The sequence below is a fragment of the Shewanella sp. HL-SH5 genome, assembly GCF_051163755.1.
In the GTDB taxonomy this organism is placed as follows: Bacteria; Pseudomonadota; Gammaproteobacteria; order Enterobacterales; family Shewanellaceae; genus Shewanella; species Shewanella glacialimarina.
In genome coordinates this window covers 107,501-338,186 of sequence record NZ_CP195038.1, presented here as the reverse complement: position 1 = coordinate 338,186, position 230,686 = coordinate 107,501, and the positions used below count along the sequence as shown (strand labels likewise).

Below are 230,686 nucleotides of genomic sequence, written 5' to 3'. Positions count from 1 at the left end.
GACGCTTCCATAATTTAGAAAGCATATTCCGTCATCACAATTCTTTTATTGTTTTAAAATATAGTAGCACAAAATCATCTCGTTACACTTATTTGTACAAAATGTTTCTATATTGTACAAACACTATTTTTTTGTTTATACGTTTTTACTTCACCAAAATGGTTGCGGCTTATATACTATCGCCCTATTTAAGTTTTTTTGGAATACATGCGTGAAGTGGTTTAAACGATTAATAATTGCTTTTTTTAGTCTTTCTTTACTTGGTGTAGGTGCTATTGCTGCAGCATATTTTTATGTTTTACCTGACTTACCTGATGTTAACTCACTAAAAACAGTTCAATTACAAACACCACTGCGTATATATAGTAGTGACGGCAAACTCATTTCTCAATTTGGTGAGAAACGTCGAGTGCCTGTTGAGTTTGAAGACGTGCCACAACAGCTTATCAATGCTGTACTTGATACCGAAGATGCGAGATTTTTTGAACATAAAGGTATTGATCCAATCGGTATTATTCGTGCTGCAACAATTTTAATTACTACAGGCAAAAAAAGCCAAGGTGCGAGTACTATAACCCAGCAAGTTGCTCGAGGCTTTTTCTTATCAAACGAAAAAACATATATTCGTAAAGTAAAAGAAATTTTTCTCGCGTTAAAAATTGAAAAAGCCCTCACTAAACATGAAATTTTAACCTTATATTTAAATCGCTCATTTTTAGGAAACCGCGCATACGGTGTTGGGGCAGCGGCGCAAGTTTATTATGGTAAGAACTTAAATGAGTTGTCATTACCAGAAATGGCAATGATTGCGGGCTTGCCTCAAGCACCATCAGCGGCCAACCCAATACGTAACCCCGCTAGAGCTCAAGCACGTCGTAACTGGGTATTAAGCAGAATGTTAGAGAAAAACAACATTACTGAGGCAGAATATCAAGAAGCGATTGACGCCCCGCTTACGGCACGATATCACGGTTCAGAAATTGACTTATATGCCCCATATATTTCTGAAATGGCCCGCGATTACATGATCCAGAAATACGGTGAAGAAGCGGCTTATACCAATGGCTATAATGTTTACACCACTATTTCATCTGATTTACAGTTAATGGCTCAGGATGCATTACGAGATAACGTATTCGCATACGATCAACGTCATGGGTATCGCGGTCCAATTTCGCAACTCTGGACAGGAACGCCACTTGGTCGTACTGAGATTATTGAACAGTTAGCCCAAACGCCACCAATGCAAGGTATTTTACCTGCAGCAGTAATGTCTGTTACAGATCAACAAGCAAAAATGATGCTTGCTGATGGTTCTGAAATAACCATTGAATGGTCAGGATTAAAATGGGCACGTAAATTTATCACTGATAAACGTCAAGGTTTACCGCCTAAGCTTGCTACTGATGTTTTATCGCGGGGACAGCAAGTCTATGTGCGTAATAACGGCAGCTTTTGGCAATTATCGCAAATTCCTGAGGTTGCCAGTGCCACGGTAAGTTTAGACCCATTTGATGGGGCTATTCGCACACTGGTTGGTGGATTTAGTTTTAGCAAAAGCCAGTTTAACCGAGTGACCCAAGCTAAGCGTCAACTCGGCTCAAATATTAAACCATTTATTTATGCTTCGGCCCTTGAGAAAGACTGGACTCTTGCGACCTTAATTAATAATGCGCCTATTAATAAGCCTGATACTCGCCAAGGCACTGCATGGCGTCCTAAAAATTCGCCAGATATCTATGGCGGGCCAACTCGACTAAGAGTAGGTTTAGCTCAATCGATTAACGTTATGGCGGTACGCGCGCTTCGTCATGTAGGTTTACAAAATGCCACTGATGAACTGGTAAAATTTGGCTTTGATGCTAAAGATTTACCCCGTAATGAATCTTTGGCTTTAGGCTCACCTTCGGTGACACCTTTACAGGTAGCCACTGCGTTTAACGTGTTCGCCAATGGCGGTTATTTAGTTGAACCTTACTTTATCGACCACGTAACAGATTCATACGATAATGTCATTGAGCAAGCATCTCCTACTCTGGCTTGTTCATCCGGTTTAAATGAGCAAACGATTAGCGAGCCATCTGACGATGAGGCTAGCAGCGATTTTTTTGCTGCAATGAATCAAGATTTATCAGCCGCTAATTCAGATACTGAATTAGTCTGTAATCGTCAAAATGGCCGCTATGCTAAGCAAGTTATTTCAGAGCAAACTGCCTTTTTGATCACCGAATCGCTTAAAAGTGTTATATGGGGTGGCGGAGATTGGAGTAAAGGTACTGGTTGGAATGGTACTGCGTGGCGTGCATCTAAGTTACTTAAACGCCATGACATTGCAGGTAAAACAGGAACAACCAACGAATCTCGTGACACTTGGTTTAGTGGATTTAACCCTACGTTAACTTCGACATTTTGGGTAGGATTTGATGACCACGGCCGTCAACTAGGGCGTGCCAGTTGGATGGCTAGCGGTGCTCCTGATCAAATATCAGGCGGAGAAGCCGGCGCAAAAACCGCTGGCCCTGGCTGGAATGACTTTATGAATAAAGCATTAAAAGGCACAACCGAAGTATCGGCTGAACCACCAAAAGGCATTATCTCTGTTCGTATTGATTTAGAAACAGGTAAGCTCACAAGAAAGACTGATCACACAACCGCATTTGAATATTTTGTTGCTGGCACTGAGCCCAAAGAATATGCGATAGAAACTCAAAGCTCTGGTGAGACATTTATTGATAGCGTTGCGGAAGATTTATTCCAATAGCTAATGATGAAAATGATAAAGCCGTATTCAGTTAAAACTTAATACGGCTTTTTTATGTTCGTTTGAATATGAGAATCGATTAATTATGGCAATAGTCGTTGATGTAATTCGGTTAATGAGCCAACTTGGTAGTGAGGTGTAATATTACTATCAGCCATTACACCCGCAGAGTTTAACCAGCAAGTGTCAATTCCGGCATTAATACCGCCCAGAATATCTGACTGTAATGTGTCCCCAACCATTAACACTTGATGCTTTTCAGGATGGCCCATTCGTTCAAAAGCATGATCAAATATCGCTTTATCGGGTTTCGCTTTTCCCACTTGCTCAGAAATAATCACTTGAGAAAATGCCGTCTCCATACCGGTTTTTTGCAGGCGTATTTGTTGAAGCTGAGTAAAGCCATTGGTAATAATACCTAAATTAACTTTACCCACTAAAGCATCAATAAGCGTCCTAGCACCAGGTAAAGGTTCGCAAATGTCGGCCATTGCCGCCAAAAAACCATGATTTAACTGCTCAGGCTGAACGGTTAGCTTTATTCCCCACTCAACAAATCGCTGCGTCTGTAACGTTTTGGCGTCAATAACGCCATTTTGGTATTCAACCCAAAGAGGTTTATTTACCTTTTGATAATGGTCAAAATCTGCATGACTAAATTCAACATCATATTTTGAAAATAATAACTTCAGTCCAGCAAAAGCATCAAAATGAAACAAGGTTTCATCGGCATCAAATAAAATCCACTGATATTTTGAAATATGCATTAATTACATTCACCCATTAATTGATATGTTGAGTTAACTGATAATTACTCGAAAAGTGGTTTTAATTTGGCTTCTTGCCCCAGCAAACTTTTAAAAATCGTTAACTGGTTAGCTGCACGATCTAAATTATGATTAGGTCTGTGAATACTAAAATAAGCATCGCCATTGATATGATCGGCTAAAAAACGACTGCCCAACATCAATGCCATAACTTTTATACCTAGCCATAAACTCCGTTTTTCTATTGGAGTAATGATCCCTTCTAATGCTTTGATGTAGCTTTCACTGGCCGCAGCAATAATCTCTGGCCGTGCAATTACCTTATCTAATGCAGTGGAATCTTCTTCCTCTGGCGAACAAAAAGCACGCACCATGTCACCAAAGTCATACATCAAATACCCTTTCATGCAGGTATCCAAATCAATAATGGCCATACTTGACATATCACGCTCATCAAACAACATGTTGTTGATTTTGGTATCATTATGACAAACACGCAAAGGTAATAGCGATTCAACCTGCTCAAGCTCATCAAATAACGCATGTTGACTAAAAACCAAATCAACCCAATATTGGCATTCTGACAAACGTTGGCATTTATCATCACCTACCGCTTGCTGTAGCTGTTGTAGTCTAAAAGGAAAATTCAAAAAATCTTTAATAACATCATTAATGCAATCTGGGTTGAGTGAACTCAATGCCGCGACAAAATGACCAAAGGCTCCGGCAGCCATTTTTGCTTGTTCGGTGTTAGTAACCACTTCAATAGTATGGCTATTTGGCAAGTAAGTTATCGCCCGCCAATAGCCGTCATCGCCAAGATTAATAGCATATTGTTTATCTTGCGCGCTAACAGGCTTAACAACTTGTAATTGATAATGGCCTTGTTCAACTTGCTGTTGAAGATGTTCACTGACATGTAATGCATTTTCAATCAGTAAATTTGGCTGGGTAAATACATCAGTATTTATTCTTTGTAAAACAAATTCGCCCTTGGGCCAACGTACTAAATATGTCTGATTAATGTGTCCATTTCCAAGCGTTGAGATGGTGACTTTATCTAAACCAATACCAAAATGAGGCAGCACTTGCTGCCTAATAAAATCACTCACTCATACGCTCCATATTCTTTTTAAGTTATATCGTATTAATTATATTCAGTTAATCTGTCGGTAGATAATCAGCAAACTCTTGATGCTGCATTAACGTAGCTTGACTGCCCTTTAAGCTAAAGTCATAGCCACAAAGCTTAAAACTACCACGCATTGCAATATGATTAATAATAGATTTGTTATCTAAAGGTGAAAAACGCGCTTCAGTGGCCTCATCGCTCATTAAATCAACACTAATAGGCCTATATTCACTGCCATCGTTAAAAACGAGCTCACTACAGGTTTTATCGCCTTGGGCGGTATCGAGTCGCCAGAGGTTTTTTGCCGTATCTGTATCACCGAGCCAGCGCACAATAAATATGCTGTCTTGCATGACTATCCAGAAACCATCAGGCAGCTTAGCGCTGACTCTGTCGATTTTTTCTGATTGGGTAACGTTAACCTTGGCAATATCTTTTTCATTACTGTCACCGCTATTAGTAAGACTGACTAGCAACCATACGATTAAGCCCGATACCAGTAATACACCTAACACCTTAGCGCCCAGAATCACTGGAATATGATGCTCCTTTAAGCGATTTAACCAAGATTTGATTAACTCAGTCACCGAGCCGGTATCAAGCGCATCACGATCAACATCAAAACGATGAGATGCCTGCCAAGATTGCTTAAAAGCTGACATTGACTCGGGTGCTTGATCAATTGCAGAAAAACGCATTGATGCGACTAAAGGTTCGTCGGTAGTATCAATGTCGATATGTTTGCTGTTTGTATGTTCGGTTTCATTAACCTCAACTTCTGCATGATCAAATGAGGCATGATGCGCACCTATATCTGAGACTTCATTTTGCCCCCGCTCATCATCAGCAACATGATGCACTTCAGCAGCCATCGGTTTAACATCCGCACGAGCAGCCTGGCCAAAAACCTGTGGTTCACGGCGTTTTCTCACGCCACCTAATTCCGACTTAACCTGTGCTTTAGGGCCATAATAACCTTCAACATAAGGCACTTTTTGACTAATGGCGGGAAAGAAGCTAATAAAAACACTACAAGCAATACCTAATAAACCTACTCCTGCAATAGCAGCAAAAGGCCAAAACAAATAACAACTCAATACAAATAATAAGTGTGGCAAGACAGCAAGTAACACCCAAAAAATGGGTCTACCTGCATCATGTAAACGTCTGAGCGCAGACAAGCTAATCACTGTCGTTGTTAGCAGTGCTGCAAATAAAATAATCATGCTTTGCGGGAAAACTATCCCGACTAAAAACAAAAAACTAAAACTGGCTAAAATGATGGCCAAAAAGCGGAAGGCATTGTCGCGGCCTTGATAACACCAAAGCGTGTTTAACTGCATGAAAAATCCTTGAATCGTAAGCAAGGCAACCCGTTTGGGTCGCGGGGGTATTTTAGTATGAATCTGTATAAAAAGAGAGTACTGAATTTCAATCTCAATCGGCAGAGATTTTATGGCTATGTAGGCAGTTTTTGTTGAGTTATAATATTAAACTTTCTTAACCGTATTGTGAGAACAGCAAAACTATGAGTACTCTTGGAAATCTTTTTATTGTGTCAGCCCCTAGCGGTGCAGGAAAATCGTCTCTTATCTCCGCACTTTTAAAAGATAATCCCAGTGATATGCAAGTATCTGTATCTCATACCACTCGCCAACCACGACCAGGTGAAGTTAACGGTCAACACTATCATTTTGTTACAGTTGAACAATTTAAAGCGTTAATCGCTGAAAATGCCTTTTTTGAATGGGCTGAAGTATTTGGTAATTACTACGGTACGTCACGCACTGTTATCGAACAAACCTTAGCCAAAGGTGTAGATGTTTTTTTAGATATAGACTGGCAAGGTGGCGAGCAAGTTAAAAAGCTCATGCCTGAAGCCGTTGGGGTATTTATTTTACCGCCATCAAAAACCGAACTTGCACGCCGTTTAACCGGTCGTGGCCAGGATAGTCAAGAGGTTATTGATAGTCGTATGGCTCAAGCTGTCTCAGAAATGTCACACTATACTCAATATGATTTTGTGATCATTAATGATAATTTCGACACTGCATTGGACAATTTAAAAGCCATCATTAGTAGTCAAAGATTAACCTGTGCTAGTCAGAGACACACTCACAATGATATGCTTGTCGATCTATTGGCAAACTAATTGTCTTAGTGTACAATTTTGCGTCATTTTTTCCCCATAGATAACACTGGAGTTTCCACACATGGCTCGCGTAACTGTAGAAGACGCTGTAAATAAAATCGGCAACCGTTTTGATATGATCCTGGTTGCAGCGCGTCGTGCACGCCAAATCGCTGTGCAAGGTAAAGATCCAATGGTTGAAGAGATGAATGATAAGCCAACGGTTATCGCTTTACGCGAAATCGAATTAGGTTTAGTCACCTCTAATACTTTAGATGCTGATGAGCGTCAAACTGTCCGTGAACGCGAAGCTGCTGAAATAGCTGCGGTTGCCGCCATTGCGGAAGGTCGTGTAATTTAAGGAGTAGCGCCACTTGTATCTGTTTGAAGGTCTCAAAGAATCAGCTTCCGCTTATTTAGAGCCGGAGCAAGTAGAATTACTCAAGCAGGCCTATTTGGTCGCGCGCGATGCCCATGAAGGGCAAATGCGCACAAGTGGCGAACCTTACATTACCCATCCGGTTGCGGTTGCTCGCATCCTTGCAGACATGCGTCTTGATTATGAGACGTTAATGGCTGCCCTACTTCATGACACCATCGAAGACACCCCTGTCACCAAAGAAGAGCTTGCTGAGTTATTTGGTGTTGATGTGGCGGAATTAGTCGAAGGTGTATCAAAGCTAGATAAGATCAAATTTCGCGATAAGAAAGAAGCGCAGGCGGAAAACTTTCGTAAAATGATGATGGCCATGACCCAAGATATTCGGGTTATTCTTATCAAACTGGCTGACCGAACCCATAACATGCGCACCTTAGGCGCGCTGCGTCCTGATAAACGTCGTCGCATTGCCCGCGAAACCCTTGAAATATACGCACCTATCGCCAACCGTCTTGGTATTCATAATATCAAAATAGAGTTAGAGGATTTAGGCTTTCAAGCCTATTACCCAATGCGATATCGAGTGATCAAAGAAGTGGTTAAATCTGCACGAGGAAATCGTAAGGAATTAATCATTGGTATCGAAGGTGCCATTGAAACGCGATTAGAAGATGCTGGTATAGCAGGCAAGGTCAAAGGCCGAGAAAAAAATCTTTACTCCATTTACCGTAAAATGTGCAACAAAGAGCTGCAATTTGAAGAAGTAATGGACATTTATGCCTTCAGAGTCATCGTTGACAGCATTGACACCTGTTATAGAGTTCTCGGCGCCATGCATGGATTATACAAACCCCATCCAGGCCGCTTTAAAGATTATATCGCCATACCTAAAGCCAATGGTTATCAATCATTGCACACCTCGTTATTTGGACCCCATGCAGTGCCAGTTGAAGTGCAAATACGCACCGAAGAAATGGACCAAATGGCTGATAAAGGGGTTGCCGCTCATTGGATGTATAAAAACAAAACCGATGCTAGCCAGCAAAATACCACCCAGGTCAGAGCCCGAAAATGGATGCAAAGCTTGCTTGAATTACAGCAAAGTGCGTCTAGCTCATTCGAATTTGTTGAAAACGTTAAAACCGAACTCTTCCCTGACGAAATTTATGTATTCACTCCTGAAGGCCGTATTTTAGAGTTGCCGGTTAATTCCACCGCTGTCGACTTCGCCTATGAAGTGCATACCGATGTGGGGAATACTTGCGTTGGCGCAAAAGTGAATCGCCAAGCTTACCCACTAAGCCAACCGCTAATTTCAGGCCAAACGGTTGAAATTATTACTGCAAAAGGTGCACGCCCTAATGCTGCATGGCTTAACTTTGTGGTAACCGGTAAAGCTCGCGGTAAAATTCGTCAAGTATTGAAAAGTTTAAAGGGTGACAATGCCATCACACTTGGACGCCGCTTATTGAATCATGCATTGGGCGAAACTAAGTTTGACAGTATTCCTGCAGATTTGATCGAAAAAGTTATCAAAGAAACCAAACATACTAACTTAGATTCATTGTTAGCCGATATTGGTTTGGGCAATGCGATGAGCATAGTGATAGCACAGCGCTTACTCGGCCAAAAGCTAGAATCACACAACAATAAAGATGGTCATGCCATGCCAATACGTGGTGCTGAGGGCATGTTAGTTACCTATGCAAATTGTTGTCGTCCAATACCTGGTGATGCGGTTATTGCCCATGTCAGTCCGGGTAAAGGGTTGGTTGTGCACATGGAAAGCTGCGCTAATATCCGTGGTTATCAAGGCGAACCAGACAAGTATATCTCTGTCCATTGGGATAATACTGAAGGGGTTGAATATCATGCTAACTTGCGCGTTGAAATTGTCAATCATCAAGGTGCATTGGCAAAAATCACCTCGATTATTGCTTCAGCAGGGTCAAATATTCATAACTTGAGTACCGAAGAGCGCGATGGCCGAGTGTACTTAATTAATTTGCGTATTTCGGTCAATGATCGGGTACATTTAGCCAATGTGATGCGCCGTATCAGAGTACTTCCAGAAGTACTACGTACCTCACGCAACAGATAACCCTTATATAAATTATTATAATAAACAACAAGAGAGCACAAGATGGCTGAAAAAATTATCATTGCTACTGACAAAGCACCGCAGGCGATTGGCACTTATTCTCAGGCTGTAAAGGTCGGCACTACTGTTTATCTATCTGGTCAAATTCCGTTAGACCCTAAAACCATGACCATGGTAAGCGATGAGTTTTCTGCACAGGTTGTGCAAGTATTTGAAAACTTAACCGCGGTGTGTGACGCTGCTGGCGGAAAAATGTCAGACATAGTGAAGTTAAATATCTTCTTAACCGACTTGTCACACTTTACCACAGTGAATGACATTATGAGTCGCTACTTCCAACAGCCTTACCCAGCGCGTGCTGCTATTGGGGTAAAAGAGCTACCAAAAGGCTCATTGGTTGAAATGGACGGCATTATGGAGCTATAAGCTCCGTCATTAACGTCCAATATTACTCAGTATAAAGGGCGCTTATGCGCCCTTTTGTTTACTTGTTGTTAGCTAAAATTTTACCGAATATTTATTATGAGCCCTGAACGTTTCGCCCGTATTAATCAAATGCTAGACAACCGCCAGGTTGATCTCACTTTATGTTTAGATACCGTCCATAAAACCCAAAACATTGCTGCGGTTATTCGCACCGCAGATGCCGTGGGTATACATAAAGTTCATGCGGTATGGCCTGATGTTCAAATGCGAGTATCAGGCAATACAGCCTCTGGGAGTCAGCAATGGGTAAAAACCATAGTGCATGACAACATGAGCCAAGCGGCTTCTCAGTTTACTGCTCAGGGCATGCAAGTGCTGGCAACCAACTTCTCTGACACTGCCGTCGACTTTCGCGACATAGACTACACCAAACCAACGGTGATCATCATGGGCAACGAGCGTGACGGTGTCAGTGATGAAGGGCTAGCGATTGCTGACCAACATATTATTATCCCTATGCTTGGTATGGTGCAATCGCTGAATGTATCGGTCGCTTCTGCATTGATCATGTATGAAGCACAACGCCAGCGTGAACAGGCAGGCATGTATGGCACTCGTCATTTAGATGAAACTTATTGCCAGAAAATGTTGTTCGAGCAAGGCCATCCAGTTTATGCAAAAGCCTGTCGACGTAAAAATATCCCTTATCCGAAAATTGATCAGCAAGGACAAATAGAAGCTAATGCTACCTGGTGGCAAAGAATGCGAGAACCTGATCCGAATGCTGATTTAGTTATTTGATCGTTAAATTTATAAAGTACCATTGCTGCTATCAATTGCCTGCCACAGGCTTTGGCGCAAGCACTTCTGTGTCACGCTGCACTCTTTATATAGAATAAGTCCCTGTAAGCTCGACGATTTTAAACAACATCCTTGTTTAACTGCCAGTTCGGCATCCATGACTCTCGCCCATAGCGTTTCATACCATGAAAATTCGCCCTGCCATCGACGGCCACAGCCGCGCTTGCACCCGATATTCTATCTCTTCGATTTAGCCTCATTTGTGATAAAGCGCTAAGTGTTTGATGAATGCCTAGATGATTATAATCACTCCGTCATCCCCGAGATCTTTTGTCGGGGATCTAGCTTTTGCTTTTGCTTTTGCTTTTGCTTTTGCTTTTGCTTTTGCTTTTGCTTTTGCTTTTGCTTTTGCTTTTGCTTTTGCTTTTAAGTGTAGCCACCAACAATGCCAAATCGAAGAAACAAAAATTTCAGGTGAAGATGAGCCAGCGAGTATCCAAAACAGGGATGTTTTGGTTAAGCCCACATGGAAGTGCTTGCGGCGTCTCGCTGGATTATCTGCACATAAGCCTGCGGCAGGCAATTGATTAAATTTAAGTATTGGAATTAGATAACCAAATAAATATCACTGATGTTTAGCTGGTGATATTTGATGTATAACAAAGTCCCTCGCAAAACGTCCTCCTAACCTACTGATTTTTTAGACCGTGGCCGTTTGATTATTTGATCGTTAAATTTATATAGTACCATTACTGTAATCAATTGCCTGCCGCAGGCTTTAGCGCAAGCACTTCTGTGACACGCAGCAAGTACGTCCCTGTAAGCTCAACGATGGCATCCCTGCCATCGACGGTCACAGCCGCGTTTGCACCCGGTATTCTATCTCTTCGATTTAACCTCACTTGAAGTAATGTTCAAACCGTCATCCCCGAGATCTTTTATCGGGGATCCAGCCTTTTGCTTTTAAATGTAGCAACCAACAAAGCTAAATCGAAGAAACAAAGCTAAATCGAAGAAACAAAAATTTCAGGTGTTGATGAGCCAGCGAGTATCCAAAACAAGGCGAAGTTTCACTGCGTGAAACGTTTTGAGCGAGGGGCATGGATGCCGAACTGGCAGTTTAACAAGGATGTTATTGGTTTTGGTTAAGCCCACATGGAAGCTGATTTATAAATCAAGAGCCGGCGTCTCGCTGGATAATCTGCACTTAAGGTCACTCTTTCACATCAATATGATCGTGGCATTCAGTTCATCCTGAACATCCCTGCGGCAGGCAATTGGTTAATTTTAAAACTAATAATATAAAGAGCTACCACTTCTAAAACTGGTATTAATTAACAATGAATGGCAAAGTAATTAATAATAATGACCTCAGGAAACACTCATGAAATACTTAGCTTTTTTAACCATTTTCATTTCTATTTCCATCCAGGCAAATGTAGATCGATGTCCGATTGCAACGGCTTCTAATATAACTGGTTTATGGCAAGCTTTTGATATGGATAAAAATGCCCTTTATATTCTCAAGTTTAACAAAGATGGGACTTCCAGCTTATCTGCGTCGACATTATATGGAAAAGTATGGTTCGGTGAGTCAACAAAATTATCCACGAATAACTCAGGGATCAGTTTGAGCTTTTATAATAGAACTAATATAAAGGAAAGTGTGGTCGTTAATGGTTTCGGGGTCAGCGGTGAAGAAAGTGGCATACTTAGTTTAGTGCTTGATGGACAACAAACTGGGCATATTTTTAGGTATCAAAATCTTAACTTCCACAAAGGAAGCCTAGTCGAGAATATCACTAAAATTCAAAATAAAATTGATGCTGTTGATATTTATACTTTTCCGAATCTCAACTATGAAAAATAGAACCAAACAAAAATGCCAGCATTTCTGCTGGCATTTTTAGTTCAACGATTAACTAGTTCAAGCTTAAACCGCTGATTGGATAATCACGCTGCCGGCTTTCTTAGTATAAGAGTCGATTTGATCGAAGTTCAAATAACGGTAAGTATCAGCTGCTGTTGCATCTAATTCTTTAGCGTAAGTTTGATACTCTTCAACTGAAGGTAGGCGACCCAATAACGCGGCTACTGCTGCTAACTCAGCTGATGCTAAGTATACGTTTGCGCCAGTACCTAAACGGTTAGGGAAATTACGCGTAGAAGTTGATACTACTGTAGCACCTTCAGCAACACGTGCTTGGTTACCCATACATAGAGAACAACCAGGGATCTCGATGCGAGCACCAACACGACCAAAGATTGAGTAATAACCTTCTTCGGTTAATTGATCGCGGTCCATCTTAGTTGGTGGTGCAATCCATAAACGTGTTGGCAGTGTTTTAGCAAACTTGTCTAACATCTTACCGGTAGCACGGAAGTGACCGATGTTAGTCATACAAGAACCCACAAACACTTCGTCAATCTTAGTTTGTGCCACGCTTGATAATAATACTGCATCATCAGGATCGTTTGGTGCACAAAGGATTGGCTCTTTGATGTCGTTTAAGTCAATTTCGATAATTTCAGCATATTCTGCGTCTTTATCAGCTTCCATTAACTCTGGGTTAGCAACCCACTCTTGCATAGCAGTAATACGGCGTTCAATAGTACGACGATCGCCATAACCTTCGCTGATCATCCACTTTAACATGATGATGTTAGAGTTAAGATACTCAATGATTGGCTCTTTACCTAGCTTGATAGTACAACCAGCAGCACTTCGCTCAGCTGATGCATCAGATAGTTCAAATGCTTGCTCAACTTTTAAGTGCTCAAGACCTTCGATTTCTAATACACGACCAGAGAAAGCATTAATTTTGCCTTTTTTCTCTACGGTCAATAAGCCAAGTTCAATCGCTTTAAGCGGAATGGCATGTACAAGATCACGTAATGTGATGCCTGGTTGCATTTCACCTTTAAAGCGGACCAAAATTGACTCTGGCATATCAAGAGGCATAACACCCGTTGCTGCAGCAAATGCTACTAGACCAGAACCTGCTGGGAATGAAATACCAATTGGGAAACGTGTATGTGAATCACCACCAGTACCTACGGTATCTGGAAGTAACATACGGTTTAACCACGAGTGAATAACCCCGTCACCTGGACGTAAAGCTACGCCGCCACGGTTCATGATGAAATCAGGTAACGTGTGGTGAGTATCAACGTCAACAGGCTTTGGATAAGCCGCTGTATGACAGAATGACTGCATGGTTAAATCAGCACTGAAACCTAAACAAGCTAAATCTTTTAGTTCATCACGGGTCATTGGGCCTGTAGTGTCTTGCGACCCTACTGAAGTCATTTTAGGTTCACAGTATTGGCCTGGGCGAATACCTTTAACACCACATGCTTTACCGACCATTTTTTGTGCAAGGGTAAAGCCCTTGTTAGTCACAACAACATCTTGCGGACGCACGAATACGTCTGACGCTGGTAACCCTAAGGTTTCACGAGCACGGTCTGTTAAGCCACGACCAATAATTAATGGAATACGGCCACCAGCACGAACTTCGTCTAACAATACGTCTGTTTTTAGTTCGAACGTAGAGATAACTTCGTCAGTACCACCACGCTTAACTTCGCCAGTGTATGGATAAATGTCGATAACATCGCCCATTTCCATTTTATCAACGTTTAGTTCAATCGGTAACGCGCCTGCATCTTCCATAGTGTTGAAGAAAATTGGTGCGATTTTGTTACCTAAACAGAAACCACCAGCACGCTTGTTTGGTACATAAGGGATATCATCGCCCATGAACCATAACACTGAGTTAGTTGCTGATTTACGCGAAGAGCCGGTACCAACAACGTCGCCCACATAAACAAGTGGATGACCTTTGGTTTTAAGCGCTTCGATTTCTTTAATTGGACCCACTTCGCCAGACACATCAGGTACGATACCGTCACGGGCGTTTTTCAACATGGCTAATGCATGTAATGGGATGTCAGGACGTGACCATGCATCGGGTGCTGGTGACAAGTCATCAGTGTTGGTTTCACCCGCCACTTTAAATACTGTCAAGGTCACTTTGTCAGCAAGTTTAGGACGGTTCAAGAACCAATCGGCATTTGCCCAAGCTTCTACAACTTGTTTAGCTGATGCATTACCTGCTTGCATTTTTTCTACCACGTCGTGGTAAGAATCAAACATCAATAAGGTGTTTGATAATGCTTTAACTGATAATGGCGCTAATGCTGGGTTATCTAATTGAGCGATTAACGGCTCAATGTTGTAACCACCTTGCATAGTACCAAGTAACTCTACGGCACGTTCAGCAGATAATATAGGTGATTTTACAGTGCCTTTTGCCACAGCATCTAAGAATGCCGCTTTCACATAGGCAGCTTCATCAACACCTGGTGGAATACGGTTTTCTAATAAATCGAGAATGACAGCCTCTTCACCAGCTGGCGGGGTCTCAACTAATTTTACTAATTCAGCCACTTGTTGTGCATCTAATGGCTTAGGGACAATACCCTCTGCGGCACGCTCTGCGACGTGTTTACGATATGCTTCTAGCACGGCAACATTCCTCTTTGTTTGACGCCTTACGGCGAAACTCAACGTCAGTTTTAGTCACGCTGAAATTCCACAGGTTCGGGCTTGAAATCCGATCCCCAGTATACTACAGCTTTAAAAAAGTATGAATCTGCTCACACTGTTACTAAGATGAAATCTACGGGATTTTTTGGTACTAAAGATAATGTAAAGCCTGATTTAAACAAATAAAATTAGACAATAGTTTGAAATGACAATAAAAATAATAAAATTCAATACTTTAAAATATATCTGTTGATTAAAATCATCTGTAAACAATCTCACACTTTAAAAATAAATATTTTTAATAATTTGTATTTTTAATGAACTCATTTAGGGAAAACGTTACGCTAATGGTTCTTTCTGACCAATATTGAGTTTTTTATGGCAAATGTGGATATCAAAGCGATCATTTTTGACATGGATGGTGTGCTTATCGATTCCGAACCCGCATGGCAACAAGCTGAAATGGCTATTTTGAACGCGCTCGGATTATCGTTAACCTTAGAAGATGTCGAAAGTACCACCGGGTTCCGCATCGATCAAGTGGTGCGTTATTGGTACCAACGCTACCCTTGGGACAACTATGATAATGCCAAAACGGCTAATGCTATCGTTGAAGAAGTGGTCAATATTATCCGCCAACAGGGTCAAGTTATGGACGGCATTATTGACACTCTTAGCTTTTGTCAGCAGCAAGGTTTAAAAATAGGCCTAGCAACCTCTTCCCCAAGCCTTATCATTGATGCTGTGCTTGATAAGCTTGGTATTCGGCATTATTTTGAAGCCATTACCTCAGCGGAGTTTTTAGCCAGAGGAAAACCCCATCCTGAAGTATATTTGAATTGTGCTATAGCGCTGAACATTGATGCAGACAACTGCCTAGCAATAGAGGATTCATTTAATGGCTTAGTTGCCGCTAGAGCCGCTTCTATGCAAACGATTGCGATTCCAGCGCCACAGTTGGCAACACAAGCTAAATGGATTGTTGGTCATCATCAAGTGGCTGATGCTCACGCTATCATCGACATACTTAAACAACACTATCGATAGGTGTTTCTCACCAAAACAATCAAGGCAGCTGATGCTGCCTTGATTGAATAATGAGTTTAGAAGTTCTTACCAATGAATAAGTAAAACGCTCTATCGCCAGTATCACTGTAACCAAAACCTAATGCAGCAGGTCCCCAGGAAGTATCTGTCCCTAAGTACAGACTGCCTGAAAAAATAAGGTCTTTAATATCAACATCCTCACGTAAATACCAGACGTTACCTGCCTCAAAACTAGTGCCTAAATATAAGGGGATATCGGTAATTAATACATCTCGGCCTAAATCATACTGGTAAATGACGGCACCAAAAACTTTATGCGCACCGGCAAGCGCACTTTTATGAAAGCCTGATAAATTTAAAAAACCGCCTAAGTTACTTAAGTGAATAGAAAAGTCGCCGTCACTTTCAACCGTAGATAAAGCCATCTTGCCCACAACCGCATGGTGACCTAAATTAAGTGCGCCTTTCCAATCAGCTTCAACTTGCCAAGTTCTATCACTGGCATCAGCAAAACTTCGCGACGAATAGCTTTCATTGCGATAGTAGCTCGCTAACGTAAAACGATTACCCTCTGTTGGGAAGCTAATACTGTTTAACGTGTCATAGGCTATTTTCAGATAAGCACCATAGGTGTCATAATCAAATTTCCCCGAGAGCACAGCGTTATTAGTAATATTGCCTAATTCACCAATTAAACCTAACTCGATAATACCCGAGGCAGAATAGTTATAGCCAAGGCCCGTTGTCAGGGTCGACACGTTGTTGTCTAATTTATAAATTAGCTGATTTTCATCATAAAGATCCCAGCTTTTCATCTCATATTGGTATCGAGCGATAGCATAGGTATCTTGATCTCTATCAAGTGGCTGATAAAACTCAGTCGCTACACGCTTTTGAAAACCAAGTTCTAATTCATTGCGCCACTCACCACCATTGTCAGTTAAGTCAGTCATCGCAAAAGCTAAGTTTAATGTCACTGCCGAATCTAAGGTGAAATCATCTTCCCAATTAAAACCAGCATCAAAATAATTAGGTCCCCAAGATTTCGCTTTAGATTTCACCGTCAGAATACGTCCTAGCTCAGTATCATTAAATTCGATATCTACACTTTCAAATCGGTTTAATGAGTAAACACGTTTAACCGCTGCTTCTAACTCTTCTTTGGTAATAACCTGCCCCGGCTTTATCTGCAGACTATCGTGGATTAATTTATCATTCACTTTAGATTCATTATTTAACACAATTTGATAAATCGGTTGTTTAATTGGGTTATTCCAGCGTAACCGCTTTTGTTGTTTAGCATCAGAATAGGCTTGGTACTCTTCGTCAGAAATAGACAGCTTAATCAGTTGGTCATATTTCAGCTGTGCAGCCTGCTCACCTATCACTAATGCTTGGGGCATAATCGAAAAGTCTGTGGTGCTGAGATTATCAATCCAAGGTCTGATTAGAATATCGTTTTCTTTTAGCAGTTGCTTTTGACGCGCGGTACTGGCTTGGGTCAAGATAGTGGATAATTGCTCAAGTACGGCAATGGTACTGTTTAGCTGACTTTGTTGAGTTAAAGGTGAGCCTATATCAACCGCAATAATGATGTCAGCCCCCATGCCTTGAACTACATCAATAGGCATATTATTCGCAATACCACCGTCGACTAATAGCATGCCGTCAATATTGGCCGGCTGCAGTGCACCAGGCACAGTCGCAGATGCTTGCATAGCTTTAGAAATACTGCCGCGATCTATCACAACAGCTTCACTCGTCGCTAAATTGGTCGCTACCGCACGAAAAGGAATAGCCAGGTCATCAAAGTCACCAAATTGCTCAACTAAATCAGTTGAGTGTCGTAACAACTGCGACATAGTTTGGCCTTGCAATAGTCCTGAAGGAGAGGTGATCTCGCCGTTGTTAAATCCTACACTGAGTGGGATATTATATTTATCTCGTAATTGTTTATTGCGATAAGATAAGTTTTCTCTGGGAATCGTGTCTGAATAGCCCGTATCCCAGGCACCTTCCAACATAATAGATTCAATTTCATTAGCACTAAAACCTAACGCGTACATGCCCGCAATATACGCACCAATACTGGTACCAGCGATATAATCAACAGGAATATTGTTCGCTTCCAGCACTTGCAGTACGCCAATGTGAGCTGCGCCTTTGGCGCCGCCACCACTGAGCACTAGGCCAATGGTTGGTCGTTCTTTAAATGTTGGCAGTTTATCTGCTGCAGCATGCGCATAGCCGGAAAAAAACAGCGTTATAATGACAGCGCTAAACAATCTAACATGTAGTATTGACCTAAAAATGACCAACTTAGTTATCCCAAATACAATTAAAATCGATCATATTCTAGCAAAGAATGGTCAACTCCCCCTAACTCAATTATGAAAAGTGATGGGTTTTTCTTTAGTGTCAATACCAAGAAAAGTATCCAAATCAGATCTTGGCATCGGCTTAGCAAAATAATAACCCTGGATAATGTAGCATCCACGACTAAATACTTGCTCTAATTGCTCCTTAGTTTCAATTCCTTCGGCAACAACTTGTAATTTAAGATTACGTGCTAACTCAATAATACTCGATACAATCGCTTGATCTGCTTGATTTTCAGCAATTTGAATTAAGAAAGAACGGTCAATTTTGAGTGTATTAACCTCAAATGATCTTAAATAGGCCAATGAGGAATAACCGGTACCAAAGTCATCAATCGCCACTTGTATACCCAAAGCTTTTAATTGAGATAAATGTTGAGTGGCAACATGTATCTCTTTCATTAATACTCCCTCAGTAATTTCAAGGCATAAACATTTTGGTGGAAAACCGGTTTCCGCTAGTGCGCATTTAACAGACTCAATAAAACCAATTTGTCTAAACTGCACCGCTGAAACATTGACTGATAGTTTAAATTCTTGACCATAATGTTGATACCAACGGGCTCCATCAAGGCAGGCTTGTTTGAGCACCCATGTATCAATATCAATAATTAATCCACACGATTCAGCCACTTGAATAAAAATATCAGGACGAACATAACCATCAATTGGATGTTTCCAACGAATTAATGCTTCCATGCCGATAAAGCGATCGTTATGCAGAATATCAATCTGTGGCTGATAATGCAGTTCAAACTCATCTCGCTCAATCGCTTTACGCAAGTCAGATTCTAAGCGTAGGCGATATAATGCTTCTGCATTACGCTCAGCTGAATAATATTGAAAATTACCACGCCCCTCTTCTTTAGCGTGATACATGGCTAAGTCAGCATTTTTTATCAAGACTTCTGAATCTTGACAATCTTCAGGCCAACAACTAATTCCTATACTGGTTGAAATAAAAAATTCACGTCCATAAAGTTTAAATGGCTTTTCAATCTGCTCTAATAATAGACTTGCAAGGTGGTTAATATGATCAATGTCATCAGCATTGCGCAGTAAAATAACAAACTCATCACCGCCAAAACGGCATAACAGATGCTCCGAATTCAAACAGGATTGCAAACGGTTTGCTGCCTCAATTAATAATGCATCCCCCATGCTATGACCAAAAGAATCATTAACCGATTTAAAGCGATCTAAATCTAAAAACATAAGCGCTAACTTTTCATCACTTCGCACCGCATCTTCAATGACTTGATTAAGTAATACGACAAACTGAGTTCGGTTAGCTAAACCTGTAAGTGGATCGTTATTGGCTAATCGCTGTAATTTAAGTTCACTCTGTTTTCGCTCGGTCATGTCAGAAAACACCACCACATAATGTTGGGTAGTGCCGACAGAATTGAGCATTTTGGAGATATTTAACCACACAGGACAAGGCTTATTATCTGCACGCAATAAATCACGCTCGCCACTCCAAAATGTGTCTCGGCTAAACAGCTTATCGATATTTAAAGGGACTTGACTTGATAACACTAAGTTGGAAAATTGGTTACCCAATAACTCTTCACCCCGCATAGCAAGAATTCGGTTAGCGGCAAGATTACTAATTTTGATACGCTTATCAGCATCAAGAATTAACATCCCTTCTGAGGTATTCTCAAATGCCTCAGCCAATAGGTTCACTTCACTTTCTAATTCGCGCTGTGAGGTAATATCGGAGTAAATGCCAGCAGCACGCTTTAGTCGACCGCTTTTAGCTTGCCACGATATAGCCCGTCCTTTTATTCTCAGCCATCGCCAGTCCTGTGACTCATGACGATAGCGAAAGTCCACATCTATCATATCCGCTGTCGACTTAAGCAACTCAAGCCATGCTTGGGTCACGCGGTCAACATCCTCTGGATGAATAGGAAGATCGACTAGTTTTGTCAAAATATTTAACTTATCGCCTAACATGCCACCACGATTATCTAAGGTTAGTATTTGGTTATCATCGCGCCATTCCCATAGATCAGAATCACTGCCACGAAGGGCTTGAGACAACCTGTCATCGCTTTCAACTAAAGCTTGATTGACCTTTTTAAAACGCATGACTTGGCGCTGACGATATATGGATAAAACAAAAGCAAAAAAGAGCACGCTGAAAATTAGTACACCTTTAAAGTATTGAGATTGCCACCAATACTCATCTACTAAAAAGCTAAACTGAAATGGATGAGCCGACCATACACTGTGTTTTTTATAGTTCAGTTCTAGGGTATATTTGCCAGCGTTTAAGCCTGAAATGTTAATTTGAGATTGGCCTTCCAATAACACAAAGCTAGACAAAGCTTTGCCATTTTTCAGTAAGCGATATTGTAAACTTATTGGGCTGTCATCAAGATAATCTAAATTTGAAATTTGAAAGCTAATTAAGCTTGCGCCTGGCTCTACCGTTTTTAATTGCTCAGGTAGCAAAAACAAATCGGTTTTTTTATCATAAAAAACCGAGACTGACTCAAGAAAAATATTATTATTAATAATTCGATTAGCTAATTTGTTGGGGTCAATTAACATGGCGCCGTCAGGCGTGCCGACATATAACCCCATTTGAGGCTGATATAACACCGCTGATTCATTAAGCTCATCAGAGATAAAGCCATCATGGTGAGTAAATGAAGAGTGAGTTTGTGTCCGTTTATTAATTTTTATAATAGAGCGAGAACATCCAATTAAGAAGTCCTCTGGGGTTTCTTGTAAAAAAAGCACCACATTACAGTCAATATTTAACTTATCATCGAAGTCAGTAATTACCCCAGTGTTAATATGATATTCAAACACACCATTTTGCGATGTCCCCAGCCATAGCGTATCCGAACTAACCTGAAGAAAGTGGGTAATCTGCGGTTGCTTATCAAAATGAGAAAAAGCATTTTTTATTGGCGTAAATATTAAGTCGTCATCAAGGTAACCAAAATTTTTCTCTCCCCCTAACCATAAGCGATTATGGTTATCTCTGATAATTGCACTAAACCAGAATCTTCCTTGCTGTGACTCACGATCATCAAGCATCACTTGCTGCAGCTCAATGCCTCCATACTGCCAATAGTAGAGGCCTTGAGTCGTCGAAAACCAAATTCTATCTAATATAGGATCACGATAACTAGTAATCACCACATTTTTTCTTAGGGATAATTGCCCACCACTCCATTGACTAAAATCAGAGGAGGCATTGGTATATTTGTTAATAACAAATAAACCGTTAGTGGTAGATAACACAATATGATCATCATCAAGATCAGTAATGTTATAAATGCTGTCATTTGGTTCAAAACCATCGGGCACAACTAATGTCGAAGCTTTAGAAAGCGTATCAATCACCTCTAAACCACCATCAGTACCTAACCAAACTTTATTATTTTGTTGAAAAATAGACCATATCATTTCGTTATCGAGTTGATATTCTGAAGACTGAGAAAAATAATCAACAATATAATCAGGGGCGGTTGCCACTAAAGCCAAACCATCACCTGAGCCACCCACCCAGATCAAACCGTTTTCATCAATTGCAAGGGCATGAATATAATCAATATCTGCAAATGTTTTTAATGGCTGATGATAATTCTTCGAGTCATTAGTATTTACATCCCATGAAATCAATCCACTGCGACTGCCAAGCCAAAGTGTGCCTTTGCTGTCTTCAACCACTTTTTCAATATAAAAGGGCTTATCCATAATAGGAGTTATGGTGCGCTGGCTTAAGATTATTTTAAACAAACCTTTAGATGAAAATAGCCATATCTGTTGATGTGAGTCTTGCATTAACCCCTTAATTGACCCACGCTTTTTGTTCCATCCTAAATCGATTACTTTACCATCTAAAAGGTGCAGTTCAGCTTTATGGGGGGAAGTATAAATACGCTCTTGGTTGCTTAAGACTAATTGATGCCCCCAAGGGATAGTAGAAGATAGCGATCCTTTGGGGTCAGGGATCAAACTCATACTGGCAATGTCAAATAGGTAACGTTGGCCGTCATGTGACAGTAATTCAAATTGATTCGCGTGATTATCAACTATCGAGACTATGCCAAGGCTAGTATTGTCTTCATCCCCTCCCATCGCAGTAGGTTGAAATAGCTGGGTGAATTTGTGTTCCCTTATACTATATAGGTAAAGGGTGCTAATAGAGGTAATTAATAAATGCTCATCAGCAACCGGAACAACTCGGTAAAGCATCTCGTCGTCTAAAACAGACTCAGTGCCTAATTTATCAATGCGCCTAATTGAGTTATTACTAACTCGATAAAGCCCTTGTTCAGTTGCAAGCCAAGCATAACCATAACGGTCAAAGCTGATATCGTTAATAGTGCTATTAGCTAAACCATCTTTAGCATTAAACACACGCTGAATAAAGTCGGCCCCTTCAGCAGGTACAACTGATCCCAGCATAACTAAAACGGCTATTATAAAGGCGCAGAAGCGATACATTTAAGGTGAAATACTCCAATACCTAATGTTGTTTTATCTCAAATAAAACAACTAATGAACTGACTTTTATCCTATTTGATTTAGAAGTCCATTCTGGTATCAAAAACCGTCTATTTTCAATATACAGTAACAATCACAATCACAACTAAAAATAATAAAAAACATTTAAAACAGATATTTAAAACAGATATTTAAAACAGGCAAACTAATAGCGCAACTTTTCAAGGGACTTTAAGCAAAAAAACTTAAATTACTGACCACAATATTGCGCAATTAAGCCCGAATATGCGGCTCAATAGTGTACAAATGGAGGGGCAATTCAAAGCCAATAATAACCATATATGATAAATCACATAAAATTTAATAACAATAATATAACACTACCAACTAAGTGTAGACTAAAAAAAAGCACCCATTAAGGGTGCTTTAAATTATTTATTGATGCTGTTAATTACTTCTTTTTAACCGCTTTTGGGTTAGGTAAGTCAGTAATTGAACCTTCATAGATTTCAGCAGCTAGACCCACTGATTCATGTAAGGTTGGGTGAGCATGAATCGTTAATGCTAAATCTTCAGCATCACAACCCATTTCAATTGCTAGGCCAATTTCACCTAATAACTCACCGCCGTTAACACCCACAATAGCACCACCGATAACACGATGAGTCTCTTTGTCGAAAATTAACTTAGTCATACCTTCACTGCAATCCGACGCGATTGCACGGCCACTTGCAGCCCAAGGGAAAGTCGCAGTTTCATAAGCAATACCTTGCTCTTTTGCTTCTTTCTCAGTTAAGCCAACCCAAGCGACTTCCGGATTGGTATACGCTATTGAAGGAATAACTTTCGGGTCGAAGAAGTGCTTAAGACCAGAAATAACTTCAGCAGCAACATGACCTTCATGCACACCTTTATGCGCTAACATTGGTTGACCAACAATATCACCAATAGCAAAGATGTGTGGCACGTTGGTGCGCAGTTGTTTATCAACATTGATAAAGCCACGCTCATCAACATTAACACCGGCTTTTTCTGCAGCCAGTGATTTACCATTTGGTGCACGGCCAATAGCCACTAACACAGCATCATAACGCACTGGTTCTGTAGGGGCTTTTTTGCCTTCCATTGTCACATAGATACCATCATCTTTTGCTTCAACAGCAGTCACTTTGGTTTCAAGAATTAGATTAACCTTCTTCTTAATTTGCTTAGTGAACACGCGAATAATGTCTTTATCAGCAGCAGGAATGACTTGGTCGAACATTTCAACCACGTCAATTTCACTGCCTAGTGCCTCGTAAACCGTACCCATTTCTAGGCCAATAATACCGCCGCCCATAACAAGCAGTTTACCTGGTACTTCTTTCAATTCTAATGCATCAGTCGAATCCCAAATACGTGGGTCGTCATGAGGAATGAAAGGCAATTTAATTGGGCGCGAACCCGCAGCAATAATGGCGTGTTCAAACTGAACCACTTTAACGCTACCATCTTCAGCTTTAACTTCTAAAGTGTTTGGGCCGGTAAACGTACCAAAACCATTAACCACATCAACTTTACGCATCTTAGACATTCCGCCTAAACCGCCTGTTAATTGGCCAATCACTTTCTCTTTAAAGCTACGTAATTTGTCTAAGTCGATTTTTGGCTCACCAAAAACAACACCGTGATCAGCAACCATTTTGGCTTCTTCAATCACTTTTGCTACGTGTAATAATGCTTTAGATGGAATACAGCCCACGTTTAAACACACACCACCTAAGGTGTTGAAGCGTTCAACGATAATAGTATCTAAACCTAAATCTGCTGCGCGAAAAGCCGCAGAATAACCTGCAGGACCAGCACCTAATACAACTACCTGAGTTTTAATTTCGTTACTCATGTTTTCCTCTATTCTTTTGCTTGAGTTGGCGGCAACACCGTCTTTACAATCATTGTGATCACATCATGTTAACTGGCCGCAGTTTACACTTTCTTGGATGACAATCACAATCCTAGGTTTTAGTAATTCTGTGTTCTATGACAGAGTATCGTTTAATCCGATCTTGACTTCAATTTAGTGGCTTAGGCTAAGTGCCCATCGTTGTGTAATCATGTCTTTACTGATTCAAGCATTAAAGACAACACATTTCACTAACAAAATAGGCTGCTTGATGATTCAAGCAGCCTATTAGTTACAACACTAAAGTACGAATATCTGATAAACAGCTATTCAGATAAGTAATAAATCGCGCACCATCTGCACCATCGATAACTCGATGATCATACGACAATGACAACGGCAACATTAACCGTGGCACAAACTCTTTGCCATTCCAAACAGGCTTAAAGTCTGACTTAGACACACCCAGAATGGCAACCTCTGGCGCATTAACAATAGGCGTAAACGCCGTACCACCAATACCACCTAAACTTGAGATAGTAAAACAACCACCTTGCATATCTGCAGCCGTTAGCTTACCGCCACGGGCTTTTTTAGACACTTCTTTAAGCTCGTCAGATAATTCATGGATACCTTTTTTGTTCACATCTTTGAACACGGGCACCACAAGTCCATTAGGCGTATCAACCGCAATACCAATATTGACAAACTTCTTCAAAATTAAGCTTTCGCCATCTTCTGATAATGAAGAGTTAAAGGTCGGGAATGCTTCAAGTGCTTTAGCAACCGCTTTCATGATAAACACTAATGGCGTGATCTTCATGCCTGAGTCTTTTTTCGCTTCCAAGGCATTTTGTGCCTTACGGAAATCTTCAAGTTCAGTAATATCGGCATCATCCCACTGAGTAACATGTGGAATTTTCACCCAGTTACGATGTAAGTTTGCACCAGAGATTTTTTGAATCCGCGATAATGGCTTAACTTCTGTTTCGCCAAACTTACTAAAATCAACTTTTGGCCATGCAAGTAAGTTTAACTCACCTCCTGCGCCACCAGCAGCAGATTTCACACTGCCTGACTCAACTTGCTTAACCGCCGCTTTCACGTAATTTTGAACATCGTCCTTCATTACGCGATTTTTACGGCCAGTGCCTTTAACATTTGCTAGGTTAACACCCAGTTCACGAGCCATACGGCGTATCACAGGTGATGCATGTGCATAAGCATTGTTTTCAACAAAGTCTTCTTTCGCCGCTGCAGCAGGGGTCGCTTGAGTAACTGCAGGTGCTGCAGTTGAGACCGGAGCCGCCACAGGTGCTGATGTAGCAGGTGCACTGCCAGCAACTTCAAAGGTCATAATCAACGAACCCGTTGATACCTTGTCGCCTTGCTTAATCGTAATAGCGGTCACTTTACCGGCAAAGGGTGCAGGAACTTCCATTGCTGCTTTATCACCCTCAACACTAATAAGTGCTTGCTCTTCAGTAACAGTGTCACCCACTTTTACCATGATTTCTGTGACTTCAACTTCGTCACCGCCAATATCAGGTACGTGGATATCTTGTACCGATGGCGCAGAAGAAACCGCTGGAGCGGCAACTTGGGCTGGAGCGGCTGTAGTGGCAGATGGTGCAGCAGAACCTGCAACCTCAAATACCATTACAAATGATCCGGTAGAAACCTTGTCACCCACAGCCACTTTAATTTCTTTAAGCACACCCGCAAAAGGTGCAGGCACTTCCATCGCTGCTTTATCGCCTTCCACACTCAGCAGCGATTGGTCTTCAGCAACACTGTCGCCAAGCTTAACCAAAATAGCGGTCACTTCGACTTCATCGTCACCAATATCAGGCACATGCACTTCTTTCAATGCTGCGGCTGAAGGAGCTTCCGCAGCAGGCGCAGCAGCTGGAGCAGATTTTACTTCAGCAACTGAGTCCGACTCGAATATCATAATGGCTGAGCCTGTCGCGACTTTATCACCGACTTTGACTTTAATTTCTTTTACCACACCCGCAGCAGATGCCGGTACTTCCATTGCAGCTTTATCGCCTTCAACAGAGATCAGTGACTGTTCTAACTCAACCTTGTCGCCAACGCTAACAAGAATCTCAGTTACTTCAACCTCATCTGCACCTATGTCAGGTACACTAATTTCGATTGTCATGTTATTGCCTCTTACGCGTATAGCGGGTTTGTCTTGTCAGCGTCAATATTGAACTTTGCAATGGCTTTAACCACTACAGACTTGTCAATATCTCCACGTTTTACCAGTTCACTTAATGCCGCCACAACCACATAGCCAGCATTGACCTCAAAGTGACGACGTAAGTTTTCGCGGCTATCAGAGCGACCAAAACCATCAGTACCTAATACTTTGTATGATACAGAAGGCATAAATGCACGCACTTGTTCTGCGTAGTTTTTCATATAGTCTGTTGCTGCAATTGCAGGCTCAGTGCCCAGTATGGTAGTGATATACGCTTGTTTTGGCTCAGCGTCAGGATGCAACATGTTATAACGTTCTGCATCTTGGCCTTGACGCGTTAATTCGTTAAACGACGTCACAGAGAACACGTCTGATCCAACATCGTATTCTTCGCTCAATATTTGCGCAGCTTTACGTACTTCGTTCATGATAGTACCAGAGCTCATTAATTGAACTTTGTTGCTACCTTTATACGATTCAAGTTTGTAAATACCTTTACGAATACCTTCCTCACTGCCTGCTGGCATGGCTGGCATGGCGTAGTTTTCATTCATTAAGGTTAAATAGTAGAACACGTTTTCTTGATCACCATACATACGGCGAATACCGTCTTGCAAAATCACCGCAAGTTCGTATGCAAATGTAGGGTCATAAGAAATACAGTTTGGAATCGTGCTGGCTTGAACATGGCTGTGACCATCTTCATGCTGCAAACCTTCACCATTTAATGTGGTACGGCCCGCTGTAGCACCTAATAGGAAACCACGTGCTTGTTGATCGCCCGCCATCCATGCCATGTCACCAACGCGTTGGAATCCAAACATTGAATAGTAGATATAAAATGGGATCATAGGTAAATCGTTAGTGCTGTATGACGTTGCCGCAGCAACCCATGAAGACATAGCACCTAACTCATTAATACCTTCTTGCAATACCTGGCCTGATGTCGCTTCTTTATAGTAAGACACTACACTGCGATCTTCAGGGGTATAACCTTGCCCTTGTGGGTTATAAATACCCACTTGGCGGAATAAACCTTCCATACCAAAAGTACGTGCTTCATCTGCAATAATCGGCACAATATTTTTACCAATGCCTTCATGCTTAAGTAGAGTATTTAAAGCACGAACAAACGACATTGTGGTAGAAATTTCACGCTTTTGCTCAACAAGTAGTGCACCAAATTCTTCCACTGTTGGTAACGATAATTTCTCGGTGAAATTAGGTAAACGTTGCGGCGTATAACCATGTAAGGCTTTACGACGTGCATGTAAATACTCATATTCTGCTGAGCCAGGCTCAAGTTTCAAATAAGGCAGTTCTGATACTTGCTCGTCACTTAATAAATCATCAATACCAAGACGGTTACGCAATTGCAGTACGTGCGTCATGTCCATCTTTTTCACGCCATGTGCAATGTTCTTGCCTTCTGCAGCTTCACCCATGCCATAACCTTTTACGGTTTTAGCTAAAATAACCGTTGGTTTGCCTTTGGTATCTTGTGCATTTTTGAACGCGGCATATAACTTAGAAGAGTCATGACCGCCACGTTTAAGGGCAAAGACTTGCGCATCTGTCATGTCAGATACTAGGGCCGCAGTTTCTGGATACTTACCGAAGAAATGCTCACGCACGTAAGCACCATCTTTTGACTTAAAGGTCTGATAATCACCATCAACAGTCTCGTTCATCAACTGAAGTAATTTGCCACTGGTATCTTTCGCAATTAGCGAATCCCAGTTATTGCCCCAAATCACTTTAACCACGTTCCAGCCAGCGCCTCTAAACAAGCCTTCTAGCTCTTGAATAATACTGCCGTTGCCCATTACAGGGCCGTCTAGACGTTGTAAGTTACAGTTAATTAAGAAACATAAATTATCGAGTTTTTCACGCGAGGCAAAAGAGATAGCACCACGAGATTCAGGCTCGTCCATCTCACCGTCACCTAAAAAGGCATAAACACGCTGAGCTGAGGTATTCTTTAAACCACGACCATCAAGATACTTCAAAAAGCGTGCTTGATAAATCGCCGACATTGGCCCTAAACCCATCGATACGGTAGGGAATTGCCAAAATTCAGGCATTAACTTTGGATGCGGATATGACGGTAAGCCTTTACCACCGACTTCTTGACGGAAGTTATCCAGCTGCTCTTCAGTTAATCTGCCTTCAACAAACGCACGAGAATAGATACCGGGAGAGATATGACCTTGGTAATAAACTAAATCACCACCATCGACTTCGTTCGGGGCACGGAAAAAGTGGTTAAAACACACTTCGTAAAATGATGCAGCCGACTGGAAAGAGGCCATGTGGCCACCAAGGTCTAAATCTTTTTTCGATGCACGCAACACGATCATAATGGCGTTCCAACGAATAACCGAACGAATTCGACGTTCAATTGTGGTATCACCAGGATACGCCGGCTCTTGGGTCGTAGGGATAGTGTTGATATAGTTAGTATTGATACCCGTTGCCATAGCGACACCGTCTAAACGGGCTTTATCTAGCACTTTCTCGAGTAAATACTGAGCGCGCTCTAGGCCCTCTTCACGAACCACTGATTCTAAAGCAGACAACCACTCATTCGTTTCTAGCGGGTCAATATCATTTAGCATATGTTCAGACATTGCAGTCTTTTCCTATACGTTATACCTAAGACACCATTGAGAGTGTTTAGTGTATGTTAATAATAAAAAATCTTGTTAGCGACAGGCTTTGGTCTTGTTTAACTCACCTATACGCCGCTCTTTAAACGGCGCAAGCTACGCTGCAACCGACTATCTTCTTCTCTTACTGACAACATGACTTCTTCGATATAGCTTAAATGCTCATTCGACGCTTCACGTGCCGCATCAGGGTCTCGGCGAACAATCGCCGCCAATAACGCGCGGCGGTGATCATTTGCCATGGTGGAAGCTTCTTCACGACGACTAAGAAGTTCCAAATTTTGCGCCACGTTTTTATGCAGCACAGGGGTTAAACTTAATACTAAATGAAGCATTGCCACATTGTGTGACGCCTCGGCTACGGCGCGATAAAAACGCACAATCGCATCCGCTTGCTCTTCAATACTGGGGGCATTTTCCACATCTAAAATACTATTTTGAATATTTTTCATGTCGGCGTCAGTGCCGCGTAGTGCAGCAAAATACGCCATCATGCCTTCGGTGGCATGACGAAATTCAAGTAAATCGTATTGGCTTTCAGAATCGTTATGCATCAACTCAACAATAGGATCAGCAAGGCTTTGCCAGAGTTGTTCTTTAACATAAGTGCCACCGCCTTGACGGCGCATTAATAAACCCTTTGCTTCAAGCTTTTGAATGGCTTCACGCAATGAAGGGCGCGACACTTCAAACTGGACCGCAAGTTCACGTTCAGGAGGTAATTTCTGGCCAGGCTGTAAACTGCCCTCAAGGATCATGCGCTCAAGTTGCTCCATGATCACATCAGAAATTTTTGGCTGGTTAATCTTGCTGTAAGCCATAATTGCGCTCAAACTCCCTTGAAAGCCTTATTGTAAATTGGTCTTACCAATTTATGTGAGAGCGCGCACTTTATCAAATCATCCTATTGATGTCTAGTTTCTAGCATAGTCACCAATTGCACTCTCAGATAAAGCAGCATAAACGAAAAAAATCGTTAAGGGGTCAGACCATTTGACAAAAGCCCGAAAAACACAATATCTAGGCTAACTAATGATCCCAAATATGGTCAAAACAGACACAAAAGTAAGCAGCAAAGTAAAGTTGCGTTTGGTCAGCGCCAATAGGGCTAATGTTGGTTGCACGCTAACAGGAGCAGGCCCAGCCTCAGGCAAAGACTCAGCCGCTAACGCAGTTTCAGTGACGACTAATTTAGCGCTACTGCGGGTATCGAACGCCCGTTTTCGCCAGGCTGTTAGCCCTTGTGAAAATTGCCCACTTAACACATATCCGAAACTGAATATTCTGCTAGGCAACCAATCAAACAGTCGCTGTAGGTGATCGATTAAGGGTAAAGACAAATCTTGTTTAATGTTTAAATCATAATAAAATCGAATGCTGCAATACAACACCGCCCCTACTGGGCCAAAACACACCAGAAACAAGGCTACAGCACCATAGTAACGATAATTAATCCACGCGACACTTTGGCCCACTTTAATGCCTAAATCACGCTCATCTACCGCATCAATACATTCGCTGCAATCAAGCTCTGCGGCGTAGCGATAACACGCTTGCACATCACCTCGACATGCCGCTTGCACGTATTTTTTAAAAATGTCACGTAAGTCCTGATGGCTAAAACACACTAAAGTCACCACAACCCACAGCAATAAACTCAGTAAATCGAACACTAAGCCATTCACTAACAACCCAATAGCAAACACCACAAAAGACGGTAATGCTACCGCTATCGCTACACCCAAATCGGTTGATAACGACTTTTTATCCCAAAACTGTTTGTGATAACGCAGCATCAAGGTGTCAAATTGTAGACTGACCGGGAGTAATTTTAGTCGCTCGACTAAAATAGCGACCAGTAGTGCAAATAAAGCCATCTTGTATCCTTAGGGTGTAATAAAAGCATTACGCTCAATCATGTAAAATAAGTTTAACGGTAAGCCTTTACCATTATTTTAGCGCTAATTAGGTTAACCCATTGCCTAAACCAAGCGCTTGTCGATACCTTAGCCAGTCAAAACTATTGCCAGGGTCGGTTTTACGGCCAGGGGCAATATCACAATGGCCAACTATCCGTACTGGGTTAATCATAGGGTATTGCGCCATAATCTCCAGTGTTAGTTGTGCAAGGTTAAGGTATTGCGCATCTGTATAGGCAATATCATCCGTGCCTTCTAGCTCAATACCAATGGCAAAATCATTACAATTGGTTCTACCCTCAAACTCAGATACCCCAGCATGCCACGCTCTATCATCACAACTGACATATTGAACAATTTCACCGTCGCGGCGAATTAAAAAATGCGCCGATACTTGTAAACCCGCTAAATCGACAAAAGAATCGTCAGCAGCGCTTGCTGCATCAGTCTCTAAGCAGCCCTGAAATAATGCATCAATATAAGGTAAACCAAAACGGCCTGCTGGCAGGCTAATATTGTGGATAACCAATAAACTCACTTCATTATTAGGTCGAGCATTAAAATGCGGCGAAATACAGCGGCGCGCCTGGGGCAACCAACCTAAAGACATACTTGTGTGTGATTTCATATTATATTCTTGTCAATGTTAAGGCCTATTGCATCCTATCTGGGTTCAGTTTCATTCTAAACAAGCCACTTCTATAGCGTTGTAACTAATAATGAATTGTGCAATACCTCACACAGGTTACAGCAATGTGGTAAGCGAATAAATTAACAGTAAAATAGCCTTAATACCACGGTCACAGCACTCACAACCCATTCAAAGTTATGTTAATCTATTAGCTTACACAGTGTTTTGTGTGACCTTTTATTCAAAACCTCGTCACCCAATATTCGCAAGGATTTAGCTTATGTTTGAAAATGATATCCGCCATGCAGTGAAAACCGCATTAAATGAAGACCTAGGGTATAGCGAACATCAAAATGTTGAACAAATGCTCAAAGCCGATATTACCGCCCAGCTTATTCCCGCTGACAAACACGTAGAAGGCAGCTTAATCACCCGTGAAGAAGGCGTATTTTGCGGTAAAGCCTGGGCAGAACAAGTGTTTAATCAGCTAGGCGGTGAAGTTGCCTTGCATTGGCACGTAGACGATGGTGACTTAGTCGTGCCCAACCAAGTATTATGTGACTTATCCGGTCCAGCCCGCGCCATTTTAACCGGCGAGCGCACCGCAATGAACTTTATTCAAACCCTATCAGGTGTCGCAAGTTTAACTAAACTGTATGTTAATAAACTCGCCGGCACCCATACTCGTTTACTCGACACCCGTAAAACCATTCCAGGCCTGCGCACCGCACAAAAATATGCCGTAACCTGTGGTGGTGGTAAAAATCATCGCATAGGCTTGTTTGACGCCTTCTTAATTAAAGAAAATCACATCATGGCCTGTGGTGGTATTGCCCAAGCAATTCAAGCTGCCCGCAAACTACACAGTGACAAACCCGTAGAAGTAGAAGTGGAATCTATTGCCGAGCTCACTCAAGCATTAGACGGTGGAAGCGACATCATCATGCTAGACAACTTTGATATCACTATGATGTTTGAAGCTGTCGCCTTAAATCAAACTTACAAAGATGCAGGCAAAGGCGCAAAATTAGAAGTGTCAGGTAATGTCACCATTGACACCTTAGCCGACTTTGCTAAAACAGGCGTCGATTACATCTCTGTAGGCGCACTGACCAAACATGTAAAAGCGTTAGACTTGTCATTACGACTAAAAGGATAAAACTACTACAATAGCCCACCGCTTCAATTAAGTGAGAAGCGGTGAGCTGTGCTGAGAAGTGATGAGTTGTACTAAAAGTGGCGAGTTGTAATAAGAAGCGCTGAGCTAACATTAACATCCTAAGCGTAACAAACCCTTTACTCGCACTAAAACGTTGATGCCTAAATGTGCTGATACACCTACTGTCGGCAGCAAGTTTTAGCGTCAGTTTTATGACCTAACACTTGCGACTGTCAAAAATTAGCCCTTATAAGTCAATAGTCAAAAAACAGTTGCAATATTTCATCCTAAAAACTGCCAAGTACAGAATATTTAAACATTAATTTCACTTTTATCGGATAAAAGTATTCCATTTTAGGTCACTTTATACTAACGTTTGCATTAGGCGAGTGGCCTTTCGGTCAGAACTTGATTTATTAAGAGTGTGTTTTTCAAACAACAGCCTATTTTTGACAAAGTTTACTGATAAATGATGTTACAAAATTGTGTTTTTATGAAATACTTGCTCTAGAAATAAGCAAATCAGCCGAAAAGTCATGTGTAGTTAGTTATAAATACTTGTTGGCACTTTGTTAAAAAGTGACATAGGCTTAAAAAGCCCTACAAAATGTTTAAAGCCTAGCTAAACTGATTAAACGTTGACTAAACCAAAGTTGATTACAACAAAAACTGAATTCATTGTTATTCAATGGCTTCAACACTAGCAAATAATATGTGCCCGTAAGGCTTCGGCAACGATGGATGCCACTGAACATGTAATAAACTGCAATGAGTTAAAAGGCGTTGTAGCCCGATATACAGTTCAGCACCTAGGATTGGACAGGCCCAAGCACATTTACGGAGAGAAAAAATGAAAAGCATTAATCAAATTAAAAACGCTAAGGGTTTTACCCTTATTGAATTAATGATCGTAGTGGCGATCATCGGTATTTTAGCAGCAATCGCATTGCCTGCTTATCAGGATTATACAGTTAAGTCACAGGCTGGATCTGCTTATTCTGAAGCAACGGCACTCAAAACAGCTTTTGAAATTGCCGTTAACGAAGGTAAAGCACCATCATTAACTGCTGCTGACAAGGGTTATGTAGGACAAACTGCAACAGGTGGCACTTACTGTGATCTAGCTCTTACTGGTACTACAGTAATTGAGTGTACTGCTGTAGGTGGTAATGCTGATAAGTTTACTGGTAAGAAACTAACTTTAACTAGAAGTGCTGATGGTGTTTGGGCTTGTACTTCTGATTTAGACGCTAAATTCAAACCTGGTGATTGCACCTAACTATTAGGTCATTCAATAAAGGCAGCAACTTTGCTGCCTTTTTCTTTGGTTGTATTATAGAACTATGCAATAATAATTTTTATACAGTTCACCTATTTGAGTAGTCAAGCATGCCTTCTTCGGGATTAAATCTAGGCTTATCAACATTGTTTATACGGAAGCAGCTCTTATCTGAAGAGCAAGTGTCTTCTGCGATTGCACAGTCCCGCAAAACCAGACAATCATTAGTCACAACTCTGACAACATCTAAATTGCTATCCTCACGAGAAATAGCTGAATTATGTTATGAAGAATATGGTACGCCGCTGCTTGACCTCAATGAATTTGATATCACCAACATTGCCGAAGACTTACTCAATAAAAAGCTTATTTCTAAACATAAATGTTTGCCACTGTTCAAACGTGGTAATAGACTTTACATAGCGACCTCCGATCCCACCAACATTTCAGCATTAGAAGATTTTCAATTCAGTCTAGGTTTACACGCTGAAGCCATTCTGGTAGAGGATGATAAACTGCATAAAATGTTAGAAAAAGTGCTAGAGGAAGATTTAAACAGCCTTGGATTAGATGGCATTGATGAAGAAGCGTTAGCCGGCTTAGATATTGCAGATACTGATAAGCACGATGATGAACCGACAGGTGACAGTAGCGACGATGCTCCTATTGTTATTTATATTAATAAGATTCTTACTGATGCCATTCGCAAGGGCGCATCAGACCTTCATTTCGAGCCATATGAAAAACGTTACCGGATTCGTTTTCGCATTGACGGTATTTTACACGAAGTTTCTGAGCCACCAGTTAATTTATCCGCCAGAATTTCGGCTCGCCTCAAGGTAATGTCAAAGCTTGATATTGCCGAGCGCCGAGTGCCTCAAGATGGCCGAATTAAGATGAAGCTGTCACGCACTAAATCCATCGATTTTCGTGTCAGTAGCTTGCCCACCATCTGGGGCGAAAAAATTGTAATGCGTATTTTGGATTCTTCTTCTGCTCAGCTTGGCATTGAAAAGCTTGGTTATGAAGATGACCAACGTATGCTTTATGAAGAGATGCTTGCCAAACCCCAGGGGATGATTTTAGTTACTGGCCCGACGGGTTCAGGTAAAACCGTTTCCTTGTATACTGGCTTAAATATTCTCAATACCGAAGAGCGCAATATTTCTACCGCAGAAGATCCGGTAGAAATTAACTTAGAAGGGGTTAACCAGGTTCATATTAACCTTAAAGCAGGTTTAACCTTCGCTTCAGCGCTACGCTCATTTTTACGTCAAGACCCTGATGTAGTGATGGTGGGTGAAATACGTGATTTAGAAACCGCTGAAATTGCTATTAAAGCCGCACAAACCGGTCATTTAGTATTATCGACGCTACATACTAACTCGGCTGCGGAAACCCTTACACGTTTAATCAATATGGGCGTGCCAGGCTATAATATTGCCAGCTCAGTAAATTTAATTATTGCCCAACGTTTAGCCAGACGTTTATGCCCTGAATGTAAACAAGCTGAAGATGTACCCGCAGCAGAATTATTGCGCCTTGGTTTTAATCAACAAAACATCGATGCTGGCTTTACCGTATACAAACCCTGTGGCTGTGATTTATGTTCCGGTGGCTACAAAGGTCGTGTCGGTATTTATGAGGTAATGAAAATATCAGATTCTATAGCACGCACTATTATGGAAAGTGGTAACTCTTTACAGATTGCCCAACAAGCAAAATCCGAAGGTATGCGTGATTTACGTCAATCAGGACTATTAAAAGTCGTCCATGGCGTTACCAGTATTGCTGAAGTCAATCGTGTTACCAGTTTTAACTAAAAATAGTTACTTGGTTTTAATTTAGATATTTATTAACTACTCGCTTACAATTAAAACAAATAATCAACATGTGAGCCTAATTTCAAGGAATCGCTTTATGGCAACCGCTGCAGCGAAAAGAAAATCCCGTTCTAGTAAAAAGGTAGTTAAACATCAACCTAAGGTGTTTACCTTTGAGTGGAAAGGGATTAATCGCGATGGGAAGAAGACTTCAGGAGAGCTTAGGGGTCATACGATAGCTGAAATTCGCACAGTACTTAAAACTCAAGGAGTAACCCCTAAAGGAGTTCGTAAAAAACCTGCTCCATTATTTAAAACCGAAAAAAGTATCACTGCTATGGATATTGCAATGATTACTCGCCAAATATCTACTATGTTAGCTGCCGGCGTGCCTTTAGTTACCACTATAGAATTATTAGGCCGTGGCCATGAAAAAGCCAAGGTGCGTGAATTACTCGGCGGCATTTTATCTGATGTGCAATCAGGAATTCCGCTGTCTGATGCACTTCGCCCACATCGTCGATATTTTGATGACCTTTACGTTGATTTAGTTGCTGCGGGTGAGCATTCAGGATCACTCGATGCGGTATTTGACCGAATCGCGACTTACCGTGAAAAAGCAGAACAATTAAAATCTAAAATAAAAAAAGCCATGTTTTACCCAGCCGCGGTTGTTGTTGTGGCCGTTGCTGTAACTACTTTGTTGCTTTTATTCGTGGTACCACAATTTGAAGAAATATTTAACGGCTTTGGCGCTGAGCTACCTGCATTTACCCAATTGATTATAAATGTTTCACGCTGGTTACAAGCTTCTTGGTATTTCTTTGCGATTGCAATAACTGCAGGTATATGGTTATTTGTGCGAGCTCACAGAAACTCACAGGCAGTGAGAGATAAAGTCGATGTGTTTGTGCTTAAAATCCCCGCTATTGGAGATATTCTTCACAAAGCCGCCATGTCTCGTTTTGCACGAACATTGGCGACCACTTTTGCTGCAGGTGTGCCACTAATTGATGGTTTAGAGTCTGCTGCTGGAGCCTCTGGCAATGCTGTATATCGCAAAGCTTTGTTAAATGTGCGTCAAGAAGTGATGTCAGGCATGCAAATGAACGTGGCGATGCGCACCACGGGGTTATTTCCTGACATGTTGATTCAAATGGTGATGATTGGCGAAGAATCCGGTGGCTTAGATGAAATGCTTAATAAAGTGGCTAACATCTATGAGATGCAAGTTGATGATGCGGTAGATGGACTGTCAAGCTTAATAGAACCTATTATGATGGTGGTTATTGGTACCGTGGTAGGCGGTTTAATTATTGGTATGTATCTACCTATTTTCGAAATGGGCAATATCGTTGGCTAATATCATTCGGCTTAATTGATAACTATAAAAAGAAAAACATGACTGAATTTATCTCAACTTTCATTACCACAATGGGCCAGTACACTTGGCTCTTTGTTTGTATCAGCTTTATCTTTGCCGCCACTATTGGCAGCTTTCTCAATGTGGTTATTCATCGTTTACCGGTAATGATGAAGCGTGAATGGCAAAGTGAGTGTAACTTTTACTTAACTGAATATCATCCTGATATCGTTCAGCAAGTCGGTGAAAAACGCTTAGCTAAACCGATAGATGAGTTCCCAGTAAAGTACAACCTTATAGTGCCAGGTTCCGCTTGTCCAAAATGTAAGGCTAATATCAAGCCTTGGCATAATTTACCCGTATTGGGCTGGTTAATCTTAAAAGGCCAGTGCGCCAGCTGTAAGACCGCTATTTCAGCTCGTTATCCTGTGATGGAATTTATCACTGGTGTAATGGTGGCCACCTTGGCATTTTATTTTGGCCCTACGACTCAATTTCTGTTTGCCGCAATACTGACGTTCTTTCTAGTGGCGTTAACCGGCATTGATTTAGATGAAATGTTATTACCCGATCAACTCACCTTACCCTTACTCTGGTTAGGGCTGCTGATTAACTTGCAAGGGGTGTTTACCAGTTCAAGCGATGCATTAATTGGCGCAGCTGCCGGATACTTAAGTCTTTGGTCGGTATTTTGGCTATTTAAGCTAGTCACAGGCAAGGAAGGTATGGGCTATGGTGATTTTAAATTAATGGCGGTATTCGGTGCATGGCTAGGTTGGCAAATGCTACCACTAATCATTTTATTATCATCGTTAGTGGGCGCTATTGTGGGCATCACTATGATAGCGACCAAAAAACTGCATGCAGGTAAACCTATTCCGTTTGGCCCATATATTGCGCTAGCCGGCTGGATAGCCCTTATTTGGGGCCAAGATATCATTAACTGGTATTTGAGTACGCTTATTTAATGCTAACTATTTTATCTAAACAATCACATGTCTAACTTTATTGTCGGTCTTACTGGCGGCATCGGCAGCGGCAAAACCACTGTTGCTAATTTATTTGCTGATTTAGGCATCACCTTAGTTGATGCCGACATTGTCGCCAGACAAGTAGTAGAGCCAAACTCAAGCGGTTTACAACAGATTATCCAACATTTCGGTGCGGATATATGTCTGGCCGATGGTTCGTTAAATCGCAGCAAGCTGAGAGATATTATTTTTAACCAACCAGAACAGCGCAACTGGTTAAATAACTTATTACATCCAATGATCCGTAATGCTATGTTACAGCAGGTAAAAAATGCTGTATCTGACTATGTCATTTTGGTTGTTCCCTTGCTATTTGAGAATGGGTTAGATAAGTTAGTCAATACAACTTTAGTAGTGGACATTTCACCTGAGTTGCAAATTTCAAGGACGAGTAAACGTGATAACGTGGCTTCAACGCAAGTTGAACAAATTATTCAAAGCCAAATATCACGTCAACAACGATTATCTAAAGCCGATGATATTGTTGATAATCAAGGAGAGTTAAACGTGCTACGGGACAAAGTAGCTTTGTTACATCACAAATATTTGAAATTGGCGAAAACAATTAACTCCGATGACTGAACTAATATACGAACAACCACTAAATGAAAAAATTCGTAGTTATTTACGGTTAGAATATCTGTCGACACAAATACAAGCTAATTTGACCCAAGATCATCAACATCGCTGTTTTTATCCGCTATTTTCGCTTTGTGAATTAACCGACCGTTGTGACTATCGTTCCGATGTATTAAAAGATATCGACCGCCATATAATAATGTTGTCAAAGTGGCTCGAATTACCCCATGTTGATAAAGTACAAATTAACGAGTTGATTAACCGTTTAATACAATCAAAAGCGCAGTTACAAACATCAGACCGAATTGGTGTTCACCTTAAAAAAGATAAATTTATTTCTGCATTACGACAGCGTTTTGGAATGCCCGGAGCTTGTTGTAACTTCGATTTGCCCCAATTACACTTTTGGTTAGCTAAACCCTGGAAAGAACGTCAAATTGATCTTCAATGCTGGGTTGATCAATTTCAACCTCTGCTTACCCCAATCAACTTATTGCTTGAACTTATCCGCAGTACTGCCGATTTTTGTCCTACTGAAGCAAAAGCAGGTTTTTATCAAGGTGATAGCGGACAACCACTTGCGCTAATTCGCGTTAAAGTGGACGTATCTCAAGGGTGCTACCCAACAATTAGTGGCCACCGTAACCGTTACGCCATTCACTTTGTTGATTTTGACCAACTTCGCCATACCGACAAAACAATTCAATTCTTACTGGCTACTTGCAGCTAAACCTTTTAAGATCTTGCAGAATCTTACTTCTTCATTATTCAAGTATATAAATTATGCCATTGACAGTTAATTGCCCCATCTGTAAAACCCAAGTTGAATGGGTAGCTGAATCTAAATTTAAACCCTTTTGCAGTGAGCGCTGTAAATTGATCGACCTAGGTGACTGGGCTGATGAAAAACATGTTATTCCCGTTAATGCACCACTAGACCCTGATATGTATGATGACTTAGGTTATGACGAACTGGGATTAAACGAATCCTCTTTCTTTAAAGAAGACTAACTCTACCTAAGCGATATTGGAATACACATTATGCAAAAGCGAATTCATGTGGCCGTAGGTGTCATCATTAACCAAGATAATCATATTCTATTGGCTAAAAGGCACGGACACCTTCACCAAGGCGGTAAATGGGAATTCCCAGGGGGTAAGGTGGAAGTCAGTGAAACAGTCACTGAGGCATTAATTAGAGAGCTAAAAGAAGAAGTAAACTTAGATGTAACCACCTCTATACCCTTCATGGATATTATTCATGATTATCCAGATAAACATGTCAGATTAGATATTCATTTAGTTACTGAGTTTTCAAATCAAGCAAAGGGTTTAGAAGGACAGCAGATACAATGGGTGCCAATCAATCAGCTTCAGCAATTTGATTTTCCAGAAGCGAATCAAGCAATAGTTGATAAAATTTTAGCTGAATTAGCCTAGCTCTATTCTGCAGTAATAGTTTCAATAGCCCAAACAGATTTGTGTGGGCTTTTTTGTATTCATCACTAAAAAAACCTCACTACATTTGATCATTATTTTCACATGGGTATATCGGCTACACAACTGCCATTAACTAATATCATTCCCTAATATCAAAGATTAGCTCAACACAAATCATAGACGTAAAAAGCCCTTTACTTGAGTAACGGGCTTATCACTACTCTTGCGAGTAAATATATATAACGCATGGAAATGACCTACCCTCACATGGGGATATCGGCCACACTATGTTTAATGTAAATTGTATGACTCATGCTCAAAAATAGTTTTTCGTCGTAAACAAAAAGGCCACTCAATTAGAGTGGCCTTGCTGTTTTATTTAGCGCCTGGAAATGACCTACTCTCACATGGGCATATCGGCCACACGACTTTCATGATCAAGAATAGTTCTTCGACACAAAACAAAAAGGCCACTCATTTAGAGTGGCCTTGCTGTTTTATTTAGCGCCTGGAAATGACCTACTCTCAGACGGGCATATCGGCCACACGACTTTCATGCTCAAGAATAGTACTTCGACACAAAACAAAAAAGCCACTCAATTAGAGTGGCCTTGCTGTTTTATTTAGCGCCTGGAAATGACCTACTCTCACATGGGGAGACCCCACACTACCATCGGCGATACTGTGTTTCACTTCTGAGTTCGGAATGGGATCAGGTGGTGCCACAGCTCTATGGTTTCCAGACAAATTCTACTAGGACAATACACTAGATTATTCGTGGTGCTGATACCCAGAATCGAACTGGGGACCTCATCCTTACCAAGGATGCGCTCTACCGACTGAGCCATATCAGCAAAACTTGCTTTATATTATTACTCATCATTATGACAAGTAATTTTAATTGGCGCCTGGAAATGACCTACTCTCACATGGGGAGACCCCACACTACCATCGGCGATACTGTGTTTCACTTCTGAGTTCGGAATGGGATCAGGTGGTGCCACAGCTCTATGGTTTCCAGACAAATTTGGTTATCTAACGCTATTTAACTAGCATTAAATAATAATTCGGAAAGCTGATTGCTTTATCTGAGTTTGAGTCTCGTCACACTATTTAAGCGTCCCATTCTAATACTAAGTCGTATCAGTAAAACCCATCTGGGTTGTATGGTTAAGCCTCACGGGTCATTAGTACAAGTTAGCTCAACGCCTCACAACGCTTACACACCTTGCCTATCAACGTAGTAGTCTCCTACGGCCCTTTAGAGAGCTTAAAGCTCTAGGGATGACTCATCTTGGGGCTCGCTTCCCGCTTAGATGCTTTCAGCGGTTATCGATTCCGAACGTAGCTACCGGGCAATGCCATTGGCATGACAACCCGAACACCAGCGGTTCGTCCACTCCGGTCCTCTCGTACTAGGAGCAGCTCCCCTCAATCATCCAACGCCCACGGCAGATAGGGACCGAACTGTCTCACGACGTTCTGAACCCAGCTCGCGTACCACTTTAAATGGCGAACAGCCATACCCTTGGGACCGACTTCAGCCCCAGGATGTGATGAGCCGACATCGAGGTGCCAAACACCGCCGTCGATATGAACTCTTGGGCGGTATCAGCCTGTTATCCCCGGAGTACCTTTTATCCGTTGAGCGATGGCCCTTCCATTCAGAACCACCGGATCACTATGACCTACTTTCGTACCTGCTCGACGTGTATGTCTCGCAGTTAAGCTGGCTTATGCCATTGCACTAACCGTACGATGTCCGACCGTACTTAGCCAACCTTCGTGCTCCTCCGTTACTCTTTGGGAGGAGACCGCCCCAGTCAAACTACCCACCAGGCACTGTCCTCAACCCCGATAAGGGGCCAGAGTTAGAACATCAAAACTACAAGGGTGGTATTTCAAGATTGACTCCACTCCATCTAGCGACGAAGCTTCAAAGTCTCCCACCTATCCTACACATGTAGGTTCAATGTTCAGTGCCAAGCTATAGTAAAGGTTCACGGGGTCTTTCCGTCTAGCCGCGGGTATACGGCATCTTCACCGCAATTTCAACTTCACTGAGTCTCGGCTGGAGACAGCGTGGCCATCATTACGCCATTCGTGCAGGTCGGAACTTACCCGACAAGGAATTTCGCTACCTTAGGACCGTTATAGTTACGGCCGCCGTTTACCGGGGCTTCGATCATGAGCTTCTCTTGCGATAACCCAATCAATTAACCTTCCGGCACCGGGCAGGCGTCACACCGTATACGTCATCTTGCGATTTTGCACAGTGCTGTGTTTTTGATAAACAGTTGCAGCCACCTGGTATCTGCGACTGCCGTCAGCTTAGGGAGCAAGTCCCATCACCAACAGCAGCGTACCTTCTCCCGAAGTTACGGTACCATTTTGCCTAGTTCCTTCAGCCGAGTTCTCTCAAGCGCCTTGGTATTCTCTACCCGACCACCTGTGTCGGTTTGGGGTACGATCCCTACTAACCTGAAGCTTAGAAGATTTTCCTGGAAGCATGGCATCAACTACTTCATCACCTTAGTGACTCGTCATCAGCTCTCAACGTGTACATTTAAGTACGTGTTCCCGGATTTGCCTAAGAACACCGCCTACTACCTTAAACGCGGACTACCAACGCCGCGCTAGCCTAGCCTTCTCCGTCTCTCCATCGCAGTTAGCAGAGGTACAGAAATATTAATCTGTTTTCCATCGATTACGCCTTTCGGCCTCACCTTAGGGGTCGACTCACCCTGCCCCGATTAACGTTGGACAGGAACCCTTGGTCTTTCGGCGAGGGAGTTTTTCACTCCCTTTATCGTTACTCATGTCAGCATTCGCACTTCTGATACGTCCAGTGTGGGTTACCCCTTCACCTTCAACCGCTTACAGAACGCTCCTCTACCGCTTGCAGTAAACTGCAAACCCGTAGCTTCGGTGGTATGTTTAGCCCCGTTAAATCTTCCGCGCAGGCCGACTCGACTAGTGAGCTATTACGCTTTCTTTAAATGATGGCTGCTTCTAAGCCAACATCCTAGCTGTCTAAGCCTTCCCACATCGTTTCCCACTTAACATACACTTTGGGACCTTAGCTGACGGTCTGGGTTGTTTCCCTTTTGACAACGGACGTTAGCACCCGCTGTCTGTCTCCCGAGTAGTACTCATTGGTATTCGGAGTTTGCAAAGGGTTGGTAAGTCGGGATGACCCCCTAGCCTTAACAGTGCTCTACCCCCAATGGTATTCGCTCGAGGCGCTACCTAAATAGCTTTCGAGGAGAACCAGATATCTCCGAGTTTGATTGGCCTTTCACCCCCAGCCACAAGTCATCCGCTCATTTTTCAACATAAGTCGGTTCGGTCCTCCAGTTGATGTTACTCAACCTTCAACCTGCCCATGGCTAGATCACTCGGTTTCGGGTCTACGCCTTGCAACTAAACGCGCAGTTAACACTCGGTTTCCCTACGGCTCCGCTATTCGCTTAACCTCGCTACAAAACGTAAGTCGCTGACCCATTATACAAAAGGTACGCAGTCACGGTCTCAAGAACCGCTCCCACTGCTTGTACGTATACGGTTTCAGGTTCTATTTCACTCCCCTCACAGGGGTTCTTTTCGCCTTTCCCTCACGGTACTGGTTCACTATCGGTCAGTCAGGAGTATTTAGCCTTGGAGGATGGTCCCCCCATATTCAAACAGGATGTCACGTGTCCCGCCTTACTCGTTTTCATCTATGGTTAGTTTTCATGTACGGGGCTATCACCCTGTGCCGCTGAGCTTTCCAACTCATTCCACTAACACCCCATAGACTTAAGGGCTAATCCCCGTTCGCTCGCCGCTACTAGGGGAATCTCGGTTGATTTCTTTTCCTCTGGGTACTTAGATGTTTCAGTTCCCCAGGTTCGCCTCATACAGCTATGTATTCACTGTATGATGACCACTTATGTGGCCGGGTTTCCCCATTCGGATATCGTTAGCTCAAATGCTTATTACTAGCTCGCCAACGCTTTTCGCAAGTTATTACGTCCTTCATCGCCTCTGACTGCCAAGGCATCCACCGTATACGCTTAGTCACTTAACCATACAACCCAAATGAGTTTCACAACCCTTGTAAACAAGAGAATGAACTAATTAGACTGTATCGCAACTAGCTGGTTTTTACTTGTCTCACTCCCGACCAGGAAGTGTGACTCGCCTTAGTTTTTAGAATATTCAAGACACTTAAACAGTGTTTTGAGAACTCAAGATACTGATGCTTTCGCATCAATATTATTTTCGCACTAACGTAATCACACAAACGACAACGAATCATCATTTATGCGCCTTTAGTTAGTACTATCAGCTTTCCAAATTGTTAAAGAGCGGGCTTAAAAAAGCCAAAGATAAAATTTCGTTTATCTTTGGCATCTCGGACCAATATGTATGTTTCTCATCAAAGAGAATGGTGGAGCTATGCGGGATCGAACCGCAGACCTCCTGCGTGCAAGGCAGGCGCTCTCCCAGCTGAGCTATAACCCCTTTACATACAGTGAGAATTTACGTTTACCTTCTAAGAAGGTCAGCCAATTTATTTGGCTTGCCAATTCGAATTTATCCAAGGCAATTTATTGCGACGTTTAGTTCACTAAACGAGCGGTAAATTAACACAGGAGAAATGAAGAATTGGTGGGTCAGAGTGGACTTGAACCACCGACCTCACCCTTATCAGGGGTGCGCTCTAACCAGCTGAGCTACAGACCCAACGTAATTTCTCTTTCTTTCTATCAAGTAATCTGTGTGAACACTCACATGCATCTCTGCACTTTAGGTATTGAGTTAGTCGTATAGGTAAGGAGGTGATCCAGCCCCAGGTTCCCCTAGGGCTACCTTGTTACGACTTCACCCCAGTCATGAACCACAAAGTGGTGAGCGTTCTCCCGAAGGTTAAACTACCCACTTCTTTTGCAGCCCACTCCCATGGTGTGACGGGCGGTGTGTACAAGGCCCGGGAACGTATTCACCGTGACATTCTGATTCACGATTACTAGCGATTCCGACTTCATGGAGTCGAGTTGCAGACTCCAATCCGGACTACGACGTACTTTGTGAGATTAGCTCCACCTCGCGGCTTTGCAACCCTCTGTATACGCCATTGTAGCACGTGTGTAGCCCTACTCGTAAGGGCCATGATGACTTGACGTCGTCCCCACCTTCCTCCGGTTTATCACCGGCAGTCTCCCTAAAGTTCCCGACATAACTCGCTGGCAAATAAGGATAGGGGTTGCGCTCGTTGCGGGACTTAACCCAACATTTCACAACACGAGCTGACGACAGCCATGCAGCACCTGTCTCAGAGTTCCCGAAGGCACTAAGCTATCTCTAGCGAATTCTCTGGATGTCAAGAGTAGGTAAGGTTCTTCGCGTTGCATCGAATTAAACCACATGCTCCACCGCTTGTGCGGGCCCCCGTCAATTCATTTGAGTTTTAACCTTGCGGCCGTACTCCCCAGGCGGTCTACTTAATGCGTTAGCTTGGGAGCCCAGTGACTAAGTCACCAAACTCCGAGTAGACATCGTTTACGGCGTGGACTACCAGGGTATCTAATCCTGTTTGCTCCCCACGCTTTCGTGCATGAGCGTCAGTCTTTGTCCAGGAGGCCGCCTTCGCCACCGGTATTCCTTCAGATATCTACGCATTTCACCGCTACACCTGAAATTCTACCTCCCTCTACAAGACTCTAGTTCCCCAGTTCCAAATGCAATTCCTAGGTTGAGCCCAGGGCTTTCACATCTGGCTTAAAAAACCGCCTGCGCACGCTTTACGCCCAGTAATTCCGATTAACGCTCGGACCCTCCGTATTACCGCGGCTGCTGGCACGGAGTTAGCCGGTCCTTCTTCTGTAGGTAACGTCACAGCAATAGTTTATTAAACTACTGCCTTTCCTCCCTACTGAAAGTGCTTTACAACCCGAAGGCCTTCTTCACACACGCGGCATGGCTGCATCAGGCTTTCGCCCATTGTGCAATATTCCCCACTGCTGCCTCCCGTAGGAGTCTGGGCCGTGTCTCAGTCCCAGTGTGGCTGATCATCCTCTCAGAACAGCTAGGGATCGTCGCCTTGGTGAGCCATTACCTCACCAACTAGCTAATCCCACCTAGGTTCATCCAATCGCGAAAGGCCCGAAGGTCCCCTCCTTTCCCCCGTAGGGCGTATGCGGTATTAGCAGTCGTTTCCAACTGTTATCCCCCTCGACTGGGCAGATCCCTAGGCATTACTCACCCGTCCGCCGCTCGCCGGCAAAGATAGCAAGCTATCTTCCCGCTGCCGCTCGACTTGCATGTGTTAGGCCTGCCGCCAGCGTTCAATCTGAGCCATGATCAAACTCTTCAATTAAAGTTTTTTTGAATCTTGCGATTCGGCTCAATGAATTCTGATTGCTTTATCAACCAAAGTTAACAAAGTCTTTTTGTACATATTGCTATGAACATTCATCGTTGCATTGAGTTTAAATTTTTTGATTGCTCTTCCTAAGAATAAGCAATTTCGAATAACTCAATACCTGTGAATGTCCACACAGATTACTTGATAAATTGTTAAAGAGCGTTGATGTTGATTTTTCAAACATCGCCGTAAGACGCTAGGTCGTTGGCTTGGGCTGCGTATTCTACAGACCCTGTTGTCAGCGTCAAGTGTTTTTTCAAACTTTCTTTTCGCTGTTGATTTGATGATGAAACCGAAGTTTTACCCTTTCAAATCAACCTGACTTCCTAAGTGATTAACTTCAGATGCCACTTTGCTTTCGCGCTGTGCCGTGTCAGTGGTTGCGCATTATAGGGAGATTCTGAGGCAGTGCAAGGGCTTTTGTGTAAAAAGATCGGTTTTTTACGATCTTTTTGATAGTTACCCACTTACATACATGTTTTGCACCATTTACCCCCAAAGTTATCCACAATAGCTGATTTATAAGCTTAGACTCTTGCCAATCAGATATAAAAAAAGCAGCTATATAAGCTGCTTTTTATAATCACTATGCTGGTTTAGCTAAGCTAACTGGTTTATTAACTTAATTTGCCATGGCATTGTTTAAATTTCTGACCTGATCCGCAGGGACATGGATCATTACGTCCCACTTTCTCACCATCGCGTATAACCGTCTTAGGTTTTTCCGCTGTAGCTGTCGTTTCACCTTCGTCCAATGCTTGTGCCGTTGCATGTTGGTAATCACGTTTAATCTTAGCTTCTTCATCGCGACGGCGTTGTTCCATGTCATCTACATCAGATTGTGCTTGTACTTGCACTTTCGATAATACACTGATGACATCGTGCTTTAATGTTTCAAGCATCTGTTGAAACAACTCAAATGATTCACGCTTATATTCTTGCTTAGGATTTTTTTGTGCATACCCACGTAAATGGATACCTTGACGTAGATGATCCATCGCAGCCAAATGCTCTTTCCATAAACCATCTAAGGTTTGTAGCATTACAGCTTTTTCAAATTGACGTAATACTTGCGGGCCAACCATCTGCTCTTTAGCTTTAAAGGCTTCAGTCCATGATGTCACAATACGCTCACGTAATGTCTCTTCATGTAGATCGTCTTCTTTATCTAACCATTCTTGTATCGGAAGCTTTAAGGCGAACTCATTATGTAAACGTTGCTCTAAGCCTGGTACGTCCCATAACTCTTCTAAAGAATTCTGTGGAATATAAGTATCAATAACGCCAGAAACAACATCTTGTTCGATATTCTTGATGGTGTCTTCAATGCTTTCAGCATCCATTAACTCATTACGTTGCGAATAAACAACTTGGCGTTGATCATTTGCCACGTCATCATATTCAAGCAATTGCTTACGAATATCGAAGTTACGCGCTTCTACTTTGCGCTGTGCATTTTCGATGGCACGAGATACCCATGGATGTTCGATAGCTTCGCCTTCTTCCATACCCAGCTTTTTCATCATGCCTGAAACACGATCTGAAGCGAAGATACGCATTAAGCTATCTTCCATCGATAGGTAGAAGCGTGAAGAACCCGCATCACCTTGACGACCAGCACGACCACGTAGCTGATTATCGATACGACGCGATTCATGACGCTCGGTACCAAGAATGTGTAAACCGCCAGCCGCAAGCACTTCATCATGGCGTATTTGCCAATCTGCTTTAATTTTAGCTTTCTGTTCTGCTGTTGGATTATCTAAGGCTTCTATCTCCATGTTCCAGTTGCCGCCTAATACGATATCCGTACCACGGCCAGCCATGTTTGTTGCAATAGTTACTGCGCCTAAACTACCGGCTTGGGCAACAATTTCAGCTTCTTTTTCATGGAACTTAGCATTTAGCACACTGTGTGGAATTTTGGCTTTTTTCAATAATGTATTAAGCAGCTCTGATTGCTCAATAGAAACGGTACCCACTAGCACTGGCTGTCCGCGTTCACGGCAACCTTTAATATCAGCAACAATAGCATCGTACTTTTCTGCAGCTGTTAGATAAACTAAATCGGCCATGTCGTTACGAACCATTGGACGGTTAGTCGGTACTACAACGGTATCTAGGCCATAAATATGCTGAAACTCGAATGCTTCAGTGTCGGCAGTACCCGTCATACCGGCTAATTTATCATACTGACGGAAGTAGTTTTGAAAGGTAATTGACGCCAATGTTTGGTTTTCATTTTGAATATGAACCCCTTCTTTAGCTTCAACCGCTTGATGCAAACCTTCTGACCAACGACGTCCTGGCATTGTACGGCCAGTATGTTCATCTACAATAACAACATCATCGTCTTGGATAATATAATCAACATCGCGTTCAAATAAAGTATGTGCACGAAGTGCTGCATACACGTGATGCAGTAATGAAATATTTGCGGCTGAATAAAGTGAATCACCTTCAGCTAACATGCCTTGTTCAGTTAACAGTAGTTCAACTTTCTCTTGACCACGTTCTGTTAAATGAACTTGTTTACCTTTTTCATCGATTGTGAAGTCACCTTCACCGATATAGTCTTCGGTATCTTCTTTATCTTGACGTACAAGACTAGGAATTAACTTATTCACTTTAATGTACAGATCTGAGCTGTTTTCAGCTGCACCTGAAATGATCAGTGGCGTACGCGCTTCATCAATTAAGATTGAATCGACTTCATCGATCAATGCGTAGTTTAGTGGGCGTTGTACACGCTCTTGTGGAGAAAAGGCCATATTGTCGCGAAGATAATCGAAACCAAATTCGTTATTGGTGCCATAAGTTATATCTGCGTTATACGCCTGTTTCTTTTCTATTTGACCAATACCAGCAACGTTAACGCCAACCGTTAAGCCTAAAAACTCAAATAACGGACGATTGAATTCAGCATCACGACGGGCTAAGTAATCATTCACAGTAATAACGTGAACACCTTTGCCACTGAGACCATTCAAATATGCAGGTAATGTTGCGGTTAATGTTTTACCTTCACCGGTACGCATTTCAGCAATACGATTGCTGTCTAAAACCATACCGCCAAGTAATTGGACATCAAAAGGACGCATGTTAAACACACGTTTTGACGCTTCACGCACAACGGCAAATGCTTCTGCCATCAGACTTTCTAAGCTTTCACCTGAATCTAGACGCTGGCGAAACTCTGCGGTTTTTGCTTTTAGTTCTTCATCGGAGAGTTTTTCATAATCTGCTTCCAATGCGTTAATTTTAGTGACCACTTTACCCAAGTTCTTTAGGGTACGATCGTTTTTGCTTCCAAATACTTTTGTCAGTAATTTACCTAACATCTTAGTCACTTATCTCTTGTAGGTTTGGCTCTTCAGAGCGGATTAACCGTTAATATGATCAACTTGCTTTGCGATAGACATACTTTTGTGGATCTATTTGTTGTCCACCGCGAAGCACTTCGTAATGCACATGAGGGCCGGTTGAACGGCCTGTGCTTCCCATACTGGCGATTGTATCGCCTTTGGCAACGACGTCACCTACGTTTACTGACAGAGATTTATTGTGTCCATAGCGAGTTCGAAGACCATTACCATGATCTATTTCGATAAGCTCACCATATCCAAACATACTTCCTGACCACGTTATTACACCTGCTGCAGTTGCAACAACGTCGGCCCCTTCTCGCCCAGCAAAATCAATACCTTTATGCATTGTTCTACGGCCATTAAAAGGGTCATTGCGTAAACCATAGGGCGAAGATAACCAACCTTTATCGATTGGCCGCCCTGATATATAACGCTCTTCATCTATATGGAGATTTGTTGACACTGTTTCAAGTAGTGACAACTGAAGATTATTACTATCAATTCTTGATGCCAGCGTATTCATATCATTAATAAGCTGACTTAATTCGATTCCTGTCCCTAATTCACTGTAACCGCCGATACCAACTTCTACATGGAAATCGAATTGATCGTCGAGTAAATTATTTTGGGCGACTTGCTGGCCTAATGCCTCAAGTCGGGTAATTTTGGCCTGCATTTTAGCAACATGAGTTACTAACGTAGACAGTTGAATTTCGGTTGCGTGTTTGAGCTCAATAACTTGCTGTTTTTGTTGCTCACGCAATTGTTGGTTTTCGTCCACTTTAGCTTGTTGATTAGCAAAGCGATCGGTACTGTATTGATAAATAGCAGTTCCGGTGACCATTATCATGATAGGTAGAAGAAACCATCGCTTACTGGGTTGCCAGCGCGTGACCCCATTTCGACCTTGAACAAATACTGTTACACTCATAGCCTAACTCAGCCATCTTATTATCATATGAAAAAGCCCCCTCAAGACCTCAGCAATTTATTACATTTGTCAGGAAAACTTCCTGAACTCGCTGAGAAAGCAGAACTATTAAATAATCTGAATAATTATTTAAAACAGATTATCGATGGTCCTGCGGCAGAGCAGCTAAAAGTAGCCAATCTCCGCCAGGGTGTTCTTGTTGTTGAAACGTCATCCGCTGCCTGGGCCGCGAGAATTAATTTTCAAAAGCCTAAACTACTACGACAACTTCAGGCTGAAACATTACCCATGCTCACTGCTATTGAGGTTAAAGTCAACCCAGGATTAGCAATAGGAAATGTAAACTCCCAGGTGAATCACACTTATATCAGTAATGAAGCTGCGCAACACATCACTGCATTGGCTGATCATGTTGAAGGATCACTGGGTGAAAAACTAAAACGGCTGGCTGCATTGGCCAGCCGTAATAGGCGATAAAACGATTAAGCTAGTGCCGCTGAACCTGGCACAATGAAGCTGACAGGCACATCGGCTTCTTTGTCAAAGCTGACTAATTCCCATGCATCCTGCTGGGCAAGTAGCGCTCTAACGAGTTGATTATTTAATGCATGACCTGTTTTGTATGCTTTAAATTCACCGACAATGGCATGACCTGCTACATACAAATCACCAAAAGCGTCGAGAATTTTATGCTTAACGAACTCGTCTTCATAACGCAGACCATCAGGGTTGAGGACGCGGTATTCGTCAAGCACTACAGCATTTTCCATGCTGCCACCTAAAGCTAGGTTATTCGCACGCAAATATTCAATGTCACGCATAAAGCCGAAGGTTCTAGCACGGCTGATATCTTTTACAAAAGCGGATGTAGAAAAGTCCATTACCATATGTTGTTGGCTTCGAGCAATTTCTGGATGAGTAAAGTCAATTTTAAAATCAACTCTAAACCCTTTAAAAGGTCTTAACTCAGCCCATTTATCACCGTCTTCCACTCGAATAGGTTTGGTAATTTTTAGGTATTTTTTCGGTGCCGCTTGTTCTTTAATGCCTGCGCTTTGCAGCAAAAATACAAACGGACTGGCACTGCCATCCATAATTGGGATTTCAGGGGCATCAACTTCGATAATAGCATTATCAATGCCTAAACCAGCAAGTGCTGCAAATAGATGTTCAATTGTAGATATACGAACACCAGTATCATTTACAAGCGCTGTACACATTGTCGTTTCACGCACTAATTCAGCCTTAGCAGGTATAGACACTGGAGGCGTAAGATCGGTACGTGTTAGTACAATCCCTGTATTTACTGGTGCGGGCATAATGCACAGAGTGACCTTGTTGCCAGAATGTAATCCGACACCAGTACTCTTCACCATTTTTTGAACAGTTCTTTGAAAAATCATTCATTTACCCGTAAATAACAATAAAAACAAAAGCTTAAAATAAATACCTAAAGCTATCATGTATAGCTGGTACGACATGCTACCATATCTTGCGCAATTCACAAAAAAAATGCAAATGACCCCAGAACAACGTCATTTCGTTATCAACTACGTAATCATCACACCTTTATTAATATTAATATTGTAAACAATATTAATATCAGCCTATCAAAACCGCTTTTAAACGGGTTGATAGTTATGCTAGTTAATCAGCTTGCTTACGTAAAAATGCTGGAATATCTAAATAATCTGCATCTGCACGTGGAGCTGGAACTGATTGTGGTACAGCATTACTCTTCGGCGAAGAATATGTTTGCGCAACAATAGGTTCGTCAACTGGCTCTGGGCGTGGCTCAATAACTACTGGCTCTGGGCGTGGTGCTGTTTTTTGCACTAACTGAATATCAGGCTTCTTTTCAATGCCAATACCCGTAGCAACTACCGTTACACGTAGCTCATCACTCATTTCAGGATCAATCACCGCACCGACTACTACTGTAGCATTTTCAGATGCATAGGCTTTAACGTGGTTACCCACTGTTTCTAGCTCTTCAATTGTGATGTCCATACCAGCAGTAATGTTAACTAATACGCCACGGGCGCCAGCTAGATCAATATCTTCTAATAATGGACTTGCAACCGCTGCTTCTGCTGCTTCTTCTGCGCGGTCATCACCAGTAGCGACACCCGTACCCATCATGGCATTACCCATTTCAGACATAACGGTTTTCACGTCGGCGAAATCCACGTTAATTAAACCTGGACGAGTAATTAGTTCAGCAATACCCTGCACCGCACCAAGTAGCACGTTATTAGCTGCTGCGAATGCATCGAGTAATGATGTACCACGACCAAGCACTTTAAGTAGCTTTTCATTTGGAATGGTAATTAGTGAATCCACATGTTTAGCTAACTCAGCGATCCCTATCTCAGCGTATGCCATACGCTTTTTGCCTTCAAATGGGAACGGCTTAGTCACAACGGCAACCGTTAAGATGCCTTCTTCGCGTGCGATTTCAGCAACGACTGGTGCAGCACCGGTACCGGTACCTCCGCCCATGCCCGCTGCGATAAAGATCATGTCAGATCCTTTAATTGCCGCACGAATATTTTCACGATCTTCTTCTGCCGCTTGACGGCCTACGTCTGGGTTTGCCCCAGCACCTAGACCTTTTGTAACATCACGTCCAAGTTGGATAGTTGAACCCGCACTTGATTTACGTAATGCCTGTGCATCTGTGTTTGTTACGATAAACTCAACACCTTCAATGCTGTGCTTTACCATATGTTCGACAGCGTTTCCGCCACCACCACCGACACCGATGACTTTAATCACCGCTTCGTCTGAATGTGAATCCATGATCTCAAACATTGTCTGATCCCGTTTGTCTGCGTTATTTAAAATTCACCCTTAAACCAGCTTTTTACCCGATTTAAAAAGCTAGTTACCCCTTGGCGTTCAGGACGTTCGAACTGACGTTCGATAAGCCTTCTTGCCCCATAGTGAAGCAACCCTATCCCTGTTGAGTAAATTGGTTGGTCCACGTATTCATATAATCCTTTAACAGGCAATGGCGATGCAACTCGCACTGGCATACCGAATGTCGCTTCGGCAATGTCTACCACGCCTGTTATGGAAGATGTTCCACCTGTTAGTACTATACCTGCGGCAATTTGATCTTCTAAGCCGCTATCTTGTAATTGCTTAAGTACTAACTCAAATAATTCTTGGTACCTTGGCTCAACAACTTCTGCCAGAGTATGACGTGACATGCTGCGCGAAGGTCTCCCACCGACAGATGGCACTTCAATACTGTCTTCACGGCTTACCATTGAGCTTCTTGCGCTGGCAAACTGCACTTTAATTTGTTCGGCGTGGGTTAACGGTGTGCGAAATATTTTAGCAATATCACTGGTTACTTGATTACCTGCTACTGGCACAACCGCGCAATGGCGTAATGCGCCATTGGTATAAACTGCAATATCGGTTGTTCCGCCACCGATATCGACAATACACACACCTAAATCTTTTTCATCATTGGTCAATACAGAGTCTGCCGATGCAATACCTGAGAAAACCAAGTCATCCACTTTTAAACCGCAACGTTCAACACTTTTGGTGATGTTTTTAGCCATGTCATTTGCACATGTCACAATATGAGCTTTCGCTTCCATCCGCATGCCAGACATACCTATTGGGCTTTTTATACCGTCTTGCACGTCAATTGAATATTCTTGTGGCAACACATGCAAAATACGACGCTCGGTGGGAATTTTAACCGAACGTGCGGTATGAATGACGTTGTCGACATCTTCTTGGGTCACTTCTTCGTCGTTAATCGACACCATGCCGTTTTCATTCTGACACGCGATATGTTTACCTGAAATACTTAAATAAACAGAAGACACCTGGCAGTCAGCCATTAATTCAGCTTGATCTAATGCCCTTTGAACACTGCGTACGATTGAGTCGAGATCATTCACACCGCCTTTGTCCATGCCACGAGAAGGATGATTACCTAAACCAATAACACTAATTTCGCCATCCGGCAGTACTTCACCTATTATGACAGCGACCTTTGATGTTCCGATATCTAACCCTACGATAAGGTTTCTTTCCTGATTTTTGGTCATTTATTCTCAGTTCTCTTATTGGTCTCATCCCAGCCCACAGCAAAACCTGTGTCATAACGTAAATCAACTCTGGCGACGGGTCTTTCACTTTGCACTAGTGTCGGGTAGACATTAATAAAACGCTGTATTCGAGACATTTTATCCTCACGCCCTAGCTCTATTTGTATGCCATTAGCCAATTCAGCTTGCCATGCATGACGTGGGCTTAATCGCAGACTGGCTAATTTAAATCCATTAATCTGAAGTAAGTCATCTAATTGCCTAAAGCTTATAAGTACTTCTTCAGCCATATCATCAGGACCTGACAACTTAGGTAAATCAACTAGGTCCAATTCCGCCAAAGCATTAAACACTTCACCGTTAACATTTAGCCAAGCATCACCGTTCCAGTGCGCCACGGCTTGTTGCTCTTGCAAATTAACCTTAAATTTTGCAGGCCACTCGCGCCTAACAGACGCATGATAAACCCACGGTAGGCTTTCTAATGCCCGCTGTATATCTAATACGTCTGCGTTAAAAAAACTACTTTTCATCATTGATTGCAACGCCACCTGGATTTCTTCGTCCGAGGTATAATGGCGCTCGCCTTTAATGGCAATTGCTTCTATCGGAAGGGCATCAGCATCATTAAGTAACTCATGAAGCTTCATGCCACTCCATGTAATTGTTGCCAACACACTGAGCAAAAACATCAAACCAAAATACAAATACCAATTAACGTGTTTTAGTTTTTGTTTTAACTGGCGTCCTTTCTTGCTCCATGACACCGATAATCACTCCCGAAAACTGCTGATACGATCCTGCAACAAACCGGCCATTATATAGTGCTTAATGGCTGTATAAAAGCACGATTTTTCAACTGCATAGCTGTACAAAAACCGTTCAGTTTTATTTTAACATCATGCTGGCTTAAAACCCAGTTCACTGCTTGCTAACTCACGTGATAACGCACCAATATTACCCGCACCTTGAGTTAGTAATAAGTCTCCGTCTTGTAATACATCAGGTAATACACTTGCGAGTTGATCAGGCCCAGAGATAAATATCGGGTCAACCTGACCGCGCACGCGAATTGAACGACACAATGCTCGGCCATCAGCACCCGGTATCGGATTTTCGCCAGCAGCATAAACATCAAGTAACAGCAAACAATCGACTTGCGATAGTACCTCGACAAAGTCTTCGTATAGATCGCGAGTACGGCTATAACGATGTGGCTGGTAAGCCATCACTAATCGTTTATCAGGCCAACCTGCACGTGCCGCTTTAATGGTTGCAAGTACTTCGCTTGGGTGATGCCCATAATCATCCACTAACATGACCTTGCCATTTGGGGTCTCAAACTCACCTAAATGCTGGAATCTACGGCCAATACCTTCAAACTCTGCTAATGCTTTGACAATAGAAGCATCATCAATCTCATCTTCACTGGCCACTGCAATAGTAGCTAAAGAGTTAAGCACGTTGTGTGCTCCGGGTAAGTTCAACACGATATCTAAATCGGGTCTGTCTTTTCTGTGCGCAGTAAAACGAGATTGATGCCCTTGCTGAACAAAATTACTTGCCCTGACGTCGGCATCTTCACTAAAACCATAGGTGACTACTTGACGTCCAACTCGCGGTAATATCTCTTGAATAACCGGGTCATCAATACACATTACCGCGACACCGTAAAATGGCAAATTATGTAAAAAATCCACAAATGTGGTTTTAAGTACTTCAAAGTCGCCGCCATAAGTGTCCATATGATCAGCTTCAATATTGGTTACGACACTGACCATTGGCTGTAAATGCAAGAAGCTGGCATCACTTTCATCTGCTTCAGCAATCAAATATCGGCTTGTACCTAAGCGTGCATTGGTACCTGCACTGTTTAATAGTCCGCCAATAACAAAAGTGGGATCGCGCTTAGCTTCACCATAAACACTGGCAATTAAACTGGTTGTGGTGGTTTTACCATGTGTACCAGCAATGGCTACACCATGACGATAACGCATCAGTTCAGCTAACATTTCTGCTCGACGCACGATTGGCGTACGATTTTCCTGTGCGGCTAGAATTTCAGGATTCTGCTTATCAATAGCCGTTGAGACGACCACAACATCCACATCAACAACATTGTTAGCCTGATGGCCAATAATAATTTTTGCTCCTAAACGGGCTAAACGTTCGGTGACATTATTTACCGCAATGTCCGAGCCACTAATTTGATAGCCTTCATTGACTAACACTTCCGCAATACCACCCATGCCAGCACCACCTATGCCAACAAAATGAATTCGCTTGATCCGTCTCATTTCTGGGATCATGCTACGAAGCTGTGCGTACTTTTCTGTCTTTGTCATTTCAACCCTTTTTCGCTACCGCGGCGCATATAGCTGCAACTCTTTGAGTGGCATCTAACACGGCTACGCCCCGTGCTTTTAGCCCCATTTGGAGCAATACTTGTCTATTACTGGCAAATAGCTGCAATTTTTCAGCAAGCAATTTTGCATTCAATTCTGTTTGCGGTAATAAAAAACCCGCCTTTGCATCCACTAACACTGCTGCGTTTTTAGTTTGATGATCATCTACTGCATGTGGATAGGGCACTAATATACTTGGTAATCCTACAGCGGCTAATTCAGATACAGTTAATGCACCTGAGCGGCACACTACCACATCAGCCCAGCGATATGCGGCTTCCATATCATCAATAAACTCGGCTACATTCACTTTATCAAGCTGGTTTAGTTGCTGATAAGCGGCTTTAACAGAATCTAGGTTATTTTTACCCACTTGGTGCCAAACAGTTATCGAATGCTGTGTCGCTAACTGAGCAACCGCATCAGGTAAGGTTTCATTAAGCGCCTTAGCACCTAGGCTTCCCCCAACAACAAGCACTTTTAATGCGTCTTCGCTAAGGGGTTTCTCTAGCCCACCGAGTAACACCAACTCTTGTCTGATGGGGTTACCCACCACTTCAACATTTTTAACATCGCTCGAAAACGTGTTGTTAAAAGCGCACAATACTTTGGTGGCAATTTTTGACAGTAATTTGTTCGTCAAACCTGGAATGGCATTTTGCTCATGCAGCACTACCGGAACGCCAGCCAACTTAGCTGCTATGCCACCAGGTCCACTGGCAAAACCGCCCATACCTAACACCACATTAGGCTTAAAATCGTCTATCACTGCTTTGGCTTGAATAATAGAGCGTATCACTTTAAACGGTGCAGCTAATTTACGCAGCAAGCCATTACCGCGCACGCCTTTAATATCGATAAACTCAATATCAAAACCATGTTGTGGCACTAAGCGTGCTTCCATACGGTCTGCAGTGCCTAACCATCGTACCTGCCAGCCGCTGGCGGCTAAATGTTTAGCCACGGCTAATGCAGGAAAAACATGACCACCGGTACCACCTGCCATCACTAATAATCTTGGAGAGTGGCTATAAGCAACTGCACTATTATTGTTATTTGTATCTGTCACTATTTAGCCCTCCCTTGTACTGCTTGAATCAAACTGACACGCCTTTCATGATCAATCCTGACTAACAACATTACCGCAGCGGTCATTACCCACAAGCTACTACCACCATAACTAATAAAGGGTAATGTCAGCCCTTTTGTTGGCAACATGCCAATACTTGCACCGACATTAACAACAGTTTGAAAGCAAATCCAAATACCCACGCCATATGCTACATAGCTTTCAAACGGTCGTTGCATTTGCAAACAAAGGTTACCCAATCTAATAGCGCGCAGTGCAATAAAAAACATTACTATTAGCACTGCAATAATGCCCATAAAGCCCAGTTCTTCACCAATGACCGCAAAAATAAAGTCGGTGTGCGCCTCAGGTAAGTAAGCTAACTTTTGAATACTATTACCTAAGCCTTGGCCAAACCAATCCCCCCGACCATAAGCCATTAACGATTGAGTTAACTGATAACCGCTGCCAAATGGGTCTTCCCACGGGTCCATAAACGACGTCACCCGTCGCATTCGGTATGGCTCAAATAACACCAGTAACACAAAGGTGGCGATTCCGAGTAATATCAACACCATAAAGTCAGTTATTCGGGCTCCAGCTAAAAATAATAAACTGACGGTACAAACGAATAATACCACTACTGTGCCTAGGTCGGGTTGCAGTAGAATTAACACCGCAAACAACACATAAACACCAATAGGCTTATAAAAGCCTTTGCGGTTTTCCCTTAACTCACCATGTCGACGAACTAGGTAACCCGCCATATAAACAATAAAAACAAACTTTGCCAGTTCAGCGACTTGAATACGCACAGGTCCAATGGCTAACCAACGCCTTGCACCATTAACCGATGTTCCCACCACCAATACGGCAAATAGCATAACTAACACGCCTATCATTAGCATGCCGCTATTTTTTTCCCAGTGACTCACCTCAACTTTCAACACCGCAAACGCAATGACAATGCAGCCAACAAGATAAAAAATATGCCGATAAATAAAGTGAAACGGATTCCCCGTTAACTTCTCTGCCTCTGGCATAGAAGCTGACATTACCATGACAAAACCAAAACACATCAGGCCAATAATAGCAGCTAAAAATGTGCGATCGTAAAGCTCCACGCCAGCGCTATTATCATCAAGCAATGAAGGCCAAATTCCTTTCAGCCCTTGTTTGAACAAGCTTAATCGCTGCTCATTACTGGCCATCTAGTTGTTCCACACATTGCTTAAAATCGTCGCCACGCGCCATAAAGTTGCGATACATATCTAAACTGGCGCACGCAGGTGACAGTAATACAATATCACCTGAGAAAGCTATTTTTGCAGCGGTATCAACCGCTTCTTTCATGGTGTTTACGCTAATACTATTACTTTTGAGCTTAGCTATTTTCGCGCCGTCTTTACCAAGAGTAATGACCTTTGCCACATGCTCTAATGCTGGAATTAAGGGGTTAAAATCAGCCCCTTTACCATCACCACCTGCAATTAAAAACACCTCACCTAAATGGGTATTTAATCCTTGCAACGCTGCAACCGTTGCACCAACATTGGTGGCTTTAGAATCATTGATATACGTCACACCGTCTACAACCGCCACAAGCTCACAACGATGGCTTAGGCCCTTAAAGCTACTAGCAACTTGAATAGCAAAAGCTTTATCGACTGAGCAGGCATCAACCAATGCCATTGCTGCCAGTAAATTTGCGTGGTTATGCGACCCAATTAAGGTGACATCATTCAAATTCATGATCTCACTGTCACCGTGGAAGATTTTACCGTCGCTTAATCCCCATTCGTCCCCTTCAGGCACCCCTAAACCGAATGTATTTTGATTCATGGGTTCAAAGGGAAAAGTCAGCTCATCATCACGGTTGTACATCACAAACTTACTTTGTGGGTACAGATTCAACTTAGCTTCCCGGTAGCTGGCAATGCTGCAATAACGATCCATATGATCTTCGCTAATATTTAAGCAAGTCGCTGCAATACAGTTTAACGAAAAGGTTGTTTCAAGCTGAAAGCTAGATAACTCCAATACATAGTATTCAACATCCAGAGCCAATAAATCTAATGCTGGAATACCAATATTACCGCCCATGGCGACTTTTTTTCCTGCTGCAACCAAGATGTCGTTCACCAGGGTTGTTACGGTAGACTTACCATTGGATCCTGTAATACCGATCACGCAAGGTTTTCTATCGTCAATGGCTCGGGCAAATAGCTCTACATCACCAATAACCTCAATACCCATGTCACGCGCAGCTCTAATCTCAGGTGTATCAATTGAGATACCAGGACTGATAATTAATTGACTTGCTTGAACTAAATATCGGCAATCAAAACCACCTGCCATCAATTCAACATCAGTAAACTCTTTTGCTAGCACATCTTCGCCTGGTGGGTGACGACGGCTATCCATTACCAAAGGTTTAATTCCCTGCGAAACTAAATAACGCACGACCGACAGCCCTGTGGCTCCAAGCCCTAACACTATGTGCGTATAATTGGATTGCATAATAATTTACCTTAACTTCAAGGTCGCAAGACCCAGTAACACAAGGAACAGTGAAATAATCCAAAAACGGACAATTACGCGCGGCTCTGGCCAGCCCTTTAATTCATAGTGGTGGTGTATAGGCGCCATACGGAAAATACGCTGCCCGCGAAGCTTGTAAGAGCCCACCTGTAAAATCACTGAAACGGTTTCCATCACAAATACGCCGCCCATAATCACCAGTAAAATCTCTTGGCGAACCAATACTGCAATAGTGCCTAAAGCAGCACCAAGTGCGAGTGAGCCTACATCGCCCATGAAAACTTGCGCAGGATAGGTGTTAAACCACAAAAAACCTAAACCAGCGCCAACAATTGCGGTACATACAATCACTAACTCACCGGCCTCTGGCAAATGAGGGATATGCAAATAGCTAGCAAACTGGGCATGACCTGACAGATAAGCAACCAGCGCAAATGCGCCTGCTACCATTACCGTAGGCATAATCGCTAAACCATCTAAACCATCGGTTAAATTAACCGCATTACTTGCACCAACAATGGTGAAGTAAGTTAAAAAGATAAACAGGATGCCAAGCTGTGGCATGACATCTTTAAAAAAGGGCACGACTAACTGAGTCTCTCCGGGTATTGTCGCTGAACTATATAAGTAAAAAGCGACAATTAACGCCGCTATAGACTGCGAAGCATATTTCCAGCGAGCGATAAGTCCTTTAGAGTTTTTCTTAACCACTTTTAAGTAGTCATCAAGAAAGCCTATCGCGCCAAAAGCACCTAACACAAACAACATCACCAACACGTATCGACTGGATAAGTCACCCCAGAGTAATACGCTGATAAAAATACCCGCTAGGATCAGTAATCCGCCCATAGTTGGGGTTCCGCGTTTACTAAAGTGTGATTCAGGGCCGTCATTACGCACAACTTGACCAATTTGCAATAACTGCAAACGCTCAATCAATTTTGGTCCCCACCACAAACTAAACACTAATGCGGTCAACAACCCTAAAATAGCTCTAAAAGTCACATAAGAAAAAACGTTAAACCCACTGTAAAACTGGGTTAAATACTCGGCCAGATAAACCAGCATCTACACTAACTCCCCGCGCCCAAAGGCATCTACTAATATATCGACCACACGTTCCATCGCTGCGCTTCGAGAACCTTTAACTAATATTGTCGCCTCACCTGGCAACTGATTTAATTGTGCTATTAACATCTGACCTAATTCACTGACATCTTGAAAATGTTGACTACCAAAAGCACGACTTGCGTGTGCAGATAAACTGCCACAACAATACAGCGCGTCAATATTAGCCATTTTAGCCTGCTTGCCGAGCTGTTCGTGCAAAGGGGCAGCATTGTCGCCTAATTCGCCCAAATCTCCCAGCACTAAACAACGGTGATGTTGACGTTGTTGCAACCAGTTAATCGCAGCACTGACTGAACTAGGGTTGGCATTATAACTATCATCTACCACTAAAAAACGCCCCAATGCTTTCGGCATCATGCGCCCTTTTACTGGTTGCAATAAACTCAGCCCTGAGGCCACCATCGATAAATCTAGCCCTAGAGCTAAACATATAGACGCAGAAGCCAGTGCATTACTGACTTGATGGATACCCGCCAACGGCAATTGCACCTCAACCGCTTGCGAGGCATATTCGAGTGAAAAATGATAACAACCTTGGGCACTGGCAACTAATTTAGTAGCTCGCACATCAGCGGTAACATCTAACTCCCGAGAAAAGCGCAGCTGCTTAAACGCCGCAGTTTTAATTGCCATAAAATCAGCAAACTGATCATCGGCATTAATCACGGCAGTACCGTCTGGTAACAAATGATTAAATATTTCAGATTTAGCCTGTGCAATGCCTTCTATCGAGCCAAACCCCTCAAGGTGTGCACTGCCGATATTGTTGACTAAGGCAACTTGCGGCTCAACTAGGCTACTGGTGTAGTTAATCTCACCTTTATGGTTCGCACCTAATTCAAATACACCATACTGATCACCTGGTGATAATCGCAACAGGGTAAGTGGGACACCAATATCGTTGTTAAAATTACCTGCGGTGAATAACACCTGAAATTGCTGAGATAAAATGGTTGCGACCATTTCTTTAACGCTGGTTTTACCGTTTGAGCCGGTTAACGCCACGGCTATCGGTGCCACTTGCTGTCGCACTAACTGACCTAATTGGCCTAAAGCTTTGTGAGTATTACTGACGACAACTTGAGGGATATTCAGCGGCAACTCTCGTTCAACTAATAACGCTGTAGCACCATTTTCTAAAGCCTTAGCTGCAAATTCATGGGCATCAAATCGTTCACCTTTGAGCGCGATAAATAGACTGTCATGATCAAATTTACGGCTATCAGTACTGACGGCCTTGATAGCGATATCCTCACCAATCAACTGACCATTTAAATTCTGTGCTATTTGACTTAATGAAAGCGAAATCATATTGAAGCCTCCATTAACTGCATGGCCAATGCGCGTTCATCATAATTCAATCGTTTTCCTGCCACTTCTTGATAAGTTTCATGACCTTTGCCCGCCAATAAAATAATGTCATCCGGCTTCGCTTGCGCCACAACTTGCTTGATTGCGCTGATCCGGTCGATATTAGACAGTGCTTGTGCGGGTGAAGCTAACCCCGCTAATACATCATCAATAATATTTTGCGGATTTTCACTACGCGTATTGTCGCTGGTGACCATAACGCGATCAGCAAATTGTTCTGCGGCCTGCGCCATTAAAGGACGCTTGCCTTTATCACGGTCGCCACCACAGCCAAAAACACACCACAATTGGCCTGCACAATGAACGCGAAGCGCTTTTAATGCCTGCTCGATAGCGTCCGGAGTATGGGCATAATCAACCACTAATGTTGCTTTACCATCGCATGCAAAACGCTCCATTCGACCTGCAACAGGTTTAATTTTCGGTAACACATTAAGTATGTCGGCCATTTCAATACCCTGTAACGATAAAGCTGAAATAGCGGCTAATACATTAGAAAGATTAAAATGCCCAAGTAGCGGTGAGATTAATTTTGCGCTCAATTTATCCTTGCCATTGGCTGAAGGATAAATCAATGTTGCATTAACACCCTGATCATTAAATACCGTGTCTTGGCAGTAAAAGTCTGCTTTGCTACTCGTTAAGCTAAAGGAGTATAACTGCAGCTTGCTAGCATTGCCGTTAAGTAAGTCAGCTGTGGATAATCCATCTTTTTGTAATTCACTTAACCATTGCTTACCCACGGCATCATCTAAATTAATCACCCCATTGGATAATGATGCAAATTGAAATAAGCGTTTTTTTGCTGCGGCATAGGCATCCATATCACCATGATAATCAAGATGATCGCGACTTAAATTGGTAAATACTGCGGTATTGAATGGCACAGCTTCAATCCGCCCTTGCACTAAACCGTGGCTTGATACTTCCATGGCACAAACGTTCGCGCCCTGCTGTTCAAATTGAGCTAATTGCTGCATCACTGTAATCGCATCAGCTGTGGTATTGCCACTGTCAACGAGCTCGCCCCATAATCCATTGCCAAGAGTCCCCATTACAGCCGCTTTTTGACCTAATAAAGTCACTATTTGCGCAATAATCTGGCTGACTGAGGTTTTACCATTCGTGCCAGTAATGCCTATTACTTTAAGCTTATTTGAGACACTATAGTATTGAGCTGCTACAGCTGACAGCTGTCTTGTCAATTGGCAGAAATGAATAATAGGCACGCTATTAATCAACTCGACGTGTTCATGTCGAGCGGGATCGTCTGTGTGCGCAAGTACCGCTATTGCGCCGTTTTCAATCGCAGCGTTAATATACTTTCGCCCATCAACTTGATAACCAGGCAAGGCAACAAACACTTTACCCTCATCTATCTGACGACTATCTAGGGTTAAGCTATAAAAAGTTTCAGCCCCGGCATAATGAAACCAGGGCGCGAGTAAATCTTTGAGTAACATCATCCCGCGCTCCTTGGCGCAGCCGCAAGCTTTATCGCATCGCGTTCAGAAATAGGTTCGACATTGAGCATTTGCAGGGCACCGGACATTATCTTGGCAAAAGCAGGGCCGGCGACATCGCCGCCATAATACTTATCACCTTTGGGTTCATTTATGACCACAGATATAGCCAGTCTTGGGGTATGCACAGGCGCTACACCGGCAAATATTGCCACATAATCATCACCATAGCCTCCAGCTACCGCCTTACGACTGGTGCCTGTTTTACCCGCTATAGGATAACCATCAATATGCGCCTTAGTCGCTGTACCACCGGTTTCAGTCACGCCGACCAACATTTGCATGACATCTTTAGCAACTTGCTCAGATAATACTTGCTGGCCTTTAGGTGGCTCTTTCAACTTTAAAATAGATACCGGAAACAATACGCCGCCACTACCTAGGGTGGCATACATGCGGGCAAGTTGAAGCGGCGTGGCGGTAAAACCATAACCAAATGATAATGTCGCGCGTTCAAAATCAGACCAACGGCGGCGATCATGAATTAATCCTGCACTTTCACCCGTTAAGTTAATACCTGAATAATTGCCAAGTCCCATAGATTGATAAGTACCAAGCAATTGTTGAACTGGCATAGATAAGGCGAGTTTACTGATACCTACGTTAGATGATTTGACCAGTATTTTTGCCAGCGACATATCACCATAGTTGTTTGAATCACGTACCTGACGGCCACCAATCCGCATCCAACCTGGCGATGTTGAAATCAGATCATCAGACTTTACGGTTCCAGCCTCTAAAGCCGCCGCCACAACAAAGGGTTTAACGGTAGATCCAGGTTCAAAAGTATCTGTTAATGCGCGATTACGCATTCGGTGTGCTTGCAAATTATCGCGAGCATTGGGGTTATATGATGGCGTATTGACCATAGCTAGCACTTCGCCAGTAAGCACATCAATCACCACTACAGAACCTGAAGTTGCTTGATAGGTTTCAGTAGCCCGCTTTAATTCTCGATATGCCAATTGTTGAATGCGTTGATCAATACTTAAGACGATGTCGTTAGAGTTTTCACCCTCTTGCACCATATCTAGACGTTCAACTACGCTACCGTCACGAGATTTACGTACTTTTTGCTTTGACGGTGTCCCTGTTAACCAGGTGTTATAGGTGTTTTCAATACCCTCAATGCCAACATCATCAATATTGGTGATACCAATTAACTGAGCAGCAATTTCTCCGGCGGGATAATAGCGACGTGATTCTGATTTTAGGTAGATACCGCCAATTTTTAATTGCTCAATATAATCAGCAACTGCAGGAGTAACTTGACGCTTTAGATAGACAAACCGTTTCTTTGGATCGCGCTTTACTTTCTCAACCAATTTATCCACAGGCTCTTGCAGTACATCGGCTAATGCTTGCCAACGGCGCATATCAACAAAGGCTTTTTGATCGTATGCGTGTTTAGGGTCGGCCCATACCGCTCGTACAGGTACGCTGACGGCAAGCATGTCACCATGTCGGTCGGTAATTAAGCCTCTTTGTACCTGGTTACTGGTCGTTCGTAGCGTACGCATATCACTTTCGTGACGCAGTTTATCCGGTTCAATAATTTGAATGTAGGCTGCACGGGCAATCAAACTGACAAATAACAGCATGACAAATCCCACCACAACGTATAGACGCCATGGGATCAATTCAGGATTTTGTTTACGCTTTGCTTGTCTGGACATATTCCCTATGCTCACTGTGCCCGTATCACCACTTCTTCTTTGGGAAGTGGTCTAGACATGTTTAAGTCTTTTGTTGCAATGCGGGTAACACGGCTGTGTTCCGACTGCGACTGCTCTTCTAACAATAAATTTCGCCACTCAATATCAAGACGGTCTTGTTCTTGTAATAATTCGTCCCATTGCGATGTCAGCTTGCGACTCACATGGCTGGTATACACTACGGCTACGGCATTTATCATCACGATAATCGTCGCCAGCACCACCCATTTATGGTGCCATATATCCTGTAAAACGATACGGGGAAGATTGAGTGGAGGCTGGCTCAAAATCTTCTACCTTAGTACGGCAAACGCTCGGCCACACGTAGCACTGAGCTACGCGAGCGAGGGTTTTGTTCAATCTCTTCATCCGATGGTTTTAATGCTTTACTCATTGGCTTCAATTTGCGCGACTTATTTATTTGATCTTCAGTGATAGGTAGACCATACGGCACACTTTCACCTTGACTGTGACGACGAATAAAACGTTTCACCATGCGATCTTCTAATGAATGAAAACTAATTACTGATAAGCGTCCTTCAGGCGCTAACACTTTTAAAGAACCTTCAAGTGCCTGGTCAATTTGCTCTAACTCACTATTGATATAAATACGAATTGCTTGAAACACACGGGTTGCAGGATGCTTGTTGCGTTCTTTATTTTTAGTGATACGTGCAATCAATTCAGCTAAATCTTTAGTACGTAAAAAGGGTTTTTCGTCCCTGTCAGCAGCAATGCAACGGGCAATGTGACGAGAATTTTTTTCTTCGCCATAGGTTTTAAATACCCACGCCATATCTTCAATTTCAGCACGGGCAATCCATTGCGCTGCAGTTTCGCCCTGGCTATTGTCCATGCGCATATCTAATGGACCGTCGCGTAAAAAACTAAAACCACGGTCAGCATCATCAAGTTGTGGCGATGACACGCCTAAATCCAGTAGTACACCATTAATCTTGCCAACTAGCCCTAAGTCTTCAATGTAATCGGCCATCTGACCAAATCCACCGTGAACAATTTGAAAGCGAGGATCGTCAGCAAACGATTTAGCAGCTTCAATTGCTTGCGGGTCTCGGTCAATGGCAATTAAACGTCCATTAGGACCTAAGTGACTCAGTACATGTCGTGAGTGTCCGCCACGGCCAAATGTGCCATCGATATAGATGCCATTAGGATCAATATTAAGACCCTCTACAGTCTCTTTTAATAACACGCTTAAGTGAGCAAACTCTTGACTCATTTGGGTCTTCTTTTCATCACATTACAGGGTAAATTGGCTCAACCTTGGATGGCTGGCCAAATTCTGGTTGCTGATCAGCTCATGGTTTTGCTCCATTTGCAGCTGCCAAGCCCCTTCTTCCCATAATTCAAATTTATTTAATAAGCCAACTAACATGGTTTTTTTATCCAAATTAGCAAAGCTTCTGAGTATTGGCGGCACAACAATGCGGCCATGGCTGTCTAGTTCACATTCTTGGGCATATCCCAATAATTTGCGTTTCAACGAGCGCTCTGTGGGGTCAATGTCAGAAAGTAGTAACAATTTAGTTTCCATGAGTTCCCACTCATGTAAGGGATAAATCAGCAAGCAAGGAGAGTTAATATCAACGGTCAATACAAGCATGCCATCGTGCGCATTACGTAACGCATCGCGGAATCTCGCTGGCATAGCGATCCGTCCTTTTGCGTCCATATTGATTGCACTTGCACCTCGAAACACCTTTAGAAAGTCCTTGTTGTTTTAATTTGATCCACAATGATCCACTTCTTCCCACAAATGCTAAGTTTAGGGATACAACACAAGTGTTGTCAAGGGATGTGAACATATATTAAATCCAGACGCCAAGCGGGTTAGCAGGGAATTTTTAGCTGGGGAATAAAAACAATAGATAAAGCGAATAATAACCACGAAAAATATGAGTTAATGAATAAAACCAGATACATATCGGCGGTTATTTCAGCAACTTTTATCTTACCTAATGTTAACAAATCAAACTATATCGTACGATTAATAGGTTAAATCATCTGTAAACGGTATGATTTACCCTTAACAACACGCCATATTAAATATCATTTTTAATTAAACTTAATCCATCTGGTGTAAATAAATCGCCATCAAGCATAAAAAGCATACAATTTATGTTGCTGATAATTGATGACAAGAGAACTTAGCAGACATTTGGTTAGTAGAATGTAATGCAGGCTGGATGATTTGTACTACAGCATTGCTAAAGCATTTTTTAGATCATTTGATAGAATAAATGAATATTTGATTAAAATATCGCCCACACAGGCCGATATAAGGTAAATAATAATGCAATCTTACGGTAACAGCGCCTAAAAGATGGCATTGAAATAAATGAAGTCAATAGCCCTATTATTACTCACATGGGATGTCAGTGATCATACACGACAAGGAGGCAAACATGAGTTTAGACAGCATATATGCCATGCTTAGCAAACCCGTACAATTTATTACCCAGCGAAGACGCATTGTCGATCGTGTAAGTGCGTCGACTCCCTCGAGTGAGGTCGCACCTGATAGTTATGAGGAGCCACAGGCTGAGCTTCCCTCATCCCATAACGAACGAGTACACAATACCCAAGCTAAGCAGAAATCGAAAGTAGAATATGAACTAGGCACTGGCGACTATATTACTGATGATGACGCGCCTTTAAGTGAGCCTAAAAGTAAACATAAGACCAAGCATATAGATCTTGAAGTATAGCGGCGTCATTGACACCAATAAGGTTTACTGCAGACACTAAAAAGCTGTCTCAACCTTATATTCAATATCCAAATCTGTTACTGGATTAATTTATACCTCTTGCGTACTGACTTGCTTGACCGCTTTAAGCCAACCTTGATATAAGGTTTCACGGGTAGCGTTATCCATTTGCGCACTAAAAATACGATCGGTTGCCAGTATAGACTGTAATTCTTGCGTCGATTTCCATACCCCCACAGCTAGCCCGGCTAAAAATGCTGCTCCCATCGCGGTGGTTTCAGTCACCTTAGGTCTTAATACATTTACATTAGTTATATCTGCTTGAAACTGCATTAAAAAGTCATTGGCGACTGCGCCACCATCTACTCGAATTTGGGTGAGTGGCACACCAGAATCTTTACTCATGGCATCGAGCAAATCTCGCGACTGATAAGCAATTGACTCTAATGCAGCACGAATAATATGACTACGATTAGCACCACGGGTTAATCCCACAATTGCCCCTCGAGCATCAGCGTCCCAGTAAGGTGCACCTAAACCTACAAATGCTGGCACTACATAAACCCCGTTGGTATCACTCACCTTATCGGCATAATATTGTGTATCGCAGGCATCTTGAATCAGGCCTAACTCATCACGTAACCACTGAATAATTGCCCCGCCCATAAAAACCGACCCCTCTAACGCAAAACAGGCCTGACCTTTATCGCCAATAGCCACAGTGGTCAATAACCCATGGGTAGATTCAACGGCTTTATCACCAGTGTTCATCAATAAAAAGCAACCTGTACCATAGGTATTTTTCACCATGCCCGACTCTAAGCAAAGTTGGCCAAATAAAGCCGATTGTTGATCGCCCGCCATCCCTGCGACAGGAATGCCTTGGCCACCGGCTAACTCAGTGTGGCCATAAACTTCACAGGAGGATTTTACTTCAGGTAATAAAGCCCGCGGTATTTGAAATAGACTTAATAGCTCTTCATCCCATTGCTGAGTATGAATATTATACAGCATAGTTCTGGACGCATTAGTCGGTTCGGTGACATGAACTTCGCCTTGGGTTAATTTCCATACCAACCAGGTATCAACGGTACCAAATAGTAAATCGCCTGCTTCAGCTTGCGCACGCGCGCCCTCAACATTATCTAAAATCCACTTAATTTTTGAAGCTGAAAAATAAGGGTCTAATACTAAACCGGTTTTTTGCCGAATAAGCTTTTCTGCGCCTTGCGCTTTTAATTGCTGGCAAATACTTTGGCTGCGCCGACACTGCCACACAATCGCATTATAAATAGGTTTTCCGGTGTGCTTATTCCATATAATAGTGGTTTCACGTTGATTGGTAATGCCGATAGCGGCAACGTCATGGCGGCTAATACCTGCGCGCGTTAACACTTCCACTAATGAAGAACTTTGTGACGACCAAATTTCCATCGGATCATGTTCCACCCAGCCTGCCTGTGGATAATGCTGACTAAATTCTCGCTGCGAAATAGCCACAATGTCGGCTTGATGATTAAACACAATCGCTCTAGAACTGGTGGTGCCTTGATCTAATGCAATAATGTATTTTTTAGCTTTCATGTAACGCTCTCTTATTCATTTACATTACTAATGAGTTATTAATCTCAGCTCAGGATGATAAACGCTGACCACGACTTACTGAGGATCATCACACTGATGTGCCTTGTAATACCAAACCGCTGCAATTCTTTGTTCTTCAAATAGATATACGCCGATACTGCATTTAGATACCCACTTACCCTCTTTTTGCCAGGAAACCTGTTCAACCGTACTGACAAAATCACCTGTGTCAATCGACTTAATTACTCGAGAGTGCGCCCGGCTAGAATCTGAGAAATAATCTTTCATTGATTTAACTAATTCGTCTCTTGTGGTTGTTTGATTATTAATTCCTGCACGTGTTACATCAAACCACAGCGCCTCTTTGGTCACCATTTTGCCCATTAATTCTGGATCACGTAAATTAAATGCCTCAACAAATTGGCTCACTAGTTGGCTTTTATCGTTAGCTTGAACAGAAAAACTTGCGACTAAGGCTATTGCGACCATCATAAATTTAATCATTCTTGTTTCCTTATTCACACAAAAAAGCCCCGCTATGCGAGGCTATTAAAAAGCGGCTCAAAAATGCGGATTACATTTTGTAGCTTAATTGAACTCCCGCAAGCCACACGTCACCGTTAGCTTCGCCATCAAAATTCACTAAAGCCAATCCAGCCAGATTTTGCTGTTCATTAATCGGCGCATCACCATACATACGAATATAGGTTACCGCAAAATCAACGGTAAGATTTTTGCTAGCTTGATAACCTGCTCCCATACTAAACCATAAACGGTCAGTATCTGGAATAGTTGTAGTACGATATTGATCTTCAACAGCCGTTTTATCTAATGCCAAGCCTGCACGCACTAACCAATCATTATTAAGCTGATAAGTACCACCAAGGGCATAACGCCAATTATCCTTGAAGTTTTCGTCTTTTACTAAGTCAGATTCAACGCCACTAACTGGCTTTTGCTCACCAGGGAAATATGCCACTAATTGATCAAATACACTCCATTGAGTCCAATTGACACTTGCATGCATCGCAAATTTCTCAGTAAGCTGGTTATAAGAAGCTAATTCAGCAAATGCAGGCGTCTCGATCGGAAGATAACCTTCAATTGATAAATCTTGACCACCATCATAAAGCAAGCCAGACGCGTGACCTTCTAACTCAAGTTCAACGCCGCTGTGATAAGCCAAACCTAAACGATGATCAGCGTTTATCTGCCAGCTAGCACCCAGTTTCCACCCCAAGGCTATATCATCACCTTCCATTGCTTTTAACGTCATACCAGAATCTGGTAAACGTGCAGCAACGGCTGCGGGCAATGCTGGATTAGATTTAATCGCCCCCACCCAAGCAGGCGTAGTTGCGCTGATACTACCTTCTCCATAAACCACACGTAGACCGCCACCTACTGAAAATTGCTCATTGATTTTATAAGCAATATTAGGATTAAACTCTACCGTTGTAATCGCGGTTTCATTACCAAAAATTGCCGCAGCATGTGTAGTATCAATTTCAGTGGCTAGGCCATAGTTTGAGTTTACCGTTAATCCCCAGGTCCATTCGTCAGTTAACTGGTTAGAATAATAAAAATTAGGCACTAGTGCGTCACCTGCTACATCATGCGCACTGGCTGGCACATGCATAGCTTGAGCGCCCAATAAAGGAGAGGTAATCGCAATGTCACCCGTCACATCAATATTAGGCATGACATAAATGCCTCCAGCTGACAGTTGACGCCCGGTCAGATACGTTAACATTGCCGGATTACGTGATTGCGCAGACGCGTTATCGGCCATTGCCGCTTCACCTGCAAATGCACGACCTAAGCCGGTTGATGAATATTCTGCTAACTGAAAACCTGCAGCTTGAGCTTGTGAAGTCGTGCCAAAGACAATAGCTGATATTGCCAAAGTGATTATTGTTTTTTTCATTATCATTCTCTTAGTTATTGTATTTAACCTCAGCTCAGGATAACAAATGCATATCAAACAGCTCTTTGCACCGCTAACTGTGTTTAATTTACTTGCAATAGGCTAGCTGTTGACGCGTTAGTTCGCCTTATTACCAGCGCAAAGCTCAAGTTTGAGAGTAAACATCTGAATTTAAATATTTAAATCCCGCTTATTCATCCCTTAACCCAAGTTGAGGTTATTTATATCTGCCTTTAACCCAAAATCACTTTTAGAGTAATTGCTCGGCATTTATACGGCGCAAGTTTACGGATCTAAAACGCCATTGCAACCGCTAGCGTACAAATGCTGGATCACAAAATGATTGATATTACTGATAACTTGCTCACAAGTTATTCAATAAACAAAAGGATATCAACGAAGTGTTGGCTGAATAGTTATAGTCAAATAACATGTAATTTAATTATTTATATATATCAATAACTAATGATAAAAAATTGGCTAGTTCTAACGCACACGAGTTAGCTGAATTTAAAACAGAAATTCGCAAAGCATGAGTTAAAACAGAATGAGAAAGGTTGTAAATAATTGTAAAAATAACTTAATAAAAAGCCCCGCAATCTATGCGAGGCTTTTTTTATCACTTAACCGCTAACAAAGTTAGCGGTTAATATTATAGGCTGTAGTACATTTCAAACTCTAATGGATGAGTAGTACGGGCTACACGCTCAGCTTCTGCAGTCTTCAAAGTGATATAAGACTGGATGAAATCTTCACTGAATACGCCACCTTTAGTTAAAAACTCATGGTCAGCTTTCAAGTTTTCAAGCGCGTTTTCTAAAGAAGTTGCAACTTGTGGGATCTCAGCAGCTTCTTCAGGCGGTAAGTCATACAAGTCTTTGTCCATGGCATCGCCAGGGTGGATCTTGTTTTGTATACCATCAAGACCTGCCATTAATAATGCCGCAAAACCTAAATATGGGTTTGCATGTGGATCAGGGAAACGTGCTTCGATACGACGACCCTTAGGGCTTGGCACTACTGGAATACGAATAGATGCACTACGGTTACGCGCAGAGTAAGCTAACATAACAGGCGCTTCGAAATGTGGTACTAAACGCTTATAAGAGTTAGTGCTTGGGTTAGTGAATGCGTTCAATGCACGAGCGTGCTTGATAATACCACCAATGTAGTAAAGCGCTAATTCACTTAAACCAGCATACTTATCGCCAGCAAATAAGTTGACACCGTCTTTAGCTAAAGATTGGTGTACGTGCATACCGCTGCCATTGTCACCTACGATAGGCTTAGGCATAAAGGTCGCTGTTTTGCCATAAGCATGCGCCATGTTATGAACAACATACTTAAGAATTTGGATTTCATCCGCTTTCTTAGTCAAAGTGTTGAAACGTGTTGCAATTTCGTTTTGGCCCGCTGTCGCCACTTCATGGTGATGTGCTTCTACAACTTGACCCATTTCTTCAAGTACTAAACACATTGCAGAACGTAAGTCTTGTGAAGAATCAACTGGCGCAACTGGAAAATAACCACCTTTCACCATTGGACGGTGACCTGTGTTGCCATCAGCGTATTCTTTACCAGAGTTCCATGCCGCTTCTTTCGCATCAATCTTCACGAAACAACCTGACATATCAGTACCAAAACGAACGTCATCAAATAAGAAGAACTCAGGCTCAGGACCAATCAATACTGTATCAGCAATACCGGTAGAAATTAGATACGCTTCTGCTTTTTTAGCGATAGAGCGTGGGTCACGGTCGTAACCAGTCATAGTACCAGGTTCTAAAATGTCACAACGGATAAGTGCTGTTGTTTCTTCGGTGAAAGGGTCTAAAACAAAAGTAGTTGGATCAGGCATTAATACCATGTCTGATTCATTGATGCCTTTCCAGCCTGCGATTGAAGAACCGTCAAACATTTTACCGTCTTCAAAAAACTCTTCATTTACTTGATGAGATGGAATAGAAACGTGCTGTTCTTTACCTTTAGTATCGGTAAAGCGTAAGTCAACAAACTTAACTTCTAACTCTTTAAGTTGCTTTAATACTGATTCAACTGACATTCTCAAGCCTCCGGTAGGGTCAAGGGTATTCCCTTCTAATATTTAATATTACTGTTCACCAAGTTTTATTGACTCAGCAAACTAATGTAAAACAATGATGTCCACATGATGACGTTTACTTAGCTATTATCATGCCAGATATATAAGCATCTGATTTATATAAATTTGATATTTTTAGATTTTCTCAAAAAACAAAGTCTGCACCAAATAGATCCATTCTACGCACCATAACAGTGCACAACACCAGAGTGGTGCACGCCAGTTTGATTATATAGAGACTGAAACCGAAAAAGTGCGTACAGATAACAATTTACTGAACAAAATAGCGAAAACTGTGTTTTACATCTTTTGTAACCTAGCCTACGTTAAGGCGATGATAAAGTTTATATCACTAAATTAACGGCAAATTTATAGCATAATAAGACGAAAATATGAGGTGTTCAAAAAAAATCCTATCTACTGAGGCCTTGCTGGAGTAGAATGGCACGCTTTTTTATGGTGGCTATCATTAAATAGTTGCTGTAAATAATCCCTTTTTTTGTTTGATGGTATAGAGGTTTTATCCGTGCTAGAGAATTTACGTAACATCGCCATTATTGCACACGTCGACCATGGCAAAACGACCCTGGTAGACAAATTGCTTGCGCAGTCTGGTACCCTTGCTTCACGTGGAGAAGCGACTGAGCGTGTGATGGATTCTAACGATCTTGAAAAAGAACGTGGGATCACCATTCTGGCAAAAAACACTGCCATCAAATGGAACGACTACCGCATTAACATCGTAGACACGCCTGGTCACGCCGATTTCGGTGGTGAAGTAGAACGTGTTCTATCTATGGTTGATTCAGTATTATTGTTAGTTGACGCAGTTGATGGTCCAATGCCACAAACTCGCTTTGTGACTAAGAAAGCGTTTGCTCAAGGCCTAAAGCCAATCGTTGTGATTAACAAGATTGACCGTCCTGGCGCTCGTCCTGATTGGGTTATTGACCAAGTATTCGATTTATTCGACAACTTAGGTGCAACTGACGAACAGTTAGACTTCCCTATTGTTTATGCTTCAGCATTGAATGGTTTCGCGACCTTAGATCCAGATGTAGTTAGCGAAGACATGACACCACTTTTCCAAACCATCGTTGAGAAAGTTTCTTTCCCAGACGCTGATTCGGAAGGTGCATTCCAAATGCAAATTTCTCAAATCGATTACAACTCATACGTGGGTGTTATCGGTATTGGTCGTATTAAGCGTGGTAACGTAAAAACTAACCAACAAGTGACTATTATTGGTGCTGATGGTAAGAAACGTAACGGAAAAATGGGCCAGGTATTAGGTTACATGGGTCTAGACCGTACTGAAGTTGAAATTGCTAATGCTGGTGACATCGTGGCAATTACAGGTTTAGGTGAGCTTAAGATTTCTGACACTATTTGTGCAGTGACTGAAGTTGAAGCGTTACCGCCGTTAACAGTTGATGAACCAACACTAACGATGACGTTCCAGGTAAACACTTCTCCGTTCGCGGGTAAAGAAGGTAAGTATGTTACTTCTCGTAACATTCTTGAGCGTTTACAAACAGAACTTGTTCACAACGTAGCACTACGTGTTGAAGAAACTGACAGTCCAGATCGTTTCCGCGTATCAGGTCGTGGTGAATTACATTTATCAATCTTGATTGAAAACATGCGTCGTGAAGGCTACGAATTAGCGGTATCACGTCCAGAAGTAATTCTTAAAACTGTTGATGGTGAGCTACACGAACCATTCGAAACTGTGACTGTTGACGTTCAAGAAGAACATCAAGGTACCGTAATTGAAAAGTTAGGTGTGCGTAAAGCTGAAATGAAAGATATGCAGCTTGATGGTAAAGGTCGCGTACGTATCGACTTCATCATCCCAAGCCGTGGCTTAATTGGTTTCCAAACTGAGTTCTTAACTGCAACTTCAGGTACTGGTCTAATTTATCATTCATTTGATCACTACGCTCCGCACAAAGGTGGCGATATTGGTCAACGTGCTAACGGCGTATTGATTTCTAACGCAACAGGTAAAGCATTAACATTCGCACTATTCGGTTTACAAGACCGTGGTCGTCTGTTTATTAGCCACGCTGCTGAAGTGTATGAAGGCCAAGTTGTTGGTATCCATGCTCGCTCTAACGATTTGACGGTTAACTGTCTTAAAGGTAAGCAGCTAACCAACATGCGTGCATCAGGTACTGATGAAGCACAAGTGTTAACTACACCGATTAACTTAACGCTTGAACAAGCACTTGAGTTCATCGATGATGACGAATTAGTTGAAGTAACTCCTAAGAACATTCGTGTTCGTAAGAGATTCTTAACTGAGAACGAGCGTAAGCGTCATAACCGCAGTTAATTAAAATTAATGAGTGGCGCTATATTTGCCACTTATTAGTATCAAAAAGCCCAGATTGTTCTGGGCTTTTTTGTGCCTGCTAATCTAAAAACTTACACATAAATAATTCTTAAGCAGAGCACAAAAATAACTAGATATACATTTAAAATAGATATAAATTCACTTAAAACATTTATGGAGTATCAGGAAATATGTTAAAACAAGTCGATGTAGCCCTAAAGGCAAATGTTTATTTTGATGGAAAAGTCATTAGCCGCACAGTATTTTTAGCCGATGGAAGCAGACAAACTCTAGGTGTTGTCTTACCTGGCGAATATACCTTTTCAACCTCTCAAGGTGAAATAATGCAAGTCACATCAGGTAACTTTGAAGTGTTATTGCCTGGTACGACCGAATGGATCAATTATTCAGCTGACACTCAGTTTGAGTTAGCTGCTGGAGTGAGCTTTAGTATTAAAACCAGCGGTATTGCTGAATACTGTTGTAGCTACCTTTAAGTCCTCTTACTCTGCAGTTTAGTTACAAATAAACTTAGCCAGAACCAAACAGTTTTGGCTGTTTTTTTATCAAAAAACAGCTAGTCTAGTAAAATGCACACGCAAAAGGATTCTATTTATGCGCATTTTATTATTTACCTTGCTACTAATCAGTATCAGTAGCACAGCTGCGGTTTATCGCTGGGTCGATGAAAACGGGAAAGTTCACTATAGCGACGAAGCTAAGCCTAATGCAGAGCTTGTCGAAGTAAAAGAAAATACTCAAAACACTATCGTGCTGAATGATACCCCAATCATTGTGGATTCAACCTCGCAAAATGATGCTATTGAGCTCGTCTTAAATATAGTATCACCCACACATGATGAAACCATTCGCAGTAATGAGGGAAAATTTGATGTCATTGTCAGTGTTACCCCAACACTCCCCCGAGGTATCTTACTGGCGCTTTTTATTGATGGCGAAGTCAAAGCTCAACCACAATCTTCATCCACTTTTAGCTTAATGGGCATTTACCGAGGAGAACATATCATTGTGGTGAAAGCATTAGATCAAAACGGCAAAGTCCTTGCATCTAGTTCACCAAGAAAGATATTTCTTCACCAGGCAAGTGTGAGCAGAATAGCAAAACCAACGCCTTACTATGCTAAAAAAGGCAATTAAAACAGTACCATATAACAAAACTGTTTGAACTTATTTTCCTATTTGCCTGCGTGAACTGAGTTGCAGATCGCACCATATTGGTGCAACATATTGGTGCAAGCTGCAACCCAATAAATCAGGACGGCGAATGGACACTAATAACTTACTTAATCATCTAGTTACCGCAGTACTAGTGATCGACACCAAATTAAAGCCTTGTTTTGCTAATGCTGCTGCCGAGCAGCTATTGGCTGTCGCCAACCATAAATTACTCGAATTAAGCTTGCCTGATTTATATCAGTTTTTAGGCGTTGATGAACATATTTTGCGAGATGCAGTATCATCAAATCAAGGGATCACAGTTAACACTGCGGCATTAATTACCTTAGACGGTCAGCACCACACTGTAGACTTGACCTTAATTCCTATCGAGAATGAACAAAACCTCAGTATTTTAGAGCTACGACAAGTTGATCAACAACGTCGTATTCACCAGCAGCTAAATATGGACGCGCAGCAACAAGCAGCGCAATATCTTGTGCGTAATCTTGCCCATGAAATTAAAAATCCATTAGGGGGATTACGCGGTGCAGCTCAACTGTTATCAAGAGAACTGCACTCACCGGAATTAAAAGAATTTACCACTTTAATCATCGAACAAGCCGATCGTCTGCGCAACCTAGTCGATAGGTTATTAGGCCCGCAGCGACCAACACAGCATACCGAACACAATATTCATCAAGTGGTACAAAAGGTATTAAAGCTGGTTGAAATGGCTTTACCCGCAAACATAAATCTAAAGCGTGACTACGACCCATCTATTCCTGATTTTCAGATGGATCCCGACCAACTTCAGCAGGCTGTGCTTAATATTGTCCAAAATGCCATTCAAGCATTAGAACATGCTGGCGGTGAAATCTTGATAAAGACCCGAACTCAACATCAAGTCACCCTTGGTACACAAAGGTATAAGTTAGTGTTAGTCCTGTCGATTATCGACAACGGCCCCGGCATACCTTCTGATCTTATAGACACCTTGTTTTACCCTATGGTGACAGGGCGTGAAGATGGTTCCGGCCTAGGTTTATCCATTGCACACAATATAGCAAGATTACATGGCGGACGTATTGACTGCGTATCAGCTCCAGGCCATACCGAATTTATAATTACCCTGCCATTACAAAAATTCTAGACCTTAGGCAGCACGAGGTAACAAGATGACAATAAGCGAACAAGTCTGGATTTTAGATGATGATAGCTCCATTCGTTGGGTGCTAGAAAAAGCCTTCTCAGGCGCAAAATTAACCTGCGCCAGTTTTGCTGCAGCCGAGTCACTATGGCAAGCATTAGAACTAGCTCAACCTCAAGTGATTGTGTCTGACATACGTATGCCAGGTACCGACGGCTTAACCCTGCTAGACCGTTTACAGCTTCATTACCCGCATATTCCCGTAATTATCATGACAGCTCACTCTGACCTAGACAGTGCCGTTAGCGCCTATCAAGCAGGCGCGTTTGAGTATTTACCTAAACCGTTTGATATTGACGAGGCCATTGCGCTAGTTGAACGGGCATTAACCCATGCAACCGAACAAACACCTGCAACTCCAGCAGTTGATACACAGGTAAAGACACCTGAAATTATCGGTGAAGCGCCCGCTATGCAAGAGGTGTTTCGTGCTATTGGCCGTTTATCTCGGTCCTCTATCAGCGTGTTAATTAATGGCCAATCAGGTACAGGTAAAGAGTTAGTCGCGGGTGCGCTTCATAAACACAGCCCACGCAAAGATAAACCTTTTATTGCCCTTAATATGGCCGCAATACCCAAAGACCTTATTGAGTCAGAGCTATTTGGCCATGAAAAAGGCGCATTTACTGGGGCTGCTAATGTGCGTCAAGGGCGGTTTGAACAAGCCAATGGTGGCACACTATTCTTAGATGAAATTGGCGATATGCCACTCGATGTCCAAACACGCTTATTACGGGTGCTATCAGATGGTCAATTCTATCGTGTTGGTGGCCATCAATCTGTGCAGGTTGATGTGCGTATTATTGCCGCAACTCACCAGAACCTTGAATTGTTGGTGCAAAAAGGCTCATTTCGCGAAGATTTATTTCATCGCTTGAATGTCATTAGAGTGCATTTACCTCCTCTGTCACAACGTCGTGAAGACATCTCTCAACTCGCTACTCACTTTCTCAGTACTGCGGCCAAAGAAATGGGCGTAGAACCCAAAATACTCACCAAAGAAACCGCCGCTAAACTATCGCAATTACCCTGGCCAGGGAACGTGCGTCAACTTGAAAACACTTGCCGATGGTTAACCGTAATGGCATCGGGACAAGAAATTCTGCCACAAGATTTACCACCTGAATTACTCAAGGATCCTGTGGCAACTAGCCAGCCAAATGCGGCACATACAGACTGGCAATCGGCGCTTAAAGACTGGATAAATGAACGACTCAGTGCCGGTGATAACGATTTACTCACCGAGATACAACCTGAATTTGAGCGGATATTACTTGAAGCCGCCTTAAAACATACCCAAGGTCATAAACAAGATGCCGCTAAACGTTTAGGCTGGGGGCGCAATACGTTAACCCGTAAATTAAAAGAATTATCAATGGAATAAGTACTTTGCTATGCCTAAGTTGTTATGCCTAAGTTGTTATGCCTAAGTTGCTATGCCTAAGAGGCAAGGCTTAGGCATAACCAACAAAGATGCTAAACGGGATCCTGGTGAATAATCACTTCAGCATCTTCAAACGCATTTTGGATACGCAGTCCGGTCGCATCAGCTATTGAATGTGCTTCAAACAATGGCTGGTTACCATCTAATTCTAAATGCAATTGAATAAACCTGGTTTTACCTGACTGACGGGTACGAAGATCATGCAGTCCCTTGACTCTTTTATCTTCTAAAGCCAATGCTTTAATCTGTTCACGAGTATCAGAATCTAGCTCTCTGTCTAACAAACTTTGTATTGAGCGATAGCCTAAATCGATGGCTTGTTGACCAATAAATATGGCAATCAATATCGCAAATAATCCATCCGCCCACCACCAACCATAATGTGCCAAAACTAGCGCTAGTAGCACGGCTGAGTTTAAAAATAAATCAGACTTATAGTGCAAAGCATCTGCTTCAACTACTGTACTGTTGGTTTTTTCCAACGCTCTTTTTTGCAACAATACCAAGGCCAAGGTCATAATAATGGCAATGATAGACACAATGACCCCTAAAGTGGCATGGGTAACCGTTACAGGGTTAATCAACTTTTCACCGCCGTAGAGCAACAATACACAAGCCGAGCCTAAAATAAACCCCGCTTGTGCTAGTGAAGCTAACGGCTCAGCTTTACCATGACCATAACGGTGATCTTTATCCGCAGGCACAATCGCATAACGCACGGCAATAAAATTGACTATTGACGCCAAAGCATCGGCAAAAGAGTCAGTTAACGATGCCAGCATACTTGCCGAACCGGAATACAACCACGCTACAAGCTTAATGACTATCAAGCAAAGGGCTGTTGCTACCGCTGCACGGCTAGCCAGTTTTACCCAAAAATCATATTCTGAAGTTTCACTCATAAAAGATCTATCGACTCTTTATACTGATAATCTACCAACCCTTACTATAGCAAGTTGATTACTTAATTAGGATAAAGTTTACTAAACAATCGACTCACCTTATGCAAAGTGTGACCTTTCTCAATCTTGTAAAAGTCACAAGCTTAACTAAACAAAAAAAACCATTACTCTGAAGTAATGGCTTTTATCTATGTCAGCCTATATAAACTAGATTAATGGCGTGATTTGTGGCCTTTGCCTGAGTTAAATTTATCTTGAAACTTTTGTTGCTGTTCAGGTGTTAATAATTGATAAATTTCGTTTTGTATTTTCATATGGGTTAACATTTTTTGTAACTGCATTTGTTGTTTTGCTTCAACCATTTCAGTGGCTTTAACTTCATCAAAACCAGCGGTAGTGATTAACGCTAACATATCTGCTTTGTGCGCTGCACGTTGCTCTTTTGTTGGGCGCTCTGGACGGTTAGCTTTATATTTGTCAAATATCACTTTAACTTGCACTTTTTGTGCATCTGTTAAATCTAGTTTGCGCAACATTTTGTGCATGCCACCTTTATGGCCATGATGTCTGTCGGCTTTAACGCTAGGTTGCTCAGTTTTTGCTGCACTGCTAATGGTTTCTTCTGCATATAACTGACCAGCCAATAATGCTGAGCTTGCCACTAAAGCAACTAAACTCATGTTGAAGATTGATGATGTTTTCATTGGTAAATTCCTCGGTATAAAAAAGGGGTTACTTTCTGCCTCAGCAGATTTGATACTCAGTTTACCCAATGCAATGTCAATCAGCGTTAAGACGGCGTAAAGCTATGTAAAGAATGTTTCCTATCGACTTTTACACCAGAAATAGATGATCTAGTTGGCATATTGGATGATAAACACCACAGTAATGCGAGCTAGTTAACGTAATTTAAACTTGATCATTACAGTCATTAGATAAGGGCATAAAATCTTACTATTAGTGCTTTATTGGAATAAATTATGAATCGATTATTTAGCAAGTTGCTGTTACTGCTTTATATACTGATATTGGCGCCAAGTGCCATAGCCAGTATAAACCCATCAACATCAGCAGATAACTCACTATGGTACAGTCAAAAAAATGAGCAGCCAGTTGTTAAGCTGCATTTCTTTTGGTCAGAAACCTGCCCGCACTGTCGCAAGGCTCACCCTTTAATTGACGCATTAGGCGAGCGATTTGATTGGATAACGGTTGAAGATTACTTAATCAGTGAAACTGGCAATGTCGATAAACTTATGGCAATGGGCAAGCGGACAGGAGTTGAACCTAAATCTGTGCCCTACTTTGCGGTATGTGGTGAAGCCATTGTTGGCTACAACAGCCATCAGGTCACTGGCCAATATATTATTGAGCGTTTAGTCGACTGTTACCAAAAACAAGGTGGCAAAGCTAATATTGGCGACAAACTTGATGACTTTCTAACCTTAGATAACACACCATCCGAGCCCTTATTTGCTACATGTGGAGATACCAATAATGTTGAAGATAACGCTAGCACTTGTGGCATGGACAGTAGCATAGCAACCGAAGACACTTCAGTCAGCGCGAACACCTCAAAGCCACATGTTCAACCCGTGGATATTCCCTTAATTGGTGCAGTGCATCCTGAACAAATGTCATTACCCCTATTAACTGTAGTATTGGCAGGTGTTGATGCCTTTAATCCGTGCGCATTTTTCGTGTTGTTATTCTTACTCAGCATCATGGTCAATGCTGGCAGTAAAAAACGCATGTTACTGGTGGGCGGTATATTTGTATTTTTCTCTGGATTTATTTATTTCATCTTTATGAGTGCCTGGTTAAATTTATTCCAACTACTTGGCGGCGGTGATGGCGGCATTATTATTACCTGTGCGGGAGTATTGGCTTTGATTGCTGCTGGGGTCAATATCAAAGATTACTTTTACGGCCGTGGCGATGTCAGTCTATCGATGTCAGTAGAAAATAGAGGGACGCTTATTAAGCGTATGGGTAAATTGTCTAAAACCAGTTCATTACCGACCATGATTATCGGCTCATCAGTATTGGCTATTTTGGCGAATGCTTACGAGTTATTGTGCACTGCGGGTTTTCCAATGATTTACACTTCAGTGCTGTCCATTTCTAACCTGGATGTCATGGAGCGTTATCTTTATTTGATCGCTTACAACGTGGTTTACGTCATCCCTTTAGCCACCATAGTGATTGTATTTTCAATGACACTGGGCAAGCGAAAACTGACTGAAAAAGAAGGCGAAAAGTTAAAGCTAATGTCTGGGGTTATGATGCTAGGCTTGGGTAGCATGCTAGTGATTAATCCCATGTCATTGCAAAATCCAGTGCTATCAATTGGGCTGATTGTGGGGTCAATCATATTGACCTTCATTATCGTCAAACTGACTCCAGCAAAAAAAGATAAGTCTGCTGGCTAACAGTAAAGCACCAACGAATGTAAAACTGTGCAATGATGATTTCATCTCAGCTCGCCATAGGCTAAAGTGTTTGAATGCATATTGAGGGCTGAAATGAATCGAATTTTACTTGTTGACGATGATGTCGGATTATCAGAATTATTAACCCAGTTATTAGAAATGGAAGGCTTTGCTGTCAACCAGGCTTATGATGGTCAAGAAGGGTTAACTAAAGCATTACAAACTGATTTTGATCTGATTCTATTGGATGTGATGCTACCGCAACTTGGGGGCTTTGAAGTATTAAAAGGCATCCGCAAGCGTAAGCAAACTCCAGTATTGATGTTAACCGCCCGTGGCGATGAAATCGATCGTGTGATTGGCCTAGAGATTGGCGCCGATGACTACCTGCCAAAACCGTTTAACGACCGAGAATTAATCGCCCGTATTCGGGCCATATTGCGTCGTGCGACCAATGCTGAACAAGAGCTGTTAACTAGTGATGCTTTGAAAATTGGTGACTTGCGCCTAGATCCTAAGCGCCAAGAAGTTTATTGCAATGAACAATTAATGGTTCTGACATCAACCGAATTTAGCTTACTGCTTAACTTAGTTGCCAATTCAGGTGAGTTAGTTACCAAAGACTCGTTAAGTGAAAGTGTATTGGGTAAAAAACTGATGCCCTTTGATCGTAGTTTAGACATGCACTTATCCAATTTGCGTAAGAAGTTACCCGAGCGCAAAGATGGCCGAGCGAGGGTAAAAACCCTGCGAGGCAAGGGCTATATTTGGATCCCCTAATGAGTTCAACTAACCCATTAAATCGCTTATTCTTTAAATTGTTGATTGGCTTTTGGCTATGCAGCTCTTTGACCATTGCATTAGTGTTAATTCTGCCCATTATTATGCAAAGTCAGGACCGCGCACCGATTGAAAAGCATTTACAGCAAGTGCTACAAACGGTCGCTAAAGACATTCAACAATCCCCCGATATTCTCACTACAGATAAGCTATATAAATTACAACGCCAACATTCAAGACACGACAAACCGCTACGTGTGTATCTTGTAAACGACGACGGTCAAGTTATTAATAGCCGTAAAGTCCCTCGCTCTTTACGACAGTTTCTATTAATGGCAGAAGACGCTAAGCAGCCAATTAGTCATCAGTTTAGAAATGAGCTTATTTTTGGCCCTTTAACTTTCAGCGTTAACCAGCAAACCTTTCAAGTTTATGGTCGAGTTCCCGCTAACCATCCTAGACCCTGGTTCTTTTACTTTTCAGAGAACAAACTACTCACAGCCTCTATTGCCATTCTATTCTCAGGCTTATTATGTGGTTTACTCGCTTGGCATCTTGGTAAACCCCTGAATAGTCTAAAACGCAGCGCCAATGCAATCGCGAAAGGCGATTTATCGCATAGAGTCGACAAAACCACCGTCAGCAGAAGTGATGAAATGGGTCAGCTTGCAATGACGTTCAACAGTATGGCCGACTCAATTGAAGCTATGGTGACTAACCAGCAACGGTTAATGGGAGACATTTCCCACGAACTTCGCACACCGCTAACACGCTTAAAACTGTCCTTGGCGCTGGCACGTAAAAAAGGCCAAGACAGCACAGAGTTAACCCGCATAGAATATGAAGCCAACCAATTAGATGACTTAATCGGTGAGTTACTGACGTTATCTCGAGTAACACTAAATGCCAGCGAAATAAAAATTCATGCCGAATTAAGCGAAACCTTGAGCCAAGTCCTTGATGATGCAGAGTTTGAGGCAGAGCAACAACAGAAAATACTCGAAATAGATATCGATGAGCACTTAGCTTTTGAGCACTATCCAAAACCCTTGTGCCGTGCAATTGAAAACGTACTGCGAAATGCTATCCGTTATGCCACTCAACACGTGCATATCGGAGCCATCGAAGAGGGTAAAAATATTGTCATTCAGATTAAAGACGATGGTAAGGGTATTGATGAGCAAGAGCTAGAAGCGATATTCAGGCCGTTTTACCGTCCGGATAATGCCAGAGATCGCAATAGTGGTGGATGGGGACTCGGCCTAGCGATAACTCAAGCCGCTATTCAAGTCCATAAAGGCAGTATTGAGGCGAAAAATGCTCAGCCAAGTGGTTTATTGATAAAGATCACCTTGCCTCAGCGCCATTAAAAAGTCACCTCTTGAGGTGTAATTGCAGCCAAAGGCTCACTTAAATATTATCCCTATAAGTAACATGGACGGTAAAAATCACTAAACCAGAGTACAAGATATTGATTATCAGGTTAACTTCAACAGTTATAAGGAGAGCCAATAATGGTTAGCTCATTTATTCATTCAAATTCGGGTGAGTTAACTGGCGTGAGTTAATAATGAAGCTTTCAACTACTTCAGCTATAATGCACCGTTATTTTTTTCAGGTAGGTCACCATGTTCCATATCGCACTTTATGAGCCAGAAATCGCCCCAAACACGGGTAATATTATTCGTTTATGTGCCAATAATGGTACGCAACTTCATCTTATTGAACCTCTAGGTTTCGACTTAGAAGAGAAAAAGCTACGTCGCGCAGGCTTAGATTACTCCGACCTAACCCGAGTCACCCGCCATAAAAATTACCCAGACTTTTTAGTCGCTATGGCAGGTAAACGTATTATGGCGTGCACCACTAAAGGCAGTCGCCCACACACTCAAATTGCTTTTGCCGAAGATGATGTTTTATTATTTGGCCCAGAAACTCGCGGCTTACCCATGGACATTATTAATGCGACGCCATTAGAGCAGCGTTTGCGCATTCCTATGACTGCCAATAGCCGCAGCTTAAACCTTTCTAACTCTGTCGCGATTATTAGCTATGAAGCCTGGCGACAGCTCGATTTTGCAGGCGCAGAATGAAGCAATCCAGTTCAAACGAAACTCAAGAGCAAGCATTAACCATTGCCAAGTCGACCCAGAAAGAAGGCCAAACTAAAGCGCAAACTAAGCTTATTGCTAGCGGTATTGAAAAAGGCATTACTGAATATAAAAAACAGCATAAAGCCAAAGCAAGACAGAGTGATAAAGCGCGCAAGCAGCAAGTTAAATCTAAGCAAAAAATACAACACGATGAACCTGAGTTTGAATTAGAGTTTACTGAATCAACCCAAATGACACCTATGGTATGGGCATTAGCCTGTGCATTAGGCTTAAGTTGGCTAGGCTTTGCGTTGTACTTTTTTAGCTAGGCAAAGCTTTACTAGCTAATCTATTGATTAAGCTATTTATTAAGCCTGTCTGGGTATCGGTTATATGGCGTAGCAAGCTTAAATAAATATTATTTCATTTATTGCCCAGACTTTTACCTACCTATAGGCATCAGGCTTACCCCCCGAACCACTTGATAACTGTCGCTATCATCATCTAAAAAGTGGGCACTTTGTTGCCATAGCCAGTGGGTTTTACCGTTAGCTTGCTGTGCATCAAAGGAAAGCCGTATTAAAGCTGGACGCTGTTTAATTTCACCCTTTCCTAGAAAAGTAAATCCATCACCTTGCTGGTATAAGGTAAATAGTTGGCTAATGTCTGCATTAATACCATCAGAATAAATCAGCTCGATCTCATTGCCTCGCACACGAAACCACCAGGTTTCACTATTACTGAACCGTGCACCCTGGCTAATACTAATATACATATTATTGTTATCGGCAGAACACAGCACTGAGGTAGTCACCTGTTTTGATAGGCCGTTTGGATTTGCTGCGCTGCCTTGCCACTGACCACTTATTAACGGGCAAAGTTGCCCAAGCTGCACTTTATTGGCCAAAGCAGGCGCACAATGCAGCGTAATAATGCCAAATAGAATACAGGTTATCGATTTAAAGCAGTTCAATATCATCTTGTTTAAAGTCGGTTGATTGTTGAAAGTAAAGCGCGAGTGCATATTTCACTGATTGCCATATTTGACCCGTTTTTAGCACCTAAGGCTTGGGATACACTTATTTAATCGCCCCCAAGATAATCAACTCAAAATATACACCCGATAAAACAAAAGACCCACTCAATCGTGGGTCTTTTTTAGTTTGGCTATTAGTTACAGCTCAATTCACTACCCCAAACTATTGACCAAAACCACTGTCTTTTATATCAACCTTGGTCACGTCGCCATACTGAGCGGCAATATCGGCAATTTTTTCAGCATTACCAATCAACACATACTGCAAATTTTGTTGAGGGAAATACTGCTTAACTAAACGCTGGGTTTCAGCAATGGTTAACCCATCAACTTTAGCTTGAAATTGATTAATAAAATCATCATTAAAGCCATATAAATACATCTCTGACATTAAGCCTGCTAACTGGCTGGCGGTTTCAAACTTAGGCGGAAACTGCCCTTTAACATAAGCTTTAGCTGAATCTAAGGTCGCTTGGTCGATACCTTTTTCCCACAATCTTGCATAGGTCTTTAAGGCTAAATCAATGGCTTCTTTGGTGGTTTCAGCTTTAGTAAAAGTACTAATTTGAAATACACCAGCTTTTGAGAACGGCACAAAACCAGAGCGCGCACCGTAGGTTAAGCCTGCGTTAACCCTAAGTTCATCATTTAACCATGAGGTAAAACGACCGCCTAGAATTGTATTCACTACCGTTAAGCCAACGTAATCAGGGTTATCGTAACTTATACCCATGCCACCAAACACAAAAGTGGTTTCAATTGCATCAGGCTTATCCACCAGCAACACGCGGCTAGCGCCCATTACAGGTAAAGCTTGAGCTAAATCGGCTTGCACTGCGTCTTCAGTATTTTGCCATTGCCCCAAAGCTTGCTCTAACTTAGCTTGCATTTGCTGCGGGTCAAAATCACCCACAACACTAATTGCTACGTTATTAGGTTGATAGAAACCCTGATGAAACGCTCGTAGCTGCTCAATAGATAAATCAGCAATAGACTCGCTGTTACCTGAACTTGGGTTCGCATAAGGATGGTTAGCAAACACTAGCTTATTAAAGTAACGGCCAATCACAGCACGCGGGCTTTCCTTTTGTTGCGACAACCCCACAATTTCACGTTGCTGTAATTTAGCAAATTCTGCTGTATCAAAGTCAGGAGATAACAATACATTGCTAAAAATAGGCAGTACCTTATCCAGATCTTTACTCATAAAGCTGGCATCAATATAGCTGCCCTCTTGATCTGCGCCGGTATTCAAACTGGCACCCATAAAATCGAGTGTTTGTTCAATATCGGCTTTTGACTGACCCGCTGCACCTAGCATGAGCCCTTGGGCTGTAATGCTGGCTAGCCCTGAGGTGGTGTCATTCACTGCACCGGCTCGCACCACGGCATTGATTGTGATTAATGGCACTTCTTTTTGTACCATTAAATTCACTTTAAGACCGTTAGATAAACTCACCGTTTGATACTGAGGTAAGCTAAAGCTGCCTGTTTCGACTACATTGGCCACAGTACTGTTACTTGTAGTAGCGCAACCCGCTAATGATAATGCACTGACAATAGCCAGGGCCGACAACGACATTTTGATTGTTTGTTTCATAGGTCTCATTTGTCGCTCTCCTCTGTAGCCGCCAACACACCGACTGTACGATTAGCGCGAATTAAATAGGTTTGCGCCACACGCTTGATATCTTCTGGGGTCACTGTGTTATAACGCTCTGGCGCATCAAATAATTTTTCAAAGCTGCCAAAATACATCTCGTAGGTTCCTAGCGTGTTGGCTTTACCGTTAATGGTTTCCATATCACGATAAAAATTGATTAATTTAATATTTTTAACCTTTTCTAACTCTCCAGCTGTGACACCTTGGGTTGCGATTAAGTTAATTTGCTCTAGTAAGGCAAGCTCAAGGGTACTAGCTTCAACGCCTGTGTTAGCAACACCTAAGATGTAAAACAAGTTAGGGTCGAACGACATTGGCATGTACGTGTCTGCCGATGTCGCCAGTTGCTTGTCTACCAAGCCTTGGTAAAAACGCGAGCTATTACCTTGACTTAAGATTGAGCTGAGTAAATCAAGCGCATAATAGTCAGCATGACTGGTGGCCGGAATATGGTAAGCCAACATCACATTTGGAGTACTTACCGACTCTTTCTTAACAAAAACGCGACGCTCACCTTGCTGTAATGGCTCGACTGTGCGAACGGCTTTAGGCGGTGCTTGTGCCGGAATAGGTGCAAAATACTTATTTGCTAATCGCTTAACTTCAGCCAGCTTTACATCACCGGCAATAACCACAACGGCGTTGTTTGGCGCGTAATAGGTTTTATGGTATTGCTGCAAGTCTTCTAACGTCCATGCGGCAATGTCAGACTCATAACCAATAACCGACCAGCTATAAGGATGGGCTGAAAATGCCACACCTTTTAACGCTTCTTGTATGGTGCGCCAGTTAGAGTTTTCAAGCCCTGTTGTGCGCTCTGACTGCACCACGCCACGCTCACTCTCAACCATTTCAGGGTTGATATCTAAATTAGCGATACGGTCGGCTTCCAAATCAAACATGGTTTCAATGGCATTGGCGGGGAACCAGTCGGTATACACTGTCATGTCTTCAGTGGTGTAAGCATTATTTGCCCCACCAGCAGCTTCCATAGTGCGGTCAAACATTTTCGGACCAAACTTTTTTGAACCATTAAACATCATGTGTTCAAAAAAGTGCGAAATACCGGTAATACCAGGTACCTCATTGCGCGAGCCAACTTTCCAAAATAAGTACATATTGGCATTGGGTATAGAGCTATCCTCTAATACCATAATTTTCATACCGTTATCTAAGGTAAAACTATCAATATCTTTGGCGGTAGTGGCATCAGCACTTGATGTGCCTAAAATGCCTGCCAATAACATTAACGCGGTTAACGTCCGTTTCATATTTCGCTCCTTTGAGCTATTTTAACTATCAATGTTGAATAAATTTTACTCTGCTGCACCTAATGCTGTAAGCGCAATTTGTGTCATAGTTTGTACACCGACTTTCAAAGCGCTTTCATCCACATAAAATGCAGGTGAATGGTTACTGGCGACTTGGCTTAAGTCTTGGTCATGTGGAGTTACACCTAAGAAGAAAAATAACCCTGGGGTTTCTAATGCGTAATAAGAGAAGTCTTCTGCACCGGTAATTAAACCGGGTTCGATAAGCATTTCTTCGCCCACAACAGATGCAATTACAGGACGCATTTTACTGACTAACTCAGGATTATTAACCGTTACTGGATAACCCGCATCAATAATGGTTTCAGCACTTGCGCCCACTGTTTTAGCAGCATTGGAGGCTATATCAGCTAGCTTGACCTTAATCGCAGCTCGCATGTCTTGATCAAAGGTGCGGATGGTGCCAATTAACTCAACTTTATCAGGAATGATATTAGAGCGGATCCCGCCATTTATTGCCCCAAAACTCACCACGGCTGGCGCTTTAGTGATATCAACCTGGCGACTAATAATAGTTTGTACGCTAGTGATAATTTGCGCGGATGCCACAATAGGATCAACCCCGCCCCAAGGACGTGAGCCGTGGGTTTGTTTGCCTGTGACATTAATGGTGAATGAATCTTCGCTGGCCATGGCTGGCCCTGAACGTAATCCAATCACACCCGTAGGTAAACTTGAGGTCACGTGCATACCGAATACTTGATCAGGTTTACGTTTAGCAAATAAGCCTTGCTTTAACATCAACTCAGCTCCGCCCTCTTCACCCTCAGGTGCGCCTTCTTCCGCGGGCTGAAAGATAAACATCACATCTCCCGCTAGGCTATCTTTTACTTTTACCAGACTTTCGGCGACACCCATTAACATAGCCACATGGGTATCATGGCCACAGGCATGCATTACACCAACCTTTTGATCTCGATAAGTATCGGTAACTTTGGATGCAAAAGGTAAATCAACTACCTCAGTAACAGGTAGCGCATCCATATCGGCACGTAAACCGATTAACGGCCCTGGCTTACCCCCTTTTAAGATGGCAACTACGCCAGTATGTGCAATACCCGTTTGCACCTCTAGCCCTAAAGACTTTAGATGTTTTTCAATGACTTTACTGGTACGAAATTCACGATTAGATAATTCAGGATGTTGGTGTAAGTCGCGACGCCACTCAATAACTTTTGCCTCTACATCTGCAGCAAGCTGAGCAGCATTGGGTTGGTCGGCAAAGGCTGGTACTGCTAATAAACCTGTAGTTAAACTTACCGTCATAGTGGTAATGAACTTAGCAATTGATGTAAGGCGCATGATTAATCCGTTTAATTATTATAATTGGACAATTAACTTACCTTTATTTTGCTAAATTGTTAAATTTTTTGAGGGTGGCCGGCTAAGAACAATTGTATCTATTTGTTTGCAGTAATGAGTCCCCAAAAGTAAATTAGTTAGAGTCAGCGGATTCTGGCAAATGAAACATTACCACGTCATTCTCGATCACTTCGAGTTGCCATTGATACTGTTTAGCAATCCATTCAAAGGTCGACAGGCTATAAAAATTAATATGAGTAGGATCAAACTTGTAATGCCAGTCTATAAAACCTGCAATCCCCTTAACTCGCTTAGTCATAATAGCCAGCTTGCCTGAAGGGTTTAGTAAGCCTTGTAGTTGCTTAAATATTGCTTGGGGGTTAGCAATATGCTCCAGCACTTCGGTCATGGTGACAAAGTCATATTGCTGCTGTAGTAGGTCATGGTTAGGGAAATAAAATAAATCATAATTACTAACGTCAACACCCTGCTGCGCTGCCATTTGGCTAAGCACAGCACCTTCCCCACAGCCAAAGTCTAACCCCTTAGCGTTGGGGTTAACCCGAGCGAGTAATGGAGTTAAGGTACGAGATAGAAAGCGTTGATAACCCGCATCGGCAAAATCATTATGGTGACAATCATAGTGGGCTTTTTCTGCGGCTTTATCTAAATAAAATGACGCAGGTACAGTAACCAACTCACATTGTTTGCATTGAAAGTAGCTACGGTCTTTATCTTGGTGAAAAAACACCACTTCAGTGTGGTGACATAATGGGCAGCGTTCTGGCGCAACAACGGTATTAACAGCTAAATCTACTGACATGAAAGACACTCTATTGGCTCAACACTTAGGCTACTTTTCTTCACTAATTTGTTTTTCTTTAGCGGCGGCTTCTTGTGCTTGTTTTAAATATTTATTCTCTCGCTCAGCACGATCATCAAACTGCGTTTTAGCCTTTTCACGCTGCTCATTCTGCCATTCACCTGACTCCTGGCGCGACAACACATCTTGTTCGCGTTCAGCGGTTGCTTGCGCTGCAACACGCGCCTTGTCTAATTGCGATTGCGCTAACTTTTTAGAATCAATTCTGCCTTGCTGAGCCTGTTTTTCTAACGACAGCTTCTTACGCGGTTTTTCCGGATCGATTGGCGTAATAGTATCGCTTGCAAAAACCATTGAAGTTGAAGCTAATACTAAACAACATCCTAATAATAAATACTTCATTTTACTTCCTTGTCATTTAATTGATAACGGGCTTTGATGTTTTCAGGCATGGCGCTCAATCTATGTTGCACCATAGCATCAAAAACGGCAAACAAAGGCTCTGTGTCTAAGGTTTTATCTAGCGCCGACAATAATAAAGCCGTAGCCTCTAAGGTAGATAAACTATCAGGCCGTTTTGCTTTGCGAATAATATAATTTGATGCGTGTTCAACATCTAAATGGATAGCGGGGTAGTGTTGCAGCCATGGATTAGACTGGAGTATTTTATAAGCTTTACGCCAAGTGCCATCCAGTAAAATAATGATGCTGTCGGCCTGAGCACCCGATTGCGACACAGTTTGACTATTGTCACTTGGATACACCACATATATCGGCTTGGAGGCTTGGGCTAGGTAAGCCTGTAAATCAATAAAATCTTCTGCGGTTTCACCCACAAACACCCGCATGTTCGGCATAACTAAACGCATTAACCGAACGGTATTTTTAGCATGATTAACTTCACTTTCATGCTGCATCACTATGACATTTGTGCGCGCCTGTAATGGGCTAATCGCATGGCACACACAAGCTGTTTGTGGGTAATCACAGACGGCACAATAAGTTCTTCTCATCTTAAATTAAACCTGTTGCTTGAATACAGCAAACCATATAACATCATATTTTTACAATACTTTTACCATATCAAGGAAGAATAAATGACTAAGACAAGTTTGTCTTTAGCACTAATGCTGGCATTGGTCAGTTCGAACACGTTCGCAGAAACCTCTGACACTTTTCAACATGAAGCCGAGTTAGGCTTTCTAGACTCTACTGAAAACTCTGATGGCTTACTCAATCTCAATTATAGTTATTATTTTGAGCCCGTTAATCAAGCTGACGTTCCTTACGCACTGGCGCCTTTTCTCAATCAATATTCTACCATTTCAGCTCGCTATGCCGTAACCGATTACCAAGATTTATATAATATGGCGGGTGAATATGTCTTTGACTCTAAATTTTTCATTGGTGGGGACTATACTAGAAACACCACTGAAGGCATTACGCTATTTAACTCTGATGATAGCTCAAATTTTTACGGTGTTAATCTAGGCTACTACTTTACCAAGCAGTCAAAATTAACCTTGGCATACTTATGGAACTCTGAAGATGTAACTGAACAGTATGATGGTAGATACTATAGCGATAAAAATAAAAATAACCTTATCAAACTTGATTACCAGCATTATCTGCCTTTTGAGTCGATCTCAGGGTTGATGTTGAATGGCTTTATACTACATTCATCAATTAAAAATAACAGCGATTACACTCTCGTTTTAGAGCCAGATGACCACATCTCATCACGCACCTCTCACAGCGAAAATTCAGTAACGGTACTCGGTGTTAACGCTGATTGGTATATCACTGACTCTTGGTCTGTGGGCGGACTTTATACTTATTTTAATAGTGATTATGATTTTGATGGGATAAATATTATTACTACGCCTGATACCGTCGTTAATGATAATTATAGTTTCAGTGACTCAAACTCAAATGATACATATTCGATAAACACCCGCTACTTCTGGCGTTTCTCAAATATTTTCTCTGCTAAAGTATCTCTTGAGCAGACTTTTGTAGATTCTGATTCTCAGACCTCACTCGGTATCGCCATTAACGCTCGATTCTAAAACCTAATGACCTAGATCCAAAAAGCCCATTACTTTACTAATGGGCTTTTTTTGGTTCATGAGCATTCAGTACATATGCCTATTCAATTAAGCATGCTGCTCTTGGTGCCAATGATTAAAACGTTTCATGCCCATCATCAGCAATAACACACTGCACAATCCCCCCATTAATAAGGCTATTGCATAGGGCGCTGGAATATCAGTTAATTGAATAAGGGCGGTTAATATCGCTGCGCCGCTCATTTGAATACAACCTAGCATGGCCGTTGCTGTACCCGCACGCTCACCAAAGCCTGCCAATGCCATGCTAGTCGCTGGGCCAAGTAACGCCGCAAAGCCTACACATAACAACATCATGGGTAACATAAACCCAAAACCTGCCGCTAAGCCAGTTTGTGGGCCCACTAACTGCATCACCACTTCAATAGCCGCGGCTGCAACCATAAAGTTAAGTGCTACAACCACACCAGCACGATTACCGATGCGCTTCACTAATATCGGCGCAGCAAAACAAGCAGCAACATTCACCACGGCATTAAGTCCAAATAAGGCACTGAACGTTAGCTCAGAAATACCTAAACGACCAATTAACCACACTGGGGCATAAGACACATAACAAAGAATAGAAGCCATTGCGACCATACAAGCCGAGGCATAAAACATGAAATGACCATCACTTAACACCGGCTTATAGCGTCCCCAGCGGTATAATGTACCTGAGGTATCAGTGTTAAGCGGTCGAGTTTCAGGAAATTTAAAGCCAACAATAAACAACACGATAATGGCGTATAACGCCATAAAAATAAAGGTCGAACGCCAACCAAACTGCAGCGCCAATAATCCACCTAATGTAGGCGCAAGTGCGGGCACCACACAAATAGCGCCATTAAGGTAACTGTAAATCGAGCCACTTTCTTTATTGCTGTAGCAATCACGCACCGCACTAAACACCACAATAGACGTTGAACACGCGGCTAGCCCCTGAAATACCCTTGCAAGTTGCAATAACTCAAACTCAACCGCATAAGCCCCCAGAAAGCTACTGACGCCATAAAGCACAATACCAAAAATCGCAATCGGTCTGCGGCCAAAACGATCAGCAAGTGGGCCAATCAGAATTTGTCCAACACCCATAGCAAATAAAAACAGCACTAACGTGGATTGCACCTGGCTGTCTGACACACCGTACTCTAATGCCATGGTTGGCATAGAAGGCAAATAAATATCAATCGCTAAAGGGCTTAGCAGCACCATCAACATTAATAACGGTAATAGATTACGTTGCATCAAATTTCTCACTCGATTTATAGATTAACCACAGACTTCTATGTGTCTCACCTCAATCGTTATTTCTTATTGAGGTTAATAAGTAATATTAGCGCATTAGTGGTATGACAAGAAATGATATAAAATCCATAATGAATTTCCACAAAGGAATAACTGTTGTGAATTTAGACAACCTTGCCCGCATTGACTTAAACCTGCTGGTTACGTTACAAGTATTATTAGAAGAACAAAGTGTGACCCGTGCCGCTAATCGGTTGCACTTAAGCCAGTCAGCGTTAAGTAAAAGCTTAAATCGATTGCGTGACACTTTAGACGACCCATTATTTCAACGCACAGCCCACGGTTTAAAACCAACTGCCCATGCACTGGCATTAGGCAAAGTGTTACCACAAGCTTTACAAAACTTGTATCAGTTAACCTTACCACCTAGTTTCGAGCCCGCCACCAGCCAGCGTCACTTTGCTTTTTCTATGGTTGAAAGCGCTTATGAAACATTAATTCCTTACTTTATCGGTTCACTGCTAAAGCAGGCGCCTCAATTAAAGCTAGACACTTACGGCTGGACAGAAAAATCGATTTACGACTTACAACACGGCCAAATAGACTTTGGCATTGCGGGTCGTGATATGCATCCACACTCACAATTTAAAGAGGATAATCTTGCTGATGGCCTGCAATACCAAACCTTGTTTAGCGATAATCAAGTGTGTTTAGTCCGTAAAAATCACCCTATTTTATCTGCATTACAACAAGGTCACTGGCATCAAGAGGCGTACCTTGCCATGAGCCATGTACAAGTTCGCTGCGAAGGTAATGACTGGTGGGCATTGGATTACTTTCTCGCAAATAGTAATTATCATCGCCGAATATCCACAACTGTGCCCGACTTTTATGGTGCGGCCAGTATTTGCGCCCATACCGATTTAATTTTCACTTTACCATCCAGTTTTGCGCACCATGCACAAAACCTATATCCATTAGTGCAAATTCCCCTACCCTTTGAGTTTATGCCAATGGCCTATGTGTTACTTTGGCATGAGCGCAACAATCAAGACCCAGGTCATGAATGGGTGAGACAAATGATTGTTAATAGTATTCCCCAGGATCTCAAAGCATCACTCCATACTGAATAAACAAAAACCATCAATAATAAAAATCCCAGAAAAAAATCATGTCACGTTGCACTGAGAACATTAACTCACTTTAACGTGACATATTATGTCCAAAAGCGGCACACTAGCCTTTCAGTCTTCATTATTATTTATATGGGCTAATCATATTCAGGAGCCACTATGCAATTTAATCAATCATTTCGCGCGACCAATTTGAAAAACAACTTAACCGCAATGAACCCACTTTTGGCATTAGTGGCCTTTATTGGTCTGTCATTAATTGCCATGGTATTGCTGCCATTTATTTTGTTATTTTTATTGCTGAGCTTCATTACTTTTCAGCTACTAGGTCGTAAAGTTATTATCCCAAAAATGAAGCGTGCTTTTGAACAATCTCAGCGCCAACAAGGTCACACATACCGAAGCGATGCTGATATTCAACGCGAACCTACTGCACCTTATGCTGATATGTTTTCGCCCGCGGGGAAACATCAAAACAAGCCAAACCAAGGTGGACGTACGTTTGAGCATCAAGCAGACTAATCTAATATTGAATCAAATGAGGATGTAATAATCCTCCCCCGATGTCACTCCCCCTTTTAGTGACATAGGGGAGTTAACACATCATTAAGCTACACCGCAATCAAGACTATAATATTTACAGCGAACACAGAACTGTAATATTAATGCCATATGCTGCTTTTATTCATGCCATTTATGTGAGTATTAGCCCCTTGAAAATATCCACTCTATCTTTAGGCGCATCTGCGCTATTGCTACTGCTGGCAGCGTTGCTAGCAACAACCGTTTTATGGAGCAATCAACAACGACAAGTCAGTGAACAACTGAATCAAGACTTACAAAAAATCCAGCATAGTTTCCAATATGGCATCAGTCGCAATATCGATAAATACTTACAAACAGGTCAAACGAATTACCTTGAACAAGCGCGTAATGACATTACCAAAATTAATGTAGACATTACTCAGTTACACCAAGTTCATCCTTACCTAAACAGTGCTTCTTTAACCACATTGATGACGCAATTAATTAGTGATTTAGACACTAAGTACCGCGCAGCGGGTAAGCTAGCAGGTAACCCAAGACAATTATTGGCATTCTCTGAATCAGAAATGCTCGACTACAGTCGTAACTTAAGCCGCTACGCCCAATCAGCTTCGCAAGACATTCATGACCTCAATACCGCACAGCAATATCTCGCGCTTAGTGTTGAGTTACCCAGCTTAGTGTATACATTGTCTCAGCAAACCCAGGCGATATTAATCGACAAAGATAGCGGCGTAGCTAACAACCTAAATTTTTCTATCAATGCCCTAAACCTGTGGCACGATAAATTAGATAATCTGCCTTTGTTGGGCATTTACCAGACCGAAGAAGCGGATGAATTTGCCTTAGGTGATGATGAAACGATCCAAATTGAAACAGGCGAAACGCCACGGGCAGAGTTACTCAGTATAACACAGCGCTACGGTAAAGAGGTGGCGAATACTGAGCAGATGTTGACAGAAAATCAGCGAGTACAAGCCGCATTAATCAAAGCTACCAACCAGGTAGAGTATCAGCTGGTCGCATTAGCAAGCACCCAGCAGGCAACTGACCAGCAATTAAAAGTCAATTTACAATGGCTGCTTTATAGCATGGTAACCTTGCTGGCACTCTTTTCAATCGGTTATTTCATCTTGCAGCAACGCCGAGTTGTCGCGCCATTGAAAAAGCTAAACCGCGCGTTTTTATTATTAAGTGAATCTAACCAAAGAGAACCGCTTGCGGTGAATAGTCAGTGTGAAACAGGACAAATTGCCGCACACTTTAACCAACTATTACAACGTTTTGAGCAAGAAGATAATAAACAAAAGCACAATATGGCTAAGGTGTCGCAATCGTTAAGTGATTTAGTGGCAAGAATTGGCTCATTATCAAACAGCACCCAACAAACCCAAACCGTGGTACAGCAAGCACAAGGTCAAACTACCGATTTAATTGAACTAGCCAATCAAGTCAATCAGTCCTCTAGCGCATTAACAGCCACTGCCCAGCAAACCATGAACGACATGCAAGCCAGTCAACTAGAAGCGCAGGAAGTCCTGACCGCCACTAACCATACATTACACACAGTCACTCAATGTAACCATTCACTATCACAACTCAGTACCTCTGTGAGTGATGCTGCTAAAATTGTTGATGTGATTGGTAACATTGCCGAACAAACCAACTTATTGGCATTAAATGCAGCTATTGAGGCAGCAAGGGCTGGCGAACAGGGACGAGGATTTGCGGTTGTCGCTGATGAGGTGCGTAACCTGTCACAACGCACTCAGGTATCGCTAAAAGAAATAATGGCAATTCTCACCCAACTTACCCAGTCAAATAGTGCACTCAGTAGCAGTGTCAGTGATATAAGCACAGCATCAGCGCAACAGAAAACCCGCGCACAAAGCTTACTTGCCGTTGCCCAGCAAGTTCAACAACAGGCCAATGTTATGCTCAACAGTGCCAGCCAAGGCAGCGATTTTGCCAAACAGCAGGTGCATCATCTTGATGAGTTTGTTATCGCCATGGACAACTTAATTCAACGTGCCAAGCATGCATTTGAACAAAGTGAAACCATTGCATCACAAGTGAATAATAGTGTCGATAATATTGAGCAAAGCCTAGGAATTAATAGTTAGAGTTAAAGGGAAAGGATCATCAGACTGATCTAATCCTGTTACTGATGTAACAGGATTAGCGATTAGCATCGTTAAACATTAAAAATACATCGATAAAATGAAGAGGTCTCGTGTTATGTGATACCTCTTTATAAAGCACGTGCGCCAAACGTTATGCGTTGAAAACGCGTTAATTTACCTTCAATTCAGGTAGAGATGCATTCAATTAGCTAAATTCAACACGTTTAACCTATTTTATAACAAACTTGTCATCTGTTTTGAAAACAAGGCGCATTAACACGTCAACAGCTTGCCTATTGCACGTTAATCTAACGCTATTAGCAAGAAAAAGGGCTTTTTGGTAAGTGTTTACTATCACGAGCTTAGATTAAGCATATGTTTTGCTTGTTGCAGGGCAGCCAACTCACCTTCACTAGGCTGAAGCGCGGTCACGCAGTGGTTGTCAATAACACTGTCAATTTGCATTAATAGCGACTGCCACAAAGGCGCTACTACTTGCCGCTGAATATCATTACCATGCAATTTTGCCTGTTGTAATAAGTAAGCTGATTGCACCACATCGACTCGACCTAACATACCGTCAGCCAAAGCAACGCTGAGCTCAATCATTGCGGTAACATTATGGCCATATTTAATCACATCATGTAAGTAGCGCTCGGCTTGTTCTAGTTCGGCTTTAGTGGCGTGTTCATGGTGAAGAATAGTCGTAGCGCAATGTAACATGGCATCTAACTGGCCTTGACTGGCCGCTTCTTGCATCCATATTTGACTTTGCTCAAGCTGCACATCGATATTATCGCCAACATTTAAAGCCAATTTTTCGGCTAATAGTAACGCTAAATGATACTGCGCCTGAGGATAGCCAGACTCTGCCGCTTTGCTCATCCAAACATATGCCTTTTGGTATTCACCCGCTTCATAAAACAACACCCCAAGATTAGACATAGCTTCAACATTATCAGCTTCAGCCGCTTGGGTTAGCAATAATTTAGCCTGTTCAACATCAGCACCAAACACCTCACTGCCCACCAGATAAAAGTAACCCAGTAATGCTTGAGCATCGGCAATGCCATGCCTAGCGGCTTGAGCAATAAGTAACTCGCCTTGTTTTGTGTGCAGGGCTTTTTTTGCTGGCTCAAAATCAGCATAACCATGCAGCAAGCTGACACCGTGTTCATATAATGCCGCATGCTCAAAAGGTGCTGCCTGGGCAAACCAATAAGCCGCCTGAGCAAAAAGTCGCTGCATCTCATCCTGATTAAACTGTGGATTATGTGTTTCATCGGGAGCAACAGCTTGAGTGCCAGTTTGATCTTGAGCCATTAGTGCTTGAGCTTTTAGCGACATAGCCACTAAATACTGAGCATGATGGTCATTGTGCATCATGGCGCGATAGCATACATCTCTGCCCGCCAATGAATCAAAAGGCACAAATTGATAGGCAGGCGCTGATGCTTGGTGCACTAACGGATAAAGCTGCTTGATCACGTCAATAATGTGCTTAATTGATTTTTCAGCCAAGGACACTAATTGATGTTGGGTAAGATGATATTTTTCTGGATGAGCACCACGATTACCGTCAGCACGCAATTTATGCATGGTACGAATAGCAGTAACGTCAATAAGGCGAGCTTGGTTTAATTGCTCAATGCGATCGTATAGATTAGGCCCAATAAACTCTAGCTGATGCTGTTTAGCAACTAGGCTGGCAAGTTTGTGAGTAAAGCTGCGGATATAAACCAGCGCTTGAGTGGGAATATCACGAACATAACTCTTTGCGCTGGCATAATCTTCACCAAGTTCAATGGAGAATTGGCTAACTAACTCAGTATCAGTTATCAATAGACTCTCCTATCGACTCAGTAAATTAGGTCTAATAAATTACACTTCTGTGTGGTTATCATCATCTGTTGAGGCGTCATCTATAGGAGCATCAATTTTACGATTAACCATATAGAGACGGAACAATGCCACGTTAATAAATAACCCAAAAAAAGCGAACACAGTGTCGGTAATTAATTGCAGTGGAAAACCAACTTGTGCAGCCATTTGTGAAAGCGTACCACTGATTAATATGAGTGGCAGATACAACATTAATATCGCAATGGTTTTAACTGTAATCGGCCCGGTAAATATAAAGCTAGCTTTAATGGCTTCCAATGGCGTTAAACGCTCAACAATAACCATAAAGTTCACATAAGCTAAGCGCGAAAATAAATAAAAACTAATCCCAAAGCCCACTATGCCAAATGGACCAAAGGCAGCAAATAGCATCACTGGGGTTAAAATAGCTAAACCAGAAAACACTCCCGCAAGTAATAAAGGCGGCACAAATTGAATGCTTTGTTTAAATACCATAGCGGTTGAAACATCGTGGCCACGTGAGCGCACCTCTAGGTATACCGTAATTGCTGCTATCAATATAGAAAACAGTAACAGCAACACCATCATGGCTGCGGCATGAATACTACCAAACTCTGGCGTTTCAGCCTGGGCTTGCATCAACATCTCATTACCCAGCCAAAGCTGGATCATCACTTGTATCAGTAATAACGGAAAGGTTATTGCGGCAAGTTGGCTAATATGATTACGAAAAAAATTATAGGCTTCAGTCAAAATCGCTGAAAGTGACATAAGTGAGATCCCAAAAATCGGCTTAAGATGATTATGGCGCTAAGGATACCCAAAATTGATCGAGTTTGCACAAAACAAAATCTTCATATGTCGTATAGAGGCAAAAAAAGTTAACATAATGCCAATATCAGCACTATTTTTACCAAAGGATCAACTTTATGAACCGTTCTATTATTGCCTGTTCAGTATTATCAGCCGTATTACTCTCTGCTCCAGTAAATGCTGGTTGGTTAGACAATGTCACCAAAAAAGAAGCGGCACCCGTCGCAACCCAAGCTGCTGCAGTAACTGGGTTAGCGGATAACGCCTTAGTGGGCAATGTTATGTCTCAACTTGGCTTAACTGAGCAACAAGCTGCTGGCGGCTTAGGCTCGATACTGAATTTAGCCCAGTCAAACCTAGGCAAGAACGATTTCAGCACCTTAAGTAACAGCATTCCCGGCATAGACTCATTATTAGGTGCAGTACCGGCCATGGCTGGTGATTCAGGTATGTCAGGCTTATTGTCAAAAGCAGGTAACCTAGGTTCATCATTCCAGGGCGCTGCAGTTGTTTATGATTCTTTTGAAAAACTGGGCATTTCAAAAGAATATATTGCGCCTATGGTCGACATTGCTAAGCAATATTTACAGCAACAATCAGGTGAAGGCACAGTTGATTTGCTTATGAAAGGTTTAGGGTCGCTGCTGTAAAACATTAGCCAAACCTTGTCAGCTAATTAATCTGCTCATTTACAAATATAAACATAAATTAATGCCGAGCACTGTGCTCGGCATTGTTGTCTTTGCTAGGATGTATGTTGATTAAGATGCGTCTTTGTTAGAAAGAGGCGAAATGAGGAACAACGATGATTGCCAAACTCAAACAATTTATTCAAGCCCGCTCCCAGGCAGACAGCCCTGAAGATAAAACCCGTCAATTGCACCTGGCGGCAGCCACACTGTTACTCGAAGTGGTCTATGCAGATGAAACCTTGGATGACAATGAAGCTGCACTGTTACCTAGCATGCTTGCTAACGCATTGAATATCACTGCCGAGCAAACAAAAGAGCTAATTGAAGAAGCTAGCTTAATCAGAGGTAACGCAACCTCGTTATTTGAATTTACCGCTGAAGTGAATCAAGCGTTCAGCCTTGATGAAAAGCAGCAATTACTGCTGGCAATGTGGCAATTAGCTTATGCCGATGGTGAACTATCGCAACATGAAGACCAAATTATTCGCCGCTGTGCTGATTTACTTCATCTCAAGCACAGCGAACTGATCCAAATGCGTAATATCGCTATATCCCAAAGCTAGCTCAGCTTATTCCGGCAAGTGAGCCGGAGCCTGTATGGACTTGCTTTGTAAGTGTGTTTTTTGCCACCACATGAATGGGGCTATAACAGCGACCAACAAAACTGCATACAGCATGTTGTCAGCAAGGGCGATTCCAATGCCGACACAAAATAGGCAGCTAGCAGCCACTAAAGGCAGATAACGCTTACTCAATAGTTTAACCGCTGAGAGCATCGCCAATAAATAGATAATCACAAATACTCCATTGCTCCAGGCAATCAGTTTTTCTAAATCCTGATTAGAATAAAAGGTCAGCACAATCACTAATGCCATAGTGCCCAGAATGGCAAACAAGGCCCTAAACGGAACACCATGGCGATTTAGCACCACAAAGTATTTAGGTAAAATACCTTCTTTGCTAAAGCTCCAAAGTAATCTTGCAGCGCTTCCAGCATAAACATTTACCGTTGCCAAACCACTGGCTATACCTAAAACACCGATTATTTGAGCACCATAACCGCGTAAAAAGCTATCACTCAGTAGGTAGTCAAACGCGCTTATCATCGCTACGCCATTGTTATCCGACGGCACCATTAACAATAAAAATGTACAGGCTAAGTAAATAACACCCACTAACACTGTACCCATTAAAATGGCAGGTAACATGTCCTTATCTGGGCGACGAAAGTCGCTAGCAAGATGGGTCATGGCTTCAATACCTAAAAAGCTCCAAAAACCTATGCCCATTGCCAACATGACTGTACTCACCTGTGGATGGCTAGTTTGGTTAAAAGACTCAAGTTGCTCTGAGTTGAGACCACTTGCGCCAAATAATATTGCTACCACAGCCACAATCGCCAAAGTTAATCCAAACTGCAACTTGGCTGACACCTGAATACCGCGAATATTTAGGCCTAACAACATCAACACCACAAATAGTTCAGCGACTAATTGCCAGCCATTGTGCAGTGGCACTAATGCGTTCATAAATTGAAAGGTCATTAAAATTGCCGCAGGCGCACCAATAGGAATAACGAGTAGAAAAATGAGCCCAATGGTTCTGCCAGCAGTTCGGCCAAATGCTTTCTCAACAAAATAAGCTGGCCCAGCTGCGTGGGGGAAACGGCTCGCCAATAATCCAAAGACTAACGCTACCGGAATAATGGCTAAGGTCAGAATTAACCAACCTAATAAAGCCCCTGAGTCCGCCACTGCTATCGTCATTTGCGGTAATATAAACACCCCTGTACCCAGCAAAGTGGTGGCCATTAAGCCTGCGCCTTGCCAACGTCCTATGGTTCCTGTGATTTGATTCATTTGTTATTCTACTGGGCTTATTTTAGGTTATTATAGTGCCACATGGGTTTTCATTCTGTCGGCGATATAACGCAAACTGCTCGATTAAACCCACAAAATGACGGTTAAAGGTAAAAATACCAACAAAATGACGGATCAGCTGTGGACAAATTTGATAAAGCCATTATAAATGAGTTACGCCAAGATGCGCGTCAAAGTATTTCGACTATTGCAGATAGAGTCAATTTATCTCGAAGTGCTGTGACCGAAAGGATTAAAAAACTGGAAAACACCGGCGTGATCCGCGGCTACCAGGTGCTTTTAAGCGAATCGCAAAAACAAGGGGTATCAGCTTACTTTGAAATCCAGCATAAATGCCCGCGGTGCGCAGATGTGGTTCACGTTTTTCACAGTATCCCTGAGGTCATTACCTGCCAGGGCATTACCGGTGACATGGACTTATTAGTCTATGTACATGCAGACTCAATGAAGCGCTTACATGAAATTCGTGAATTTATTGATGCACAAACTGACATTATTAAAATCAAAACCCACGTGGTAATGAGTGAATGGATAAATAATCTCAATTCGGATTAAGCTAAATAAGCGTTCTCATAATCGGGTTCAATCAAGCAAGGTGTAGGTACTAATTTATAAATAAAAAAACCAGCAACCTAGTAAAAGTTGCTGGTACTGTCTTATGGCAAGATTTGATTCTAAATATATGAAAAATTTGACTCTACAAATCGATTTACACTAATTGCTTACCAATCTCTAAGCCTTTACCGCGTAACTCTTCTAATTTCTCAGCTAAACCTGACATATCCATTTTAATAATACCGGCTTTATTCACTAGGGCAGCAAGCCAGGCAGTAAAGATTTCTTCCTCACGTTCATCATCCCAATGCATATAAATATGTTGAGATAAATACATTAAAATCGCTAATTTGGATGCGGGTTCCGCCGCAATAGGATTACGTTGAAACTCTATGCCTGCCACTAAACTAGGGGTAAATTTCCAGGTTTTAGCCAATAGTGCGCCAACTGAAGGAGAGTCAAAACCTAATAATTTGGTTTCAAGCTCTTGCGCATCACCACCTTGCTCAACCGCTGCACGAATTTGCGCTGCTAAACTAGGTTCAATGGTGGCAACTAATAACTCACCGATACGGTGTAAAATACCGCAGGTAAATGCTTCATCTGCGGGCACATTACAACGCTTGGCTAATTCCTGACTGTATAGTGCTACTTCAAAGGTTTGGCCCCAAAAGTCAGCTAAATCAATACCGTCTACCTTAGGAATTGCACCAACAACTGCGGAGGCAATGACTAAGGTTCGCAAAGTTTGCATTCCGAGGCGGATCACCGCTTCATCAATCGAACCCACTTCTCGACTGCGGCCAAAATGGGCAGAATTAGCTAAACGAAGTACCCGCGCGCTGATCAATGTATCTTGAGCTACTTTTGATGAAATACTTTTTACTGAACTATTTTCATTATTAACCGCTTCGAGTAATTCACTGATCGCTTTAGGTAAACGAGGAAGTTCATCAACTCTTTTTAATAGCGCCGCAGTCTGCATATATGTTCTCCTGATTATTCACCCATATCCTCTTTTGATAAGGGATGAGTTCACTTAATTGGTCAGTAATGCTTAACCAATTAACCGACTCACTATGGTAGGTGAGATTATTGTGTTTTTATCCTGCTATAACCAAGTTGTAACCGTCATAAGCGAGAGCTAGTGTGACTCCGATTACATTAGCAATTGCATTATCAATCGCCTAAGCAATTTAAGACTCAGTCTATCGCTAACATCAAGCTATCCTGTTTATGTTTGATTTTTCTTGTTTAACAGTTTGACATTGTTTAAGTATCTGACTTTATATAAATCATATATCTAACATTAGCACAACAAAAAATTTACTTGTGGGGTTTTAGTAAATATTTTCACTGATATTTTTCAGCGCCATGTTAAAAATGAAGACTAAATCTTAGATATCGCTATGACGAACGGTTACACTTAAAACAGACTCTTTTTTGCAGGTATTTGTTAATATGCAATCTCAGGCCAGTGCCGATTTAAATCTTTTGTGGGGCCAATTAATTTTTGAAGAACTTAGCCGCTTAGGGGTGAAGCACGTATGCATGGCGCCAGGTTCACGATCTACACCTTTAACATTAGCCGCAGCATCACAAACCAGCATTAGTCGCCATATTCATTTTGACGAACGCGGATTAGGCTTTATGGCACTGGGGTTAGCCAAAGCCAGCTGCGCTGCAGTGGCGATCATTACCACCTCTGGTACCGCCGTTGCCAATTTATATCCTGCAATAATAGAAGCTTGGTTAACCCATGTACCATTAATTATATTATCAGGCGATCGCCCGCCGGAATTAATTGACTGTGGCGCCAATCAAGCGATTACTCAGCCGGGTATTTTTGGCCATTATGCAGTTCAGGTGAATCTACCTACGCCAGATTTAGCTTTACCAGCAAGTGCACTGTTAACCACTATAGATCAAGCTATTAGCCAAACTAGCCAACCAGTACACATTAATTGTATGTACCGTGAGCCGTTTTACCCTAATGAACTTAGCCCCCTAACCAAGCAAGCTAAAAATGCGCCGATTGTTATTCAACAATATCTAAAACCTCTTTGTCAGTGGTTAAGCCATCAACATCCATATAGTTATTATCATCCAACAATGGGCGCAAAGCTGCCCAGCGAAGATGGCTTAAAACGCTTTGCCCATGGTAAGGGCGTTATCGTGGTTGGCACCTTGTCATCTGAAGATAATCCGCAACAAATTGTCGAAATAGCTCAAAAACTGGCCTGGCCGATAGTAACCGATGCCCAATCTCAGCTAAGACAGCATTCAGGGGTTATTGGTAATGTCGATCAACTGCTGCTTTGCCCTAGAACCAGCAAGCTATTAGAACAAGCTGATCGTGTCTTGGTGTTTGGTGGACGCTTTATTTCCAAGCGCTTAATCAGTTACTTGGCAAATCAACCTTGGCATAGTCATTGGCAAGTGTTACCTCGCTCAAATCGTTTAGACCCTAGCCATCAAAGCAAACAGATTTGGCAAACCAGTGTCAGTGCATTTTGTAAATTAGCCTGGCCACGATCATCAAGTGCCAACTGGGCGCTAGAACTCATTAACCATAATGAAGCCCTAGCTGAATTATTTATCCAACACATTGACCAAACTCACTTTGGTGAGGCACAAGTTATTCGCTGGATTGCCCAACAACAAACTTCCGATAATATTTTATTTATTGGCAATAGCCTACCGATCCGTTTATATGATATGTATGCCCCAATAGGCCCAGCTTTGCCTAAGATATACACCAATCGCGGCGCCTCTGGTATTGATGGGCTGATAGCCACCAGCACAGGGATTGCTATCGGTCACAAACTCCCTATGGTTATGATAATAGGCGACATTTCTTGCTTACATGATTTGAACTCTTTGGCGTTATTGAAGCAAATCACCTCGGCATATGTGTTAGTGATATTAAATAATGACGGTGGTAATATTTTTAATTTATTACCTGTTCCAACCGAACAACTCAGAGATGACTTTTATCGCTTATCACATGGATTAGAGTTTGGTTATGGTGCAGCAATGTTTGGCTTAGCTTACCGTCAAGCCGATGATTTAGAGTCGTTTATACAAGCCTATACCGAAGCTATGGACTTTAATTGCGCCAGCGTGATTGAAGTGAATGTCAGCCATGATCAAGCGAGTAATCAAATCGCTCAAATTAGCCAATGGGTTAAACAGCATTAATGACTTGGATTAATCGATACGGCGACCCTAAATTATCTGCCATGGTGTTTCTACATGGCTTTATGGGAGCAAAAGAAGACTGGCAACCTTTGATGGCCAAGATGAGCCAGTATTACCATTGCATTTGTATCGATTTACCTGGCCATGGCGGCAATCAATATCGTTTACCGACCCCAGGATTATTGGAGGCTGCTGAACATATTTTTAAGGCAGTAACCCAATTAGGCTATCAAAATTTTCACTTAGTTGGTTATTCGCTAGGTGGGCGCATAGCCTTACATATCGCCAAACAACAGCCACATGCATTACTGAGTTTAGTGCTAGAATCTGCCCATCCCGGTTTGCAAAATGAACCAGATAAACAACAAAGAATACTAAGCGATAAACGCTGGGCAGATAGGCTTATCGCCCTTCCTTTGAAACAATTTCTGAGTTTATGGTATCAACAAGCGGTATTCTCAGGCTTAACTTCAGATCAGCGCCAATGGCTAATCAGTAAGCGCCAATCGAACAATCCACATCATCTTCATGCATGCTACCAAGCAACCTCATTAGGTTGGCAGCAAGACTGTCGAGACGTGTTGCAACAACTCAAGTGTCCTAGCTACTTTATTACTGGCGAGCAGGATAAAAAATTTCTGCAAATAACCAGTCATTGGCTAGAACAACTGCAACAAAGTGCCCAAGCAAACATACCCACCTCTAGCGTAGCACAAACACTTATATCACAGCCTCATGTGAGCATAATTGCAGGAGTGGGTCACAATATTCATTCAATACAACCGCAAATGTTCGCTGACAGGTTATTATTGTTACTTCGCGATGATCCACAAAAATAAGAGTGCCCTATGACTAAGATCGCATCGTTTGAATTGTATCAATTTCAAATTGATTTAACCGTACCTTTACCTGTTGCTAAACAACGCATTGATCATCGAATTGGTATTATTGTTAACGTGACACTGGACGATAACCAACAATATTTTGCCGAAATATCTCCCCTTGCAGGTATTGATATTGAAGGTTTACCATTGACTGGATTTAGCCATGAAACCCTCGCGCAAGTTAGCGCTGAACTGATCCAACTTCAATCTCAGTTAATAGGGCAAGAGATCACTGAACTCGCCCTGGCTGCAGAGAGAAGTTTATTGCCTTCTGTGCAATTTGGTTTAAGTGTATTAGCGGCCAAATGCCTGCAACAGTTCCCCGTTAGAGTCATTACTCAAGCAAATATCCCTTTGCTGTACCAAGGTTTATCCACAACGGTAATTGATCAAAAACTGGCTGATTTAAGCCATATACACAGTGTAAAAATCAAAGTGGCACAAACCGACATGGACAGTGAAATTGCTTTTGTCCATAAGGTGTTAGCACGTAAACCCAGTTTAACGCTTCGTCTTGATGCTAATCGCGGTTTTACCCTCAATCAGGCGGTCGATTTTTTAGCCTGTTTACCTAAAAAACAAATCGAATACGTTGAAGAGCCTTGCCAGCAACCCAGTGATAACCTGAAAATGTATCAACAACTCGGCATTAAATACGCATTAGATGAGTTTTTGCTAACCACAGATTTAGACTTCGAGAAATTGTTGCAACAACAACCCGGTATAGGGGCATTTATTTTAAAACCCATGTTACTGGGCTCACTCAGTAAGATGCAAGAAATTGTCAGCCTGGCCGATCACCAAGGTGTGCGTTGTATTTTAAGCTCAAGCCTTGAGTCTGATGTCGGCATTGCTGATTTAGCCCTTATTAGCCAGGCACTCACCCCTGATAATCCAGCAGGGCTAGATACCTTAAGTGCATTTAGCCAGCGTTTGTTAGATGAAAATGGCCAATTAAAGCTAAATAAGCTCAAACTGATTAAAGGCTAGTCAGCGATATGATGTTATCTCCAGTTCAACAAGCCGCGCGGCAGTCCGCTGATAATACTGCAGTGTTACTTGAGGGAGCATCGATAACTTACGCAAACTGGGCAGCACAAATTTCTGTGCTGTCAGCTAACTTGCTACAACAGGGGGTAATGCCTGGTACTATTATTGCGACCATTATCCCAACACCAGTTAACGCCAATAAAATCTCAAATCACGACTTAGCTCAGCAAACCTTTGCCATCATGACACTTTATTGGGCATGTGTTGAAATTGGCGCCATATTTTTTCCCATCAACGGCCACTTTTCTGTTAACCAAATCGAGCAACTAATTGGCCGTTTTCAGATCCATTTTATTTGGCAACAAAGCGAAATAGTATCGTTTGAGCGCCATCCAGCGTTAATTGATTTAGCTCAAAACGTAACGACTGATCATCAACTCGACAATAGTCAGCCCGTTTATGCCGTGCAAAAAGTAAACCCGCACAAGCCGGTTAATATCATTTTGACATCGGGCTCTAGCGGCACGCCCAAAGCGGCTGTACATGGGTTAATCAATCACATTGCCAGTGCTCAGGGCTCAAGCCGTTATATTCCGCTGCATAATAACGACCGTTGGTTACTGTCATTGCCCTTGTTTCACATTGGTGGTCTGGCAATAGTTAATCGCTGTGCCCTCGCTGGTGCATGTATTGTGATTAAATCAAACTACATCACATTGGCGCAGCAACTTGAAGATGAAGCAGTTACCCACGTATCTATGGTGTCAACACAAGCGCTGCAAATTCTGCAGCAAGCGCCACAGGCGTTAAGCGGATTAAAAGCCTTATTACTTGGTGGTGGGGTTATCGAAGCTACATTGATAGCATCATTAGCACAGAAAAAAGTGAACACTTATACCAGCTATGGCATGACAGAAATGAGTTCGCAAATCACCACTGCCAAAGCTAATTTACAGCAACATCATGGCCGTGCATTACCTAATAGACAGTTAAAATTGGTTGATGGGGTTATTTGGGTAAAGGGTGAGTGTTTGTTTCAAGGCTATCTAGAGATAAATCAACAGCAACAATACCAGCTCCATTTACCTGTCGATGAACAAGGCTGGTTTTGCACACAGGATCGCGGCCAATTAAATGAAAAAAGCCAACTGATATTATTAGGTCGAGTCGATAACATGTTTATCTGTGGTGGCGAGAATATCCAACCAGAAGAAATTGAATCAGTGTTACTGCAACATCCTTTAGTGGTTAACGCTATAGTCTTTGGTGAACCTGATGCTAAGTTCGGTTTACTCCCAGCTGCGATTATCGACTATGCCACAGCAGACTTACCGATTGATATTGAAAAACAATTGGCTGACTGGGTCGGTGAGAAGCTGGCAAGTTTTAAACGGCCGAGGCATTGGTATATTTGGCCTAATATTGCCGCAATAGGTTTAAAGTTGAATAGAAAACAAGTCATAGCAGCAATTAAGCCGTAGTAGCTTCTCATTCATTTTAAAGAGGTCGCTGCCTAAGTTAACAATAACGATTCCCTAAACAGAGCTTAATATGAAAAAAATAATTGTTCTCTTACTGATATGTATGGCCATTTATCAATTATCTTTAACTGGCAGTAACTCAGCGGTATCAGTTAAAACTCCAGCACAAAGCACTACTCATATTGGCACAGTTAGTGTGAATGAGTCAGCTAGCGTTAGTGCAACACAAGACGTAATTGCAAACGCCTATGAAAATAAGCGCAATAATGTACAAGTCAAAGGGGCTGGTAAAGTAATCAAGTTATTAGCTGACGACAACCAGGGCTCGCGTCATCAAAAATTTATTTTACAGTTATCATCAGGTCAAACGTTACTCATTGCACATAACATAGACTTAGCGCCGCGGATAAATACAATATCGATTGGCGATCAAATTGTATTTCATGGCCAATACGAATGGAATGATAAAGGTGGTGTAGTTCATTGGACTCACAAGGATCCAAATGGTCGTCATATTGGTGGTTGGTTGCAGCATAACGGCCAGACTTATCAATAGGCCTTCAATCGCCGACTGTAAATAAGTGTCTCTCCAAAAAACTCTTCACTGCCAATATCTCGGCTGTTTTGTTCAATCGCTAATAAAAGATTTATTTTTGTCAAAAAGGCTATTGACTGCTTTTTTGCTATCCCCTCTGTAGCTCGTTAATAATGATAAAATCTTGTTGGCTATTGCATATTTACCCACATCTTTACACTTCTTTAATTGATGAATTAAACGATATTAATTATCATTCGCATAAATTAAACGCAATACTAAATAGTCGTGACTTTTTCACGATCAAAACTGAGAACGTTATTTATGAAAGTGGTATCAGCTTTAAAATGGATTCATAACTGGGTAGGATTTTTTATTAGCATTACTATGCTCATAGTCTTAACCACAGGGGTCTATCTTGGCAGCATGGATATGCTTAATCGCCTAGACAATAAAGGCCAGCAATTTGTGCCGCTAAACACAGCAGAAAAAGCACAGGTAACCCAAACTGTGTTTGAGCGTTATCCTGAAATGAGTACGGTACGTTTTCCAACCGAGCACTCACCTTTTATTGAAGCTGCGACCCGTGGAAAAAGCATTGCGTTAGATAATAATCTAAATGAAATCTCCATCCATGAATCTAAAAATGTGCCTTTTTATAGTACAATTTTTTGGTTACACAGAAATTTTTTACTCGATGATGTGGGCAAATATATCAACGCATGGGCTGCAATCATTGGCGGTGTGATTACCTTAATTGGGGTTTACTTATGGTGGCGGGTACGCAGTGGATTTAGGCTTAAACACAGTGTGCCAAAAGATACCCGTTCAAGCAGCTTAGTGAAAAGCCATATTCAACTAGGATTATTTATTTCACTACCGTTATTTATTTTGTGTATAAGTGGATTTTTGATCACTTACAAAGGCTTATGGACGGATTATTTACAACACCAGCAAGCACCCAATGTGTCTTATCCGCAAAGCCAGGAAAACGACTGGTACAGTCAACTGGATACCGCTCAGAAGCTGTGGCCAGATTCACTGTTAGTCGCGGTAAGTAAACCAAGGCAACCAGAGGCGCAAGACGCTACAGAACAAGATTTAGAATACAGCATACGTTTTGATAGCCGCAATAGTGTCTGGTTAAGACAAGCAGATAACATTACGATGAATTACCAACGAGGTGAAATTCAGTCCGCATTAAAGCACAGTGACCGACCGATTGCAGGTCAAATAGCCAGCTTTGTGAGACCGCTCCATGATGCACTGAATATGCCTTTTAGCTATGTACTATTCATTACTTTCGTATCTGTAATTGGTACATTTATTTTATTGTTTAGTGTAGTAACGTTTTATCGACGGACATTTAAATCTAAAGCCTGATATAACAAAAAACGCGCCCTATAGGCGCGTTTTAAATCAAAATAATCAGAGATTAAGCGTAAGAGTGATCACCATGTTGATGGTCAGTCACGTCACGCACACCCTTAAGTTCACCAGGGAAAAGGTCAAGTAATTGCTTCTCGATACCATCTTTTAAAGTAATATCTACTTGTGAGCAACCGTTACAGCCGCCACCAAATTGTAATACGGCGACATCCTCAGCAGAAATTTCTACCAACATAATGTTGCCGCCATGGCTAGCAAGCTGTGGGTTTATTTCCGACTGAATAACATATTCAATACGTTCTTTTAATGGCGCGTCGTCAGACACTTTACGCATTTTGGCATTTGGTGCTTTTAAGGTTAACTGCGAACCCATTTGATCAGTAATATAATCAATGGTGGCCTCTTGAAGAAAAGGCACACTTTTCTCATCAACCATAGCCTTAAACCCGTTGAACGGTAATTCCATATCATCATCTTCTACCGCATCTGGTGGGCAATAAGACACACCACATTCTGCTTGTGCGGTACCAGGGCTGATAACGAATACACGAATATGCGTGCCTTCGGTTTGATCTGCTAATAATTTTACAAAATGAGCCTGAGCTGCTTCGGAAATGGAGATCATAAAACTTACTCCGTCAGGTAATACCTGAGTAAATTAGTGAGAATTAGCACCATGATACTCTGTGTTGCATTCTCTTTGTAGCCCTCTTCATCGTTTGATCATTAAAAAATACAATAAATCATCTGCATTAATGGGTAATAATAGATGTCTAGTATCAAAGTTACGCTAGGGGTTGTTGAACTTTTGTGGTCAAAGTTTGTTCCAACTAAACCGTTTGCTCTTTATATTAGCCTGCCACGCATGGTGTTATGCCTAGCATTCTAAGCGAATATATTGATCGATTTAGCCGCGTAACTCAGGCGCCTCGGCACGCGCTAAACACCATGTTTGACTAGCTATGTGGTGTTGTTTTAGTAATGCGGCTATCTCATTAATCGTCGTTCCGGTTGTGACCACGTCATCAACCAGCGCCACATGTTGGTAGCAAGATTGCTTAGGTACTAATTCTGATGCTAAGTCAGGTTCCAGTGATGCCATCAAAGCAAAGGCTTGGTGGCAGTTGTCACGTCTTTGTTTTCCGTTCAGTCCCGCTTGTGGCTGCGTATCTTGAAGTCGAAAAATAAACTGATCATCTAACGGCAGGTCAAGCATCGTACTAAGTTGTTTGGCAATTAACCACGCCTGGTTAAAGCCCCGTTGACGTAAACGATTTGAGTGTAATGGCACAGGAATAATCACTTGGGGTAACTCAATTAAACCGTGTTTAACAAGTTGTTGAATGCGGTATGCCAGCTGTTGTGCCAGTACCTGTAAAGCGGCTATTTGGCGCTGGTATTTTATCGCACTCACCAGTTGGCCTAAACCTTGATGATAACTGCAAGGCGCAATCACTTTAATCGGCAAACTTGCCATACACTGACCGCAATACTCTTGTAATTGCACTAACGGTTTAGCACACCCCAAACACACTTCGGTTTGATATAAACCACTCACTAAACAATGCTGACATACCCCAGTGAGTACTTGACCGTCAAATAACTTCGCATAGCCTTGCTGCTCAATCCTTTGCTGGCACAGTAAACAGCGGTTAGGTAAACTGCGACGAATATAACGACTAAAATGGGTTAATAACCTAACGCCTTTAGCATGTAAGGCGGTTAATGGGATAACAGCAGACTGACTTTGGAGTTTAATCTTAGGTTGATGATTGTATAGCTGCGTGCATCCTTGCTTATTAAGTGAGTTCACTATTCATTCCTTTAAATAGAGGTTAAAAAATTGCCAAACCCCAAACTGTATATCAATACCCTAGGTAATGGCCAAGATATCGTGTTACTTCACGGTTGGGGCGTCAATAGTGCGGTGTTTGAACCCTTAAAACAGGCCCTGTCTGAGTATAGAGTGCATTATGTCGACTTGCCCGGTTTTGGCGACAGTGACCCTATTGAGGGCGACATTGATATCTGGGCTGCAGCGCTAGCAACACAATTACCCGATAATGCAATTTGGTTAGGCTGGTCATTAGGCGGGTTAGTTGCCACTCAAGTAGCATTAACATTTCCAACTAAAATAAAAGCCTTAATTACAGTCGCATCGTCCCCTTGTTTTATGGCGCAGCCCGATGAAAAGCCGCAACCCTGGCCAGGCATTGCGCCGCAGGTATTATCTCAGTTTTCACAGCAGTTACATAAAAACCTGCCTAAAACCATTGAGCGCTTTTTAGCTATTCAAGCCATGGGCAGTGAAACAGCAAAAGCAGATATTCAAATGATAAAACATCTGGTGCTGGCTAAGCCCTTACCCTGTGAGGACAGTTTGCTGCAGGGGTTAACTATGCTGGCAGAGGTCGACTTGCGCTATCAATTACACGCTATCAAACAACCTTGGTTGAGGATATGGGGGAAATCAGATAGTTTAGTGCCGAAAAGTGGGCTTGAAATGCTAGTAAAAGCTAAAAATATCGATGACATTATCCTAGCCAAAGCATCCCATGCGCCTTTTATCTCACATTCAAGCCTATTTATTGAACACCTTTGTGACTGGATTAAAGGTATTAACAGCTAGCACTTTAATATCGCTTAAATTTTGGCTATAATTTAACCGCCATAAAAACAAATTAACTTCAGATATAGATTATCCCGAGCGGAGGTTATTGAGTATGTTGATTAATTCCCATTACCCGCAAGTTTCGATAGTAACCTCTAATGTTGCGACGGATTCTGCACGGGTGGATAATCAACAAAAGCCGCCCATTATCCCACCGCAGCAACCGACAAAGAATCATCCTGAGCGAGCTTACAATCAACAAAATGAACGCACTCAAGCGCACAATATTGTTGAACAAAAACAGCAACAGCAGCGTTCAGCAAACCAAAGAGAAGCCATTGTTCAACAATTAGTTGCACCTAAAAGCTTACAGGGACAACCGCTAAATATAGTGGCAAACAACACGCCAACCATACAGCGTAAAGATATTCGTATTAAACAATCGCTCCAAGCTGAACAAAGCACAACCCAAAGCAGTAAGTCTTCGGTACGTAATGATGAAATGCCTAAGCAAAGCTCAGCGTATTATCAGCAAGTAAGGCAACATGTTAGCCAATATTATGGCCAAAACAACACACCGACCAATCTTGCGAGTATCCCTGATACGGTATAAGACGCCCTCTGACGTCTTATACCTACTATCGTCTTAACCTATCTCACGCCTAGACACTTTCACTGCATGGCAACTAACTCGACTGAATAACTAGCGCGACTGAATAACTAGCGCGACTGCTGCTCTGTTTGAGTTTGTTTCGGCAAAGTAAACCAATGATTGTTATAGGCAGCGCTACCCCACAATGCAATGCCGAGTGCATTTTCGGCTTGTTCGGTATCTAGTTCACGTGACGTTAGTGTTTCTGCACCAAAATCATATACAAAGCTTTTAGCAGCTTGTTCTGGCTGTAATATAGTCACTTCATTGCCTTCCATTAAGGCGAAGTTTTTATCATATTGCATCATGGCTCGACCCGGCCAATCTGCCGCTTGTTGGGTTAAATCACGTCCTAACATAGGGTAACTGTCTGAAATCCCCATCATAGACAATAACGTCGGCGCCATGTCAATTTGGCTAACCACTCTAGGGTCACGTATGGCTTCAATCCCACCACCTAAAATCAGTCCTGGGATACGAAAACGTGAAATAGGCACTAAGTTAGCGCCGCCGACACGACTATCGTGATCAGCTACCACAAGAAATAGAGTGTCTTTCCAATAGTCTGCTTTTTGTGCTTTTTTGAAAAACTCGCCCACTGCGTAATCCGCATACTTCACGGCATTGTGCATGGTATATTGCGGTTGTTCATACAGTTCAATCCGGTTATCAGGGAACTCATATGGGTCATGATTACTAGAACTAAACACTAAACTAAAGAATGGCTTACCTTGCTCATGCATAGCGGTAAACTCGTCATGGGCTCTAAACAACAAGTCCTCATCTGACACGCCCCAAGATGCGACAAATGCAGGGTTTTTGTAGTCATTTTGATCGATGATTTGACTAAAGCCATTGCCCAAGAAAAAGCTGCGCATATTATCAAAATGACTTTCGCCACCATAAATAAATTGGGTTGAATAACCGTTACGCTTTAATAATTCTGCAATGGTAAAAAAGTTAGTTTGGCTTTTACCCAACTTAACTACCGCACGAGCGGGCGTTGGAGTAAAACCTGTGGTAATGGCTTCAATTCCCCGTACTGAGCGGGTTCCTGTGGCGTAAAGGTTTTCAAAAAACCACCCTTGTGAGGATAACTCATCAATATTAGGTGTCAGCGGTAACCCGCCTAAACTGCCAACAAATCGAGCGCCTAAACTTTCTTGCAAAATAATCACTAGGTTTTTAGGCTTACCCTGATAAGTTGCCTGGTTAAAGGTCAAACTTGGCAAGTCAGTTGACGTAAATGCTTGTGCTGAACGACCACTTTGACGGCGAATAATATCGATAACCTTTTGATCATCTAACTTGCCATATACCTTTGAGGCCTCTTCTTCATTACTCATTTGTTTAATGGCGAAAGTGAGTGAGTAACCCGAGTTCAATACTAATGAGTTAACTAAAGGATCATCTGAAAACGCGACTAAAGAAGGGTTTAATGGTCGATGACCTAAAGAAGAACGCGCTCCTAAAATAGTGACACAAATAACCAAAATGGCCATCACAGGGCGCCAATACCACCGCGGTGAACGCACATTTCGGGTAAAATAGTCAGACAAGCGCCAGCCTGCATATAATGTTGCTGTAGACACTACAAAAGCGAATATCAGTTCAGCCTTTCGACCGGCCCACAACATCGACAGCACTTCTTTAGGGTAAATAAGGTATTCAACATATAAACGATTCGGTCTGAAGCCGTATTCTTGAATAAATGACGGCGTCGATATTTCTAAGAACACGATTAACCACAAGCCAAGAGTTAGCCAGACTTTTAAAATCAGTGCCCACAAGCGCCCTATTGCATGATTACCTGCAAATAATGCAGTACCAAGCGCTGCAATACCGAACAACCAGCACAATGTTGCAAAATCAACCCGTAGACCTTGGAAAATAATATCAGACCAGCCTTGGGCATCATTAACTCGTTCAAGTTGCCACAGTGATAAGCCAATACGGCTCAATGTAGTCACAGCTAAAATGATCAGCGCAAATACCAAAATAGCACTGTAGATATTATGTGGCTTGGGATAACGAGATGATCTGATGTAGTCGACATTCGACTTGAGGGAAAATAACCCCATTAATGACTCCAATATATTATTCTGTTATTTTTAGGATACTTTATGTCTATGGCACGATACTTTGTGTCATAACAGCAATCGGTTTTAACACCAGCAATCAGCGACGTGCACGTTAACAGAATACTAACATGTGTCAAATAATGATTAATGCGATATTGTTCAATGATTACAGTCAGCTTATAAAATAAAACTCATTGTTTATGATTATTTCGATTCAAATTTGACGCTCAATATAAATATTAGTTCACTGTAAACTAATAAAATTCACATTTACTTAACCCATTGTCTCTTGTCAGCCACTAATATCGCCCATCACTGGCAATGCAAAGGTAAATGCGATTCGATTTGTATCAACGAGGCCAAACGAAAAAGCGTATTGATTCACCTGGGCTATATTATCCACAATAGCTAAACCCAGCCCATGCCTATTTTGGTGTTGACGTGACTTTTCGGTTTGAAACAAAGGGAGCGTCAAACGGTCTAAATCATCATCACTGATACTATTAAGTAACTCATTTTCAATGGTGATCACTATCATCGCTGATTTGTTGCCCTGAACAGGTTGTTTTTGCTTAATAAGACTAATATCAACCTTTGACTGCTGCGGGCTGTAAAACAGTGCATTATCAATCAAGTTATACAGTACAGTATGAAGCGAAAACGCATCTGTTTGGCACATGACTCCATTTAACTCACTGATGACGTTCACTCTGGCTAACGATCCGCTTCGCAAAGCATTTAACTCAGCGACGATTTTTTGAATAAAAGCTTCAACATCAATCAAAGTTTGGCTTAATTGCAACCCTTCGGAAGACGCCTTTTGCAGTAATAATAAATTATTGACTATATCTTTCATTTTTAAGCTGATGCTGAGTACATCTTGCTTGTAGCTCACGCCTATTCGTTCGTCGTCGGGATAACGTATATAGATTTCACTTAAACTAATTAGCTCACTGATCGGGGTTTTAAGCTCGTGGGCAATATCGGCGGTGATCCGTTTTTCATTCTGCAGATGTTTGTGATTGATTCTTAGAAATTTATTGAGTTCATTTTTTATCGGTTCAATTTCGATAAACGCTTTAAAATGGGCAGGAAGTTTTAACTCAGCTTGCTGGAAGTCGATATCTTTGAGCGCCTGGTTTAGATCATTCAATGGCTGCAAACCCCGGTGAATCAAGTTCACCACAGCCCAGCGCATGAACAAAATAACCAGCAATAAACCAATTGCCAAACTGGAATCTATAATAATCAGAATATGATTTAACTCTTCTTCTGACAGCGCCACAGTTAATACCATGGGAGCGATATTTTCAGTGATAACACTTTGATATTTATCAGGCACCTGCGGTTCAAAAACAGACACCATTGCTCTTCCTGAACGCCCATCTGGCAAGGTCACATCGAAAAACTGACGACCATTAATAGCCAAATCGGCTTTTATTAGATTTGCTTGAGCAAAATGCGCTAAAGATTCAGACCGTTCGAACACAACGCCATTTTGCCACAGCTGAAAATACTCCCCTTTGGCAGGTAAAGTAAACTCAGGCATAAACTCCCCCGCAAAATCAAACTCGACTCCTGCCGGCGACACTTTAATTAAGGTTTTAAGGTAGTTCGACTTGGTGGTTAATGCATTATCAAATTCGGTATCAATCCAGTTATCAATAATGATATCAACGGCTAAAAATACCAATACCACAATAATTAATACCGCCCATGTCATCCTATTAACTAGGTTATTAGCTAATGATGTCATTAATCTTCACCCACAAAATAACCAAAACCGCGTTTGTTTTTTATCGGTAACGTCGCTCCCACTAGATTTGCTTTTTTACGCACGGCCGACAAATGGGCTTCGATAGTATTTTTAGATAAATGGTTAAATGAGCCAACAACGGCTTCACTTATTTGCTCAGGATTAAGTACTTGATTAGGGTTGTTAAATAAATACTCGATAATTTTGTATTCATTTTTAGTCAGTTCAATTGTAGTTTGCTTATAAATTAATACCTTTTGATTATCATCAAGCAGTAACTCACCCAATCGTATATTTTTCGAATGTGAGGTTAGATCACCGCGGCGGCCCAAGGTAACCAAACGAGCCTGAAGTTCGTCAAATGAAAAAGGTTTGGTGAGGTAATCATCAGCCCCAGCCAGTAAACCGGCGACGCGATCTTCAGTTAATGATTTTGCCGATAAGATAATCACCTTGGCTTGGTTGCCCAGTTTACGAATACTTTTAAGTAAACTAATACCATCTACATTGGGCAGCATTAAGTCTAAAATAATAAAGTCATAATGATTTGTCAGCGCCATACTGAGGCCTTCAGAACCATCACCGGTTTCATCAACCGTATAACCCAAATGATCCAGTCCTACTCTGATCCCCCGACGAAGCGCTTCAGAATCTTCAATTAGCAACACTTTCATCTATCTTCCTGCTTATTCCATTAACGCATTTATAGGTATACCACTGAACATCTCAAGCGCCAGCATTCTGTCGATTCATATATCTACATTGCTTAAATCACTTTACAGCCATGGCTAATATCAAGTTGGCTATTTCTTAAATGGGTCTCTACGCCATATAAACCCAATAGAGTATGAAAAAGATTGGCATGTGAGTGTTCACCTTTACTGGCCTGTTCAACAATGCATTTCCGGTCAAGCATTTTTGCTTCTGTATAGCTTTCAGGCAACCACATCAGCCAAGGCACATGAGTTTGTTGGCTTGGGGCTATCGCGTAAGGTGTACCATGCAGATAAAGACCATTTTCACCTAATGACTCACCGTGATCAGAGACATACAACATGGCAACCTGATATTCAGACTCATACTGCTTTAATATACTAACAACCTGAGACAAAATATAATCGGTGTAATGTATCGTATTGTCATACACATTAACGATTTCTTCATCGGTACAGTTTTCAATATCACTGCGATTACAAGCGGGCGTAAACACCTCCATCTCTTTCGGGTAACGCTTCCAATATGTCGGGCCATGGCTACCAATAGTGTGCAAAGCAATAAATTGATTTTGCAAAGTAGACCCTAGGTCATTTACCGCGCTTGCTTTGATATGAGCTGACAGTTGTTCAACTAAAACCGCATCAAAACAGGTTAGACCATCGCAAAGCGGATTATTATCACTTATGGCGACCTCTTTCTTAGTAATGCGACTAGCAACCTCTTTGTCACCACCATCACTTTCAAACCAAGTCACTTCAATGCCCGCTTGCTGTAATACCTCTAACACATTGTCTTGGGCATTAGCCTGATTTCGCTTAAAATTATCCCGATTCATATCAGACATCATACAAGGTAATGAATGCGCGGTTGCCGTGCCACATGAAGATACATTAGCAACACTGATCATATCCAGCGACTTAGTAAAAGGATTGGTGTTTCGAGAGTAGCCATAATAAGCCATATTTTCCGCCCTAGCTGTTTCGCCTACTACCAGCACAAATAGGGTTGGCTTTTGGTTTTTCTTGGCATCTAAGTGGGCATCTGTGCCACGCGCCTTGTAAACTAATGGCTCTGTTAAATAGGTATTATTGATGTACTTAACGGTATTAAAAATGTGTGCTGGGTTAATCATTTTATTTAAGTAATGATTATTACGCCCTACAGAAGCGTAATCCTTGTAAAAAAATAACGCTACAACACCAACAAGTGCTAAGCCAATAACAACTAATCCAATACGTTGCAAGACACCTTTTAAGATACTGTCGGCCCGAATAACCCGAGTTCGTAACAATAATAATGATGGAAAAACACCCAAAGTGCTGACAAATAACACCGAGGGTAAACTCACATAAGACCAAGCCTCACCAGTATTAGTCTCAAAGATATTTTCAATCATGCCATAGTCAAACATGACATTATAAAACAACATAGCGAACATGGTCGTGGCTGACGACACTAATAACAATGTCACAAAAGGCTTAAACACATACTTAATAGAAATAGAAAACATGCTGAAAATAATTAAGAATAGTCCGGTTAACAGCACAGCAGGAGACAGCTTAAACAGCAGATGGCCTTCTGTTGATAATTCATAAATACGTTGATTAATTGGGTAATTTAACACAACAGCAAAATAAACTGACAATAGAATAATAACGCTAGTGACATGTAATTGAGGAGAGCCAATACGTAAAAATAGTTTAGAAAGTGTCGACATGCTTTACCTATTATGATGATTTAATATTCTTAATTACCTAAATGTATCATCCACAACCAAACTTAAGAATGGCTTAAGAAATACTGAATGTTCACTTGCCCAGTGAAACTTCAGTTTATAACAGGCATAAAAACAAAAAAGCGCTTACTAATAAGCGCTTTCTGAATGATATATACAAGCAAAATTACTTTTTCATTTTAGCCAAAGCATCCGCGAACGCATTACCCATAGCGGCATTAGCCGGCACTTTAACTTTTGGCGGTGTAACATTTCTACCAGCATGCGCAGATTTTTGGCCTTTATTATGAGCAGGTTTACCTTTGCCAGGCTGACCCATAAATTGTGGCTTGCCGTCTGTATTAGCCGGTTGCGGTATTTCATCAAGGCGCATGCTTAAGCTGACTCGGCGGCGCTCAATATCCACTTCCATCACTTTGACTTTAACCACGTCACCCGCTTTCACTATGGTATGCGGATCACTGACAAACTTGTCGGTTAGCGACGATATATGCACTAAACCATCCTGATGAACACCCACATCAACAAAGGCACCAAAATTAGTCACATTAGTCACAACGCCTTCAAGGATCATGTCCACTTTTAAATCGTTAAGCGCTTCAACACCGTCTTTAAAGTTGGCTGTTTTAAACTCACCACGCGGATCTCGCCCGGGTTTATCTAACTCAGCCAAAATATCGGTAATGGTCGGTAAACCAAATGATTCAGTGACAAACAGCTCAGCTTTCACGCCCTTTAATAACTCGCCATTACCAATCAATTGGGCAACATCATGTTTCGACGCGGCGGCAATAGACTCCACAATTGAATACGCTTCGGGATGCACTGCTGAACCATCAAGTGGATTATCACCATTGCGAATGCGTAAAAATCCTGCGGCTTGCTCATAAGCTTTCGGCCCTAAACGCGCCACTTTCAATAATTGCTTACGGTTAGTGAATTGGCCATGCTCATCACGGTAATCAACCACGTTTTTCGCTAAGGTTTTATTCAGCCCAGCCACTTGTGCCAATAACGGCGCAGAGGCCATATTTAAATCAACACCCACACTGTTCACACAGTCTTCAACCACAGCTTCAAGCGATTGCGATAACTGGCTTTGGCTAACATCATGTTGATATTGCCCTACACCAATGGCTTTAGGTTCAATTTTAACTAGCTCGGCTAATGGGTCTTGTAAACGACGCGCAATTGACACCGCGCCTCGAATCGACACATCTAAATCGGGAAATTCATTGGCGGCAAATTCGGAAGCCGAGTAAATAGAAGCACCCGCTTCACTGACCATGACTTTAGTTAGAGTTGGACGGCTTTCTTTTACCGCCGCAATTAACTCACCTGCCAGCTTGTCGGTTTCACGCGAGCCAGTGCCATTACCTATCGCGATAATGTCCACTTTATGCATACCAACCAGATTGGATAATGTCTTTATTGATTTGTCCCACAGATTTTGTGGCGCATGCGGGAAAACCGTTGTATGGGCAACTAACTTGCCGGTGTTATCAACAATAGCAACCTTCACACCGGTACGAATACCAGGGTCTAGCCCCATAGTCGCTTTTGCGCCCGCAGGCGAAGCCATAAGCAAATCACCCAAGTTGCGGGCAAAGACTTTAATCGCTTCTTCTTCGGCGCTTTCACGCATTTTAGTAATAAATTCAGTTTCCATTTGTAACGCAATTTTAATGCGCCACGTCGAGGTAACAACGGTTTTTAACCATTGTTCGACACTTGAATCTGTGAGTTTAAGCTTGAAATGGTCGGCAATAATTACTTCACAATAACTGCCTTGTTTGGCTTCAGTATCAGGGTCGGCATTCATGCTTAAACTTAAAATACCTTCATTACGGCCACGAAGCATAGCTAAGGCGCGATGTGATGGCACTTTAGTGATTCTTTCACTTTGTTCAAAGTAATCGCGGAACTTAGCGCCTTCTTTTTCTTTGCCTTTAACCACTTTGCTTTCAAACACAGCCTGTTGGGCTAAATGGTTACGAATTTTAAGGACCAGATCAGCATCTTCGGCAAAGCGTTCCATCAAAATAAAACGTGCGCCATCCAGCACAGCTTTTGCATCTGCAAAACCGGCTTCAGAGTTAATAAATTCGGCGGCTTTAGCGTCAGCATCTGCGCTGCGATCGGCAAGCAATATATCGACCAATGGCTCAATGCCAGCTTCAATGGCTATTTGCCCTTTAGTACGACGCTTAGGTTTATAAGGCAAATATAAATCTTCAAGGCGAGTTTTGCTGTCGGCTTCATCGATTGCATACTTTAACGCTGGAGTTAACTTACCCTGTGCGTCGATGCTAGACAAAATTACCTGACGTCGGTCGCTCATCTCGGTTAGATACCCTAAACGGGAGTAAAGCTGCCGTAACTGAGTATCATCTAATCCGCCGGTAGCTTCTTTACGGTAACGAGCAATAAAGGGCACTGTGGCACCATCATTAAGCAAGGCGATAGTGGCATCGACTTGTTGTTGGCGAACATTCAATTCTTGGGCAATTATTTGGGCAATATTATGCATAGCAGATGTTTATAGGCTTAAATTTTAAAATTGCCTCACCATACCACAAACCGCATAAAATTAGATATTGAACATGATTTTTACTTTACGAAACCGTAGAAATTGATCACAACAATTGTCAGGAAAATTAAAATTCATCCACAAGTGTAAAATGTACAACTATACTGATTACTTAGAGATACCAGAATTTAATTGGTGGCATAGTGACTGAATCGATAGATATTTTTCCATGGAATGAAAATTTTTGCACAGGATTAGCAAAAATCGATGAACAGCATAAAAAATTAGTCATCATTTTAAATCGCCTGGCAAATCAGGCGGTATTTGGCACTTCAGTGATAGATATGAATGCCGTATTCCAAGAGCTAATTAATTACACTGTTTACCACTTTAAAACTGAAGAAGATATCTGGCATCAATACTTGCCCAATCATCAACTCAGTACAAACCACAAATTAGGCCATGATGATTTTGTTCAGCAGGTCATTACCCTGCAAACTCAACTCACTACAACGCCATCTGATGCTTTACTCGAGCAAATGATATCTTTCCTCACGCAATGGTTAGCATCCCATATTTTAGAAAGTGACCGCTACATGGCAATCCTAGTCATGATGCTGCAACAGGGAGTACCTTTAAAAGAGGCTAAAGTCCATTCACAACAGCAAATGCAAGGGTCAACTCGACGCCTTATCAATGTCATTTTGTCCAGCTATGCTAATTTATCAACTAACACCTTGCACCTGATGCGTAAAACAAGACTGAACCATGACATTCAGCATCAGTTGGTCAATAGCGAAAAACGCTTTGAAGAAGCAATGTACTATGCTCAGGTTGGCTACTGGGATTTAGTCGATTTACAATCACCGCTGCATTGGTCTGATCAAATGTATAGCTTATTTGGGTTATCAAAAGATCAACAACCTTGTCTAGAAATGCTTTGTCAGTTGATCCCCGTTAAATATCAGCACACTTTAATTGAGTCGATAAAGTCCTGTTATAACACGGGCATCGAACATCACATTCAATACCCTATAACTCGCCCCAGTGATGGTACAACTCGATGGATAGAATGCCGTGGTAAACGTATCGCAAGTCCTGATGGTAAATCACATACAATATCGGGGTTTTCCCAAGACATTACCGCATTTAAAAACGCAGAGATAAAGCTGATCGAGCAGCAGCAACAATTGCAATTCATTAACGACAATTCGCCTTTTTATATTGCCAGATGCAACAAGCAGCAAGAGTTTATTTATGCGACGCAACCTTATGCAGCCTTGTTTGGCCTAAAACCTGATGACATTGTGGGTCAGCCGGTGAAAAGCATTTTTGGGGAAATAATTTACCAAGAAATTAGTCAACATATTGATAAGGTGCTGTCAGGGGTTTCTGTGACCTATGACTTATGCTTGTTTGCACAGGAATTATTAGTCCAATACGTCCCCGATTTTGATGAGCAGCAGCAAGTGGTCGGTTACATCACAGGTATATCTGATATTACTGAGCGTAAACAGTTGGAACAAAAACTTCGTTTAGCGGCCAAGGTATTTGAGTCGAATGAAGGAATTTTCATTACTGATACTAATCGAGCTATTTTACAAGTAAACAAGGCCTTTAGCACGATTACTGGCTATCCAGAAGAAGAGCTAATAGGCAAGCAACCTAACTTATTTAATGCTGCGCTGTACGATGACAATTTTCATAATGAGATGTGGAATAAGGTTGTTAAAACCGATAATTGGGAGGGTGAGATATGGCATAACCATAAAAATGGCTCTACCTTTCCAGCTTATTTATTTATCGATGCTGTCCGCAATGAGAATCAATGTATTACAAATTATGTTGTCACTATCAATGACATGACCATACGTAAAAATAATGAACACCGAATACAACAATTAGCCTTTTACGACCCACTGACTGAGCTACCCAATCGGCGCCTATTACTAGATAGGCTAAGCAGAGTCATTATTTCCAATAAACGACTCCATAAAAATAATGCATTACTGTTTTTAGACATCGACCATTTTAAAATGCTTAATGATACCCACGGTCATGATGTAGGTGATCTATTGCTCACATTAATTGCTACCAGATTAAGTGACTGCATACGAAAAGAAGATACCCTGGCCAGAATAGGCGGTGATGAATTTGTCATTATATTAGAAGGGCTTGATGAAGAAGATATTATTGCGGCATCAAAAACAACCACTATTTGTACCACTATTTTGACCAGAATGAATGACGTATTTCAGCTCAACGACATTCACTATAATTGCACTACCAGCATTGGTGTGGTGTTGTTTAAGGATCACTTAACCACCACTTCAGAAGTGATGAAGCAAGCTGACATTGCCATGTACCAAGCTAAGCTAGCGGGTAGAAATACGGTGCGTTTTTTTGACCCCAAAATGCAAGAAGCAATCAGTAAGCGTGCAGCGTTAGAAGCTGAACTGCACCAGGCGGTAACACAACACCAATTCAAACTTTTCTATCAACTACAAGTAGACCAAAATCAGCAACCTGTGGGTGTAGAAGCATTAATACGCTGGCAACATCCAACTAAAGGCATTGTTGGCCCCGTAGAATTTATTCCCTACGCCGAAGAATCTGGGTTGATTTTACCAATAGGCCAATGGGTATTAGAAACCGCTTGTGCACAGCTAAAACAATGGCAACAACAATGTGATACTAAGCATTTAACCATTGCCGTGAATGTCAGTTCCAAGCAATTCCGTCAAAAAAACTTTGTCGATACTGTAATTAAAATGATTAACCATTACGACATTGATGTGACTAAACTAAAGATGGAATTAACCGAGTCACTATTACTCGATGATATAGACAATACCATCATTCAAATGAATGCCTTAGGCAGACTGGGGATCCTGTTTTCATTAGACGACTTCGGTACAGGTTACTCATCTTTACAGTATTTAAAGAAGCTACCCTTGTCACAATTAAAAATTGATAGGTCATTTGTTGATGACTTATTAACCGATCAAAGCGACCAATCAATTGTGAAAACCATCATCTCCATGGCTGACAGCTTAGGATTTTCAGTCATTGCAGAAGGGGTTGAAACCATCGAACAAAAACGCTATTTGCTCGATATAGGATGCTCTCATTTTCAAGGTTATCTGTTCAGTAAACCTATGCCCATTCGCGAAATTGAACAACTAATCAGTAATATACAGGAATGTGATTTAGTCTTGTCATAAATTCGCTTAGCCTAACCATTAAAGTAAACCGTTAGGCTAGGCTAATAATAAACTTACGACTTACCCCCAATCATTTTCGATACTATGCCTTTGTCATGTCCAGCTTCAGCAAACACAATACCGGCTAAGTGAAGCACAATGAACGGGATGAAATACCACAAGGCTAATTTATGCACAGTTTCGGCTAATTCTTCAATCGACTCAGGGCCAAATTTAAGTAATAAACCCGTTATCATCGAAGCGCTCACCCCAAGATAAAATAACCAATAAACCCATGCTTGCATTTTTTGTTGCATGCTTGCCAACGGATTAAAGGGCGATAAATAATGCAAGCCACATTTTGCCATATAAATAAAGCGTGCCGATAAGAACACCCCAACGGCATACCCAAAGTAAATATGCCACTGGAACATTTCACCGCGGATCATCTTGGCAATACTCACCGCTTGCTTACTATCAATAGTCACTGAAATTTTGGCTAAGCCCTGCTGAATAATCGCCGCCATATGATTTTTTTCCATCCAACCCAAGCGCAAAAATATTGTCAGCAACATCACCAGCATAGCAAAAGCTAAGCCCCAATGGATTAATCGGTGAACCAGCGGAAACTCATGTGATGTTTTCATAATTAACCTCGAAGTAATACAAGTAAGCCTAAACACTGATGATTAAATATCAGTGAGCGATAATATTTAACTATTGTGATAACCGAAACTTAAGTAACGCTTATGAAATTGGTATAAGTTCATTAAACCGCAAAATAATATTATGATGTGAGACACACCCAGCATATTTATCTATTAGGCCTGTTGATCTTTGCTGGTTGAATTTTGTTCGAGTTAAAACGTTTGTATCTGCCCAATAAGTGAGTGCATTTTTATCACTAGGCTTAAAAGGATTGTATTTTTGCCAACACCTCAACGACAAAGCTGGCTGAGCAATAGCCATCACACCCACCTCAGATTAGTATATTTACTGCTCAAAATAGGGTTAACCTTTTTTGCCGCTGATTTGTTTGGCCTATCGTCGCCGCCGAGCATGATTTATCTGTTGTTCACAGTGGAAGCTATTTATGTTGGTTTAAGCGTCTTTTTCAAAAAATATTACCTGCATAATACCTTATTGATATTTGCATCACTCATAATAGACTCACTATTACTGGCCGCCTGGTTATACCTTACTGGCGGCGCAACCAACGCTTTTATCTCATTGTTATTATTACCTATTGCCGTAGCCGCCGTGGCATTACCGCAATGGGCGCCCTGGATATTAACCTTGTTGTCTACCGCCAGTTATAGCTTGATGATTTTTGTCATGCCAGAGCACAACATGGGCAACCACACCATGGATATGCGTTCACACTTTTTGGGCATGTGGTTTAACTTTTTAATATCAGCATTAATTGTGACCACCAGCATTGCCTTTATCGCCCGTAAAATTCGTCAAAAAGAAGCAGAACTGGGCATTTTACGAGAGGCTCAATTACGCCAAGAAAAGTTATTAGCACTAGGTACTGCGTCGGCACAAATGGCTCACCAACTTGCGACTCCATTAGCCAGTTTGCGCTTATTAGTCGATGAACTGCACGAAGGTGAGTCCATGTTCCATATTCTGCCCGATATTGAACATGCTTTAGGCCGCTGTGAATTAACCTTAACGGATTTACGCACCGCAACTCAGTCAATACGAGACAATCAACAATCCCATATTGCCCTAACTTCACTATTAGAAATATTAACCCAACAAGTATTGTTATTAATGCCTGAAGTGACCTTAACCACTAAAGTGAATATCGACACAAATACGATAATCAATATGGATACCAGCCTTTTACCCGCTTTAATGTCATTAATTGACAATGCAGCCAGAGCCAGTAAAGAAAATAACGCTGATTACCAAGTCGAGTTATCTGTGTCAATCGACAACCAACAATGTCACTTAAACATTCGCGATTTCGGCGCAGGTATTTCTACCGACTTAATAGCCCAAATAGGTCAAAACATCATTCGCGACGCAAAAGGAATGGGGGTGGCTTTATTACTCAGTCACGCAAGCTTAGAAAAACTGGGCGGAAGTTTAACCTTGCACCATCATCCACAGGGCGGCACATTGGCACAGGTACGCTTACCCATAGCACCAAGTTTAGCGATAACGCCAGATTTGTTGCAGGCAGAAACCCATGCATAAATTGCTGATTATTGAAGATGACACAACGCTGGCTAACATTCTTCATCGGCGTATGACACAGCACGGCTTTGAATGCGTCGTAGCCCATGACGCTAGCCAAGGCTTATTATTGGCGAGGCTACATTTACCTAGCCATATTCTGCTCGACATGAAACTTGAGCACAGCAATAGCCTTAACTTAGTCAATCCTTTACGCCAGTTATTACCTAAATCGACGATCGTGTTTCTTACCGGATATGCCAGTATTGCCACCGCTGTTGAGGCGATCCGTTTAGGCGCTGACAACTATTTATCTAAACCGGTAGACACCCAAACATTATTAAAAGCCCTTGCTAAACAACAGTATGAAATTGACCAAAATCCCATAGTAGACCAGCCCATTAGCCCCAAACGTTTAGAGTGGGAACACATTCAGCAAGTGCTGAACGCTAATAATGGTAATGTGTCGCAAACAGCAAGGCAATTAGGCATGCATAGGCGCACATTACAGCGAAAACTGCTAAAAAAACCAGTAAATCAGTAACTTAAGTTAAATTCCAATAAAAAGTAGCAAAAAAAATACCCACTTTCATTCTTGGCAGAGATGCGAAAGTGGGTCGTCATCGACAAAGTGTGGTACTCAACCAAACGATTGAAATGATTAAGTATTAAAAGCGATATTCTCCCGCTAACCATGCTTGTATACCCAGCCCTGGCATACGCTCACCCGGTAAAATTTCACTTGCCATAACCCGGTTATATCCCGCCAAATGGTCTTGATATTCAATATCAAAAACATTATTGACGCCGGCTTTTATTAACCAAGACTGAGCTTCATATCCCATTAGCATATTCACCACCGCATAACCTGACGTGCGCTGTTCTAATTGGCTTTGGGACACTTTATTTTGTGCCGCTACCGCTAAGGTTTCTAATCTTGCAAACCAGGAATGTGATTCGTAGTTTAATCCGACATTAATATTGGCTGGGGCAATACGATATAAATTATCGTCAATATCGCGACGTTCACCCGCAACATAACTGGCTACCATATCGATTGAAAAAAGTGAGTTAAACGCATACGCAGCGTTGATATCCATTCCCATTAAATCTGCATCGACATTGGCAAACTGCATAGGCTGATTATCACCCACCATAGCTCCTGCCATTATCACTGTAGAACTGGTTGCGCTTACACCTTGTATATAATCATCAATACTATGGTAAAAAATACGCGGAAGAATAGATAAACCTTCACAGCGATACTCACTACCCAGTTCAATTTGATAAGCGGTTTCAAGGTCTAAATCGATTTGTCCTACGTAGGTTTTACCATCAGCTAAACCACCGGTAGACTGCATAGGTACCCACAAATACCGTTGCTGATAAGAGGCGCTAGATTGCTTGCGAGCCAGCCCTACAATCCAAGACAGCTCATTATTGACTTCATATCTTGCATCCACCACTGCATCAAAGCCGGTTTGCGATTGGCTTTTATCGGCTTGATTAAACTGCGTCATCAGCATATTAATAGCGGGCATATTGGCTGCCATTGAATGATGTACGTCACCCGCATTCGCTTGATATTGTTTAACACGCGCACCAAGACTAACTTGCCAATGGTTGATTTTCTGGTCCCACTGGGCAAAAGCACTGTAGCGATTATCTTCTACATCATTAAAGTTATCGACACTGAACATAGCCTGGGTAGGATTAGTAATCACAGAGTCATGGTTGGCCATTTGTACATCCACACCTAGCTGCCAATTATCTTTACTTAATGCTACTGCACCATCAAAACTGGTCGAATCAGCATTGTTATAACGCGCGCCCATGGTTGGCATTAACTTACGTTGACTAAAGTTGTCCATTCCATGACGCGCATCAGAATAGGCTAAGTGCCAATCAAGTTGCCAGTCGGCTAGTTGCTGTAAACCTTCAACATTAACCCGATCTGTGCGAATAAAACCAATATCCATGGGTAATGCTGGCGTGCCCGCATCGGTTGTTTCAAGATGTTGATAACCCACACCAATAAACGCGTCCTGGCCGGCAGAGTCACTTAAATTAAACTTGTATTGGCCACCCAACATTTGTTTTTTATAATCAGTGGGGTGAATACGCTTGCCGCTAGCTGTTTTAACATCTTCATTGCCATTTAATGCATCAGCATAAACCAATAAAGCATGGTCTTTATTCGCCAAATTAGCTTTTGCCCCTAAGTAACCACGTTGCCCATTATCTTGATACTGGCCGGCAGCTTTACCATTAACCACATCAAACTCGGCGCTAGACTCTAAAACGTTAACTGTGCCGCCCATGGTATCAATACCACTAGCAACAGGCGCGATACCCCGATACAAATCTACCCGTTCAGTCATAATCAAGCTGGCATAACTTAAGGGGGTATCCATAGCATTAGGACCTGCTCCAGCCAATTTAGCACCATTAATTTGAGTGTTAACTCTGTCCCCAGACAAACCCCGGTATTGCACAATTCCCGTTAACGGACCATTGCCATTAATTGACGCTCCGGGTAACACCTTAAATAAATCGCCTACATCAATTTTGGCGGCTAATGCCTTGTCTGAAGCAGAAGCAACAGCGTAATTATCACTATGCTGAATGGTGATAATTTCCATTTCATCAGCAAAAGATTGACCGTTAAAGAGCCCAGACAAAACTGCAGCGGTTAATATTGAAAACTTTACATTCATGTTGTTGTTTTTGTAGATAAGTTGTAGTGCAATTGTGCCTGCGACAATAGGGGGAGACAAAAGCTAAAGCGGAAACTGCGACAAGGTGTCGCAGCCTAGAGTCTATTTATCAAACTTTGCGATAAGAAGGCGAGAAAATAATGTTTTTCAAATGAGCTTATTCAGCTTGTCGATAAAATATCTTATTAATATACCAGCACTTATCACCATCAGGTGTACTGACTATCGCTTCATCATCAACTTCTTTTTTTAACAAGGCACGTGCCATAGGTGAATCTATCGAAATGTAATTTTTGCGGCCAAAAATTTCATCATAACCGACCACCCGCAGTGTCAGTTGTTGGCCGTCATCGTTTTCAATCTCTACCCAAGCACCAAAAAAGACTTTGCCTTCTTGCTCAGGGGAATAATCAACAACTTTAAGGTTTTCAATCGCTTTACGTAAATACCTTACTCGCCAATCAATTTCACGCAGACGTTTCTTATTGTACTGATAATCAGCATTTTCACTTCTATCGCCCAAGCTAGCGGCCCAAGCCACTTTTTTAGTGATTTCAGGTCGCTCTTCACGCCACAAAAAATGCAGTTCTTGCTGGAGTTTTTCAAACCCTTCGCGGGTCACAATCGCCGTTCTCATAATAATTTTATAATCACAGTTAGAGGATAAAAAATTCAATAGCGCAATATATCACGATTAGCTCAATGCAGCGGAATAGCACATAAAACTAATTACAAAGTAGAATGCCAACAGTAAAACCCATTCTATTTAGTGGATTGACATTTATAAAAAGTCTAAGTTTTTTATTAATTTATAAGTTTCATTTTATTTTTAACCTCATTTGCTTTATGGTTTGCGCCGCTAGGAAAGCACACTTCACAAACATGATGTTTTGGAAGAAAAATGTAGTGGATTAAACATCTTGTATGTTCAGTCTATCTCCCCCCGACCTTGCTTGAATTACCTAGCGAAAAATAATCAAATAAAGGAATGATTGATGAAAAATGTTACTGCTCTAGCGTTATTATTAGGTTTTGTAGGCTTACCTGCTGTAGCTGCACAAGATGCTGCGTTTCAACACGAAGCGGGCTTAAGCTATAACGCTAACTCTGAAGAATTTGGCGACGGTATTTGGAATGCAAAATATCGCTACTATGTTAGCCCTGTTGACCAAGCAAACGGCCCTTATGCACTTAACGGCTTTTTAGCGCAAAAATCTAACGTTGGCGCTAACTATTCTATGTTTGACGCTGCCGATGTGGACACTTTAGGTTTTGATGGTACTTATGTGTTTGATTCAAAATGGTTCGTTGGTGGTCAATTCCAACGTGTAGAATTTGGCAATAATAGTGGCAGTGTTTACAAACTGGATGGGGGTTATTTTTTCAATGATAGCTCAAAAGTAGCCGCTTTTTATATTGATGGCAGTGATGACTTTGAATCACAGTACGGTGCTGAAGTGCGTAGCTTTATTGATTTTGAAACAACAACCGGTATCGACCTAGGTGCATCTTGGACTCACACAGATGCTGATGACTTAATCAATATCAATGCAGATTGGTATGTGACTAAAGCCTGGTCTGTGGGTTTAGGTTATGCGGATGTTGGCTCTGATGATGCTTTTATGGTTAAAACCGCATACTGGTTACGCATGTCAGATGCATTCTCTGCTACATTTGATTTATCAAAAGATCTTGATTCTGATGCTGATGGTTATAATGTTGGTTTGGGTGTTGTAGGCCGCTTCTAACTCAACTTAAATCATACTTTATGAATACCTAAAATTGAGTCTCTTTATGAGGCTCTTTTTTTATGTGCCATTTTATCAACTATACTTAACCCTCTATTTGTACACATAAAGGGAATTATATGTACTCAATGCTAAAAGACTTATTTGATAAATATCGACCTAAACCGCTATTTACACTTGTCATTATGTTGCCTATATCAATGTGTTTTAATGTCGGTTTCGCCTTCAGTAATAACCTACTGACGAGCGTGCTAACGAACATTGCTCTACCTAATCGCGCCCTACCAAGTAGTGTTCTACCCAATAATGACCTGCCTATAACAGGCGACTGGCTTTATCAATCAGCAAACCAAATGGCATTGCTGCACATTAATCCTGATACCAGTTATCGCCATGTTGTTATCAACCTCGACTCACCAAATAGCAGCTTCCACCATTGGGGACGTATCAAGCAACAGGCTGATGCACTGCAGTTTATTCCCAGTGAGCTGGTATTTTATCGACAACAATCTTTAGTCGCGCAGCCTGTAGAATTGCCAGAAATAACCAAAACCGACTTGCTCACTCACGACCTTGTAACCCAACCGATCCATTACTCACTGTCCGCAGCAAATACCCTACTCACTTTATCCTCTGAGTATGGTGATGTGGATATTCTCGGTCAGCAATACCAAGCACTTGAGCGCCATCACACCTTTGGATATTGGCCTGAGAAACTGGCGGTTGATATCAGCTATTGTGTGATTTTTACTAACGGCTATTACGCCCAAGTTTACAGCAGTTCAGATCAAGCTATTAACGCTGAGTTTTTGTGGGGAAGATTATTTTAAACATAATCATGTAACACAATTTGCATGCCTAGCTTACAAAGCCTTGTTAATTATCTACAAAATGGGATTTGTTACAATTTTCACACTTTTATTGATATTAATTAAAAACTAATAAAATCAATAGCATTTAATAACAAATAGTTATAAAAATGCTATTTCAAGCTAAAGTTACTTTTAAGGCACTATTAGCCAGACGGTAAACTGGTTATATTAACAAAAATGCTAAAGGTAAAGGGACATTTTCATGGGCCAAGAAACATCTAAAATTCTCGTTGTTGATGACGATATGCGACTGCGTTCGTTGTTAGAACGTTATTTAATGGAGCAAGGCTACCAAGTACGCAGCGCTGCCAATGCAGAGCAAATGAATAGACTGCTTGAGCGTGAAAACTTTCACTTACTCGTATTAGATTTAATGTTACCTGGTGAAGATGGCTTATCTATTTGTCGCCGCTTGCGTCAGCAAGAAAACCCGATCCCGATTGTGATGCTTACCGCAAAAGGCGATGAAGTCGATCGCATTATTGGCCTAGAACTAGGCGCCGATGATTACTTACCTAAACCATTTAATCCCCGTGAATTACTTGCCCGCATTAAAGCGGTAATGCGCCGACAAATTACTGATGTACCCGGCGCCCCTGCACAGCAAGAAGAAATGATTGAGTTTGGTGAGTTTTCACTGAATTTAGCCACCCGCGAAATGTTCCATGGTGATGAAAGTATTGCACTCACTAGCGGCGAATTTGCGGTATTAAAAGTATTGGTTTCCCACCCTCGTGAGCCACTATCGCGCGACAAACTCATGAATTTAGCCCGTGGACGGGATTATTCTGCCCTAGAGCGTTCGATTGATGTGCAAGTATCGCGTTTACGCCGATTAATAGAGAAAGATGCTGCCAACCCACGTTATATTCAAACGGTATGGGGTTTAGGCTATGTGTTTGTGCCTGACGGTTCGGCGCGTAAGTAAACCGTGCCAGAACCTGCCAAATTAGCCTTAAAGTGGTGGCAACGCCTCTTACCTCGTAACGCCTTTAGTCAAACCGTGGTATTGATTGGTAGCTTGCTGCTGATCAATCAACTGGTGTCTTACTGGTCAGTTGCTGTGTACTTTATTAAACCCAGTTATGAGCAAATTAACCAGCTTATTGCTAGGCAAATCAATATTCTATTTGTTGATGGTGTTGACGTTGGTCGTGAACATCTGTCCATGGTTGACGCACTTAACGCTAAAGTTCGTCACGATGGCATGACAGTTTACAATCTAAAGCAAGCCCGTGAAGCAGGTTTAGACAATGCCGCTTACTATGGTTTTTTATCTGAGCAAATGTCAGGCTACTTAGGCGGTGAAGCAGAAGTGCGCTTTTCTCAAGGCGAGACGTTAAATGTTTGGATCCGCCCACCGCAAGCGCCTAAATTGTGGATAAAAGTACCGCTGACTAGCATTAACGAATCTGACTTATCGCCACTGACATTATATTTGCTGGTTATCGGAGCACTCAGTGTCGCTGGCGGTTGGCTGTTTGCTCGCAAACAAAACAAACCCTTAAAACGATTACAAAAGGCCGCTTTTGCGGTATCAAAAGGCCAATTCCCCGACCCTTTACCCTTAAGTGGTTCAACGGAAATCGTTGAAGTGACCCATGCGTTTAATCAAATGGCGCACAGCATGAAACAACTAGAACAAGACCGCGCCCTACTGATGGCCGGAATATCTCACGATTTGCGTACTCCTTTAACCAGGATTCGCCTTGCATCAGAAATGATGGTGGAAGATGACCAATATTTAAAAGACGGCATTGTCGGTGATATAGAAGACATGGACGCCATCATCACCCAATTTATTGCTTATATCCGCAATGATGAAGATGTTGAACGTGAATTGTTTCAAGTTAATCAGTTAATTCAAGAGATAAGTCAGCAAGAAAGTCATCGTTCCGGTGTACTAGAAACAAACTTAAGCGAATGTCCGGAAATTCTTATTCACCCCGTAGCGATTAAGCGGGTACTGAGTAACCTGGTAGAAAATGCCTTTAGATACGGTAATGGCTGGGTAAAAATATCATCCTTCCAACAAGGTGCATTTATCGGTTTTTCGGTAGAGGATGATGGCCCTGGTATTGATGAAGCGACAGCAGAAACACTTTTCCAGCCTTTTACCCAAGGTGACAGTGCGCGTGGTAGCGTGGGGTCAGGGCTGGGTTTGGCCATTATTAAGCGTATTATCGACCGCCATAATGGCAAAGTGAGTTTGGCAAATCGAGCTGATGGTGGATTAATTGCCCGGGTTTTATTACCCAAAACATGATCAAAAGCTAACACTTACTTACCGCTTAATCCCTCTTTTTTATAATGATATTTACCCTCAAGATGTTATCATTTGGTAACACATTGCGTTTACATTGAAAAAGGTTATCCAAAATATGAAATTGATAGTGTCAGTACTCAGTAGTTTACTATTGGCCAATATCAGTACCTCTGTTATGGCTGAAGAAAAGGCCTTGCCATTAGCCGCGTCGGTTATTGTCGGTCTTGAATCATATCCAGACTCAGAATATAGCTCAATGTCGCGCGGTGGTGGGTTTTCAATCATTTGGGATGATCGCCGTTACAATAATGGGTTCAAGCTAGATGAAAACTATATTCGCGCACGGGCAACCTATTACTACGAAAAAGACTCTGAAAAGTACGATGACGACCGCTATCGTAACTCTATGGATGCTAAGCTCCATTATTATCGTCCTTTTACCAGTTTTGGTGATCAGCAGCAATATATCGTCAGTGCCCACGCCCGAGTTGAAGGCCATTACAATAGCCAGCAACTAGAAGAGTTTGAAATATTAGCCATTGCTGGTTTAGGCTTAAATCGTCGTTTTACTGACGTTAATCATTACGATCTTGGCTTTGTACTCGGTGCGGGTTATAGCGAAGAAGAAAAAGATGATGATTGGCCTCGCCAAGAACTTGGCCACGGTGTTGATGTACTTGGCCGCTCTGGTCTAGGTTACTTTGTTGAATGGAACAATGGGTATACCTTTACCAACAGTGGCGTACAAATAACTGCGTCCTACAGCCATTTCTCTGGTGAGTGGGCGTATGACGACAATCAATTTTATAAAGTAGATCACTTAAAATTTGGCGTTATTGTGCCGTTAGGCAACCAGAACAATTTACTGCATTTCGCAACCGAATATGTCAGCCGTGATTATGAGTTAGATTTAATAGGTTTTGATGATGTGTTGTACCGTGTTGGCGCGGAATATATTCACTATTTCTAGCTTTTAATAGTACAGTTTATACAAAAAATGGACGCTTTTAGCGTCCATTTTACTTACATAGGATTCACATAAAGTCGATTACAGGTCTGAATGTGGGCCGAACACTTCATAGTGTAACTGCCCCTCTGGCACATTCAGCGCCAATAATTGCTGTTTGACCACTTTCATAAATCCAATAGGACCACAGAAATAATATTGTGCGTTAGGTAATATGCGCTGGGCAATTTTTGCTAATTCAATAGTACCTTCAAAATCATAGTCTTCAGCAGGTAAATCTGTGGCTATTGGCTTGCGATACCACACATAACGATCTAAATGAATATTCTGTGCCACCTGATCCGAGGTACACACTTTAAAGGCATGTTGATCTCCGTCTTCACAGGCATGTACCCAAGTGATATTGCTACTGTGTAACTTTAATAGCAGTTGGTTCAACATACTCTTCATTGGCGTTAATCCCACTCCAGCAGATAACAACACCACAGGTGTATCGTTGGTGGCGGTAAGCACAAAATCCCCCGCTGGCGCGACAACGTCAATTACATCGCCCTCTTGATAATAGTCATGCAACAAATTAGACACTTTACCTGCAGACTCTCGCTTAACACTGATGCGATATGAGTCACCATTCGGTGCATCCGAAAGCGAATATTGACGAATTTCTTGATGCTCTAGTTGACTGTTATTAATTGATAAGCTGAGATATTGTCCAGGGATAAACTCAACAACCGGCAAACCATCTTCAGGTACAAGTAATAATGAGGTGATAACTGAAGATTCAGCTTGCTTTGCTTTAATAACGAAACGACGAGTGCCTTGCCAGCCGCCTTTTTTGGCAGCTGTTTGCTGATATAACTGCGCCTCACGATTAATAAAGATATCAGCAAGAAAACCGTAAGCCTTACCCCACGCCGTTAACACTTCTTCAGTCACCGCATCGCCACCTAACTCTTTTAAGGTTGCTAATAAGTGACCACCGACGATTGCATATTGCTCTGGCTTAATTAAAAACCCCGTGTGCTTATGGGCAATACGTTCGACCGCTGAGCCTAAAGCCTCCAGGTTATCAATATTTTTAGCGTAAGCGGCTACGGCATTGAACAAGGCTACTGGCTGCCCTCCTGTGTGTTGATGCGCTAAGTTAAACACATCTTTTAATTCAGGATTATGGGAAAACATACGTTGGTAAAAGTGTTGAGTTAAGGCTGGGCCTGCTGACTCTAATAACGGAATAGTGCTTTTAACAATCTCTTTTGTATGTTGATCTAACATAAATCACCCTTAACATGTATTTCATATAAACGTTTTATGGCATGTTAAACATCTATTTGATTTAGATCAATTCTTTTTGCATTAACATTGTTTCAGGTACACCTAATACACATGCTATACAGGCCGTTAAAATAAAAAAGCACGCCATCAATGTCATGATGGCGTGCTTTTTTAGTTCATCATCACGTTAAAGTGATGAAAGGGAAACTTATAGGGCAGCTAGTACCGCTTCTGCAGTACTGACTTCAAATGACTTAGCCGCTTCAACGTTTAATACGCTAACCACACCTTTATCAATCACCATGGCATAACGTTGTGAACGAACACCACCAAAACCTGCGGTATCCATTTCTAAACCTAACGCTTTAGTAAAGCTAGCATCACCGTCTGCAAGCATCATTAATTCTGATGCATTTTGCGCTTCGCCCCAGGCTTTCATCACGAATGCATCGTTAACTGATACACACGCAATTAAATCAACACCTTTGGCTTTAAGCTGATCCGCTAATACCACAAAACCCGGTAAATGTGCTTCTGAACACGTTGGCGTAAATGCACCTGGTACGGCAAATAAAACCACCTTTTTATCCGCGAATAGCTCAGTAACGTTATGGTTTACCATGCCGTCTTTAGTTAATTGACCTAATGTACCCGCTGGTAAAGTTTGTCCTTGAGTGATCATGTTTGTTCCTTAACGATAAGTGAAGTTGCAGCGGCATCATAGAAAGCCACTGTATAAAAATAAGGTTCGATGATTGTGACTGAACATTATGACAGTTTATTGCAATAGCTCATTGCAAACGCGTATTTTGATCAGCCATGCAGTCTAACAAATAACTTCATTGTACGTCTGTAGAGATAAATTAGTCCAAACTAATTTATTCGGCTACTACGTTATCCGCGCTGTCTATTGTGTTGCGTTTGGCCATGACATACTGACGACTAAGCCTTTAGGTTGGTTGGCTGCCAAATTAAGCTCACCGCCATGTAGACTAATAATGTGCTGGCAAATCGATAATCCCAAACCAGCACCTTGGGAGTCATTTTCATCCACCCGATAAAATCGCTCTTTTGCTCGTGCGATTTGCGTCTCACTCATTCCCTTACCTGAATCAGCAAACTTTAAGATAATCTTGTTATCTTGCTCAATGGCTTGAATACTAATAATCGACTCTTTAGGACTATACTTACAGGCATTTTCTATCAAATTTTTACACACTAACTCCATATAAAACTCATCAACCGTGGCAATAATAGAAGGACAAATATCAATCTGCCATTCGTAGTCGGCGATAATAGTAATAAGCTGGTTTATCGATGCCTCAATGATGTCACTCACCCTACACTGTTGTAAATTAAGCGCCTCAATAGCATCGACTCTGGACAACAACAATAACTGTTCAACCATATGGCTCATACGATCCACACCTTGCTCAATAGCACTTAAGTGAAGTTGCGCCTGTTGTGGTTCAGTGACTAATTGTTCAACAGTGTCACCATATAAATCCCTTAAACCATTGTGGTGCAGCTTCACAATAGCTAATGGGGTTTTGAGCTCGTGGGCGGCATCAGCACTAAAACGCCTTTCCCGCTGCATTGCCTGTGATATACGGTGGATATAATCGTTTAAAGCCCGCTGCACCGGAATTAATTCAGTAGGCAGAGCAATATTGATGGGCGATAAATCCTGTGGCGCGCGCGTCAGTAAATTAGCTTCGAGGGTTTTGACTGGTTTAAATAAGTAATAAGTAATCAATAGAAACACCAACAACACGACCGGCATCACAAGGAACGGCACGGTCCAGGTATTCGACATCATCTTAGCTAACAACTCTTCGCGAACATCCTCACTTTGTGCAGTAACAATCCATATCCTATGTGTTTTGGAAAAATAGCTAAACACGTGCCACAAGGCATTATCAATGTTGCGTAACTCATACCCCTGAACCAAACGACTTAGTGATTTCTCACCGGAGCTATCTGAATAAACTAATAATTCCCCTGACTCGCTCAACAGTTGAAAAGACATTTTGTTTTCATACATCAAGTTGGCTGTGGTTGATTGCTCTGCAAAGGTTTCAATATCGGTTTGTTGCACATGCAGTTTTATAGGCTGTTGAATAAGTTGTTTAATTTTTACGTCGGTAAACTCACTCACATAAAACAATTCCAGCACTTTGGCTGTTTGCAGCATTTGCGCATCAAATAACTCTTCTATTTGTCTGCTAGCATCATCTCGGCTGAGTAAATTAGTGATAGCCACGGTAATGATAATGGCCGTTACCATAGCAACGCCCATTAGCATGCGCAGCGAGTACAGCGAGCTTAAACCCCGATTCGATTTTACCGACATTAAACAACCTCAACTAAGGTATAACCAATACCGCGCACTGTTTTGATGAGTTCGTTAGCCATTTTCTTACGTAAATGATGAATATGCACTTCGATAGAGTTACTGCCAACCTCATCCCAGCCATAGGTTAATTGTTCAAGTTGAGAGCGCGTTAACACTCGCCCTGCGGACTGAGCAAACTCAAGTAATAATTGATATTCTCGTCGCGAAAGATGAACGAGTTCACCACGAAAATGCACTTCACATTTAGAAAAGTCGATACTTAATGCACCATACTCAAATTGATTATGATCTAGGCCATGCTGTCGTCTCACAATAGCGCGCAACCTTGCCGCTAACTCTCTCACGTCAAAAGGTTTACTTAGGTAATCATCGGCACCCATATCTAAACAGGCCAGGCGCATATCAAAATCAGTATTAGCGGTCAGCACAATAGTCGGAATAGACACCCCGTTTTTGCGCCAACGCTTAAGTAAATCAGCGCCATCACCGTCTGGTAAGCCTAAATCAAGAATAATCACGCTAAAGTCTTCATAATCCACTGCCGTTAAGGCTTGTTGATATGTTGAGAGATGATCCACTTGCATACCAAGCTTAGATAAACTTAAGCACACTCCCTGCGCTAATAATGCATTGTCTTCAACCAGTAGCACCCGCATGACCTTGTCCTTTTTGATTCACTCAATTATCTAAATACTGTAAATTTCACTGACTGTTGTTCTAAAAATAACTCAGCATTCGCGCCCTGTAACATCGCCATGGTGGCTAACATTCCGGCGGTGACACAATTAGGCCCTAGTACGGTGACAGAGCGGGGCGCATTAACGACTGGATAGCCCGTTGTTGGGCTAATAATATGCCCATAACGTTTGCCATTCACTTCAATAAAACGGCGCGTGTCACCACTGGTGGCAAGCGCTCCCTGGTTAATATTAAGCACCGCTGCGGCATTATCTAAGGCGTTAGGGTTTTCGATACCAACTTGCCAAGGGGAGTGTGATTTCTCAACTAAGCAATGAATATCGCCGCCAAAATTCACTAATACCGAAATATCCGGCCACTGAGCCGCTAATAAATGAGCCACTTTATCAACCGCATATTCTTTGCCAATACCGCCAAAATCAAGGTTCATTGCCGCCGGCATCTGAATATTAGCTTGATCAAAATAGACCTTAGCAAAATTAACATTTGCTTTAGCCTGAGTAATGGTCGCGTCATCCGGTATCGAAGACTGCCCATCAAAGCGCCATAAGCGCATTAATGGCCCTGCACTGATGTCAAAGTCGCCATCACTTAATTGGTAGCATTGCTGGGCAAACGTTAGCAATTGTAGGGTTTCTGTATCGATAGGGGTAGCAGCACCTTGGGCATTATTTATCTGCCATAGGGGGTTATGACTTAAAAAGCGGCTATATTTTTGCTCTATGCGAATGGCTTCCTTGTGGGCAATATCCAACATAGCTTGGGCTATATCGGCGTTATCTGTTGCCATTAATAGCTCACAAGGGCTTGCCATAGCGCGAAAACACCCTAAAAAACCCCAACTGCGACTCTGTAAAGTCGCTGAAGGGGTTTGATTGGCATCATAAGTCTGATTAGCACTCAAATTGGCACCGCTCATTAGCGCATTGTCCACAAACACATTATGTGTTCATCTTAAAACGAATAACTCACTTGTGCCACAATCGCTTTCACCGCAGGGAATTGTTCAAATTGATTCAACTGCCCAATTAACTCAGTGCCATTATTTTCTGGGTTTTGCTGGTAGTACTCTAAACGGTAGCTTAATTCATGTCCGCCAGATAACCGTTGGCCAAACTTTAATCCCACCGTATACGCGGTCATATCACCAATACGATAATCTGCGCTGGCAAATTCAGGTAATGGCTCATCCGCAAACAAAAATGGCTGATAAAAGTTTGCTGCTTGTTGTTGGTAGTAACGTAGGTGTATCTGAGCATAAATACTCGGGCTCAAATAATAACGATAATGGGTTTCCAAGGTATGTGATGAAATATCCCAATCATCGGTACTGTAGCGATAAGAAAAATCAACTACACCAGAATCTAACGCGCCTTTGGTCATTAAAAACACACTGTGTTTTAAGCGATCTTCAGGGCGATTCTCATATAGGTACGCCTGTGTGGTACCGCTGTTATCCACTTGAGATAACACCTTGTATGGGTCGCTCATGTAACCCGACACATTCGAAATACCATAGTTAGCTTGCATTAACCAAAAGCGATTAATGTTTTGGGTTACCCCAAGCATTAGGTCAATCGTTTGCTTGTCATCGGTACCCGATTGACGCGTGTCATCAAATGCCGCTTGAAACGCGGCTTCAGTATCATATTTAGATCTCAGTGCCATTTCAGATAACGCCACAGGTCTGCCACCTACAGCATCAATAGTATCTTGGGTAAACGCCCCTGATAACGCCACTATTGTGTTGTTTTTATTAAAGCTACGCTCAAGACCCGCATTTAAACCTAACGATAAATAGTCAAATTCGGTTGAGCCATTTAAGCCCACGTTTAAGGTCCAATCTGGATTAAGTACTTCCATCCAGTTCGCGCTTAATTGCACGCGCGTATCGTGGAAAGTGTCATCAAGCGGCGTTTCACCAGGGGTAACGGTATATTCACCATTACCAGAAGGGCGAGTAAAGGTTTGGCTACTGTCCTGCGCCACCGCACCTGACGCCGATGCACCCGTTAAACTGTCTACTACCAGCTTCATGTCCAATAATGAGCTATCGCCAAACGATTTCTGCACATTGCCGATCACTTCAGCGGCTTGCACTCTATCTTGCTCGCCGTAATACATAATGGCGGCATCTACTTTCCAATCGTCTGATTTTACGGTGTCATTAAGGTCTGTCGCTTGAGCACTAGGGTTAATTAAGCTGCAACTCGCCATGGCTATGGCGCCAGCTATATTGCGTTTTTGAGTTAATTGCATCCGCAACCTCCGCCCGCTAATGAGCGACCACCACTGGTGCCTTCTTTACTAAAATAAATATGATCATCTAAGGCCATATCAAGCTTTTCACTGTCTAGAGCCATATCAGCTCTTGCAAGTTGATCTTTTTCCCAGGGCTCAACACCTAAGGTTGAGCAAGCCGATAAACCGGTTAAAATAACAATAGCGAGTCCAGCTTTAATATTGAATCGAATCAAATTGTTTTTCATAAACTACTCCACCAACAACTGTTGAATTTCTTGCTCATACAGGGCTTTTTTATCATCATAAAAACCCACATGCTTTTGCACTAATTCGCCCTGGCGATTGAACAAAAAGCTGCTCGGCATGCCTTGTAAATCAAATGATCTCGCCACATCGCCTTCGGGGTTGTAACGCACAGGAAAACTCGCGGGTAACTTTGTTAAAAACTGCGCAGCAAGCTCAGGTTCAACATCTAAATTAATCGCCACCACAGCTAAACCTTTGGCGGCATATTTGGCGTGCATCTCGTTCATCCAAGGGAAAGATTTGCGGCAAGGGCCACACCAGGACGACCAAAAGTCGACATACACCACTTTGCCCGCAAACTCTGACAGGTTAACGGTTTCACCCTTAACATTTTGCACAGCATAATTTAATGCGGGCGCAGCAATGCTTGAATGTGCAAACGTCATCACCCACAAAGCGCTACAGCATAAGCACAATGCATTGATGGTTTTTCGAAAAGACAGTAACGAAATTTGATTATGGATGGCTGGCATGATTAATCCTTATAAACCCTATACTGGCAATCTATCGGGCCAATCTTAAGGCTTTCTTAAGGAAAAATGATAAGTGTTTATTTTGTAAAATCAGTCAGTAGCATAAAGTGATATGCCAGCACCATTATGCTTAATTCGGGCGAATTAAGCATATAAATATCATTCAGTTTGCAAGGTTAGCAACAGGCATAAGCAATGATATAATGCCGTCATTAGCGACATTTTATAAAAGGTTCACATCATGGCACGCACTGCTAGCGCATTACACATTTTGGTCAAACACAAAGAGTTGGCCGATGACATTATGGCTAAACTTAAAAAAGGCGCTAAATTTGATGTGCTTGCAAAGCAACACTCTAGCTGTCCATCGGGTAAAAAAGGCGGCAGTTTAGGTGAATTTAAACAAGGCCAAATGGTACCACCATTTGATAAGGTCTGTTTTAGTGGCGAGCTCATCACGCCGCATTTAGTCAAAACAAAGTTTGGTTGGCATGTGGTAAAAGTGCTTTACCGGACCTAAGAGTGAACATAATAGTTCGCGTATGAGTAAGCGACCATGATGTACTGATTGCTGCGCTAAAACAGATCAGGGCTAACTAAGTGCTGCGTTAAAGTTTGTTGGCCATGTTAAACAAATCAACCTAGTAGTGCTTCGCCCACAGCAGATTCAGACCGCAGGTTCCCTTTCGTATTTACAAACTCCGTTTGGATTAACAAATGTCACGCTGGCAGGGATGTATAGGATATACGAATGACGCGATCACATGGATGTGAAATAGCCACCTTATGTGCAAGCACTTCTGTGGCACGCTGCAAGTACGTCCCTGTAAGCTCAACGATGGCATCCCTGCCATCGACGGTCACAGCCGCGCTTACACCTAATATTCTATTTCTTCGATTTGACTTCATTGGGAATTTAGTGGGGTCAGGGTAAACATTCCTATTCACTAGACGCATTATTTTAGTAGGGCTGGTAAACCTTTTCAAAAAACCTCCTAAGCCACTTTCATATAAAAATGTTTTAAGCCCAATGGTGCCTCGAAAACCTATCCCAAAAACGCTAACTAACCATCGTTTTCACCCTAAACGGCTGATAAAAATACAGATATCGTATTGCCACATAGGCCACTACCACGGTTGCGATGACTAGTTCTAACTGCGCTAATCGGCGTACTTGATCAATATAATTCACTGCTATATTGGTCGTTTCCATCCAGGTGACCATTTTGAATAATGCGGTAGAGCCTATCACCATAGGGAAAGTAAACGCTGCGTAGCCGGGGCTAAATGGCAGGGTAAGTAATTTAATAAATGCCAGGTAGATAACGCTGGTCATCAACACTGCAATGCCAAATAGTAAGGCGATAATGATAGGTGATGGCGTAGCCGATACGGTTAAATATCCTGCTAATGACAAACTGGCGGGGGCGGCTAACACGGCCAAAGTTGGTTTGGCCGCATCGGGCACTTCATGGCTAAACATCAAACGATAGATCATCAGCGGTAACATCACAGCATACGTCGCCATACCAAAGATTAAGGCGATATGGGCAATTAAGGCTAATTGTGGCGTACCCGAAAATGACACGTCGGCAACGATAATCCCTACGGGCGGTATAAACCAACTGGGCACCATGTGATGGAGTTCGAATGCTTTCGCTCTGTGATATAAAAAGCTTATTAAAAATACGATATGTAAGCCAACGGCAAATAACCATAACGCATCGCCTGCGAGTAAATAAAACTGCCCTACCGAGTTAGACACTACCATAGTCGCCATGGCAAATGTGGGGACCACACTACCAATCACGGGATGGGCTAAATCCTCTTTTAAGGTATCGGACAAGACGACAAACTTCATCGCTAACAGCAGAAGTAACACGCTGGCAATCGCCGCGCCTATCAGTTGACCATAACCATTTAAATTGGCGAAGTTTTCCCAACACCAGCCTAAACTAGCAATCCCCAAAGCTAAGCCGGCCATAGGCGTTGGCGCTGCAATTAATTTACCTTTAGCCATATTTATCATGCTGACCTCTTACTGTTTCAATTAACGCACGAATGTGTTTCTTAATGAGATGTTACCCTTGCTAATTGTTTATACATATCCAATTATTAATGACGTGCGTTAAGAAATACTGAACGATATACTTGAGTATAAAAACGAATTAACACTAGGTTCATCAATGGCGGCGTTGATGATAACGATAAACGCGAGGATGGTATCACTATGGCCATGCACATATCTTTGAAGCAGCTCAATGTATTTCATGCTATTACGCAACACAAAACTTTAACGGCTGCAGCAGAACAACTTTGCTTGTCTAAAGCCGCTATTAGCATGGCGTTGGCAGAACTTGAAAAACAACTGTCTCATCCATTATTTGATCGGGTAAACAATCGGCTTATTCTTAATCAAGAAGGGCAGCAGCTTTTACCCTTGGCAGATGAATTACTTATTCGCGCCCTGCAGATCACGCATCTTTTTAGCGATAATCCAGCCTTGTACGGCAAGCTCAGGCTGGGCAGTAGCGATACCATAGGCAATCATATTAGCCCGTATTTACTTAGCCAATTTAGGCAACAACATCAGCATTTATCGCAAAGCTTATTTATTTCAAACTCTGCCACTATTTGCCAAAAGTTAGTTGATTTTGAGCTAGACATTGCCCTTATCGAAAGTCAAACCCATCATCCAGATTTGATTTCAATCCCTTTCAGTCACGATGAAATGTGCATTATTAGCGCCATCGATCACCCACTAGCTAAGCAAAAAACGCTGACAATAACGGACTTAGAACATAGCGATTGGGTGTTAAGGGAGCCCGGCTCAGGCTCACGCGAGGTTTTTATTAATACTCTGGCACCGAAACTTAACCATTGGCAGCTCGCCTTCGAGATCAACACCACTGAGGCATTGATTAGCAGTGTTTCAGCAGGGCTGGGATTAGGCTGTTTATCCACGTTGGCGGCACAATATGCCATAAAAAGTGGTCGAGTTAGTCAACTGACTCCGCCTATTGGCATGCCACGCCGCTTTTGGTTTTTAATCCATAAAGACAAATATCAAAACCCACTGCTTAAAAGCTTTATGGCTTTTTGTCAGCAATGGCAAGCTACAGGACCAAACTAAACCCCATAAAAAAACCGCTCAATGAGCGGTTTTTATTGCAGAGTAAGTTAATCAGTATTTACTTATTATCATGACCATGGTGACGGTCATTGTGTACTGGCTTGGCGACATCTTGCATGTAGATAGCGCGATTAGCTTCAATCACTTTATCTGACGGTAGTGGCACAATCTCGAATGCCGAGTCAAATTCTGTCATCACTTTAGCTAAGGTTTCTAAGAAAGACGCATCACCTTTAATGTTAGCCGCTTTACTTGCAAGCAAGTCTTTAACCGTTGTTTGCTTAAGGTTCAGCTTAACGATGTCAGATTGATTAATAGTCAAAGTCGCTGTTGCTGTGTCTTTTACTTTATCAATTTTAGCGTTGCTTAAGTTACCGTTCGAAAGCTCAACCACGTAGATTTCTTTGGTATCTGGAAGGACTAAGTTAACTTCAAAGGCATATTCTTGCGCTTTAATTGAATCCACTTTAATCGCTAAGTAATCCAGTAACGACCCGACTGGCATTTCAGCAATAATATCTGCTGATGCTGATTTAAGCGCACCCGCTTGACGACCAATACGCAGCTCCTGTGCCCCTGAAAGGTACACGTTTCTCCAACCTGCGCCTTCCGATTGATAACCTAACTGTTCATAAGTATCAGCCAGTAGCAAACGGGCATCGTTGTTACTTGGGTTACTAACAACCACTTTGTTTAATGCTGTTGCCACAAAGTTATATTCACCCTTGGCAAAATCGGCTTTAGCATGTTTCAGCACGGCTTTTTCACCTCCCATGTATTCAACAAACTTAGCCGCTTCCGCTTTTGTTGGTAATGGATTTAGGTTAGCAGGGTTCATGTCAAAGTAACCCAGGTACATGTTATATACGGCGCGTGCATTGTGCGAGTAAGTCCCGTGGTAACCATTGGTGTGCCATGCATCTTTAATTGATTGCGGTAATACTTTTTGGATTTCCCAACCAATATCTTGCAATACCACGCCATTATTAGCCAAACGTAAAGACTGGTTATGAACAAAACCATAGTTATCACGCTGAAGTTTTAAGAAATCATTAATATCATTGTTGCTCCACACTGGTGAGCTGTGCGCCGAGAATAAAAACTCTGCTTCACCTCCCCATTCTTGGATCATGTTATTGATTTCTTTCGACCACTTAAGCGCATCACGTACTTTAGCGCCGCGTAAGGTATACACATTGTGCATGCCTTTGTAGGTCACTTCCGCTGCCCAAATGGTCTTCATGCTGGGGATATAAGCGACGGCTTCTGATACGGCTTCAGTGCCTGATGCATCCATAAACACCACTTCTAAGCCGTCAATCACTACCGTTTCGAATTTACCCTTTAAGTTTGTTTCGTGGTGTGGCAGCACATAGGTGATCTCGCCTTTAGCAATACCGTTTGATAAGGCGGCATCAACAATAGTAGTTTCTGATGGCACCATAGTCGCACCGTATTGATAAGACGTGCGGCGAGACATGGCATTACCCGCTAGTACGTTTTCATCAACCATCTCTTTGGTGATATTGGCTGAACCGTACACTTTTACGTTAGGAAACATATCTTGTATTCCACGAGAACCCCCAAAGTGATCCGCATGTGAGTGCGAATAAACCATAGCGACAACAGGATCATTATTACCAAAAGGCAAGTTTTTAAGGGCGAAGGCTAACGAGGCTTTGGCTGATTCGCGTGTGGTTAGCGGGTCAAATACAATCCAACCATTATCGGTACGCACTAAGCTCATGTTGGCTAAGTCAGTACCACGAATTTGGAAAATGTTATCGTTCACCTGATACAAGCCATAGGCTTCATTATTCATCTGCGCCTGACGATAAAGCGATGGATTAATAGTATCTGGTGTTTTATCACCGATAAATTCATAGGCATCGGCTAATAGTGCCGCGGTTGCTGCATCAAGCGGGGCAATCAAGTTGGCACGGCCTTCTTGAAACGATTTAGTATCGTCAAACTTTAACCCCTTAGCAAACTCAGTATTGTATGCTTTGGTCGCCTGAGTTGCGGGCTTACCTTGATACATAAATGAGGTTGTTAATGCATGTTCATCCTGGCCAGCAGCGTGGTCATGTGCCACAGCTGAATAGCTAAAAGACAAGCTTGAAATAACGATTGAAGCAATAACTGACTTGTTCATAATTAATCATCCATATTGAGGTTGCTACTTGATGCCAAGCGAATAATCAAAGCGCTCGCTGACTTAATTGCGTTCATCATAAACTGTTAACAATTTAGATAAACAAAGGTAACTATGGTTGATTATTAAGTTATACTTATGAATTAACTCCCGCAGCCATGGTGAAAACTTATGTCAAACAAGATTGATTTGAATCTCTATAGAGTGTTTTCGCAGGTATACCATCACCAGTCGATCACCCTTGCGGCTGAACAGCTTGGCGTGACTCAAGCGGCGGTCAGTGGCTCGATTAAACGGTTATCACAGTTATGCGGCCAAGACTTATTTATTCGTAATGGGCGCGGTATTATCGCCACCCTATACGCACATCAACTGATGGAGCAACTACTGCCTTCACTTGAAGTGTTAGAAGGGTTAGTTGAAGATACTAAGGTATTTGATAGCAAAAGTTCTCGTCAGCAATTCACTGTTCTAGCCTTCGAATCCATCACAGATCAATTGCTACCGCATACTTTGCATTTACAAAAGCTAGGCAATCCGTTAATCACCTTTAAAGATCAAAATACCAATGAAACACAAATCAATGAGGCACTATTTTCCCAACAAGCCGATCTCGCCATTGATATTACCGATAGCCGCGATAACACCTTAATTTACCAACCCCTAGCCACGGATGAAATTGTATTGATTTGCCGCCATAATCATCCGCGCATTAATGGTAGTGTTAGTGCTGAGCAATTTTTTTCTGAGCAACACATTAAGCTCAATCTCACCCGCGCAAATACCTCGATTGTTGATTTTTATGCGGAGAATAATCTGTCTACCCGAAAAGTGGTGGCTGAGTGCAACTCGTTACTCTCGTTAATTTCTTTGGTCGCTCAAAGTGATTGTATTGGCGCCTGTAGCAAATCATTAGCCCATAAATACCAGCAGGCTTTTAATATTCAAATTATTGACATGCCGGTTAACATTAAACCGGTACAATTATCGTTAATTTGGCATAGACGACAGCGTAATAATCCTGCGCATAAATGGTTGCGGGACACCATCACTGAAATATACCGGCATCATATTGGTCTAACGCAATGATGTTTAATCAATGGGCGACAAACAGCTCACTGTTGAATAACAAAAAAAAGCCTCGCATTGCGAGGCTAATTTATTTCACCTTAACTCGAGTTAAAAGTGACGGTGAGGTTATTTAGTCAGACTATTTTTTGGTTTCAGGATAAAGGGTGTTCCACCACTCTGGTTCACCTTTAAGCTGTAAGTCAAACCATGCCATTGTGGTGTCCCACCAATCAAAACGTATATTACGCGCATTAATATGGTGGTCTTGACCGGCAAATTCGACTAATTCTACGTCTTTATTTAATAACTTAAGCGCAGTATACATGTAATGACTTTCGCCAACAGGGACGTTGGTATCGGCATCACCATGGATCAGTAATAGCGGCGTGGTAATTTTATCTGCATTATACAGCGGGCTTTGGTCTACGTATAACTCACGGTTATTCCATGGGAAACTACCTCGACTCGCCACACCAGAGTAACCATAACCCCACCAGCCATGTCCCCAGTATGAAGATAGGTTACTGATCCCAGCGTGAGACATAGACGCGGCAAAAATATCCGTTTGGGTAGCTAAATACATGGTCATAAAGCCGCCATAGGACGCACCCATATTACCCACTTTTTTAGGATCAACCGCAGTATAAGCCTGCAAGAACGCTTGAGTTCCCTCAATTATGTCGTCCGCACTGTGTTTACCCCAGGCATTAACATGACGGCCACTGAATGCTTGCCCATAACCCGTTGTGCCATTAGGCTGTAATACATACACCACATAGCCTTGTGCCGCCCATAAATTAAATGGCCAGCGTCCAGTAAAGTGACGACCTACAGGTGAGGTGCCGCCGTAGTAATAAACCAATGCCGGATACTTTTTAGTGGCATCATAATCGATCGGTAAGTACACTCGCCCATCAATCAATTGACCTTGTTTATTGGTAAAGTCAAAATCTTCAATTTGGCCTAAACGTGTGGTGGCATAACTGATCACTTTGCTATCAAACAGCATCACTTTGCGGTTTGACTTTATATTCATCACGTATGCTTGTTGCGGCACAGTTGCCGATGTTCCGGCATAAACAATGGTAGGTAAAGCTTGGTCGGTAGCAATACCAAAGCTGTTGACCATTTCAACGCCCGTATCGATTTTACTGAACTTATTTTGGCTTTTATCAAAGAAATACAATGGGGCAAAATCACCCTCTATCACGGATAAAATCAAGTCTCTACCCGCAACCGCTGTCATGCTAGTAATAGCAGGATCAAACTCTTTGCTTAGGGCTGTGATTTGTTCGTTTTTAGTTTCACGCCAATATAATTGACCGTCATAGTCATTAACTTCCATAGCGGGATCTTGCTTACCTAGGCCATCCATAAAATTAGGACCGGCCAAAATAAACATGCCATTTTCGCCGTACAAAGCACTGCCAAAGGTGCGGTATTCGCCAATTAAAACTTCCGTTAAGCTAGCAATATCCAACTCAAATAATTGCGTCAGGCCATGGGCAGGTTGGGCATAGTCAACCACTGAGCGGGTCAATAACAGCTTACCTAAGCTGACATCACTGTCTAACAAGTCGCTGCTTTGCTTAGATTCAGTAAGTTGTCTCATTGCGCCAGATACCACATCTAACTGGTAAATCTGGCTGTTATTACGCCAATAACTCCAGCGGTCTTCCAGTGCTTGATAGCGCTTTGAGGTGGCTTTTTCGTCGGCTTTAAAGGTTTTTTGCCAGCTAAATAACAAGGTATCGCCATACCACTGTAAACCAGAGACATCTTCAATTTTATCCGCTATTATTTTTAGAGATAAATCGGCGATATCTAACAGCACAATTTGCTGCCCAGCCACATAAGCTAACTGTTTGCTATCTGATGAAAATGCGCTGCTTTGCGGCGAGCTGTCTTGCCAACGATAAAGCACTTGGTTGCTAGCAACATCACGTAGCTCGGTAACCGAAATAGCTTTGTCTCCCTCACTAGGGGAATACTCAACCGTTGATTGCAGTAGGTATTTACCATTAGGCGATAGCTGCATACTGCTAATCGTTTTGGCATCAAACAACTGCTGAGCAGACACGCGCTGGGTGTCCTGCTTTACAAAACTCAGTACATCAACCTCACTGTTACCCTGCCAATCTAAACTGAAAGGCACATCGGCTTGCTGTCCATCAGCTAACACAATGAGCTGATAATCACCATTGGCTAACACCAGCGGCACTTCATCTGCGGATTTTACGAGCTGCCCGTTTAAATACACTTGTGGGTTTTCAAGCCCTGTTATCTTTAGTGTACCCTGGGTAAATCGCTGGGTTGATAGTGGGAGTTGGTAAGCTAACCAGCCCTCGCCTTCCGCTTTTTCTACCGCTGACTGCCAGGTTAATGGCTGATTGAAAACTAAAATAGGCTTAGTGGCATCGGGTTGGGTTAACTTTGCAACAAGGTTGGCACGTAACGCATCGGCATGAGCACTTTTCGATAACGGCGCCGCACTTTTTTGGTTAACGGGGCCTAGGCGCTGAATATGGTTAAGGTCGATCTCGGCGCCATGCACCATGCCCGCAACAGCTAAGGCTAAACTGGTCAAAACCAGTGTAAAAGCTTTCATGAGGAGTCCTTGTTGTCATTATTATATTGATGTTTTTATCTATTTTATGGTTCATAGTTTGACAAAAACAGCTTAGAAATGCACCTGATTTTAGTGTTCGAGGAAGAATTGAATTACAACATTTATAAAGCCATCGGGTTATAGCTTGGCTTTATGCGAGTAGCACATATAAAAATGCCCTCAAATTACTGAGGGCATTAAATCAAAAAAATACCAAGCGACTGAACTATTTGGCCATTTTGCGGCCATATATCAGTAAATAGATCGCTGGAATAACAAACAAAGACAACAGCGGTGCGGTCACCATACCACCTACCATAGGCGCGGCGATTTTCTGCATCACTTCATTACCTGTACCACTGCCCCACATAATCGGTAACAACCCAAAGAAGATAGTGGCTACCGTCATAGCTTTAGGGCGAATACGCATTACCGCACCATGAATTAACGCTTCGGTTAAGTCAGAGCGATGATTGTATTGCCCTGCGGCTTGGCGATCTTTAATACTGTTATTCAAATACACCTGCATCACTACCCCAAACTCAGCGGCAACACCTGCCAGGGCTATCATGCCGACTGACACAGCAACCGAGAAGTTAAAGTCGAGCAAGTACAATAGCCACGCACTGCCCACCAATGAGAATGGTAGACTTAACATGATCACCGACGCTTGAATAAATGAGCTAAATGTCATCATCAACAAGATGAAAATCACCATTAACATCAGTGGAATAACTAACTTCATTTTAGCCTCAACCCGCTGCATGTACTCATATTGGCCAGCAAAGCTGTAACTGTAACGAGGCGGCAGAGTGATTTGTTCATCCAACGCAGTACGTGCCATTTTGATGTATTCGCCAATGGAGATGTCTTGTAAATCAACAAACACCCAACTGATTAACCGGCCATTTTCACTGGCTAACATAGGCGCGCCATCACTAATGGTAATGCTGGCTAAATTACCCAAAGGCACATATTTACCCGTTTTGGTAAGTACTGGTAAGTCTTTGAGTTTTTCTATGTTGTCACGTAGCTCACGTGGGTAGCGAATGATAATAGGATAACGCTCTTGCCCTTGTATCGACTGGCCAACTTGCATGCCCCCAATGGCCATTTGCACCACATCTTGAATATCTTTTAAGGTCATACCGTAACGGGCTGCATTTTTAAGATCGGGTTCGATATCAATATAACGGCCACCACTGGTGCGCTGCGCAAAAGCAGAAGTGGTACCTGGCAACTTGCTCACTACAGCTTCAATTTCGGTGCCTATTCGTTGTAGCTCATTAATGTCTGCCCCGGATATTTTTATTCCCACGGGGGTTCTTACTCCAGTGGATAACATATCAATACGGGTTTTAATCGGCTGCACCCACGCATTGGTAATACCGGGCACTTTTACGGTTTTTTGCAGTTCACTAATAATGCCTTCCAGTGTCATACCTTCACGCCAGGTATCACGTGGATTCAACATAATTGTGGTTTCAAGCATGGTTAGCGGTGCGGGATCGGTCGCTGTAATAGCGCGGCCAACTTTACCAAATACCCTTTTCACTTCAGGAATGGTTTTAATCAGGCGATCGGTTTGCTGCAATATTTCCGCCGCCTTGCCTGAACTGACACTCGGTAAGGTGGTAGGCATATACAATAAATCGCCTTCTTCGAGTGACGGCATAAACTCGCTGCCCATTTTAGTCATAGGGTATATCGCACTGCCAAGCGCCATAATAGCGACTAATATGGTCATTTTAGGAAAGCGCAGTACCACGCGTAACAGCGGTTCATACATAGCAATTAACAGGCGACTTAGCGGGTTTTTCTTTTCTGCAGGAATTTTGCCGCGTACAAGATAACCCATTAATACCGGAATTAAGGTAATGGCCAAAATAGCCGATGCCGCCATAGCAAAGGTTTTAGTAAAGGCTAACGGATGAAACAATCGCCCTTCTTGAGCTTCAAGCGCGAACACAGGCACAAAGCTTAAAGTAATAATCAATAAGCTAAAAAACAGTGCCGGCCCGACTTCAACCGACGATTGTCGTACTAACTCCCAATGGGCTTCACCCGTTGGCGTTTCGCCATCATGTTGGTCGCGGTAATGCTCAAGGTGTTTATGGAGGTTTTCTACCATCACAATAGCAGCGTCCACCACAGCACCAATCGCAATCGCAATCCCGCCTAAACTCATAATATTGGCATTGACACCAATTATGTTCATCACAATAAAACTGACTAAAATTGAAATCGGTAATGAAATGATCGCCACTAAGGTTGAACGGGCATGCAGTAAGAAAATAAGGCAGATAAAACCAACCACCAGCATTTCTTCTAGTACTTTACGCTTGAGGTTATCAACCGAGTTTAAAATGAGTTCCGAGCGATCATAGGTAATCACTAGCTCAACACCATCGGGTAAACCATTCTCAATTTCGGCTAATTTTGTTTTAACGTTGTTGATGGTTGCTAGGGCATTTTCACCGTAACGCATCACCACAATGCCACCAACGACTTCGCCTTGACCATCAAGCTCGGCAATACCTCTTCGAGCCGCAGGGCCAGTACGCAGTTGCGCCACATCTTTCATCAATACAGGCGTGCCCGACTCAGCCACAATACCTAAAGGGATTTCGGCAAAGTCTTCTAAGGTTTGGCGATAACCCGACGAGCTGATCATGTACTCAGCTTCGGCCATTTCAATTACCGAGCCACCGGTAGAACTGTTCGAGTTATCCAGCGCATTTCTGACCGTCATCAAGTCAATTTGATACAGCGCCAGTTTGTGCGGGTCGACAATAATTTGATACGCCTGCTCCATGCCGCCAATGGTGGCAATCTCTGACACACCTTCAACGCTTTGCAATTCTAATTTTAAAAACCAGTCCTGCAGTGATCGAAGCTGAGCTAAATCATGCTTACCTTTACGGTCAACAAGGGCGTATTGAAACACCCAGCCCACGCCAGATGCATCAGGCCCTAATGAAGGGGTGACATTAGGGGGCAATTGCCCCTGGGTTTGCGATAAATATTCTAAAACCCGTGATCTGGCCCAATAAATATCTGTGCCATCTTCAAAAATAATGTACACATAGGAATCGCCAAACATCGAAAAGCCACGCACGGTTTTCGCGCCAGGCACGGCTAGCATCGCCGTCGACAAGGGGTAGGTAATTTGGTCTTCAACTAACTGCGGTGTTTGGCCTGGATATGAGGTTTTTACAATCACCTGCACATCAGATAAATCAGGTAAAGCGTCTAAAGGCGTCATCCGCATGGCTTGATAGCCAATTAATGCGATAACCACGGTCATTAACAACACCATGGCTCGCTGCTTAATCGACGCACTAATTATTTTTTCTAACATAGTGAGCTCCGATTAATGATTTGCGTGTGGATCAGGCGCAGCACTATTGCTGCCACTTAATCGCTGCAAACTACCTTGAATACTGGCTTCTGAATCAAGCAAGAATTGCCCCGACACAATCACTTTATCGCCCGCCTTTAAGCCTTCGGTGATTTCAGCTTTACCCTGGGCAATCATGCCAACCTTAACGGGTACAGAAGCAAATTGGTTATCACTGCGTTGCACCACTACACGGTTTTCACGCCCGGTAAGAATTAACGCCTCGGTTGGAATGGCTAATACTCCCCGGTTTGGACCACCAAACAGTTTTACATCCACTAAGGTGCCTGGTTTTAATTGCTGATTCGGGTTATCTAAACGAATTCTCACCCGCATTGCCCGTGTCACTGGGTCTAACTCTGGGTAAATGTAATCTATGCTGGATTCAATATCAAACAGGCCTTGCGCCGCAGACGTCACCTCAACTGGCCGACCTTGTTGCAACCAGCTTTGTTCATTTTCAAATACGTCGGCAATCACCCACACGCTGCTTAAATCAACGATTTCAAACAAGGTATCGCCCGGTTGCACGTACATGCCATGACGCACTGTAAGCCGGCTAATGAGTCCATCTTGCTCGGCATAAAATGGCACGCGATACAGGGTGTCACCGGTGCGCTCTAATTGCTGAATCGACGCCGAACTCACCCCTAATAACTCAAGGCGTAGGCGAGCTTTTTTCAACAATAACGCACCACGGTTTTTATCCTGCTTAAGGTAATCTCTGGCTTGCATGTAATCATCTTGAGCATTTATCAGCTCAGGTGAATACAGCTCATACAATAATTGGCCTTTTTTTACTTGCTGGCCAACCGTATGCACCTTAAGGGTTTCTATCCAGCCGGTCACTCGGGTATGTACATGGCCAATCATATTTTCATTGTATTCTACCGTACCTATGGTTTTAACTAGCTTCCACAGGGTGCCCTCGGTAACGGTTTCACTGCGCATGCCTAACGCCTGCTGCATGCCTCCAGAAACGCCAACAACCACTTCCTCACCCACTTCACCTAGGGTGACTTTTTCTAAATTCATGCCACAAATTGGACAGGTACCAGGAGCATCAGACACCACATGCGGGTGCATGGGACAAACATATTTGATGTTCGCGTCATTAGCGCTGTTTTTAGTCGGTAGTAGTGCCGGCTGTGGTTGATTAAAAACCTTGTCAGCGGCAGTGTTAGTGCTATTTACAGCATCCATTGGCTGTGCGGCATGATCATGCCCCGCATGTTCATCCTCGGAAGCAAATGTCACTGATGACATCAGCAAGCTTGTGGTTAGCATTAAAACAAACGTAAATACGCTTTTACAGGGGGATATTTTCATATAGACCTCGAACGATTTAACACACGTATGTGTTAAAACTCGTTTAAAAAGAAACAGTAAAATTTGCTGCTAACATGGGCGATATACCATAAATGCGCAGCTAAGATGTTTACGTTAGACGATAGGAGGTCTAAAAGCTGGCGGGAAGTCGATAGAGAAACTGTTTACAGCCACTGCGATAGGGGCTGGATTAGCAGGAGCATTAGCAATAGCTAACTGAATATCACTTAAGTCAGCGGTAAAGGTAATGGTTAAGCAGTGATTACAATCGATACTGCAACCGCCTACACCATTACAACAGCTGTTGTTATCTGCTTGCTGCGATTTCTGATTAGGCTGCATATTGCCATGACAATCTGTCATAGCGGAGACATGCTGCATTGAGGTCAGAGGCACATTATTATCTGAACCATCACTCAATGTTTGACTCACCATATGGGATTGTTGATGATCCATCGGCACCATAGAACTACCATTAGCTAACAAACCTTGTCCGACAAGTGCGAACAAAGTGAAAGTCATTAACCAGTAGTTTTTCAGTGTTTTTTGCATCGCACTCAAAATCCAATATGCCGGACTGAATAAATCTTGCAGCATCTTACGATGGCGATTATTCAATATAGGCTCATAAAATATCAACTAATAGAGTTGACCGTGTAAATTATAAAATGCTTTCAATCTAAAACAACTTTGGTCGTTAGCTCAGCTAACAAACTAGTCGATAAGGGCAATAGCATAACGCTAAATTCATGCTGATGATAACTTTTTTATTGTTGTCATTGTGTGATAAATGCCTAATTTAGCAATAACTATAACAATTTTATCGCAGCGGGCTTTGACCGAGTACCACGCTTGCGGCGGTATTTTCCTTTTCGAAGTAAATCAATGCACCAACAACACCCGGTAACGGTTAACCATAAACTGAAAAAGGCCATCAACATCATAGGCAGATTATTAAAACTACCTTCATTAAAATAATCCATAAAATGCAGCATAAAAAAGATATCGGCTAACTTTTTATGCTGATCACTGTGGCCGACTATTCGCCCAGATTGCGCCTCAACATAGACTTGCGTATCGATGTCGTCAGTAAAGTTGACCTGCCATGTGGGGTTTTGTTGTTTTGGAAAATCGCTAATCGGTGGGGTGAGTAATTTGAGTTCGGCTACCTTGCCCTCACCTGTATATGACGCTTGCGCTAACCTTGTTACCAGCTCTTCATCAAGAGTGACCACCTCACCGCTATAGGCATCGACCAAGGTGTATTCATGATAAGAATGCGCATACAAGCCTTGCTGATGGCTAAGTAAATAATAGGGCTTAGCCAATAAAAATACCGTATCTAACGCCACGCTATCACTATGTTGTTCAAGTACGGCTTTAGGCTCAATCAACTGAGTCGCATCGAGCTGATTGGGCACAATATCCTGACTAAAATAGGTTAGCCCTGCCGCTTTGGTGTGATCCATCAAATTAAAATACAGGCCACTGGCTAACCACAGCACAAACTGAATCCCGACAATGACCGACGCCCATTTGTGCAACTTTCTAATCCAACGCATTAGGCAACTCCCACGCGTTGAACGCGGCTTTTTTTACGGCGTGTAAACTGGCCTTTGAACACCCTGAAATACACTAACACCATGCCAGTCAGTACCCCACCACTGGCTAGCAAGGCGCCCCAAAACAGCAGCATATTATCGATATCTTCACCGCTGCTGTAGTCCATAATATGAAACCTAAACATCCAATCAAACCAACGCCAAAACTCATGGCGCTTGCCCACCAAGATGCCCGTTTGTGCCGAAACATAAAGCGAAGGGGCACCAAAATCATTAAAGTTGACTCGCCATGCGGGTAAATGGCGCGGGCTTAACTCAAAAGGAGGGTTGTCGGTAATCAGCGTCACCTCGACAACATCGCCCTTACCCGTGTAAAAGTATTGCGCAACTGATACGGCCACTGACTCTGATAACGGCGTTAACACTTGGCCGCTATTAGCGCTAATAACTAATTTTTTAGTGGGCTCGCTATCCGCTAAGGTCAGCCTATAAACTGTTTCACCTAACAAGGTATCGACACTGATATTGTCAATATGGGGATAAGCTTGAATGAGCTGTTGCAGTGAATAATTCATCTGGGCGGGCTGCACTTTAGATTGCGGGTTGGTAACCAAATCATCACCGTGGATAAAATCGATATCCATATAGACCATATAAGCGCCCGTGACCGACCATATCGCAAATTGAAGCCCTAAAAATAACATCAACCATTGATGAAGCGTTCTTGCGGTTTTATGCATAGCGATCTCGATTCTTATAATGCAAATACGGGTTATTTAGCGCCAAAAACACCTCTTATTCAGGTGGTATATCCAACTAATTTAACGGCCTAGGGATACTTAATGATGCTGTCGCCCTAGTTCTAACACAGGTGATGCACCAAGCCCTTCTAGATCTATCGCGCTAAAAACTCGCTGCGTGGTGGCCAGCATTTAGACCGCGCCTCAAAGGAACAAATGCGGTTGCTGAAGAAATAATCGCAGTATTGGTGAGGTACACTTAATCTCTAAAGATACCGCAGGTGGAACATGTAACAGTATGGTATCAGCTAAGGCGTTGCTGGATTTACTCCGTAAACTGATAAAAAGCAGCTCACAATTAAAAGTGGGTTAATCTTTTTAAGCCTAATTTAGTCGTAATAGTCTCGACATGGGACGATTACGACTAAATGATCTAATGCTCATGCTGATATATTTGCCCAACTTCTAAAACAGGTGATGCATCTAACTTTTCTGCATCCATCATGCTTGAAATTCTTTGCATGGTCGCCAACATCTGCGACTGTTCCCACTCTTGCATTGACTCAAAGCGGGCAATGAAGTGATCTTGCAAAGGCTTAGGAGAGTCTTTAATTATCTCTTTGCCTTGATCAGTTAAACTGATCCCCACCTTGCGCTTATCTGTGGTTGAACGCGTACGCGTCACTAACCCTCGCTTTTCTAAACGATCGACAATACTGGTAATGGTTGCTGAGCTTAAGTTAATGGTTTTAGCCACTTCTTTAACCATAGCACCGTCATGTTCCGCAATAGACAGCAAGACCAATAGTTGTGGGCTTGTTAAGCCAGTCTCTTTACATAACTTCTTTGAATACAAATCAATCGCGCGGATTACCTGCCGCAAAGAGACCAGTAACTCTTCATACTTTTTCATCGGACTTATTCACTCCAACTGTCTGTTCAACACTAATAATTACAATTCTATCAAAATCTGAATAACTCATAAACAGACTATTTTGTTTATTTTAAAACGAAATAGTTGTCATAAAGTTACCAACATGGGTTGATCTTCCCCGTTAACAACGTATCATAATGGTTCGTACTCTAATCATTCGTGGTGAATCATATGAAACGCAATAATTTTATGAGAAAAATCTTCAAATCAAAAGTAAAGCCTAAGAGAATCGCTAAAAACTCAATGGAACTCCTTTGTTTCTGGTTAATTCTTGCGACTTATGTTTTTAGCCCTTTGTATACAATATATAAGTCGAACTCAAACAATAACGCAGGAAAGTAATGAATTATACCTATTTCACATTAACGTTATATTTTATGTTAATGCTAGGCATCGGAATTTATGCCGCTAAAAAATCCACTTCTAACTTATCTGATTACATGTTGGGCGGCAGAAAAGTCAGCCCTCAAGTAACCGCACTCTCCGCCGGAGCCTCAGATATGAGTGGCTGGATGTTGATGGGTTTACCCGGCGCTATTTTTGTCTCAGGTTTTAGCACCGTCTGGGTTGCTGTGGGCTTAGTTGTAGGTGCCTGGGCAAATTATAAGTTAGTCGCCCCTAAGTTACGTGTATACACCGAAGTCGCTAATGATGCGTTAACCTTACCAGATTTCTTTGGCCAACGTTTTCACAAAAAAGATGGCATTATTAAGCTGGTATCTGCGATTGTCGTCATTATCTTCTTTACGCTTTATACCTCTGCAGGCCTAGTTGGCGGCGGCAAACTATTTGAATCAGCATTCGGGCTCGACTATCAGCTAGGCGTTTTCATCACCATGTTTGTGGTGGTAGCTTATACCTTATTAGGTGGTTTTCTTGCGGTAAGTCTGACCGACTTTGTGCAGGGCGTCATTATGTTCATCGCCCTAGTTATGGTGCCCGTGGTGGCTTTTACTTATTTTGAAAGCACAGAAACCATGATGGCTTACTCACTAGAAGAGATCCCCTCGTTCAGTCAAAGTCTTGAAAGCCTGACCGTATTATCATTATTATCCAGCTTAGCTTGGGGCCTAGGCTACTTTGGTCAGCCACACATTATTGTTAGGTTTATGGCAATTGATACGGTTAAGAATATCAAAACAGCTAGACGTATTGGCATGAGTTGGATGACGGTCACCATTGTGGGTGCGCTAGCAACAGGGCTAACCGGGGTGGCGTATGTGAATAAATATAATGTTGATTTAAAAGATCCTGAAACCATATTTATTTTCTTTTCGAACGTCTTATTTCACCCACTAATTAGTGGTTTCTTATTAGCCGCTATTTTAGCCGCGGTAATGAGCACAATATCATCACAGCTTTTAGTGTCATCAAGTTCACTCACCGAAGACATTTACCGTGTTTACAGTAAAAAAACGCTGTCGCAAAAACACTTAGTGAATGTGGGCAGAGGATGCGTATTTGTCGTTGCACTAATAGCGGCAGTCATGGCATTACAACCTTCTAGCAATATTCTTGGCATTGTCAGTAACGCATGGGCAGGGTTTGGTGCCGCATTTGGTCCGTTAATTTTGTTCTGCCTACTGTGGGAACGCGTCACTTATAGTGGTGCACTGGCCGGAATTATCACTGGTGCAGCAACAGTATTGTTTTGGATTTATGCGCCTGTGTTAGACGGTGGCGCAGCACTCAGTAGCTTAGTGTATGAAATGCTACCTGGGTTTTTAATTAGTGCACTCAGCATATGGCTTGTTAGTCTTTGGAGCGAAAAGCCTTCAAAGAAAATAACTGACCAATTTAAAGAAGTTAATCAAGTATTGATTGAAAGCACGTCATAAGAGGAAGTATGTCTTTAAGTAATAATAAACGGATCGTTATCAAAGTGGGCAGTGCATTAATTGCCCCAGGTAGTGACGGTTGCAGTCCTAAATACCTGAAAAACATCGCCGACTTTATAAAATCTTGCCGTAAACAAGGCTTACAAGTGATCTTAGTTTCATCGGGTTCTGTTGCCGCGGGGCGCCAATGGTTTAATGTTGAGACCCCTTCAAAGGCATTGAAGAAAGCCATGGCCGCCGCGGGTCAAAACGACATGATGGCAATATGGGCTAAGTTGCTTGATATGCCACTGGCACAAATATTACTGACTCAAGGCGACCTATGTAACCGTGAACGCTATGTCAGTATAAAAGAAACTATCGAGTCATTACTCGAATATAACGTACTGCCAGTGATTAATGAAAATGACACTGTCACCTCTGAAGAGTTGAAAGTGGGCGATAATGATAATCTCGCCGCAATGGCTGCCGCGGCCATTAATGCTGATACTTTAATTATGTGCACTGATGTTGATGGGCTTTATGATAAAAACCCACACAGCCACAGTGATGCAAAATTATTACAGCAAGTGGATGTCATCACACCGGAAATATATGCCATGGCAGGTGGAGCAGTAAGCTCAACAGGCACAGGTGGTATGCAAACTAAGATTGAGGCTGCAGAAAAAGCCACCGCACATGGTATTGATACCTTCATTATTAATGGTTTTGACGTTAACTCTTTTAACCAGTTACTTGAAGGTAAAAACCCTGGCACTCACTTTTTACCTAGCAACGAGCCATTATCACCCGCAGTGCATTGGATGACTCACACCGTTCGCGAACGTGGCGAAGTGATCATTAATGACACCACCACAGCGTTTGGTGACAATGAAGATATGTTGACCCGCGAAAATATTATTGAAGTTAAAGGTCAGTTTTCAGCAGGAGACACCATTTTAGTCACCACAGATGATGGCACTAGAGTGGCTAAAGCCATGACGAATTACAGTAGTTGTTTATTAAATTATATCGCCCAAGAGCAAAACGATATAAAAACGACCGACGGCTATTTTTCTCAAGACAATTCTATTATCGCAAAAGAGCATTTAACCGTTTTGGAGAACACATGAATTTAATGACAACTATGTCACAGCAGGCGTCACAAGCAGCACGCGTGTTAGCAAATTTAGATACAGCAACAAAGAATAAGGTTTTGTTAGTCATGGCCGCCGAACTGCGTAAAGGTTCACCCGCCATACTTGAAGCCAATAAGTTAGATATGGATGGCGCTAAGCAAGATAATGTCGCCAGTGCAATGCTTGACCGTTTATTGCTAAATGAAGATCGCATTGAGCTGATGGCTAAAGGTATAGAAGACATTGTAAAGCTTGAGGATCCAGTAGGTAAAATACGTGATATTGGCGAGCAACCTAACGGGCTTAAAATCAGTAAAATGCGCATGCCTTTAGGCGTTGTGTGTATGATTTATGAAGCAAGACCCAATGTGACAGCAGATGCTGGCGCCCTGTGCTTCAAGTCAGGTAATGCCATTATTTTACGCGGCGGTAAAGAAGCGATTCATTCAAGTAAAGCTATCGCTAGTATTTTACAAAAGACCTTAGCCTCATTTGATTTACCAGAAGCATTAATCAGTGTGGTACCTAATGCTGACAGACAACTACTAATGGATTTGATGGATCAACGCGGCCTGATTGACGTGATCATTCCCCGTGGCGGCGAAGGGTTAATTAACTTTGTCACAGACAACAGTAAAGTACCGGTTATTCAGCACTTTAAAGGTGTTTGCCATCTGTACGTTGACAAAGATGCTGATTTTGACAAAGCCATCAATATTTTGCTGAACGGCAAAACCCAACGTACTGGGGTGTGTAATGCACTAGAAGGCTTAGTGGTTCACCAGCAAATTGTTAACGACTTTATGCCGTTAGTGGCAAAGCACCTAGCTGAACATAAGGTTACCATCAACGCCTGTGCCACCAGCCTGCCATTCTTTAAGCAAGCTAATTTATTGGCTGATGAAGATTTTGGTCAAGAATATCTCGATTTAGAAATCGCTATTAAAGTGGTCGATAATATGGATAAGGCCTTAGATCATATTCATCAAAATGGCAGCCATCACACTGAAGTCATTTGTACTGAAAACCCTGAGCGTGCTCAACGTTTTCAGCGTAGTGTTGATGCCTCGGTCGTAATGGTCAATGCCTCATCTCGCTTTTCTGATGGTAGTCAGCTAGGTTTAGGTGCCGAAATTGGTATTGCCACCACTAAGCTACATGCCTATGGTCCTATGGGATTAGAAGCATTAACCGCTGAAAAGTTTTTAGTGTCTGGTAACGGTCATGTTAGAGGTTAGTCATTAGCTTTGAGCAAATGAAAACCACTAAAGTAAGCTGGTTAACTTCAGCTTAGGATAGCTAAATAAAAAGAGGCTCACATTATGTGAGCCTCTTTTTTTATGCATTAAAGCGATAGCTCAAACTAGGCTTAGTTAATAAAGGTATTCGCACCCGACAGCTATTCGCATGTAGTTTGAAAACATGATTAATCACTTATGCTAAATGCTGAGTAAAAAATGTCAATGTTCTTTGCCATGCTAACTCCGCATTAGCTTCATCATAACGGCTAGTAGAATCATTATGAAAACCATGATTCGCATTTTTGTACATGTGCATTTGATAAGGTACATCAAAAGTTTTTAAATCTTGCTCATAGTCAGGCCAAGACTGATTCACTCTTTCATCCAGCTCAGCTAATTGCACCATTAAAGGCGCCTTAATATTTTTGCGCAGCTCTTTGGCCGCTGGAGTACCATAAAAAGGCACCCCCGCCTGAATAAGCTCAGCATCAACAGCGGCGAGATAATTCACAATATAACCACCAAAGCAGAAACCAACAGCGCCTAACTTGCCATTACTGTTTGGATGAGCTTTTAAAAACTTGCCCGCAGCAACAAAGTCATGTTCAATTTTAGCGCGATCTAATGTTGCTTGCATCGCCCGCCCTTCATCATCATTCCCAGGGTACCCGCCTAACGAAAACAAAGCATCTGGGGCAAATGCAACAAAGCCCGCTTTGGCTAAACGTCTAGCCACGTCTTCAACATAAGGATTAAGGCCACGGTTTTCATGTACCACCAGCACCACGGGTAATAAACCCGTTTTATCTGTCGGCGTCACTAAATAACCGCGCCCTTTGCCATACCCTAACGGCGAATCAAAGATCTCATAAGTGGCTTTTATAGCAGTGTCATTAAAGGATACCTGCTCTGCTAAAGCATAATTGGGCAGTAAAGCTGACGTCAGCACGCTCATTGAATATCCCAGCGCGACTAGCGAACCGAGCTTTTTGATGAACATGCGACGATCCATGCCCCCATGGGCATATTCGTCATACCAATCAAATGCTTGTTGTGGAATAGTATTTTTTAACGTTTCTGACATCTGAACTCCCTTAGATCATATATAGCGTGACCGTTGCAATATTAACGGCATTCAACAATCGATAAATTGTCACTTCTTATACTTATATTTATGTTTAGTTTTATACTCACTCTGGCGGAAATTGATACGCCATAGCTTCATTTATTGGCATAGCTTTAGCAAAAAACCAACCTTGTACACAATACACTCCCGCTTGTCGTACAATCGCTAATTCAGCCTCAGTTTCAACGCCCTCAGCAACTAATTGATAACCTAATTCGGAACATAAAGCCGCCATATGCTTATATAACAGTAACCCGTCGGCAGAATCTGTCGCCAATAACATCGAGCGATCAAGTTTTATATCATTGGGGGATAACTTAATTAAACGTGATAAGTTAGAAAACCCTCGGCCAAAGTCATCAATGGCAACACTAAAACCTTTGCGCTGTAATTGCGCTAAATTCGCCCAAGCCTGGGGGCTGTCATCTTTAAAACCAGACTCTAAAACCTCTAACTGTATCTGTTGTGGATACAAACGATTGAGTTCGTCTAGTCCCTGTATAATTGAGACTTCTAATAACGACAAAGGGTGAAGATTAATCGACACAAAAGGCCTAATACTATTTTCTGCCAGCTTTTTGAGGTCATGTTTAATTCTATTGACCACCCAGAAATCGATCATCGACACTAAATTATTGCGTTCAAGAATATCCATAAACCAGGGGCCAGAAATTTCACCCAGGTTATTTTCCAGTCTCAGCAGCGCCTCAAAGCCGATTACCTTACGCTGATTTATATCCACTTTAGGTTGGTAATATAAAATCAACTTACCATTGTCAATCTGGTGTAATACTTGATTCAATTCTGTAATATGAATAATTGAATCTCGCTGCTCAGAGCTGTATCGAGCTTCTGCATCCAATTGATGGATATCAGTAAATTTTAACTTATGACTGAGCTTTTCTATTAAGTTGGCATTATTGGCAAATCTGCTGGAAAACAACACAAATGGCAGATAAATAAACACATTCAACACAATTAAACAGGCCTGATATAGCACAGCCTTAATGTCACCACTGATTAACCAGCTGTTCAAAAACACCGGGGTCATCCAAGATATTTCTTGAGAGGTAAATTCAATGAAACCTAAACCAAGTACCCAATATGAAATAATAAAATTAACCGCTGGCGCCAAAATAAAGGGAATTAAGTAAACCGGATTAAACACAATCGGCAATGCGTACACGATTAGCTCACAGAAGTTAAACATGTTAAAAGGCAAAGACACTTTCATCAGCGTTAACTCTTGTAACGAACGACCACGCCACAAGGTTGCAATCACCAAAGACAATAAACAGCCTGAGCCCCCCACAATAACAAAGTTGTTGTAAAAACTGTTTAAAGATAAGCCCGCAACAAAAGATTCTGACATCAGCACATTTGAAAAAAGACTTAAGTAAGTGTTATCACCATGCACCCCGATAAACCAAAGGCTATGTATGATTAACATCCGGATAAAGCCTTGCACCTCTAATGACAATCCAGTCACAAAGGTCACCAAGTAAGCAGTCAAATCACCAATCAACAAATCCATAATCGGTAAAACTAAGTACAGCGTGAGGTACACTAAAAAGAAAGGCAGAATAAGATTTAAGTGCTTCATTAAAAATGAGCTTGCCACTGATGCTCTAACCAGCTTCAACCCATTAAAACCAAGAAAAAAACGCACTAAATAGGGCACCAGCAGTGGAATAACTATGGAGTAAAAGTTAGGCCAAACAGAGCTTAGCATATAGCCAGAGTCACTTTTAATCAGATAATTACTGTGAGTAATAAAACACAAGCAAGCCAAAATACTGCCCACTATAGTGTTAACTCTTAAATTTTTAGAAAGGTGGTAACTTAGCGAAATCACAATTGCTAAAGGTGAGATGGCCATAATTAAGCTGTGACTTGTGTCCAAAGCAGAAAAAACAGCTATTTTACCCGCAAAATCGGGCAACAAAGACTGTAATCCGATCAGCATGAAAGCTAACGAAGAAATTACAAAAAAAGGAATAAGTGCAATAAAGCCTTCGCGCATAGACAGGATAAGCACGGTTTGATTCAAACTTGCTAAACGTTGAAATCGGCGAGATTCGAAAAGAGATGTTAACAATAAAAACACTTAAATTTAACATGGCGATTTATTGATAATAACGCAGATTACTTATATTTCAATAGCAACTTGTACAGACAAAGATTTACGCCTATTTTGAAGCTCTACCCAAGCAACATAAGCCGACTAAAATGCTATTCAAATTCAGTCAATGCCAGGCAACACCGTGGAAAAATGGCTTAGGCAGTACATTTCAGCGCTATATTTGGCCCCTAGATGCTGACCTAGATAACTTTGATGTACGGATCAGCATGGCAAGAGTACAAACCAATGGACCTTTTTCAATATTTAAGGGTATCGATCGTCACTTATCACTACTTGAAGGTAACGGGTTAAGGCTAACTTTTACTGATAACTCCGCGACTAACAAGCCTTCAGCTAGCCGTCCTACAATAGACTTAACCCAAAATAGTCGTCCTTATGCCTTTAAAGGTGAATGGTCTATTCATAGTGAGCTTACTGGTTCACAGGTGTTAGATTTTAACGTCATGGTTCGTAGAGGGTCGTATCAGGCTAAGGTAACCCAATGCCAATTAACCACCGACTGTTTATCCACAATTCAGCATGAAGGCGAGTTAATCCTGTTATTTTTAAAAGATACTGAGTACCAAGATGAAGCCACTCAGAGTCATTCAATCGCTCAATATGATTTGTTAATAGTTTTAAGCGATATTATTAGCCATTGGCGTTTTAAACACGCAACTCCCGTTATCATCACCCAACTATTAAAGTGTGCAGGTTAACGCAAAAGTGCGCTTATTTGATGAAAATGTGTCGTTAACCACAGATTAGTTTGTGCACTATCGGTAACCTGAAGTAAGACGCAACAAACAGGGGAGCTTAAATGAAACATAAATTTATCACTACAGTACTAGGGGCTTTACAACCCAACCTTTTACAGTCTTTAGCTCAGGTCAGCCGCGAAATGGGTGCCAGTTGGGAAACCACTAAAGTCATCAAACTCGACGGTCAATTCACGGCTATGATGCGGGTTATGATAAGTACAGAACAAGAATTGATTTTTAAACAACATTTAGCACAAAAATTTCCTCAGCTAACCTTCGTCTATGCCGAATTCGAGCATGAAAACCTACCACTTTGCACCGAGTTTACCTTAACCTTAGACTGTAATGACCGAGCAGGATTAACCCACGATATAAATCAAATATTGTCTGAACTTGAAGCCAGTGTTGAACACCAAGAAAGTAACCGAGTACAAGTCACGTCTATTGGTAAAACCGTATACAGCGCCAAGCTCAACTTAAGGCTGCCAGAAAACGTTACCCAAGCATTGTTAATCACTCAACTTGAAACAATAGCCGACAATATTAGAATTAAAATAGAGGACTAACACTGCCACCAAACGTTGTGCAACTTATAGTGATTACATCGATTATGAGATGATATCGGGCGTCAGTAATAGAAAATTTTCAGGCGAATAACGTCGGCCCGAAGTGCATTATATGGGTTGAATAGTCATAACACTCGGGCCAAGTTAGGCCTAGGTAAGTTAACCATGTCATCTTGACACAGTAAGTTCAAAACAAACGGTTAAGTTGACACAAATACCTTACGGCAACCCAAGTACAAAATCGATAATATAGATTCACATAGCACGGCAAATAACAGCCCTAGCAACATGCCAATAGCAATCGCTTCGGGCTTTAATAAAATCACATGGGAATAGTTTTTCCATACCTCAACTTGAATGTCATGTTGCGGTGCCAGAATAAGCTGTTGATAAGGGCTGTAACTGTGTAGGCGGAACTGAGTAAGCGCCTCGGTTAACAACACATAACGTTGATAAATAGACTCAATACTTTCACCACCAGCATTAACAACCGGATCATTGTTTTGCCGATAGTGGCTAATTAGCTTATTGAAGTCGCCACCAAAAAAGCGATCAGCATCGCGCTGAAATTCAGCCAAACTCAGTTTAGCTTCTAATTGATGCGCCTCAAGACGTTGCCCATATTGATCAACAAAACCGGGCACCTGAATACCAATTAATACCCCACACACAAATAAAATGATCCGCAGGTAGTCCATCAAATATTTAATCATAATGAATAAAATGTCGCCAAATACAAAGCATCACAATATCACTGATTATCTCACTAAGCACCTTGAATAAGTGGATATATATTTTGCCTAGCAGGCCATCACAAATCACTGATGTCGTTATATTAGCCTATTCAAATGAGCCAATACGCGAGACTCCAATTGTTCAACTAAATATCCCTAACCCCGCTAAATTCCTTGCAATTATAAATTGCTAAAATAATGTAATTCATTAATATAACTGTAAATATAGATAGTTACTGTTTACAAAATCTAGAAACGCTTAGACACATAAAAAGGATTTATATGTTAAAAGTTTTAAAATGTTTTCTTTCCATTTTACTATTTGCCAGCACCTTTGCGGCTGCAAGTGAAGAGACTCAAGTGTATTTAGAGGGTAATAAAATTTACTATCAGGGGCAGTTAACCCAAAGCGCCAACGAAAAGGTATTTAAAATCTATAAAGAAAACAAAAATAACATCAAATGGATATCGATTAAAAGTACTGGCGGAGAGGTAAATGCCGGTCTGGATTTAGCTGAATTCATTAACGAAAACGATTTAAATATCGAGGTGACAGAGTACTGCCTATCGTCTTGCGCTAACTATATTTTTACTGCAGCGAATGAAAAATTGATCGCAAAAAATGCTTTGATTGGATTTCATGGCGGCACAACTGGAATGGATGCGAGCGTGGCTGAATTCATCAATACTCTACCAGAATCTGAGCGTGAGATAACCCGAAAAAAGCTTGTTGAATATGGTGTAGCAACCTCTAAAAGAGAGGCTGATTTTTTTAAAAAAATCAATATCACTCGAGACATAACAACTCTTGGTCAAAGTGATAAATACAAAACATATGCCGAAGCTGAAGATTATGTAGGATGGTACTACTCCATCAGCGGTCTGAATAAACTGGGGATCAAAAACATATCCGTTTTGAATCCACCCTGGACACTAAAACAGCTTTCAGAAAAGAGTCAGTTTTTTAAAGTCGAAGACTCAGATATTCAGTAATCATCATTGTCATTTCACATATAGGTATCTTGATGCGCCAGAAGCTGAAAGCATAAGCAAGAGATAAAAACCATTAAAAATCAATTACTTAAATATCACCACGTTTTAAACTTCGTCATTTTCTCAATATTAAATATGGTGCAGGATCACAGATCGATTACTCCAAAAGGAGTACCATCAAGTGTACCCCCTATTATTACGGCGGATTTATGACGATTAATAGAACAATCTTGGTGTTATCCTCGATTTTATTGCTCAGTGCTTGCGGAAATGATGGTGATGGCACGGCAACAACACCGCAACTGTCACAAGGGCAATTATCTCTCGCTATCTCCGACTCACCTATGGCTGGCGTAACCCATGTGGGTATGGTCATGGGCGAGTTAGTGATGACAGACTCTGCGGGCGTGATCCACAGGCACGACTTACAGAACATGGCATTCAATCTACTCGATTACCAGGGCATGGATAGTCATCTAATGGTAGATAGTATCGACTTGCCCTCTGGTCAATTTCATGATGCTTATGTCACCATTCAACAAGGTGATGGTAATGATGGCTGTTTTGTCGAAGATGGACAGGGGCGGCACGGGTTGCATGTGACTAATGGACAACTCCCCGTTGCGGATTTTGAGATAGTTGCAGGCCAACACCTTGGCATCACAATGGAAATTGATTTGTACCGTGGTTTATCTATGGATCAGGGACAATATTACTTAAACCATCAAGCTATGTGGTCAATCGATAATCGACAGATGGGACATTTACTTGGTGAGGTAGATCCCCAATGGATTGCCGATTGTGAAACAACTTATTCCGATCTGACCCCAGCTAGTGGCCAATTTAGTCATATGGCTTATTTGTACCCTGAAGCGGTAACCAATATTAACCAAATGGCGGATATGACAACAAACCCGTCAGTGAGTTTTATATTACCTACGGCGGTAAGTCCGATGCTGCAAGATGGCGGCGGTCATTGGCATTTTGCCATGGGTTACTTGCCTGAGGGGAACTATCGGGTTGGTTACAGCTGTTTAGGTCATTTAGATGACCCGACCACCGATGATATCAGTAATGGTCCATTTGTTATGTTTAAAGATTCGGGCTCAATTACTATAGAAGCGGGTGCACACGGTGGCCAACAAACAATACATGAGTGCGGTAACGGCAATGGTGGCCATCACGGAGGACATGGTGGCTAGTTAACATTAATCAGGCTCCTACTGACTTTAGGAGCCTTCCGCCGAAAATGTTGTGCACCAAGTGAAGAAATCATCATTTAATGTGACAATCAATTACATAAAACAAATGTAAAAAATTTAAGCTGAGCCCTGCTAATTTAGCTCAACTGTAAAACTGCATAGAATAGACCATACAAGCTCTCAAATTAAGTCTTTATACTTATGCGGATAAGCCACTAAAGCCATTCTCAGTGCGTAAACACAGCATTCAACCCTCATTGTATTTGATCATTAATGTTGGTGATTATTTACATGACGAATGATAAAAACGATTCTATCCCCATGAGTTTAATAACAATAAAAAACTATCTATCTTTACGCCGCAATATATAGCTAAGTTATTGACATATTTCAAAATATTGACACTTGAAAATAGAGTAATACTCGATACAGTAAGTTAACTTTTATGATCAGTTATACTTTTCCACACGACAACCTCACCCCACTAATTATAAGAAGGTCCATGATGAAAACAGCGAAAACCCTGATAGCGCTCTCCCTATCAAGCTTACTTGTCGCCTGTGGCGGCGGTGACGACACCCCAGCGGAGCAAATGGGAGTGTTTAGCTTAGGCGTGTCAGATAACCCAAGTGACGCTAAAGATGTGACTATCGCTTTTAAGCAAGTGGTACTGAAAGGCAGTACTGGCAGTATTTCATTTAACGTGTCTGACGATGGGGCATTAAAACAAGTCAATCTACTTGAATTTCAAGGTACTGCAGTTGAAACCTTAGTGAGCGGCCAAAGTATTCCTGTTGGCGAATACCAAATGTGTATTTACATGCAAAGAAGTGAAACGCCAAATGCCGATAGCTCTTATGTTAAAACCATGGATGATAATCTCCATGGTTTAACAACCAACAGCAATGGCTCTTGTGGCGGTGTTGGTGCAGACGATACTGATACTGGGCGTTTATTTTTTAATAAGAAATTTACTATTGCAGCCGGTACCAACAGCTTTGTTGCTGAATTTGACTTAAATAGCGGCTTACAAGACCCTAAAGGAAATAAAGACTACTGGACCCTAAAGCCAGCATCAGTGCAGCTATATAACAATGCAGAAGTCGGCGCAATTAAAGGCAATATCCCATCAGAACTTGTGACACAGTGCGAAGCTGCTGCCGGTGGCAGTATCTTTAGCCATGCAGCCTATTTATATTCCGATGCAACTGCGCTTGATAATATGAGCGATTTTAGAAGTGATGCCGTTGTGGCGCCAAAAATTGCGCCTATTGCAGCTGCAAGAGTGAACGATATTATGGATCAAAGTAACCAAGTCATTGGCCAAGGCTATGAATTTGGTTTCGTCGTTGCTGGTAGCTACAGTGTGGGTTACACCTGTGTCGCTCAAAATGATGATCCTGATGCCAATAACAACCCAGACGATGTTGGGCTACCTTTCTTTATCCAAGCCGATATACAAGCAGTGACAGTAACCAATGGCACTGTAGCCGATGGCGATTTTGTTGTGGCGACTAGTCCATAATATTAATTAACTGGTTTGATGCCAGATAAAGTTGAATCACATACAAGGCATCCATAATGGATGCCTTTGAGTTAGGGTAGTTTTGCTGTCATTGCCCAGCCACTGCCTAAGTTGTGGCTGAATTTAAGCTGATCGACTTATGTAATATGCACGTATTGAATGATCAAATTTTTATGAGCAGAATCAACTATGCACTCAACCCATCATGTGACTCTAAGCTATTTAGGCTTATTACCTTTTTTGATTTTAACCGGCGGCTATTTTTTTAGCGAGACACCGTGGATACTGCAGGCTTTTGTTATTTATAGTGTCAGCATTTTAAGCTTTGTGGCAGGCAGTTTGTGGCAAGCTCCACTCAATATTGAAACAAAACAAGGCGCAAAACATCAGCAAAATAACGTTGACCAGTTAGAAGAGTCGACAGCTCGAAGCCAGTCGCTCACTCAGGCGTGGCTTGTCGTGCTGGTGACTTTACCTTTACCACTTGGTGTGTGGGTTAGTGTTGAATTTAGCTTACTGTGGTTAGCCGGCAGTTTTGTTTGGCTATTATTGCTGCAAAAGCGGTTACCAAGTTGGGCGTTATTAAGCAAAGAGTACCAACAAATGCGGGCCAAAATAACCTCGGTGGTATTGGTGTGTCATTTATTAATGTGGGCGCAATTGAGCCATTTAGGAGTGGTTGCATGAATCAAATCAATCCAAAAGCACTGCTTTTGAGCAAATGGACGGCAACGTCGCCAGTGAATCGAGAAAAACATTTTGCCGTGACAGCCGTTGAATTTGATGACGATAAAAAAGTCATTCGCTGCGTCATTCAAGCGGTTTACAACAATAATGAATATGAGATTAATTGGCGTGATTTAAAGCAGCCTTCCCAGTGGCGCCAAGGCTGGTGTTAAATCTGGCATTAGCATCATGGAATTGACTGTGTCTTCTGCGTGATTGCAAATTATTTTCAAAGAGTTACCTATTAGATCTACAGGAATATCTTTATAAACCAATACTCTAGCGGTCACTTAAATAGTCGCTATTTCATTGCCGATCTCACATATACATCAAATCTATTTTTCTTAGTCTCAATGGCCATTGAGGGCTTAACGCCATCTAAGTCTTCGGCGTAATCAGGGCGTTTGACTACCACGCGTTTAGTGGCCAGTGATATTGCTGGTTTGAGTAAGCTGTCGGCATCTAAGTCGGCGCCCACTAGGGTTTGAAATACGCGCATTTCTTTTTTCACTTGGGCAGACTTTTCACGGTGCGGGTACATAGGGTCAAGGTAGACAACATCAATTTCTGTGCCGCTAGCTTTGGCTGCATCGGCTAATGCGGTAATGCTGGAACCATGAAATAAGCTCATGCGCTCCGTCATCCAATCGCCTATTTCAGCATCTTCATAGGCGCGGCGTAAACCGTCTTCTAATAATGCTGCGACCACTGGATGACGCTCAACCATAATCACCTTACAGCCTAAACTGGCCAGTACAAATGCATCACGGCCTAAGCCTGCTGTACCGTCTACCACGGTTGGGGTGACACCTTGCTTAAGGCCGACGGCTTTAGCAATTGACTGACCACGGCCACCGCCAAACTTACGCCTATGGGCGACAGCGCCCGTAACAAAATCGACCAAAATACCGTCGAGTTTGGGCTCGTCACGTTTGTGTAAGGTTAATTGATTTTGCTCGAAACGCAGCTCAAAGGGTGCGCTTGGTTCATAGTGCAGTGACCATCGTTGGCAAATATCGACAAGGCTTGGGTATTGTTGATTGAAATAAATCGCGGTCACTGTATTGCCTACATTTAGGGTGAATAAGCCTATTATGCCAAAAGGCTACCGCAGTGAATACCTATACCGTGCTTAAGCTGATTGGTATTAGCCAAGATAAAACTTATAATGTGATTATCTTGCAGTCCACGCTGCTACTTTTTTTGGAATATCTCATGTTAAGTTACCGTCACGGTTATCACGCTGGCAATTATGCCGATGTACTAAAGCATTCAATGTTACTGCAAGTGCTTAAATTAATGCAGAAAAAAGATAAACCTTATGCCTATATTGATACCCATGCTGGTGCGGGTGCTTATTCATTAACCGATGAGTTTGCTCAAAAGACCGGTGAATACTTAGACGGTGTGGCCAAACTGTGGGAGGCCAGTAACCTGCCAGCAGCATTAGTAGATTACGTCGAAGCCGTTAAAGTGTTTAACGCTGAATATGATCAGTTAACGGTTTACCCTGGCTCACCCAGTTTTGTCGATGCCGAGTTACGTGAAAAAGACCGTATGCTATTACACGAGTTACACAGTACTGATCACGATTTATTAGCTGAATATTTTGTTAAAGATAGGCAAGTAAAAGTACTTAAAGGTGACGGTTTACAAGGTTTAATCGCTGCAGTGCCACCACCAGAGCGCCGTGGGGTGATATTAATCGACCCAAGCTACGAGATTAAATCTGATTATGTTGATGTTGCGGAAACTATCATTAAAGCCCATAAGCGATTTTCGACTGGGGTGTATATGTTGTGGTATCCGGTAGTTCAGCGTGAGCAAACGGAATCTATGCTCAATTTACTTAAAAACAGCGGCATTAGAAATCAACTACGAGTAGAGCAAGCAATTAAACCTGACAGTAATGAATTTGGTATGACTGCGGCAGGGTTATGGATTATTAATCCACCTTGGCAATTAGATGTCACCGCAAAAGAAACCCTTAACTGCTTAGAGCGTCGTTTGGGCCATAGCGGTGGTAAAACGGTAGTGAAGCTAGAAGTGCCAGAATAATTGGCTATATAATGCTTTAGCACTTTATTAAAAAGCCCATGTAATTCAAATTACATGGGCTTTTTAATCATTTCAGTGCAGTTACATCGGCTTCCTAATCGCCATTTAACGTCCGAGAAAGTGCCCCTAATATCGCACTTAACGCTCCAACACTCACATCCTTACGGGTATTATTACTTGATGAATGACTTTCAGGGCGAGACTCTGCTACTTCCCTCTTTTCTGCATTTTCATATGCACCAATAACAAAGTCGCTACCTGCATTTGTGGCTGTTCGTGCTGAACAAGCTGTTAGTAAAGGTACCAATAGACATACCAGTAAAATCCTTTTGCTCATAATCGTCCTTAACCTTAATCATTAAATTGGTTTTAAAAAAATGCCCCTGCCGCCCCGGGAAACACCACAGGGCTGACATTACCATTCGCTGCGACACTGGCCACACCGAATAGATAATTATCTATGACCATATTTTTCAGCTCAAATTCATTCACATTGCCTACATAACGACTATGGCTCCATTCTGGCACTGTAGTTAATCGCCAATAAACTCGGTATCCAACCACCTCTTTATCCGCTGTTTTAGCCCAGTTGAGTGTGGTGCTAGGAGACACTTGCCCTTTAATACTGACACCTGATGGCGGCGCGGGTGCCCATGCCATTGAGGCCAGGCTAATGGCATTAAGTGCGGTTAATTTTGCAGTAAAATCAAAATCGACACCCTCAATCACATCACCATAATTAATGCCATTTTCAGTGCGAATATCTTGATGCTGACGATCATAATGCTCATTAGTTTCCATCACCCGCACGGCAGGAAAGCCCGCTTTGTTGAACGGTAAATGATGTCCACCACGGCCAAAACGGTCAAGCCGATACACTAACATGACATCTAAATTGGTCATGTACTGATCAACTAACGCTTTAATCTTGCGCGCCAAATTGCGTGACGCAGAGTCATTCTCGCCGCCACTAAAGTAGCGTTCTTTGGCTTCATCAGTGGTTTCAACAAAACGCACGCCCTCAGAAAACACCCGTACAGTAGAGTTATTCACCACGCCATTAATACCGGCAATATTACCGATCATGTCATTATTCAATACCGCTTGCACTTGCCAGCCCTGACTTTTAGCATAATTAGCTAAAATATCTCCGCCATATAGGCCCTGCTCTTCACCTGACAAGGCGGCATAAACGATAGTGCCGTTAAATTGATATTGCGATAACACCCTAGCCGCTTCAATTGCACCTGCAACGCCTGAGGCATTGTCATTGGCGCCAGGTGAAACTGAGGTAGCATCTAATACGTCGGTGACTCGAGAATCGATATCGCCGCTCATCATCACCACACGCTTAGGGTCAGTTTTACCGCGCTGAATAGCGATGACATTAACCACTTCAGTAGAGTTAGCAATGCGTTTGCCTTGCACAGTGTCACTGACGGTAATCACTTCTAAGCAACCACCACAATCTTTTGAAATACGATTAAACTCGGCCTCTATCCAACGCCTTGCTGCGCCTATGCCTTGGGTATCCGATTGAGTTTCAGACAAGGTATGACGGGTACCAAAGCTCACCAGTTTTCGCACATCTTGTTCTAGCCGGCTGGCCTGTGGCGCGGTAGCTATGTCATATAAGCGCACATCTTCTTGGGATGGAGCCGCATTTATTGCAGGAGCTTGTACGGCAGCGTTTGCATAACCTGAGGAAGATAAGCACAGGGCAGCAATGGCAACCGATAAAGAGGTAATAACGGGTGAAAAAGTCATAAACATTCCTTTAAATTTTAGCCATATGATTAGGCAGGGTTATTTATTGGTATTTTCTTTTTGTATCAATAATGTGAGTCACTATTTTATTATCCAAGCTTATGCTTTATCGCTAAACTCAGCTGGCTTTCCGATAGCGACTATAAAGAATTTTTACCCGTTGCACGTAGGCTTGTGTTTCAGGATATGGCGGTACACCATTGTATTGGGTAACCGTTGATGGACCTGAATTATAGGCCGCACAAGCCAGATCTATGTCACCATTAAATCGTGCTAATAACAGTGCCAAATAACGACTGCCACCGTTTATATTTTGCTCTGCTTGAAAGGCATCTAACACTTGCATGTCTTTGGCCGTGCCTGGCATTAATTGCATTAACCCCATAGCACCAGCTTTAGACACCACATTACTTCTAAAAGCTGACTCGGCATGAATAACAGCTCTGATGAGTGCAGGCTCTAGTTTATATCGTGATGCAGCTACGGCGACAAAACTGGCATAATCTTGGGTGAATAATGGGGTTTTATACCAATCAATGGTTGAATCAGGACGGCATGCATAGCATTCAAACAGTAACACACGGTAGTTAGTATGGTCTGGCTCAGTGTCACTGAATGCGGTAATACCATCTTTTTCATATTGATAGACTTTACGTTTTTCAACACCTAAGTCGGATAAAATACCGTGTTCTGAATAACTGGCTTTAAGCTGTTTTTTAGCAGGCTTGCTTAAATCAGGTTTAGCGAGTGGATAACTATTATCTAGCACCAGGGTTGATGTAATAGATTTATCCGCACCCTCTGCCCCTGGCGGAATAACAGCGAGCTCATTTAGGTCGGGAAACAAACTAAGATGCGCTTTATCTGCGGGTGTAGATTGAAGGTTGGGTTGATATACCGCTTTTATTACTGGTTTTTTTGTATTGTTTTCCACAGTTTGATTGGCCAATAACCCGGGACAAAAAACCAAGCTTGTCAGCACAATGCTGTGCTGAAATCGTTTTAATATACTGCTTAAAAGCAATATGCCACTCAACTCGATTAACCTACATCTGGTATAAGCTGGGGCATAACCGATACCTTGGCTAACTTGGCAACAATAGACCCCGGAAACATACCAACGCCTTGATTCAATTCAGTCACGGTTTGATTATAAAAATCAGCCACATTTTGGTAATCTAATTCTAATTGTAGATATTCATTCACCCGCTGCTCATCAAGATCATCGCCATGCAAAGCTGAAAACAAGCCTTTCTGCAGCATATCCATTTCAGACCAGACAGCTAAAGTAGTCGGTAAATGATGATCAATGCCCTGTGACCACAAGCTATTATCAGCTAGGGCGCGCAACTGCTGCCACTGATCAGCTTGCGCTTCATCCAAAGGTTGATGTTGTAAGCTAACATCAGATAACTGGCTTAATAAAACTAAGCGGGCATCAATTTTTTGATTCAAAACAATCAGAGAATCAATCGCTGATTGACGTTTTTTGACTAGACTGGCGTACCATAGGTAGCAGAGAATAACAGCCAAGCTTACACTCAGCAGCAATGCTTGCATGATATTTTCCTTAATGATGATTTTTCTAATTCTTATCTAGCATAATAAGCATAATTTACTTTATATTTCACTTAAATCTCAGCGAAGTCACAACTATATTTATTACATCACAATGGCTAACAGTAACATTTGGTTGACAAAACAAACAATTTTATTGCATCTAACTCAATATCGTGACGAATTAAATCATGACACAGCCACACTAAATGACAAGTTTAAAAACCAAACTAAAAAATATTAAAATCAGCCACTTAAACACGAATTGCGGTGAGCAATTTTTAACCCATACCACAATAAATACTCTCTTATCATACAACAAATCCACTATAAAACGCTTACTTTTACCCGTTAAAGCAGTCATTTTTGCTCAAACCTAATTAACTCATAAATATAAATTAATTTTCAATTAACTCTGCCCCTGTAAGCTAATAAGTTGGCAAAACTATATCAACTATCCTGACGACCATGCTCACATAAATGTATTAATGGCGATGAGGAAAAAGCCTAAATAAATCAAGGAACCACATGAGTCAATCAAACCAACCAAAGACGAAATCGCCTCAAACAGCCTCTGACATAGCCTCGTCCGGTGCCTTTGTACGATTTTTAAACATAGTAGAAAGACTCGGTAACTTATTACCCCACCCAATCACTTTATTCGCCATGTTCTGTGTCGCTGTGGTAGTGATAAGCGGTATTGCGGGTTACTTTGAATTGTCGGTTGTTGACCCTAGACCAGAAGGCACCTCAGGCAGAAGTCCTGATGGTTTAATTCACGTAGTGAGCTTACTCAGCGCAGAAGGCTTACAACGTATTGTGTCAGGCTTAGTGACTAACTTTACCGGTTTTACACCATTGGGTACGGTACTGGTGGCATTACTGGGCGTGGGTATTGCCGAACGTTCTGGTTTGTTATCAGCGGCAATGCGTTTGTTAGTGATGGGATCATCAAAGCGCTTAGTCACTTACACTATTGTATTTGCAGGTATTATATCTAACACAGCGGCAGAGCTAGGCTATGTTGTCCTCATTCCTATGGCTGCAATGATATTCCATTCATTGGGCCGCCATCCTCTGGCGGGGCTAGCAGCGGCCTTTGCTGGTGTATCTGGCGGCTATAGCGCCAATCTTTTATTGGGCACTGTTGACCCTCTATTGTCAGGTATTACTGAAGCCGCAGCACAAATGATCGACCCTAAATACACAGTTGGCCCAGAAGTTAACTGGTACTTTATGTTTGCCTCCACGTTTTTAATTACCTTGCTAGGTGGTCTGGTAACAGAAAAAATTGTTGAACCTAAATTAGGTAAATATGACCCAAGTGAAGCTGGCGACTTAGATGACCAACCCATGGAGAACGTTAGTGATATTGAAAAGCGTGGCTTAAAAATGGCAGCCTTTGCTGCTGTCGCATTTTCTGCTTTATTAGCGTTAACTATTATTCCTGAAAATGGGCCATTACGTCACCCTGAAACGGGACTCGTAGCTGGCTCACCTTTCTTGAAAGGAATTGTGGCATTTATCTTTATCGGCTTTGCTATTCCAGGTTTAGTGTACGGTAAAGTCGTTGGCACCATGAAGAAGGATGTCGATGTCATCAATGCCATGTCACACAGTATGAGTACTATGGGTATGTACATAGTATTAGTCTTTTTTGCTGCTCAGTTTGTGGCGTTTTTTAATTGGACAAACTTAGGTGCGGTATTGGCTGTAGGTGGTGCGCAGGCATTAAATACCATTGGCTTAACAGGACCATTAGTATTTGTGTTATTTATTATGCTGTGTGGCGTGATCAACCTTATGCTAGGCAGCGCCTCTGCACAATGGGCTGTTACTGCGCCAATTTTTGTGCCCATGCTAATGCTCGTTGGTTATGCTCCAGAAACCATCCAAGCGGCATATCGAATTGGTGATTCAGTCACCAACCTTATCACTCCGATGATGAGCTACTTTGGACTTATTTTGGCGGTAGCTTGCCGTTATAAGAAAGATTTGGGGATCGGCACCTTAATTGCCACTATGCTGCCCTACAGTATCGTGTTCTTTATTGGCTGGACTATGTTCTTCTTCCTGTGGGTATTTGTATTAGGCATTCCAGTCGGCCCCAATGCTGCCACTTATTACACGCCGTAATAAATAACAGCATGGCACAATAATAAAAAACGCATCTGTGTAAGATGCGTTTTTTATTGGATGCGAGCAAATCAATGGGTAATCCGCTCGCGTTCAAACAGCCATTAAAAATCGATTAATATCGATAAAACCGTCTCCAGTTTATTCTCTAATTCTTGCCATTCTGCATCTGGGTCGGACCCTGCGACTATGCCCGCGCCAGCAAATAAGGTAATTCGACGTGGCTCAATCAATGCACTGCGAATAGCGACTGAAAACTCAGATTCATAATGATTAAAATAGCCACAAGCCCCGGCATACCAACCGCGGGTGTAACCTTCACGCTGACGAATAAAGTTCAGTGCACTGTGGCGAGGCAACCCTCCTACCGCAGGAGTTGGGTGCAGCGCGCGTAATAGGTCAAAATCATTCACCCCAGCTTTTAACTCTGCTCGAATTGCGCGGTGTAAATGCTGAATATGGGTTAATTTAAATATTTTAGCTTGCTCGTCAGCGCCAACATACTGACTAAGTGGTTTTAATTCACCCACGATATGCTGCCTAACCAGCTGGTTTTCATGACTGTTTTTAGCATCGTCTAATAACTGCTGCGCTAAAAAGTCATCTTCTTCTTGATTTAAACCTCGGGTCGTTGTGCCTGCTAGGGCTTCTGTAAATAACTCATTTTGGCGACGTAAATATAACCGTTCTGGTGAACATGATATAAATGTCCTTTCAGGACTAAATTGAAAACCAAACTGGAAGCTATTAGGATTACGCCCCTGCCAGCAAGCCAGTACAGTCCAGGGGTCAAGTGACTCAGCTATATCAATTTGTGTTTGTCGCGACAGCACAACTTTAGGGGTAGTTTGATTAAAATTATCTTGAGTCACTTGCTCAACTAACTCGCGCCACCGCTCTTGATTCGGTAAGTCACTGCGACTCATTAGTTGTGTTTTATTCGGCGGTGAAAGCGGTTTAGGCCTCTCTATTTTAGAGATTAAATCAAGCGCTTTTTGGCACTCTAACTCTCGATCTTGGCCATCGAAGTTTAAATTAAGTAAGATTTTTATTTTATGACCACTTCGTCTTAATTCTATACGAGGCAGAACAAACCGAACCCGTCCAAAGTCAGCCCAGCAGTCAACCGTACGGTCAAATGCTACCCCACCGTAGTAACGTAAGTCTTGGCTTGCGTCCTTACTCCGCTGCGCCTGGTAGTCTGCGGATAGTTGATGATCATCCACTTGGTCTTGATAATAGAATTGTTTACACATCCCAATAGCGGCAACTTCTTCTGCCTTGTCGCGGCCATGCCAATAAATACGTGGATACTGAGTTTGTGCACTCAACCAAGATAATAGCGGAACTGCTGGTGCTTCTACAGATAGTTGTACAATCGGCACGATATTAGGCGCCTGCATAACTTGGGCAAGTTTTTGCTTTAAGTCATTAAATTGTGAGCTAAAAAAGTGACCAGACAATACCGACTCCTATTTATGATGATAATTTAGATAAAGTTAATCAACCAAAGATTCAGTGTCAATCGTCAACTCTGCACGCTGTGATCTATAATTAATTAATATGTTAATATTGCAGAATGATGGTGTAAACTATTGCGCATGCTATAACGTAAATCTTTAAGGTTTTTAACATTGACCCCAAGGAAGGCTCAACATTAAGCAGGCCAATATCACTTTAACTATAGTATAAATCGTTAAGTGCATTTTTTGACCTTGAGGGCGCTTGTCAAATGAGTGATTCAACAGAATCGTCAAACACTGTAAAAGTTCCAGTCGCCAAACTAAACCTCGGTATGTTTGTGACGGCTATCGATCATAACAACAGCACAGTAGAAATTGCCAATGCCGGCCAAATAAAAAGCCGTGACGCTATTACAAAATTAGCTAACAGCAATATTAAATTTGTATGGGTAGATATTGACCGCTCATCAGACAGTTGCGGTCTAAAAAAAGTGCCTCCACAGCAAGTGCCTGGTAAACCACTGGCAAGAAAAGCCACTATTAGCCGTGATGCGCAACAAGTTCACGCCAAAAAACTTCTCAATGAAGCGAAAGGGTTAATCAAAAAAGTATTATCTGAAACCTTTGAAGGTAAAGCCGTTGAGGTTGGTCCCTTTGAAGCCGTTGCCGATAAAATGATTGAATCTGTGATGGATGATGCTGACGCCTTTAAATGTATTTCAGCGCTGCGGACCAAAGATGCTTATTTGCTGGAACACTCAATCAATGTAGCATTTCTATTAGTGACTTTCGGTAAACACCTCAAACTAGATATCGACACCCTGCGCCAAATGGCTGTTGGTGGTATTTTGCATGATATTGGCAAGGTAAAAGTCGATAATAAAATTTTGCATAAACCCGGAAAACTAACACCGGAAGAGTTTGAACATATGAAACTGCATCAAGTTTATGCGGTTGAAATTATGGAAGACACCAAGGGTTTGTCGCAGATCAGTAAAGACGTATGCTTAATGCATCACGAAAAGCTAGATGGCCGGGGCTACCCGAAAGGTTTGAAAGGGGATGAACTTCCAATACATGGGCGAATGAGTTGTATTGTCGATATTTTTGACGCGCTAACTGCAGCACGTTGTTACAAAGAAGCCATGAGTCCGGCTGCTGCATTTAAAATCTTAATCAGCTTAACGCCCTTCCACTTAGATCAATCATTGGTTTACGAGTTTATCCGCTGTATTGGAATTTATCCTGTGGGATCACTGGTACAACTGTCAGATGAACGTGTCGGTATTGTCTGGGAAGCTAAAAACCGTGATGCATTACACCCTATAGTGAAATGTTTCTACTCGTTAAAACACAAACGCTATACCGATGTCACTATGGTGGATTTGCTAAAAGCTGACATTAACATTGAACGCGGTATCTCCCCAAGCGCACTAGATGTAGACCCTGCACCATTTTATTAATTCTTGATATCAATACATCATATTAATGGTAAGTAATGTCCCCATACATGGGGGCAAGCTTAGCGAGTAAAGCATTGCGGGTTTGTATCGGAATATCGTTCTGCTGCATTGCTTTGGTTAAATGGCCGACAACAGCGTCAAAGTCAGCCTGGCTAATGTTCAACCCCTGATGCGCATTAAACATGCTCTCGCCTTGGTAGTCACACCCGCCCCCGGACACAACACATAAATGTTCGACTAATCTTTGCTTAAAAACACTAATATCCGTTTCACGAAAGTGATCCACTATGCGTTCATCTTGTGAAATTAGCTTTAAAAAATCATCGGTAATTAGCTCAATACCGTGATAACCGCCAAGGCGTTGGTAAAGTAGGTTTGTAGATGGTTTAGTAATAGAACAGCCTAAACATATCACTAACAAAACACTGCTAATTAGCATAATACCAATGTGTCTCATAACGCCCCCTCAACTGAGAGATACCAGCCTTTTTGTTGCTCAAAACCCGCAATATCACCTAAATCGGCATAAGCGGCTGTCACTGAAAAATGTTTATTCGCAAACCATGCTAAAAAAATATCTTGCCAGTCGTCTTCTTTAGCAAAATCCAACTGATTGGGTTTCTGACGATACTCGTAACCTAGGGCAAGATCATCGCGTAATAAAACAGCTACTGAGCCCTCTAACATCAACTGATAGTCATTTGAATTCACACTACCAAAACCCAGTAAACCAATTTGATTCGCCTTAGTGGCTCGCACCGTAGCATTAAGTAATAAATTACGACCCGCTATCGCATCTAAAATCACCTTGCTAGAGGCTAAATAAATATCTAAACCTGAATCATCTTGCGCACCTACCGCGCTGGGCAAACCAAAATCGTCAACTTTTTTATACTGCATACCCACACTGATTTGTGGCATGGAACTATAAAGTAACTCGCCTGCAAGTTTATATTTTATCCCTAAAATATCTTGTCCGAGTTCACCACCTAATGAATCTAAACTAAATGTTTGTTTGGCAATGCTAAGTTCAAATTGATTATCATAACTGACGGATGCGCCCACAACATTAAGGGTAAAGTCATCAACTGCAACCTTAGTAGCCATTGCGGTTGCCGCCCACTCACCACTACTGCCATAACCGTTAATCACTGCCCAGGGAACAATACCGCCACCAGCTGATCCCTCAATTTCACTGGCGCCACCCGTGGCAATAATTCTGCTCGATTCAGCATAACTATTGGGGATAAAAATCACACAGATAGATAAAGTTGCGGCAGATATGGCATGTAAAATACGTTGCATGTTAAATTCCCACGCTATTAGAGTTAAGCTGTCGTGCGATTAAATTCACTCACCCAAACCTGCAACTCAGCAGCTTTGATGGGCTTAGAAAACACATAGCCTTGGATAATATCACAGTCCATTTGCTTTAAAATATCAATCCCTAATGGGGTTTCAACACCTTCGGCGACCACAGACAAAGCCAAGCCTTTAATCAATTTAATGCTGGTTTCAACTATCATATGGTCAGTCGCGTTATGATGAATGTCTTTGATAAAACTGCGATCTATTTTCACTTCATTAACGGGTAACATTTTTAAATAAGCTAACGACGAGTGACCCGTCCCAAAATCATCAATCGCAATATGAAAGCCGTGTTGTTTAAATTGGTTAAGCACCTTAATGGTAGTTTCTGTGTCTGTCATTACCGCACCTTCGGTAACTTCAATAGCTATCGCGTTAATAGGTAAATTAACATCATGTAACTGCTGCGCTAATCGAGCTGGCAATGACTCATCCATTAAGTCATGTGCCGATAAATTAATCGCCACAGAAATAGCTAACCCTTGTTGATGCCAAATGTGCGCCTGACGGATAGCTTCAGCCATAACCCATTCACTAATAATCGAAATGTTACCTGAGTTCTCGGCAAGTAGGATAAATTCATCTGGGGGAACAAAGCCCAAATCTGGATGCTGCCAGCGAATTAATGCTTCAACAGCATGACAAGTATTAAGTTGAATATTCACCTTAGGCTGATATACCAAATGCAATTGCCCTTGAATTAATGCTTGCGGTAAATCCCGCACCAATGACAACTCGCGTTGATATTTATCATCATCACCTTCTTGATAAACATACGAATCATCGGCTTGAACACAGGCATGATTCAAGGCTATCTCAAGGTGTCTAAAGAGAGTGTCTATATGTTGATACAAGCCATTCAACTGCACAATGCCAGTTCTAATTGATAACGTTATTTTTGACCCTGCAACATCAAATGGCATAACCACACCATGTAAATACTGGCTAATCTCAGCTTTATTTGCCGGTTGTTGTAACAACAATAAAAAGGCATCGCCGTCTAACCTTGCAACAAGGGATACATCGATAGACAAGCGGCTTAACCGTTCAGAAAAACTGACTAACAGTTGATCACCATTAGCAAAACCAATAATGTCATTCACTTGCCTAAAATGCTTAATATCAATCAATAACAAGGTACCAGTTAAGCCAATAATTTTATGTTTGATGTGTTTTTCGGCGGCAAAACGATTGAACAACCCCGTTAAGGGGTCGTGTTCAGATTGATATAAAAAGTCTTGTTCACGCTGCTCAATATTACTGCGCATTGTGGATAAGGTATCAGCAAGAGCCTGCAATTCTGCAGGGGCGCCGTAAATTTTAGTAGGATTTTCCCCCTGGCCCACTTTTTTAGCGAAATTAACCAAAGCATCTATCGGTTTAGTTAATCCATTGGTGACCCACATGGCCACAATAAAGGCCAATAAAGAAGTGAATGCAAATATTAGCAGCATGTTGTTACGCAGTTGCTGATAATTGAGTTGCCAGCGCTGATTAGACTGATGCAATACGACCCATTGCGCATCACTTTGCGGATCTAACTGAATAGCCTGGGACAAATAGTTATCAGGATAGTGCTCTTGTGGGTGAAGGGTAGCATCGGCAAAACTGAATGAGATATCACTTAAGTGTTGAATCAATTCTGGCGCTAAAGTAGAAATAATTTCAACAGGTATTGATGTTGAGTTAATAAAACTCACATCGATACCTGTCATCGCCTTAGCTTGTTGAGCCACATTTTCATCGAGTAAAAAGCCCATACCAACCCAGGCAATTAATGTTGGCGCTTTTACTGGCTGAAACACAAATTGATAGTTAGCGTGATTAACATTTAACATCACAAAGTCGTTATCTTCACTTTTATGCTTGGTAAATAAGCTAGCAACATCGTTGGCTGATAAACCTGTCAAACTAGACGATAACAACTGCCCCTGCGGTGAAAGTAATATGGCTGCATTAGCATTAATACGTTTACCGTGATTCGATAAAACCGAAGAAATGGTCTCTTGCTCTTTAGTTGCAACAGCACGTTTAAAGCCAAAGTCAGCACTCAGTAATGACAAACTCTGATTCAACTGTTCACTGCGGTTAGCCAAAATATCGCTAAAAACGTTAATACCGACACTTAATCGCTGTATTTGCTGTTGCCGACTCGCATTTTGAGTCGCATTCAACACAAATACTGCCGTTAACAGTTGCACCACTGTCAGTACCACTAAAAAGACCAAAATCAATCTATGTCGAAAACTATTGCGCATTGGCTAACTCAATTTGAGTTGACTGACGGGTTGCAGCAAATCCTGCTGGGGGGGATGTTGGCTTGTCCTGGTGTTCTATATCAAGCTGTAGCTCAAGCGTTTTTTGGGGTTCGCCGGTTAATACCATTGGTGCTACTGCCACGGAAGTTTTCTGCCACGGGTGCCATACGTTAACGCTATATGTTCCTGGGGTTAAATCATTAAAGCTCACACGACCTTTATTATCGCTGACACCGTAAAGTGGACTTTGGGCGACATAAATAAAGGCCTGCATATAATCATGAATATTACAGCCTATCGCCACAATACCTGGCTGTTCAAATTCGATTGGTTCTTCTGCTTTTCCGACATATAACTTTAATTCAAACGGTTTTGCGGCTGAAAATGAATACACATGGTGCCGGGTACGATCAAAGTTAGGAAAATTGACTTTATCGCCTTGTTGAACAGCCAGTACAAAAGGCTGGAATATTCGATTCTGCTGCTTCATTTCATGATTGTTAATGGTTGATGCTGACATACTATGTTCAGGGATCAACTCCACCACAGCATCAGTGATTGAATCACCTTGAAGGTCACTCACATCAACATCTAAGATAGTCGCTGACGCGCCAACAGATAAGGTAAAAAACGTTAACAATATCAGCACCCGTAATCGAAAACTCAGCATTTATATCTCTTCTTGGTTGATGACACATTTGCAGTAAGTTTAGCTTAACCCTTTGCATAAATGCATAATATTACTCAGCTCACTATGTAACTAAGTATGATCAATATAACCAACTTCTTACCAATATAACTAATAACATAATTTACGCTGTTTGGATTTATCAATTCCCGCAAACAAGTGTTAAGTGCGTAAACATTACACTCAAATATTCATTAAAAAGCCTATGCGAGTAAAACTGGCCACATCTACAGTGCTTGCTATCGTCTGGCACAATTACCCCGAGGTGACGTTCGGTATTTAGCCCATCATTTAGTAGCATGTTTAACTCAGCTAACCCAGTCACGACAAAATGGTAACCAATCAGTTATGAGATAGTTAAAATTGATATTGGCGCCAGCAAAGTCATTAGCTCGATAATATAATCCGCTTTTATCATTATATTGGAGGGGAAATGACACAATTATGGCTATCACGTCGGCTTAAATCAGCTGTGATTATTACCTTATGTATTATCGCCGTTATTGCCTCCATACAAACCACAGGACTCACACGCGCGTTAATCGAGTTAGTCGCATTCGGCGGTCTTATTTGGCTCGCATTAAGCAAACCCGATATTAAACAGCACGACGCCTAACGGTTAAGCCTTAAACAGGTTGTGCTACCGCTGATCCCCTCGTTCTAGTTATTCACGTCTTTGTGATAGATTTTATTTACCGATTTCAGCATCTTTTTGTGCATAAAACTGCACGGCAAATTCAGTATCATTACTCTGAAGCTTTCATATCTAAAATGTCACAATATAAAACAATGAACTGCTGCCAATAGCAAACCATAGCAACACGCCTAACAGCAACGGTTTAGGACCATTAGCGCGCATTTTTTTGACTGTAATCGCCGCGCCAATTAAAAATAAGCACAAGACTAACACTTGTTTAGACACAGCAAACAATAGGTTATAAACCGGTTGTCCCTGGGGGATAAAGTAGGCAACTAAAATGGCGACACAATAAAACAGAATAAAAAATGGAATGGTAATTTTGCTTTTATCACCACCAAAGGCAATAGCACTTAATAATGCGATAGGGATAATCCACAACGCTCTAGCAAGCTTAACTGTGGTGGCAATTTTTAACGCATCATCACCATAGGCCGCCGCGGCGCCTACAACCGACGAAGTGTCGTGAATAGCAATAGCGCTCCACACGCCAAAATCATATTGAGACAATTGCAGCGCATGGCCAATCGTTGGAAACACAAACAAGGCGATTGAATTGAGTAAAAATACGCAGGCTAACGACACAGCAATTTGATCATTCTTCGCATTAATCGCCGGTGCGACAGCAGCAATAGCACTGCCGCCACAAATAGCAGTACCACAGCTAATTAAATGTCCGGTTTTACTGTCTATGCCCATTAATCGTGTCAGGCCGTAACCTAAAATCAAGGTAAAGAAAATTGAGCCCACAATGAGGCCAAGATTATTACTGCTGGCGTCAATCGCTTCAGGTAAGTTAATCCCAAAACCTAAACCAACAATCGAATACGACAGTAGCTTTTTAGCCCACTTACCTAAATCAATACTGTCAGGCACCAAACCGATACTCGCTAATGTAAACCCCATCAGTAAAGCTACCGGAGAAGATATTAGCGGCGTGAGGCACAACAAGCCCACTGCGACAAACAACCACATTTTATAATGTGTAGTAGATAAGTTAGTCATGGAATAACACGTTAAAAAAGCAATCCGCTATTGTAACAACTTGATTGTACTCAAACGATGTTTATAGTGGATAATTTCAACCCACTACACAAATTATGCCTAGCTAGGTAACAGGAACCGACTGCTGTGGGCGACATTTAAGTCGCGAAATATCGTGACTTAGTTATAATGATTGATATTCCTTGTTGATCAGTCTTTGTAAGCATAAATATGACCGAAAAAACCAGCTTAACCACCAGCCATTTTCTGCCAGAAAATACCTTGCTACTCAATGCAATGACTGAAGGTGTCTATGGCTTTGACCTTAAAGGGAATGCTGTGTTTATCAACCCAGCAGCAGAGCAAATGACTGGGTGGAATGCTGAAGAGTTAATCGGTAAAAATATTCATGACTGTCACCATCATAGTCATGCAGATGGTAGCCATTATCCTCAGCAAGATTGTCCGATATATCGCACATTACATGATGGTATAGCACGCCAGGTCAGTGAAGATGTGTTCTGGCGTAAAGATGGTAGTTGTTTCCCTGTTTATTACAGCTCAACACCGGTTTATGATAATAATATTCTTATTGGTGTTATTGCCATATTTCGCGATGTGAGTATTCAAAAGCATACTGAAGATTCATTACGCAAAGCCCTCGCACAAGTACAAGCCTTATCTGAGCGATTAACCTCAGAGAATCAATACCTACTCACCGAACTACAAGGTAAGCAAGGCGCTATGGGCTTGTCTGGCAACAGCAAAGCCATAAACCATTTAACTCAGCAGATTAATCTCGTTGCTAATACCGACAGCACGGTATTAATTTGTGGCGAAAATGGCACAGGAAAAGAGCTAGTCGCGCGTAGCCTGCACCAATTGAGCCACCGAAAAGACCAGCCCATGGTAAGCGTTAACTGTGCTGCCTTTTCGGCATCCATTTTAGAAAGCGAGCTATTCGGCCATGAAAAAGGCGCGTTCACTGGGGCCATTAGTCGACGCAAAGGTCGCTTTGAATTAGCCCATAATGGCACGCTCTTTTTAGATGAAATAGCCGAGCTCAGCCTTGAAGCGCAATCAAAGTTATTGCGCGTCATTCAAGAGCAATCTTTTGAACGGGTTGGTAGCAGCGAAACCATTAAGGTTAACATTCGTCTTATTGCAGCAACGCATCATGATTTACAAGCTCGTGTAGAGCAGGGTTTGTTTAGAATGGATTTGTTTTACCGCCTCAATGTTTTTCCTATTCAGGTTCCTCCCCTGCGCGATCGACAAGAAGACTTGCCTAACCTGGTGAGTGATTTGGTCGCATCGCTCAGTCAAAAACTAGCAAAGAAAATCACCAAAGTAAGCGCAAAAGGCTTACACAAGTTACAACAATACCCTTGGCCGGGAAATGTACGTGAGCTACAAAATTTAATCGAAAGAGAAATCATTCTAACCCACGACAACACGTTAACATTTAATAGCTTACAGCTTCCAACACTCAAAGATAACAATACTGCCATTAAGCAGCCTTTAACCATGATAGAAGCCGAGGCTGCGCATATTATCGACACCTTAGAATTGACTCAATGGCGAATATCAGGCCCAAATGGCGCAGCAGCCATGCTGGCATTGCCGCCCAGCACATTGCGATCTCGAATGAAAAAACTCGGTATTAACCGTTAGCCTGACGCTTAATCAATATTGGATTCATCAAGCGACTCACTTAAACATCATTGCCGCTAGATCACGACATTTCGCTTAATTGCGATATATCGTGATGCATCATCAACTCAAAAAAATATTTCTCTATTAAAATCAGCTTGATAAATAAAAACTATGTTGGCTTACCTATTGCTATATAACGACGTAATGTCATTTTAGGAAAACAACATGTCAGCACCAGAATCAAGTCGATTACCATCATCCCAACGCATCCCAATTGTGAATGTCAGCTCATCTCCCTCAGGTAAAATTCATGTGCGTGAACAATATGGTGTGTTTCAGCGCATTCGAAAATACAGTAATACTTTATTGATTGCCGTTTTCTTTTTATTGCCCTTTATAACCTACCAAGGGCGTCAGGCCATTTTGCTTGATGTTACCCAGCAACAGTTTTTCTTTTTTAATATCACCCTATGGCCGCAAGATTTTACTATTCTGGCCTGGATGTTTATGGCGGCGGCATTTGGGTTGTTTTTTGTGACCGTTTATTGGGGCAGAGTATGGTGTGGTTTTTTATGCCCGCAAACGGCGTGGACCGCTATGTTTATGTGGATAGAGGCAAAAGTTGAAGGGAACCACCACCATCGTGCCGCATTAGATAACGCCCCATTATCTGCATCCAAAATCCGTAAACGCATGACCAAACACAGTTTATGGGCCATTGCTGCATTAGTTACTGGTTGTGGGTTTATGGGCTACTTTATGCCTGCTAAAGATCTATATATTGATATTTTTACTTTTTCTAGCGGGTTTTGGACTGGCGTTTGGGTATGGTTTTTTGCTTTATGTACTTATATTAATGCGGGTTGGATGCGCGAAATGATGTGTTTACATTGTTGCCCATACTCGCGCTTTCAAGCGGTGATGTTTGACTCAAATACCAAAACAGTCAGCTACGATGCCGCCCGAGGCGAATCAAGAGGACCACGAAAACGCTCACAAAATACCGATTTAGGTGACTGTGTAGATTGCAATTTATGCGTGGATGTTTGCCCAACAGGTATAGATATTCGCAATGGTTTGCAATATGAATGTATCAACTGCGGTGCCTGCGTCGATGCATGTAATCAAACAATGGAAAAATTTGGTTATCAACCCAACTTAATTAGTTTTACCAGCGAGAATGCACTAAAGCCAACTCCCGCTATTTTGGCTCCCCAAAGCCAAATAACTCAAAGCCATACAGATCAACAACCCAGCATTCCAACTAAAAAGCTATCATTAAAAGCGCTAGGATACGCATCAGCTTTACTCATTATGTGCGTATTAATGGTAGTAGACTTAGCCAATCGCAGCTTAATTCAACTCAATGTGATACGAGACCGTCAAACTCTCTATCGCGAAGTTGGAGAATTTGTCGAAAATAGCTATCAACTTAAAATCCGCAATAAAACCCAGCAACCCGTCAATTATATTATTGGTATTGATAGCCGACATCCGGGTTGCGATCTCACTCTTATCACCGACAACAAAGTCCATATTCAACCAGGCGAGCAAATTGAATATCCGGTGACTTTACGCTGTAAACAGTCAGAAAACACAAATGCGATGAGCAAGCAAACCATCAGCTTCTATATTGCTGACCAAGCCACGCCATCAAACAAAGTCAGCCAAGAGTCTAATTTTTTCTGGCCAAGCAACTAATTGCCTAGCCAAGCAACTTAAGCAAGTAATCAAAAAGCCAGCGGGTTAGCCCGCTGGCTTTGAGTAATTCTTGCTTAAATGCTTTCTTAATACGCTAAAGTTAGCAACAGGCTTAACGCTGGTGCATGGCGTAATCGCTACCATCTTTAGCAGTAAACACTTTGCAACGGCCTTCGGTTGGTTTGCAGCTTGAGTGTAATAAGCTGATCCATTGTTTGTAAGGAGTCGGTAAATTCTTAATTGGCATTTCAATTTGAATATCTTCAATGTTCGCCAAATCATCAGAGCCAATATCGCCCTGGCGGTCGAAACAAATTTCAATATGAGTGTCATTATTTTTTAATACCACTGATGTTGGCTCGCTTTTATGACCCGTTAGCGCAACAAATTGGCAAGGATTTAATAAACCACATTGTGTGCCATCTTTTAAAAATGCAAGCAAGTGCGTGTAGTAAACCACATAGCTAGTCACATCTTGGTGTGAGCCTGTTGCTAATGGAAATTGAGCGTCTAAAAATTCTTTCGCATTAATAGAGCGGTCCAATGGGTTAGTGGTTGCCACAAATTGCTCACCAATGAAGTGGTTAAGGTTTTGGGTAGATGTTTTGCTTGCTTGAGTAGACATGTTCATAGCCTTATCCTCTTCTTTTAATCGTAGGTCACATTATTTTATTTATAATGATTCAAAATGGTTTTTAATTTAAGCCTTGTTCACAGCTTGATTTTTAGTCTATGCTATTTTTACTAAGAATTTCACAATAAAAATTTTACAGTGTGAATTATACAAAATGAGAAATGATAAAAGCTTGATGCGAAAGACCCATTTTCTGGGCACAAAAATAAGAAACTTGCGTAAACGCAACAACTTAACCATGGAAGACTTATCTGCCCGCTGTATGCGAGTAGACGCTAACAACTCACCTTCTGTGTCATATTTATCTATGATTGAACGTGGTAAGCGTGTGCCAAGTGCCGATATGCTTGCGGTTATTGCAGTGGTTTTCCAAAAAGAAGTCGGCTGGTTTCTGGATGACGTGCCAGAAGATCACGCTATTACGCCTGAAAAAGGCAATAAAGGTGGCATTAGTGGTATGCCGCTGGAGCCAAGCTTTTTATTCTCTAATGATATTTTACAAATTGCGATACCCGAAATGCTGTCGCAAACCGGTACATCGGGCAGGCAGTTTGCCCACTTGCTAATCCGCGCGCACCAAGAGCATCACCAAAATCATTTTCCTGATTTAGAGCGTGCCGCTGAAGATGTGGGTTTAAAACGTATGCCCTTAATGGCCGATGACATGCTCACCATTGCCGCCAGAATGGGATTAGTGATTAAGTGGATTGACCGCACTCCGCAAGAAATTCGTGATGAAATGGGCGCAAGTTCACATCAATTAGTCACCTCTTTTTTTGAACCACCCGGCACGATTTACTTAAACAACACCTTGAAGAATCGACCTCATCGTTTGAAATATGATTTAGCGGTGCATATTGGCCATTGTGTATTACACAATAAAGATGGCTTAAAGTCGGTGATGACCTCAGGGCGAAAAGAAGAAGGTGATGACAACGGTATTCCGCAGTCAAACACCCTTAATGCTCAAGATATTTTGCATGCTTGGCGTGATTTTGAATCAAGCTTTTTTGCCGGTGCCTTACTGTGTCCTAAGGTCCCCTTCAGGCAATTGCTTGATCGTCACGGCTATGAAATTAGTGTGCACAAGCAATTACAAGTTTCGGCATCGGTTGCTATGCGTCGCATGACAGTAGTGTCACCTTACCCACATTGGCACTTCTTTGATGCCTATGCGCCAGGCAAATTAAAAGCGGTATATCGCGGCAATGGTATTCCGCTGCCATGGGGCAACATGCGTTTAGTGGAAGACCCTTGTCAGCACTGGGCGGTGTTCAGAATGATTAACGAGCCGTCATCTGGTACGTCAGCGCAAATTTCGATTCTTAATGTGGGTAATCAGCCGCGAATATATTGCTGTGAATCTATTAAGGTTGAAGACTCAGCGGGTAATCCACATGTGTTGTGTGCTGGAATTGATTTAAACCCAGCCATTGATGCCCAGGGTAAAGATTCACTGTCGATTGCCAATGATTTGAAACAAGCGTGCGCCTCTAATGGTGGCTCTGTGGTTATTCCAAGGCACATCAAACAAGATCTCACCAGTGTGGCTAAAATTCTTAACATTAATTGGATTGAACGCGGCATTAAAAATGACGCCCGCTTAATTTGCTCACGCGGCGCAGTGTGTCCAAGGCAGCCAAGTTGTTACGCTGTCGGTAAAAATTTATGTGAAGAGAATTAACTCAAACACTGTCAACATTAAAATGCCGTTTAAATATCAATTTAAACGGCATTTTATTCGCTTACAAAAGATGTGACCAATAGCAGCTTAAGCCCATTGGCTATATGGCTGCTTCATTAATGAAGAATTGTAATAACGATTATCGCCAGTCACCTCTTCACCTAACCAATCCGGTTTTGTCACAGCTTGCTGTTCACTTTCTAGCTCAAGCTCAGCCACTACCAAACCTTGATTATCACCATAAAACTCATCGACCTCAAATACTTGGTTTTGATATTCCACCAAGTACCGGGTTTTATCAATCACCCCTTGTTCACATAATTTGAGCAAGTCTTGTGCCTCTTGCACACTGATTTCTTTTTCCCACTCAAAGCGTGACAAACCGGCTTGATTACTAATGCCTTTGATGGTTAAAAAGCCTTGTTCACCCATTATTCTAACCCTTACTGTGCGCGATTTTTCAGAGTTTAAATATCCTTGAACAATTCGAGTTGAGCGGTGAGCAAGTGATTTAAATTGGTCATTCTGTACAAGGTACTTACGTTCAATTTCGACAGTCATATAATAATATTCAGCTAAAGATGATTGGGAGTATTATTGAAAGTTATCACCTATTTGTATAGCAATTTATGCCCTTGCGATGGTCATAACTGATCTTACAGTCAACGGTCTTCTAACCGATTTATGCAGCAGAACTTCAAACTGACGGAAATGACACTATGACCATTTGGAATCAATTCCAACTGGTGAGAAAGCTCACGCCACCAACAAAACTGCTACCTACTTTTGAGTATTAACAATCCGTTCATTTATTAGCCTAAAACTGCCATCAGTTCCCATTTTGGAATTGATTCCGGCCTTATTCTTATTGTGTCGAATATAAGAAAGGGGTGATGATCCATGAGCAATGTAGATCTATTAGGGCGCCGTAAGTTTATCGCGGGACTAGGTGTAGCGGCAGGAGCAGCCATGGTTGCACCAGCAATGGCTATATCCGAAAAAGCGGATGGCGTTAAATGGGACAAAGAAGTTGAAATTGTCATTATTGGTTCTGGCTTTGCAGGCTTAGCCGCAGCCATTGAAGCCAGTAAGTTAGGCGCTAAAGACGTTCATATTTTTGAAAAAATGTCTTATTTTGGTGGTAACTCATCTATCAATGGTGGGTTATTTGCCGCACCAGTTACGCCGATGCAAAAGACAGAAGGCGTAGACGATTCAGTTGATCGCATGGTGGCTGACCAATTAGCGTCAGGTCGTGGTATTGCCGACGAAGCACTATTACGTCATGTTGCCTCCCATGCAATGGAAGCATTGCAAATGACTTTGGATGCGGGTTCTGAATACCATCCATATTTACAGCAATTAGGCGGTCACTCTGTAGCAAGAACCTACCAAACTACAGTGAGCTGTGGCGCAGGAATTACCCAACCACTTTTGCATAAGTGTCGTGACTTAGGTGTTAAAACCCACAATCGTTCAAAATTTGAAGGCTTTCTTGTCGGCAATAAAGGCGAAGTGTTGGGTGTTAAAATGCGTGACAATTACCACTTTGGTGAAGACCAGCCTGGTAAAGTGCTCAACATTCGCGCCAAACGCGGTGTGATTATGGCCACTGGTGGCTTTGCACAAAATGTTAATTTAAGAATGGCACAAGACCCAACGCTTACCGCTGAAGTGGGCTGTACCAATGCTCCAGGCGCTACAGGCGAAGGTATGTTTGAAATGTTCCGTCTTGGCGCAATTCCTGTGCATCTTGCGCATATCCAATCTGGCCCATGGGCATCACCTGATGAAGGCGGCTTTGGCTATGTGTCTAACTATGCTATCTACAACTTCCCACATTCTATCGCGGTTAACCGTTTAACTGGTCAGCGTTTTATGGATGAAATTGCCGATAGAAAAATACGTGCAGATGCTGAATTAGCCTGTCGTGATGAGCAAGGTAATCCATTACCGCCTATTTTAATCACCAGTTTTGAAGACTCTAAAAATCACCCTAATACTGAAAAAGTAATTAAGTACAATGTAGGTTGGAAGTTTGATTCAATTGAAGATTTAGCAAAGCATTTCAATGTGCCACTTAAGCCATTAAAAGCTCAAATTGAAGAATATAACGGCTATGTCAAAACGGGTAAAGACTCACAGTTTGGCAAGAATATGGTTAAAGCTGCTGGCAAGTATATTAAAGCCCCCTTTACTGTGGTGCGTTTATGGCCAAAAGTACACTACTGCCAAGGGGGTGTGATGGTAAATACCAAGGCGGAAGTTAAAGATAGCTTCACTGGCGCGCCGATTACCGGCCTTTATGCTGCTGGTGAAGTGTGTGGTGGTATTCACGGTGTTAGCCGCTTAGGTAGCTGTTCAATACCAGAGTGTATGGTAATGGGGATGACCGCTGCCCGTAGCATGATGACCGTTTAGTAAAGACCAGATACAAGAGGAGTTATTGATGAAAACATTAAAAATTATGCTTGCACTGGGCTTACTTAGCTTAGCCAGCTTATCAGTTCAAGCAGTAGAAATTAGAGATTACCACAAAGATGTTATCGGTAAAGATTGTAAAAGCTGCCATGACAATGGCATCAAACAGTATCCCTCAGATCAAGCCTGTTTGCAGTGCCATGATGTTGATGACTTGGCCAAGCAAACCGCCAGAAGTGAAGAAGAAAAGTGGCAAAATCCACATAATAACCTTCACTATGGTAAAGAGTTACCTTGCCAAGAATGTCATGGTGAGCATAAAGTTAAAAAACCACTCTGCAGCAACTGCCATACGTTTAAGTACGATAAACATAAGGAATAAATAGCATAAATTCCATTGCAGTTTTATTCTTTGTAAAAGCGGTAATGAAGATTAAATTTTAAAAATGCCAATCTTAATCAGATTGGCATTTTTATAAGTTCGTTAATCGAGATTAATTAACGCTGCGAACGTCTGCTAATTCTTGCACATTCGATTTTAACAACGAAATAAGTTGTAGCGTAGTAGCTGTCTGTGTTTCAGGATTAACATACAATGACTCATTAAACATCGGTAAAGGCGGTAATCCGTGCTCTATCGGGTCAAGTATTTGCATTTTATCTGTAACCCTAAATTCTGCGATAGGCGCAACCACAAGGTCAGTTTCAACCGCCATACACAAGGCGTCAGGAGAAGGCGTTGATAACAGCACGTTAATTGGCCGCATTGAAAGTTGGTGGTTAGCAAACACCTGGGCACGAATGGGACAATTTTCAGGATAAAGCGCCATTGGAATAGTGCTACGTAAATGTGCTTGGCCATTTTTGGCTGCAACCCAAATAAACTTTCGCTCAAACAACAATTCACCTTGAACGGGTGGCTGCCAATGTGTTGCCACTATTAAGTCAAAGTCCCCCTGCTTCAAACGCTTATAAAGATTACCACTGACGTCGGTATCAATAACCAACTCAATGCAGGTGAACTCACGAATAAACTCCAACAGAAAACTCTTTAAGTATCGTTTGATGTAATCAGTAGGCACACCAAGACGAATAACCTCACGATTAACGCAATCTTTCAAATCATCTAACGCTTGTAAATGCAGCTGAGTCATTTTATAGGCATAGTTCAATAGCGTTTTACCTGACTCAGTCAAGGTTACACCTTTGTTATCCCTAATCAATAGTTCTTGGCCAACACTCTCTTCCAGTTTTTTGATTTGCAAACTCAAGGTCGATTGAGTTCGGCATATCTTTTCGGCCGCTTTTGATAAGTTGCCGCTTTGTGCAACGGCGATAAAACCTTCCAGCAATTCTATTTTTAACATGGGCTATTGATATTATTCATAGTGCTACCAGTATTACTCAATGCCCAACAAGTTAGAAGTTTGTTACTGTTTAAATGTGATGCTGTAGTCAAGATCTTTTATAAAGTGTGAGGAGTGTAATATGAGCAGCTGGGATCAGCGTGGTAAGTACTTAGTTGACGTGTCACAGCGTTGCTTAAAAGGTCATAAAACCTTTGACTTATGCCGCTCTCATTTAGTCCAAGCTAGCCAGATTTCAAAGGGAACAATTTATAATCATTTTAATAGCGAAGCGGATTTAATCGTAGCTGTAGGGTGTGATCAACTAGAGCGCTGGTTAACACAGGCGCGCAATGACTCTGAAGTATACCTCGACCCTTATACTCGGTTTATCTACCATCATTGCCAGCGCTTATATTCAATTTTATCTGAAAAGATGTTTGTTATTGAACGTGTACTGCCCAATGATGACATTCTCAGTAAGAGCAGCGATGCATTTCAAGAGAAGTTCAAAACATTGGCAGCGACTTATTATCACTGGAACGCTGATGCGATTAAAGAAATTGGTGAAATAAACGGTTTTGATCGAGTAGAGTTGGTTATCCAATATTTACGGGGTGCATTGATTAATATTGACGATGCTCAAAAACAATATGATTCCCCAGAACTCTACCACCAGCTGAGTTACGCCCTAACCCAATTAATAGGCCATTCAAATAAACGTATCCCTGCGTTGAAAGACTTTAAAACTTGGTTATTAACACAAGGTCAAAGTAGGAATGTATCAATTAATCTTAGCTAATCAATTATCTAAAGCGTTAATTCACATTGGAAAAAGAGTTAATTGTGGTGCGATTGTAAGGAGATGATTTGTCAAACTCCACTGCTTCAGTAATATTAGCACTATGGAGAATATTGCTAGCATAAATGATTAACCGGTTAGATTTAGCATCAACAGAAAACACTTTTTCAAAAAATTGATCCGTTTCGTTGATAGAACCCCATCTTACATCGGCCGCTTGTTTTACCTCTTCCACCATTTTAAATTCACCGCTTTATCCTCATGCATTAGTTTAAGTTTATCGATGCCGTTAACAAGGCGAATTAACGCATCAAGAGCCAGCCTATTACATATCAACACAGTTAGCTGTGCAACGAGATGTTTTATATGTATTTATTATCCAGATCGGTGATCATTTATACTGACCACCAACGACTGAGTATCAAGGGTGCAGGGTTGGAATAAATCATCAGACAATAAAAAAGCAAACACTGTGGTTTGCTTTTTTGCTCTCGATTACTATCGCTTACTTACTATTATCTCATAGTAACGAATTACTCTTTATATAATACTCTGGAAGAGTTCTGGAAACCCATGCTCACTCTATCTTTGTAGCTCTTTTCCAGAAAAGTAAAAAAATTAAAAGAATTTTGAGAAAAATAAAGTCTGGAAAATATATTTTCCAGACTTTAAAGTACATCGCGCTGGTTGCCATACATACTAAGAGGGGAATTCAGCACGGCAAAAACGTGCTACCGCTTTAGCACCTGTATCAGTCTTAGCATCCTTTACTAGATACAAGCACTCCGTGAAGCTTTTGGGGCCAATCAACAAAATCCTCAAAGGGGGATTTTGGTTAACAATATACGCAATAGAGATACTCGATATAATTAAAATTAAAATTAACCAATCTACTATTCTTATCTGATATTTCAACTCACTGTTTTTATTCATCAACGACTCCAATTCCTTTACATAGCTTACATTCGCTCGAAGTCATTACGTAAGTGCCGTGGCACTTAGTGCACTCTTTATGTTGATATGGTTTGCAATACTGGCAGTTTATTGTTTCTTTTCCCTTACACTCTGGGCAAGTATTCACTACCTCTGCTGTAGGTTCAGTTCTTTTTTGATCTTGAGTATTGATAAATTTTCCACTGCAATACCATTCTGAGTTAGCTAAAGCACCGTACATAGTTCCTTGCCATGAATTTAAGTGTGCGCTTTCATATGATTTTTTTTGTTCTAGTAAATAAAGCCTTAAGCTTTCTTTTCCTTCACGATTGAATTGGTTCATGCAATAGTTGTAGATATCGCTCAACATATCAGCTGCCAAATCAGTGAATATATCGTTTAAGTTGTATGATATAAAATGAGCATCTACTTTTAGAGCCAGTTTTTTTGGCTTAACAAGAATGCTATCAGTATAATATGAAATTACAGGTGGGTTAGACTCCTCTACAACCTTTGCAAATAACCACTGCACCTTTGAAACATCATCAAAATAAGGGTGTAAACTTTGTTTCCTTATGTCTACAGAGAAGTCATCATTTTTATCCTGATTACAATCGCGGCATGATGGAACTAAATTTATAGGGGTTACAGAAAAAATTGGGAAGTGAGCTTTAGGTAAAAAATGGTCTAGATTCTTTACTTTTCCAACAGAGCAGAAAGGGCACCGTTTGTTTCTTGTTATTAATAGCTTATCGTATGTAGGCCTACCAGGCCTGTCTTTTTTTGCAACTTGATTTTCATAAAGTTTTTTGAGTTCATCTTTTGTAATTAATGGGGGGGAATGCAATTTTCTATCTTTTAGTTTTTGATCTATAACTATATATAGTTCATGTTTACTTGATTTCGACTCATAATCTAATGATGCTGTCACAACTTTATCTGAAAATTTAATAAATCTTGCTCGTAGAGCTGCTGAACCGATACCATTAACACAAGTAGTGAAAAATGTTCCAACATCGAAATTAGGTTTTTTTAATAACCGCATTAGCTACCCCTGACGCTTATCGCGGTTATAAATTAGCGCTTTTAAAATAGAGCGACCTTCCAGCCCTAGTTGATTTTTATGCATTCCTAATATTTCTTCATAACTACTCTTACTTTCTACATACTCGGTTAGTTGCTTATGAAATCCTGATTCTTTAACTTCTAAACCAAAGACTTCACGAGTTAATATCCCAGTGTTTTCGGCGTAGGTTTCAGTTTCAAATCTTTGAACAGATGTGAGCTCTTGAGTGTAGCGAATAATGTTCCAAACACATTTTTTTGGTACTTCCTGTAATACCACTGGTGAATGAGTTGCAATAATTGCGATACCATTTCTGTATATCAATAAATCAGATAATGAGCTCATAAATGCTGACAGTAAAGGAGGGTGAAGGTGACCTTCTGGCTCATCTAATAACACTAATGATCTTTCTTTTACTTCAGTTATAAGCTTGGTTATTATAAGCAACACAATAGCGTGGCCAGAGCTCATAGTAGAAAATGAATGCTTGGCAAGCTTTACTACGTTATTGATATCTAAGTCATCCTTGGCGAGGTTGGTTAGTTTCATATCTTCGAAGTTATCGTCAGATTGAAGACGCTTGATCGCATTTACCCAAAGTTTTTTAGTATGCCCAAATCTAAAACACCTTTTTAAACTTTCAATAAATTCATCTTGTAATTTATTTTTACTTTTTAATTCTGATGAATACCCTTTTTCAAGATTTTCTTTCAACCCAATATATGAAAAATCAAGTAAATCGTTAGCTTCTTCTTTTAATCGTTTATTATATTCCTCAGGGTACTCAAACGAGTCAAATGCACTGAATGAGACCAGCACGACACTTTTAAAATAATCAGCTGGCATCAATTTATAACCATGCTCATTGCTTTGGTAAAATTTACCATGCTTACCGTTCTCGAAGCTAAGCTGGCTGTATGCCATGTTGTTTAGTAGTGTTGTTTTGCCCGAGCCATTTCGACCAATTAGGACGTGTATATTCGATGGTGGAATACTTTCCGGTTTTGTTTCAAATTCTAGTTCAATGTCATTAAATGAAAATTTGAAATCGAATTCAGTTCTTTTTGAGGATCCACTTAGTATGACGTTGAATTTTTCTCTTATTTCATCCTCATCTATATTTCTACATAATGAATCGCGAAAAACCTTTTCATTTGTTATTTTTTTTAGCTCTGTTAGGTCTGATGCGACATCGTTTAAGCCTTCTAGTATAAGTTTTCTTTGATCTTCGGGAATTGTCATCAACTTTCTATAGTATTCAACATCCTGACCTAAAGAGAATATATCATCGAATTTCGAAAATGATTTAGGAAGGTGCTTGAATGTATATGAATACTCTTTATCCGGAACAAATTGTCCAGTATAGCCGACTTTTATATGTCCTAAATCATATCTATTGTTCTTACTATCAATGATTATGAGGTTAAAGGATGTTCGAAAACTATAATCATCCCAATGATCTTTCTCGAGGTAAGCCATTATCCTATCGGGTGATGATTCTTTTTTTGTGTTAGGTTCGACAACTTCAAATGTTATTGACACGTGATATGTAGTGGTCAAGTAAAATTGGCCACGGTTTTAGAGTCATTCCAATATAAACGTTCTGACTCATTTGGCGTTAACCCACCATTATATTGATGGGGCCTAGTTTCACTGTAATATCCAGTGATGTAATTTGTGATCGCTTTGTCTGCTTCTGTAAAATTCCCATAACCATTTACAGGTACCCATTCAGATTTCAAACTTCTAAAGAAACGCTCCATTGGTGCGTTATCCCAACAATTCCCGCGACGACTCATACTTTGCTCAATCTGAAGACGCCATAATAACTGCCTAAATTTCAAGCTAGTATAATGCGAACCCTGATCACTGTGATAAATCACATTCTCAGGTTTACCCCTTAACTCAAACGCCATATTCAAGGCTTTGCACGTCAGTTCACTATCTGGCGATAATGACAAAGCCCATCCCACAGGTTTGCGGGAAAATAAATCTAGAACAACCGCTAAATATGCCCAACGATTACCGACCCAAACATACGTCACGTCGCCACACCACACTTGATCTGGTTGGGTAACAGCAAACTGTCGATTAAGCGTATTAGGGATAGCTACATGCTCTTGTGTTGCTTTCCTATAAGCATGCTTAGGCTGCTGACAACTGACTAACCCAAGCTTTATCATGAGATTACGGGCTCGATAACGACTAAGTTTAATCCCTTTGTTAGTCACTAATTGCGCTATCGTTCGAGCACCGGCAGAGCCATTACTAATACGATGCGCGGTCTTCACTTCACTGCATAAAATTGTAAAATCAGCATCAATATGCTCTTTTCTTTTTAGCCAATATTTATAGCTACTTCGATGCACTTTGAATGCATTACAAATTGTGAGAATAGAGTGGCTCTGCTTGAGTTGGCTGATTAGCGCAAATTGTTCATCGAGTCTGACATCAAGAGAGCGGTAGCCTTTTTTAGGATTAGATTATGCTCCTCAATACGTGCTATGTGTTTCTTCAACTCACGAATTTCAATTTGTTCAGGGGTAATGGGAGAGGCTTTTGGCGTGCCACCCTGGCGTTCTAGTTTTAACTGTCTCACCCATTTATCCATGGTTGATTTACCCACGTTCATCGCCTTTGCAGCTTCGATGATGCTATGGTTTTTATCTAGGACTAATTGGGCTGCTTCAAGTTTGAATTCAGGACTAAATGTTTTTCGGGTTGTCGATCTCATGTGTTCACCTAAAGTAATTTACGAGGTAATAATATCACCTCTATTTAGGTGGCCAAAATAACTATGCCACTACAGACTGCTGAGTTTAGATTCTTAGACCTTCGGATATTAACTAGGTGGTTGAACCACAGATTTACTGGAAGTAGGTATTGATGATTTGCATTATAGAAGGTTGGAAAACCATCTAGCTCAATAGGTTTATTTAATGAGGATTTGGGGTGTATACGGGGAACACTGATTGAAGATGAAATAACAACGTATGCCATAAAATTTACCCTCATTAAAAGTAATCTATTTAATGAGGGTAATACAGTTTTTCCAGAGTATCAAAAACTACAGTTTAGTTTTCCAGAAAAAGATCTACATAGTAACGAATTCTTCAGCACCCGTTGGATGTATCGCAACAACTGAATCAAAATCTGCTTTGGTTGCGCCCATTTTCATTGCAACGCCAAACCCTTGCAGAATTTCATCCATACCAAAACCGATACCGTGAATACCTACTACCACTTCATTATCTCCAGCACATACTAGCTTCATTTTACAGGCTTGACGGTGTGCTGTGACAGCTGTGTACATTGAGGTAAAGCCTGAGGTGTAGACTTTCACCTTATCTTTACCGTACTGCTCAATCGCTTCGGGTTCGGTAAGCCCCATAGTACCAATTGGAGGATGACTAAACACCACAGTAGGGATCAGGCTGTAATCCATTTTTGCATTAGGCATTTGACCAAATAAGCGCTCTGACAATAAACGCCCCGCTTTGACTGCAACAGGAGTTAGCTCTACACCACCTTCCATAATATCGCCAACACAGTAAATGCCTTTTGCGGTAGTATTTTGTTGCTCATCGGTTACTACATAACCTTTGGCATTTAAAGTAACATCAGTATTTTCAAGACCGATATTATCCGTTGCTGGTGAACGCCCAATCGCCCAAATTAGCGTGTCTACGGTAATGCTATTACCGTTTTCAAGCTCTAGCGTTAAGCTAGCATCCGCATTTTTAATCACTTGCTTTGGCGTACTATGAGTATGTAATGTTGGGCCATCGGTTGCCATTGCTTCAACAAGCGCATCAACTAAGATAGGGTCAAAGTTGCGCAAAGGTGCATGTTTACGCACTAATAAATGAGTTTCGCTACCAAGGGCATGTAATACGCCTGCTAGTTCGACAGCAATATAACCCGCACCCACTACGGCGACGCGCTTTGGTTGTTCACGTAACTCAAAGAACCCGTTTGAATCGATACCGTACTCGGCACCTGGAATATCAGGAATAGTCGGCGCACCACCGGTTGCGACCACAATATGGTCGGCGGTGTAATGCTCACCATTCACTTCAATGGTGTTGTTGTTAACAAACTTGCCGTAACCGTTTAATAGTGTCACTTTGTTGCTAGCAAAACCACGGCCGTAAGCTTCGTGAATACGTCCAATGTAAGCTTCACGATTATCAACTAAGGTGTTCCAATCAAATTTATTAACTGTGACATCAAAACCATAATCTTTGGCATAAAGATTCATGGCATCTGCGACGTGCGCACCATACCACATCACTTTTTTAGGCACACACCCTACGTTTACACAGGTGCCACCCACATGTTTTGCTTCAATAATTAATACTTTTGCACCGCGCATTGCTGCACGATTTGCTGATGCGATACCGCCACTGCCGGCACCCAAAGCAATATAGTCAAAATGTTGAGCCATGATAATCTCCGCTGCAATTGATATGGCTATTGTAGGGAGGAAACGACTTGGATGCTAGGTGCCATTAATAAACTCGCGTTAACGTTTGTACTGGCATCGGTCGTGATCACCCTGAGAAGGTCCTTTTCCTGCGCACTGCAAACATTTCCACTCAGATAACCTCGCGGACAACTCTTTTTCAAAATGTTGTTGATGGCGGTTTTCTGTTCGAACTTTACCTTGCAAATAGGTAATACGATTATGCAGCCAGCGACAACTGGGATCATCGGCCATTTTAGCGGCTGCGGATGATTTTGTTTTGGAGGATGTTTTTCCTGACCCTTTGATGGATTTTGTGGCATTTTGTAACCGATATGGCGCAACTAATGCTTCTTCAGCATCATATTCAAGTGAAAATGAAGGCTGACTTATCTTAATAGGTTTACCTTCACTGTCATAAACACCATCTTTACCAAGCTTTACTGCTGATTGATTATTAAGCTCAGTTTGTTTTAACTTTGTATTAGCAGTTAGCTCTGCCCAATCATCACCGGCAATACTTTGATTAATACTTGAAAGACAAATGAGAGAAAATAAGACAGAACAGAATAAAATGAAAAGTTTCATAATGCATCCTTGCAAAAAATGAGGTAGTAAAAGCACAACAAGCCAGTTGCGCTTTAAAGTGTAGACTAAGTTTCACATAAAGGTGCAATAGTCATCTAGCCGAATGAGAAAGCACAGTTAACATGCACACCAACATAGGTTTGATTTAAACTCCCCGTCACACCCTCAACCAATGTTTCACGCTTAATATCCTCTAATGCTTTAGTACGGCTAAAGTGCGCTGACAATTCCACATTGTTAGATAGTGCATAACCCACTTCAACACCGAACTGTATGTGGTTAGCACCATCATGTTGCTCAGTCACATATTGGAAATCAAAGCCCTGGAGAATATATGGCGTTACATTAAATAGTTCAGTAATCTCCCATGGGCTATGCAAGCTCACTTCAACAAAATACCCTGCAGCTTCAGTGGCATAGGTGTAACTCACAGCAGGCACTAACCAATCTATTCCAGTATAGGTGAGTGAACTAAATAGCTCATTGTCTGAACCGCGTTCATCACCATAAAACTCTAATCGCTGAAAACCCACAGTCGCTTCAAGTTGTTGATGTAAATGAATTGTATATTCAACACCAAAGTTCCACTCAACATAATGCGTTTGATCGCCACGCCCCAATGCGGCAAAAGCCATTAAATCATCTTGAATCACACTCGCAACGCCCCAGGCAATGCCGCCTTTATCGAGGTTATTGCGCCCTTCGGAGATATACTCGCTATCCCAAGCCATATCTAATGCAAACTCAGACGCTGACAGTTCTTGAACTGACGATGTTAAAAGGATACCTGCCAAGGTGAGCCCCATCATCGCGGTTCGCAAAAGATAAACCTGACTTAAAATATAAGTACTCATGATTGCTGAAACAGAAGGTAACTTTGTCATAATGATTATTGACTCATCGAAACAGAAATTAACAATTTTAGTGATACTAACCAATAGCGGCAATAAAGATAATGATAACGAATTGCATTTGCGATCTAGTTGTCAATAGTGCACTGTAAATAGCATGTAAATGCAAATCGGGAGCAAAATCACTTTTTTTAGTCAGTTTTTAACCTAGGTAATGCCTGATAGAATATTCTTAGGCATACTCCTATTCATCCGCACAGCCTATTTGACTTGAAATTCAACCCTGTCGCCCTCATAAAGATCACATACGCCTACTCTTCGAGGAAACATTATGAGCAACCCATTGCTAAGTGGCACAGAATTACCGCTTTTTTCACAAATAAAAACTGAACACATCAAGCCAGCTGTAGAACAAGCCATCGAAAACTGCCGCAACAGCATTGATGAACTCCTCGCAAAGAATAGTCTATATACTTGGGATAACTTAATTGCGCCGCTCGAAGAGGTTGATGATGAGCTCAGTAAAGTCTGGTCGCCGGTTTCTCATATGAATTCAGTTGTTAGTAATGATGAATGGCGTGAAGCACACGATGACTGCCTACCACTATTATCGGATTACGGCACCTATGTCGGCCAACACCAAGGCTTATATGAAGCCTATAAATCGATTCACCAGTCCGCGGATTTTGGCCAATTAACCCAGGCACAAAAAATGGTGATTGAACAAAGCCTACGTGATTTCGAATTATCAGGTATTGGCTTAAGTGATGCAGATAAAGTCCGTTATGGCGACATAGTGAAACGTCTTTCAGAACTGACCAGCAATTTTTCCAACCAATTACTCGATGCAACTCAAGCATGGACAAAATTAATTACTGACGAATCAGCGTTAATTGGTCTTCCTGAGTCCGCTATAGCAGCAGCAAAAGCCATGGCTGAAGAAAATGAGCAAGCAGGTTGGTTATTCACCTTAGATTTTCCATCATATTTACCTGTTATGACCTACAGTGAAAACCGTGAGTTACGTGAAGAATGCTACCGTGCATTTGTGACACGCGCATCAGACCAGGGCCCGAATGCCGGTGAGTTTGATAACAGCAACAACATGAATGAAATTATTGCACTACGCCATGAAATAGCGAACTTACTGGGTTTTAAAAGCTATGCCGATGAATCTTTGGCAACCAAAATGGCTGAAACCCCTGAGCAAGTACTGGGCTTTTTAAATGAATTAGGTGAACGCTCAAAAGATCAAGCGGCAAGCGAGTTGGCTGAACTTCGTGCCTTCGCAAAAGAACATTTCAATGTGACCGAAATGGCGTCGTGGGATTTAAGCTTCTATGCCGAAAAACTGCAACAGCATAAGTATGAAGTATCCCAAGAAGTATTACGTCCATACTTTCCTGAAAACAAAGCTTTATCAGGTCTTTTCTTTACGGTAAACAAGCTTTTTGGGTTAACCATTAAAGAAGAAAAACAATTTGATACTTGGCATAAAGATGTGCGTTTTTTCCATATTTTTGATGCAGAAAATATTCACCGAGGCAGTTTCTACCTCGACTTATATGCCCGCACAGGTAAGCGTGGTGGAGCATGGATGGATGACTGCCGAGGTCGTCGTATTACCTCTACTGGCCTACAAAAGCCAGTGGCTTACTTAACCTGTAACTTTAATGGCCCTGTAAATGGTAAACCGGCTTTATTTACCCATGATGAAGTGATTACCTTATTCCATGAATTTGGCCACGGCATTCACCATATGCTCACCAAAGTTGATGTTGGCGGCGTATCAGGTATTAATGGGGTGCCATGGGATGCGGTTGAGTTACCAAGTCAGTTTTTAGAAAACTGGTGCTGGCAAGAAGAAGCATTAGCGGAAATTTCAGGTCACTTTGAAACCGGTGAGCCACTTCCTAAAGCATTGCTGGATAAAATGTTAGCGGCAAAGAACTTCCAATCTGGCATGATGATGTTGCGTCAGCTGGAATTCTCGTTATTCGACTTTAGAATGCACCATGAATTTGATCCCGCTAAGGGCGCCGATATTCAGGGTATTTTAGATGAAGTACGCAGTAAGATTGCAGTATTAACACCGCCTAGCTTTAACCGATTTCAACACGGCTTTGCCCATATTTTTGCTGGCGGCTATGCCGCGGGTTATTACAGTTACAAATGGGCTGAAGTATTGTCTGCAGATGCCTTTTCACGTTTTGAAGAGGAAGGTATTTTCAACTCAGAAACAGGCAAAAGTTTCTTACACAACATACTCGAAATGGGCGGCAGTGAAGAACCCATGGAGCTATTTAAACGCTTTATGGGACGTGAACCTAATACCGATGCCCTATTGAGACATAGTGGTATTGCTGCTTAACAAAATACTGTAAACAAAAAAGCGCCATTAAGGCGCTTTTTTGTTTAAATTGAAACATCCACACTTGATAACTTAGGGCATTTTTCAATTATTGGCATAAAAAGAATTGCCTTACAGGAATTATCACAATACATTAACAGGCCTCCATACTAATAATAATCTATGAACGGACTTGAACGTTGACAGCCAATATACAGCCTATTTTCTTTGATTTAAAACCAGGAAAAATCGTCGATTTACAAATTGACCATCCTGTTAAGTTACGTATAAAAGCGACGTTAGCAGGTTATGATTTAGGCCAATATATTATCTTAAAACATCCCGCCCCACAGAATATGAATAACTACAGCGATGTGCTGACCGAAGGCAATGTGGTTGTTGTTCGTTATCTACTCGAAGGTCAACAAGGGGAGTGTTACGCGTTTAAAGCCACCATTCGAAATATCACTAAAATTCCTGAAAAATTTATATTTTTAACCTACCCAGAAAAAATTGAAAATAGACAACTACGTACTCATCAACGTTATGTCACTCATTTACCGGCATCGCTTGTCGCAAGAGGCGAGCAAGAGGTTAAAAAAGCAGCCCAATTAAAGGGTATTATTTCTGATATTTCCGCAAAAGGTTGTGGTTTTGTTTTTAAAACCGATAACCCTAAAGTGACCGTAAACCAAAAAGATATCTTTGTTGTGCTTCGCTCACCTAGCGATCTTGAAATTACCATTCCCGCCAGAGTATGTAATAGTCGTTTTGAAAATGGCAAAGTAAATGTAGGCATTCAATTTAAAGAAGATGATGAACAGATCAAAAAGCTATTGAACCAACTCTTTATCGAATTGTAATGTCAATCATAAACACTCCTGTCAAATAGCGTAACCAGCGCCCATTCCTGTTATAGCCGCTTTATTTAAATACCTTAAATTATCGTTTATCGATAACTTATTGCCGATATAGAATCATTATGATAACTTAGCTGCATCATTACTCAGATGAAAAGCCACTCATGGATAGAATTACAATAATCAGTAAATGGATAAAATGGTTACTACTACTGCTCGCGACACTGCAACTTGGTAGTTACCTTGCTGTGATGACCATAGGTGAATATAAAGACGGCATATATTTTATGAGTGTCGATTGGTGGGGATTTTTTAGCAGTTACCTCAGCGTCGACTTTGAACCATCCTGGCAAGCCTTAGGTCAGCACCTTTATGCTGATGGATTTAACCCTGGCGTTATTCTTGGCAGCGTCGAAATAATACCTTACCTGTTTATTTACTTTTTTCTATTCCAATTATTTAGTTTATATCAACATGGTCAGGTATTTACCTCAGCAAACTTTTACTGCTTAACGCGCATTGCCACAGTCTTTTTTGTGTGGATAGTACTCAGTTTATTTTACCCTATGGTGGTAGCAATATTTCTCCATTCGACCGGATTAAGTAGTGCTGTCCCCGGTTTTTTCACTATCGGCAGCCAAGAGATTAAATACGCGTTAGTTGGGCTTATTTTCTATTGCATTGGCTGGGTAATGAAACACGCCGCCGAATTACAAATGGAGGCGGAATTAACTATTTAATGGCCATTATTATTGAATTAGATGTCATGTTGGCAAAGCGGAAGATGAAGTCAACTGAACTGGCTGAACGGGTAGGGATAACCCCACAAAACTTATCAGTACTACGCAGCGGACGTGCTAAGGCGATTCGCTTTTCGACATTGGATGCAATTTGTCAGCACTTGCAATGTTCACCGGGCGATATTTTAGTGCATCAAATTGATGAATAAATTAAGGAAGATAATATGCATACGTTAGTTAAACAAACCGCGATAAGCGCAATGATTTTGATGACTTCTGCCTGCACTGTTCGCATAAGCGAAGAAACCTTTATTGCTAGCGATAAAGCACCAACGACCTTTACAACCGAATTCACCCAAAAATTACAGCAAGCCTTGCCAGATCATTTAATTGCTCCAGTCCAATTAACAGCCCGCGATAATGTTAGCTTAAATGGTTTTTATATTGATAACCCAAACAGCAAGATCACCTTAGTTTTTTTCCAAGGTAATGGGATGAAAATAGAGCCATATAGCTTATCAGCATTAACCACACTATCAGCGTTGAACACTGATATTTTTGTGATGGATCGCCGCGGATTAGGCGCAAGTGAAGGCAAACCGCGTATTAAAAATATTGTTTCCGATGCACAGCAACAATTGGACTATTTACACCAACAATATCAACCAACAAAAATCATTTTGCATGGTTATTCATTAGGTAGCTTTATTGCGGCTGATTTAGCCAAAAACAATACCATTAACGCATTAGTATTACATGGTTCAGCAACCAACGCTGATGACTGGGTAGATGAAAAAACGCCCTGGTATATGGCACCCTTTATGAGTGTGGAAATGCCAGAAGATTTTCGTAAAATAGATAATGAAAAAGTGGTCGCACAATATTATAAAGGGCCATTATTAGTCATTGCTGGAGAGAATGATGAGGAAGTACCTGTGGGGCTATCAGAGAAGTTATATGCGGCTAGCAAATCTGCAAATAAAGAGCTGATTATTGTCCCTAATGCTGGCCATCAAGGAATGTTAACTGAGGCTAAGACAATGGCCCAATACCACGCATTTATAGATGCACTTTAATGTCATTACCCCTCATATAAGCAGGCTTAATCTAGTACGCTGGCTGATAATAAAAGAGGCGCTTATGCGCCTCTTTCCAGCAATAGTACTTCAAAGCTATTAAGTCCGTTAAATCAACTAGGCTAATTTCAAATCATGCTTTAAGCGATACATTACCATATCTTCTATCGTTAGAACCGGCATGTTATGTTTTAAACCAAAGGCAACAATTTGTGGTGTTTTAGCCATAGTGCCATCTTCATTGGTTAGTTCACACAACACACCAGCAGGCGCTAAACCTGACATTTGCATCAAATCAACTGTGCCCTCTGTATGGCCGCGACGCGACATCACTCCACCAGCACGGGCGCGCAGTGGAAACACATGCCCCGGTCTTGCTAAGTCGCTGGCTTTAGCATGTACTGCTGTTGCCGTTTTAACTGTAGTAACACGATCAGCTGCTGAAACACCTGTGGTCACGCCAACTTTGGCTTCTATCGATACCGTAAATGCCGTTTGATTAGCACTGTTGTTATCCATCACCATAGGTGGCAGTTCAAGCTTATTAGCTTGCTCATCGGTTAAGCATAAGCACACAATACCGCTGCATTCACGGATCATTAATGCCATTTGCTCTGTGGTTAGGTGCTGTGCTGAATAGATAATGTCGCCTTCGTTTTCACGATCTTCATCATCAAGCAATAACACGCCCCGACCTTGTTGTAAGGCAATAATAGCTTTTTCAACGCGTTCGATTGGATCACCAAAAGGTGCAAGTAAAGATAACTGATTCATGGTTTACTCCTAAAAAATACCAGAACCAGGGCTTTGAAGAGGGTTTTTACGCCAAATAGAATTTCATCAGTGGACAGAGTCTACTGATGGTGTTGCTATTCTCTCTCATCCGGACTTTAACCGTCGGCTTTGGAATATTAGCTATTACCATATAGTAATAAACTAAGTCACCAAATCTGCTGACCTCGACGAATCGAGCGCTCGCGGGCTTTATGCTTACACCATATAAGTAGGCATAAGTATTTACCGCCGGTGGGGAGTTTCGCCCCGCCCTGAGAATTAATGCTGAAATTCAGCAGCGCTATAATAATGTCCTAGCCACATAAGTTCAATCAACTCAACGCACAAACACCCACGAAAATCGCGAAAACTCTGCTTGCTCGCTGGTATGACCTCTGCTAGCCTGTGGCACTCATAAAGGAGTGGTTGTAAATGAATCTTTATTTTCGATTAGTGTGGTTATTCATGTGGCGCATTCGCCATTGTCCTGGTATTGGTTTTTTAGGCACCAGCAAGATTAGTTATCGAGCGCTGCCGTTTGATTGCGATGTAAATCTGCATCTCACTAACTCACGCTACCCTGCATTTATGGACTTGGCACGTACCTATATGATCGCCGATATGGGGTTAATGAAAAAATTTCTTAAGATGAAGTGGATGCCAATTGTTAATGCATCTGAGTTCACTTATATCCGTGATATTAAGCCATTTGAAAAGTTTGAAGTTGAAACTAAAGTGGTTGGATGGGACGAAAAATATTTCTATATTGAGCAGCGTTTTGTCACCGCACGCGGTTTGCATTGTATTGTTCATGTCCGTGGCGTATTTATATGTAAAGGCAAACAAGTGCCGATTGACACCTTAGTGTTAGAAGCGGGGTATGAAGGTGCAACACCAGAGTTACCACCAGAAGTGATAAAGTGGAAGCAATTTTTACAACTTAAAAAAGAAAGAAATATTTAACGCCTAATGTTAATCTAAACAACCACAGCCATCGTATAGATGGCTGTTTTGTTTGTGCCATATAATCATTTAAATAGATTAATTTAGCTCATAACTCAAACGCTAAATGACAATCAAATACCTGAGGACCATATTGTGGCTAAGCTAGAGAAATTTGCTGATATCGTGTTACGTGCCTGTGAACGCAAAGGTGGAATGGCGGCTGTTGAAGCTTTGTTACCCAACACATTATCCAGTAGTGAAATAGCCCAATACAGTGATGCACAATTATTATCAGCTATGTCTAAGCGGGTTTTTCAAAGTGGTTTTGTGTGGCGCGTAGTCGACAATAAATGGCCCGCTTATGAAAAAGCCTTCTTTGATTTTGAGCCACAAAAAGTGCTGATGCTATCACCTGAGCAGATTCAACAACGGGCATCCGACGCAACACTGATCCGCCACCAAAAGAAGACCCAGGCTATTGTGGATAATGCCTATATGGTGCAATCATTGGCGGCTAAACACGGCAGCTTTGCTGAGTTCATCGCCCACTGGCCAACCGAAGACATTATCGGTTTATGGCAGTCACTGAAAAAACAAGGTACCCGTTTAGGAGGCAATACTGGTGCGTACTTTTTACGCTCCATTGGCAAAGACACCTTTATATTATCCAACGATGTACAGGGGTATTTAAAAGCCAAAAACGTTGTCGATGCCGGATTTAGTTCACAAACAGGCCTTAAACAAACACAAGCAGCATTCAATACTTGGCAACAAGAATCAGGGCTGACATTAGCTAAAATAAGCCGAATTATTTCACTCGGCGTCGGTGATAACTATCTGTAGAAGTGATGATAAGTATTAAGCTGTTACTTGATAACGGCTTAAAAACATTTTTGCAGTTTCATCGGCCAGATGTTGGCGCTCTTCACTGGTGAGTAAAGGTTTGTAAGCCAATAATTGTGGCCAGAAACAATGCCCTTTAATTAAGTGCATTAACTGTTCATTAGCAAAATTAACATCGGTTAGTGCTAACTTATTATCGCTTACGGCGGCTTTTATCCAGCGCAGTAACGCCGTTTCAAGCAGCTTCATTTTCTCAACCTCTCGGTTCATCTCTTCACTATTGTAAAACAAGTGCCCAAATGCGACTCGGGCCATATCGATATGTTCTTGTGAATTAATAAACTCAATTTCGGTCAAAATAATGGCCGTAAATTGTTGCAGTAAATCTTTGTCGGCTTGATATTGACCCTGGTTACGTGCCATAGCTTCAAGCCACAATTCACTCACTAGGTGCATCACTAAGGCTTCTTTGGTGGCAAAGTGATTATAAACCGTGCGTTTAGACACTTGCGCCTCTTCAGCTAGCTTGTCCATACTGGTCGCTGCGACACCTATCGATTTAAAGGTGCGCTTGGCTGCATCGATAATGGCTTGTCGTTTTAACTGACTGCGGCTTTTCTTTTCAGTATCCATGTCGCTTTATATTCAAAAAATTGATAAAAGTTATTTTACACTGACCAGTTTACTTTTCAACTGGATCAAAAGTAAACTACACCGTATAGTTTACTTTTGACTAATAATGAAAATGTTGATTATTGTCGTACCAGTCTTGTTAATCATGAGTATATCCATTGGGATATTTCAATGGCTAATTGTGTCGAAAACCAAGCTGTAGATTAGCAAAAAGGAATATCTGATGTTTGCAATATGCTCAAGAGTCTTGCGTTTACAAAACGGACAACTGCCCTTGCTAAACAACATCATGTTGAGCTGATTATTCCTGAATTTGGCCGACTGATTTGCATGGCAACTCCACAAGCACATAATCTTTGATGACAAAATTCAGCGAAATTAACGCAACAAATACCTGTTTTACAATAAAAATAGGCAAAACTAACCAAAAGAGCTAACAGACAGAAACCATTAATAGTGGAATATTATAATAACTTTCAACAAGGTTATCTTAGTTGGTCAGTGTAATTGCAATATATAGCTGTTAAATTAACCACACACTGAGTAAACATTTTTAGTTAAATTACTCATAAAACAAGTTTTTTGGTCCAAATTCGTTAACAAACAGTTATCAATCAAGCGGGTTAACGTATTTATTTACAATTTAGCCCATTGGCTTTGCGAATAGTTTCTATGAGCAATGTTAATTGCGTAGCAAAATATACAGTTAGAATTGAAATAGCCTTTTTCACACAGCAACCTAGTTGTGTGTGGATACATTAGAGTAGGAGCTCTCATGCACAAAGCATTGAAAATTGCCGCAGTGATAACTGCGACGTTATGGTTAACAGCCTGTGGCAAACAAGACGAAGGAGCGCAGGCTCAACAAGAGCGCCCGCCTACTCCGGTTGGTGTAATGGTGGTGACAGCACAGTCGCAGTCTATTCAAGTAGAGCTACCGGGTCGCAGCAAATCGTTTTTAGAAGCTGAAGTTCGTCCACAAGTGTCTGGTATTATTACTGAACGTGGATTTGTTGAAGGTAAAGAGGTCACTAAAGGTCAATCTCTTTATCAAATCGATTCTGCTACCTACAAAGCGGCTTTAGTCAGTGCAGAAGCTGATTTAGCCAGTGCTAACGCAGGTTTGGAATCTGCTAAAGCGAAAGCGGCACGCTACCAAACATTGGTAAAAACTAATTCGGTCAGTGTACAAGATTTTGATGAAGCAAAAGCTGCTTATAAAGAAGCATTAGCATCTGTAACCGTTGCGCAAGCTGCTATTAACACAGCTAAAATCAACCTTGAATATACTGAAGTAAAAGCCCCAATTGCGGGTCGCATAGGTAAATCATCAGTAACAGCAGGTGCTTTAGTTATCGCAAATCAAAGCAGCACTTTGGCGACGATTCAACAATTAGACCCTATCAATGTTGATATTGCTCAATCTAGTGTGCAGTTATTACGCCTTAAAAGTAAGCTAAAAGCGGGTAAGTTACAAAAAAGTGACAATGCTACTGTTACGCTGATTTTAGAAGACGGTACCACTTATGATCAGCAAGGTACGATGCAATTTGCTGAGGTCAGTGTTGACGAAGCTACTGGGTCTGTCACATTACGTGCTGAATTCCCTAATCCTGATGGTGTGCTGTTACCTGGTATGTATGTGCGTGCACGCTTAGATACAGGCACTGACCCACAAGCTATTTTAGTGCCCCAACGTGCTATTACTCGTAATACTAAAGGTCAGGCAATGGCGATGATTGTTAATCAAGATAACAATGTCGAAGTGCGTATTGTCACTACTGCTGAAGTAATTGATAACCAATGGCGCATTATTGATGGCCTCCAAGCTGGCGATAAATTAATTGTAGAAGGTTTACAAAAAATTCGTCCAGGTGCGGCGGTATCACCACAGGTATTAACTGCAGACACTCCACAAAAATAGGACATTATTATGGCTCGCTTTTTTATCGATCGCCCTATTTTTGCTTGGGTGATCGCAATTCTTATTATGTTAGCAGGGGTGCTGGCCATTAAAGGCCTGCCCATTGCTCAATACCCTAGTATTGCACCGCCAACGGTAGTCATTACCGCATTTTATCCTGGTGCATCGGCCAAAACCATGGAAGATACCGTGACTCAAGTTATTGAGCAACGCATGACTGGTATTGACCATTTACGCTATATTTCTTCTAGCAGTGATAGTTTTGGTAACGCGACTGTTACCTTAACGTTTAATGCCGAGGCGGATGCCGATATTGCCCAAGTTCAAGTGCAGAATAAACTGCAGTCGGCAATGACCTCCTTACCTCAAGAAGTACAATCACAAGGCGTGAACGTTAACAAATCCAGCGCGGGTTTCTTAATGGTTGTGGCGTTTGTGTCTGATGACGGCTCGCTGGCTAAAAACGATATTTCTGATTACGTTGCTGCCAATATTCAAGACCCTATGAGTCGAGTACCAGGTGTTGGTGAACTCGAGTTGTTTGGTGCGCAGTACGCAATGCGCATCTGGCTTGAACCGCTAAAGCTAACCCAATACAACTTAACCAGTATTGAAGTAATGGCAGCGATTAGAGAGCAGAATGCTCAAATATCCGCAGGCCAATTAGGCGGTTCACCTGCAATGCCAGGCCAGGAATTAAACGCCACTGTTACCGCACAAAGCCGTTTACAAACACCTGAGCAATTTAAGCGGATTATTCTAAAATCAGACTCTTCTGGCGCAAATGTCTATCTTGAAGATGTGGCTCGAGTTGAACTTGGGGCAGAAAGCTATGCAGTTGAATCCTTCTATAACGGTAAACCTGCATCTGGTCTAGCCTTTAAGTTAGCAACAGGTGCAAACGCACTCGATACAGCTAATAATATTCGCGACCGTTTAGATGATTTAAAAACCTATTTTCCTGAAGGGTTAGAAATTTACTATCCGTATGACACTACTCCATTTGTTGAAAAATCAATTGAAGGTGTGGTTCATACGTTAATCGAAGCTATCGTATTAGTATTCTTGATCATGTATCTGTTCTTACAGAACTTCAGGGCAACGCTAATCCCAACGATTGCAGTACCCGTAGTACTACTCGGTACATTCGCTATTTTGTCGGCAACAGGGTTCTCTATTAACACCCTCACCATGTTCGCTATGGTGCTGGCAATTGGTCTACTGGTCGATGATGCCATTGTAGTAGTAGAAAACGTTGAACGATTAATGTCTGAAGAGGGATTAAGTCCACTTGAAGCAACCCGTAAGTCGATGGATCAAATTACTGGCGCGCTTGTTGGTATTGGTTTAACGCTTTCTGCGGTATTTGTGCCGATGGCATTTATGTCAGGCTCTACCGGGGTGATTTATCGTCAGTTCTCAATCACTATCGTATCGGCTATGGCATTGTCAGTATTAGTAGCGTTGATTTTAACACCTGCTTTATGTGCAACCATGTTAAAGCCATTACCTAAAGGTCATACCCATATTAATACCGGCTTTTTTGGTTGGTTTAACCGTATGTTTGATCGCATGACATCTCGCTATGAAGCGAGCGTGGCAAAAATTCTTAAACGCAGTTTCCGCATGATGGGCATATACCTTGTGCTTGTTATTGCTACAGCGTGGATTTTCTTACGCATGCCAACGGCATTCTTACCAGATGAAGATCAGGGGATTTTATTCACCCAAGCAATTTTGCCAACCAACTCAACCCAAGAAAGTACCGTTAAAGTGTTAAACGAAATCAATGATTTCTATCTAACCCAGGAAAGCGATTCGGTAAACTCTGTGTTCAGTGTTGCAGGTTTTAGCTTTGCGGGTATGGGCCAAAACATGGGGATGTCGTTTGTTGGCTTAAAAGATTGGGCCGAACGAGAAGAACCTGGTCAAGATGTGCAGTCTATCGCAGGTCGTGCAATGGGCCGCTTTATGCAAATAAAAGATGCCATGGTGTTTGCATTTGTTCCACCTGCGGTAATTGAGTTGGGCACAGCAAATGGTTTCGATTTATATCTGCAAGATAGAAGCGGTAAAGGTCATGATGCATTAATTGAGGCACGTAACCAGTTGCTGGGTATGGCGGCACAAAATCCAAGCTTGGTGGGCGTTCGCCCCAATGGCCAGGAAGATGCACCAATGTACGAAATTCATATCGACCAAGCAAAAGTACGCGCACTGGGTATTGATATCAACAGTGCCAACAGCGTACTCGCTACCGCATGGGGTGGCTCATATGTGAATGACTTCATTGACCGTGGTCGCGTTAAGAAAGTATACGTACAAGGTGAAGCTAAATATCGTATGCAACCCAGTGATTTAGACACTTGGTATGTCCGTAACTCAGAAGGCGAAATGGTACCTTTTTCAGCCTTCGCGACAGGCTCTTGGAACTTTGGTTCACCACAGTTACAACGCTTTAATGGTTTACCTGCTGTCAATATTCAAGGTGCTACCGTGCCTGGTTACAGTACCGGTGATGCTATGGTTGCGATAGAGAAAATGGTCGAACAATTACCACCTGGGTTTGGAGTTGAGTGGAATGGCCTGTCCTATGAAGAACGTTTGTCGGGTAACCAAGCACCCGCATTATATGCCTTGTCAATTTTAGTGGTGTTTTTGGTCCTTGCAGCTCTCTATGAGAGCTGGTCGGTGCCATTTGCAGTCGTATTAGTCGTACCTCTAGGGGTTATTGGTGCATTGCTTGCTATGAACGGCCGTGGTTTACCTAACGACGTATTCTTCCAGGTAGGGTTATTGACAACGGTGGGTCTAGCAACCAAGAATGCTATCTTGATCGTTGAATTCGCAAAAGACTTCTACGATAAAGGTGCGGGATTAATCGAAGCAACACTGCATGCGGTACGTGTGCGTTTGCGTCCTATTCTAATGACCTCATTAGCATTTGGTTTCGGTGTGGTTCCATTAGCAATTAGTACTGGTGTCGGTTCCGGCAGTAAAAACGCCATTGGCACCGGTGTATTAGGTGGCATGATGAGTTCGACATTCCTAGGTATTTTCTTAATTCCATTGTTCTTTGTGGTGGTTGAAAGGATTTTCAGTAAGAGAAAAAGCCAAACTGAGCCAGAAACAGTCAATGTAGAATCAGCTCCAACAAGCAATAAACCTGACGCTTAATACCATTCGAAAAATACTTGAGTAAGGGTATTTTGCAGAACATAAAGGACCAAACGTTTGGTCCTTTATTTTATCAAGCAGAATAAATGGTAAAGATCGTCCTCGAACGATATTTACCAGTAGGTTAAAGGTCAGCAAAGTAAGCTTTAACACCTAGGTTGCTACCTATCTAACCCAAAGTATCAATTGCTTTAACTTACCTGAATTAAGCGTGACATACAAAAACCTATCATTTACTTCATCAATTAGATTGTTATTGATAACCACTTGAACTCGTCACCCTAAGTAATTCTGGACGCTTTTAAAACCCCCTATATGCTAACTGTCATTAATATGCGACATTCACTCGCATTGATGTCCAGTCAGATTTAGCCAACATAATACTACTAGCCAATTAGGGCCAAGAAAGAAACTCGTCCACGAGCGGTATGGCTGAAACTGTTTGAGTCAGTATATTTAGACGGAGCAGTCACGCCAGTAACGAAAGCCATTATTGCCTCACATGCTAACAACAGATAAATGTACGAGTATTTGAAATTTATCTCAGCGACAGCATGATTTAGATGATAATTTTGCTAACCTAACAACCCTCAAGTTACCCCCCGGTTCACCAGAACTAAACCATAGAGAGCAAGTGTGATAACGACTTTCTCAGAATAAACTCGTTAATAGCTGCTTTCATGGAGATGAGGATATTTGAGCCAGAAGGGATCCGATTAAGCTATTAGAGAGAATAGGTCTGCCCCATGAATTAATGTAATTAGTATCATCGGATTGGTATTTAGCGCCTGGAAATGACCTACTCTCACATGGGCATATCGGCCACACTATGTTTAATGTAAATTGTATGACTTATGCTTAAGAATAATTTTTCGACACAAAACAAAAAGGCCACTCAATTAGAGTGGCCTTGCTGTTTTATTTGGCGCCTGGAAATGACCTACTCTCACATGGGGAGACCCCACACTACCATCGGCGATACTGTGTTTCACTTCTGAGTTCGGAATGGGATCAGGTGGTGCCACAGCTCTATGGTTTCCAGACAAATTTGGTTATCTAACGCTATTTAACTAGCATTAAATAATAATTCGGAAAGCTGATTGCTTTATCTGAGTTTGAGTCTCGTCACACTATTTAAGCGTCCCATTCTAATACTAAGTCGTATCAGTAAAACCCATCTGGGTTGTATGGTTAAGCCTCACGGGTCATTAGTACAAGTTAGCTCAACGCCTCACAACGCTTACACACCTTGCCTATCAACGTAGTAGTCTCCTACGGCCCTTTAGAGAGCTTAAAGCTCTAGGGATGACTCATCTTGGGGCTCGCTTCCCGCTTAGATGCTTTCAGCGGTTATCGATTCCGAACGTAGCTACCGGGCAATGCCATTGGCATGACAACCCGAACACCAGCGGTTCGTCCACTCCGGTCCTCTCGTACTAGGAGCAGCTCCCCTCAATCATCCAACGCCCACGGCAGATAGGGACCGAACTGTCTCACGACGTTCTGAACCCAGCTCGCGTACCACTTTAAATGGCGAACAGCCATACCCTTGGGACCGACTTCAGCCCCAGGATGTGATGAGCCGACATCGAGGTGCCAAACACCGCCGTCGATATGAACTCTTGGGCGGTATCAGCCTGTTATCCCCGGAGTACCTTTTATCCGTTGAGCGATGGCCCTTCCATTCAGAACCACCGGATCACTATGACCTACTTTCGTACCTGCTCGACGTGTATGTCTCGCAGTTAAGCTGGCTTATGCCATTGCACTAACCGTACGATGTCCGACCGTACTTAGCCAACCTTCGTGCTCCTCCGTTACTCTTTGGGAGGAGACCGCCCCAGTCAAACTACCCACCAGGCACTGTCCTCAACCCCGATAAGGGGCCAGAGTTAGAACATCAAAACTACAAGGGTGGTATTTCAAGATTGACTCCACTCCATCTAGCGACGAAGCTTCAAAGTCTCCCACCTATCCTACACATGTAGGTTCAATGTTCAGTGCCAAGCTATAGTAAAGGTTCACGGGGTCTTTCCGTCTAGCCGCGGGTATACGGCATCTTCACCGCAATTTCAACTTCACTGAGTCTCGGCTGGAGACAGCGTGGCCATCATTACGCCATTCGTGCAGGTCGGAACTTACCCGACAAGGAATTTCGCTACCTTAGGACCGTTATAGTTACGGCCGCCGTTTACCGGGGCTTCGATCATGAGCTTCTCTTGCGATAACCCAATCAATTAACCTTCCGGCACCGGGCAGGCGTCACACCGTATACGTCATCTTGCGATTTTGCACAGTGCTGTGTTTTTGATAAACAGTTGCAGCCACCTGGTATCTGCGACTGCCGTCAGCTTAGGGAGCAAGTCCCATCACCAACAGCAGCGTACCTTCTCCCGAAGTTACGGTACCATTTTGCCTAGTTCCTTCAGCCGAGTTCTCTCAAGCGCCTTGGTATTCTCTACCCGACCACCTGTGTCGGTTTGGGGTACGATCCCTACTAACCTGAAGCTTAGAAGATTTTCCTGGAAGCATGGCATCAACTACTTCATCACCTTAGTGACTCGTCATCAGCTCTCAACGTGTACATTTAAGTACGTGTTCCCGGATTTGCCTAAGAACACCGCCTACTACCTTAAACGCGGACTACCAACGCCGCGCTAGCCTAGCCTTCTCCGTCTCTCCATCGCAGTTAGCAGAGGTACAGAAATATTAATCT

186 protein-coding genes, 3 tRNA genes, 6 rRNA genes, 1 pseudogene and 1 riboswitch (2 of these 197 cut by a window edge) are annotated in these 230,686 nt (G+C 42.0%); of the genes and pseudogenes, 85 read left to right on the top strand and 111 right to left on the bottom strand.

Going from position 1 to position 230,686, the window contains the following annotated elements:
- Positions 1-25: the beginning of a pilus assembly protein PilM gene (locus tag ACRWQM_RS01425; protein ID WP_434931013.1), read on the bottom strand. It extends 1,055 nt beyond the left edge of the window; the window shows 25 of its 1,080 coding nt (coding positions 1-25); the start codon lies at positions 23-25; the stop codon falls past the left edge of the window.
- A gap of 186 nt (positions 26-211) precedes the next feature.
- On the opposite strand from ACRWQM_RS01425, the gene ACRWQM_RS01420 reads away from it, so the two are divergent.
- Positions 212-2,761: a penicillin-binding protein 1A gene (locus tag ACRWQM_RS01420; RefSeq protein WP_434931012.1), complete on the top strand. Its 2,550-nt coding sequence runs from the start codon at positions 212-214 to the stop codon at positions 2,759-2,761.
- Between the two features lie 83 nt (positions 2,762-2,844).
- Here ACRWQM_RS01420 and yjjG read toward each other — a convergent pair whose 3' ends face one another.
- The 3 genes from yjjG to ACRWQM_RS01405 are packed head-to-tail and all read right to left on the bottom strand — an operon-like array spanning position 2,845 to position 6,003.
- Entirely contained in the window at positions 2,845-3,528 is a 684-nt protein-coding gene (gene yjjG / locus ACRWQM_RS01415; RefSeq protein WP_434927416.1) for a pyrimidine 5'-nucleotidase, read from the bottom strand.
- Between the two features lie 44 nt (positions 3,529-3,572).
- Positions 3,573-4,640 carry an aminoglycoside phosphotransferase family protein gene (locus tag ACRWQM_RS01410; RefSeq protein ID WP_434927417.1) on the bottom strand — a complete coding sequence of 356 codons (1,068 nt, stop codon included), beginning with the start codon at positions 4,638-4,640 and terminating at the stop codon, positions 3,573-3,575.
- A gap of 49 nt (positions 4,641-4,689) precedes the next feature.
- Positions 4,690-6,003, bottom strand: coding sequence for a DUF805 domain-containing protein (locus tag ACRWQM_RS01405; RefSeq protein ID WP_434931011.1), 1,314 nt, complete (start codon positions 6,001-6,003; stop codon positions 4,690-4,692).
- 185 nt (positions 6,004-6,188) lie between these two features.
- Here ACRWQM_RS01405 and gmk point away from each other — a divergent pair, with 185 nt between their 5' ends.
- The 5 genes from gmk to trmH all read left to right on the top strand — a co-directional run bounded on the left by gmk (position 6,189) and on the right by trmH (position 10,498).
- Positions 6,189-6,812, top strand: coding sequence for a guanylate kinase (gmk, locus tag ACRWQM_RS01400; protein ID WP_226412804.1), 624 nt, complete (start codon positions 6,189-6,191; stop codon positions 6,810-6,812).
- A gap of 61 nt (positions 6,813-6,873) precedes the next feature.
- Positions 6,874-7,152, top strand: a complete 279-nt coding sequence (rpoZ, locus tag ACRWQM_RS01395; RefSeq protein ID WP_188735731.1) for a DNA-directed RNA polymerase subunit omega — start codon at positions 6,874-6,876, stop codon at positions 7,150-7,152.
- Between the two features lie 13 nt (positions 7,153-7,165).
- A complete protein-coding gene (spoT, locus tag ACRWQM_RS01390) occupies positions 7,166-9,271 on the top strand; it encodes a bifunctional GTP diphosphokinase/guanosine-3',5'-bis pyrophosphate 3'-pyrophosphohydrolase (protein WP_434927420.1) in 2,106 nt (701 codons plus the stop codon).
- Positions 9,272-9,313: 42 nt separating this feature from the next.
- Entirely contained in the window at positions 9,314-9,697 is a 384-nt protein-coding gene (locus ACRWQM_RS01385) for a RidA family protein (RefSeq protein WP_434931010.1), read from the top strand.
- A gap of 96 nt (positions 9,698-9,793) precedes the next feature.
- Positions 9,794-10,498, top strand: coding sequence for a tRNA (guanosine(18)-2'-O)-methyltransferase TrmH (trmH, locus tag ACRWQM_RS01380; RefSeq protein WP_434931009.1), 705 nt, complete (start codon positions 9,794-9,796; stop codon positions 10,496-10,498).
- A gap of 292 nt (positions 10,499-10,790) precedes the next feature.
- Here trmH and ACRWQM_RS01375 read toward each other — a convergent pair whose 3' ends face one another.
- Positions 10,791-11,024, bottom strand: a complete 234-nt coding sequence (locus tag ACRWQM_RS01375; protein WP_434931008.1) for a hypothetical protein — start codon at positions 11,022-11,024, stop codon at positions 10,791-10,793.
- A gap of 858 nt (positions 11,025-11,882) precedes the next feature.
- Here ACRWQM_RS01375 and ACRWQM_RS01370 point away from each other — a divergent pair.
- On the top strand, positions 11,883-12,368 hold the full coding sequence (locus ACRWQM_RS01370) for a hypothetical protein (protein ID WP_434931007.1): 486 nt from the start codon (positions 11,883-11,885) through the stop codon (positions 12,366-12,368).
- A 63-nt stretch (positions 12,369-12,431) separates the two neighbouring features.
- Here ACRWQM_RS01370 and acnB read toward each other — a convergent pair whose 3' ends face one another.
- The gene (gene acnB, locus ACRWQM_RS01365; RefSeq protein ID WP_434931006.1) at positions 12,432-15,029 is read right to left on the bottom strand and encodes a bifunctional aconitate hydratase 2/2-methylisocitrate dehydratase; all 2,598 of its coding nucleotides are present in this window, start codon (positions 15,027-15,029) and stop codon (positions 12,432-12,434) included.
- Positions 15,030-15,428: 399 nt separating this feature from the next.
- Between acnB and hxpB the strand changes: the two genes are divergently transcribed.
- Positions 15,429-16,097, top strand: a complete 669-nt coding sequence (hxpB, locus tag ACRWQM_RS01360; protein WP_434931005.1) for a hexitol phosphatase HxpB — start codon at positions 15,429-15,431, stop codon at positions 16,095-16,097.
- Positions 16,098-16,153: 56 nt separating this feature from the next.
- On the opposite strand, the gene ACRWQM_RS01355 is transcribed toward hxpB, so the two are convergent.
- The 8 genes from ACRWQM_RS01355 to ampD form a co-directional block, all read right to left on the bottom strand.
- Positions 16,154-18,358, bottom strand: coding sequence for a patatin-like phospholipase family protein (locus tag ACRWQM_RS01355; RefSeq protein ID WP_434931951.1), 2,205 nt, complete (start codon positions 18,356-18,358; stop codon positions 16,154-16,156).
- Positions 18,359-18,481: 123 nt separating this feature from the next.
- Complete coding sequence (locus tag ACRWQM_RS01350) at positions 18,482-22,909, bottom strand: EAL domain-containing protein (RefSeq protein WP_434931004.1); 4,428 nt, start codon at positions 22,907-22,909, stop codon at positions 18,482-18,484.
- 490 nt (positions 22,910-23,399) lie between these two features.
- Complete coding sequence (gene lpdA / locus ACRWQM_RS01345) at positions 23,400-24,830, bottom strand: dihydrolipoyl dehydrogenase (protein ID WP_434927427.1); 1,431 nt, start codon at positions 24,828-24,830, stop codon at positions 23,400-23,402.
- Between the two features lie 292 nt (positions 24,831-25,122).
- Positions 25,123-26,997 (bottom strand): pyruvate dehydrogenase complex dihydrolipoyllysine-residue acetyltransferase, encoded by a 1,875-nt coding sequence (gene aceF, locus ACRWQM_RS01340; protein ID WP_434931003.1) that lies wholly within the window; start codon positions 26,995-26,997, stop codon positions 25,123-25,125.
- Between the two features lie 11 nt (positions 26,998-27,008).
- On the bottom strand, positions 27,009-29,669 hold the full coding sequence (gene aceE / locus ACRWQM_RS01335; protein WP_434931002.1) for a pyruvate dehydrogenase (acetyl-transferring), homodimeric type: 2,661 nt from the start codon (positions 29,667-29,669) through the stop codon (positions 27,009-27,011).
- Positions 29,670-29,776: 107 nt separating this feature from the next.
- On the bottom strand, positions 29,777-30,529 hold the full coding sequence (gene pdhR / locus ACRWQM_RS01330) for a pyruvate dehydrogenase complex transcriptional repressor PdhR (protein ID WP_226412775.1): 753 nt from the start codon (positions 30,527-30,529) through the stop codon (positions 29,777-29,779).
- A 204-nt stretch (positions 30,530-30,733) separates the two neighbouring features.
- On the bottom strand, positions 30,734-31,585 hold the full coding sequence (gene ampE / locus ACRWQM_RS01325; RefSeq protein ID WP_434931001.1) for a beta-lactamase regulator AmpE: 852 nt from the start codon (positions 31,583-31,585) through the stop codon (positions 30,734-30,736).
- 88 nt (positions 31,586-31,673) lie between these two features.
- Entirely contained in the window at positions 31,674-32,255 is a 582-nt protein-coding gene (ampD, locus tag ACRWQM_RS01320) for a 1,6-anhydro-N-acetylmuramyl-L-alanine amidase AmpD (protein WP_434931000.1), read from the bottom strand.
- A 283-nt stretch (positions 32,256-32,538) separates the two neighbouring features.
- Here ampD and nadC point away from each other — a divergent pair, with 283 nt between their 5' ends.
- The 9 genes from nadC to mutT all read left to right on the top strand — a co-directional run bounded on the left by nadC (position 32,539) and on the right by mutT (position 40,932).
- Positions 32,539-33,417, top strand: a complete 879-nt coding sequence (gene nadC / locus ACRWQM_RS01315; protein ID WP_434930999.1) for a carboxylating nicotinate-nucleotide diphosphorylase — start codon at positions 32,539-32,541, stop codon at positions 33,415-33,417.
- Positions 33,418-34,267: 850 nt separating this feature from the next.
- Positions 34,268-34,696 (top strand): pilin, encoded by a 429-nt coding sequence (locus ACRWQM_RS01310; protein WP_434930998.1) that lies wholly within the window; start codon positions 34,268-34,270, stop codon positions 34,694-34,696.
- A 110-nt stretch (positions 34,697-34,806) separates the two neighbouring features.
- Positions 34,807-36,519, top strand: coding sequence for a type IV-A pilus assembly ATPase PilB (pilB, locus tag ACRWQM_RS01305; protein ID WP_434930997.1), 1,713 nt, complete (start codon positions 34,807-34,809; stop codon positions 36,517-36,519).
- A 97-nt stretch (positions 36,520-36,616) separates the two neighbouring features.
- A complete protein-coding gene (locus ACRWQM_RS01300; RefSeq protein ID WP_434930996.1) occupies positions 36,617-37,882 on the top strand; it encodes a type II secretion system F family protein in 1,266 nt (421 codons plus the stop codon).
- Between the two features lie 38 nt (positions 37,883-37,920).
- Positions 37,921-38,850 (top strand): prepilin peptidase, encoded by a 930-nt coding sequence (locus ACRWQM_RS01295; protein ID WP_434930995.1) that lies wholly within the window; start codon positions 37,921-37,923, stop codon positions 38,848-38,850.
- Between the two features lie 27 nt (positions 38,851-38,877).
- On the top strand, positions 38,878-39,495 hold the full coding sequence (coaE, locus tag ACRWQM_RS01290) for a dephospho-CoA kinase (RefSeq protein ID WP_434930994.1): 618 nt from the start codon (positions 38,878-38,880) through the stop codon (positions 39,493-39,495).
- Positions 39,488-40,222, top strand: coding sequence for a cell division protein ZapD (gene zapD, locus ACRWQM_RS01285; protein WP_434930993.1), 735 nt, complete (start codon positions 39,488-39,490; stop codon positions 40,220-40,222). Before coaE ends, zapD begins: the two co-directional genes overlap by 8 nt.
- 53 nt (positions 40,223-40,275) lie before the next feature.
- Positions 40,276-40,503, top strand: a complete 228-nt coding sequence (gene yacG, locus ACRWQM_RS01280) for a DNA gyrase inhibitor YacG (RefSeq protein ID WP_434930992.1) — start codon at positions 40,276-40,278, stop codon at positions 40,501-40,503.
- Positions 40,504-40,533: 30 nt separating this feature from the next.
- Entirely contained in the window at positions 40,534-40,932 is a 399-nt protein-coding gene (gene mutT, locus ACRWQM_RS01275; protein ID WP_226412755.1) for an 8-oxo-dGTP diphosphatase MutT, read from the top strand.
- 628 nt (positions 40,933-41,560) lie between these two features.
- Here mutT and rrf (ACRWQM_RS01270) read toward each other — a convergent pair.
- The 9 genes from rrf (ACRWQM_RS01270) to ACRWQM_RS01230 form a co-directional block, all read right to left on the bottom strand.
- Positions 41,561-41,676 (bottom strand): 5S ribosomal RNA (gene rrf, locus ACRWQM_RS01270).
- Positions 41,677-41,710: 34 nt separating this feature from the next.
- Positions 41,711-41,786 (bottom strand) — tRNA-Thr (locus ACRWQM_RS01265).
- A 52-nt stretch (positions 41,787-41,838) separates the two neighbouring features.
- Positions 41,839-41,954 (bottom strand): 5S ribosomal RNA (gene rrf, locus ACRWQM_RS01260).
- A 144-nt stretch (positions 41,955-42,098) separates the two neighbouring features.
- Positions 42,099-45,001 (bottom strand): 23S ribosomal RNA (locus tag ACRWQM_RS01255).
- A gap of 361 nt (positions 45,002-45,362) precedes the next feature.
- Positions 45,363-45,438: transfer RNA gene (locus ACRWQM_RS01250), tRNA-Ala, on the bottom strand.
- Between the two features lie 145 nt (positions 45,439-45,583).
- Positions 45,584-45,660: transfer RNA gene (locus ACRWQM_RS01245), tRNA-Ile, on the bottom strand.
- A gap of 88 nt (positions 45,661-45,748) precedes the next feature.
- Positions 45,749-47,293: ribosomal RNA gene (locus ACRWQM_RS01240) — 16S ribosomal RNA — on the bottom strand.
- Together the 16S, 23S and 5S rRNA genes with 3 tRNA genes alongside form the textbook arrangement of a ribosomal RNA operon.
- 665 nt (positions 47,294-47,958) lie before the next feature.
- Complete coding sequence (secA, locus tag ACRWQM_RS01235) at positions 47,959-50,682, bottom strand: preprotein translocase subunit SecA (RefSeq protein WP_434931950.1); 2,724 nt, start codon at positions 50,680-50,682, stop codon at positions 47,959-47,961.
- 58 nt (positions 50,683-50,740) lie between these two features.
- Entirely contained in the window at positions 50,741-51,640 is a 900-nt protein-coding gene (locus tag ACRWQM_RS01230) for a M23 family metallopeptidase (RefSeq protein ID WP_434927440.1), read from the bottom strand.
- A gap of 27 nt (positions 51,641-51,667) precedes the next feature.
- Between ACRWQM_RS01230 and ACRWQM_RS01225 the strand changes: the two genes are divergently transcribed.
- Positions 51,668-52,117, top strand: a complete 450-nt coding sequence (locus ACRWQM_RS01225) for a DUF721 domain-containing protein (RefSeq protein ID WP_434927441.1) — start codon at positions 51,668-51,670, stop codon at positions 52,115-52,117.
- Between the two features lie 5 nt (positions 52,118-52,122).
- Here ACRWQM_RS01225 and lpxC read toward each other — a convergent pair whose 3' ends face one another.
- From lpxC to mraZ, 15 genes are all read right to left on the bottom strand, one after another.
- Entirely contained in the window at positions 52,123-53,043 is a 921-nt protein-coding gene (lpxC, locus tag ACRWQM_RS01220) for a UDP-3-O-acyl-N-acetylglucosamine deacetylase (RefSeq protein WP_434927442.1), read from the bottom strand.
- A 244-nt stretch (positions 53,044-53,287) separates the two neighbouring features.
- The gene (gene ftsZ, locus ACRWQM_RS01215) at positions 53,288-54,454 is read right to left on the bottom strand and encodes a cell division protein FtsZ (protein WP_434927443.1); all 1,167 of its coding nucleotides are present in this window, start codon (positions 54,452-54,454) and stop codon (positions 53,288-53,290) included.
- Positions 54,455-54,480: 26 nt separating this feature from the next.
- Entirely contained in the window at positions 54,481-55,716 is a 1,236-nt protein-coding gene (gene ftsA, locus ACRWQM_RS01210) for a cell division protein FtsA (protein WP_226412745.1), read from the bottom strand.
- Positions 55,713-56,483: a cell division protein FtsQ/DivIB gene (locus ACRWQM_RS01205; RefSeq protein ID WP_434927444.1), complete on the bottom strand. Its 771-nt coding sequence runs from the start codon at positions 56,481-56,483 to the stop codon at positions 55,713-55,715. The genes ftsA and ACRWQM_RS01205 overlap by 4 nt, the downstream gene beginning before the upstream one ends.
- 132 nt (positions 56,484-56,615) lie before the next feature.
- Positions 56,616-58,061, bottom strand: coding sequence for a UDP-N-acetylmuramate--L-alanine ligase (murC, locus tag ACRWQM_RS01200; RefSeq protein ID WP_434930991.1), 1,446 nt, complete (start codon positions 58,059-58,061; stop codon positions 56,616-56,618).
- Between the two features lies 1 nt (position 58,062).
- Positions 58,063-59,127, bottom strand: coding sequence for an undecaprenyldiphospho-muramoylpentapeptide beta-N-acetylglucosaminyltransferase (murG, locus tag ACRWQM_RS01195; RefSeq protein ID WP_434928882.1), 1,065 nt, complete (start codon positions 59,125-59,127; stop codon positions 58,063-58,065).
- Positions 59,128-59,189: 62 nt separating this feature from the next.
- Entirely contained in the window at positions 59,190-60,401 is a 1,212-nt protein-coding gene (ftsW, locus tag ACRWQM_RS01190) for a cell division protein FtsW (RefSeq protein ID WP_434927446.1), read from the bottom strand.
- The gene (gene murD / locus ACRWQM_RS01185; RefSeq protein ID WP_434930990.1) at positions 60,391-61,710 is read right to left on the bottom strand and encodes a UDP-N-acetylmuramoyl-L-alanine--D-glutamate ligase; all 1,320 of its coding nucleotides are present in this window, start codon (positions 61,708-61,710) and stop codon (positions 60,391-60,393) included. The genes ftsW and murD overlap by 11 nt, the downstream gene beginning before the upstream one ends.
- A gap of 6 nt (positions 61,711-61,716) precedes the next feature.
- A complete protein-coding gene (gene mraY, locus ACRWQM_RS01180; RefSeq protein WP_226412735.1) occupies positions 61,717-62,799 on the bottom strand; it encodes a phospho-N-acetylmuramoyl-pentapeptide-transferase in 1,083 nt (360 codons plus the stop codon).
- Positions 62,800-64,173 (bottom strand): UDP-N-acetylmuramoyl-tripeptide--D-alanyl-D-alanine ligase, encoded by a 1,374-nt coding sequence (locus tag ACRWQM_RS01175; protein ID WP_434930989.1) that lies wholly within the window; start codon positions 64,171-64,173, stop codon positions 62,800-62,802.
- Positions 64,170-65,699: a UDP-N-acetylmuramoyl-L-alanyl-D-glutamate--2,6-diaminopimelate ligase gene (gene murE, locus ACRWQM_RS01170; protein WP_434930988.1), complete on the bottom strand. Its 1,530-nt coding sequence runs from the start codon at positions 65,697-65,699 to the stop codon at positions 64,170-64,172. The genes ACRWQM_RS01175 and murE overlap by 4 nt, the downstream gene beginning before the upstream one ends.
- Positions 65,696-67,432, bottom strand: coding sequence for a penicillin-binding transpeptidase domain-containing protein (locus ACRWQM_RS01165; protein ID WP_434927450.1), 1,737 nt, complete (start codon positions 67,430-67,432; stop codon positions 65,696-65,698). Before ACRWQM_RS01165 ends, murE begins: the two co-directional genes overlap by 4 nt.
- Positions 67,433-67,443: 11 nt before the next feature.
- Positions 67,444-67,758, bottom strand: coding sequence for a cell division protein FtsL (gene ftsL, locus ACRWQM_RS01160; protein WP_434927451.1), 315 nt, complete (start codon positions 67,756-67,758; stop codon positions 67,444-67,446).
- 11 nt (positions 67,759-67,769) lie between these two features.
- A complete protein-coding gene (gene rsmH / locus ACRWQM_RS01155; RefSeq protein WP_434930987.1) occupies positions 67,770-68,711 on the bottom strand; it encodes a 16S rRNA (cytosine(1402)-N(4))-methyltransferase RsmH in 942 nt (313 codons plus the stop codon).
- Between the two features lie 21 nt (positions 68,712-68,732).
- The gene (mraZ, locus tag ACRWQM_RS01150) at positions 68,733-69,191 is read right to left on the bottom strand and encodes a division/cell wall cluster transcriptional repressor MraZ (RefSeq protein ID WP_434927453.1); all 459 of its coding nucleotides are present in this window, start codon (positions 69,189-69,191) and stop codon (positions 68,733-68,735) included.
- 706 nt (positions 69,192-69,897) lie between these two features.
- Here mraZ and ACRWQM_RS01145 point away from each other — a divergent pair.
- The gene (locus ACRWQM_RS01145; RefSeq protein WP_434930985.1) at positions 69,898-70,200 is read left to right on the top strand and encodes a hypothetical protein; all 303 of its coding nucleotides are present in this window, start codon (positions 69,898-69,900) and stop codon (positions 70,198-70,200) included.
- 90 nt (positions 70,201-70,290) lie between these two features.
- Here ACRWQM_RS01145 and glpK read toward each other — a convergent pair whose 3' ends face one another.
- The 4 genes from glpK to glnA form a co-directional block, all read right to left on the bottom strand.
- The gene (glpK, locus tag ACRWQM_RS01140) at positions 70,291-71,784 is read right to left on the bottom strand and encodes a glycerol kinase GlpK (protein ID WP_434930983.1); all 1,494 of its coding nucleotides are present in this window, start codon (positions 71,782-71,784) and stop codon (positions 70,291-70,293) included.
- Between the two features lie 75 nt (positions 71,785-71,859).
- Positions 71,860-72,288 (bottom strand): nuclear transport factor 2 family protein, encoded by a 429-nt coding sequence (locus ACRWQM_RS01135; protein WP_434930982.1) that lies wholly within the window; start codon positions 72,286-72,288, stop codon positions 71,860-71,862.
- Between the two features lie 70 nt (positions 72,289-72,358).
- Entirely contained in the window at positions 72,359-73,711 is a 1,353-nt protein-coding gene (locus tag ACRWQM_RS01130; protein ID WP_434930981.1) for an outer membrane protein transport protein, read from the bottom strand.
- A gap of 652 nt (positions 73,712-74,363) precedes the next feature.
- Complete coding sequence (gene glnA, locus ACRWQM_RS01125; RefSeq protein ID WP_434927458.1) at positions 74,364-75,773, bottom strand: glutamate--ammonia ligase; 1,410 nt, start codon at positions 75,771-75,773, stop codon at positions 74,364-74,366.
- Between the two features lie 565 nt (positions 75,774-76,338).
- Between glnA and typA the strand changes: the two genes are divergently transcribed.
- From typA to glnG, 5 genes are all read left to right on the top strand, one after another.
- Positions 76,339-78,150 (top strand): translational GTPase TypA, encoded by a 1,812-nt coding sequence (gene typA / locus ACRWQM_RS01120; protein ID WP_434927459.1) that lies wholly within the window; start codon positions 76,339-76,341, stop codon positions 78,148-78,150.
- Between the two features lie 191 nt (positions 78,151-78,341).
- Entirely contained in the window at positions 78,342-78,647 is a 306-nt protein-coding gene (locus ACRWQM_RS01115) for a pyrimidine/purine nucleoside phosphorylase (RefSeq protein WP_434927460.1), read from the top strand.
- Between the two features lie 118 nt (positions 78,648-78,765).
- Entirely contained in the window at positions 78,766-79,308 is a 543-nt protein-coding gene (locus ACRWQM_RS01110; RefSeq protein WP_434930980.1) for a DUF4124 domain-containing protein, read from the top strand.
- 127 nt (positions 79,309-79,435) lie between these two features.
- Positions 79,436-80,479 carry a nitrogen regulation protein NR(II) gene (gene glnL, locus ACRWQM_RS01105; RefSeq protein WP_226412701.1) on the top strand — a complete coding sequence of 348 codons (1,044 nt, stop codon included), beginning with the start codon at positions 79,436-79,438 and terminating at the stop codon, positions 80,477-80,479.
- 25 nt (positions 80,480-80,504) lie between these two features.
- Positions 80,505-81,920, top strand: coding sequence for a nitrogen regulation protein NR(I) (gene glnG / locus ACRWQM_RS01100; protein ID WP_434930979.1), 1,416 nt, complete (start codon positions 80,505-80,507; stop codon positions 81,918-81,920).
- 92 nt (positions 81,921-82,012) lie between these two features.
- Here the strand turns inward: glnG and fieF are convergent, their stop codons facing one another.
- Both fieF and ACRWQM_RS01090 read right to left on the bottom strand, forming a co-directional pair.
- Positions 82,013-82,882 carry a cation efflux pump FieF gene (gene fieF / locus ACRWQM_RS01095; protein WP_434930978.1) on the bottom strand — a complete coding sequence of 290 codons (870 nt, stop codon included), beginning with the start codon at positions 82,880-82,882 and terminating at the stop codon, positions 82,013-82,015.
- 212 nt (positions 82,883-83,094) lie between these two features.
- Complete coding sequence (locus ACRWQM_RS01090; RefSeq protein ID WP_434927463.1) at positions 83,095-83,586, bottom strand: Spy/CpxP family protein refolding chaperone; 492 nt, start codon at positions 83,584-83,586, stop codon at positions 83,095-83,097.
- A gap of 276 nt (positions 83,587-83,862) precedes the next feature.
- Here ACRWQM_RS01090 and ACRWQM_RS01085 point away from each other — a divergent pair, with 276 nt between their 5' ends.
- The 5 genes from ACRWQM_RS01085 (at position 83,863) to ACRWQM_RS01065 (ending at position 88,516) form a co-directional block, all read left to right on the top strand.
- The gene (locus tag ACRWQM_RS01085) at positions 83,863-85,314 is read left to right on the top strand and encodes a cytochrome C biosynthesis protein (RefSeq protein ID WP_434930977.1); all 1,452 of its coding nucleotides are present in this window, start codon (positions 83,863-83,865) and stop codon (positions 85,312-85,314) included.
- 93 nt (positions 85,315-85,407) lie between these two features.
- Positions 85,408-86,094, top strand: coding sequence for a response regulator (locus ACRWQM_RS01080; protein ID WP_434927465.1), 687 nt, complete (start codon positions 85,408-85,410; stop codon positions 86,092-86,094).
- A complete protein-coding gene (locus ACRWQM_RS01075; protein WP_434930976.1) occupies positions 86,094-87,464 on the top strand; it encodes an ATP-binding protein in 1,371 nt (456 codons plus the stop codon). The genes ACRWQM_RS01080 and ACRWQM_RS01075 overlap by 1 nt, the downstream gene beginning before the upstream one ends.
- A 258-nt stretch (positions 87,465-87,722) precedes the next feature.
- On the top strand, positions 87,723-88,187 hold the full coding sequence (gene trmL, locus ACRWQM_RS01070; RefSeq protein ID WP_434927467.1) for a tRNA (uridine(34)/cytosine(34)/5-carboxymethylaminomethyluridine(34)-2'-O)-methyltransferase TrmL: 465 nt from the start codon (positions 87,723-87,725) through the stop codon (positions 88,185-88,187).
- Entirely contained in the window at positions 88,184-88,516 is a 333-nt protein-coding gene (locus ACRWQM_RS01065; protein ID WP_434930975.1) for a DUF2956 domain-containing protein, read from the top strand. The genes trmL and ACRWQM_RS01065 overlap by 4 nt, the downstream gene beginning before the upstream one ends.
- Positions 88,517-88,629: 113 nt before the next feature.
- Here ACRWQM_RS01065 and ACRWQM_RS01060 read toward each other — a convergent pair whose 3' ends face one another.
- The 7 genes from ACRWQM_RS01060 to ACRWQM_RS01030 form a co-directional block, all read right to left on the bottom strand.
- Positions 88,630-89,211: a hypothetical protein gene (locus ACRWQM_RS01060; protein WP_226412681.1), complete on the bottom strand. Its 582-nt coding sequence runs from the start codon at positions 89,209-89,211 to the stop codon at positions 88,630-88,632.
- 175 nt (positions 89,212-89,386) lie between these two features.
- Positions 89,387-90,823 (bottom strand): M16 family metallopeptidase, encoded by a 1,437-nt coding sequence (locus ACRWQM_RS01055; RefSeq protein ID WP_434930974.1) that lies wholly within the window; start codon positions 90,821-90,823, stop codon positions 89,387-89,389.
- 5 nt (positions 90,824-90,828) lie between these two features.
- Positions 90,829-92,157: a M16 family metallopeptidase gene (locus ACRWQM_RS01050; protein ID WP_434930973.1), complete on the bottom strand. Its 1,329-nt coding sequence runs from the start codon at positions 92,155-92,157 to the stop codon at positions 90,829-90,831.
- Positions 92,158-92,202: 45 nt separating this feature from the next.
- Complete coding sequence (locus tag ACRWQM_RS01045) at positions 92,203-93,483, bottom strand: amidohydrolase (protein WP_434931949.1); 1,281 nt, start codon at positions 93,481-93,483, stop codon at positions 92,203-92,205.
- A 169-nt stretch (positions 93,484-93,652) separates the two neighbouring features.
- Positions 93,653-94,342: a methyltransferase domain-containing protein gene (locus ACRWQM_RS01040; RefSeq protein WP_434930972.1), complete on the bottom strand. Its 690-nt coding sequence runs from the start codon at positions 94,340-94,342 to the stop codon at positions 93,653-93,655.
- A gap of 30 nt (positions 94,343-94,372) precedes the next feature.
- Positions 94,373-94,744 (bottom strand): hypothetical protein, encoded by a 372-nt coding sequence (locus tag ACRWQM_RS01035; protein ID WP_434930971.1) that lies wholly within the window; start codon positions 94,742-94,744, stop codon positions 94,373-94,375.
- Complete coding sequence (locus tag ACRWQM_RS01030; RefSeq protein WP_434930970.1) at positions 94,741-95,355, bottom strand: tRNA-uridine aminocarboxypropyltransferase; 615 nt, start codon at positions 95,353-95,355, stop codon at positions 94,741-94,743. Before ACRWQM_RS01030 ends, ACRWQM_RS01035 begins: the two co-directional genes overlap by 4 nt.
- Positions 95,356-95,439: 84 nt before the next feature.
- Between ACRWQM_RS01030 and ACRWQM_RS01025 the strand changes: the two genes are divergently transcribed.
- Complete coding sequence (locus ACRWQM_RS01025) at positions 95,440-96,411, top strand: putative porin (RefSeq protein ID WP_434930969.1); 972 nt, start codon at positions 95,440-95,442, stop codon at positions 96,409-96,411.
- 87 nt (positions 96,412-96,498) lie between these two features.
- On the opposite strand, the gene ACRWQM_RS01020 is transcribed toward ACRWQM_RS01025, so the two are convergent.
- On the bottom strand, positions 96,499-97,698 hold the full coding sequence (locus ACRWQM_RS01020; protein ID WP_434930968.1) for a multidrug effflux MFS transporter: 1,200 nt from the start codon (positions 97,696-97,698) through the stop codon (positions 96,499-96,501).
- Between the two features lie 158 nt (positions 97,699-97,856).
- On the opposite strand from ACRWQM_RS01020, the gene ACRWQM_RS01015 reads away from it, so the two are divergent.
- The 3 genes from ACRWQM_RS01015 (at position 97,857) to ACRWQM_RS01005 (ending at position 101,500) form a co-directional block, all read left to right on the top strand.
- On the top strand, positions 97,857-98,831 hold the full coding sequence (locus ACRWQM_RS01015; RefSeq protein ID WP_434930967.1) for a LysR family transcriptional regulator: 975 nt from the start codon (positions 97,857-97,859) through the stop codon (positions 98,829-98,831).
- A 159-nt stretch (positions 98,832-98,990) separates the two neighbouring features.
- On the top strand, positions 98,991-99,353 hold the full coding sequence (locus tag ACRWQM_RS01010; RefSeq protein ID WP_434930966.1) for a hypothetical protein: 363 nt from the start codon (positions 98,991-98,993) through the stop codon (positions 99,351-99,353).
- Positions 99,354-99,544: 191 nt separating this feature from the next.
- Complete coding sequence (locus ACRWQM_RS01005; RefSeq protein WP_434931948.1) at positions 99,545-101,500, top strand: methyl-accepting chemotaxis protein; 1,956 nt, start codon at positions 99,545-99,547, stop codon at positions 101,498-101,500.
- Between the two features lie 354 nt (positions 101,501-101,854).
- Here the strand turns inward: ACRWQM_RS01005 and ACRWQM_RS01000 are convergent, their stop codons facing one another.
- Both ACRWQM_RS01000 and ACRWQM_RS00995 read right to left on the bottom strand, forming a co-directional pair.
- Positions 101,855-103,342: a DUF4145 domain-containing protein gene (locus ACRWQM_RS01000; RefSeq protein ID WP_434930965.1), complete on the bottom strand. Its 1,488-nt coding sequence runs from the start codon at positions 103,340-103,342 to the stop codon at positions 101,855-101,857.
- Between the two features lie 39 nt (positions 103,343-103,381).
- A complete protein-coding gene (locus ACRWQM_RS00995; protein ID WP_434927480.1) occupies positions 103,382-104,134 on the bottom strand; it encodes a hypothetical protein in 753 nt (250 codons plus the stop codon).
- Between the two features lie 158 nt (positions 104,135-104,292).
- Here ACRWQM_RS00995 and ACRWQM_RS00990 point away from each other — a divergent pair, with 158 nt between their 5' ends.
- Together ACRWQM_RS00990 and ACRWQM_RS00985 are read left to right on the top strand one after the other, a co-directional pair.
- A complete protein-coding gene (locus ACRWQM_RS00990) occupies positions 104,293-104,826 on the top strand; it encodes a DUF2780 domain-containing protein (RefSeq protein WP_434930964.1) in 534 nt (177 codons plus the stop codon).
- A 155-nt stretch (positions 104,827-104,981) separates the two neighbouring features.
- On the top strand, positions 104,982-105,431 hold the full coding sequence (locus ACRWQM_RS00985) for a TerB family tellurite resistance protein (protein ID WP_434927482.1): 450 nt from the start codon (positions 104,982-104,984) through the stop codon (positions 105,429-105,431).
- Positions 105,432-105,437: 6 nt separating this feature from the next.
- Here ACRWQM_RS00985 and yjeH read toward each other — a convergent pair whose 3' ends face one another.
- A complete protein-coding gene (gene yjeH / locus ACRWQM_RS00980) occupies positions 105,438-106,727 on the bottom strand; it encodes an L-methionine/branched-chain amino acid transporter (RefSeq protein ID WP_434930963.1) in 1,290 nt (429 codons plus the stop codon).
- 141 nt (positions 106,728-106,868) lie between these two features.
- Here yjeH and ACRWQM_RS00975 point away from each other — a divergent pair, with 141 nt between their 5' ends.
- Complete coding sequence (locus ACRWQM_RS00975; RefSeq protein ID WP_226412653.1) at positions 106,869-107,303, top strand: Lrp/AsnC family transcriptional regulator; 435 nt, start codon at positions 106,869-106,871, stop codon at positions 107,301-107,303.
- 154 nt (positions 107,304-107,457) lie between these two features.
- On the opposite strand, the gene ACRWQM_RS00970 is transcribed toward ACRWQM_RS00975, so the two are convergent.
- Positions 107,458-108,288 (bottom strand): HDOD domain-containing protein, encoded by an 831-nt coding sequence (locus tag ACRWQM_RS00970; protein ID WP_434930962.1) that lies wholly within the window; start codon positions 108,286-108,288, stop codon positions 107,458-107,460.
- Positions 108,289-108,764: 476 nt separating this feature from the next.
- Here ACRWQM_RS00970 and menD point away from each other — a divergent pair, with 476 nt between their 5' ends.
- The 6 genes from menD to ACRWQM_RS00940 all read left to right on the top strand — a co-directional run bounded on the left by menD (position 108,765) and on the right by ACRWQM_RS00940 (position 115,777).
- Entirely contained in the window at positions 108,765-110,504 is a 1,740-nt protein-coding gene (menD, locus tag ACRWQM_RS00965; protein ID WP_434930961.1) for a 2-succinyl-5-enolpyruvyl-6-hydroxy-3-cyclohexene-1-carboxylic-acid synthase, read from the top strand.
- Positions 110,504-111,343, top strand: a complete 840-nt coding sequence (gene menH, locus ACRWQM_RS00960; protein WP_434930960.1) for a 2-succinyl-6-hydroxy-2,4-cyclohexadiene-1-carboxylate synthase — start codon at positions 110,504-110,506, stop codon at positions 111,341-111,343. The genes menD and menH overlap by 1 nt, the downstream gene beginning before the upstream one ends.
- Positions 111,344-111,352: 9 nt before the next feature.
- The gene (gene menC / locus ACRWQM_RS00955) at positions 111,353-112,378 is read left to right on the top strand and encodes an o-succinylbenzoate synthase (RefSeq protein WP_434930959.1); all 1,026 of its coding nucleotides are present in this window, start codon (positions 111,353-111,355) and stop codon (positions 112,376-112,378) included.
- An 8-nt stretch (positions 112,379-112,386) separates the two neighbouring features.
- Entirely contained in the window at positions 112,387-113,859 is a 1,473-nt protein-coding gene (menE, locus tag ACRWQM_RS00950; RefSeq protein ID WP_434930957.1) for an o-succinylbenzoate--CoA ligase, read from the top strand.
- A 70-nt stretch (positions 113,860-113,929) separates the two neighbouring features.
- Positions 113,930-114,415: a DUF3465 domain-containing protein gene (locus ACRWQM_RS00945; RefSeq protein ID WP_434927489.1), complete on the top strand. Its 486-nt coding sequence runs from the start codon at positions 113,930-113,932 to the stop codon at positions 114,413-114,415.
- A gap of 303 nt (positions 114,416-114,718) precedes the next feature.
- On the top strand, positions 114,719-115,777 hold the full coding sequence (locus tag ACRWQM_RS00940) for a PepSY-associated TM helix domain-containing protein (RefSeq protein ID WP_434930956.1): 1,059 nt from the start codon (positions 114,719-114,721) through the stop codon (positions 115,775-115,777).
- Positions 115,778-115,829: 52 nt separating this feature from the next.
- On the opposite strand, the gene nfuA is transcribed toward ACRWQM_RS00940, so the two are convergent.
- Positions 115,830-116,408, bottom strand: a complete 579-nt coding sequence (gene nfuA, locus ACRWQM_RS00935; RefSeq protein WP_434927491.1) for a Fe-S biogenesis protein NfuA — start codon at positions 116,406-116,408, stop codon at positions 115,830-115,832.
- Positions 116,409-116,690: 282 nt separating this feature from the next.
- On the bottom strand, positions 116,691-117,596 hold the full coding sequence (locus tag ACRWQM_RS00930) for a ComF family protein (RefSeq protein WP_434927492.1): 906 nt from the start codon (positions 117,594-117,596) through the stop codon (positions 116,691-116,693).
- Between the two features lie 30 nt (positions 117,597-117,626).
- Here ACRWQM_RS00930 and bioH point away from each other — a divergent pair, with 30 nt between their 5' ends.
- Together bioH and ACRWQM_RS00920 are read left to right on the top strand one after the other, a co-directional pair.
- Positions 117,627-118,412, top strand: a complete 786-nt coding sequence (gene bioH / locus ACRWQM_RS00925; protein WP_434930955.1) for a pimeloyl-ACP methyl ester esterase BioH — start codon at positions 117,627-117,629, stop codon at positions 118,410-118,412.
- A 94-nt stretch (positions 118,413-118,506) separates the two neighbouring features.
- Positions 118,507-119,007, top strand: a complete 501-nt coding sequence (locus tag ACRWQM_RS00920; RefSeq protein ID WP_226412631.1) for a hypothetical protein — start codon at positions 118,507-118,509, stop codon at positions 119,005-119,007.
- Between the two features lie 107 nt (positions 119,008-119,114).
- Here the strand turns inward: ACRWQM_RS00920 and ACRWQM_RS00915 are convergent, their stop codons facing one another.
- The 5 genes from ACRWQM_RS00915 to ACRWQM_RS00895 form a co-directional block, all read right to left on the bottom strand.
- Positions 119,115-121,127 carry an LTA synthase family protein gene (locus ACRWQM_RS00915; RefSeq protein WP_434930954.1) on the bottom strand — a complete coding sequence of 671 codons (2,013 nt, stop codon included), beginning with the start codon at positions 121,125-121,127 and terminating at the stop codon, positions 119,115-119,117.
- Between the two features lie 292 nt (positions 121,128-121,419).
- Positions 121,420-122,883 carry a sensor histidine kinase gene (locus ACRWQM_RS00910; RefSeq protein WP_434930953.1) on the bottom strand — a complete coding sequence of 488 codons (1,464 nt, stop codon included), beginning with the start codon at positions 122,881-122,883 and terminating at the stop codon, positions 121,420-121,422.
- Positions 122,883-123,557 carry a response regulator transcription factor gene (locus tag ACRWQM_RS00905; RefSeq protein ID WP_434930952.1) on the bottom strand — a complete coding sequence of 225 codons (675 nt, stop codon included), beginning with the start codon at positions 123,555-123,557 and terminating at the stop codon, positions 122,883-122,885. Before ACRWQM_RS00905 ends, ACRWQM_RS00910 begins: the two co-directional genes overlap by 1 nt.
- Positions 123,558-123,649: 92 nt before the next feature.
- A complete protein-coding gene (locus ACRWQM_RS00900; RefSeq protein WP_434930951.1) occupies positions 123,650-125,317 on the bottom strand; it encodes a phosphoethanolamine transferase in 1,668 nt (555 codons plus the stop codon).
- A 184-nt stretch (positions 125,318-125,501) separates the two neighbouring features.
- The gene (locus ACRWQM_RS00895; RefSeq protein WP_434930949.1) at positions 125,502-127,865 is read right to left on the bottom strand and encodes a Tex family protein; all 2,364 of its coding nucleotides are present in this window, start codon (positions 127,863-127,865) and stop codon (positions 125,502-125,504) included.
- Positions 127,866-128,068: 203 nt separating this feature from the next.
- Here ACRWQM_RS00895 and ACRWQM_RS00890 point away from each other — a divergent pair, with 203 nt between their 5' ends.
- Positions 128,069-131,089: a bacteriohemerythrin gene (locus ACRWQM_RS00890; RefSeq protein WP_434930948.1), complete on the top strand. Its 3,021-nt coding sequence runs from the start codon at positions 128,069-128,071 to the stop codon at positions 131,087-131,089.
- A 53-nt stretch (positions 131,090-131,142) separates the two neighbouring features.
- On the opposite strand, the gene ACRWQM_RS00885 is transcribed toward ACRWQM_RS00890, so the two are convergent.
- On the bottom strand, positions 131,143-131,715 hold the full coding sequence (locus ACRWQM_RS00885; protein ID WP_434930947.1) for a cytochrome b/b6 domain-containing protein: 573 nt from the start codon (positions 131,713-131,715) through the stop codon (positions 131,143-131,145).
- Between the two features lie 280 nt (positions 131,716-131,995).
- Between ACRWQM_RS00885 and ACRWQM_RS00880 the strand changes: the two genes are divergently transcribed.
- Entirely contained in the window at positions 131,996-133,276 is a 1,281-nt protein-coding gene (locus ACRWQM_RS00880) for a sensor histidine kinase (RefSeq protein WP_434930946.1), read from the top strand.
- Complete coding sequence (locus ACRWQM_RS00875) at positions 133,269-133,799, top strand: response regulator transcription factor (RefSeq protein WP_434927502.1); 531 nt, start codon at positions 133,269-133,271, stop codon at positions 133,797-133,799. Before ACRWQM_RS00880 ends, ACRWQM_RS00875 begins: the two co-directional genes overlap by 8 nt.
- 124 nt (positions 133,800-133,923) lie before the next feature.
- Here ACRWQM_RS00875 and ACRWQM_RS00870 read toward each other — a convergent pair whose 3' ends face one another.
- Positions 133,924-135,972, bottom strand: coding sequence for a TonB-dependent receptor plug domain-containing protein (locus ACRWQM_RS00870; protein ID WP_434930945.1), 2,049 nt, complete (start codon positions 135,970-135,972; stop codon positions 133,924-133,926).
- Positions 135,973-136,129: 157 nt separating this feature from the next.
- Positions 136,130-136,609, bottom strand: coding sequence for a transcription elongation factor GreB (gene greB, locus ACRWQM_RS00865; protein ID WP_235087476.1), 480 nt, complete (start codon positions 136,607-136,609; stop codon positions 136,130-136,132).
- Positions 136,610-136,967: 358 nt separating this feature from the next.
- Here greB and ACRWQM_RS00860 point away from each other — a divergent pair, with 358 nt between their 5' ends.
- The 5 genes from ACRWQM_RS00860 to ACRWQM_RS00840 all read left to right on the top strand — a co-directional run bounded on the left by ACRWQM_RS00860 (position 136,968) and on the right by ACRWQM_RS00840 (position 141,828).
- On the top strand, positions 136,968-137,720 hold the full coding sequence (locus ACRWQM_RS00860; RefSeq protein WP_434930944.1) for a putative porin: 753 nt from the start codon (positions 136,968-136,970) through the stop codon (positions 137,718-137,720).
- Between the two features lie 119 nt (positions 137,721-137,839).
- On the top strand, positions 137,840-138,550 hold the full coding sequence (locus tag ACRWQM_RS00855; protein ID WP_434930943.1) for a hypothetical protein: 711 nt from the start codon (positions 137,840-137,842) through the stop codon (positions 138,548-138,550).
- A 244-nt stretch (positions 138,551-138,794) separates the two neighbouring features.
- Positions 138,795-139,520, top strand: a complete 726-nt coding sequence (gene ompR / locus ACRWQM_RS00850) for an osmolarity response regulator transcription factor OmpR (RefSeq protein ID WP_434927506.1) — start codon at positions 138,795-138,797, stop codon at positions 139,518-139,520.
- A 3-nt stretch (positions 139,521-139,523) separates the two neighbouring features.
- Positions 139,524-140,858, top strand: a complete 1,335-nt coding sequence (gene envZ, locus ACRWQM_RS00845; protein ID WP_434930942.1) for a two-component system sensor histidine kinase EnvZ — start codon at positions 139,524-139,526, stop codon at positions 140,856-140,858.
- A 115-nt stretch (positions 140,859-140,973) separates the two neighbouring features.
- On the top strand, positions 140,974-141,828 hold the full coding sequence (locus ACRWQM_RS00840) for a hypothetical protein (protein WP_434930941.1): 855 nt from the start codon (positions 140,974-140,976) through the stop codon (positions 141,826-141,828).
- A gap of 78 nt (positions 141,829-141,906) precedes the next feature.
- Here ACRWQM_RS00840 and hmpA read toward each other — a convergent pair whose 3' ends face one another.
- The 8 genes from hmpA to ACRWQM_RS00800 all read right to left on the bottom strand — a co-directional run bounded on the left by hmpA (position 141,907) and on the right by ACRWQM_RS00800 (position 149,091).
- Entirely contained in the window at positions 141,907-143,100 is a 1,194-nt protein-coding gene (gene hmpA, locus ACRWQM_RS00835) for an NO-inducible flavohemoprotein (RefSeq protein ID WP_434930940.1), read from the bottom strand.
- A 208-nt stretch (positions 143,101-143,308) separates the two neighbouring features.
- Entirely contained in the window at positions 143,309-143,782 is a 474-nt protein-coding gene (locus ACRWQM_RS00830) for a peroxiredoxin (RefSeq protein ID WP_226412597.1), read from the bottom strand.
- A gap of 225 nt (positions 143,783-144,007) precedes the next feature.
- Positions 144,008-145,453, bottom strand: coding sequence for an ATP-binding protein (locus ACRWQM_RS00825; RefSeq protein WP_434930939.1), 1,446 nt, complete (start codon positions 145,451-145,453; stop codon positions 144,008-144,010).
- Positions 145,453-146,112, bottom strand: a complete 660-nt coding sequence (locus tag ACRWQM_RS00820; protein ID WP_434927510.1) for a response regulator transcription factor — start codon at positions 146,110-146,112, stop codon at positions 145,453-145,455. The genes ACRWQM_RS00825 and ACRWQM_RS00820 overlap by 1 nt, the downstream gene beginning before the upstream one ends.
- Positions 146,113-146,138: 26 nt before the next feature.
- Positions 146,139-146,969: an FAD:protein FMN transferase gene (locus tag ACRWQM_RS00815; RefSeq protein WP_434931947.1), complete on the bottom strand. Its 831-nt coding sequence runs from the start codon at positions 146,967-146,969 to the stop codon at positions 146,139-146,141.
- A gap of 140 nt (positions 146,970-147,109) precedes the next feature.
- Positions 147,110-148,414 (bottom strand): DUF3570 domain-containing protein, encoded by a 1,305-nt coding sequence (locus tag ACRWQM_RS00810; protein ID WP_434930938.1) that lies wholly within the window; start codon positions 148,412-148,414, stop codon positions 147,110-147,112.
- Positions 148,405-148,644, bottom strand: a complete 240-nt coding sequence (locus ACRWQM_RS00805; RefSeq protein ID WP_226412590.1) for a DUF4266 domain-containing protein — start codon at positions 148,642-148,644, stop codon at positions 148,405-148,407. The genes ACRWQM_RS00810 and ACRWQM_RS00805 overlap by 10 nt, the downstream gene beginning before the upstream one ends.
- Before the next feature lie 3 nt (positions 148,645-148,647).
- Complete coding sequence (locus ACRWQM_RS00800; RefSeq protein WP_226415796.1) at positions 148,648-149,091, bottom strand: TlpA family protein disulfide reductase; 444 nt, start codon at positions 149,089-149,091, stop codon at positions 148,648-148,650.
- 328 nt (positions 149,092-149,419) lie between these two features.
- On the opposite strand from ACRWQM_RS00800, the gene ppiC reads away from it, so the two are divergent.
- A complete protein-coding gene (gene ppiC / locus ACRWQM_RS00795; protein ID WP_226412588.1) occupies positions 149,420-149,698 on the top strand; it encodes a peptidylprolyl isomerase PpiC in 279 nt (92 codons plus the stop codon).
- Between the two features lie 540 nt (positions 149,699-150,238).
- Here the strand turns inward: ppiC and ACRWQM_RS00790 are convergent.
- Positions 150,239-151,207 (bottom strand): TDT family transporter, encoded by a 969-nt coding sequence (locus ACRWQM_RS00790; protein ID WP_434930937.1) that lies wholly within the window; start codon positions 151,205-151,207, stop codon positions 150,239-150,241.
- Positions 151,208-151,414: 207 nt separating this feature from the next.
- Here ACRWQM_RS00790 and ACRWQM_RS00785 point away from each other — a divergent pair, with 207 nt between their 5' ends.
- A complete protein-coding gene (locus ACRWQM_RS00785; protein WP_434931946.1) occupies positions 151,415-152,311 on the top strand; it encodes a LysR substrate-binding domain-containing protein in 897 nt (298 codons plus the stop codon).
- A gap of 58 nt (positions 152,312-152,369) precedes the next feature.
- On the opposite strand, the gene ACRWQM_RS00780 is transcribed toward ACRWQM_RS00785, so the two are convergent.
- On the bottom strand, positions 152,370-154,466 hold the full coding sequence (locus ACRWQM_RS00780; protein ID WP_434930936.1) for an alkyl/aryl-sulfatase: 2,097 nt from the start codon (positions 154,464-154,466) through the stop codon (positions 152,370-152,372).
- 171 nt (positions 154,467-154,637) lie between these two features.
- On the opposite strand from ACRWQM_RS00780, the gene ACRWQM_RS00775 reads away from it, so the two are divergent.
- Complete coding sequence (locus ACRWQM_RS00775; RefSeq protein ID WP_434930935.1) at positions 154,638-155,555, top strand: LysR family transcriptional regulator; 918 nt, start codon at positions 154,638-154,640, stop codon at positions 155,553-155,555.
- 121 nt (positions 155,556-155,676) lie between these two features.
- Here ACRWQM_RS00775 and ACRWQM_RS00770 read toward each other — a convergent pair whose 3' ends face one another.
- The 7 genes from ACRWQM_RS00770 to ACRWQM_RS00740 form a co-directional block, all read right to left on the bottom strand.
- The gene (locus tag ACRWQM_RS00770; RefSeq protein ID WP_434930934.1) at positions 155,677-158,145 is read right to left on the bottom strand and encodes an alpha/beta hydrolase family protein; all 2,469 of its coding nucleotides are present in this window, start codon (positions 158,143-158,145) and stop codon (positions 155,677-155,679) included.
- 226 nt (positions 158,146-158,371) lie between these two features.
- Entirely contained in the window at positions 158,372-161,506 is a 3,135-nt protein-coding gene (locus tag ACRWQM_RS00765; protein WP_434930933.1) for an efflux RND transporter permease subunit, read from the bottom strand.
- Positions 161,507-161,518: 12 nt separating this feature from the next.
- Entirely contained in the window at positions 161,519-162,832 is a 1,314-nt protein-coding gene (locus tag ACRWQM_RS00760; RefSeq protein ID WP_434930932.1) for an efflux RND transporter periplasmic adaptor subunit, read from the bottom strand.
- A gap of 156 nt (positions 162,833-162,988) precedes the next feature.
- Positions 162,989-163,492 carry a hypothetical protein gene (locus ACRWQM_RS00755; protein ID WP_434927518.1) on the bottom strand — a complete coding sequence of 168 codons (504 nt, stop codon included), beginning with the start codon at positions 163,490-163,492 and terminating at the stop codon, positions 162,989-162,991.
- Between the two features lie 191 nt (positions 163,493-163,683).
- A complete protein-coding gene (locus ACRWQM_RS00750) occupies positions 163,684-164,436 on the bottom strand; it encodes a PepSY domain-containing protein (protein WP_434930931.1) in 753 nt (250 codons plus the stop codon).
- The gene (locus tag ACRWQM_RS00745) at positions 164,436-165,176 is read right to left on the bottom strand and encodes a PepSY domain-containing protein (protein ID WP_434930930.1); all 741 of its coding nucleotides are present in this window, start codon (positions 165,174-165,176) and stop codon (positions 164,436-164,438) included. The genes ACRWQM_RS00750 and ACRWQM_RS00745 overlap by 1 nt, the downstream gene beginning before the upstream one ends.
- Positions 165,177-165,609: 433 nt before the next feature.
- Positions 165,610-166,089 carry a MarR family winged helix-turn-helix transcriptional regulator gene (locus ACRWQM_RS00740; RefSeq protein WP_434927525.1) on the bottom strand — a complete coding sequence of 160 codons (480 nt, stop codon included), beginning with the start codon at positions 166,087-166,089 and terminating at the stop codon, positions 165,610-165,612.
- 362 nt (positions 166,090-166,451) lie between these two features.
- On the opposite strand from ACRWQM_RS00740, the gene putP reads away from it, so the two are divergent.
- The 3 genes from putP to ACRWQM_RS00725 are packed head-to-tail and all read left to right on the top strand — an operon-like array spanning position 166,452 to position 170,304.
- A complete protein-coding gene (putP, locus tag ACRWQM_RS00735) occupies positions 166,452-167,948 on the top strand; it encodes a sodium/proline symporter PutP (protein WP_434930929.1) in 1,497 nt (498 codons plus the stop codon).
- An 8-nt stretch (positions 167,949-167,956) separates the two neighbouring features.
- Positions 167,957-169,060, top strand: coding sequence for a glutamate 5-kinase (proB, locus tag ACRWQM_RS00730; RefSeq protein WP_434927527.1), 1,104 nt, complete (start codon positions 167,957-167,959; stop codon positions 169,058-169,060).
- Complete coding sequence (locus ACRWQM_RS00725; protein ID WP_434930928.1) at positions 169,057-170,304, top strand: glutamate-5-semialdehyde dehydrogenase; 1,248 nt, start codon at positions 169,057-169,059, stop codon at positions 170,302-170,304. The genes proB and ACRWQM_RS00725 overlap by 4 nt, the downstream gene beginning before the upstream one ends.
- Before the next feature lie 196 nt (positions 170,305-170,500).
- Here ACRWQM_RS00725 and ACRWQM_RS00720 read toward each other — a convergent pair whose 3' ends face one another.
- Together ACRWQM_RS00720 and ACRWQM_RS00715 are read right to left on the bottom strand one after the other, a co-directional pair.
- Positions 170,501-171,391 (bottom strand): dienelactone hydrolase family protein, encoded by an 891-nt coding sequence (locus ACRWQM_RS00720; protein WP_434930927.1) that lies wholly within the window; start codon positions 171,389-171,391, stop codon positions 170,501-170,503.
- A 106-nt stretch (positions 171,392-171,497) separates the two neighbouring features.
- A complete protein-coding gene (locus ACRWQM_RS00715) occupies positions 171,498-173,531 on the bottom strand; it encodes an EAL domain-containing protein (protein ID WP_434930926.1) in 2,034 nt (677 codons plus the stop codon).
- Between the two features lie 131 nt (positions 173,532-173,662).
- Between ACRWQM_RS00715 and ACRWQM_RS00710 the strand changes: the two genes are divergently transcribed.
- Both ACRWQM_RS00710 and ACRWQM_RS00705 read left to right on the top strand, forming a co-directional pair.
- A complete protein-coding gene (locus ACRWQM_RS00710; RefSeq protein WP_434930925.1) occupies positions 173,663-174,274 on the top strand; it encodes a HutD/Ves family protein in 612 nt (203 codons plus the stop codon).
- Between the two features lie 101 nt (positions 174,275-174,375).
- Positions 174,376-174,882: an ACT domain-containing protein gene (locus tag ACRWQM_RS00705; protein WP_434927532.1), complete on the top strand. Its 507-nt coding sequence runs from the start codon at positions 174,376-174,378 to the stop codon at positions 174,880-174,882.
- Positions 174,883-175,082: 200 nt separating this feature from the next.
- On the opposite strand, the gene ACRWQM_RS00700 is transcribed toward ACRWQM_RS00705, so the two are convergent.
- Positions 175,083-175,595 carry a DUF2937 family protein gene (locus tag ACRWQM_RS00700; protein ID WP_434930924.1) on the bottom strand — a complete coding sequence of 171 codons (513 nt, stop codon included), beginning with the start codon at positions 175,593-175,595 and terminating at the stop codon, positions 175,083-175,085.
- A 303-nt stretch (positions 175,596-175,898) separates the two neighbouring features.
- Here ACRWQM_RS00700 and ACRWQM_RS00695 point away from each other — a divergent pair, with 303 nt between their 5' ends.
- From ACRWQM_RS00695 to ACRWQM_RS00675, 5 genes are all read left to right on the top strand, one after another.
- Positions 175,899-176,609 carry a hypothetical protein gene (locus tag ACRWQM_RS00695; protein ID WP_434930923.1) on the top strand — a complete coding sequence of 237 codons (711 nt, stop codon included), beginning with the start codon at positions 175,899-175,901 and terminating at the stop codon, positions 176,607-176,609.
- Between the two features lie 209 nt (positions 176,610-176,818).
- On the top strand, positions 176,819-177,811 hold the full coding sequence (locus ACRWQM_RS00690; protein WP_434930921.1) for a DUF4382 domain-containing protein: 993 nt from the start codon (positions 176,819-176,821) through the stop codon (positions 177,809-177,811).
- A 505-nt stretch (positions 177,812-178,316) separates the two neighbouring features.
- Positions 178,317-179,336, top strand: a complete 1,020-nt coding sequence (locus ACRWQM_RS00685; protein WP_434931945.1) for a DUF4382 domain-containing protein — start codon at positions 178,317-178,319, stop codon at positions 179,334-179,336.
- Positions 179,337-179,525: 189 nt separating this feature from the next.
- Positions 179,526-180,023: a DUF3429 domain-containing protein gene (locus ACRWQM_RS00680; RefSeq protein WP_434930920.1), complete on the top strand. Its 498-nt coding sequence runs from the start codon at positions 179,526-179,528 to the stop codon at positions 180,021-180,023.
- Positions 180,020-180,235 (top strand): TIGR02450 family Trp-rich protein, encoded by a 216-nt coding sequence (locus ACRWQM_RS00675; RefSeq protein WP_226412539.1) that lies wholly within the window; start codon positions 180,020-180,022, stop codon positions 180,233-180,235. Before ACRWQM_RS00680 ends, ACRWQM_RS00675 begins: the two co-directional genes overlap by 4 nt.
- A gap of 128 nt (positions 180,236-180,363) precedes the next feature.
- On the opposite strand, the gene ACRWQM_RS00670 is transcribed toward ACRWQM_RS00675, so the two are convergent.
- A complete protein-coding gene (locus ACRWQM_RS00670; RefSeq protein ID WP_226412535.1) occupies positions 180,364-181,122 on the bottom strand; it encodes a class I SAM-dependent methyltransferase in 759 nt (252 codons plus the stop codon).
- Positions 181,123-181,277: 155 nt separating this feature from the next.
- On the opposite strand from ACRWQM_RS00670, the gene ACRWQM_RS00665 reads away from it, so the two are divergent.
- Positions 181,278-182,120, top strand: coding sequence for a 23S rRNA (adenine(2030)-N(6))-methyltransferase RlmJ (locus ACRWQM_RS00665; protein ID WP_434931944.1), 843 nt, complete (start codon positions 181,278-181,280; stop codon positions 182,118-182,120).
- Between the two features lie 94 nt (positions 182,121-182,214).
- Here the strand turns inward: ACRWQM_RS00665 and ACRWQM_RS00660 are convergent, their stop codons facing one another.
- From ACRWQM_RS00660 to ACRWQM_RS00645, 4 genes are all read right to left on the bottom strand, one after another.
- Positions 182,215-182,457 carry a hypothetical protein gene (locus ACRWQM_RS00660; protein ID WP_434930919.1) on the bottom strand — a complete coding sequence of 81 codons (243 nt, stop codon included), beginning with the start codon at positions 182,455-182,457 and terminating at the stop codon, positions 182,215-182,217.
- Positions 182,458-182,489: 32 nt separating this feature from the next.
- On the bottom strand, positions 182,490-183,887 hold the full coding sequence (locus tag ACRWQM_RS00655; RefSeq protein WP_434930918.1) for a M28 family peptidase: 1,398 nt from the start codon (positions 183,885-183,887) through the stop codon (positions 182,490-182,492).
- Positions 183,888-184,005: 118 nt separating this feature from the next.
- Positions 184,006-184,659, bottom strand: coding sequence for a lytic transglycosylase domain-containing protein (locus tag ACRWQM_RS00650; RefSeq protein ID WP_226415793.1), 654 nt, complete (start codon positions 184,657-184,659; stop codon positions 184,006-184,008).
- A gap of 269 nt (positions 184,660-184,928) precedes the next feature.
- Positions 184,929-185,447 carry a hypothetical protein gene (locus ACRWQM_RS00645; RefSeq protein WP_434927540.1) on the bottom strand — a complete coding sequence of 173 codons (519 nt, stop codon included), beginning with the start codon at positions 185,445-185,447 and terminating at the stop codon, positions 184,929-184,931.
- Positions 185,448-185,972: 525 nt separating this feature from the next.
- On the opposite strand from ACRWQM_RS00645, the gene ACRWQM_RS00640 reads away from it, so the two are divergent.
- Positions 185,973-187,580, top strand: a complete 1,608-nt coding sequence (locus tag ACRWQM_RS00640; protein WP_434930917.1) for an AbgT family transporter — start codon at positions 185,973-185,975, stop codon at positions 187,578-187,580.
- 104 nt (positions 187,581-187,684) lie between these two features.
- Here the strand turns inward: ACRWQM_RS00640 and ACRWQM_RS00635 are convergent, their stop codons facing one another.
- Positions 187,685-189,043 carry an isochorismate synthase gene (locus tag ACRWQM_RS00635; RefSeq protein ID WP_434930916.1) on the bottom strand — a complete coding sequence of 453 codons (1,359 nt, stop codon included), beginning with the start codon at positions 189,041-189,043 and terminating at the stop codon, positions 187,685-187,687.
- A gap of 269 nt (positions 189,044-189,312) precedes the next feature.
- Here ACRWQM_RS00635 and ACRWQM_RS00630 point away from each other — a divergent pair, with 269 nt between their 5' ends.
- The gene (locus tag ACRWQM_RS00630) at positions 189,313-190,506 is read left to right on the top strand and encodes an HD-GYP domain-containing protein (RefSeq protein ID WP_434930915.1); all 1,194 of its coding nucleotides are present in this window, start codon (positions 189,313-189,315) and stop codon (positions 190,504-190,506) included.
- A gap of 22 nt (positions 190,507-190,528) precedes the next feature.
- On the opposite strand, the gene ACRWQM_RS00625 is transcribed toward ACRWQM_RS00630, so the two are convergent.
- From ACRWQM_RS00625 to ACRWQM_RS00610, 4 genes are read right to left on the bottom strand one after another with little or no spacing between them, the layout of a single operon-like run.
- Positions 190,529-190,963, bottom strand: a complete 435-nt coding sequence (locus ACRWQM_RS00625) for a group I truncated hemoglobin (RefSeq protein ID WP_434930914.1) — start codon at positions 190,961-190,963, stop codon at positions 190,529-190,531.
- The gene (locus tag ACRWQM_RS00620) at positions 190,960-191,811 is read right to left on the bottom strand and encodes a DUF3034 family protein (protein WP_434930913.1); all 852 of its coding nucleotides are present in this window, start codon (positions 191,809-191,811) and stop codon (positions 190,960-190,962) included. The genes ACRWQM_RS00625 and ACRWQM_RS00620 overlap by 4 nt, the downstream gene beginning before the upstream one ends.
- 23 nt (positions 191,812-191,834) lie before the next feature.
- Entirely contained in the window at positions 191,835-194,132 is a 2,298-nt protein-coding gene (locus ACRWQM_RS00615) for an EAL domain-containing protein (protein ID WP_434930912.1), read from the bottom strand.
- A complete protein-coding gene (locus ACRWQM_RS00610; RefSeq protein ID WP_434930911.1) occupies positions 194,122-194,802 on the bottom strand; it encodes a methylamine utilization protein in 681 nt (226 codons plus the stop codon). Before ACRWQM_RS00610 ends, ACRWQM_RS00615 begins: the two co-directional genes overlap by 11 nt.
- Positions 194,803-195,253: 451 nt before the next feature.
- Between ACRWQM_RS00610 and ACRWQM_RS00605 the strand changes: the two genes are divergently transcribed.
- Complete coding sequence (locus ACRWQM_RS00605; protein WP_434927548.1) at positions 195,254-195,436, top strand: hypothetical protein; 183 nt, start codon at positions 195,254-195,256, stop codon at positions 195,434-195,436.
- A 150-nt stretch (positions 195,437-195,586) separates the two neighbouring features.
- On the opposite strand, the gene ACRWQM_RS00600 is transcribed toward ACRWQM_RS00605, so the two are convergent.
- Entirely contained in the window at positions 195,587-196,522 is a 936-nt protein-coding gene (locus ACRWQM_RS00600; RefSeq protein WP_434930910.1) for a YeiH family protein, read from the bottom strand.
- Positions 196,523-196,732: 210 nt separating this feature from the next.
- Here ACRWQM_RS00600 and ACRWQM_RS00595 point away from each other — a divergent pair, with 210 nt between their 5' ends.
- Both ACRWQM_RS00595 and ccoG read left to right on the top strand, forming a co-directional pair.
- Positions 196,733-198,175, top strand: coding sequence for a sigma-54 interaction domain-containing protein (locus ACRWQM_RS00595; protein WP_434930909.1), 1,443 nt, complete (start codon positions 196,733-196,735; stop codon positions 198,173-198,175).
- A gap of 207 nt (positions 198,176-198,382) precedes the next feature.
- Complete coding sequence (ccoG, locus tag ACRWQM_RS00590) at positions 198,383-199,858, top strand: cytochrome c oxidase accessory protein CcoG (RefSeq protein WP_434930908.1); 1,476 nt, start codon at positions 198,383-198,385, stop codon at positions 199,856-199,858.
- A 112-nt stretch (positions 199,859-199,970) separates the two neighbouring features.
- Here the strand turns inward: ccoG and ACRWQM_RS00585 are convergent, their stop codons facing one another.
- On the bottom strand, positions 199,971-200,489 hold the full coding sequence (locus tag ACRWQM_RS00585; protein ID WP_226412508.1) for a malate synthase: 519 nt from the start codon (positions 200,487-200,489) through the stop codon (positions 199,971-199,973).
- 157 nt (positions 200,490-200,646) lie between these two features.
- Between ACRWQM_RS00585 and ACRWQM_RS00580 the strand changes: the two genes are divergently transcribed.
- Positions 200,647-202,176 carry a DUF3612 domain-containing protein gene (locus ACRWQM_RS00580; RefSeq protein ID WP_434927552.1) on the top strand — a complete coding sequence of 510 codons (1,530 nt, stop codon included), beginning with the start codon at positions 200,647-200,649 and terminating at the stop codon, positions 202,174-202,176.
- An 87-nt stretch (positions 202,177-202,263) separates the two neighbouring features.
- Here ACRWQM_RS00580 and ACRWQM_RS00575 read toward each other — a convergent pair whose 3' ends face one another.
- Complete coding sequence (locus ACRWQM_RS00575) at positions 202,264-202,737, bottom strand: CYTH domain-containing protein (RefSeq protein WP_434930907.1); 474 nt, start codon at positions 202,735-202,737, stop codon at positions 202,264-202,266.
- A gap of 339 nt (positions 202,738-203,076) precedes the next feature.
- On the opposite strand from ACRWQM_RS00575, the gene ACRWQM_RS00570 reads away from it, so the two are divergent.
- Together ACRWQM_RS00570 and ACRWQM_RS00565 are read left to right on the top strand one after the other, a co-directional pair.
- Positions 203,077-204,597: a flavocytochrome c gene (locus ACRWQM_RS00570; RefSeq protein WP_434930906.1), complete on the top strand. Its 1,521-nt coding sequence runs from the start codon at positions 203,077-203,079 to the stop codon at positions 204,595-204,597.
- A gap of 28 nt (positions 204,598-204,625) precedes the next feature.
- Entirely contained in the window at positions 204,626-204,979 is a 354-nt protein-coding gene (locus ACRWQM_RS00565) for a cytochrome c3 family protein (protein WP_434930905.1), read from the top strand.
- 112 nt (positions 204,980-205,091) lie between these two features.
- Here ACRWQM_RS00565 and ACRWQM_RS00560 read toward each other — a convergent pair whose 3' ends face one another.
- Positions 205,092-205,964, bottom strand: a complete 873-nt coding sequence (locus ACRWQM_RS00560; RefSeq protein WP_434930904.1) for a LysR family transcriptional regulator — start codon at positions 205,962-205,964, stop codon at positions 205,092-205,094.
- A gap of 121 nt (positions 205,965-206,085) precedes the next feature.
- Between ACRWQM_RS00560 and ACRWQM_RS00555 the strand changes: the two genes are divergently transcribed.
- A complete protein-coding gene (locus ACRWQM_RS00555; RefSeq protein WP_434930903.1) occupies positions 206,086-206,745 on the top strand; it encodes a TetR/AcrR family transcriptional regulator in 660 nt (219 codons plus the stop codon).
- A 16-nt stretch (positions 206,746-206,761) separates the two neighbouring features.
- Here the strand turns inward: ACRWQM_RS00555 and ACRWQM_RS00550 are convergent, their stop codons facing one another.
- The 7 genes from ACRWQM_RS00550 to ACRWQM_RS00520 all read right to left on the bottom strand — a co-directional run bounded on the left by ACRWQM_RS00550 (position 206,762) and on the right by ACRWQM_RS00520 (position 214,681).
- Positions 206,762-206,983 carry a DUF6445 family protein gene (locus tag ACRWQM_RS00550; RefSeq protein WP_434930902.1) on the bottom strand — a complete coding sequence of 74 codons (222 nt, stop codon included), beginning with the start codon at positions 206,981-206,983 and terminating at the stop codon, positions 206,762-206,764.
- A 687-nt stretch (positions 206,984-207,670) separates the two neighbouring features.
- Positions 207,671-208,723, bottom strand: coding sequence for a hypothetical protein (locus tag ACRWQM_RS00545; RefSeq protein ID WP_434930901.1), 1,053 nt, complete (start codon positions 208,721-208,723; stop codon positions 207,671-207,673).
- 3 nt (positions 208,724-208,726) lie between these two features.
- Positions 208,727-210,223, bottom strand: coding sequence for an AAA family ATPase (locus ACRWQM_RS00540; RefSeq protein ID WP_434930900.1), 1,497 nt, complete (start codon positions 210,221-210,223; stop codon positions 208,727-208,729).
- A 77-nt stretch (positions 210,224-210,300) separates the two neighbouring features.
- Positions 210,301-211,478 (bottom strand): IS3 family transposase gene (locus ACRWQM_RS00535; RefSeq protein ID WP_434929781.1). Its coding sequence is split into 2 segments (ribosomal slippage): positions 210,301-211,220 and positions 211,220-211,478, totalling 1,179 coding nucleotides; the frame shifts between segments, so codons are not numbered across the junction.
- Between the two features lie 360 nt (positions 211,479-211,838).
- Positions 211,839-213,191 carry a glutathione-disulfide reductase gene (gene gorA, locus ACRWQM_RS00530; protein ID WP_434930899.1) on the bottom strand — a complete coding sequence of 451 codons (1,353 nt, stop codon included), beginning with the start codon at positions 213,189-213,191 and terminating at the stop codon, positions 211,839-211,841.
- 78 nt (positions 213,192-213,269) lie between these two features.
- Positions 213,270-213,797: a hypothetical protein gene (locus tag ACRWQM_RS00525; protein WP_434930898.1), complete on the bottom strand. Its 528-nt coding sequence runs from the start codon at positions 213,795-213,797 to the stop codon at positions 213,270-213,272.
- A gap of 95 nt (positions 213,798-213,892) precedes the next feature.
- Positions 213,893-214,681, bottom strand: coding sequence for a hypothetical protein (locus ACRWQM_RS00520; protein WP_434930897.1), 789 nt, complete (start codon positions 214,679-214,681; stop codon positions 213,893-213,895).
- Between the two features lie 298 nt (positions 214,682-214,979).
- On the opposite strand from ACRWQM_RS00520, the gene prlC reads away from it, so the two are divergent.
- The 5 genes from prlC to ACRWQM_RS00495 all read left to right on the top strand — a co-directional run bounded on the left by prlC (position 214,980) and on the right by ACRWQM_RS00495 (position 219,674).
- Complete coding sequence (gene prlC, locus ACRWQM_RS00515; protein WP_434930896.1) at positions 214,980-217,019, top strand: oligopeptidase A; 2,040 nt, start codon at positions 214,980-214,982, stop codon at positions 217,017-217,019.
- A 179-nt stretch (positions 217,020-217,198) separates the two neighbouring features.
- The gene (locus ACRWQM_RS00510) at positions 217,199-217,861 is read left to right on the top strand and encodes a PilZ domain-containing protein (protein ID WP_434927559.1); all 663 of its coding nucleotides are present in this window, start codon (positions 217,199-217,201) and stop codon (positions 217,859-217,861) included.
- A 161-nt stretch (positions 217,862-218,022) separates the two neighbouring features.
- Positions 218,023-218,598 (top strand): DUF2975 domain-containing protein, encoded by a 576-nt coding sequence (locus tag ACRWQM_RS00505; protein WP_434930895.1) that lies wholly within the window; start codon positions 218,023-218,025, stop codon positions 218,596-218,598.
- On the top strand, positions 218,598-218,807 hold the full coding sequence (locus ACRWQM_RS00500) for a helix-turn-helix domain-containing protein (protein ID WP_434927561.1): 210 nt from the start codon (positions 218,598-218,600) through the stop codon (positions 218,805-218,807). Before ACRWQM_RS00505 ends, ACRWQM_RS00500 begins: the two co-directional genes overlap by 1 nt.
- Before the next feature lie 15 nt (positions 218,808-218,822).
- Positions 218,823-219,674, top strand: coding sequence for an alpha/beta hydrolase (locus ACRWQM_RS00495; protein WP_434930894.1), 852 nt, complete (start codon positions 218,823-218,825; stop codon positions 219,672-219,674).
- A gap of 117 nt (positions 219,675-219,791) precedes the next feature.
- Here ACRWQM_RS00495 and ribB read toward each other — a convergent pair whose 3' ends face one another.
- Positions 219,792-220,448 carry a 3,4-dihydroxy-2-butanone-4-phosphate synthase gene (ribB, locus tag ACRWQM_RS00490; RefSeq protein WP_434927563.1) on the bottom strand — a complete coding sequence of 219 codons (657 nt, stop codon included), beginning with the start codon at positions 220,446-220,448 and terminating at the stop codon, positions 219,792-219,794.
- Between the two features lie 93 nt (positions 220,449-220,541).
- Positions 220,542-220,732, bottom strand: a riboswitch (FMN riboswitch).
- A 148-nt stretch (positions 220,733-220,880) separates the two neighbouring features.
- Here ribB and ACRWQM_RS00485 point away from each other — a divergent pair.
- Together ACRWQM_RS00485 and ACRWQM_RS00480 are read left to right on the top strand one after the other, a co-directional pair.
- The gene (locus tag ACRWQM_RS00485; RefSeq protein WP_434930893.1) at positions 220,881-221,411 is read left to right on the top strand and encodes a thioesterase family protein; all 531 of its coding nucleotides are present in this window, start codon (positions 220,881-220,883) and stop codon (positions 221,409-221,411) included.
- A gap of 135 nt (positions 221,412-221,546) precedes the next feature.
- On the top strand, positions 221,547-222,236 hold the full coding sequence (locus tag ACRWQM_RS00480) for a DNA-3-methyladenine glycosylase I (RefSeq protein ID WP_434930892.1): 690 nt from the start codon (positions 221,547-221,549) through the stop codon (positions 222,234-222,236).
- A gap of 15 nt (positions 222,237-222,251) precedes the next feature.
- Here the strand turns inward: ACRWQM_RS00480 and ACRWQM_RS00475 are convergent, their stop codons facing one another.
- Entirely contained in the window at positions 222,252-222,869 is a 618-nt protein-coding gene (locus tag ACRWQM_RS00475; RefSeq protein WP_434930891.1) for a TetR/AcrR family transcriptional regulator, read from the bottom strand.
- Positions 222,870-223,644: 775 nt separating this feature from the next.
- Here ACRWQM_RS00475 and ACRWQM_RS00470 point away from each other — a divergent pair.
- The 3 genes and pseudogenes from ACRWQM_RS00470 to ACRWQM_RS00460 all read left to right on the top strand — a co-directional run.
- The gene (locus tag ACRWQM_RS00470) at positions 223,645-224,793 is read left to right on the top strand and encodes an efflux RND transporter periplasmic adaptor subunit (protein ID WP_434930890.1); all 1,149 of its coding nucleotides are present in this window, start codon (positions 223,645-223,647) and stop codon (positions 224,791-224,793) included.
- 9 nt (positions 224,794-224,802) lie between these two features.
- Entirely contained in the window at positions 224,803-227,970 is a 3,168-nt protein-coding gene (locus ACRWQM_RS00465) for an efflux RND transporter permease subunit (protein WP_434930889.1), read from the top strand.
- 364 nt (positions 227,971-228,334) lie between these two features.
- Positions 228,335-228,607 (top strand): annotated as a pseudogene (locus tag ACRWQM_RS00460) (IS630 family transposase); the annotation flags it as partial.
- Positions 228,608-228,897: 290 nt separating this feature from the next.
- Here the strand turns inward: ACRWQM_RS00460 and rrf (ACRWQM_RS00455) are convergent.
- Positions 228,898-229,013 (bottom strand): 5S ribosomal RNA (gene rrf, locus ACRWQM_RS00455).
- A 144-nt stretch (positions 229,014-229,157) separates the two neighbouring features.
- Positions 229,158-230,686, bottom strand: a 23S ribosomal RNA gene (locus tag ACRWQM_RS00450) (it continues 1,374 nt past the right edge of the window).

Coding starts and splice junctions, on each gene's coding strand:
- pilB (WP_434930997.1), top strand. CDS start 34,807: ATGCCTTCTTCGGGATTAAATCTAGGCTTATCAACATTGTTTATACGG.
- ACRWQM_RS00555 (WP_434930903.1), top strand. CDS start 206,086: ATGAGCAGCTGGGATCAGCGTGGTAAGTACTTAGTTGACGTGTCACAG.
- ACRWQM_RS00800 (WP_226415796.1), bottom strand. CDS start 149,091: ATGACGTTTGCACATTCAAGCATTGCTGCGCCCGCATTAAATTATGCT.
- ACRWQM_RS01090 (WP_434927463.1), bottom strand. CDS start 83,586: ATGAAAACATCATCAATCTTCAACATGAGTTTAGTTGCTTTAGTGGCA.
- ACRWQM_RS01055 (WP_434930974.1), bottom strand. CDS start 90,823: ATGAAACAAACAATCAAAATGTCGTTGTCGGCCCTGGCTATTGTCAGT.
- ACRWQM_RS00750 (WP_434930931.1), bottom strand. CDS start 164,436: ATGCGTTGGATTAGAAAGTTGCACAAATGGGCGTCGGTCATTGTCGGG.
- ACRWQM_RS00855 (WP_434930943.1), top strand. CDS start 137,840: ATGTACTCAATGCTAAAAGACTTATTTGATAAATATCGACCTAAACCG.
- ACRWQM_RS01025 (WP_434930969.1), top strand. CDS start 95,440: ATGACTAAGACAAGTTTGTCTTTAGCACTAATGCTGGCATTGGTCAGT.
- ACRWQM_RS01110 (WP_434930980.1), top strand. CDS start 78,766: ATGCGCATTTTATTATTTACCTTGCTACTAATCAGTATCAGTAGCACA.
- ACRWQM_RS01130 (WP_434930981.1), bottom strand. CDS start 73,711: ATGAAAAAAACAATAATCACTTTGGCAATATCAGCTATTGTCTTTGGC.
- ACRWQM_RS00790 (WP_434930937.1), bottom strand. CDS start 151,207: ATGATAAATATGGCTAAAGGTAAATTAATTGCAGCGCCAACGCCTATG.
- trmL (WP_434927467.1), top strand. CDS start 87,723: ATGTTCCATATCGCACTTTATGAGCCAGAAATCGCCCCAAACACGGGT.
- ACRWQM_RS00765 (WP_434930933.1), bottom strand. CDS start 161,506: ATGTTAGAAAAAATAATTAGTGCGTCGATTAAGCAGCGAGCCATGGTG.
- ACRWQM_RS00470 (WP_434930890.1), top strand. CDS start 223,645: ATGCACAAAGCATTGAAAATTGCCGCAGTGATAACTGCGACGTTATGG.
- ACRWQM_RS01050 (WP_434930973.1), bottom strand. CDS start 92,157: ATGAAACGGACGTTAACCGCGTTAATGTTATTGGCAGGCATTTTAGGC.
- ACRWQM_RS01310 (WP_434930998.1), top strand. CDS start 34,268: ATGAAAAGCATTAATCAAATTAAAAACGCTAAGGGTTTTACCCTTATT.
- ACRWQM_RS00840 (WP_434930941.1), top strand. CDS start 140,974: ATGAAATTGATAGTGTCAGTACTCAGTAGTTTACTATTGGCCAATATC.
- ACRWQM_RS00660 (WP_434930919.1), bottom strand. CDS start 182,457: ATGAGCAAAAGGATTTTACTGGTATGTCTATTGGTACCTTTACTAACA.
- ACRWQM_RS00905 (WP_434930952.1), bottom strand. CDS start 123,557: ATGAAAGTGTTGCTAATTGAAGATTCTGAAGCGCTTCGTCGGGGGATC.
- ACRWQM_RS00500 (WP_434927561.1), top strand. CDS start 218,598: ATGGCCATTATTATTGAATTAGATGTCATGTTGGCAAAGCGGAAGATG.
- ACRWQM_RS00610 (WP_434930911.1), bottom strand. CDS start 194,802: ATGCTGAGTTTTCGATTACGGGTGCTGATATTGTTAACGTTTTTTACC.
- ACRWQM_RS01040 (WP_434930972.1), bottom strand. CDS start 94,342: ATGTCAGTAGATTTAGCTGTTAATACCGTTGTTGCGCCAGAACGCTGC.
- gmk (WP_226412804.1), top strand. CDS start 6,189: ATGAGTACTCTTGGAAATCTTTTTATTGTGTCAGCCCCTAGCGGTGCA.
- ACRWQM_RS00900 (WP_434930951.1), bottom strand. CDS start 125,317: ATGTCGACACTTTCTAAACTATTTTTACGTATTGGCTCTCCTCAATTA.
- ppiC (WP_226412588.1), top strand. CDS start 149,420: ATGGCACGCACTGCTAGCGCATTACACATTTTGGTCAAACACAAAGAG.
- ACRWQM_RS01405 (WP_434931011.1), bottom strand. CDS start 6,003: ATGCAGTTAAACACGCTTTGGTGTTATCAAGGCCGCGACAATGCCTTC.
- trmH (WP_434931009.1), top strand. CDS start 9,794: ATGAGCCCTGAACGTTTCGCCCGTATTAATCAAATGCTAGACAACCGC.
- ACRWQM_RS00560 (WP_434930904.1), bottom strand. CDS start 205,964: ATGTTAAAAATAGAATTGCTGGAAGGTTTTATCGCCGTTGCACAAAGC.
- ACRWQM_RS00495 (WP_434930894.1), top strand. CDS start 218,823: ATGCATACGTTAGTTAAACAAACCGCGATAAGCGCAATGATTTTGATG.
- greB (WP_235087476.1), bottom strand. CDS start 136,609: ATGAGAACGGCGATTGTGACCCGCGAAGGGTTTGAAAAACTCCAGCAA.
- ACRWQM_RS00645 (WP_434927540.1), bottom strand. CDS start 185,447: ATGCAAGCATTGCTGCTGAGTGTAAGCTTGGCTGTTATTCTCTGCTAC.
- ACRWQM_RS00685 (WP_434931945.1), top strand. CDS start 178,317: ATGAAAACAGCGAAAACCCTGATAGCGCTCTCCCTATCAAGCTTACTT.
- ACRWQM_RS00640 (WP_434930917.1), top strand. CDS start 185,973: ATGAGTCAATCAAACCAACCAAAGACGAAATCGCCTCAAACAGCCTCT.
- nadC (WP_434930999.1), top strand. CDS start 32,539: ATGTTTGAAAATGATATCCGCCATGCAGTGAAAACCGCATTAAATGAA.
- ACRWQM_RS01145 (WP_434930985.1), top strand. CDS start 69,898: ATGAGTTTAGACAGCATATATGCCATGCTTAGCAAACCCGTACAATTT.
- glnA (WP_434927458.1), bottom strand. CDS start 75,773: ATGTCAGTTGAATCAGTATTAAAGCAACTTAAAGAGTTAGAAGTTAAG.
- ACRWQM_RS00505 (WP_434930895.1), top strand. CDS start 218,023: ATGGATAGAATTACAATAATCAGTAAATGGATAAAATGGTTACTACTA.
- ACRWQM_RS00970 (WP_434930962.1), bottom strand. CDS start 108,288: ATGCAGACTGCGGCGCTATTAAAAAGAGTTGATGAACTTCCTCGTTTA.
- ACRWQM_RS00595 (WP_434930909.1), top strand. CDS start 196,733: ATGACCGAAAAAACCAGCTTAACCACCAGCCATTTTCTGCCAGAAAAT.
- secA (WP_434931950.1), bottom strand. CDS start 50,682: ATGTTAGGTAAATTACTGACAAAAGTATTTGGAAGCAAAAACGATCGT.
- ftsW (WP_434927446.1), bottom strand. CDS start 60,401: ATGGCCAGTAATGAGCAGCGATTAAGCTTGTTCAAACAAGGGCTGAAA.
- ACRWQM_RS00820 (WP_434927510.1), bottom strand. CDS start 146,112: ATGCGGGTGCTACTGGTTGAAGACAATGCATTATTAGCGCAGGGAGTG.
- ACRWQM_RS00995 (WP_434927480.1), bottom strand. CDS start 104,134: ATGTCACTTTCAGCGATTTTGACTGAAGCCTATAATTTTTTTCGTAAT.
- ACRWQM_RS00565 (WP_434930905.1), top strand. CDS start 204,626: ATGAAAACATTAAAAATTATGCTTGCACTGGGCTTACTTAGCTTAGCC.
- mraY (WP_226412735.1), bottom strand. CDS start 62,799: ATGCTGGTTTATCTGGCCGAGTATTTAACCCAGTTTTACAGTGGGTTT.
- ACRWQM_RS00655 (WP_434930918.1), bottom strand. CDS start 183,887: ATGACTTTTTCACCCGTTATTACCTCTTTATCGGTTGCCATTGCTGCC.
- ftsZ (WP_434927443.1), bottom strand. CDS start 54,454: ATGTTTGAGATCATGGATTCACATTCAGACGAAGCGGTGATTAAAGTC.
- ACRWQM_RS00775 (WP_434930935.1), top strand. CDS start 154,638: ATGTCAAACAAGATTGATTTGAATCTCTATAGAGTGTTTTCGCAGGTA.
- ftsA (WP_226412745.1), bottom strand. CDS start 55,716: ATGACCAAAAATCAGGAAAGAAACCTTATCGTAGGGTTAGATATCGGA.
- glpK (WP_434930983.1), bottom strand. CDS start 71,784: ATGAAAGCTAAAAAATACATTATTGCATTAGATCAAGGCACCACCAGT.
- ACRWQM_RS01035 (WP_434930971.1), bottom strand. CDS start 94,744: ATGAAGTATTTATTATTAGGATGTTGTTTAGTATTAGCTTCAACTTCA.
- proB (WP_434927527.1), top strand. CDS start 167,957: ATGTCTTTAAGTAATAATAAACGGATCGTTATCAAAGTGGGCAGTGCA.
- zapD (WP_434930993.1), top strand. CDS start 39,488: ATGACTGAACTAATATACGAACAACCACTAAATGAAAAAATTCGTAGT.
- ACRWQM_RS01020 (WP_434930968.1), bottom strand. CDS start 97,698: ATGCAACGTAATCTATTACCGTTATTAATGTTGATGGTGCTGCTAAGC.
- ACRWQM_RS00770 (WP_434930934.1), bottom strand. CDS start 158,145: ATGAAAGCTTTTACACTGGTTTTGACCAGTTTAGCCTTAGCTGTTGCG.
- ACRWQM_RS01230 (WP_434927440.1), bottom strand. CDS start 51,640: ATGAGTGTAACAGTATTTGTTCAAGGTCGAAATGGGGTCACGCGCTGG.
- ACRWQM_RS00675 (WP_226412539.1), top strand. CDS start 180,020: ATGAATCAAATCAATCCAAAAGCACTGCTTTTGAGCAAATGGACGGCA.
- ACRWQM_RS01175 (WP_434930989.1), bottom strand. CDS start 64,173: ATGATTTCGCTTTCATTAAGTCAAATAGCACAGAATTTAAATGGTCAG.
- aceF (WP_434931003.1), bottom strand. CDS start 26,997: ATGACAATCGAAATTAGTGTACCTGACATAGGTGCAGATGAGGTTGAA.
- ACRWQM_RS00920 (WP_226412631.1), top strand. CDS start 118,507: ATGTTGATTAATTCCCATTACCCGCAAGTTTCGATAGTAACCTCTAAT.
- ribB (WP_434927563.1), bottom strand. CDS start 220,448: ATGAATCAGTTATCTTTACTTGCACCTTTTGGTGATCCAATCGAACGC.
- ACRWQM_RS00550 (WP_434930902.1), bottom strand. CDS start 206,983: ATGGTGGAAGAGGTAAAACAAGCGGCCGATGTAAGATGGGGTTCTATC.
- ACRWQM_RS01075 (WP_434930976.1), top strand. CDS start 86,094: ATGAGTTCAACTAACCCATTAAATCGCTTATTCTTTAAATTGTTGATT.
- prlC (WP_434930896.1), top strand. CDS start 214,980: ATGAGCAACCCATTGCTAAGTGGCACAGAATTACCGCTTTTTTCACAA.
- ACRWQM_RS01165 (WP_434927450.1), bottom strand. CDS start 67,432: ATGTCCAGACAAGCAAAGCGTAAACAAAATCCTGAATTGATCCCATGG.
- lpxC (WP_434927442.1), bottom strand. CDS start 53,043: ATGATTTTTCAAAGAACTGTTCAAAAAATGGTGAAGAGTACTGGTGTC.
- ACRWQM_RS00745 (WP_434930930.1), bottom strand. CDS start 165,176: ATGCATAAAACCGCAAGAACGCTTCATCAATGGTTGATGTTATTTTTA.
- ACRWQM_RS01085 (WP_434930977.1), top strand. CDS start 83,863: ATGAATCGATTATTTAGCAAGTTGCTGTTACTGCTTTATATACTGATA.
- ACRWQM_RS00665 (WP_434931944.1), top strand. CDS start 181,278: ATGTTAAGTTACCGTCACGGTTATCACGCTGGCAATTATGCCGATGTA.
- yjjG (WP_434927416.1), bottom strand. CDS start 3,528: ATGCATATTTCAAAATATCAGTGGATTTTATTTGATGCCGATGAAACC.
- ACRWQM_RS01370 (WP_434931007.1), top strand. CDS start 11,883: ATGAAATACTTAGCTTTTTTAACCATTTTCATTTCTATTTCCATCCAG.
- hxpB (WP_434931005.1), top strand. CDS start 15,429: ATGGCAAATGTGGATATCAAAGCGATCATTTTTGACATGGATGGTGTG.
- rpoZ (WP_188735731.1), top strand. CDS start 6,874: ATGGCTCGCGTAACTGTAGAAGACGCTGTAAATAAAATCGGCAACCGT.
- ACRWQM_RS01010 (WP_434930966.1), top strand. CDS start 98,991: ATGCAATTTAATCAATCATTTCGCGCGACCAATTTGAAAAACAACTTA.
- ompR (WP_434927506.1), top strand. CDS start 138,795: ATGGGCCAAGAAACATCTAAAATTCTCGTTGTTGATGACGATATGCGA.
- ACRWQM_RS01060 (WP_226412681.1), bottom strand. CDS start 89,211: ATGCACTCGCGCTTTACTTTCAACAATCAACCGACTTTAAACAAGATG.
- lpdA (WP_434927427.1), bottom strand. CDS start 24,830: ATGAGTAACGAAATTAAAACTCAGGTAGTTGTATTAGGTGCTGGTCCT.
- ACRWQM_RS01135 (WP_434930982.1), bottom strand. CDS start 72,288: ATGATTAAATTTATGATGGTCGCAATAGCCTTAGTCGCAAGTTTTTCT.
- ACRWQM_RS00605 (WP_434927548.1), top strand. CDS start 195,254: ATGACACAATTATGGCTATCACGTCGGCTTAAATCAGCTGTGATTATT.
- ACRWQM_RS00870 (WP_434930945.1), bottom strand. CDS start 135,972: ATGAATGTAAAGTTTTCAATATTAACCGCTGCAGTTTTGTCTGGGCTC.
- ACRWQM_RS00695 (WP_434930923.1), top strand. CDS start 175,899: ATGTTAAAAGTTTTAAAATGTTTTCTTTCCATTTTACTATTTGCCAGC.
- ACRWQM_RS00990 (WP_434930964.1), top strand. CDS start 104,293: ATGAACCGTTCTATTATTGCCTGTTCAGTATTATCAGCCGTATTACTC.
- ACRWQM_RS00485 (WP_434930893.1), top strand. CDS start 220,881: ATGAATCTTTATTTTCGATTAGTGTGGTTATTCATGTGGCGCATTCGC.
- ACRWQM_RS00720 (WP_434930927.1), bottom strand. CDS start 171,391: ATGTCAGAAACGTTAAAAAATACTATTCCACAACAAGCATTTGATTGG.
- ACRWQM_RS01030 (WP_434930970.1), bottom strand. CDS start 95,355: ATGAGAAGAACTTATTGTGCCGTCTGTGATTACCCACAAACAGCTTGT.
- ACRWQM_RS00810 (WP_434930938.1), bottom strand. CDS start 148,414: ATGCAATTAACTCAAAAACGCAATATAGCTGGCGCCATAGCCATGGCG.
- ccoG (WP_434930908.1), top strand. CDS start 198,383: ATGTCAGCACCAGAATCAAGTCGATTACCATCATCCCAACGCATCCCA.
- ACRWQM_RS00725 (WP_434930928.1), top strand. CDS start 169,057: ATGAATTTAATGACAACTATGTCACAGCAGGCGTCACAAGCAGCACGC.
- ACRWQM_RS01115 (WP_434927460.1), top strand. CDS start 78,342: ATGTTAAAACAAGTCGATGTAGCCCTAAAGGCAAATGTTTATTTTGAT.
- ACRWQM_RS00760 (WP_434930932.1), bottom strand. CDS start 162,832: ATGCTAACCACAAGCTTGCTGATGTCATCAGTGACATTTGCTTCCGAG.
- ACRWQM_RS01065 (WP_434930975.1), top strand. CDS start 88,184: ATGAAGCAATCCAGTTCAAACGAAACTCAAGAGCAAGCATTAACCATT.
- ACRWQM_RS01350 (WP_434931004.1), bottom strand. CDS start 22,909: ATGCTGGGATCAGTTGTACCTGCTGAAGGGGCCGACTTTATTCAGCGT.
- ampE (WP_434931001.1), bottom strand. CDS start 31,585: ATGGCTTTATTTGCACTACTGGTCGCTATTTTAGTCGAGCGACTAAAA.
- ACRWQM_RS00520 (WP_434930897.1), bottom strand. CDS start 214,681: ATGACAAAGTTACCTTCTGTTTCAGCAATCATGAGTACTTATATTTTA.
- nfuA (WP_434927491.1), bottom strand. CDS start 116,408: ATGATCTCCATTTCCGAAGCAGCTCAGGCTCATTTTGTAAAATTATTA.
- aceE (WP_434931002.1), bottom strand. CDS start 29,669: ATGTCTGAACATATGCTAAATGATATTGACCCGCTAGAAACGAATGAG.
- ACRWQM_RS00625 (WP_434930914.1), bottom strand. CDS start 190,963: ATGAGACACATTGGTATTATGCTAATTAGCAGTGTTTTGTTAGTGATA.
- ACRWQM_RS00830 (WP_226412597.1), bottom strand. CDS start 143,782: ATGATCACTCAAGGACAAACTTTACCAGCGGGTACATTAGGTCAATTA.
- menD (WP_434930961.1), top strand. CDS start 108,765: ATGCAATCTCAGGCCAGTGCCGATTTAAATCTTTTGTGGGGCCAATTA.
- rsmH (WP_434930987.1), bottom strand. CDS start 68,711: ATGAGTCAAGAGTTTGCTCACTTAAGCGTGTTATTAAAAGAGACTGTA.
- ACRWQM_RS00525 (WP_434930898.1), bottom strand. CDS start 213,797: ATGAAACTTTTCATTTTATTCTGTTCTGTCTTATTTTCTCTCATTTGT.
- ACRWQM_RS00945 (WP_434927489.1), top strand. CDS start 113,930: ATGAAAAAAATAATTGTTCTCTTACTGATATGTATGGCCATTTATCAA.
- ACRWQM_RS00580 (WP_434927552.1), top strand. CDS start 200,647: ATGAGAAATGATAAAAGCTTGATGCGAAAGACCCATTTTCTGGGCACA.
- menE (WP_434930957.1), top strand. CDS start 112,387: ATGATGTTATCTCCAGTTCAACAAGCCGCGCGGCAGTCCGCTGATAAT.
- pdhR (WP_226412775.1), bottom strand. CDS start 30,529: ATGGCTTACAGCAAGATTAACCAGCCAAAAATTTCTGATGTGATCATG.
- menH (WP_434930960.1), top strand. CDS start 110,504: ATGACTTGGATTAATCGATACGGCGACCCTAAATTATCTGCCATGGTG.
- ACRWQM_RS00875 (WP_434927502.1), top strand. CDS start 133,269: ATGCATAAATTGCTGATTATTGAAGATGACACAACGCTGGCTAACATT.
- ACRWQM_RS00630 (WP_434930915.1), top strand. CDS start 189,313: ATGAGTGATTCAACAGAATCGTCAAACACTGTAAAAGTTCCAGTCGCC.
- ACRWQM_RS00740 (WP_434927525.1), bottom strand. CDS start 166,089: ATGAAAAAGTATGAAGAGTTACTGGTCTCTTTGCGGCAGGTAATCCGC.
- ACRWQM_RS00910 (WP_434930953.1), bottom strand. CDS start 122,883: ATGACATCATTAGCTAATAACCTAGTTAATAGGATGACATGGGCGGTA.
- coaE (WP_434930994.1), top strand. CDS start 38,878: ATGTCTAACTTTATTGTCGGTCTTACTGGCGGCATCGGCAGCGGCAAA.
- ACRWQM_RS00785 (WP_434931946.1), top strand. CDS start 151,415: ATGCACATATCTTTGAAGCAGCTCAATGTATTTCATGCTATTACGCAA.
- menC (WP_434930959.1), top strand. CDS start 111,353: ATGACTAAGATCGCATCGTTTGAATTGTATCAATTTCAAATTGATTTA.
- ACRWQM_RS00615 (WP_434930912.1), bottom strand. CDS start 194,132: ATGCGCAATAGTTTTCGACATAGATTGATTTTGGTCTTTTTAGTGGTA.
- yacG (WP_434930992.1), top strand. CDS start 40,276: ATGCCATTGACAGTTAATTGCCCCATCTGTAAAACCCAAGTTGAATGG.
- mutT (WP_226412755.1), top strand. CDS start 40,534: ATGCAAAAGCGAATTCATGTGGCCGTAGGTGTCATCATTAACCAAGAT.
- ACRWQM_RS00825 (WP_434930939.1), bottom strand. CDS start 145,453: ATGTCGGTAAAATCGAATCGGGGTTTAAGCTCGCTGTACTCGCTGCGC.
- ACRWQM_RS01225 (WP_434927441.1), top strand. CDS start 51,668: ATGAAAAAGCCCCCTCAAGACCTCAGCAATTTATTACATTTGTCAGGA.
- ACRWQM_RS01080 (WP_434927465.1), top strand. CDS start 85,408: ATGAATCGAATTTTACTTGTTGACGATGATGTCGGATTATCAGAATTA.
- ACRWQM_RS00815 (WP_434931947.1), bottom strand. CDS start 146,969: ATGGCAAGCCCTTGTGAGCTATTAATGGCAACAGATAACGCCGATATA.
- hmpA (WP_434930940.1), bottom strand. CDS start 143,100: ATGTTAGATCAACATACAAAAGAGATTGTTAAAAGCACTATTCCGTTA.
- murD (WP_434930990.1), bottom strand. CDS start 61,710: ATGCAATCCAATTATACGCACATAGTGTTAGGGCTTGGAGCCACAGGG.
- ACRWQM_RS00985 (WP_434927482.1), top strand. CDS start 104,982: ATGATTGCCAAACTCAAACAATTTATTCAAGCCCGCTCCCAGGCAGAC.
- ACRWQM_RS00545 (WP_434930901.1), bottom strand. CDS start 208,723: ATGCGGTTATTAAAAAAACCTAATTTCGATGTTGGAACATTTTTCACT.
- ACRWQM_RS00860 (WP_434930944.1), top strand. CDS start 136,968: ATGAAAAATGTTACTGCTCTAGCGTTATTATTAGGTTTTGTAGGCTTA.
- murG (WP_434928882.1), bottom strand. CDS start 59,127: ATGGCAGGTGGTACCGGTGGTCATGTTTTTCCTGCATTAGCCGTGGCT.
- ACRWQM_RS00540 (WP_434930900.1), bottom strand. CDS start 210,223: ATGGCTTACCTCGAGAAAGATCATTGGGATGATTATAGTTTTCGAACA.
- ACRWQM_RS01295 (WP_434930995.1), top strand. CDS start 37,921: ATGACTGAATTTATCTCAACTTTCATTACCACAATGGGCCAGTACACT.
- ACRWQM_RS00895 (WP_434930949.1), bottom strand. CDS start 127,865: ATGCATAATATTGCCCAAATAATTGCCCAAGAATTGAATGTTCGCCAA.
- fieF (WP_434930978.1), bottom strand. CDS start 82,882: ATGAGTGAAACTTCAGAATATGATTTTTGGGTAAAACTGGCTAGCCGT.
- ACRWQM_RS00465 (WP_434930889.1), top strand. CDS start 224,803: ATGGCTCGCTTTTTTATCGATCGCCCTATTTTTGCTTGGGTGATCGCA.
- ACRWQM_RS00885 (WP_434930947.1), bottom strand. CDS start 131,715: ATGAAAACATCACATGAGTTTCCGCTGGTTCACCGATTAATCCATTGG.
- ACRWQM_RS00940 (WP_434930956.1), top strand. CDS start 114,719: ATGAAAGTGGTATCAGCTTTAAAATGGATTCATAACTGGGTAGGATTT.
- murE (WP_434930988.1), bottom strand. CDS start 65,699: ATGATGTTACTCAAAGATTTACTCGCGCCCTGGTTTCATTATGCCGGG.
- ACRWQM_RS00600 (WP_434930910.1), bottom strand. CDS start 196,522: ATGACTAACTTATCTACTACACATTATAAAATGTGGTTGTTTGTCGCA.
- ACRWQM_RS00585 (WP_226412508.1), bottom strand. CDS start 200,489: ATGAACATGTCTACTCAAGCAAGCAAAACATCTACCCAAAACCTTAAC.
- ACRWQM_RS00680 (WP_434930920.1), top strand. CDS start 179,526: ATGCACTCAACCCATCATGTGACTCTAAGCTATTTAGGCTTATTACCT.
- ACRWQM_RS00805 (WP_226412590.1), bottom strand. CDS start 148,644: ATGAAAAACAATTTGATTCGATTCAATATTAAAGCTGGACTCGCTATT.
- ACRWQM_RS00690 (WP_434930921.1), top strand. CDS start 176,819: ATGACGATTAATAGAACAATCTTGGTGTTATCCTCGATTTTATTGCTC.
- ACRWQM_RS00570 (WP_434930906.1), top strand. CDS start 203,077: ATGAGCAATGTAGATCTATTAGGGCGCCGTAAGTTTATCGCGGGACTA.
- ACRWQM_RS00705 (WP_434927532.1), top strand. CDS start 174,376: ATGAAACATAAATTTATCACTACAGTACTAGGGGCTTTACAACCCAAC.
- ACRWQM_RS01045 (WP_434931949.1), bottom strand. CDS start 93,483: ATGACGGTAAGTTTAACTACAGGTTTATTAGCAGTACCAGCCTTTGCC.
- gorA (WP_434930899.1), bottom strand. CDS start 213,191: ATGGCTCAACATTTTGACTATATTGCTTTGGGTGCCGGCAGTGGCGGT.
- glnG (WP_434930979.1), top strand. CDS start 80,505: ATGACAATAAGCGAACAAGTCTGGATTTTAGATGATGATAGCTCCATT.
- ampD (WP_434931000.1), bottom strand. CDS start 32,255: ATGAAATCACACACAAGTATGTCTTTAGGTTGGTTGCCCCAGGCGCGC.
- murC (WP_434930991.1), bottom strand. CDS start 58,061: ATGACAAAGACAGAAAAGTACGCACAGCTTCGTAGCATGATCCCAGAA.
- yjeH (WP_434930963.1), bottom strand. CDS start 106,727: ATGAATCAAATCACAGGAACCATAGGACGTTGGCAAGGCGCAGGCTTA.
- ACRWQM_RS00575 (WP_434930907.1), bottom strand. CDS start 202,737: ATGACTGTCGAAATTGAACGTAAGTACCTTGTACAGAATGACCAATTT.
- ACRWQM_RS00700 (WP_434930924.1), bottom strand. CDS start 175,595: ATGATTAAATATTTGATGGACTACCTGCGGATCATTTTATTTGTGTGT.
- ACRWQM_RS01385 (WP_434931010.1), top strand. CDS start 9,314: ATGGCTGAAAAAATTATCATTGCTACTGACAAAGCACCGCAGGCGATT.
- ACRWQM_RS00475 (WP_434930891.1), bottom strand. CDS start 222,869: ATGGATACTGAAAAGAAAAGCCGCAGTCAGTTAAAACGACAAGCCATT.
- ACRWQM_RS00710 (WP_434930925.1), top strand. CDS start 173,663: ATGCTATTCAAATTCAGTCAATGCCAGGCAACACCGTGGAAAAATGGC.
- glnL (WP_226412701.1), top strand. CDS start 79,436: ATGGACACTAATAACTTACTTAATCATCTAGTTACCGCAGTACTAGTG.
- ACRWQM_RS01300 (WP_434930996.1), top strand. CDS start 36,617: ATGGCAACCGCTGCAGCGAAAAGAAAATCCCGTTCTAGTAAAAAGGTA.
- ACRWQM_RS00780 (WP_434930936.1), bottom strand. CDS start 154,466: ATGAACAAGTCAGTTATTGCTTCAATCGTTATTTCAAGCTTGTCTTTT.
- ACRWQM_RS00620 (WP_434930913.1), bottom strand. CDS start 191,811: ATGCAACGTATTTTACATGCCATATCTGCCGCAACTTTATCTATCTGT.
- ACRWQM_RS00915 (WP_434930954.1), bottom strand. CDS start 121,127: ATGGGGTTATTTTCCCTCAAGTCGAATGTCGACTACATCAGATCATCT.
- putP (WP_434930929.1), top strand. CDS start 166,452: ATGAATTATACCTATTTCACATTAACGTTATATTTTATGTTAATGCTA.